General features: G+C 49.1%; 198 protein-coding genes, 12 tRNA genes, 3 rRNA genes and 5 pseudogenes (2 of these 218 cut by a window edge). 100 read left to right on the forward strand and 118 right to left on the reverse strand.

Annotation, left to right across the window (positions count from 1 at the left end):
* Window positions 1–837 carry the 5' portion of an MFS transporter gene (locus tag ACM67B_RS01420; RefSeq protein ID WP_416189847.1) on the reverse strand. 474 nt of this gene lie to the left of the window's left edge, so 837 of the gene's 1,311 nt are visible here — the first part of the coding sequence; it begins with the start codon at window positions 835–837; the stop codon falls past the left edge of the window.
* Between the two features lie 352 nt (window positions 838–1,189).
* Between ACM67B_RS01420 and ACM67B_RS01425 the strand changes: the two genes are divergently transcribed.
* Window positions 1,190–2,254: a Rieske 2Fe-2S domain-containing protein gene (locus ACM67B_RS01425; protein WP_416189848.1), complete on the forward strand. Its 1,065-nt coding sequence runs from the start codon at window positions 1,190–1,192 to the stop codon at window positions 2,252–2,254.
* The gene (locus ACM67B_RS01430) at window positions 2,251–3,198 is read left to right on the forward strand and encodes a PDR/VanB family oxidoreductase (RefSeq protein WP_416189849.1); all 948 of its coding nucleotides are present in this window, start codon (window positions 2,251–2,253) and stop codon (window positions 3,196–3,198) included. Before ACM67B_RS01425 ends, ACM67B_RS01430 begins: the two co-directional genes overlap by 4 nt.
* A 123-nt stretch (window positions 3,199–3,321) precedes the next feature.
* Here ACM67B_RS01430 and ACM67B_RS01435 read toward each other — a convergent pair whose 3' ends face one another.
* On the reverse strand, window positions 3,322–4,050 hold the full coding sequence (locus tag ACM67B_RS01435; protein ID WP_416189850.1) for a GntR family transcriptional regulator: 729 nt from the start codon (window positions 4,048–4,050) through the stop codon (window positions 3,322–3,324).
* A 138-nt stretch (window positions 4,051–4,188) separates the two neighbouring features.
* On the opposite strand from ACM67B_RS01435, the gene ACM67B_RS01440 reads away from it, so the two are divergent.
* Window positions 4,189–5,478: an SLC13 family permease gene (locus ACM67B_RS01440; RefSeq protein WP_416189851.1), complete on the forward strand. Its 1,290-nt coding sequence runs from the start codon at window positions 4,189–4,191 to the stop codon at window positions 5,476–5,478.
* 13 nt (window positions 5,479–5,491) lie between these two features.
* Window positions 5,492–6,295 (forward strand): amidohydrolase family protein, encoded by an 804-nt coding sequence (locus ACM67B_RS01445; RefSeq protein ID WP_416189852.1) that lies wholly within the window; start codon window positions 5,492–5,494, stop codon window positions 6,293–6,295.
* Window positions 6,296–6,364: 69 nt separating this feature from the next.
* Here the strand turns inward: ACM67B_RS01445 and ACM67B_RS01450 are convergent, their stop codons facing one another.
* From ACM67B_RS01450 to carA, 6 genes and pseudogenes are all read right to left on the reverse strand, one after another.
* Window positions 6,365–10,057 carry an SNF2-related protein gene (locus ACM67B_RS01450; RefSeq protein ID WP_416189853.1) on the reverse strand — a complete coding sequence of 1,231 codons (3,693 nt, stop codon included), beginning with the start codon at window positions 10,055–10,057 and terminating at the stop codon, window positions 6,365–6,367.
* A gap of 111 nt (window positions 10,058–10,168) precedes the next feature.
* A pseudogene (locus ACM67B_RS01455) lies at window positions 10,169–10,693 on the reverse strand (type I restriction endonuclease subunit R, EcoR124 family); the annotation flags it as partial.
* A 28-nt stretch (window positions 10,694–10,721) separates the two neighbouring features.
* Complete coding sequence (locus ACM67B_RS01460) at window positions 10,722–11,681, reverse strand: IS30 family transposase (RefSeq protein WP_416189748.1); 960 nt, start codon at window positions 11,679–11,681, stop codon at window positions 10,722–10,724.
* A 146-nt stretch (window positions 11,682–11,827) separates the two neighbouring features.
* Entirely contained in the window at window positions 11,828–15,037 is a 3,210-nt protein-coding gene (carB, locus tag ACM67B_RS01465) for a carbamoyl-phosphate synthase large subunit (RefSeq protein WP_416189854.1), read from the reverse strand.
* A gap of 131 nt (window positions 15,038–15,168) precedes the next feature.
* Window positions 15,169–16,182, reverse strand: a complete 1,014-nt coding sequence (locus tag ACM67B_RS01470; protein WP_416189855.1) for a PTS transporter subunit IIC — start codon at window positions 16,180–16,182, stop codon at window positions 15,169–15,171.
* Between the two features lie 168 nt (window positions 16,183–16,350).
* On the reverse strand, window positions 16,351–17,481 hold the full coding sequence (carA, locus tag ACM67B_RS01475; RefSeq protein ID WP_416189856.1) for a glutamine-hydrolyzing carbamoyl-phosphate synthase small subunit: 1,131 nt from the start codon (window positions 17,479–17,481) through the stop codon (window positions 16,351–16,353).
* Window positions 17,482–17,887: 406 nt separating this feature from the next.
* Here carA and pilC point away from each other — a divergent pair, with 406 nt between their 5' ends.
* Complete coding sequence (pilC, locus tag ACM67B_RS01480) at window positions 17,888–20,107, forward strand: PilC family type IV pilus tip adhesin (protein ID WP_416189857.1); 2,220 nt, start codon at window positions 17,888–17,890, stop codon at window positions 20,105–20,107.
* Between the two features lie 105 nt (window positions 20,108–20,212).
* On the opposite strand, the gene folD is transcribed toward pilC, so the two are convergent.
* Window positions 20,213–21,064 (reverse strand): bifunctional methylenetetrahydrofolate dehydrogenase/methenyltetrahydrofolate cyclohydrolase FolD, encoded by an 852-nt coding sequence (folD, locus tag ACM67B_RS01485; RefSeq protein WP_416189858.1) that lies wholly within the window; start codon window positions 21,062–21,064, stop codon window positions 20,213–20,215.
* Between the two features lie 254 nt (window positions 21,065–21,318).
* Here folD and ACM67B_RS01490 point away from each other — a divergent pair.
* The 14 genes from ACM67B_RS01490 to ACM67B_RS01555 all read left to right on the forward strand — a co-directional run bounded on the left by ACM67B_RS01490 (window position 21,319) and on the right by ACM67B_RS01555 (window position 31,820).
* Window positions 21,319–21,396: transfer RNA gene (locus ACM67B_RS01490), tRNA-Pro, on the forward strand.
* Between the two features lie 27 nt (window positions 21,397–21,423).
* Window positions 21,424–21,500: transfer RNA gene (locus ACM67B_RS01495), tRNA-Arg, on the forward strand.
* 10 nt (window positions 21,501–21,510) lie between these two features.
* Window positions 21,511–21,586, forward strand: a tRNA-His gene (locus ACM67B_RS01500).
* Window positions 21,587–21,593: 7 nt separating this feature from the next.
* Window positions 21,594–21,671, forward strand: a tRNA-Pro gene (locus tag ACM67B_RS01505).
* Window positions 21,672–21,944: 273 nt separating this feature from the next.
* Window positions 21,945–22,451: a D-glycero-beta-D-manno-heptose 1-phosphate adenylyltransferase gene (gene rfaE2, locus ACM67B_RS01510; RefSeq protein WP_416189859.1), complete on the forward strand. Its 507-nt coding sequence runs from the start codon at window positions 21,945–21,947 to the stop codon at window positions 22,449–22,451.
* Window positions 22,448–24,199, forward strand: a complete 1,752-nt coding sequence (locus tag ACM67B_RS01515; protein WP_416189860.1) for a bifunctional biotin--[acetyl-CoA-carboxylase] ligase/type III pantothenate kinase — start codon at window positions 22,448–22,450, stop codon at window positions 24,197–24,199. The genes rfaE2 and ACM67B_RS01515 overlap by 4 nt, the downstream gene beginning before the upstream one ends.
* A 553-nt stretch (window positions 24,200–24,752) precedes the next feature.
* The gene (gene tldD / locus ACM67B_RS01520; protein ID WP_416189861.1) at window positions 24,753–26,195 is read left to right on the forward strand and encodes a metalloprotease TldD; all 1,443 of its coding nucleotides are present in this window, start codon (window positions 24,753–24,755) and stop codon (window positions 26,193–26,195) included.
* 140 nt (window positions 26,196–26,335) lie between these two features.
* Window positions 26,336–26,566 carry a hypothetical protein gene (locus ACM67B_RS01525; protein WP_416189862.1) on the forward strand — a complete coding sequence of 77 codons (231 nt, stop codon included), beginning with the start codon at window positions 26,336–26,338 and terminating at the stop codon, window positions 26,564–26,566.
* A 152-nt stretch (window positions 26,567–26,718) separates the two neighbouring features.
* Window positions 26,719–27,534, forward strand: coding sequence for a peptide chain release factor N(5)-glutamine methyltransferase (prmC, locus tag ACM67B_RS01530; protein ID WP_416189863.1), 816 nt, complete (start codon window positions 26,719–26,721; stop codon window positions 27,532–27,534).
* Window positions 27,535–27,877: 343 nt separating this feature from the next.
* A complete protein-coding gene (locus tag ACM67B_RS01535; protein ID WP_416189864.1) occupies window positions 27,878–28,219 on the forward strand; it encodes a glycine zipper domain-containing protein in 342 nt (113 codons plus the stop codon).
* A gap of 181 nt (window positions 28,220–28,400) precedes the next feature.
* A complete protein-coding gene (locus tag ACM67B_RS01540) occupies window positions 28,401–29,783 on the forward strand; it encodes a Na+/H+ antiporter family protein (protein WP_095502425.1) in 1,383 nt (460 codons plus the stop codon).
* Window positions 29,783–30,001 (forward strand): SlyX family protein, encoded by a 219-nt coding sequence (locus tag ACM67B_RS01545; RefSeq protein WP_416189865.1) that lies wholly within the window; start codon window positions 29,783–29,785, stop codon window positions 29,999–30,001. Before ACM67B_RS01540 ends, ACM67B_RS01545 begins: the two co-directional genes overlap by 1 nt.
* 208 nt (window positions 30,002–30,209) lie before the next feature.
* On the forward strand, window positions 30,210–30,509 hold the full coding sequence (locus tag ACM67B_RS01550; protein WP_416189866.1) for an ArsR/SmtB family transcription factor: 300 nt from the start codon (window positions 30,210–30,212) through the stop codon (window positions 30,507–30,509).
* Window positions 30,510–30,608: 99 nt separating this feature from the next.
* Window positions 30,609–31,820, forward strand: coding sequence for an NADH:flavin oxidoreductase/NADH oxidase family protein (locus ACM67B_RS01555; protein WP_416189867.1), 1,212 nt, complete (start codon window positions 30,609–30,611; stop codon window positions 31,818–31,820).
* Between the two features lie 93 nt (window positions 31,821–31,913).
* Here ACM67B_RS01555 and lysA read toward each other — a convergent pair whose 3' ends face one another.
* Window positions 31,914–33,134 carry a diaminopimelate decarboxylase gene (gene lysA, locus ACM67B_RS01560; RefSeq protein WP_416189868.1) on the reverse strand — a complete coding sequence of 407 codons (1,221 nt, stop codon included), beginning with the start codon at window positions 33,132–33,134 and terminating at the stop codon, window positions 31,914–31,916.
* 6 nt (window positions 33,135–33,140) lie between these two features.
* The gene (lptM, locus tag ACM67B_RS01565; RefSeq protein ID WP_095502428.1) at window positions 33,141–33,314 is read right to left on the reverse strand and encodes an LPS translocon maturation chaperone LptM; all 174 of its coding nucleotides are present in this window, start codon (window positions 33,312–33,314) and stop codon (window positions 33,141–33,143) included.
* Window positions 33,315–33,384: 70 nt separating this feature from the next.
* On the opposite strand from lptM, the gene cyaY reads away from it, so the two are divergent.
* Together cyaY and luxS are read left to right on the forward strand one after the other, a co-directional pair.
* Window positions 33,385–33,708 carry an iron donor protein CyaY gene (cyaY, locus tag ACM67B_RS01570; protein WP_095502429.1) on the forward strand — a complete coding sequence of 108 codons (324 nt, stop codon included), beginning with the start codon at window positions 33,385–33,387 and terminating at the stop codon, window positions 33,706–33,708.
* 50 nt (window positions 33,709–33,758) lie between these two features.
* Window positions 33,759–34,265: an S-ribosylhomocysteine lyase gene (gene luxS / locus ACM67B_RS01575; protein ID WP_416189869.1), complete on the forward strand. Its 507-nt coding sequence runs from the start codon at window positions 33,759–33,761 to the stop codon at window positions 34,263–34,265.
* A 339-nt stretch (window positions 34,266–34,604) separates the two neighbouring features.
* Here the strand turns inward: luxS and glnE are convergent, their stop codons facing one another.
* A complete protein-coding gene (gene glnE, locus ACM67B_RS01580) occupies window positions 34,605–37,292 on the reverse strand; it encodes a bifunctional [glutamate--ammonia ligase]-adenylyl-L-tyrosine phosphorylase/[glutamate--ammonia-ligase] adenylyltransferase (protein WP_416189870.1) in 2,688 nt (895 codons plus the stop codon).
* A 544-nt stretch (window positions 37,293–37,836) separates the two neighbouring features.
* Between glnE and ACM67B_RS01585 the strand changes: the two genes are divergently transcribed.
* Genes ACM67B_RS01585 through ACM67B_RS01600 form a run of 4 tightly spaced genes read left to right on the forward strand, consistent with a single transcriptional unit; the run spans window position 37,837 to window position 40,614 of the window.
* Window positions 37,837–38,934, forward strand: coding sequence for an FAD-dependent oxidoreductase (locus ACM67B_RS01585; RefSeq protein ID WP_416189871.1), 1,098 nt, complete (start codon window positions 37,837–37,839; stop codon window positions 38,932–38,934).
* A gap of 22 nt (window positions 38,935–38,956) precedes the next feature.
* On the forward strand, window positions 38,957–39,574 hold the full coding sequence (thiE, locus tag ACM67B_RS01590) for a thiamine phosphate synthase (protein ID WP_416189872.1): 618 nt from the start codon (window positions 38,957–38,959) through the stop codon (window positions 39,572–39,574).
* Between the two features lie 40 nt (window positions 39,575–39,614).
* Entirely contained in the window at window positions 39,615–39,809 is a 195-nt protein-coding gene (gene thiS, locus ACM67B_RS01595) for a sulfur carrier protein ThiS (RefSeq protein ID WP_416189873.1), read from the forward strand.
* Between the two features lie 16 nt (window positions 39,810–39,825).
* Complete coding sequence (locus ACM67B_RS01600; protein ID WP_416189874.1) at window positions 39,826–40,614, forward strand: thiazole synthase; 789 nt, start codon at window positions 39,826–39,828, stop codon at window positions 40,612–40,614.
* Window positions 40,615–40,692: 78 nt separating this feature from the next.
* On the opposite strand, the gene ACM67B_RS01605 is transcribed toward ACM67B_RS01600, so the two are convergent.
* Window positions 40,693–41,439, reverse strand: coding sequence for a HesA/MoeB/ThiF family protein (locus tag ACM67B_RS01605; RefSeq protein ID WP_416189875.1), 747 nt, complete (start codon window positions 41,437–41,439; stop codon window positions 40,693–40,695).
* A 119-nt stretch (window positions 41,440–41,558) separates the two neighbouring features.
* Window positions 41,559–42,059, reverse strand: coding sequence for a cyclic pyranopterin monophosphate synthase MoaC (gene moaC, locus ACM67B_RS01610; RefSeq protein WP_416189876.1), 501 nt, complete (start codon window positions 42,057–42,059; stop codon window positions 41,559–41,561).
* Window positions 42,060–42,348: 289 nt separating this feature from the next.
* On the opposite strand from moaC, the gene ppc reads away from it, so the two are divergent.
* Entirely contained in the window at window positions 42,349–45,051 is a 2,703-nt protein-coding gene (gene ppc / locus ACM67B_RS01615) for a phosphoenolpyruvate carboxylase (protein ID WP_416189877.1), read from the forward strand.
* 289 nt (window positions 45,052–45,340) lie between these two features.
* A complete protein-coding gene (locus ACM67B_RS01620) occupies window positions 45,341–46,486 on the forward strand; it encodes a 5-methyltetrahydropteroyltriglutamate--homocysteine S-methyltransferase (RefSeq protein WP_416189878.1) in 1,146 nt (381 codons plus the stop codon).
* Between the two features lie 371 nt (window positions 46,487–46,857).
* On the opposite strand, the gene ACM67B_RS01625 is transcribed toward ACM67B_RS01620, so the two are convergent.
* From ACM67B_RS01625 to ACM67B_RS01640, 4 genes are all read right to left on the reverse strand, one after another.
* A complete protein-coding gene (locus ACM67B_RS01625; protein ID WP_416189879.1) occupies window positions 46,858–48,426 on the reverse strand; it encodes an AbgT family transporter in 1,569 nt (522 codons plus the stop codon).
* A gap of 174 nt (window positions 48,427–48,600) precedes the next feature.
* Window positions 48,601–49,035, reverse strand: coding sequence for a universal stress protein (locus ACM67B_RS01630; RefSeq protein WP_416189880.1), 435 nt, complete (start codon window positions 49,033–49,035; stop codon window positions 48,601–48,603).
* A gap of 228 nt (window positions 49,036–49,263) precedes the next feature.
* On the reverse strand, window positions 49,264–49,704 hold the full coding sequence (locus tag ACM67B_RS01635) for a universal stress protein (RefSeq protein ID WP_416189881.1): 441 nt from the start codon (window positions 49,702–49,704) through the stop codon (window positions 49,264–49,266).
* Window positions 49,705–50,109: 405 nt separating this feature from the next.
* A complete protein-coding gene (locus ACM67B_RS01640) occupies window positions 50,110–50,901 on the reverse strand; it encodes an inositol monophosphatase family protein (RefSeq protein WP_416189882.1) in 792 nt (263 codons plus the stop codon).
* A gap of 144 nt (window positions 50,902–51,045) precedes the next feature.
* On the opposite strand from ACM67B_RS01640, the gene ACM67B_RS01645 reads away from it, so the two are divergent.
* Complete coding sequence (locus ACM67B_RS01645; protein ID WP_416189883.1) at window positions 51,046–51,771, forward strand: 16S rRNA (uracil(1498)-N(3))-methyltransferase; 726 nt, start codon at window positions 51,046–51,048, stop codon at window positions 51,769–51,771.
* 71 nt (window positions 51,772–51,842) lie between these two features.
* Here ACM67B_RS01645 and glyS read toward each other — a convergent pair whose 3' ends face one another.
* The 3 genes from glyS to glyQ all read right to left on the reverse strand — a co-directional run bounded on the left by glyS (window position 51,843) and on the right by glyQ (window position 56,983).
* The gene (glyS, locus tag ACM67B_RS01650; protein ID WP_416189884.1) at window positions 51,843–53,903 is read right to left on the reverse strand and encodes a glycine--tRNA ligase subunit beta; all 2,061 of its coding nucleotides are present in this window, start codon (window positions 53,901–53,903) and stop codon (window positions 51,843–51,845) included.
* Window positions 53,904–54,068: 165 nt separating this feature from the next.
* Window positions 54,069–55,919 (reverse strand): lipid A export permease/ATP-binding protein MsbA, encoded by a 1,851-nt coding sequence (msbA, locus tag ACM67B_RS01655; protein WP_416189885.1) that lies wholly within the window; start codon window positions 55,917–55,919, stop codon window positions 54,069–54,071.
* A 158-nt stretch (window positions 55,920–56,077) separates the two neighbouring features.
* Entirely contained in the window at window positions 56,078–56,983 is a 906-nt protein-coding gene (glyQ, locus tag ACM67B_RS01660; RefSeq protein ID WP_095501590.1) for a glycine--tRNA ligase subunit alpha, read from the reverse strand.
* A gap of 230 nt (window positions 56,984–57,213) precedes the next feature.
* On the opposite strand from glyQ, the gene ACM67B_RS01665 reads away from it, so the two are divergent.
* Window positions 57,214–57,753, forward strand: coding sequence for an OmpA family protein (locus ACM67B_RS01665; RefSeq protein ID WP_416189886.1), 540 nt, complete (start codon window positions 57,214–57,216; stop codon window positions 57,751–57,753).
* A gap of 189 nt (window positions 57,754–57,942) precedes the next feature.
* On the opposite strand, the gene ACM67B_RS01670 is transcribed toward ACM67B_RS01665, so the two are convergent.
* From ACM67B_RS01670 to ACM67B_RS01755, 18 genes are all read right to left on the reverse strand, one after another.
* Window positions 57,943–58,018, reverse strand: a tRNA-Val gene (locus tag ACM67B_RS01670).
* A 39-nt stretch (window positions 58,019–58,057) separates the two neighbouring features.
* A tRNA-Asp gene (locus tag ACM67B_RS01675) sits at window positions 58,058–58,134 on the reverse strand.
* A 34-nt stretch (window positions 58,135–58,168) separates the two neighbouring features.
* Window positions 58,169–58,244, reverse strand: a tRNA-Val gene (locus tag ACM67B_RS01680).
* Window positions 58,245–58,279: 35 nt separating this feature from the next.
* Window positions 58,280–58,356, reverse strand: a tRNA-Asp gene (locus ACM67B_RS01685).
* Between the two features lie 34 nt (window positions 58,357–58,390).
* Window positions 58,391–58,466, reverse strand: a tRNA-Val gene (locus ACM67B_RS01690).
* A 71-nt stretch (window positions 58,467–58,537) separates the two neighbouring features.
* The gene (locus ACM67B_RS01695) at window positions 58,538–60,520 is read right to left on the reverse strand and encodes a cation:proton antiporter (RefSeq protein ID WP_416189887.1); all 1,983 of its coding nucleotides are present in this window, start codon (window positions 60,518–60,520) and stop codon (window positions 58,538–58,540) included.
* Between the two features lie 193 nt (window positions 60,521–60,713).
* The gene (fabG, locus tag ACM67B_RS01700) at window positions 60,714–61,460 is read right to left on the reverse strand and encodes a 3-oxoacyl-ACP reductase FabG (protein ID WP_416189888.1); all 747 of its coding nucleotides are present in this window, start codon (window positions 61,458–61,460) and stop codon (window positions 60,714–60,716) included.
* Window positions 61,461–61,598: 138 nt separating this feature from the next.
* A complete protein-coding gene (locus ACM67B_RS01705; protein WP_416189889.1) occupies window positions 61,599–62,645 on the reverse strand; it encodes a glycosyltransferase family 4 protein in 1,047 nt (348 codons plus the stop codon).
* Window positions 62,646–62,669: 24 nt separating this feature from the next.
* The gene (locus ACM67B_RS01710) at window positions 62,670–63,494 is read right to left on the reverse strand and encodes a capsular polysaccharide synthesis protein (RefSeq protein ID WP_416189890.1); all 825 of its coding nucleotides are present in this window, start codon (window positions 63,492–63,494) and stop codon (window positions 62,670–62,672) included.
* Window positions 63,495–63,497: 3 nt separating this feature from the next.
* On the reverse strand, window positions 63,498–64,346 hold the full coding sequence (locus tag ACM67B_RS01715) for a glycosyltransferase family 2 protein (protein WP_416189891.1): 849 nt from the start codon (window positions 64,344–64,346) through the stop codon (window positions 63,498–63,500).
* Between the two features lie 3 nt (window positions 64,347–64,349).
* Window positions 64,350–65,342: a hypothetical protein gene (locus ACM67B_RS01720; RefSeq protein ID WP_416189892.1), complete on the reverse strand. Its 993-nt coding sequence runs from the start codon at window positions 65,340–65,342 to the stop codon at window positions 64,350–64,352.
* A 150-nt stretch (window positions 65,343–65,492) separates the two neighbouring features.
* Window positions 65,493–66,419, reverse strand: coding sequence for an ACP S-malonyltransferase (fabD, locus tag ACM67B_RS01725; RefSeq protein WP_416189893.1), 927 nt, complete (start codon window positions 66,417–66,419; stop codon window positions 65,493–65,495).
* Between the two features lie 9 nt (window positions 66,420–66,428).
* Window positions 66,429–66,881, reverse strand: a complete 453-nt coding sequence (locus ACM67B_RS01730; protein WP_416189894.1) for a DUF1294 domain-containing protein — start codon at window positions 66,879–66,881, stop codon at window positions 66,429–66,431.
* On the reverse strand, window positions 66,854–67,816 hold the full coding sequence (locus ACM67B_RS01735; RefSeq protein WP_416189895.1) for a beta-ketoacyl-ACP synthase III: 963 nt from the start codon (window positions 67,814–67,816) through the stop codon (window positions 66,854–66,856). Before ACM67B_RS01735 ends, ACM67B_RS01730 begins: the two co-directional genes overlap by 28 nt.
* Before the next feature lie 181 nt (window positions 67,817–67,997).
* Window positions 67,998–69,071 (reverse strand): phosphate acyltransferase PlsX, encoded by a 1,074-nt coding sequence (plsX, locus tag ACM67B_RS01740; RefSeq protein ID WP_416189896.1) that lies wholly within the window; start codon window positions 69,069–69,071, stop codon window positions 67,998–68,000.
* 140 nt (window positions 69,072–69,211) lie between these two features.
* A complete protein-coding gene (locus ACM67B_RS01745; protein ID WP_416189897.1) occupies window positions 69,212–69,739 on the reverse strand; it encodes a phosphoribosyltransferase in 528 nt (175 codons plus the stop codon).
* A 145-nt stretch (window positions 69,740–69,884) separates the two neighbouring features.
* Window positions 69,885–70,064, reverse strand: coding sequence for a 50S ribosomal protein L32 (rpmF, locus tag ACM67B_RS01750; RefSeq protein WP_095503301.1), 180 nt, complete (start codon window positions 70,062–70,064; stop codon window positions 69,885–69,887).
* Between the two features lie 34 nt (window positions 70,065–70,098).
* Window positions 70,099–70,599: a YceD family protein gene (locus ACM67B_RS01755; protein WP_416189898.1), complete on the reverse strand. Its 501-nt coding sequence runs from the start codon at window positions 70,597–70,599 to the stop codon at window positions 70,099–70,101.
* A gap of 53 nt (window positions 70,600–70,652) precedes the next feature.
* Between ACM67B_RS01755 and ACM67B_RS01760 the strand changes: the two genes are divergently transcribed.
* From ACM67B_RS01760 to ACM67B_RS01775, 4 genes are all read left to right on the forward strand, one after another.
* Window positions 70,653–71,243: a Maf family protein gene (locus ACM67B_RS01760; RefSeq protein ID WP_416189899.1), complete on the forward strand. Its 591-nt coding sequence runs from the start codon at window positions 70,653–70,655 to the stop codon at window positions 71,241–71,243.
* A gap of 174 nt (window positions 71,244–71,417) precedes the next feature.
* Window positions 71,418–72,128 carry an SAM-dependent methyltransferase gene (locus tag ACM67B_RS01765; RefSeq protein ID WP_416189900.1) on the forward strand — a complete coding sequence of 237 codons (711 nt, stop codon included), beginning with the start codon at window positions 71,418–71,420 and terminating at the stop codon, window positions 72,126–72,128.
* Between the two features lie 56 nt (window positions 72,129–72,184).
* On the forward strand, window positions 72,185–73,087 hold the full coding sequence (locus tag ACM67B_RS01770; RefSeq protein ID WP_416189901.1) for a COG2958 family protein: 903 nt from the start codon (window positions 72,185–72,187) through the stop codon (window positions 73,085–73,087).
* A 41-nt stretch (window positions 73,088–73,128) separates the two neighbouring features.
* On the forward strand, window positions 73,129–73,563 hold the full coding sequence (locus ACM67B_RS01775) for a hypothetical protein (RefSeq protein ID WP_416189902.1): 435 nt from the start codon (window positions 73,129–73,131) through the stop codon (window positions 73,561–73,563).
* 79 nt (window positions 73,564–73,642) lie between these two features.
* Here ACM67B_RS01775 and yidC read toward each other — a convergent pair whose 3' ends face one another.
* From yidC to rpmH, 4 genes are all read right to left on the reverse strand, one after another.
* Window positions 73,643–75,286 (reverse strand): membrane protein insertase YidC, encoded by a 1,644-nt coding sequence (yidC, locus tag ACM67B_RS01780; RefSeq protein WP_416189903.1) that lies wholly within the window; start codon window positions 75,284–75,286, stop codon window positions 73,643–73,645.
* 224 nt (window positions 75,287–75,510) lie between these two features.
* Window positions 75,511–75,732: a membrane protein insertion efficiency factor YidD gene (gene yidD / locus ACM67B_RS01785; protein ID WP_416189904.1), complete on the reverse strand. Its 222-nt coding sequence runs from the start codon at window positions 75,730–75,732 to the stop codon at window positions 75,511–75,513.
* Window positions 75,729–76,073, reverse strand: coding sequence for a ribonuclease P protein component (gene rnpA, locus ACM67B_RS01790; protein ID WP_416189905.1), 345 nt, complete (start codon window positions 76,071–76,073; stop codon window positions 75,729–75,731). The genes yidD and rnpA overlap by 4 nt, the downstream gene beginning before the upstream one ends.
* A 2-nt stretch (window positions 76,074–76,075) precedes the next feature.
* A complete protein-coding gene (gene rpmH, locus ACM67B_RS01795) occupies window positions 76,076–76,210 on the reverse strand; it encodes a 50S ribosomal protein L34 (RefSeq protein WP_002214728.1) in 135 nt (44 codons plus the stop codon).
* Window positions 76,211–76,585: 375 nt separating this feature from the next.
* Here rpmH and dnaA point away from each other — a divergent pair, with 375 nt between their 5' ends.
* The 4 genes from dnaA to ACM67B_RS01815 all read left to right on the forward strand — a co-directional run bounded on the left by dnaA (window position 76,586) and on the right by ACM67B_RS01815 (window position 84,194).
* Window positions 76,586–78,142: a chromosomal replication initiator protein DnaA gene (dnaA, locus tag ACM67B_RS01800; RefSeq protein WP_416189906.1), complete on the forward strand. Its 1,557-nt coding sequence runs from the start codon at window positions 76,586–76,588 to the stop codon at window positions 78,140–78,142.
* A 132-nt stretch (window positions 78,143–78,274) separates the two neighbouring features.
* Window positions 78,275–79,378, forward strand: coding sequence for a DNA polymerase III subunit beta (dnaN, locus tag ACM67B_RS01805; RefSeq protein ID WP_416189907.1), 1,104 nt, complete (start codon window positions 78,275–78,277; stop codon window positions 79,376–79,378).
* Window positions 79,379–79,641: 263 nt separating this feature from the next.
* Complete coding sequence (gyrB, locus tag ACM67B_RS01810; protein ID WP_416189908.1) at window positions 79,642–82,035, forward strand: DNA topoisomerase (ATP-hydrolyzing) subunit B; 2,394 nt, start codon at window positions 79,642–79,644, stop codon at window positions 82,033–82,035.
* A gap of 650 nt (window positions 82,036–82,685) precedes the next feature.
* A complete protein-coding gene (locus ACM67B_RS01815) occupies window positions 82,686–84,194 on the forward strand; it encodes a catalase (protein WP_416189909.1) in 1,509 nt (502 codons plus the stop codon).
* 125 nt (window positions 84,195–84,319) lie between these two features.
* Here the strand turns inward: ACM67B_RS01815 and ACM67B_RS01820 are convergent, their stop codons facing one another.
* A complete protein-coding gene (locus tag ACM67B_RS01820; RefSeq protein WP_416189910.1) occupies window positions 84,320–84,700 on the reverse strand; it encodes a hypothetical protein in 381 nt (126 codons plus the stop codon).
* A 69-nt stretch (window positions 84,701–84,769) separates the two neighbouring features.
* Window positions 84,770–85,729 (reverse strand): annotated as a pseudogene (gene msrAB / locus ACM67B_RS01825) (bifunctional peptide-methionine (S)-S-oxide reductase MsrA/peptide-methionine (R)-S-oxide reductase MsrB); the annotation flags it as partial.
* A 139-nt stretch (window positions 85,730–85,868) separates the two neighbouring features.
* Between msrAB and rfaQ the strand changes: the two are divergent.
* Window positions 85,869–86,948 carry a putative lipopolysaccharide heptosyltransferase III gene (gene rfaQ / locus ACM67B_RS01830; protein ID WP_416189911.1) on the forward strand — a complete coding sequence of 360 codons (1,080 nt, stop codon included), beginning with the start codon at window positions 85,869–85,871 and terminating at the stop codon, window positions 86,946–86,948.
* Window positions 86,949–87,008: 60 nt separating this feature from the next.
* On the opposite strand, the gene ACM67B_RS01835 is transcribed toward rfaQ, so the two are convergent.
* Window positions 87,009–87,353 carry a hypothetical protein gene (locus ACM67B_RS01835; RefSeq protein ID WP_416189912.1) on the reverse strand — a complete coding sequence of 115 codons (345 nt, stop codon included), beginning with the start codon at window positions 87,351–87,353 and terminating at the stop codon, window positions 87,009–87,011.
* A 102-nt stretch (window positions 87,354–87,455) separates the two neighbouring features.
* On the opposite strand from ACM67B_RS01835, the gene ACM67B_RS01840 reads away from it, so the two are divergent.
* The 5 genes from ACM67B_RS01840 (at window position 87,456) to ACM67B_RS01860 (ending at window position 92,383) form a co-directional block, all read left to right on the forward strand.
* The gene (locus tag ACM67B_RS01840; RefSeq protein ID WP_416189913.1) at window positions 87,456–88,262 is read left to right on the forward strand and encodes a carbon-nitrogen hydrolase family protein; all 807 of its coding nucleotides are present in this window, start codon (window positions 87,456–87,458) and stop codon (window positions 88,260–88,262) included.
* A gap of 54 nt (window positions 88,263–88,316) precedes the next feature.
* Window positions 88,317–88,859, forward strand: a complete 543-nt coding sequence (gene ruvC, locus ACM67B_RS01845) for a crossover junction endodeoxyribonuclease RuvC (RefSeq protein ID WP_095503283.1) — start codon at window positions 88,317–88,319, stop codon at window positions 88,857–88,859.
* A gap of 130 nt (window positions 88,860–88,989) precedes the next feature.
* The gene (locus ACM67B_RS01850) at window positions 88,990–89,859 is read left to right on the forward strand and encodes a lipid A biosynthesis lauroyl acyltransferase (RefSeq protein WP_416189914.1); all 870 of its coding nucleotides are present in this window, start codon (window positions 88,990–88,992) and stop codon (window positions 89,857–89,859) included.
* Between the two features lie 743 nt (window positions 89,860–90,602).
* Window positions 90,603–91,397, forward strand: a complete 795-nt coding sequence (locus tag ACM67B_RS01855) for a 3'-5' exonuclease (protein ID WP_416189915.1) — start codon at window positions 90,603–90,605, stop codon at window positions 91,395–91,397.
* 113 nt (window positions 91,398–91,510) lie between these two features.
* A complete protein-coding gene (locus ACM67B_RS01860) occupies window positions 91,511–92,383 on the forward strand; it encodes a prephenate dehydrogenase (protein WP_416190491.1) in 873 nt (290 codons plus the stop codon).
* Between the two features lie 65 nt (window positions 92,384–92,448).
* On the opposite strand, the gene ACM67B_RS01865 is transcribed toward ACM67B_RS01860, so the two are convergent.
* Window positions 92,449–93,606 (reverse strand): NnrS family protein, encoded by a 1,158-nt coding sequence (locus ACM67B_RS01865; protein ID WP_416189916.1) that lies wholly within the window; start codon window positions 93,604–93,606, stop codon window positions 92,449–92,451.
* A 72-nt stretch (window positions 93,607–93,678) separates the two neighbouring features.
* Complete coding sequence (locus ACM67B_RS01870) at window positions 93,679–94,056, reverse strand: hemerythrin domain-containing protein (RefSeq protein ID WP_416189917.1); 378 nt, start codon at window positions 94,054–94,056, stop codon at window positions 93,679–93,681.
* A gap of 166 nt (window positions 94,057–94,222) precedes the next feature.
* On the opposite strand from ACM67B_RS01870, the pseudogene ACM67B_RS01875 reads away from it, so the two are divergent.
* The 4 genes and pseudogenes from ACM67B_RS01875 to ACM67B_RS01890 all read left to right on the forward strand — a co-directional run.
* Window positions 94,223–94,654 (forward strand): annotated as a pseudogene (locus ACM67B_RS01875) (Rrf2 family transcriptional regulator); the annotation flags it as partial.
* Between the two features lie 379 nt (window positions 94,655–95,033).
* Window positions 95,034–95,978 carry an energy transducer TonB gene (locus ACM67B_RS01880; RefSeq protein ID WP_416189918.1) on the forward strand — a complete coding sequence of 315 codons (945 nt, stop codon included), beginning with the start codon at window positions 95,034–95,036 and terminating at the stop codon, window positions 95,976–95,978.
* A gap of 87 nt (window positions 95,979–96,065) precedes the next feature.
* Window positions 96,066–96,725, forward strand: a complete 660-nt coding sequence (locus ACM67B_RS01885) for a MotA/TolQ/ExbB proton channel family protein (RefSeq protein WP_095503275.1) — start codon at window positions 96,066–96,068, stop codon at window positions 96,723–96,725.
* Window positions 96,726–96,728: 3 nt separating this feature from the next.
* The gene (locus tag ACM67B_RS01890; RefSeq protein WP_095503274.1) at window positions 96,729–97,166 is read left to right on the forward strand and encodes an ExbD/TolR family protein; all 438 of its coding nucleotides are present in this window, start codon (window positions 96,729–96,731) and stop codon (window positions 97,164–97,166) included.
* Between the two features lie 358 nt (window positions 97,167–97,524).
* Here ACM67B_RS01890 and ACM67B_RS01895 read toward each other — a convergent pair whose 3' ends face one another.
* Complete coding sequence (locus ACM67B_RS01895) at window positions 97,525–97,965, reverse strand: TIGR01244 family sulfur transferase (protein ID WP_416189919.1); 441 nt, start codon at window positions 97,963–97,965, stop codon at window positions 97,525–97,527.
* A 56-nt stretch (window positions 97,966–98,021) separates the two neighbouring features.
* Window positions 98,022–99,773, reverse strand: a complete 1,752-nt coding sequence (locus ACM67B_RS01900) for a M61 family metallopeptidase (protein WP_416189920.1) — start codon at window positions 99,771–99,773, stop codon at window positions 98,022–98,024.
* A gap of 338 nt (window positions 99,774–100,111) precedes the next feature.
* Between ACM67B_RS01900 and ccoN the strand changes: the two genes are divergently transcribed.
* The 8 genes and pseudogenes from ccoN (at window position 100,112) to ACM67B_RS01940 (ending at window position 107,650) form a co-directional block, all read left to right on the forward strand.
* A complete protein-coding gene (gene ccoN / locus ACM67B_RS01905) occupies window positions 100,112–101,542 on the forward strand; it encodes a cytochrome-c oxidase, cbb3-type subunit I (RefSeq protein WP_416189921.1) in 1,431 nt (476 codons plus the stop codon).
* Between the two features lie 23 nt (window positions 101,543–101,565).
* Window positions 101,566–102,177: a cytochrome-c oxidase, cbb3-type subunit II gene (gene ccoO, locus ACM67B_RS01910; protein WP_100563106.1), complete on the forward strand. Its 612-nt coding sequence runs from the start codon at window positions 101,566–101,568 to the stop codon at window positions 102,175–102,177.
* 4 nt (window positions 102,178–102,181) lie between these two features.
* Window positions 102,182–102,346, forward strand: coding sequence for a cbb3-type cytochrome oxidase subunit 3 (locus tag ACM67B_RS01915; RefSeq protein ID WP_416189922.1), 165 nt, complete (start codon window positions 102,182–102,184; stop codon window positions 102,344–102,346).
* A gap of 30 nt (window positions 102,347–102,376) precedes the next feature.
* Window positions 102,377–103,333, forward strand: a pseudogene (ccoP, locus tag ACM67B_RS01920) (cytochrome-c oxidase, cbb3-type subunit III); the annotation flags it as partial.
* A 440-nt stretch (window positions 103,334–103,773) separates the two neighbouring features.
* Window positions 103,774–104,433: a 7-cyano-7-deazaguanine synthase QueC gene (gene queC / locus ACM67B_RS01925; RefSeq protein ID WP_416189923.1), complete on the forward strand. Its 660-nt coding sequence runs from the start codon at window positions 103,774–103,776 to the stop codon at window positions 104,431–104,433.
* A 69-nt stretch (window positions 104,434–104,502) separates the two neighbouring features.
* Complete coding sequence (gene queD / locus ACM67B_RS01930) at window positions 104,503–104,925, forward strand: 6-carboxytetrahydropterin synthase QueD (RefSeq protein WP_416189924.1); 423 nt, start codon at window positions 104,503–104,505, stop codon at window positions 104,923–104,925.
* On the forward strand, window positions 104,925–105,557 hold the full coding sequence (locus tag ACM67B_RS01935) for a 7-carboxy-7-deazaguanine synthase QueE (protein WP_416190492.1): 633 nt from the start codon (window positions 104,925–104,927) through the stop codon (window positions 105,555–105,557). Before queD ends, ACM67B_RS01935 begins: the two co-directional genes overlap by 1 nt.
* A gap of 509 nt (window positions 105,558–106,066) precedes the next feature.
* On the forward strand, window positions 106,067–107,650 hold the full coding sequence (locus ACM67B_RS01940; protein ID WP_416189925.1) for an L-lactate permease: 1,584 nt from the start codon (window positions 106,067–106,069) through the stop codon (window positions 107,648–107,650).
* A gap of 148 nt (window positions 107,651–107,798) precedes the next feature.
* On the opposite strand, the gene ACM67B_RS01945 is transcribed toward ACM67B_RS01940, so the two are convergent.
* Complete coding sequence (locus ACM67B_RS01945) at window positions 107,799–108,206, reverse strand: OsmC family protein (protein ID WP_416189926.1); 408 nt, start codon at window positions 108,204–108,206, stop codon at window positions 107,799–107,801.
* 103 nt (window positions 108,207–108,309) lie between these two features.
* The gene (locus tag ACM67B_RS01950; protein ID WP_416189927.1) at window positions 108,310–110,511 is read right to left on the reverse strand and encodes a UvrD-helicase domain-containing protein; all 2,202 of its coding nucleotides are present in this window, start codon (window positions 110,509–110,511) and stop codon (window positions 108,310–108,312) included.
* A 185-nt stretch (window positions 110,512–110,696) separates the two neighbouring features.
* On the opposite strand from ACM67B_RS01950, the gene ACM67B_RS01955 reads away from it, so the two are divergent.
* Entirely contained in the window at window positions 110,697–110,885 is a 189-nt protein-coding gene (locus tag ACM67B_RS01955; protein ID WP_416189928.1) for a hypothetical protein, read from the forward strand.
* Window positions 110,875–111,084 carry a type II toxin-antitoxin system RelE/ParE family toxin gene (locus ACM67B_RS01960; RefSeq protein WP_416189929.1) on the forward strand — a complete coding sequence of 70 codons (210 nt, stop codon included), beginning with the start codon at window positions 110,875–110,877 and terminating at the stop codon, window positions 111,082–111,084. Before ACM67B_RS01955 ends, ACM67B_RS01960 begins: the two co-directional genes overlap by 11 nt.
* A gap of 62 nt (window positions 111,085–111,146) precedes the next feature.
* Here ACM67B_RS01960 and gap read toward each other — a convergent pair whose 3' ends face one another.
* The 3 genes from gap to ACM67B_RS01975 all read right to left on the reverse strand — a co-directional run bounded on the left by gap (window position 111,147) and on the right by ACM67B_RS01975 (window position 113,828).
* A complete protein-coding gene (gene gap, locus ACM67B_RS01965) occupies window positions 111,147–112,178 on the reverse strand; it encodes a type I glyceraldehyde-3-phosphate dehydrogenase (RefSeq protein WP_416189930.1) in 1,032 nt (343 codons plus the stop codon).
* Window positions 112,179–112,547: 369 nt separating this feature from the next.
* Entirely contained in the window at window positions 112,548–112,877 is a 330-nt protein-coding gene (locus ACM67B_RS01970; protein WP_416189931.1) for a hypothetical protein, read from the reverse strand.
* Window positions 112,878–112,940: 63 nt separating this feature from the next.
* Window positions 112,941–113,828: an RnfABCDGE type electron transport complex subunit B gene (locus ACM67B_RS01975; RefSeq protein WP_416189932.1), complete on the reverse strand. Its 888-nt coding sequence runs from the start codon at window positions 113,826–113,828 to the stop codon at window positions 112,941–112,943.
* 126 nt (window positions 113,829–113,954) lie between these two features.
* Here ACM67B_RS01975 and ACM67B_RS01980 point away from each other — a divergent pair, with 126 nt between their 5' ends.
* The gene (locus tag ACM67B_RS01980) at window positions 113,955–114,419 is read left to right on the forward strand and encodes a YchJ family protein (protein WP_416189933.1); all 465 of its coding nucleotides are present in this window, start codon (window positions 113,955–113,957) and stop codon (window positions 114,417–114,419) included.
* A gap of 54 nt (window positions 114,420–114,473) precedes the next feature.
* Here ACM67B_RS01980 and ACM67B_RS01985 read toward each other — a convergent pair whose 3' ends face one another.
* From ACM67B_RS01985 to ACM67B_RS02035, 11 genes are all read right to left on the reverse strand, one after another.
* Entirely contained in the window at window positions 114,474–115,232 is a 759-nt protein-coding gene (locus ACM67B_RS01985; RefSeq protein WP_100562527.1) for an ABC transporter ATP-binding protein, read from the reverse strand.
* Window positions 115,233–115,292: 60 nt separating this feature from the next.
* The gene (locus ACM67B_RS01990; protein ID WP_416189934.1) at window positions 115,293–116,267 is read right to left on the reverse strand and encodes an iron chelate uptake ABC transporter family permease subunit; all 975 of its coding nucleotides are present in this window, start codon (window positions 116,265–116,267) and stop codon (window positions 115,293–115,295) included.
* A gap of 65 nt (window positions 116,268–116,332) precedes the next feature.
* Entirely contained in the window at window positions 116,333–116,974 is a 642-nt protein-coding gene (gene bioD, locus ACM67B_RS01995; protein WP_416190493.1) for a dethiobiotin synthase, read from the reverse strand.
* A gap of 64 nt (window positions 116,975–117,038) precedes the next feature.
* Window positions 117,039–117,797, reverse strand: a complete 759-nt coding sequence (gene bioC / locus ACM67B_RS02000) for a malonyl-ACP O-methyltransferase BioC (protein ID WP_416189935.1) — start codon at window positions 117,795–117,797, stop codon at window positions 117,039–117,041.
* Window positions 117,794–118,438, reverse strand: a complete 645-nt coding sequence (locus tag ACM67B_RS02005; protein WP_416189936.1) for a DUF452 family protein — start codon at window positions 118,436–118,438, stop codon at window positions 117,794–117,796. Before ACM67B_RS02005 ends, bioC begins: the two co-directional genes overlap by 4 nt.
* 46 nt (window positions 118,439–118,484) lie before the next feature.
* Complete coding sequence (locus ACM67B_RS02010; RefSeq protein WP_416189937.1) at window positions 118,485–119,651, reverse strand: aminotransferase class I/II-fold pyridoxal phosphate-dependent enzyme; 1,167 nt, start codon at window positions 119,649–119,651, stop codon at window positions 118,485–118,487.
* Window positions 119,638–120,933 (reverse strand): adenosylmethionine--8-amino-7-oxononanoate transaminase, encoded by a 1,296-nt coding sequence (bioA, locus tag ACM67B_RS02015; protein ID WP_416189938.1) that lies wholly within the window; start codon window positions 120,931–120,933, stop codon window positions 119,638–119,640. Before bioA ends, ACM67B_RS02010 begins: the two co-directional genes overlap by 14 nt.
* Before the next feature lie 35 nt (window positions 120,934–120,968).
* On the reverse strand, window positions 120,969–121,937 hold the full coding sequence (locus tag ACM67B_RS02020) for an ABC transporter permease (RefSeq protein ID WP_416189939.1): 969 nt from the start codon (window positions 121,935–121,937) through the stop codon (window positions 120,969–120,971).
* Between the two features lie 418 nt (window positions 121,938–122,355).
* Complete coding sequence (locus tag ACM67B_RS02025; protein WP_416189940.1) at window positions 122,356–122,706, reverse strand: endonuclease domain-containing protein; 351 nt, start codon at window positions 122,704–122,706, stop codon at window positions 122,356–122,358.
* A 75-nt stretch (window positions 122,707–122,781) separates the two neighbouring features.
* Complete coding sequence (locus tag ACM67B_RS02030; RefSeq protein WP_416189941.1) at window positions 122,782–123,780, reverse strand: siderophore ABC transporter substrate-binding protein; 999 nt, start codon at window positions 123,778–123,780, stop codon at window positions 122,782–122,784.
* Between the two features lie 205 nt (window positions 123,781–123,985).
* On the reverse strand, window positions 123,986–124,690 hold the full coding sequence (locus ACM67B_RS02035; RefSeq protein WP_416189942.1) for a hypothetical protein: 705 nt from the start codon (window positions 124,688–124,690) through the stop codon (window positions 123,986–123,988).
* A gap of 546 nt (window positions 124,691–125,236) precedes the next feature.
* Here ACM67B_RS02035 and ACM67B_RS02040 point away from each other — a divergent pair.
* A complete protein-coding gene (locus ACM67B_RS02040) occupies window positions 125,237–127,309 on the forward strand; it encodes a TonB-dependent receptor domain-containing protein (RefSeq protein WP_416189943.1) in 2,073 nt (690 codons plus the stop codon).
* 94 nt (window positions 127,310–127,403) lie between these two features.
* Here the strand turns inward: ACM67B_RS02040 and ACM67B_RS02045 are convergent, their stop codons facing one another.
* The gene (locus tag ACM67B_RS02045) at window positions 127,404–128,210 is read right to left on the reverse strand and encodes a siderophore-interacting protein (protein ID WP_416189944.1); all 807 of its coding nucleotides are present in this window, start codon (window positions 128,208–128,210) and stop codon (window positions 127,404–127,406) included.
* A gap of 67 nt (window positions 128,211–128,277) precedes the next feature.
* Window positions 128,278–129,216 carry an alpha/beta hydrolase gene (locus ACM67B_RS02050; RefSeq protein WP_416189945.1) on the reverse strand — a complete coding sequence of 313 codons (939 nt, stop codon included), beginning with the start codon at window positions 129,214–129,216 and terminating at the stop codon, window positions 128,278–128,280.
* Window positions 129,217–129,544: 328 nt separating this feature from the next.
* Here ACM67B_RS02050 and groES point away from each other — a divergent pair, with 328 nt between their 5' ends.
* On the forward strand, window positions 129,545–129,832 hold the full coding sequence (groES, locus tag ACM67B_RS02055) for a co-chaperone GroES (protein ID WP_095501906.1): 288 nt from the start codon (window positions 129,545–129,547) through the stop codon (window positions 129,830–129,832).
* A 72-nt stretch (window positions 129,833–129,904) separates the two neighbouring features.
* Window positions 129,905–131,539, forward strand: a complete 1,635-nt coding sequence (gene groL / locus ACM67B_RS02060; protein WP_416189946.1) for a chaperonin GroEL — start codon at window positions 129,905–129,907, stop codon at window positions 131,537–131,539.
* Window positions 131,540–131,665: 126 nt separating this feature from the next.
* Here the strand turns inward: groL and ACM67B_RS02065 are convergent, their stop codons facing one another.
* Complete coding sequence (locus tag ACM67B_RS02065; protein ID WP_416189947.1) at window positions 131,666–132,232, reverse strand: hypothetical protein; 567 nt, start codon at window positions 132,230–132,232, stop codon at window positions 131,666–131,668.
* Window positions 132,233–132,480: 248 nt separating this feature from the next.
* Between ACM67B_RS02065 and ACM67B_RS02070 the strand changes: the two genes are divergently transcribed.
* From ACM67B_RS02070 to yacG, 6 genes are all read left to right on the forward strand, one after another.
* A tRNA-Phe gene (locus ACM67B_RS02070) sits at window positions 132,481–132,556 on the forward strand.
* A gap of 334 nt (window positions 132,557–132,890) precedes the next feature.
* Window positions 132,891–134,567 carry a type IV-A pilus assembly ATPase PilB gene (gene pilB, locus ACM67B_RS02075; protein ID WP_416189948.1) on the forward strand — a complete coding sequence of 559 codons (1,677 nt, stop codon included), beginning with the start codon at window positions 132,891–132,893 and terminating at the stop codon, window positions 134,565–134,567.
* 67 nt (window positions 134,568–134,634) lie between these two features.
* Complete coding sequence (locus tag ACM67B_RS02080) at window positions 134,635–135,876, forward strand: type II secretion system F family protein (protein ID WP_416190494.1); 1,242 nt, start codon at window positions 134,635–134,637, stop codon at window positions 135,874–135,876.
* A 1-nt stretch (window position 135,877) separates the two neighbouring features.
* A complete protein-coding gene (locus ACM67B_RS02085) occupies window positions 135,878–136,732 on the forward strand; it encodes a prepilin peptidase (protein ID WP_416189949.1) in 855 nt (284 codons plus the stop codon).
* 9 nt (window positions 136,733–136,741) lie between these two features.
* Entirely contained in the window at window positions 136,742–137,350 is a 609-nt protein-coding gene (gene coaE / locus ACM67B_RS02090) for a dephospho-CoA kinase (RefSeq protein ID WP_416189950.1), read from the forward strand.
* A 2-nt stretch (window positions 137,351–137,352) separates the two neighbouring features.
* On the forward strand, window positions 137,353–137,538 hold the full coding sequence (gene yacG, locus ACM67B_RS02095) for a DNA gyrase inhibitor YacG (RefSeq protein ID WP_095501899.1): 186 nt from the start codon (window positions 137,353–137,355) through the stop codon (window positions 137,536–137,538).
* Between the two features lie 81 nt (window positions 137,539–137,619).
* Here the strand turns inward: yacG and ispH are convergent, their stop codons facing one another.
* From ispH to thrB, 4 genes are all read right to left on the reverse strand, one after another.
* Complete coding sequence (ispH, locus tag ACM67B_RS02100) at window positions 137,620–138,588, reverse strand: 4-hydroxy-3-methylbut-2-enyl diphosphate reductase (protein WP_416189951.1); 969 nt, start codon at window positions 138,586–138,588, stop codon at window positions 137,620–137,622.
* A gap of 24 nt (window positions 138,589–138,612) precedes the next feature.
* Window positions 138,613–139,113 (reverse strand): signal peptidase II, encoded by a 501-nt coding sequence (lspA, locus tag ACM67B_RS02105; RefSeq protein WP_416189952.1) that lies wholly within the window; start codon window positions 139,111–139,113, stop codon window positions 138,613–138,615.
* Window positions 139,114–139,332: 219 nt separating this feature from the next.
* On the reverse strand, window positions 139,333–142,119 hold the full coding sequence (gene ileS / locus ACM67B_RS02110; protein WP_416189953.1) for an isoleucine--tRNA ligase: 2,787 nt from the start codon (window positions 142,117–142,119) through the stop codon (window positions 139,333–139,335).
* Window positions 142,120–142,300: 181 nt separating this feature from the next.
* The gene (gene thrB, locus ACM67B_RS02115) at window positions 142,301–143,218 is read right to left on the reverse strand and encodes a homoserine kinase (protein ID WP_416189954.1); all 918 of its coding nucleotides are present in this window, start codon (window positions 143,216–143,218) and stop codon (window positions 142,301–142,303) included.
* A gap of 586 nt (window positions 143,219–143,804) precedes the next feature.
* On the opposite strand from thrB, the gene ACM67B_RS02120 reads away from it, so the two are divergent.
* The 8 genes from ACM67B_RS02120 (at window position 143,805) to ACM67B_RS02155 (ending at window position 152,849) form a co-directional block, all read left to right on the forward strand.
* Window positions 143,805–145,345: ribosomal RNA gene (locus tag ACM67B_RS02120) — 16S ribosomal RNA — on the forward strand.
* A 128-nt stretch (window positions 145,346–145,473) separates the two neighbouring features.
* A tRNA-Ile gene (locus tag ACM67B_RS02125) sits at window positions 145,474–145,550 on the forward strand.
* An 11-nt stretch (window positions 145,551–145,561) separates the two neighbouring features.
* Window positions 145,562–145,637: transfer RNA gene (locus ACM67B_RS02130), tRNA-Ala, on the forward strand.
* A 421-nt stretch (window positions 145,638–146,058) separates the two neighbouring features.
* Window positions 146,059–148,950 (forward strand): 23S ribosomal RNA (locus tag ACM67B_RS02135).
* 120 nt (window positions 148,951–149,070) lie between these two features.
* A 5S ribosomal RNA gene (rrf, locus tag ACM67B_RS02140) occupies window positions 149,071–149,184 on the forward strand.
* Together the 16S, 23S and 5S rRNA genes with 2 tRNA genes alongside form the textbook arrangement of a ribosomal RNA operon.
* A 145-nt stretch (window positions 149,185–149,329) precedes the next feature.
* Complete coding sequence (locus tag ACM67B_RS02145) at window positions 149,330–149,617, forward strand: ComEA family DNA-binding protein (protein WP_416190495.1); 288 nt, start codon at window positions 149,330–149,332, stop codon at window positions 149,615–149,617.
* A gap of 370 nt (window positions 149,618–149,987) precedes the next feature.
* Complete coding sequence (aroG, locus tag ACM67B_RS02150) at window positions 149,988–151,031, forward strand: 3-deoxy-7-phosphoheptulonate synthase AroG (protein ID WP_416189955.1); 1,044 nt, start codon at window positions 149,988–149,990, stop codon at window positions 151,029–151,031.
* Between the two features lie 255 nt (window positions 151,032–151,286).
* On the forward strand, window positions 151,287–152,849 hold the full coding sequence (locus tag ACM67B_RS02155; RefSeq protein ID WP_416189956.1) for a TerC family protein: 1,563 nt from the start codon (window positions 151,287–151,289) through the stop codon (window positions 152,847–152,849).
* Window positions 152,850–152,912: 63 nt separating this feature from the next.
* On the opposite strand, the gene rng is transcribed toward ACM67B_RS02155, so the two are convergent.
* Window positions 152,913–154,406 carry a ribonuclease G gene (gene rng / locus ACM67B_RS02160; protein ID WP_416189957.1) on the reverse strand — a complete coding sequence of 498 codons (1,494 nt, stop codon included), beginning with the start codon at window positions 154,404–154,406 and terminating at the stop codon, window positions 152,913–152,915.
* 287 nt (window positions 154,407–154,693) lie between these two features.
* Between rng and grxC the strand changes: the two genes are divergently transcribed.
* The 5 genes from grxC to ACM67B_RS02185 all read left to right on the forward strand — a co-directional run bounded on the left by grxC (window position 154,694) and on the right by ACM67B_RS02185 (window position 158,698).
* Window positions 154,694–154,951 (forward strand): glutaredoxin 3, encoded by a 258-nt coding sequence (gene grxC, locus ACM67B_RS02165; protein ID WP_416189958.1) that lies wholly within the window; start codon window positions 154,694–154,696, stop codon window positions 154,949–154,951.
* Between the two features lie 23 nt (window positions 154,952–154,974).
* Window positions 154,975–155,409 carry a protein-export chaperone SecB gene (gene secB, locus ACM67B_RS02170; protein ID WP_095503609.1) on the forward strand — a complete coding sequence of 145 codons (435 nt, stop codon included), beginning with the start codon at window positions 154,975–154,977 and terminating at the stop codon, window positions 155,407–155,409.
* A gap of 99 nt (window positions 155,410–155,508) precedes the next feature.
* Window positions 155,509–157,551: an ATP-dependent DNA helicase RecG gene (recG, locus tag ACM67B_RS02175; protein ID WP_416189959.1), complete on the forward strand. Its 2,043-nt coding sequence runs from the start codon at window positions 155,509–155,511 to the stop codon at window positions 157,549–157,551.
* Between the two features lie 97 nt (window positions 157,552–157,648).
* Window positions 157,649–158,185: an isochorismatase family protein gene (locus tag ACM67B_RS02180; protein ID WP_416189960.1), complete on the forward strand. Its 537-nt coding sequence runs from the start codon at window positions 157,649–157,651 to the stop codon at window positions 158,183–158,185.
* Window positions 158,186–158,197: 12 nt separating this feature from the next.
* A complete protein-coding gene (locus ACM67B_RS02185) occupies window positions 158,198–158,698 on the forward strand; it encodes a GNAT family N-acetyltransferase (protein ID WP_416189961.1) in 501 nt (166 codons plus the stop codon).
* Between the two features lie 56 nt (window positions 158,699–158,754).
* Here the strand turns inward: ACM67B_RS02185 and ACM67B_RS02190 are convergent, their stop codons facing one another.
* Both ACM67B_RS02190 and tsaE read right to left on the reverse strand, forming a co-directional pair.
* Window positions 158,755–159,987: an N-acetylmuramoyl-L-alanine amidase gene (locus tag ACM67B_RS02190; protein WP_416189962.1), complete on the reverse strand. Its 1,233-nt coding sequence runs from the start codon at window positions 159,985–159,987 to the stop codon at window positions 158,755–158,757.
* Window positions 159,975–160,445, reverse strand: coding sequence for a tRNA (adenosine(37)-N6)-threonylcarbamoyltransferase complex ATPase subunit type 1 TsaE (gene tsaE, locus ACM67B_RS02195; protein ID WP_416189963.1), 471 nt, complete (start codon window positions 160,443–160,445; stop codon window positions 159,975–159,977). The genes ACM67B_RS02190 and tsaE overlap by 13 nt, the downstream gene beginning before the upstream one ends.
* A 267-nt stretch (window positions 160,446–160,712) precedes the next feature.
* On the opposite strand from tsaE, the gene murI reads away from it, so the two are divergent.
* Entirely contained in the window at window positions 160,713–161,522 is an 810-nt protein-coding gene (murI, locus tag ACM67B_RS02200; RefSeq protein WP_416189964.1) for a glutamate racemase, read from the forward strand.
* A 168-nt stretch (window positions 161,523–161,690) separates the two neighbouring features.
* The gene (locus tag ACM67B_RS02205) at window positions 161,691–161,990 is read left to right on the forward strand and encodes a hypothetical protein (protein WP_416189965.1); all 300 of its coding nucleotides are present in this window, start codon (window positions 161,691–161,693) and stop codon (window positions 161,988–161,990) included.
* A 79-nt stretch (window positions 161,991–162,069) separates the two neighbouring features.
* Here the strand turns inward: ACM67B_RS02205 and betT are convergent, their stop codons facing one another.
* From betT to betB, 6 genes are all read right to left on the reverse strand, one after another.
* Complete coding sequence (gene betT, locus ACM67B_RS02210; RefSeq protein ID WP_416189966.1) at window positions 162,070–164,076, reverse strand: choline BCCT transporter BetT; 2,007 nt, start codon at window positions 164,074–164,076, stop codon at window positions 162,070–162,072.
* An 88-nt stretch (window positions 164,077–164,164) separates the two neighbouring features.
* Window positions 164,165–165,760 carry a BCCT family transporter gene (locus ACM67B_RS02215; protein ID WP_416189967.1) on the reverse strand — a complete coding sequence of 532 codons (1,596 nt, stop codon included), beginning with the start codon at window positions 165,758–165,760 and terminating at the stop codon, window positions 164,165–164,167.
* 143 nt (window positions 165,761–165,903) lie between these two features.
* Window positions 165,904–167,703, reverse strand: coding sequence for a BCCT family transporter (locus ACM67B_RS02220; RefSeq protein WP_416189968.1), 1,800 nt, complete (start codon window positions 167,701–167,703; stop codon window positions 165,904–165,906).
* A gap of 86 nt (window positions 167,704–167,789) precedes the next feature.
* Entirely contained in the window at window positions 167,790–169,487 is a 1,698-nt protein-coding gene (betA, locus tag ACM67B_RS02225; protein WP_416189969.1) for a choline dehydrogenase, read from the reverse strand.
* Window positions 169,488–169,547: 60 nt separating this feature from the next.
* Window positions 169,548–169,901 carry a DUF4298 domain-containing protein gene (locus ACM67B_RS02230; protein ID WP_416189970.1) on the reverse strand — a complete coding sequence of 118 codons (354 nt, stop codon included), beginning with the start codon at window positions 169,899–169,901 and terminating at the stop codon, window positions 169,548–169,550.
* Between the two features lie 41 nt (window positions 169,902–169,942).
* A complete protein-coding gene (gene betB / locus ACM67B_RS02235) occupies window positions 169,943–171,406 on the reverse strand; it encodes a betaine-aldehyde dehydrogenase (protein ID WP_416189971.1) in 1,464 nt (487 codons plus the stop codon).
* Window positions 171,407–171,707: 301 nt separating this feature from the next.
* Between betB and ettA the strand changes: the two genes are divergently transcribed.
* Entirely contained in the window at window positions 171,708–173,381 is a 1,674-nt protein-coding gene (gene ettA / locus ACM67B_RS02240; RefSeq protein ID WP_095501877.1) for an energy-dependent translational throttle protein EttA, read from the forward strand.
* 66 nt (window positions 173,382–173,447) lie between these two features.
* Here the strand turns inward: ettA and ACM67B_RS02245 are convergent, their stop codons facing one another.
* Entirely contained in the window at window positions 173,448–174,293 is an 846-nt protein-coding gene (locus tag ACM67B_RS02245) for a LysR family transcriptional regulator (protein ID WP_416189972.1), read from the reverse strand.
* 180 nt (window positions 174,294–174,473) lie between these two features.
* Between ACM67B_RS02245 and maiA the strand changes: the two genes are divergently transcribed.
* From maiA to ACM67B_RS02280, 7 genes are all read left to right on the forward strand, one after another.
* A complete protein-coding gene (gene maiA / locus ACM67B_RS02250) occupies window positions 174,474–175,118 on the forward strand; it encodes a maleylacetoacetate isomerase (protein ID WP_416189973.1) in 645 nt (214 codons plus the stop codon).
* A gap of 45 nt (window positions 175,119–175,163) precedes the next feature.
* Complete coding sequence (locus ACM67B_RS02255) at window positions 175,164–176,357, forward strand: 3-hydroxybenzoate 6-monooxygenase (protein ID WP_416189974.1); 1,194 nt, start codon at window positions 175,164–175,166, stop codon at window positions 176,355–176,357.
* Between the two features lie 45 nt (window positions 176,358–176,402).
* The gene (locus ACM67B_RS02260; protein WP_416189975.1) at window positions 176,403–177,431 is read left to right on the forward strand and encodes a cupin domain-containing protein; all 1,029 of its coding nucleotides are present in this window, start codon (window positions 176,403–176,405) and stop codon (window positions 177,429–177,431) included.
* 42 nt (window positions 177,432–177,473) lie between these two features.
* Window positions 177,474–178,172 carry a fumarylacetoacetate hydrolase family protein gene (locus ACM67B_RS02265; RefSeq protein ID WP_416189976.1) on the forward strand — a complete coding sequence of 233 codons (699 nt, stop codon included), beginning with the start codon at window positions 177,474–177,476 and terminating at the stop codon, window positions 178,170–178,172.
* A gap of 144 nt (window positions 178,173–178,316) precedes the next feature.
* Complete coding sequence (locus tag ACM67B_RS02270) at window positions 178,317–179,288, forward strand: TRAP transporter substrate-binding protein (protein ID WP_416189977.1); 972 nt, start codon at window positions 178,317–178,319, stop codon at window positions 179,286–179,288.
* Between the two features lie 11 nt (window positions 179,289–179,299).
* Window positions 179,300–179,800, forward strand: a complete 501-nt coding sequence (locus tag ACM67B_RS02275; RefSeq protein WP_416189978.1) for a TRAP transporter small permease — start codon at window positions 179,300–179,302, stop codon at window positions 179,798–179,800.
* Window positions 179,794–181,068, forward strand: coding sequence for a TRAP transporter large permease (locus ACM67B_RS02280; protein WP_416189979.1), 1,275 nt, complete (start codon window positions 179,794–179,796; stop codon window positions 181,066–181,068). The genes ACM67B_RS02275 and ACM67B_RS02280 overlap by 7 nt, the downstream gene beginning before the upstream one ends.
* 288 nt (window positions 181,069–181,356) lie before the next feature.
* On the opposite strand, the gene ACM67B_RS02285 is transcribed toward ACM67B_RS02280, so the two are convergent.
* Entirely contained in the window at window positions 181,357–181,995 is a 639-nt protein-coding gene (locus tag ACM67B_RS02285) for a TetR family transcriptional regulator (protein ID WP_416189980.1), read from the reverse strand.
* A 234-nt stretch (window positions 181,996–182,229) separates the two neighbouring features.
* On the opposite strand from ACM67B_RS02285, the gene ACM67B_RS02290 reads away from it, so the two are divergent.
* The 3 genes from ACM67B_RS02290 to ACM67B_RS02300 are packed head-to-tail and all read left to right on the forward strand — an operon-like array spanning window position 182,230 to window position 188,252.
* Complete coding sequence (locus ACM67B_RS02290; RefSeq protein ID WP_416189981.1) at window positions 182,230–183,525, forward strand: efflux RND transporter periplasmic adaptor subunit; 1,296 nt, start codon at window positions 182,230–182,232, stop codon at window positions 183,523–183,525.
* Window positions 183,526–183,536: 11 nt separating this feature from the next.
* Window positions 183,537–186,755 carry an efflux RND transporter permease subunit gene (locus ACM67B_RS02295; RefSeq protein WP_416189982.1) on the forward strand — a complete coding sequence of 1,073 codons (3,219 nt, stop codon included), beginning with the start codon at window positions 183,537–183,539 and terminating at the stop codon, window positions 186,753–186,755.
* A gap of 60 nt (window positions 186,756–186,815) precedes the next feature.
* On the forward strand, window positions 186,816–188,252 hold the full coding sequence (locus ACM67B_RS02300; protein WP_416189983.1) for an efflux transporter outer membrane subunit: 1,437 nt from the start codon (window positions 186,816–186,818) through the stop codon (window positions 188,250–188,252).
* Between the two features lie 86 nt (window positions 188,253–188,338).
* On the opposite strand, the gene ACM67B_RS02305 is transcribed toward ACM67B_RS02300, so the two are convergent.
* A complete protein-coding gene (locus ACM67B_RS02305; RefSeq protein ID WP_416189984.1) occupies window positions 188,339–188,767 on the reverse strand; it encodes an EamA family transporter in 429 nt (142 codons plus the stop codon).
* Window positions 188,768–188,953: 186 nt separating this feature from the next.
* Here ACM67B_RS02305 and ACM67B_RS02310 point away from each other — a divergent pair, with 186 nt between their 5' ends.
* A complete protein-coding gene (locus tag ACM67B_RS02310) occupies window positions 188,954–190,630 on the forward strand; it encodes a formate--tetrahydrofolate ligase (protein ID WP_416189985.1) in 1,677 nt (558 codons plus the stop codon).
* A 57-nt stretch (window positions 190,631–190,687) separates the two neighbouring features.
* Here ACM67B_RS02310 and ACM67B_RS02315 read toward each other — a convergent pair whose 3' ends face one another.
* A complete protein-coding gene (locus tag ACM67B_RS02315) occupies window positions 190,688–191,290 on the reverse strand; it encodes a VCBS repeat-containing protein (RefSeq protein ID WP_154143259.1) in 603 nt (200 codons plus the stop codon).
* 123 nt (window positions 191,291–191,413) lie between these two features.
* On the opposite strand from ACM67B_RS02315, the gene orn reads away from it, so the two are divergent.
* Both orn and ACM67B_RS02325 read left to right on the forward strand, forming a co-directional pair.
* Entirely contained in the window at window positions 191,414–191,965 is a 552-nt protein-coding gene (gene orn / locus ACM67B_RS02320; RefSeq protein ID WP_416189986.1) for an oligoribonuclease, read from the forward strand.
* 104 nt (window positions 191,966–192,069) lie between these two features.
* Window positions 192,070–193,128 (forward strand): metallophosphoesterase, encoded by a 1,059-nt coding sequence (locus tag ACM67B_RS02325; RefSeq protein ID WP_416189987.1) that lies wholly within the window; start codon window positions 192,070–192,072, stop codon window positions 193,126–193,128.
* A 128-nt stretch (window positions 193,129–193,256) separates the two neighbouring features.
* On the opposite strand, the gene ubiT is transcribed toward ACM67B_RS02325, so the two are convergent.
* The 9 genes from ubiT to wrbA form a co-directional block, all read right to left on the reverse strand.
* Entirely contained in the window at window positions 193,257–193,697 is a 441-nt protein-coding gene (ubiT, locus tag ACM67B_RS02330) for a ubiquinone anaerobic biosynthesis accessory factor UbiT (RefSeq protein WP_416189988.1), read from the reverse strand.
* Entirely contained in the window at window positions 193,684–194,601 is a 918-nt protein-coding gene (locus ACM67B_RS02335) for a U32 family peptidase (protein WP_416189989.1), read from the reverse strand. Before ACM67B_RS02335 ends, ubiT begins: the two co-directional genes overlap by 14 nt.
* A gap of 10 nt (window positions 194,602–194,611) precedes the next feature.
* The gene (gene ubiU / locus ACM67B_RS02340) at window positions 194,612–195,619 is read right to left on the reverse strand and encodes a ubiquinone anaerobic biosynthesis protein UbiU (protein ID WP_416189990.1); all 1,008 of its coding nucleotides are present in this window, start codon (window positions 195,617–195,619) and stop codon (window positions 194,612–194,614) included.
* 340 nt (window positions 195,620–195,959) lie between these two features.
* Window positions 195,960–196,733 carry an IS3 family transposase gene (locus ACM67B_RS02345; protein ID WP_416188878.1) on the reverse strand — a complete coding sequence of 258 codons (774 nt, stop codon included), beginning with the start codon at window positions 196,731–196,733 and terminating at the stop codon, window positions 195,960–195,962.
* A gap of 23 nt (window positions 196,734–196,756) precedes the next feature.
* Window positions 196,757–197,113: a helix-turn-helix domain-containing protein gene (locus ACM67B_RS02350; protein ID WP_416188879.1), complete on the reverse strand. Its 357-nt coding sequence runs from the start codon at window positions 197,111–197,113 to the stop codon at window positions 196,757–196,759.
* A 97-nt stretch (window positions 197,114–197,210) separates the two neighbouring features.
* Window positions 197,211–197,981 (reverse strand): exodeoxyribonuclease III, encoded by a 771-nt coding sequence (gene xth / locus ACM67B_RS02355; RefSeq protein ID WP_416189991.1) that lies wholly within the window; start codon window positions 197,979–197,981, stop codon window positions 197,211–197,213.
* 110 nt (window positions 197,982–198,091) lie between these two features.
* Window positions 198,092–198,379 carry an ArsR/SmtB family transcription factor gene (locus ACM67B_RS02360; RefSeq protein WP_416189992.1) on the reverse strand — a complete coding sequence of 96 codons (288 nt, stop codon included), beginning with the start codon at window positions 198,377–198,379 and terminating at the stop codon, window positions 198,092–198,094.
* Window positions 198,380–198,603: 224 nt separating this feature from the next.
* A complete protein-coding gene (nfsA, locus tag ACM67B_RS02365) occupies window positions 198,604–199,332 on the reverse strand; it encodes an oxygen-insensitive NADPH nitroreductase (RefSeq protein ID WP_416189993.1) in 729 nt (242 codons plus the stop codon).
* A 198-nt stretch (window positions 199,333–199,530) separates the two neighbouring features.
* On the reverse strand, window positions 199,531–200,133 hold the full coding sequence (wrbA, locus tag ACM67B_RS02370) for an NAD(P)H:quinone oxidoreductase (RefSeq protein ID WP_416189994.1): 603 nt from the start codon (window positions 200,131–200,133) through the stop codon (window positions 199,531–199,533).
* Between the two features lie 103 nt (window positions 200,134–200,236).
* Between wrbA and ACM67B_RS02375 the strand changes: the two genes are divergently transcribed.
* A complete protein-coding gene (locus ACM67B_RS02375; protein WP_416189995.1) occupies window positions 200,237–201,496 on the forward strand; it encodes a YihY family inner membrane protein in 1,260 nt (419 codons plus the stop codon).
* 64 nt (window positions 201,497–201,560) lie between these two features.
* A complete protein-coding gene (locus tag ACM67B_RS02380; protein ID WP_416189996.1) occupies window positions 201,561–203,339 on the forward strand; it encodes an extracellular solute-binding protein in 1,779 nt (592 codons plus the stop codon).
* A 499-nt stretch (window positions 203,340–203,838) separates the two neighbouring features.
* Here ACM67B_RS02380 and prmA read toward each other — a convergent pair whose 3' ends face one another.
* From prmA to accB, 3 genes are all read right to left on the reverse strand, one after another.
* The gene (gene prmA / locus ACM67B_RS02385; protein WP_416189997.1) at window positions 203,839–204,726 is read right to left on the reverse strand and encodes a 50S ribosomal protein L11 methyltransferase; all 888 of its coding nucleotides are present in this window, start codon (window positions 204,724–204,726) and stop codon (window positions 203,839–203,841) included.
* 163 nt (window positions 204,727–204,889) lie between these two features.
* Window positions 204,890–206,254, reverse strand: a complete 1,365-nt coding sequence (gene accC / locus ACM67B_RS02390; protein ID WP_416189998.1) for an acetyl-CoA carboxylase biotin carboxylase subunit — start codon at window positions 206,252–206,254, stop codon at window positions 204,890–204,892.
* 120 nt (window positions 206,255–206,374) lie between these two features.
* Entirely contained in the window at window positions 206,375–206,827 is a 453-nt protein-coding gene (accB, locus tag ACM67B_RS02395; protein WP_416189999.1) for an acetyl-CoA carboxylase biotin carboxyl carrier protein, read from the reverse strand.
* Window positions 206,828–207,182: 355 nt separating this feature from the next.
* Between accB and queA the strand changes: the two genes are divergently transcribed.
* The gene (gene queA, locus ACM67B_RS02400; protein WP_416190000.1) at window positions 207,183–208,220 is read left to right on the forward strand and encodes a tRNA preQ1(34) S-adenosylmethionine ribosyltransferase-isomerase QueA; all 1,038 of its coding nucleotides are present in this window, start codon (window positions 207,183–207,185) and stop codon (window positions 208,218–208,220) included.
* A 154-nt stretch (window positions 208,221–208,374) separates the two neighbouring features.
* Here queA and ACM67B_RS02405 read toward each other — a convergent pair whose 3' ends face one another.
* From ACM67B_RS02405 to pilM, 20 genes and pseudogenes are all read right to left on the reverse strand, one after another.
* Window positions 208,375–210,267 carry a polysaccharide biosynthesis protein gene (locus ACM67B_RS02405; RefSeq protein WP_416190001.1) on the reverse strand — a complete coding sequence of 631 codons (1,893 nt, stop codon included), beginning with the start codon at window positions 210,265–210,267 and terminating at the stop codon, window positions 208,375–208,377.
* 54 nt (window positions 210,268–210,321) lie between these two features.
* Window positions 210,322–211,497: a DegT/DnrJ/EryC1/StrS family aminotransferase gene (locus ACM67B_RS02410; protein ID WP_416190002.1), complete on the reverse strand. Its 1,176-nt coding sequence runs from the start codon at window positions 211,495–211,497 to the stop codon at window positions 210,322–210,324.
* A gap of 52 nt (window positions 211,498–211,549) precedes the next feature.
* The gene (locus ACM67B_RS02415) at window positions 211,550–212,227 is read right to left on the reverse strand and encodes an HAD family hydrolase (protein WP_416190003.1); all 678 of its coding nucleotides are present in this window, start codon (window positions 212,225–212,227) and stop codon (window positions 211,550–211,552) included.
* A complete protein-coding gene (locus tag ACM67B_RS02420) occupies window positions 212,214–213,170 on the reverse strand; it encodes an ATP-grasp domain-containing protein (protein ID WP_416190496.1) in 957 nt (318 codons plus the stop codon). Before ACM67B_RS02420 ends, ACM67B_RS02415 begins: the two co-directional genes overlap by 14 nt.
* A 9-nt stretch (window positions 213,171–213,179) precedes the next feature.
* Window positions 213,180–213,791 (reverse strand): annotated as a pseudogene (locus ACM67B_RS02425) (sugar transferase); the annotation flags it as partial.
* Window positions 213,784–214,956, reverse strand: coding sequence for a glycosyltransferase (locus ACM67B_RS02430; RefSeq protein WP_416190004.1), 1,173 nt, complete (start codon window positions 214,954–214,956; stop codon window positions 213,784–213,786). The pseudogene ACM67B_RS02425 and the gene ACM67B_RS02430, both read right to left, overlap by 8 nt.
* 13 nt (window positions 214,957–214,969) lie before the next feature.
* Window positions 214,970–216,040, reverse strand: a complete 1,071-nt coding sequence (locus tag ACM67B_RS02435; RefSeq protein ID WP_416190497.1) for a glycosyltransferase family 4 protein — start codon at window positions 216,038–216,040, stop codon at window positions 214,970–214,972.
* Between the two features lie 196 nt (window positions 216,041–216,236).
* Window positions 216,237–217,664, reverse strand: a complete 1,428-nt coding sequence (locus ACM67B_RS02440; protein WP_416190005.1) for a lipopolysaccharide biosynthesis protein — start codon at window positions 217,662–217,664, stop codon at window positions 216,237–216,239.
* Window positions 217,665–217,809: 145 nt separating this feature from the next.
* A complete protein-coding gene (locus tag ACM67B_RS02445; RefSeq protein ID WP_416190498.1) occupies window positions 217,810–219,117 on the reverse strand; it encodes a nucleotide sugar dehydrogenase in 1,308 nt (435 codons plus the stop codon).
* A 218-nt stretch (window positions 219,118–219,335) separates the two neighbouring features.
* Window positions 219,336–220,436, reverse strand: coding sequence for a bifunctional diaminohydroxyphosphoribosylaminopyrimidine deaminase/5-amino-6-(5-phosphoribosylamino)uracil reductase RibD (ribD, locus tag ACM67B_RS02450; protein ID WP_416190006.1), 1,101 nt, complete (start codon window positions 220,434–220,436; stop codon window positions 219,336–219,338).
* Between the two features lie 12 nt (window positions 220,437–220,448).
* Window positions 220,449–221,039 carry a cytochrome C gene (locus tag ACM67B_RS02455; protein WP_416190007.1) on the reverse strand — a complete coding sequence of 197 codons (591 nt, stop codon included), beginning with the start codon at window positions 221,037–221,039 and terminating at the stop codon, window positions 220,449–220,451.
* A 46-nt stretch (window positions 221,040–221,085) separates the two neighbouring features.
* Window positions 221,086–221,550, reverse strand: coding sequence for a transcriptional regulator NrdR (nrdR, locus tag ACM67B_RS02460; RefSeq protein ID WP_095502373.1), 465 nt, complete (start codon window positions 221,548–221,550; stop codon window positions 221,086–221,088).
* Window positions 221,551–221,673: 123 nt separating this feature from the next.
* Window positions 221,674–222,516 carry a class II glutamine amidotransferase gene (locus ACM67B_RS02465; RefSeq protein ID WP_416190008.1) on the reverse strand — a complete coding sequence of 281 codons (843 nt, stop codon included), beginning with the start codon at window positions 222,514–222,516 and terminating at the stop codon, window positions 221,674–221,676.
* Between the two features lie 174 nt (window positions 222,517–222,690).
* Window positions 222,691–223,770, reverse strand: coding sequence for a 3-dehydroquinate synthase (gene aroB / locus ACM67B_RS02470; RefSeq protein WP_416190009.1), 1,080 nt, complete (start codon window positions 223,768–223,770; stop codon window positions 222,691–222,693).
* Window positions 223,771–223,971: 201 nt separating this feature from the next.
* Entirely contained in the window at window positions 223,972–224,487 is a 516-nt protein-coding gene (locus ACM67B_RS02475) for a shikimate kinase (RefSeq protein WP_416190010.1), read from the reverse strand.
* A 122-nt stretch (window positions 224,488–224,609) separates the two neighbouring features.
* Window positions 224,610–226,712 (reverse strand): type IV pilus secretin PilQ, encoded by a 2,103-nt coding sequence (pilQ, locus tag ACM67B_RS02480; protein WP_416190011.1) that lies wholly within the window; start codon window positions 226,710–226,712, stop codon window positions 224,610–224,612.
* 16 nt (window positions 226,713–226,728) lie between these two features.
* Window positions 226,729–227,322, reverse strand: coding sequence for a pilus assembly protein PilP (locus ACM67B_RS02485; protein WP_416190012.1), 594 nt, complete (start codon window positions 227,320–227,322; stop codon window positions 226,729–226,731).
* A gap of 21 nt (window positions 227,323–227,343) precedes the next feature.
* Window positions 227,344–228,018: a type 4a pilus biogenesis protein PilO gene (locus tag ACM67B_RS02490; RefSeq protein ID WP_416190013.1), complete on the reverse strand. Its 675-nt coding sequence runs from the start codon at window positions 228,016–228,018 to the stop codon at window positions 227,344–227,346.
* Window positions 228,019–228,630 carry a PilN domain-containing protein gene (locus ACM67B_RS02495; RefSeq protein ID WP_416190014.1) on the reverse strand — a complete coding sequence of 204 codons (612 nt, stop codon included), beginning with the start codon at window positions 228,628–228,630 and terminating at the stop codon, window positions 228,019–228,021.
* A 1-nt stretch (window position 228,631) separates the two neighbouring features.
* Window positions 228,632–229,726, reverse strand: coding sequence for a type IV pilus assembly protein PilM (gene pilM, locus ACM67B_RS02500; RefSeq protein ID WP_416190015.1), 1,095 nt, complete (start codon window positions 229,724–229,726; stop codon window positions 228,632–228,634).
* Between the two features lie 152 nt (window positions 229,727–229,878).
* Between pilM and ACM67B_RS02505 the strand changes: the two genes are divergently transcribed.
* A protein-coding gene (locus ACM67B_RS02505) for a penicillin-binding protein 1A (protein WP_416190016.1) crosses the window boundary here: on the forward strand, window positions 229,879–230,686 show its beginning. Its footprint extends 1,586 nt past the window's final position; 808 of the gene's 2,394 nt are visible here — the first part of the coding sequence; it begins with the start codon at window positions 229,879–229,881; its stop codon lies off the right edge, out of view.

Below are 230,686 nucleotides of genomic sequence, written 5' to 3' on the forward strand. Positions count from 1 at the left end.
CTTCGGTGCCCAGCTCAAAATGCAGTAAAACGCGAACATCACCAAGAAAAACGCCGCCCAAATCATCAGCGTCGGCATGGTTTTGCCCTCGCCAAACAGGCTGCCGAAGCCGGAAGGGGCTTGTTGGCTTAATTGTGGTTTGGGCGGCAGCACATCAAGACGCGGCAAACTGAGTTTGGCGGTGAGTTTTTGTGCTTTGGCTAAAGCGGCTTTGGGCTGTTGCGACAGCAGAAATTCCAATGATTCGGGCAGACGCAGCAACACCACGAAAATAAAGGCAGTAGAAAGCAGGCCGCCGAACAGGAAAACCGATTGCCAGCCGTAGGTTTTAATCAGATACATCGACACCAAACCACCACCGGTTGCGCCGATGCCGTAGCCCGCCGATTGCAGGCTGATGGTCAGGCTGCGCCATTTGGCGGATGAAAACTCGCTGGTCAACACGTTGCTGCTGGCCAAAATGCCGCCGATACCTAAGCCGGTGATAAAGCGCAAAACGCCCAACTCCAAAGCGGAAGTGCTGAAGCTGCTTAAAATCATGCCGACCGACACCACCACCAGCGACAACAAAATCACCGGTTTGCGGCCGAATTTATCGGCTTGCGGCGCGAGCGTCAGCGAGCCGGCCGCCATGCCGAACAGGCCAGCGCTTAACAATAAGCCGATTTCCGAGCCAGACAGCCCCCATTCTTTGGCCACCGCCGATGCGGTAAACGCCATCACTAAGACATCAAAGCCGTCGATGACGTTAAGACAGATACAGATGGCAACCACCGACCATTGAAAAGCATTCATGGGCTTTTGGTCGATTTGCTGCTTGAGTGTTGCGGCATTCATGGTTTCTCTCCTCAAGAAAATATTGTTTTTTTGTGTCGGATTCAAAGGCTTGCCGCCGATAAAGCCGATGAAAAAAACAATAGCGAAATTGGATACAAAAATCAATGATTGTTTCTGGGTATTGTTTTTGAAATTCCGATTATAAAATTAACTATATGATTTAATTAAAATTAAAATTTATGATTTTTAATCAAATGGTAAATTTTAAAATTTTGGATACAATTTTGTTGACAGCGCTCGTACTTGTCGATTAAATTTTTCCCAAAGAGAAACAACAGGCCGTCTGAACGTTTCAGACGGCCTGCCATAAACCAATAAAAAAACAGAAAAATCAAAACACAAAGGAGCCATCATGACCACCACCCCTACCTTTATCCGCAATGCCTGGTATGTTGCCGCACGCAGCGAAGAAGTCGGCGAGAAGCCGCTGGGCCGCACCATCTGCAATGAAAAAATCGTATTGTTCCGCGGCAAAGACGGCATTGCCGCTGTGGAAGACTTTTGCCCGCATCGTGGCGCGCCATTGTCGTTGGGTTTTGTGCGCGACGGCAATTTGGTCTGCGGTTACCACGGCTTAGAGCTCGACTGTAAAGGCAAACCGCAAGCCATGCCTATGCAGCGCGTGCAAAGTTTCCCGTGTATCCGCCCGTATGCCGTGGTTGAAAAATACGGCTTTATCTGGTTTTGGGCGGGCGACAAAGAAAGCGCCGACGAATCATTGCTGCCTTATTTGGAATGGGCGGAAAGCGACGAATGGGCGTATGGCGGCGGCCTGTATCACATCAAAGCCGATTATCGCCTGATGATCGATAACCTGATGGATTTGACCCACGAAACCTATGTACACGCCAGCAGCATCGGTCAGAAAGAAATCGACGAAACGCCGCTAAAAACCACCGTAAAAGGCGATGTGGTGACGCTTGAGCGCAATATGGAAAACATTTACGCGCCGCCTTTCTGGCAATCGTGTATGAGTTCCAAAGGTTTGGACGAAACGCAATTGGTTGACCGCTGGCAGCGCTGCCATTTCCACCTGCCGAGCAACGTGCACATCGAAGTAGGCGTAGCCGAAGCAGGGCATGGCGGTTATCACGCACCGGAAGAACACAAAGTATCCAGCATCGTGGTCGATTTCATCACGCCGGAAACCGATACCTCGCATTGGTATTTCTGGGGCATGGCGCGCCATTTCAACGCGCAAGACGAAGAAACCACGCGCCAAATCCGCGAAGGCCAAGGCAAGATTTTCAGCGAAGACTTGGAAATGCTGGAGAAGCAGCAGCAAAACCTGAGCGAGCAACCCGAGCGCCGTTTGCTGATGCTGAACATCGATTCCGGCGGCGTGCAAGCGCGTAAGATTATCGACAAAAAAATCCAAGCCGAACAAGCGGCTCAAACCGCCGGAGCCGAATCATGAAAGCGCACGTGACCGAAGTCCGCAGCTGTGGCAGCAAAGTCAAGCTGATTACCCTGCAGCCCGAAGCAGGCAGCAGCTTGCCCGATTACACCGCTGGCGCACACATCGACCTGAATCTCGGTAACGGCCTCATCCGCCAGTATTCACTTTGCCAATACCCGATGACGGACAACCAATACCGCATTGCTGTATTGCGCGACGAAGCCTCACGCGGCGGCTCGCAGTATATCCACGAGCAGATTCAAGTCGGCGATACGCTTGAGATTAGCGAGCCGCGCAACCTGTTCCCTTTGGCTGAAAACCAACAACGCGCCTTGCTGTTTGCCGGCGGAATCGGCATTACCCCGCTGATGGCCATGTTTGATGCCTTGTTGCAGCAGGGCATAGACGTGAAGCTGTATTACTTCTGCCGCGACGAAGCCGACGCCATTTTCGCCGAGCGCCTGCAACAAGCCGATGTGGCCGATAAAGTCGAGCTGGTGTGCCAAAGCCCGCGCACCTCGCCCGAATTGTTGCAACGCATGGTCGAAGCGCCGGCCGAAGGCCTGCATCTTTACACCTGCGGCCCATTGGGTTTTATGGATGCCGTATTTCAGACGGCCTCAGAAAAAGGCTGGCCGTCTGAAAACCTGCACCGCGAATTGTTCCAAGCCGCTCCTGTGGACGAATCGGCAAACCGCCCGTTTCAAATCCAAATTGCCAGCGACGGCGCCGTGATTGACGTACCCGCCGACAAAAGCATCACGCAAGTGCTGGAAGAAGCAGGTTATTTCGTGCCTGTTTCCTGCGAAGAAGGCATCTGCGGCACCTGCCTGACCAACCTAATCGAAGGCGAAGCGCTGCACCGCGACCAGTTCCTTACCGAAGAAGAACACGCCGAAGGGAAAATCTTCACTCCGTGTTGCTCACGCGCACGATCGGAGCGGTTGGTTTTGGATTTGTGAGTGTATGTGTTAACGTGATGATTAAATCATGAAAAGGCCGTCTGAAAGATTTAGCTTTCAGACGGCCTTTTTGTATTGTTGGGGCATTTTATGGTTTATATCGTGCGTTGTAATCTGACTGTTTTAAGAAATCACTGTTTCATAGAAGAAATCTTGTGCTCGTCCGTAGGATTCCCGATATTCCAATACCGTGCCATCCATGCCTTGGGCAAAGCGACGGATTTTAATAACCGGTTCGTCTGCTTGGGTTTGCAGATAAGGATCAGAATAGTGCGGCAAAAAAGTCAGTTGCTCTCGTGCGGAAAGAATCAGTTGTCCGCAAACGTTGATATAGAGCGGATACAGCAGATTTTCAAATTGTTCAGGTGCAAGGCTGAGTAAAGATTGGAATGGTTCAAAGGGCAACCATATTTTTTCGCTGACCATCACCATCCCATCTAAAAGGCGTGTGCGCTCGATATAAATGAGCGGCGCATTGGGTTCACGCTGCAGATAGGTGTTGATTTCTGTATGGCCATCGATGGCAGTTATGTTTTCTATATGGCCTGTCGGAATAATCGGTTCGCCGGTCTTGCTGCGGTGACGAAAAAAACGGATGAGGGAGCTGTTAAAGTCCGGATATTTGACAAATGTGCCCTTGCCTTGAATTTTGGTAAGTAGTCCATCCCGCACCAATTGGTCAATGGCTTTACGTATGGTGCCAATCGATACTTGGTAAGTTTCTGCCAAAATATGTTCGCTTGGAATTGGTTCACCAATCTGCCATTTTTGCTCGGCCAATTGCTTTTGGATGAGATGGCGTATTTGTTCGTAGCGAGGTAATTTACTAAGCTGACTCTGATTGAGGTTCATTTTTCTAGCATTAAATTCAAATAAAATAAATAGATTGACAAATATAGCACAAGTTGACAATATTCAATTCATCTAGTCATCTATATGACTAGATGAATATGAGAAAACACAAAGAGGTAGATAAAGGAGCAGTTTAAAATGATTGCGCTTATTTTGTTGGTGATTGTATTCGTGATTGCCGCAGGGTACATCACCAAAATCAATATCGGGTTTTATGCGATTGCCGCAACCTATTTAATCGGTTGCTTTATGATGGATTTGTCACCGAATGATTTGGTGAAGATGTGGCCGGTCAAAATCTTTTTTGTGATTTTGTCGGTCAGCTTGTTCTACAACGTGGCATTGGCCAATGGCGCTTTGGAAAAATTGGCCGGACATCTGCTTTATCAATGCCGTAATTTTCCGAATATTTTGCCATTGGCCGTATTCGCAGCAGCGACCATTATTGCGGGTCTAGGTGCGGGATTTTACACCGTACTGGCATTTATGGCGCCGCTGACCCTGTTACTTTGTCAGAAAACCAAAATGAATTTGGTCGTTGGCAGTATGGCTGTGAACTATGGTGCATTGGCCGGTGCCAATTTCATGACCTCGCAAAGCGGTATTATTTTTAGGGGTTTATTAGAAGGTACAGGCATGCCAAAAGAAACTGCCTTTAATTATGCAACTTCGATTTTTGCAGTAACTTTTTTAGTTCCTATCGTAGTGTTGGGTGCTTATTCTTTGTGGAACCGCAGATCTTCTACCATTCAAATTGATGCGGAAAAACCGGAGCCGTTTGATTTGAAACAAAAGCAGTCAATTTACCTGATTGTTATCCTGATGACGATTGTATTGTTGTTCCCAATTTTGCATTTGCTGCTGCCGCAAAATGAGTGGATTGCTGCAATGAATAAGAAAATGGACATCGGCTTTTTGGCTATTCTCTTCACTTTAATCAGCATGGCTATGAAGTTGGCAGATGAGAAAAAGGTGATTGCATTGGTGCCATGGAATACCTTATTGATGATTTGCGGTATGGGCATGCTGATTGGTATCGGTGTTAAAGCAGGCGTGATTGAGGCATTTTCAGGTTGGGTTTCGGGTAATGTGGCTTTTTGGCTCATTCCCGTGGTGTTGTGCTGCATTGGCGCAATCATGTCGGTTTTCTCCAGCACACTGGGTGTGGTTGCGCCGACTTTATTTCCGATTATTCCTGCCATTGCAATCCATTCCGGTTTGGAACCTGCGCTGCTGTTTACCGCGGTTGTGGTGGGCGCACAAGCAACGGCAATTTCACCATTCTCTTCAGGAGGCAGTCTGATTTTAGGTTCTGCGCCGGAAGGAATCGATAAAAACAAGTTACTCAATAGTTTGCTGTTCCGTGCTATTCCGATTGGTCTGGTTGCCGCGCTGATTGCTGTGGTTTTGGCTCAATTCATAATCTAATAAAGGAAAAAACATGTATAACGTTGATACCCATGCCCATGTTTTTAGTCAACATGATCATTTTGTTGAAAATGCCCGCTACACGCCGTCTTATACGGCTTCGGTCGAAGCATTTTTAGAATTGCTCGATGCGCATCAATTTCAATACGGGGTTTTAATCCAGCCGAGTTTCTACGGTACAGACAACAGCGTGATGCTGCAAGCTGTTGCTGAATCGAAAGGCCGTTTAAAAGCAGTGATTGTGGTTGATCCTGATATTTCTGCGGAAGATTTACAGCAATATCACCAGCAGGGTGCCCGAGGAATTCGATTAAACCTCTTTGGAAAAGACATACCTGATGTGAGTACGCCCCAATGGCAAGTACTGGCAAAAAATTTAAAATCATTGGGCTGGCATGTTGAATTGCATTGCCCGCCGGATTATCTGTTGGCATTGCTGCCGGCACTGAAACAATACGGTGTAAATGTGGTTATTGATCATTTGGGCAGACCGGCATACGAGCAAGATCTAGATGGCGAAGTATTCCAGCAGTTTATTGCTTTGCTTGACCCAGAATATCATTGGATTAAATTGTCGGGTTTATATCGTTTGGCTCCTTCAGGGCAGGCAGTCGAGCGAGGCAAGAAAATTTATGACATGTTGAAAGCTCAAGGAATGTTAACCCGAATCGTATGGGGCAGCGATTGGCCGCATACCCAGCATGAACATGAAACCGGCTATGCTGAGAATTGGCAATTGTTCCATGAAATCGTGCAAAATGAAGATGAACGTGTACAAATTTTAAGTGCGAATCCTTGCCAGCTTTTTGGGTTTTAAACGTCTTTAGTGAAGCAAACAGGCCGTCTGAAAGATAAACTTTCAGACGGCCTGTTTGTTTTTTCCTGCCTATTCAAACAAGTTTTTCACTTCATCCAAATCAAACGATTTTTTCTCGTTGTCGACGCTGATCAAGCTGTCGGCAATACCTTGTTTTTTCTGCTGTAAGGCGAGGATTTTTTCTTCGACGCTATCGCGGCAGATGAGGCGGTAGGCCATGACTTGTTTGGTTTGGCCGATGCGGTAGCAGCGGTCGATGGCTTGGTTTTCTACCGCCGGGTTCCACCACGGGTCGACGATGAACACGTAATCGGCTTCGGTGAGGTTCAGTCCGGTGCCGCCCGCTTTGGTGCTGATGAGGAATACGCGGATGTCGGCGTTGTTTTGGAAGCGGTCGACTTTTTGCTGACGGTTGCGTGTTTGGCCGTCGAGGTATTCGTAGGCGATGTTTTCTGCGTTCAGACGGCCTTCGATCAGGGCAAGCATTTTGACGAAGCTGGAGAACACGAGGATTTTGTGTTGTCCGGTTTTGTCTTTGATGTGTTCTACCAAGGTGTCGAGCTTGACCGATTCGCTGCCGTAATCGGCATCTGCTAAAAGCGCGGGGCTGTTGCAGATTTGGCGCAATTTGGTCAGGCCTTCGAGAATATACATTTGCGATTTGTTGATGCCGTCTGAACCGATTTTGTCCAGCAAATAAGTGCGGTATTGCTCTTTGACACGGTCGTACGCTTTGCGTTGCGCTTTGCCCATTTCGCAATAAAGCACGCTTTCGGTTTTGGGCGGCAATTCGTGTGCCACCTGATTTTTGGTGCGGCGCAAGATGAAAGGATGCACCATTTTGGCCAGCAGGGCAGCGGCTTGTTGGTCTTGTTTTTTGTCGATGGCATCGGCAAAGCGGCTTTTGAAATGGCTTTGGTTGCCGAGCAGGCCGGGATTGAGGAAATTGAGCTGCGTGTATAAATCGAAGGTGTTGTTTTCGATGGGGGTGCCGCTCAGAATCAGGCGGTTGTCGGCCTGTATCAGGCGGGCGGCTTTGTAGCGTTGCGACAGCGGGTTTTTGATGGCTTGGCTTTCGTCAAGAATCAGGTAGCTGAAATGGTAGCCTTGCAGCAGCTCGATGTCTTGCAACAGTGTGCCGTAGGTGGTGAGCACAACATCGCAGCCGTCAAATGAAGCGGTATCTTTCAGACGGCCTGCACCGGTGTAATCCAATACGCGCAAACCCGGGCAGAATTTTTCGATTTCGGCCAGCCAGTTGAAGGTGAGGCTGGTGGGGGCGACAATCAGGCTGGGTTTGTCCGGTGTGTGGGTGGTTTTGAGGTATTGCAAAAAGGCGATGGTTTGCAGCGTTTTGCCCAAACCCATATCATCGGCCAAGCAGCCGCCCAAGCCGTTGGCATGCAGAAAAGCCAGCCAGTTCAAACCGTGTTGCTGATAGGGGCGTAGGGTGGCGTTGAGGCCGTCTGAAAGTTGTACGTCGGGTTGGGCTGACAAATTTTGCAGCCGTTGTCGGCGTTGGTATAAGGTGTGCAAAAATTCCGGCTTGTCGTCCAAACTTTCATAGAGCTGGTCGATGATGCCGAATTGGTAGGGCGACAGGCGGATGCTGTCTTTTTTCACTTCACCTGCCTGAAAATACGGCGCAAACTGTTCCAGCCAGCTTTCGGGCAGCATGCCGATGGTGCCGTCTGAAAGTGTGACGAAATTTTGCCGGTTGACAAAGGCTTTGTGTATGTCTTTCAGGTTGACGGTTTCTTCGCCGTAACGGATGGCTATGTTGAGGTCGAACCAATCCGTGCCCGATTCGGTGCGGATGCTGATTTGCGGTTTATTGAGGTTGTAACGCCACGATTTCAAATCCTTGGCACCCAAAAGCTCGATGCCTTGGTTTTTTAAGCTGTCGGCAAAGTCGATGAACCAAAAGTCTTGTGTCAGTTGTTCGGGCGTGAGCAGATATAGGCCGTCTGAAACTTGGGCAAAATCCGGATGTAAGGCTTCAAAAAAACGCAAAAATGCCTGCTCTTGCGCTTCATCGCGCTCAAGGCGGTGGAATTTACCGTCTTGAATGTGCAGGCGCAAGGCATGGCTCGGTAGTTCGATCAATGTTTCGTCATATTGTGCGGCCGGTGAGAAGCGGATGAGGCCGTCTGAATCGCGGACGTAAACCTGTTTTTGAAAAGAGCAATCAGCACCGTTTGGCGTATTTGCCGTTTGTTTGCGCTTCGTTTTCGGAGGGGTGACAAAATCGCGGCTGGTGATGGGGTAATGTTTTGCCAAGGGTGCGATGATGTTTCGACGGAAGGTTTCGGGATGGCGTTTGAGTACGGCCAAGCTCGGATGCACCACACAGCGCATGATGTCGGCGGCAGTTTTGGCATCGGGATAGCGTGTGAGCGTATCGGCGCGATAAATGAAAAAAGGATTGACCGCTTTGCCCAACAAACCGGGGCGGACAGATTTGCCGCCGAGTATAATCCTGCCCTCAAGGCGGTATAGCGCGCCGTCCTCTTTAAAACGGTAGCTCAGGCCGGCGGGTTCGGGCGAAACGGTAATCGGGGAAAGGCGGTTGAGGCTGCCGGTGCGGGCATAAGACGGGCCTTGGGCGGCAAACAGCGGCAAATCCGGGAAGGTTTGCAAAAAGCGGTTGAAAGCCGCCACTGTTTTACTGAGCGCATCAACGTTTTGCTCTTCAGCAAACTCGAGATACTGCTCATTCATGGCTTGCAGGGTATACCAGATGTCTTTGGCTTCGTCAGGCAACATGCCGTTAAACAAGACGCTGCCGGCATTTACATCACTGATCTCTTTTAAATTGGCCGAGATTTCACCGTTTTTCTTAAGGTTGGCGTAATAGAGCACAAATTCTTGAAAAACACCTTCGTCAAAATTCAATGCCAACACCAAACCCGCTTTGGGCGGCAAAGCAGTTTTAGCGGAAATTTCAGACGGTATGGTGCGAGAAACCAACGAAAAGTGCAGCGGCATCAAGTCGGGCACTTTCGGTTGGATCACAAAGCCTTCATCATCGATGGAAAAATCAAAAAACTCAGCGTAATCGTCTTGCGGCGTCATGCCGTAATCGCTGAGCACATCGGCAATAAAGCGTTCGCGGTAATCAGGCAGCAGACACTCCGCCCCCAGATTTTCCGCCGCCAGCCTGACCATTGCTGCCATATGGCTGCAATATTGTTTAGCGGTTTTGTGGGTGCAGTTGCAAGCAAGCCCGACTTCTTGTTCAGACAGCCTTGTTAAAGTAGAACGGAATGTCCCCTGCCAATCACTGGCTTCAAACGTCCATTTGCCCGGCTCAAAATCCATAATGCGGCAGTCGGCGGTATAAAACGAAAAATTGTTGAAACGGCTAAAGTCAGACCAAATGCTTTGAAAATCGACCAATCCACCGTCCAAGAGCGGATAACGCAGCAGCGTTTCTTTCGGCTTGGCAGACCGAGTCGGCTTGGTTTTCTTTTCAGGTTGACCGTCGTCACTCATCGCCGCCAATTGGCGCAAAGCCGCCACCGTATGTTTGCAGATGCCGCCGTTGTGATAAGGGCAGGAGCATGAAACCTTAACCGGTTTGCTTTCATTAAATTCAACCATCTGCCGGTAGGTCTGCTTATACGAACCTTTGCATTGAAATGTCGCCCGATTGCCATCTATTTCCACCAATTCCGCCCGATAATCCCGCGCACGCTCAATACTGGCCGGCAGGGCTTTTTCAGTGATAAAAGTTTCGATGGCATGGCGTGGTGGCAGCATGGAGGTATCTTTAAAGCGGTTGGATGTAGGAACGGCAATTATAGCAAAAAGGCCGTCTGAAAGATGAATCTTTCAGATGGCCTCTCTATTCTTAATCGATAGACCAGCTATCTACACTACACCACCAATACCTTTGAATTTTTCCACAAAATCAGCAATTTTTTGGAAAATACTTTGTTTGGCGGTCAAATAGTTGGGGTTGAGTGGGCTCATTTTGGGTAAGACACTATTCAAATCCGTACCATTCTCGCTGGCATATTCGCGCTTGAGTGAGAGCATCAGGTAGCGCTTGGCCGCCTCGGTATTCAAACCATTCTCTTCAATCAGAGCCTCTGCTTCTTGTTGCTGTTTTCCTTGAGCGAACTGGTAAAATTCATCCAGAATAGACGGCTTGTCTTCGATGGCATCCAAATTGGTTTCATTGATGAAATCCACCACCAAAGTTTCTTTGGCGCGGTTGCCGATACTGGCGCGGATGGTACGGCGGATTTCTTCCACCAAAGCGCTTTTGTCTTTGATTTTTTTATTGTGTTCAAAAATCAATTCCAAAATATAGTCCAAGTTGATTTCTTGTGATTTTAACAAATCCACTTCAAAAACCACATCATCCCAATCGATTTGGCTTTGGTTTTGTTTCCTTACATTCGCATTTCAAGTGCAACGCTCAAATGCCATTGGCAAGGGCTGCTGAAAACAGATCACCCGGTGTCTCATAGTCCAATGTCTTTCTCGGTCGGCGGTTAAGGGCCTCCTCAACCGCTTTAATCTTTTTAGCACCCAGTTTCCTAAAATCCGTCCCCTTTGGGAAGTATTGTCTGATCAGCCCGTTGGTATTTTCCACCAAGCCTTTTTCCCAAGAATGGTATGGACGGCAGAAGTAAGTTTCCGCACCCAGGGCTTTGGCAAAGGTTTTATGCCGGTAAAACTCTTTACCGTTATCCAAAGTAATCGTTTGAATGATATCTTTAAATGGCTTCAATGCCCGAATCACTACCCGGGCTACATCTTCTGCTTTGAAATTGCTGATTTTGCGGATAACGACAAATTTGGTTTTTCTTTCAACAGCAACCACCAGTCCGCTTTTTTGGTCTTTACCGACAATGGTGTCCATCTCGAAATCGCCGACCCGCTCTTTTTGATCGACAATGACAGGTCTGTGTTCAATGTCGGTTCTGTCCGGTACGCTGCCTTTTGTCCATGCACCGCTGCCGTATTTTCTGCGGTAGGGTTTGGAAACGATACGCAGATGGGTGTACAGGTCGCCGCCGTTTTGACGGTCTTTGGCGAGATAGCGGTAAAGGGTGCTGTGGTGCAGTTTGATGTGTTGATGTTTCAGCAGGTAGCCGCAGACTTGTTCGGGGCTGTATTTTTGGGTAATCAGTTTGTTAACAGTCTGTTTGACGGCAGTAGTCAGTTTGGTTGGCTTTTTGTTTTTCTTTTTAACTTCGCTTTGCTGTTGTGTTTTTCGGTAACAGTAGGTTCCGTTGACGGAATGCCGTCTGATTTCCCGACTGACGGTGGCGGGATGACAACCGATGTTCTGTGCGATTTGGTTTAGGGGTAGGTTGCGGTAATGTCTGGAAATGTAGTATCTTTGGTGTGAGGTCAGTTGTGTGTAGGCCATATTGCAATCTTTCTTGTCAGGAAAGGCAGTATACTACCGCATACTGGCCTTTTCTGTTATTGGAAATTGCACTTGTTAGGCGAATGTAAGGCCGTCTGAAAACGCAAGATGCGCTTTCAGACGGCCTTTCTATTCACACAACTGCCTTATTTTTTCAGACGGCCATGTAATTCCTGCACGCTGTACACGCCCAAGTGGTCGCGGCTTTTTGCACCTTCGCTCATGGCTTCGCCGCCGGCGATGGTGGTGTATTGCGGCACGCGTTGGGTCAGGGAGGTGCGGCGGATGCTGTGGCTGTCGGCAACCGATTGCGCATCGCTGGCGACGGTGTTCACCACTAAGGCGATTTCATCGTTTTTGATGGCGTCAACGATGTGCGGACGGCCTTCCAACACTTTGTTCACCACGCCGACTTCGATGCCTTGCTCTTTCAGGTAGGCTGCGGTGCCGCGTGTGGCGACGATTTCGTAGCCCAAGGCTTGGAAGTTTTTCGCGGTTTTGGTCAGCAGCGGTTTGTCTTCGTCGCGTACGGCCAAGAAGACTTTGCCGCTGGCCGGTAAGCGTTCGCCTGCGCCCAATTGCGCTTTGTAGTAGGCTTCGCCGAAGCTGGCGCCTACGCCCATTACTTCGCCGGTTGAGCGCATTTCAGGGCCTAAGATGGTGTCCACGCCCGGGAATTTGATGAACGGGAACACGGCTTCTTTCACGGCGTAGAAATCCGGAATCACTTCTTTTTCAACGCCTTGCTCTTTCAGACTGATGCCGGCCATGGCGCGTGCGCCGACTTTGGCCAACGGCACGGAAGTGGCTTTCGACACAAACGGCACGGTACGTGAAGCGCGTGGATTCACTTCCAATACGAACACGACATCATCTTGCACGGCAAATTGCACGTTCATCAGGCCTTTTACGTCCAAGGCTTTGGCCATGGCGACGGTTTGGCGGCGGATTTCGTCTTGAATCTCTTGGCTCAGCGAGTATGGCGGCAATGAGCAGCCTGAGTCGCCCGAGTGGATGCCGGCTTGTTCGACGTGTTGCATGATGCCGCCGATCACGACGTCGGTGCCGTCTGAAACGCAGTCGACATCGACTTCAATGGCGTTGTTCAAGAAGAAGTCGAGCAATACCGGGCTGTCTTCGGAAACTTGCACCGCTTCGCGCATATAGGTTTTCAATTGCTCTTGGGTATGCACCACCTGCATGGCGCGGCCGCCCAATACGTAAGACGGGCGCACCACCAGCGGATAGCCGATTTCTTCTGCCAACACAAGGGCTTCTTCTTCGTTGTGGGCAATGCGGTTAGGCGGTTGGCGCAAGCCTAAGTCGTTGAGCACTTTTTGGAAGCGTTCGCGGTCTTCGGCAGCGTCAATGCTGTCGGCGGATGTGCCGATGATGTTTACGCCGTTTTCCACCAAGGCGTTGGCCAGTTTCAGCGGGGTTTGGCCGCCGTAATGCACAATCACGCCCCAAGGGTTTTCTTTGCGCACGATTTCCAGCACGTCCTCCAGGGTCAGCGGCTCGAAATACAGGCGGTCGCTGGTGTCGAAGTCGGTCGAAACGGTTTCAGGGTTACAGTTGACCATGATGGTTTCAAAACCGGATTCGCGCAGCGACAGGGCAGCGTGTACGCAGCAGTAGTCGAACTCGATGCCTTGGCCGATGCGGTTCGGGCCGCCGCCGAGAATCATCACTTTTTTGCGGTCGCTCGGGCGCGCTTCGCATTCTTCTTCGTAAGTTGAATACAGGTAAGCGGTGTCGGTGGCGAACTCGGCCGCACAGGTGTCGACACGTTTGTATACCGGATGCAGGTTCAAGGCGTAGCGGTGTTCGCGCACTTCTTTTTCGCTGATGTTCAGCAATTGCGCCAAGCGCTTGTCGGAGAAACCTTTGCGTTTCAGACGGCGTAAAGCCGCGTAGTCCAAATCAGTTAATTGGCCGTCTGAAACTTTTTGCTCTTCTTGCACCAAGTCTTCGATTTGTGCCAAGAACCAAGGGTCGATGGCGCAGATGTCGAACACTTCTTCTTTGCTGAAACCGGCACGGAAGGCATCGGCCACAAACAGCATACGCTCAGGGCCCGGGTTGGCCAATTCGCGGCGGATTTCTGATTTGTCGGTCGAGCGCGGATTAAAGCCGCACAAGCCGGTTTCCAAGCCACGCAAGGCTTTTTGGAACGATTCTTGAATGGTGCGACCCATGGCCATCACTTCGCCCACCGATTTCATTTGTGTGGTCAGGCGGTCGTCGGCGGCTGGGAATTTTTCAAAGGCAAAACGCGGGATTTTGGTAATCACATAGTCGATAGACGGCTCAAACGACGCAGGCGTGCGGCCGCCGGTGATGTCGTTTTGCAATTCGTCCAAGGTAAAGCCCACAGCCAATTTCGCCGCTACTTTGGCAATCGGGAAGCCGGTGGCTTTAGAAGCCAAGGCAGACGAACGCGATACGCGCGGGTTCATCTCAATCACGATCATCTCGCCGTTTTCAGGGTTGATGGCGAATTGAACGTTAGAGCCGCCGGTGTCCACACCGATTTCGCGCAACACTGCCAAAGAAGCATTACGCATGATTTGGTATTCTTTGTCGGTCAGCGTTTGCGCAGGGGCAACGGTGATGGAGTCGCCGGTGTGCACGCCCATCGGGTCGAAGTTTTCAATCGAGCAGATGATGATGCAGTTGTCGTTTTTGTCACGCACTACTTCCATCTCGTACTCTTTCCAGCCAAGTACCGATTGCTCAATCAACAATTCGTGGGTAGGGGACGCGTCGAAACCGCGTTCGCAAATCGCCAAAAATTCATCACGGTTATACGCAATGCCGCCGCCCGAACCGCCCATGGTAAACGAAGGGCGAATCAGCGTTGGAAAGCCGACTTGCTCTTGCGCCGCCAAGGCTTCGTTCATGGTGTGGCAAACGAAAGATTTCGGGCAATGCAGACCAATTTTCGCCATCGCTTCTTTAAAGCGGCCGCGGTCTTCGGCTTTGTCGATGGCATCTTCAGTCGCGCCAATCAATTCGACATTGTATTTCGCCAGTACACCGTTGCGCGCCAAATCCAGCGCACAGTTCAGCGCCGTTTGGCCGCCCATGGTCGGCAATACCGCGTCAGGACGCTCTTTGGCGATGATTTTTTCTACCGTTTGCCAAGTAATCGGCTCGATGTAGGTCACATCAGCCATTTCAGGGTCGGTCATGATGGTGGCCGGATTCGAGTTTACCAGAATGACTTTATAGCCTTCTTCACTCAAGGCTTTACAGGCTTGAGCGCCCGAATAGTCAAATTCGCAGGCTTGGCCGATCACAATCGGGCCGGCGCCAATGATTAAGATGGATTTTAGGTCGGTACGTTTGGGCATGGTGTCTACTTCCTTATAAATTCTGAGATGAACTTTAAATTAAATATCAAAATTGTTAATAATTTCTTGCTTGGCTGCAAAATACGATGATTCGGTTGTGGTTAAGATTTGCTATCAGGCCGTCTGAAACTTCAAACATCCAATTTCAAATCCCCATCCTTAATCCAGCCCTTTTTACGCATAAACGCGGCAATCACCAGCGTCAACACTGCGGGCAAGACAAAATGCAGCAGCGCAATACCCAGCCACACGGTCGGGGCGTTTCCCATGGCGTTGATGGTGCCGACTTGGCCGACTAAGCCGCTGGTGCCCATGCCTGCGCCGCTGGGGATGTTGGTCATTTGAAAGCCGACGGTGGCGACCGGGCCTAAAATCGCGCCGCTGAGTGTGGGCGGCAGCCAAATCAGCGGGTTTTTCACGATATTGGGCATTTGCAGCATGCTGGTGCCTAAGCCTTGGCTGAGTAAGCCTGACCAGCGGTTTTCTTTAAAACCCATCACGGCGAAACCGACCATTTGCGCGCAGCAGCCGACGGTGGCTGCGCCGGCCGCCAAGCCGCTGAGTGACAGGGCGATGGCGACAGCGGCGCTGGAAATGGGCAGGGTCAGAATCATGCCCATCAACACAGCAACAATGATGCCCATCAACACGGGTTGCAATTCGACTGCCCACATAATCAGCGCGCCGGTTTGGGTCATGGCGGTGGCGATGATGGGGCCGACAAACTGGGCGGCAGCCATGCCGCTGATTAAGGTAGCGGCAGGCGTGGCGATGATGTCAATCGGTGTGGTTTTGCTCACCAGTTTGCCGATTTCGGTGCCGATGGCAACTGCGATAAAGCAGCCGACAGGCCCGCCTAATGCCGCACCGGCCAGGCCGATGATGGTGCTGGCGAATAAGACCAGCGGCGGGGCTTTCAGGGCATAAGCCACGCCCACACCGATGGCCGCCCCCATGCCGGCTTGTGCTTGGCCGCCGATGTCGACCAGCCAAGGTAGGTTTGTCCAGCCGCCGACGGTTTTTAAAATCAGGCCGATAATCAGCGAGCCGAACAGGCCGAGTGCCATAAAGTTCAGCGCGTCAATGCCGTAGCGGCGCAGACTGAATTCGATGTCTTTTTTTGCGAGTAGGGCTTTGATGTTCATTTTTCCTCTTGATGAACATGCCGTCTGAAACAATCAAGGTTTTTCAGCCGGCCTTTGAATACACGCGTGAAGCAGCCATCAGTATGGTTTTAATATTATTTTGAGGTGGAATGGTTATTGTTCAGACGGCCTTGTTTATCCCATAAGAGGCCGTCTGAATCTGCAGCATTATGCTTTTGCTGCTTTTAGGCTGTCGATAAATTTATCAAACAGATAAGCCACATCGTGCGGGCCCGGGCTGGCTTCTGGGTGGCCTTGGAAGCTGAATGCCACTTGGTCGGTCAATTCAATGCCTTGCAACGAGCCGTCAAACAATGAGCGGTGGGTTACTTTCACATTTTCAGGCAGCGTGTCTGCGTCCACTTCAAAACCGTGGTTTTGGCTGGTAATCATCACGCGGCCGTTTTCCAAGTTTTGCACCGGATGGTTGGCGCCGTGGTGGCCAAACGGCATTTTGCGGGTTTTGCCGCCCACCGCCAAGCCCAATAATTGGTGACCTAAGCAAATGCCGAATACCGGTTTTTTGCTGGTCAAAATCTCTTGAATCGCTTTGATGGCGTAGTCGCAAGGCTCAGGGTCGCCCGGGCCGTTGGATAAGAACACGCCGTCCGGATTCATGGCCAACACATCTGCTGCCGGGGTTTGCGCCGGAACGACAGTCAGGCGGCAGCCGCGTTCGGCCAGCATGCGCAGGATATTGGTTTTCACGCCGAAATCGTAGGCAACCACATGATAAGGCTGTTTTTCAGGGGTAACAAAACCTTGACCCAGCTTCCATTCGCCTTCCGTCCATTCGTAGGTTTCCGCGCAGGTCACTTCTTTGGCCAAATCTTTGCCCACCATGCTGCCGAACGCAGCAATCAATTCTTGTGCTTTTTCTTCGGTCGCATCGGCACCGGTCAAAATCGCACCGGCTTGCGCACCTTTGTCACGCAAAATGCGGGTTAGGCGGCGGGTGTCGATATCGGCAATGGCCACGGTTTGGTTGCGCACCAAGTATTCTTGCAGGCTTTCATCGGCACGGAAGTTGCTGTGTTGCAAAGGCAGGTCGCGGATAATCAGACCGGCCGCGTACACATTGCGGCTTTCTACATCTTCGCCGTTGGTGCCGGTGTTGCCGATGTGCGGGTAAGTCAGCGTGACGATTTGTTTGCAGTATGACGGGTCGGTCAGAATTTCTTGATAGCCGGTCATGGAAGTGTTGAACACCACTTCGCCGGAAGTCGAGCCGTCAAAGCCGATTGAGGTACCGTGAAACACGCTGCCGTCGGCGAGAACCAGAAGTGCTGGAGTTGTCATGATGAAGTCCTGTCTTGCTGAATGGAAATGTTTTGATATGAGGCCGTCTGAAAAGATAAATGTGTGTCAGACGGCCTTTAAAATATGGTTAAAAAAAAACACGCCACACAATATTGGGAATATTGTGTTACGTGCTTTTTCAGGCATATCGGTTTATGCCGTAGAAGCACTGCATTTTAAGCGAAAATGTGGTTTGGTTCAAGCCTAAAAGCGGTCGGTGCAGAAAAAAGCAAATAAATAGCGGATTGATTTTGGCTGTTGGCTTGCGATGCAGGCAATGAGAGGGGAAATTGCTCAAAATTTAGGTGGAAGGCGTTAAAATATACGGCAACAGTAGTGGCAAGCTGTGGCGGTATGCCTTTATGAAGAGATCAATGAAAATGAGAAGCAGTATTTTGGGTAAAAAATGGCGGTCAATAAACTTTTTCTGGGTGTAGTGTGTGTTTTATGGGCATGGGAAGGATTTGGGTTTGCAATTTATCCTGAAGCCGTCAGGCCGGCGGTCACCAGTCGCATCGCTTTGCCTGATATGGCGGTGGTGGTTGAATTGGATAAATGTTCATGGAGCAGCCGGTTGAGGTTTTATCAATTGGGTGAGGATGGAGCGGTTAATGGCAATGTAGCCGAGCCCGCATTTTCCAACCGAAAAACCATAATTAATAATGGTAAGGCTGTTATGTGGGTACAAAATCTGGCCGATAACCAGATGTCTAACGCCGACTTTAATATCAGTAGCGCGACCTCTGCCGATCAGTTGGAATGGAAGAATGTGCTGCTTCCTTGGACGGTACGTTTAAGCAATGATATTGTCTTGAATCAAATGGCGCAAAGCCGCCAATACAGTCAGGCATACCGTATCCGTGAAGATGGTAAACGCGATTTGGGCGATATTCAGGGCAGTGCAGTAAATATGGTGGGCGACAGCGTGGGCGGCCGTCAGGAGTTTATGGTTACCGCTGCCAATGACGGTATGGTGCATATGTTCCAACGTATCGATGGTGTACATCCTTATGAGTTGAAACTCAGCTATATTCCTGCGGCCATGGAGCGTGAGGGAGATGACGGTCATCCGTCTGTGATGGGCAAATTCTTGAAAGATGTGGCGCATGAGCAATATGGCTCGGCTACTGTGCCACACCGTTATCTGGTAAATGGCGGCATAACTTTGCGGCGTACGCCAAATTCAGCGGAATCTAAAGGGCAGCAAGTGTTTATGTTTGGTGCCATGGGTCAAGGCGGACGTGGTGCGTATGCATTGAATATTGGTGGTGTGAATCGTCATAGCGGTTCTGCATTGGCTTTGAATGCTGGTGAATCGAATTGGTTGTCGGATGTGCCGTTGTTTGAAACCGTAAAAGGTGAAAACAATAAGTTGGGTTACACCATTGGTACGCCGCAAATCGGCCGTATTTCTGTGCGGCGTGGCGTGGATAAAGTCAGCACCACTGAAAATGTGCGCTACGCAGGCTTCTTATCCAGCGGTTATCGCAATTTGACTGATGCAGATGGTAATGATGCCAGCGAAACCGCGCTTTATGTTTATGAGATGCTGGGTCAAGAAGCAGGTAGCGGTGAGGCGAATGGTCAGGCTGCCGGTGCGGAAATCAGAAAAATCGAAGTGCCAGGTGGCGTAGGCGGTTTGTCATCGCCTACATTAGTTGATACCGATTTTGACGGTATCGTCGATGTGGCTTACGCGGGTGATTATGGCGGCAATATGTACCGTTTCGATTTGCGAGGCACCACGCCGTCTGCTTGGACGGTGACCCGTATTTTCGCAGGCAATCCTAGTCAGCCGATTACTTCCGCACCGGCGATTTCCCGTCGCGGTAGCGGCAGCTATGTGGTGATTTTTGGTACCGGTAGCGACATTTACGAAAGCGATTTGGAAAACAAAAATCAGCAGGCAGTGTATGGCATTTTCGATAAATTGCCGGATGCGCCTGATACCAGTGCTGTACGGTCAGACGTTGCACAACAAGCTGATTTATTGCAACAAACCATGAGTGTGAATGAGAATGGCCAAGTATTTTTGACCAACAATCGAGTGGATGAAAACATACAAAAAGGCTGGTTCTTTAATTTGGATGCCAATGGCGAACGCGTGGTCGTGAAGCCGACCATGATTCTTCAGACGGCCGTATTGTCAACGCGCAGCTATAATAAGGTAACGATTAAGACCGAGCCGCAAGGTGATATTTGTATTCCGGAAAAAACCGAAACCAAAACCGAAAGCGCCAGTAAGATTTTGGGTGTGAACGCGGAAAATGGCGGTGCGCTGAACCAGCGTAGTGCGCGTTTGAAATTCCATATGGACAACAATGTGGCATTCTCAAAATACGCCAACGGCATCAGCATGCAAGGCATGACCAGCTTTACTTATGTTGACCAAACTAAGCTGAATGATTCACCGGTAACGCGTGATGGCGATAGCGGTGAGACCGGTACGGATCAACCATTAAAAGCAGCCAATAGCGAGATTCCAAACAACACATGTTTCAGTCGCGAAGCCGTGCGCAAGCTCTTAATCTCCAATTCAACACCGGGTAGCCAGTTGAGAGATTTGGATATCGAAGGCCGAATCTGCGGTATCCGCCGCTTGTCTTGGCGTGAAATCTTCTTCTAAACTAAGACAGTAACAAATCAAAGGCCGTCCGAAAGGGTTACCAAAATCTTTCAGACGGCCTTTTCATATGATGAACCGGTTATTCAAAATTGAGTGGTTCAATCTTTAATCATGCAATTGGGCGGCGTGTAAAGTGTTTTCCAAAAGCGTGGCAATGGTCATTGGGCCGACACCGCCGGGAACCGGGGTAATCATGGCTGCGCGTTCTTTGGCAACATCAAATTCCACATCGCCACACAAGCTGCCATCTTCCAAGCGGTTGATGCCGACGTCGATGACCACGGCGCCCGGTTTGACCCACTCACCTTTAACAAAATTCGGGATGCCGACGCCAACCACCAAAATATCGGCTTGGGCCACTTCTTCAGCCAAGTTTTCTGTGGCGCTGTGACAAATGGTTACAGTAGCGCGGGAGAGCAGTAATTCCAATGCCTGCGGGCGGCCGACAATATTGGAAGCGCCTACAATCACGGCTTTTTTTCCTTTCGGGTCAACACCGTAGGTTTCAAGAAGCGTCATTACACCCTTGGGTGTGCATGGACGCATCAGCGGCATTTTGACAACCAAACGACCGACGTTGTACGGGTGGAAGCCATCCACGTCTTTGTGTGGCAAAATGCGTTCCAGCACGGCTTGGCTGTCGATGTGTTTCGGCAAAGGCAGTTGCACCAAAATGCCGTCTACTTCGGGATTGGCGTTTAATTCGTCCACTAGCTTCAGTAATTCGTCTTGCGTGGTTTCGGTAGGTAGTTCGTAAGACAAAGACGCAATGCCTGATTTTTGGCAGGCAGTTTTTTTGTTGCGCACATAAACCGCGCTGGCCGGATCGTCACCGACCAGGACCACGGCCAGACAAGGGGTGCGCAAGCCGGCAGCGGTGCGTTGTTCGACAGCTTGGGCGACTGCCGCCAAGCGTTGTTGGGAAACTTCTTTGCCATTGATTAATTGAGCAGTCATGTTCACTCTCTAGTTGTCAGGGAAGGTAAAATGGGAAACCAGGTAATTATCTCATTTTTAAACCGCTTTTTACATTGTTATTATCAGTTTTGTGGAAGTTATGATCGGATGGTCTGAACGTTTATGGGAAATAAATAAGAGCGTTATGAATTAAATTCTAAATAAAAATAAACAGATAAAAACAATTTTAAAAAAATGTTAATTATAAAGGTTGACGTGATTTTCGAAAATCAGTATAGTTCAGTTCTTCAAGTCGGGGCGTAGCGCAGCCTGGTTAGCGCATCTGCTTTGGGAGCAGAGGGTCGTGAGTTCGAATCCCACCGCCCCGACCACACCAAATTCAGCACGTAACGGCATGAGCGCCCGTAGCTCAACCGGATAGAGCACCGACCTTCTAAGTCGGGGGTTACAGGTTCGATTCCTGTCGGGCGTGCCAAAAGTTTACGGTGGCTATAGCTCAGTTGGTAGAGCCCCGGATTGTGATTCCGGTTGTCGTGGGTTCGAGCCCCATTAGCCACCCCATTTATTTCGGGGCGTAGCGCAGCCTGGTTAGCGCATCTGCTTTGGGAGCAGAGGGTCGTGAGTTCGAATCCCACCGCCCCGACCAAAAATAAAAAAACCTGCTTTTAATAAGCAGGTTTTTTTATAGCCGTTTAAAATGGAAATTAAGATAAGTCGACAGCGGCCGCCGTGTACACTGGTACATAAGGGCGCTGGTAACGCTGTATTATTTTTATTTTAAACGACTATATTTGTCACATTAAATTCACAAAATCACACGCAAAGGCCGTCTGAAACCTGTTCAGACGGCCTTTTGCTTTGCCTTTTGACGGCACTTCGGTATCATAGCTTTAATCTGAATGAAACAATGGAACGCATTATGTCCGAATGGCCTTTCCCCGATTTTGAACAAAAAATCTGCCCGCCCGAAGCGCTTGCCGAACGCTTGGCTGCATTGCCGCGTCCACTGGTGTTTACCAACGGCTGTTTTGATATTTTGCATCGCGGCCATGTCACCTATTTGGCGCAGGCACGTGCGACCGGCGCAGCGATGATTTTGGCCTTGAACACCGATGATTCCGTGCGCCGTCAAGGTAAGGGGGACGATCGCCCGATTAATCCCTTGGAAAACCGTGCGGCGGTAGCGGCCGCGTTGGCCAGTGTGGACGTGGTGACGTGGTTTGATGATGACACACCGGCGGCTTTGATTGAGTTGGTCAAACCGGATATTTTGGTCAAAGGCGGGGATTGGACAGTCGATAAAATTGTCGGTTCGCAAGAAACCTTGGCACGTGGCGGCAAGGTGTATTCGATTCCGTTTTTGCACCAGACATCCACCACGCAAACGCTGGCGAAAATCCGCGCCGCAGAGGCAGCCGATAAATGAGCAGCATGAAGCCTCAGCATTGGCAGGTATTGGCGGCGCTTTCAGACGGCCTGCCGCAGCATGTCTCGCAATTGAGCCGTTTGGCCGGTGTGAAGCCGCAACAGCTCAACGGATTTTGGCAGCAAATGCCGCCGCATATCCGCGGTTTGTTGCGTCAACACGATGGGCAATGGCGGCTAGTACGGCGTTTGGCGGTGTTTGAAGCCGAAGCCTTGCAGCGTTTGGCGCAGGTGTATGGTTTTCAGACGGTCTTGAAAAATGAATGCGTTTCCAGCAACGACGAAATTTTGGCTTTGGCGCGCGAGTCGGCGAAAAAAGCACACAAAGCCTTGTGCGTGGCGCATGTTCAAAGTAAAGGGCGTGGACGACAAGGGCGCAGTTGGCAGCACCGTTTGGGCGAATGCCTGATGTTCAGCTTTGGCTGGGCGTTTGATAAGCCGCAGCACGAATTGGGCGCGTTGGCCTTGGTGGCAGCGTTGGCCTGTAATCGTGCGTTGGCAAAATTGGGTTTGAATACACAAATCAAATGGCCGAATGATTTGGTGGTCGGGCGCGACAAGCTCGGCGGCATTTTGATTGAAACCGTGCGCAATGGCGGCCAAACGGTGGCGGTGGTTGGCATCGGTGTGAATTTTGTGTTGCCTAAAGAAGTAGAAAATGCCGCTTCGGTGCAGGCTTTGTTTCAGACGGCCTCACAACGCGGTGCGACGGTAAATCAATTAATGAGCGCCTTGCTGGCTGAGTTAAACAGCGCGTTTGAAGCTTTTGCAAAAAGCGGTTTTGGTGCAATGTTGGGCGAATATCAGGCTGCCAACCGCGACCACAATCGTCCGGTGATGTTGTTGCAAGACGGTGTGGTGCTGCATGAGGGTACGGTATCGGGTGTGAACGAACAGGGCGCATTGCGTTTGGCAACTGTCGCAGGTGAGAAAACCATCGTCAGCGGCGAAATCAGTTTGCGCCCGAACGATAATCCTGTGCCGCAAACCATTGTGCGCAACGAGCGCTATTTGCTGCTTGACGGTGGCAACAGCCAACTGAAATGGGCATGGGTGGAAAATGGCGCATTCAGTGAAGTGAGTCGCGCACCTTACCGCGATTTGAGCCGCTTGGGTGAAGAATGGCGCGAGCGTTCAGACGGCCTGGTAAAAGTGGTCGGCTGCGCTGTGTGTGGCGAAACCAAAAAAGCCTTGGTGGCAGAACAATTGTCCCAGCCGGTCGAATGGTTGCCATCAATGGCGCAAGGTTTGGGTGTGCGCAATCATTACCGCAATCCGGCGGAACACGGTTCCGACCGTTGGTTCAACGCCTTGGGCAGCCGCCGATTCAGCCAAAATGCCTGCGTGGTGGTGAGTTGCGGGACAGCAGTCACCACTGATACACTGACTGACGACAATCATTATCTCGGTGGTACGATTATGCCCGGCTTTCATCTCATGAAAGAAGCGATGGCACTGAAAACCGCTAATCTCAACCGCCCAATCGGAAAGGTATATCCGTTCCCGACGACCACGTCGAATGCTTTGGCCAGCGGTATGATGGACGCTGTCTGTGGTGCGTTGATGATGATGCACGGCCGTCTGAAACAAAAAGTTGGTATGGAAAAAGCGGTTGACGTTATTATTACCGGCGGTGGGGCGGCCAAAGTGGTGCAGGCTTTGCCGGAAACATTTGTTTCAGAGCATACGGTGAGAATTGTTGATAATCTTGTCATTTACGGCTTACTTAACTGGATATCGCAAGAATAAATCATCGTACTTTTATGGAGTATACCTAATGTCATCGTCTTGTTTCATGTTAAAACGATATAAAACATAGGGAGATATCCGAATATCTTTTTTAGGCCATTGAATTTCGCATGGCGCATCAACAGCAAACCCGTTGCATATGCAACGGGTTTGCTGTTTTTCGGTTTTGAGTATCTGATAAAGGGAACAATCGATATGTCGTATACGCACACTCCGATGAAGATGTCGGGCAACAGGGAGATTGGCCGACGAAGCAAAGTTTAAGGAAAAATTAAAAAGGGGTCATTCTGTCGTTTAATGGCTCGGTGCAGGACGCTGCCGAGTAAGTTTTATTATACGTTAATAATAACTATTATCAATAACAAAGTGAATTTATCGGGAAATTTTCTGATAAATAATTGAATTTGATAAAAATAAAATTTGCTCTCTCAGATATGCAAACACAAAAACCGGCATAGCAGCAAGCAATCAGCATGCCCAAGCCTGTGCAAATACCGTATAATTCCACACCACTCTTTTGATTACACTTTTTTGAAAAGGCCGTCTGAAAACCATGCAGCAAACCTATTCTCAAGTACAACGTGATTTGCTCGAAGCCAATCAACTTTCACCGGAATTGTTGGCTAAAAGCCTGAGTCTGATTGGCGCGCATCATGTCGATTATGCCGATATCTACTGCCAGCGCACGGCCTATGAAAGCTGGCATTTGGAAGAAGGCATGGTGAAATCAGGCAGTTTTCAGATTGACCAAGGTGTCGGCGTGCGTGCCGTATCGGGCGACAAAACCGCTTTTGCCTATGCCGACAGCCTCAACATCGATTCGATTAACCGTTCCGCCCAAGCCGTGCGCGTGATTGGTGCGGCGGGGCGCGAACAAAGCATTAAAGTACCTAGCGCGGTATACGGCAAACCGGTGCATGCCGTGATCGATCCGATTGCCAGCTTGGATTCTGCTGCCAAAGTTGCCTTGCTGAACAAAGTCGAGGCATTAGCCAAAGCCGCCGACCCGCGCATTGTGCAAGTAATGGCCGGTTTGACCTGCGAACACGACATGATTTACCTTGCACGTTTGGACGGCAAACACGCCGCCGATATCCGCCCGATGGTGCGGCTGAATGTGAGCGTGATTGCCAAGCAGGGTGACCGCCGCGAGCAGGGCAGTGCCGGTGGGGGCGGCCGTTATGATTTGGCTTATTTTGATGAACAATTGGTGCAGAAATTTGTCGATTCTGCCGTGAAACAAGCCTTAACCAATCTTGAGTCACGCCCTGCACCTGCCGGTGAAATGACCGTGGTGTTGGGCAACGGCTGGCCGGGCATATTGCTGCATGAAGCCGTGGGTCACGGTTTGGAAGGCGACTTCAACCGCAAAGAAACCAGCGTGTTTACCGGCCGCATCGGTGACCAAGTAGCCGCCAAAGGCGTTACTGTGGTCGATCAGGGCGATATCGCCGACCGCCGTGGCTCGCTGAATATTGACGACGAAGGCAACGAAACCCGCCGCACCGTGTTGATTGAAGACGGCATTTTGGTCGGCTACATGCAAGACGAAACCAACGCGCGCCTGATGGGCGTACCGGTGACCGGCAACGGCCGCCGCGAGAGCTATGCTTCCGCCCCCATGCCGCGTATGACCAACACCTTTATGGAAAACGGCGCCTACGACCCGCAAGAAATCATCGCCTCGGTGGACAAAGGCATTTACGCCGTCAACTTCGGCGGTGGCCAAGTTGACATCACCAGCGGCAAATTCGTGTTTTCCGCATCAGAAGCATGGTGGATTGAAAATGGCAAACTGCAATATCCGGTCAAAGGCGCGACCATCATCGGCAGCGGCGCGGAAGTGTTGAAACACGTTTCCATGGCCGGCAACGACACCGCGCTCGACAGCGGCGTGGGCGTGTGCGGCAAAGACGGCCAAAGCGTGCCCGTCGGCGTAGGGCAACCGACCTTGCGTATTGATGCGGGGCTGACCGTTGGGGGAAGTGAAATTTGAGTGATAGGCCGTCTGAAAGTAAATTTTCAGACGGCCTTTATATTTACCAAAAAATACATTTTCAGACGGCTGGTAACGGTTTTTCTGTTACGATGAAGACACGTTGTAAAAAATATTTTCATTCAAATAAGGAGAAAACCATGAGCACGAATACCCCAAACAACCAAGACAGCACTTTCGATGTCTCTTCTGCTGCCGAGATGGAAGCGCTGGAGCGTGAATTGGTAATTGAAGATTCGGTGGACAATGTAGTGCGTTATGCCGAAGAGCCATTGTCTGACGAAGAAATCGAAGCGCGCAAATTGGATGAAGAAGAGATTGTGCCGGATTCCGGTCCGATCGGCGGCTTGGAAACCAAAGTCGACGAGTAATATTTTCTATATGTGAGAAAGCCATCTGAATATTCAGATGGCTTTCTCACATGCTGATTATTGTATTGGGAGATCAAATATCTGGGTTAGTATCTGCAGGTGAAGATTGACGCTGATATAATGGCAGCACTTCAATGACAAGGCCGTCTGAAATGACTTTAGAGCAATGGTTGCGCCAATCTGCGCTGCCGAAAAACGAAGCGCGGATGTTGCTGCAAGACATCACCGGCTATTCGCGTGTGCAGTTGATTACGCAAGGCGATGCCGAAATGCCGTCTGAAACCGCAGCAAAATTGGATGCGGTGGCGCAACGCCGTCTGAACGGTGAGCCGATGGCCTATATTTTGGGCGAACGCGAATTTTACGGCCGCATGTTTGCGGTCAACCCACATGTCTTGATTCCACGCCCCGAAACCGAGCATTTGGTTGAAGCGGTGATGGCGCGTTTACCGCAAGGCGGCAAGGTGTGGGATTTGGGCACCGGCAGCGGTGCGATTGCCGTTACCATTGCGTTGGAGCGGCCGGATGCTAAGGTGCGCGCTTCCGACATCAGTAGCGGCGCATTACAAACCGCACAAAGCAATGCGCAACATTTGGGTGCGGCAGTAGAATTTGCCTTAGGTTCGTGGTTTAACGTGGACAGGCCGTCTGAACCGCGCAGCTATGGTGTGATTGTGTCGAATCCGCCTTATATCGAAGCGGAAGACGAGCATTTGCAGCAGGGCGATTTGCGTTTTGAGCCACAAACAGCTTTAACCGATTTTTCAGACGGCCTCAGCTGCATCCGCGAATTGGCCGCTGGTGCGCCGCAATATTTGAAACAAGGCGGCTGGCTGCTGTTGGAACACGGCTACAATCAAGGCTTGGCGGCGCGGGAAATTTTGATGGAGAATGGGTTTGTGGGAGTGAACACTTTGCAAGATTTGGCCGGACTTGACCGCATTACCTTAGGCCAATGGTCGCAATGATTTCAGACGGCATAAAATCAAGACAGACTGAGACCTTTGCAAAATCCTTAGATTTGAGTACAGTTCAAAGTTGTAGCCGCGCAGAAAGTGCAGACATATCATTAAGATAGGCAAGCTTTTGAGCAGCGCATAACGAAGAAATGTGCCAAAGATAGGGATTTTGCAAAGGTCTCAGGCCGTCTGAAAGTCACATCAGGTGAATATTTCCGATTAACAAGGTTTACCGAGGCTTACCTGCTTTTGCCGAATCCATAAGAACGAATCGGCTAGAAATGGTCATAATACGCATACATTCACTATCGTATGTATGATAAAAAAATGACCGAGCAGAAGGAGGCCTAATATGACTTCATACAAAAAATACTGTGCCGTGGCATTGATGTCGGCGGCATTGATTTTGCCGAGTACCGCCGTACACGCACGCGGCACATCGAATCAAACCAAAGCCACGGTGGTTGGTGCAGTGGCCGGTGCCGCATTGACCGGTGCTTTGGGTGGCGATGGCCAAAGCATGTTGCTGGGTGCTGCAGCCGGTGGTTTGGCCGGTAATGCTTATGCCTACCACAACAAAAAAATGGATCAAAAAGAAAACCGTGGCTACCGCCATGACAAAGTATCCAACAAAAAGCATAAAAAACACAAAAAATATGCCAAACACCGCCGCCATCACCGCGATTGGGATTGATGGTTTGGTCACCTGATGAGTTGTTAAACACAAAGGCCGTCTGAAATTTCAGACGGCCTTTGTTTTGCTTGGCATTTTGTTGCCGTGTATGTTATGCCGATGTAAATTTATGTTATGATACCGTTTTCTTTTTGATGTTCCATCAAGAAGCTGTTTCTTTACAACAAAACGGAGAAAAGGCATGAATGCCGTTGTAATTGCAGTAGTGGTGATGCTGGCGTTGTCGCTGGCCAGGGTGCACGTGGTGCTGAGTTTGGTGATTGGCGCGTTTATCGGCGGTTTGATTGCCGGTATGCCGCTGGCCGATTTGAAAGATGCGGCCGGTGCGGTGTCGCAAGAGGGCATTATTACCGTGTTCCAAAACGGTTTGGCCGGTGGTGCGAAAATTGCGCTGTCGTATGCCATGTTGGGCGCGTTTGCGATGGCGATTACCCATTCGGGCTTGCCGCAGCAATTGGCCGGCGCAGTGGTGCGCAAACTGAATAACGGCGGCGTGCCGGATCAGGTCAACCGCAGCGGCAGCTCGGTTAAATGGATCTTGCTGATGGTGTTGCTGGTAATGGGCATCATGAGCCAAAACGTGGTGCCGATTCACATTGCCTTCATTCCGATGATTGTGCCGCCGCTGTTGCTGGTGTTTAACCGCTTGCAAGTCGACCGCCGTTTGGTGGCTTGTGTGATTACCTTTGGTTTGGTGACGACGTATATGTTCCTGCCGTATGGTTTCGGCGCGATTTTCTTGAACGAGATCTTGTTGAGCAATATTAAATCTGCCGGTTTGAACACCGATGGTTTGAGCGTGATTCAGGCAATGGCGATTCCGGCTTTGGGCATGGTCAGCGGCTTGGTGTTGGCGTTTATCCACTACCGCAAACCGCGTGTGTATCAAAACAGCCAAATCGATACCGACAATAACGATGCCAGCACCAAACAGCCTGAGCCGTCGTCTTACCGCAGTTTGGTGGCGGCCGTGGCGATTGCCGTGTGTTTCGCCATTCAGTTGATTTACAACGATGCCTTGCTGCTGGGCGCGATGTTGGGCTTTGCCGTATTCATGACCTTGGGCGTGGTGAAACGCAGCGATGCCAATGATGTGTTCGGCGCGGGCATTAAAATGATGGCGATGATTGGTTTCGTGATGATTGCCGCACAAGGTTTCGCAGCCGTAATGAAAGCCACCGGCGACATTCAACCGCTGGTTGACGGCAGCATGGCCGCATTCGGCGGTAGCAAAGGCATGGCCGCGTTTGCCATGTTGGTGGTCGGCTTGCTGGTGACCATGGGCATTGGTTCGTCGTTTTCGACCTTGCCGATTATTTCCGCGATTTATGTGCCGCTGTGCATGAGCTTGGGCTTCTCACCGCTGGCAACCATCGCCTTGATTGGTACCGCCGGTGCGCTGGGTGATGCCGGTTCGCCCGCATCCGATTCCACGCTTGGCCCGACCATGGGTTTGAACGTGGACGGCCAACACGATCACATCCGCGATTCTGTGGTGCCGACCTTTATCCACTACAACATCCCGCTGATGATTGCCGGCTGGATTGCCGCCATGGTGTTGTGATGGAGGATTTGGAAAACCGTATCACCGAGCTGGAAATTCAGACGGCCTTGCAAGACGATCTGATTGCCAGCTTGAGTGATACCATCGCCAAAATGCAGCAAACGCTGGATTTGCAGCAAGCGCAAATGCGGGTGCTGTATCAGAAAATGCAGGACAAAGGTGCGAACGGCGAGCGCGAGGCATACAGTTTGCGCGATGAGATTCCGCCACATTATTAGTGATGTTTTGAAAATGATTAAAAGGCCGTCTGAAAGTGAAGTCAAACTTTCAGACGGCCTTTATTGTAATATCAGGCCGTCTGAAAAAACGACGTAATCCAAAGCCTTAATTGTTGAACCTTGATTTCTATGGCTTTATAATCCGTCTATATTCTTAAACGTATTGACTAAAATGACCGACCAGATACCTGTTTCTCAAGCAGAAGCCATGCAACTTCTAAAAGAATGTATTCCGATTTTCACCGTTTTGTCGGATGAAAACCGCCATTTGATTTTGAAATTGCTGCTGGAAAACGGTGAAATGAACGTGAACCAACTCACCGAAAACCTGCATCTTTCACGCCCTGCGGTTTCCCATCATCTTAAAATCATGCTGGCTGCCAATGCCGTGAGTGTCAGGCAGACCGGGAAAGAGCGGTTTTATGCGCTGGCGATGAAAGATGAAGTGGAGAAAATGGGGGTATTGGTGGATGTGTTGAAGTTTTATTGTCCTGCTCGGGCAGGTTGATTTTCAGACGGCCTGCAAGCTAAACACACGTTATTGACTTATTGTTTATAGTTTGTATAATATGTTTAAATTTTTAAACATATAAACGTAAGGTAAAAAATGCTGTTCCAACCATTTACTTTTCCCAACGGCATGACTGCCAAAAACCGTTTCTTCAAATCCGCGATGGAAGAACAACTCGCGCAAAACAGCCAACCCACGCCACAATTGGTGCATCTCTATCACACTTGGGCGAAGGGCGGAGCAGGTGTTTTGGTTACTGGCAATGTGATGGTGGCCGAAAACGGTAAAGGTTCGATTAAGGATGTGGTATTGAGCGATGAACGCAGTATGGCCGTGTTGCAACGTTGGGCTCAGGCAGGTAAGCAAAACGACACGCTCATCATCATGCAGATTAATCATGCCGGCAAACAATCGCCAAAAGCGGTGAATCATGAGCCGGTTGCGCCAAGTGCCGTACCGTTGGTCGGGATGGACGGTTTCATCAATCCGCCCCGTGCTTTAAAAAGCGATGAAATCGAAGCGTTGGTGCAATCTTTTGTCCGCACCGCCCAATTGGCGGAGCAGGCCGGCTTTTCAGGTGTACAAATTCATGCGGCACACGGTTATCTCATCAGCCAATTTTTGTCGCCGCATCACAACCGCCGTGAGGACGAGTGGGGCGGAAGTTTGGCCAACCGCATGAATTTTGTTTTGAAAATTTATCAAGGCATTCGCGCCAATGTCGGCAAGGATTTTTTGGTCGGCATCAAACTCAATTCGGCAGATTTCCAAAAAGGCGGATTTGATGAAAGTGAAAGCATTCAAGTGGTGCAAAAATTATCGGAATTGGGCATTGATTTTATTGAAATTTCGGGCGGGAATTATGAAAGCCCGCAGATGCTGTCTGAAAAATCCAGCACGCGCCAACGTGAAGCCTTTTTTATTGATTATGCCGAAAAAGCCCGCAAAGTCAGCCGCGTGCCGTTGATTATTACCGGCGGTTTCCGCTCGGAGCAGGCGATGAATGAAGCCCTGCAAAGCGGTCATTTGGATATGGTGGGTGTGGCGCGCCCCTTTGCGCTTATGCCTGATTTACCCAACCAAATTCAAAACGGTCATTATCAAACCGTGACAACCGAGCGCATCAAAACCGGCTTCCGTCCGGTGGACAATAAAGTCGGTGCCGTATTGGAAATGGATTGGTATATGGCGCAAATGGCGTTAATCGGGCAGGGGAAATCACCTAATCCCAAACTGGCGCCATGGAAGATATTGCTCAACACCTTGTGGCAAAACGGCAAAGCGGGGCTTTCTACCGGACGCAGTTAATTTGCCTGTTTTTTGATTTTTAAATATCAAAAGGCCGTCTGAAAGTGAAATTCCACTTTCAGACGGCCTTTTCGTTTGCAAACAGCAAAACCCTTATAAACACGTCAATTCGTTGGCCATTTGCTGCTCTAAGGTTTCGCGTTGGCGGATGAGTTTGGCTTCGCTGCCGTTGACCAACACTTCTGCCGCGCGGTTGCGGGCGTTGTAGTTGCTGGCCATGCTCGCACCGTAGGCGCCTGCGCTGCGCACGGCCAACAAGTCACCGGCTTCGCAGGCGATTTGGCGGTTTTGGCCGAGGAAATCGCCGGTTTCGCAAATCGGGCCGACGATGTCGGCGGTAAACGGGGCGATGTCTTTTTGCTCGACGTTTTCAATGTGGTGATAAGCGTCGTACAGGGCGGGGCGCATGAGGTCGTTCATGGCGGCATCGACCATCACGAAGTTTTTCTCTTCTCCGGTTTTGACAAATTCCACGCGTGTGAGCAGGGTGCCGGCGTTGCCGACCAAGCTGCGGCCGGGTTCGAGAATCAGCTTCAAGTTGCGGCCGGCCAAGCGTTGGTGGACTTCGGCGGCATAGGCAGCCAAATCCGGCACGTTTTCGTCTTTATACACAATGCCCACGCCGCCGCCTAAGTCTAAGTGTTCCAACACAATACCGTGTTCGGCCAAAGTATCGACCAGCAGCAAAATGCGCTCGCAGGCTTCAACTAATGGGCTTAAATCGGTGAGTTGCGAACCGATGTGGCAATCGATGCCGACGATTTTCAGATTCGGCTGTTTAGCGGCGTGTTGGTAGGCGGCCAAGGCATCGGCGTAGGCGATGCCGAATTTGTTGGCTTTCAGGCCGGTGGAAATGTAGGGGTGGGTTTTCGGATCAACATCGGGGTTCACGCGCAATGATACAGGCGCGGTGGTGCCGAGTTTGGCGGCTACTTTTTGAATGCGGTCAATTTCGGGAATGCTTTCCATATTGAAGCACTTCACGCCGGCATTCAGGGCAAACTCGATTTCGGCTTCGCTTTTGCCGACACCGGAAAAAATCACTTTCGCCGCATCGCCGCCGGCCGCCAACACGCGCGCCAGCTCGCCGCCGGAGACGATGTCGAAGCCGCTGCCAAGCGCGGCAAAGTGTTTGATGATACTTAAATTGCCGTTGGCTTTGACCGCATAGCAAATCAGCGGGTCGAGCGCGGCAAAGGCGGAAGTGTAGGCGCCGAATGCTTCAGTCAGCGCGGCTTGGCTGTACACATACAGCGGGGTGCCGAACTCTTCGGCCAAATGAGTGTGGGGGACTTGTTCGCAATAAAGTGTCATAATCGTTTAATCTGGTGATTGGGTGGTTGGTTCTTTGGAGTTGCGGTTGAATTCGAGGCCGGTTTGAATCACGCCGAAACGCGCTTTGTCGCCTTCCTTGGGTAAATACAAATCGCCTTTGTAACCGCAGGCCGACAGCAAAACCGCCGCCGCAACCGATAAAAATACGCAGGATTTCATGGGAAAACTTTCGTGTTGAGCGTGAATGTGGCAAGATTGAGTATCTTAAACAAAAAACACACAAAAAGCCATGATGACCGAGAGTGAATTTATCCGCCACACGGAAGAATTGTTCAACCACATCGAAGACCAAATCGATGAAAACGGCTGGGATTTCGACTGCCAGTTTGCCGGAAACGTATTAACCATCGAAGCCGACGACGGCACGCAGATTATCGTCAACCGCCACACGCCCAATCAGGAATTGTGGATTGCGGCCAAAAGCGGCGGCTACCACTTCACCGAAAAAGACGGCCAATGGTTGTCCACTCGCGACAACAGCGAATTTTTCGCCGTGTTAAACGATGCCTTGAGCGCGGCTTCGGGCGAAGACGTTGCTGTGGCGGCCTTGTAAACCGATCACCTGATTCCATTATTTCAGATACCAACATTTAAGGAAAAACCATGCCTTTATTAGACAGCTTCAAAGTTGACCACACCCGCATGCACGCCCCTGCCGTGCGCGTGGCCAAAACCATGACTACCCCGAAAGGCGACACCATTACCGTGTTCGACCTGCGTTTCTGCATTCCGAACGAAGAAATTTTGCCGGAAAAAGGCATTCACACGCTGGAGCATCTGTTTGCCGGCTTCATGCGCGACCATTTGAACAGTAGCGACGTGGAAATCATCGACATTTCGCCGATGGGCTGCCGCACCGGTTTTTACATGAGTCTTATTGGCACGCCGTCTGAAAGCCAAGTGGCGGATGCATGGCTGGCATCGATGAAAGACGTGTTGAACGTGCAAGACCAAAGCAAAATTCCGGAATTGAACGAATATCAATGCGGTACTTATCAAATGCACTCGCTCACCGAAGCACAAGGCATTGCCGAAAACGTATTGGCGCGTAAAGTGGCCGTGAATAAGAATGAAGATTTGACTTTGGACGAAAGCTTGCTGAACGCGTAAGCAGGTTTGAAGTGATGATAAAAGGCCGTCTGAAAAGGTATTTTTCAGACGGCCTTTTATGGTTGGGAAGGCTTAGTTAAAACCTATAAGCTTTGAAACCTTTGCAAAACTTCGTGACTATCGATAAAAAACAAACCTGCCGTCATTCCCGCGCAGGCGGGAATCCATTGTAAAATCGAAGAAACCTATTTTATTCAACAGCTTGCCATGCTTGAAAATGGATTCCCGCCTGCGCGGGAATGACGGCGGTTATGTATATTCTGGTATTCGGATGGGTTTTGCAAAATCCTCAACCTAATGTTGTTTGTTAACGGGGAAATTAGCCCTTTCAGACGGCCTTTACCCCTGTTTCGCTTCTTCCCCAAACACTTCTAACCACAACTTTCGAACGCTTTCATAATGCCCCAGCAAAACATCATTCACTTCCACTTTGCCGACATCGCGCAGCTTGGTGTTGTGCTGCTGTTGGCGGTAGAAGCGGTAAGCGGTGCGGCTTTGTTCGGCCAGTTGTTTGTCGATTAAACCGCAGTCGGCGGCGATGTTCAAAAGAGCGATGTTGCCGTAGTTGTCGAGCAATTCGGGGTGTTGGTGGGCGTGTGCCAAAATCAGGTATTGCACGATGAATTCGACATCGACCACGCCGCCGCGCGCGTATTTGACGTTGCTGTCGGCAGGCGGATGGGGGGGGAACATTTTTTCGCGCATGTCGATGATTTCGCGTGCCAGCTTGGCGGTGTCGCGTTCGGTGGTGAGTATATCGGCGCGAATGCGGTCAAAGGCCGTCTGAATCTCGGGCATGCCGCAGATAAAGCGGGCGCGGGTGAGGGATTGGTGTTCCCATGTCCAAGCATTTTCGCGTTGGTATTTTTCAAACGCAGCCACGCTTTGGGCGAGAAAACCGCTGTCGCCGTTGGGACGCAGGCGCACATCGACATCGTAGAGCGTGCCTGCGCCGGTGGGGGTGGAGAGCCAGTTGGTCAGGCGGCGGGCAAAGCGGATATACACGTCTTGCGCGTCGGGGTCGTTGTCGTCAAACAGGTAAACCAAGTCTAAATCCGAGGTGTAGCCCAATTCTTTGCCGCCGAGTTTGCCGTAGCTGATGACGGCAAATTGCGGTGTATCACGGTGTTTTTTCGGCATATCCGCCCACACGAACGGCAGCGCGGCGGCAATCACGGTGTCGGCCAGCGCGGAGAGTTCGTCGGAGAGGGCTTCAATTGTCCACAATCCGGCCAAATCCTGCACTGCCAAACGGAACAGCTGGGCGTGTTGGAAATGGCGCAGGATGTCCATTTGCGCTTCAGTGTCGTGTTTGCAGTTGTTGAGGCCGTCTGAAAGCTCGGCGGCCAGCTTAGTCCAATCGAAATCGGTTTCCAGCAGTTGGGTGCTGATCAGCTCGTCAAGCAGAATCGGGTATTGCGTGAGATAAGCGGCGACCCACGAGCTTTGGCTCATGATGTCGGCCAGTTGCTGCAGGGTTTGCGGGTGTTCGTTGAGAAAGGCGAGATAAGCCGAGCGGCGGCTGATGTTTTCTAAAAAATCCATCAGGCGCATAAAGGTGTCGGTGGGGTTGGGCTGGGCGGCGGCGGCCTGCATAAAGGCGGGCACCATCGCGTCGAAACGTGGCTGGGCTTGCGCCGATAAATGGCGGTATTTGTGGCTGCCGCGCAATTGGTCGAGACGTGCAGCCACGCTGTCGGCATGGAAACCGTGTTCGTTCAGGCGTTGGGCGCGCTCTTCTTCATCGGGTCTTTCCTGCCAAGCCCACAGCCATTCGTGGTTGCTTTCGTCAATTTCGCTTTCGGAATCGCTCAAAATCTCGTTAAACAAAGCGTTCACGCGGCTGCGGTGTTGGTTGAGGCCGTCTGAAAACGCAGCATAATCGGCAAAACCCATGCTTTCGGCCAGCAATTGCTGTTGTTCGGGCGAAGTCGGTAGGGTTTGCGTTTGCTGGTCTTCCCAATATTGCAGGCGGTGCTCGACATCGCGCAAAAAGCGGTAGGCTTCCAGCAGCGTGGCGACTTGTTCGCTCGGGATAATGCCCAATTCTTCCAACTTCAGCAGCGTTTCCTGCGTGCCTTTTAATTGCAGCGCGCGCATTTGGCCGCCGCGTATCATTTGGAAAATCTGCGCGATAAATTCCACTTCGCGGATGCCACCGGCGCCGAGTTTCACATTATCGGCCAAGCCTTTTTTGCTCACTTCGTTGCGGATTTGGCGATGCAGGCTACGCATGGCGCTGTAGGCGTTGTAGTCCAAATATTTGCGGAACACAAACGGGCGGATTAAACCTTTAATATCATTCGGATAAGGTGTCACCACGCGGCCTTTGCACCACGCATAACGCTCCCATTCGCGCCCCTGCTGAATCAAATATTGCTCTAAGGCGGTTTCGCTCAACACCAATGCGCCCGAATCACCGTCCGGCCGCAAACGCATATCGACGCGGAACACCCAGCCGTCGGCGGTGACATCGTTCAACAGCGTAATCAGCTTCTTGCCCACGCGCGTGAAAAATTCCTGATTGTCGCGGTCGCGCTTGCCGTCGGTCGAACCCGATTCGGGATACACGAAAATCAAATCAATGTCGGACGATACGTTCAACTCATAACCACCGGCCTTGCCCATCGCCACCACGCTCAAATGCTGCAGCTCGCCCGTGTAGCGGCCGATAGGCGTGCCGTACATGTCTTGGTAGTAGTCATAGGCAAAATCCAGCGCCATATTGATGGCAAAATCGGCAAACAACGTAATCGTGTGGGTGACTTCGTCTAAATCACTCAAACGGTTCACATCGCGCACGATGATTTGCGACACCACATAGCGGCGCAATTCGCGCAACTGCTTGGCTAATTCTTCTTCGTTTTCATCGGCGCGGATTTTGTCCCAATCGGCAAACGCTTGGAAGTCTTCCATGCTTAAAACTTTGTGCAACATGGGCTGGAAAATATCCATGTTCAGACGGCCTGAATCCAAATTGCGGGCGAGAAACGGAGAATAGCGGCGGGCAGTGTCGAGCAGGTTCATGATGGTGGGTGAGAAGGGGAAAGGTTTATCATAGCAAAGAAAACAGGCCGTCTGAAAGAGGTTAGCAGATTGAAATTTCTAGAATGCGGTTAGGGTGATTAATGCAGTATTTCAGATAATCAAATTTTGCTTGGCAGAAACTTCTAGAGCTTACAGTCAATCCGCTGGCGCAGCTGAGCGAAGCAGGATTTTGTCAGGGGAAAAGGCTCGGTGTTTGAGCTGCCCAAAGCAGCGAGTTCGAGCCTGCTGCCAAAATCCTGCGTAGTGAGGGAAGTTCGCCCCAAAGGGCGAACCTGCAACTGCGGTCGCCTTTCTTTTGCCTACTTTTCTTTGGCGAAACAAAGAAAAAGTAGGTGGCCGCGCGGCCATGAAGCGCAACCTTTAAAATAACATTAATCTTCAATCATGACTCAACCAATTTTACAGACACTGTTTCCATAAATCCCTTGATACACTTCAAAATTCATTCAGACGGCCTTTATCCGCATCATTAAATTGTTTACAATGCCAAACAGTCATTTTTCAATCCAACAAAGAGCAAAAGATGAAACACATCGCAGTATTGGGCGGCGGTTTGTCCGGCCGTTTCACCGCGTGGGGCTTGGCGCAACAAGGCTTTGAAGTGTCGTTGTTTGATAAGGGTACGCGCACGGGCGAGCAGGCGGCGGCTTATGTGGCGGCGGCTATGTTGGCGCCTTTGGCCGAATCAGTGGAAGCCACGCCGTTGGTGGTGTCGCTTGGGCGACAAAGCATGGATTTGTGGCGCGATATTACAGGCCGTCTGAAAACACCGGTGTTCCATCAGGAAAACGGCAGCCTGATTGTGTGGCACGGGCAGGATAAGCCCTTGTCGCGCGATTTTCAGCAGCACTTAAGCCGTGCCAATCAAGGGGAAAACCCGACTGTGCGCTGGTCTGCTACCGATATTGCCGCCCATGAACCGCAACTGGCCGGCCGTTTTTCAGATGGCCTGTATTTGCCGGGTGAAGGGCAGTTGGACAACCGCCAAGTGCTGGTGTCGCTGGCGGATACGTTAGAAGACATCGGCGTACATTGCCATTGGCAAGAAGCGCGTGAAGTGGCTGATTTGCAAGGCTTCGATGGCATTATTGATTGTCGCGGTTATGGTGCCAAAACACGTTGGAACAGGCCGTCTGAAATGAGTCGTTTGCGCGGTATGCGTGGTGAAGTGGCGCGCGTTTATGCGCCCGAAGTCAGCCTGAACCGTCCGGTGCGTCTGCTGCATCCGCGTTATCCGCTCTATATTGCGCCGAAAGAAAACCATTTGTTTGTGATTGGTGCGACCCAATTGGAAAGCGAAAGCGACTTGCCGGCCAGCGTGCGTTCGGGCTTGGAGTTGTTGTCCGCGCTGTATGCGGTGCATCCGGCTTTTGGCGAAGCAGAAATCCGTGAAATTGCGGTCGGTCTGCGTCCGACTTTACACCACCACAATCCGGAAATCCGTTATCATGAGGCATCGCGTTTGATTGAAGTAAACGGCCTGTTCCGCCACGGTTTTATGATTTCGCCGGCGGTGGCCGGTGCAGCGGTGCGCTTGGCAGTGAATTTGTTCGGCGGTGGCGAGCTTGCCGAATCTGATGCCGAAACCGGCTTGGATTATGTTCGCTTGGCGGCCGTCTGAAAACCATATAAGGAAACCTGAAATGCAGTTCCCAAAATTAGTTAAACCATTGAAATTTTATGCAGTCGTTCCGACCGCCGACTGGGTCGAGCGCATGGTGAAAGCCGGTGCGGATACGGTGCAGTTGCGCAATAAAGATTTGAGCGGCGAAGCCTTATACTGCGAAATCGAACGCTGCGTTGCCGCCTGCCAAGGCAGCGATACCCAGCTTTTCATCAACGACCATTGGGAAATGGCGGTGAAAGCGGGCGCATATGGCGTGCATTTGGGGCAGGAAGACATGGATACTGCCGATTTAGCTGCCATTGAAGCCGCCGGATTACGCTTAGGTTTGAGCACGCATTCGGTGAGCGAACTTGACCGCGCTTTGTCGGTAAATCCGAGCTATGTGGCCAGCGGAGCGATTTTCCCGACCACTACCAAGCAAATGCCGACTGCGCCGCAAGGCTTGGATAATCTGCGCCAATATGTGCAGCAGGCGGGCGATACGCCGGTAGTAGCGATTGGCGGCATTGATTTGAACAACGCGCGTGAAGTGCTGGCGACCGGCGTGGCCTCGCTGGCGGTGGTGCGTGCGGTCACTGAAGCAGCGGATCCTGAAACAGCGGTAAAAGCGTTTCAGGCGTTGTGGGATGAATAAGCCGTCTGAAACGTTTCAGACGGCCTCAAGGAAAGTTGGCATGAACATTAAACTTAATGGCGAAAATTTTGAATTTTCAGGAAAAAATGTGGCTGATTTGGTGGCGGTGGTCGAGCCTGCGAAGCCGTTTGCCGTGGCGGTGAACACGCAATTTGTGTCTAAAGGCGTGTATGCGCAAACGTTGTTGAATGAAAATGATGCGGTCGATATTGTGCGGCCGGTGGTCGGCGGTTGAAGCGGAAAGGAACATCATGTTGAATCTTTATGAAGAATCGTTTGCTTCGCGCCTGCTACTCGGCACCGCAGCTTATCCGACGCCTGAAGTGTTGCGCCAGTCGGTTGAAGCGGCCAAGCCCGGTATGATTACCGTGTCGCTGCGCCGTGCCGGTTCGGCAGGAGAAGCACACGGGCAGGGCTTTTGGGATTTGTTGCAGCAAATGAATGTGCCGGTGCTGCCCAATACTGCCGGTTGCCAAAGTGTGCAGGAAGCCGTGACCACGGCGCAAATGGCGCGTGAAGTGTTTGAAACCGATTGGATTAAATTGGAATTAATCGGCGACGACGACACTTTGCAGCCGGATGTGTTCCAATTGGTTGAGGCGGCTCAAATCCTGATTGACGATGGTTTTAAAGTGTTGCCGTATTGCACGGAAGATTTAATCGCTTGTCGCCGTTTGCTGGATGCCGGTTGTCAGGCGCTGATGCCGTGGGCGGCGCCGATTGGCACCGGTTTGGGCGTGGTGCATGAATACGCACTGAAAGTGTTACGCGAACGCTTGCCCGACACACCGCTGATTATCGATGCGGGCTTGGGTCTGCCGTCGCAAGCCGCGCAAGTGATGGAGTGGGGCTTTGATGGCGTGTTGCTGAATACCGCCGTGTCGCGTTCGGGCGATCCGGTCAACATGGCACGCGCGTTTGCACTCGCAACCCAAGCCGGACGTGCCGCATTTGAAGCCGAACCGGTACAAGCGCGTGAACAAGCGCGGGCAAGTACGCCGACCGTGGGGCAGCCGTTTTGGCATTCGGCTGAATATTGATTTATCGGCTAAATATAATAAAAGGCCGTCTGAAAAGCGTTGTTTCAACCTTTTTCAGACGGCCTTTTTATATTTAAATCAATGTTGCCCACACACACGGCAATCGGGATTTTTTTCGAATTCAAATTTCTGCCAATCGCCCGATAAACCATCATACACACGCAGGCAGCCGTATTGGGCGGTGCCGCTGCCCATCAGGATTTTCAAGGCTTCGGCGGCTTGGCTGGTGCCGATGATGCCGACCAAAGGCGAGAACACGCCAAATAAAGCGCAAGCGCCGTCGCTGGCGGAATCACCGTCAAACAGGCAGGCGTAGCAGGGCGAATCGGCCAAATCGGGGCGGTACACGGCGAGCTGGCCTTCAAAGCGCACCGCCGCGCCGGAAACCAATGGCGTGCGCGTGGCGACGCTGGCGCGGTTGACGGCTTGGCGCGTGGCGAAATTGTCGCAGCAATCCAAGACGATGTCGGCGTGTTGCAGCAATTCGGTTAAGCGTGTTTCGTCGAGTGCTTCGGTGATGACGGTGATGTCAACCGCGCTGTTAATTGCGTTCAGGCGGCCTGCCATCACTTCTGCTTTGCTGCGGCCGATGTCGGCTTCGGTGAACATGATTTGGCGTTGCAGGTTGCTGTCGTCGATGGTGTCGAAATCGGCGATGGTCAGGCGGCCGATGCCGGAGGCGGCAAGATAGGGTAGTGCGGCGGCACCAAGTCCGCCGCAGCCGACTACCACGACATGGGATTGTAGTAATTTTTCTTGGCCTTCAATGCCGATTTCGTCTAGCAGAATATGGCGGCTGAAGCGTAGGAGTTGGGCATCATTCATGGTATCGTTTGAGGCCGTCTGAAAGGTTTTAGACGGCCTTTTTAAATAAAAAGTCTGCGCCGATTATAAAGCAATCGTGCAGACTTGGTGGAATAGGAAAACGGTAATTTTATTGCTGTTTAGTAGTCGATGTTTTCAAAATCGTTGTTAAATAGGAAGTTGCCGCTTTTGCCGCCGGTTTTCTCTTCTAAATGGATTTGGGTGATGGTCATTTTTTTATCGACAGCTTTCATCATGTCGTAAATGGTTAAAAGCGCGATGTTGACACCGGTGAGCGCTTCCATTTCTACGCCGGTTTGGCCTTCGGTGGTGGCAGTAACGGTGGCTTTGACGCGTGCCAGCTCGACATCGACATTAAAATCTACGCGCACATGTGTCAGTGAAATCGGGTGGCACAAGGGAATCAAAAAGCCGGTTTGTTTGGTGGCCTGAATTGCGGCTACACGCGCCACGCCCAAAACATCACCTTTTTGTGCGGCATTGTCAGCCAAGATGCCGATGGCTTGCGGGCTCATATTAATCACGCCGCTGGCACGGGCTGTACGGGCGGTGGAAGCCTTGCCGGAAATATCCACCATGTGGGCTTCGTTGTTTTCGTTTAAGTGGGTCAAGTCTGACATTGTCGTTTCCTGAAATGTGTCGGCCAAAGCCGGTTTTGTTTATCAATGCGTGAATGATGGCATTTTAAGCTATTTTTGGTTTAGGGAATAGGGTTTACGCGGATTGGGTAATGATGAGGCCGTCTGAAAATCTGCATCTTATCGCGATATTAATAATGAAATAAAAATCGCCTTATGCGAAAAGAAACAGGCGCATGGCTTGCGATAAGCGGCATTATTATCATTGTAGCGGTTTTCCTAATCCTGCTATACAATGGAATCGTCTAAGCTTGAAATAAGAGAGAAAAATATGCAGCTCCATATTCTGAATAACCCGAAAGACGCGGCGCTGGCTGCGGATGCCGAGTTTTTGAAACAATGCCTGTTTAACCTATTACATCAAGAAGCATCGCCATTGGTGGTGGAGATTGTGAAGCAGTTATCCACATCAGACGATACCGGCGCGCTGATTGAGAAAGTTTTGCCGCAGCTTGATGAGCAGCAGGCACACGATTTGACCTTGGCTTGCGGTTTATTCGCCCAAATTTTGAACATTGCCGAAGACGTACACCACGAGCGCCGCCGCCAAGTGCATGAAGATGCCGGCCACAACACCGCCGACGGCAGCTTGGCCGAAACCGTGCGCAAACTGCGTGCCAATAAGGTTGACGGTAAAACAGTACAAAAACAATTGAATGCAACCAATGTCACCGCCGTATTGACCGCGCATCCGACCGAAGTGCAACGCCAATCGGTATTGCGTTTCAACCGCCGCATCCGCGCATTATTGCCACAGCGTGAGCGTTGTACCAATGCCGAATCCTTAGCCGATTTGCGCCGTGACATTGAAACCATTTTGCTGGGCTTGTGGCAAACCAGCGAAACACGTCATTATAAATTGACGGTTAACGATGAAATCAATAATGGTGTGAGTATTTTCCCGATGAGCTTTTTTGAAGCACTGCCGAAACTCTATCGTGGCATGGAGCGTGATTTTCAGACGGCCTATCCGGATGTAGAAGTGCCGGATATTCTAAAAATCGGTGGCTGGATTGGCGGTGACCGCGACGGCAATCCGTTTGTGACTGCCGAGACCCTGCGCCATGCGTTTACCCGCCATGCCGATGCGGTGTTCCGTTGCTATCGCAGCGAATTGGATGGGTTGTATCACGAGCTGCCGTTGTCCACGCGCCGCGTAAAAGTGAATGATGATGTGATGGCGATGTCGGACGAATCGCCGGATGAAGAAATTGCCCGTTTGGAAGAACCTTACCGCCGCGCGATTGCCTACATCATGGCACGCGTGATGGGTAAGGCTCGCTCATTGGGTTTGGGCATGGGCTGCCATTTTGGTTTTGGCGAGCCGTATGCCAACGTGCAGGAATTTATTGCCGATTTGCAAAAGCTGCAACGCTCGTTGCGCGACAACGGCAGCGCCTTGATGGCCGAAGGCCGCTTGGCCGATTTAATCCGCATCGCATCGGTGTGCGGCTTCAATATGATGCCGTTAGATTTGCGCCAACATGCTGAAAAACACGGCGATGTGGTGGCTGAATTGTTCCAACATGCCGGTTTGGAAGATTATGCCAATTTGTCGGAAGAAGAAAAGCAAACTGTGTTGCTGCGCGAATTGCAACACCAACGTCCGTTGTACAGCCCGTTTGTGACATACAGTGAACATGCCCGCCGCGAATTGGCGATTTTTTCCGAAGCACGCAAAATTAAAGATGAATTTGGTGAGCAGGCAATTACCCAAAGCATTATTTCCAACTGTGAGCAGCCGAGCGATTTGCTGGCCTTGGCCTTGTTGCTGCAAGAATGCGGCTTGTTGCTGATTGAAAACGGCAAACCGAAAAGCCGCATGAACATTGTGCCGCTGTTTGAAACCATCGAAGCCTTGGAAAACGCTTGTCCGGTGATGGATCGAATGTTTGGCTTGGAATGGTATCGTGAATTGGTGATGAGTCGCGACAACATTCAAGAAATCATGCTGGGCTATTCCGATTCCAACAAAGACGGTGGCTATGTGACCAGCTCATGGTGTCTGTATCAAGCCGAATTGGGCTTGGTGGATTTGTTTAAGAAATACGATGTACGCATGCGCCTGTTCCACGGTCGCGGCGGCAGCGTCGGCCGCGGCGGCGGTCCGTCTTACCAAGCGATTTTGGCGCAGCCTGCCGGTTCGGTAGCCGGTCAAATCCGCATTACCGAGCAGGGTGAAGTGATTACCGCCAAATATGCCGACCCGAGCAATGCCCGCCGTAATCTGGAAACTTTGGTAGCAGCCACCTTGGAAGCGACTTTGCTGCCCGACAGCAAAGACCCGGATCCGAAGCTTATGCAAGCCCTGTCGGATATTTCCTTCAAGTATTACCGCGAACTGATTACGCATGAAGATTTTATCGATTACTTCCTGCAAACCAGCCCGATTCAGGAAATTGCCACGCTGAACTTGGGTAGCCGTCCGGCCAGCCGCAAAACCTTGGCGCGGATTCAGGATTTGCGCGCGATTCCGTGGGTGTTCTCATGGATGCAAAACCGCCTGATGCTGCCGGCGTGGTATGGTTTCGGCAGCGCAGTAGAGACCTTGTGTCAGCAAGATCCGGCAAGTATGGCGGCGATGCAAAATCACGCCAAACACAATCCGTTCTTCCAAGCCATGCTGTCGAACATGGAACAGGTGATGGCCAAAACCGATATCACCTTGGCAGAAGACTATGCCGAATTGAGTGAAACGCCGGAAAAAGCCGCGGCCATTTTCCAAATGATTAAAGCCGAATACCTGCGCAGCCGCAAAGCTCTGCTGGATATTTTGCAAACCACCGAACTGTTGAGCGACAACCGCAGCTTGGCACGCTCGCTGGCCTTGCGCATTCCGTATCTGAATGCCTTGAACGGCTTGCAAGTGGCCATGCTCAAGCGTTTGCGTCAAGACCCGAACAACCGCCATGCGTTGCTGATGGTGCATTTGACCATCAACGGCGTGGCGCAAGGTTTGCGTAATACCGGTTAAGCTTGTGTGGAACAAGGCCGTCTGAAAGTATATGTGTTCAGACGGCCTTATATTTTGTATGAAAATGATTCATTCCAACATGCCGATTTTTCAGACGGCCTTTACTCGATAGGCCGTCTGAAACCCTGCAGATTCTGTTATACTCAAACGTTAATTAAAGTCGTTTAAAATAGAAATTAGACAAGGCAATAGCAACCGCCGTGTAGACCGAGTACATAAGGGCACTGGCAACGCAGTATGATTTTTATTTCAAATGACGATATAAAACCGTTACCTAAAAAGGATCATCATGAGCACGCTTTTCCCAAACGCGACTTTACGCGACCGCGCCCCTTTCCGTTTCGACATCGTCGGCAGCTTTTTGCGCCCTGATACCCTGAAAAAAGCCCGCAGCCAATGCGCGTGCGGCGAGTGTTCGACCGACGAATTGCACCAAGTGGAACACGCCGAAGTGAGCCAATTGGTGGCCAAAGAAAAAGCAGTCGGCCTGCCAAACGTGACCGACGGTGAATTCCGCCGCACATGGTGGCACTTGGATTTCCTGTTTGAATTATTGGGCGTGGAATTGGTAGAAGCAGAAGAATACAGCACCCAATTCCAAGCGCACATGCGCCCGATTACCTTGAGAATCACCGATAAAATCGAATTCCCAAAAGTGCATCCGTTCATCAACCACTTCAAAGCCCTGAAAGCCGAAGCGGGTGATTATCCGGTGAAATTCACCATTCCGTCGCCAAGCATGCTGCACCTGATTACCTGCGTGCGCACGCCGAATCCGCAATTGATTGAGCGCTATCAAGACAACGAAGAATTGTTGTTCGCCGACATCACTCAAGCCTACATCGATGCGGGTAATGCGCTGTATGCCGAAGGCTGCCGCATTTTGCAATTGGACGACACTTCTTGGGGCGAATTCTGCTCGGAAGAAAAACGTGCCAAATACGAAGCACAAGGCTTGGATTTGGACGACATCGCGCGTAAATATGTGAAAGTGTTGAACGACATCCGCGCCGCCTTGCCGCAAGACATGGCCGTGACCATGCACATCTGTCGTGGTAACTTCCGTTCGACTTGGTTCTCTAGCGGCGGTTACGAGCCGGTAGCGGAAATTTTGTTTGGCGGCTGTAACGTTGACGGCTTCTTCTTGGAATACGACAGCGACCGCGCCGGCGACTTCAAACCATTGCGTTTCATTAAAGACCAGCAAGTCGTGTTGGGTTTGATTACCTCAAAATCAGGCGAGCTGGAAGCCAAAGAAGAAATCATCGAGCGCATTAAAGAAGCCACGCAATACGTTGACATCAACCAATTGTGCCTCAGCCCGCAATGCGGTTTCGCTTCTACCGAAGAAGGCAATGAGTTGACCGAAGAAGACCAATGGAAAAAATTGGCACTGATTCGCAGCATTGTTGATGAAGTGTGGGGTAGCAAATAATCTTAGTATCGTGAAAGATGATTGAGATAAGAAAAGGCCGTCTGAACGTAAAGGGTTCAGACGGCCTTTTTGTGTTTTCGTGAATATTCGTAGGTTAGGTCGAGATCTTTTTAAAACTTCATGAGCCATCCATAAACACTCAAATGGCCGTCATTCCCGCGTAGGCGGGAATCCATCTTAACATTTAAGTAAGCTATTTTATTCGATAGTTTGCTATGTTCAAAAATGGATTCCCGCCTACGCGGGAATGACGCCAGTTTTGTGTGCAATGGCTTTTAAAGGAGTTTTGCAAAGATTCAAGGCCGTCTGAAAGATAAAGTGGGTATTGCTGCTTGAGTTTTCAGACGGCCTTGTTAATCAAATCCTAAACCTTAAGGCTGGTAATACGTTGCCGAGCCCGGACCCACCGGCCAGCCCAATACGAATACCCACACATAGAACAAAATCATCCAGCCGATGGCAAAGGCAATCGAGTAGGGCAGCATCAGCGAGACTAAAGTGCCCACGCCCGCGTCTTTTTTGTAGCGGATAGCGATGGCCAAGGTCAGGCTGAAGAAGGGCATCATTGGTGTGATGATGTTGGTGACCGAATCACCGATACGGTAGGCCGCCTGAATCATTTCCGGCGCGTAGCCAGCCAACATCAGCATCGGCACGAAAATCGGTGCGGTGACCGCCCATTGCGCCGAAGACGAGGCAATCATCAGGTTAATCATGCCGCAGATGATGACGAAAAAGACAAACAGCAAGCCGCCGCCCAAGCCGATTTCTTTCAGGAATTCAGAGCCTTTCACCGCCAGAATCGGGCCTAGGTTGCTCCAGCCGAAATAAGCCACGAATTGCGACACGAAGAAGATCAGGGTCAGGTAAATCGCCATCGAGCGCATGGAGCTGACCATACCGTCCACTACGTCGGAGCTGGTTTTCAAGGTGCCGGCGACTTTGCCGTAAGCCAAGCCGGAAAGGGCAAAGAACACGAAAATCAACGCCACAATGCCCGACATCAACGGCGAATTCATCAAATCACCGGTTTCCGGATTGCGCAGCGGTGCGCCTTCGGGCAGACTGGCGGCGGCAATCAAACTGAGCAACACCAAAATCGTGGCAAAAGCCGCCCACAAACCTTTTTTCTCTTGCGCGTTCAGTTGCTCAATGCTCATGCTTTCCGCACTACCGTCACCTTCGGATTTGTCATAAGCGCCCAAGCGCGGCTCAATTAATTTATCGGTAATCAGAAAACCAAGACCGGCCACCAAGAAGGTGCTGACTGCCATAAAATACCAGTTCGCTTGTGCGCCGACCAAATAATCCGGTGCAATCAATTGCGCAGAAGATTGGGTGATGCCTGACAAAATTGGGTCAACCGTGCCGATTAATAAGTTGGCGCTGTAGCCGCCTGATACGCCGGAAAACGCAGCAGCAATGCCGGCCAAAGGATGGCGGCCGAGCGAGTAGAACACCATTGCAGCCAAAGGAATAATCACCACATAGCCCAGTTCCGCTGCGATGTTGGACATCACGCCGGCGAACACCACTGCCAAGGTCACCAAGCGTTTCGGCGCATTCAATACGATGGCGCGCATGGCCGATGAAATCAGGCCGGATTTTTCTGCAATGCCCACGCCGAGCAAGGCCACCAATGCTGTGCCCAAAGGGGCGAAGCCGGTGAAATTGCTCACCAGATGGGTCACCATTTTGGCCAAGCCTTCGCCGTTGAGCAGGTTAATCACGCGGATCATGCCGTCTTCGGCGCGGCCTTTGGTACCTTCAGGGCGCGGGTCAATCACGCTTACGTCAAAATACGCACCCACTGCCGATAAAATCAGCAACGCGATAATCAAGGCTAAAAACAACACCACCGGATTGGGCAGAATATTGCCCAGCCGCTCGACAATGTTGAGAAAACGGTTAATGCCCGTTTGTTTGTTCGCTTGCGCCATACAGCTTCCTTTGTGAAATCAATATTTCAGCTATTGTATGTGAAATTTCGTAAATTGCTAAATATCAGGAAGTTATTAATGCGCGTTTTTCGGGCATAAGAACAGGCCGTCTGAAACATATTTACCTAAGGACTTATTCGGTAAGTGTTTCAGACGGCCTGATATGACTATTAATTAATTGCGTACAACCAACACATCGGCTTTGGCGTGTTCAATAATGTAGCTGGCGCACGAGCCAATCATCAAGCGCTCGAATGCGTTCAGGCCGGTGGCGCCGGTCACAATCAAGTCCACTTTTTCACGAGATGGAATATCGATGGCAAGCAGGGCTTTCGGATTGCCTTTTTCAACAATGCAAATCACATCGGTGCAGCCTGATTCCACGCAGCGTTTGGCGCAGCCGTTGACCAATTCTTGTGCCTGATCCTGAAACTTGATTTGTGTGCCATCGTCGAATGCTGCCGCGCGGTAGGATTTGATTTCTTCAACGATGTGCACAATCGTCAGGCGCGCGCCATTTTGTTGGGCAATGGTGGTGGCTTTTTTCAAGGCAGCTTCTGCTTGTGGCGAACCGTCGATACCGACCAAAATGTTTTTATATTCATTCATACGTCATCTCCTTGGTAAATATAAAAAGGTAAATGTCTCAAAGTATTTTTCTTCAGCTTGTTTTATCATAATCAGATTCAGACGGCCTCTCATTGATTTAAATCTAAATTCCGGCCGATTTCTGCTGCGAAATCGGTTTTTTAGAATAGGCCGTCTGAAAAACATCGGCTGATTATGCAAACTGCACCTGAATTCAGGTGCAGTCGGATAACGGAATAATCGTTTGGATTATTCGGTGCGTACTACCAAAACATCGGTTTGCGCATTTTGAACAATATATTCAGAAGACGAGCCGACCAGCATGCGCTCCAAAGCATTCAGGCCGGTTGCACCCAAAACAATCAGGTTGATGTTTTCACGCTGTGGAATATCTTCCGATAAAAGCTGTTTCGGATTACCGGTTTGCAAAACCAAATCCACTTCGGCGACACCTTGTTGGCGCGCATGCTCGGCATAATCGTTCAACATGGTTTTGGCTTCGGTTTCAAGCTGCTCATAGACGTTTTGCGTAAGCAGCGTGGTGTGCTGCATCAGCGATTGATCGAGAATATGCGCAATTACCAAGCGCGAATGGTTACGCAGGGCAATGGCCACGGCTTTGTGAAAGGCTTTTTCTGCTTGTGGGGAACCATCGATGGCGACAAGAACGTTGCGGTATTCGAGTAACATGATATTGTCTCCTTTCTTGTTGTCAGACACTATGGGCCATTGTTATTATCTGTTTTCATTTTTAGTATAGCGCCACGTGGCAATGAGGGCGTAGTGTATTTACACTTATTTTCATGTTTATATTGATTTCAATTACTTATCATTTGAATTTCATCGAATTTGAACGATGACTACGCCAGCGCAAAAAGAGCAGACAAAAAAAACCATTCATACCAAGGGAGAAGTATGAATGGCCAATACATTGCGGGAAAACGTCTTACTTGCTGCACTGCCCAAAAGGGATAAAAGAGCAGTGTGTGTCAGCACGAATAATTTTACTATTCTGAGTATTAAATACTGTTAAGAAGTGAAATTATTTTAATAAATTGTCTAATTTAAGCGAATATTAAAGTTAGATAAAAGACTTTATTGATTCTGGCGTATCCAAGCTAGCCATTTATTGAACACATTTGGCTCAAGCGCGGCGATGACCGAGCGTTTGAATACATGCTCGCCACTCCAAAACGCATCACCTTCTAAAGTATCCAAGCAGCCGCCTGCTTCTTCAAAAATCAGCGCACCGGCAGCATAATCCCACAATTTCTGCCCGCCGTGCACATACACATCATAGCGGCCGCAAGCCAGATAGCACCAATCCATCGTGCTGCAGCCCATGCTGCGGCTGGTGCCAACTGGGGAGAGCGTGCTCATGCGGCTGGTGAGTTTGCCCGAGCGCAGGTATTTGATTTCCACACCGGCAATCGATTCTTTTAAGTTTTTTTCCACCAAGCGCAAGGGCAGGCGAGTGCCGTTTAAAAATGCACCGTTGGCGTGTTCGGCGTAAAAGCATTCTCCGCTGACCGGATTGTAAATCACGCCCAATTGCGCGCGCCCGTTTTGAATATAGGCCACGGAAATGGCAAAATGCGGCAGACCGTTGACGAAATTATTGGTGCCGTCAATCGGGTCGACTACCCACAAGCCGCTTTCCGAGTGCGCCTTCCACAAACGGATTTGCTCTTGCAGGGTCATTTCTTCACCCATCATCGGGCTGTCGATAATAAGCGGTAAACCTGCTGCCAGCGCGGTTTGCGCCGCTAAATCGGCTTCGCTGAGCATGGAGCCGTCAACTTTTCGGCTGGCCGGCGTGTTGAGAAAACGAGGCATCACTTCCGTTTGCGCGACGTGACGAACCAGTTTTTGCAATCGGTGTAACAATTTTTGTCCTTAAATAGCAGAGGTCGCTTAAAATAGCGGTACCGCGTTGGCCAAGTGACCCATGCCGGTATCGCGTTTGCCCGAATGCAGCTTGGCCACTTCGGTCTGTTTGACACATTATATACGTTAATAATCCTGAAAACTATGCCCCGTTTTTATCTTACCGATTCGCTTGCTTCAGGCCAAATCCTTGACCTGCCTGATAATATTGTGCGCCATCTGAATGTGTTGCGCTTGAAACATGAAGAAGAGATTGTTTTATTTAACGGCAACGGTTATGCTTATCCTGCCCGCTTGCTTGATTTGGAAAAGCGCCGCGCCCGCGCCGAAGTCTTGCGTGAAGAACATACCGACAACGAATCGCCGCTCAATATTACCTTAATCCAATCCGTTTCCAGCGGCGAGCGCATGGATTTTACCCTGCAAAAAAGCGTGGAATTGGGTGTAAGCGAGATTCAACCTGTGATTAGCGAACGCACCACCGTGCGCCTACAAGGTGAGCGCGCCGATAAAAAAGTTGAGCGCTGGCAGGAAATTGTGATTTCCGCCTGCGAGCAAAGCGGCCGCAATATTGTGCCGAAAGTGTTGCCGCTGATTTCCTATCGTCAGGCTCTACAGCACATGCTGTCTGAAAAAACCAAATTATTATTGAGCTTAAACCGCGCGCAAAAGCTAAACCAAATCCAACCCTCTTCAGACGGCCTCATTTTTATGGTCGGCCCCGAAGGTGGCTGGAGCGCTGCCGAAGAAGAGCAAGCTTTTGCGGCCGGTTTTCAATCCGTTACCCTAGGCCCGCGCGTGTTGCGTACCGAAACCGCTTCTCTGGCGGCCATTGCAGCCATGCAGACGCTGTGGGGGGATTTTGTGTAGGTGAGAATTAATAGAAAAGGCCGTCTGAAACTCATGGTTTCAGACGGCCTTTAGTTTTAATCATTAAAACCTTATTCGCTCAACAACGCAATATCGGCCACCGCATTCATTTGTTCGGCCAATTGGTTCAGCAGATTCAAGCGGTTTTGTTTGATAGCCGCATCATCGGCCATCACCATCACGCCGTCGAAGAAGGCATCGACTTGTGGCTTGATGGCCGCCAATTCGGTTAAGGCCGTCTGAAAATCGCCTTGGGCAACGGCGGTAGCGATTTTTGGTTGCAAATCGCGTGCGGCGGCAAACAAGGCTTTTTCTTCGTCTTGCTGCAACAGGCTTTCGTTAACGGCACCCAGTTCGGCATCGGCTTTTTTCAGCAGATTTTGTACGCGTTTGTTGGCAGCCGCCAGCGCAGCAGCTTCCGGCAGCGCTTTAAACGCAGCCACGGCTTGCAGCTTGGCTTCCACATCGTTCAGACGGCTTGGATTTTTCGCCAATACCGCGGCTACGATGTCTTGCGGATAATCGTTTTGCAACAATACCGCCAAACGCGCTTGCATGAATTCGGCCACTTCAGACGGCGTGTTGGCATTGAGCAAACCTTGTGGGAATACGGCAAAGGCCGTCTGAACCAGTTCGTTAACGTCCAAATCGTTTTGCATCACCATGCGCAAAATACCCAAAGCCGAGCGGCGTAGGGCGTAAGGGTCTTTGTCGCCGGTCGGAATCAAGCCGATGCCCCAAATGCCGACCAGAGTTTCCAGTTTGTCGGCCAGTGCGGCGGCAGTGGCGACTTTGCCTTCCGGCAGCGCATCACCGGCAAAACGTGGCTGGTAGTGTTGCTCGATGGCGTTGGCGATTTCTTCGCTTTCGCCGTCCAAGCGGGCATAGTATTTGCCCATTGTGCCTTGTAATTCAGGGAATTCGCCCACCATTTCGGTGACCAAATCGGCTTTCGACAAACGGGTCGCGCGTTCGGCAGCGGCAGCATCCGCGCCCAAATTTTCGGCGATGTGGCGGCTGATGGCCGCCAAACGCTCGATACGCTCGGCTTGGTTGCCCAGTTTGTTGTGGTAAACCACTTGTGAGAGCTTAGGCAGGCGGCTTTCCAACGTGGCTTTTTGGTCTTGCTGGTAGAAGAATTCGGCATCGGCCAAACGCGCACGCAATACGCGCTCGTTGCCAGAAATAATGTGCGACGGATCAGCAGCTTCAAGGTTGGATACCAACAAGAAGCGGTTCATCAGCTTGCCCGAAGCGTCTAACAGCGGGAAGTATTTTTGGTTTTGCTGCATGGTCAGAATCAAACATTCCTGCGGCACGGCCAAGAAATGTTCTTCAAAACCGGCTTCTAATACTACCGGCCATTCCACCAATGCGGTCACTTCTTCCAATAAGCTGTCATCAGCCGCTACGGTAGCGTTCAGACGGCCTGCTTGTTGGTTTAAGGCCGTCTGAATCGCCGCTTTGCGCTCGGCAAACGAAGCAATCACTTTGCCTTCGGTGCGCAGTTGTTCGGCATAGCTGTCGGCTTGTTGAATGGTGATCACGCCGTCTGAAAGGAAGCGGTGGCCCAAAGTGGTGTTGCCGCTTTGTAAGCCCAAAACGCTTGCGTTTACCACATCCGCACCGTGCAGCACAATCAGGCTGTGCACCGGACGCACAAAGGTAAAGGTGCTGCTGCCCCAGCGCATCACTTTCGGAATCGGCAGCTTTTTCACCGCCTGATTGATGATGTCGTCGAGCAGGGCAGACAAAGGCTGGCCGGTTTGGGTAAATTCATAGGCAAACACATCTTGCTTGCCGTCGTGAATCACTTTCAAATCTTCAATCTTCGCACCCGCACCGCGTGCAAAACCTTCCAAAGCCTTAGTCGGCGCACCGTCTTTCATGCCGTTAGCCACGGCAGGGCCTTTTTTCACAATCTGCTGATCAGCTTGAACCGGCTTCACGTTTTTCACCTGCACAGCCAAACGGCGCGGCGAGGCGTAAGCGGTTACGGCAGTTTCACCGTCAATCAGTTGCGCTTTTTCCAAGCCTTCGGCAATGGAAGCGGCAAAATGGTTGCCCAGATTATTCAGGGCTTTTGGTGGCAATTCTTCGGTTAAGAGTTCGATTAAGAGGGTTTGGGTCATTGCATGCTTTCAATCAATAATTGAACGACGGCTCTTCAAACAGGCCGTCTGAAAATAGGGTTTGTTCAGCAAAAATATGGGCTTGATTATACACAAAGTCACAAGGGAAATTAAGCAGAGCAAGGCGATGGCTTACTCTGTGTTTTCATAGTTGGCAGAGTGGTGTTATTCAGCATTTTGCGGCATATGCTGCAAGGCGGCATAATAACCTTGTTTTTTCAACAGCTCTGCATGACTGCCTTCTTCGATAATTTTGCCGTCATCCATCACAATAATACGGTCGGCCTGCTCGATGGTGCTTAAACGGTGGGCAACAATAATGCTGGTTCGGTCGTGCATCAGGTTTTCTAAGGCTTGTTGTACTAAGCGTTCGGATTCGTTATCCAATGCGCTGGTGGCTTCGTCCAGCAGCAGAATTGGTGCATCTTTGAGAATGGCACGGGCGATAGAAACGCGTTGTCGTTGGCCGCCGGAAAGTTGGCTGCCGTTGGCGCCGATGGTTTGATGTAAGCCATGTGGAGAGTTGTGTACCAAATCTTTCAGATTGGCGGCTTCGAGTGCAGCCATGACTTCCGCTTCTGTGGCTTCGGGGCGGCTGTAACGAACATTTTCCAATAGCGTGTCGTCAAACAGGAATACATCTTGCGATACAAGTGCAAATTGGCTGCGCAGATTAGTCAATTGCACATCAGCAATATTGATGCCATCGAGATAGATTACCCCTGAGCTTGGCTCGACAAAACGTGGTAGTAGGTTGATGGCAGTCGTCTTGCCGCTGCCGGAGCGGCCAACGAAAGCAACACGTTCACCGGGGCGGATGTCAAGATTGAAATTGTCAAGCGCTTTATGACCTTCTTCGGTGTAGCGTACATCAATATGATCGAATTTCAGACGGCCTTGTACATTAGACAAGGTGTGTTTGCCTGTGTCGTTTTCGGGTTTTTCATCTAAAAACTGGCAGACATTATCTGCGGCGAGAAACATGGTTTGCATGGGGATGCTGATGTTGGCCAAGTTTTTAATCGGCGAGAGCATTTGCAGCATAGCCACAATAAAAGCCATAAATTCACCGATGGTGGTATAGCCTTGCTGGCTTTGCCATAAAGCGATAAAAATGACGATGGCTAAAGCAAATGAAGCGATGAGTTCGCTAAAAGGCGAACGGGCGGCAGTAGCTTGGGTGATTTTTTTGCCTAAGCGTACGATGGTATGGTTGACATCAGCAAAGCGGCTTGAAGCCTGTTTTTGGCCACCGAACAGTTTCATCACGCGGTGGCCTTGATGTACTTCTGTCACCACATTATTGAGCTTACCAATACTGAGTTGCGCGCTGGCGATGATGCCTTTGAGGCGGTTGCGGTAATAGCGTGAAAGCAATGACAAAAGCGGGAACATCAGCAATACAATTAAGGTCAATTGCCAGTTAAGATACAGCAATACGCATACCAAACCGATGACGATTAAGGTATCGCGGGTAAGAGTGATGAACACATTGCTGGCGTTGCTGATGGATTGTTCGGCCATCTGAACCATGCTCATCAAGACGGTGCCGGATGGATTTTTTTGATGGTAATCTGAAGAAAGAGTGAGCATGTGTTGGAACATGTCGCGGCGGATATGGCTAACGGCCATCACCGATACCCATGTCATCAGATAGGTGCTGGCGAAGCGGCAGATGCCGCGAATCAACACAATTACAATCAGAAACAGCGGAACCGTCCAAACTTTATTTTCGGTGCCCCAAATCATGTGGTTAAACTGGTCTTTCCAGTTTTGCACAGTGGCCACAATGCCACTGGCGGCATTTAATTCCGGCGGTGCGCTGGGAGCAGCAAAGCCTTGATTGACCAAAGGTGCGATAAAGGCGGCCAGATAGCTTTCGGTGGCGGCCACACCGACAATGGCCAGCAACGACCAAATAATGCGCGCTTTGTAGGGCTTCACATAAGTGAGCAGGCGCATGAAATTGTGCGTGTCGGCTTTGGTGAAGAGACCGAAGGTGAGTTTTTCTATCATAGGGCACTTTTAGTGGGTAAAGCTTTGTCGCCTAAATGCTTTCAGACGGCCTGTTTAAACTAGCTGGTTGTGGCTTGATTGGATGTGTTCAGCAAACAAACATACCGGATTTAAATTTCAGACGGCCTGTGTGATGGAATCAAGGCCGTCTGAAATTTTTATGCTGCTTTGTTTTTAATCAATGGGAAGCCCAGCTGTTCACGGCTTTCCACGAATTTTTGCGCCACGATGCGGCTTAAGGTGCGGATGCGGCCGATGTAGGTGGCGCGTTCGGTCACGGAAATGGCGCCGCGGGCATCAAGCAGATTAAAGGTGTGGCCGGCTTTCAATACCAATTCGTAAGCTGGCAGGGCAAGGCTGGTGTCGTCGATATCCAGCAGGCGTTTGGCTTGGGCTTCATAGTCGTTAAACTGGCGCAGCAGCCATTCGGCATCGCTGTATTCGAAGTTGTAGGTGGATTGTTCCACTTCGTTTTGGTGGTACACGTCGCCGTAAGTGACGGCTTGGCCGTCGGGCGTGTGTGACCAAACCAAGTCGTACACGTTTTCTACGCCTTGCAGATACATCGCCAAGCGCTCAATGCCGTAGGTGATTTCGCCCAATACCGGTGAGCAGTCGATACCGCCGACTTGTTGGAAATAGGTAAACTGGGTAACTTCCATGCCGTTGAGCCATACTTCCCAGCCCAAGCCCCATGCGCCTAAGGTTGGGTTTTCCCAGTCGTCTTCAACAAAACGGATGTCGTGTACTTTCGGATCGATGCCCAGCTCGCGCAATGAGTCGAGATACAAATCTTGAATATCGGCCGGTGCCGGTTTCAGGGCAACTTGGAATTGGTAATAGTGTTGCAGGCGGTTGGGGTTGTTGCCGTAGCGGCCGTCTTTGGGGCGGCGGCTCGGTTGCACATAGGCGGCATACCAAGGCTCAGGGCCGAGTGCGCGCAGGCAGGTAGCAGGGTGGCTGGTGCCGGCGCCGACTTCCATGTCGAAAGGTTGGATTAGGGTGCAGCCTTTGTCGGCCCAGAATGTTTGCAATTTGAAGATGATTTGTTGGAAAGTCAGCATGGCTTTTGTTATTCAGATAATCGAAAGGCTTTATTTTACTGTTTTGATGAGGTTTTGAATAGTTTTGTCCGTCGGTATCTGCGGATTTTTCAGACGGCTTTGTATGATTATCGCGATTGTTGGCGACAGCAGCATTTAAGATCAGAGAAGTTGCGTTACAAATACGGCTTTTTAGGTATAATGGCGGCTGAATGCTTTTTAATGGTTTAACTTAAAAGAGGAAATAGAAGATGTCGGATAATGACGATCACAAAGAACAACGTCTGGGTTTATGGATTGCCGGTGGCGCCGCAGCTTTGGCAACGGTTGTAACCTTGTTCCTTTCAGTTTGGGGCTGGGAAACCGGTAAAATTGAAGGTTCTCCAAATTATGGCCAAACTGAAATGGCGGCGCATGAACATGCTGTTGCAGCGCACGGCGCGGCGCATAATCTTGCCGATGACGCAGCTGCGGTATTTGTGGAAAACGGTATCGTAAAATTCTACTTTGCGACCGGTAAATCCGATTTGGCTGCCGGTGCACAAGAGGCGTTGAAAGATGTATTGGCTGGTGTAAAAAACGGTCAAAAAGCAGTGGTATCCGGTTTCCATGATTCAACCGGTAATCAAGCATTTAACGAGCAATTGTCTAAAGACCGTGCCTTGGCGGTAAAAAATGCCCTGATGGGCTTTGGTGTGGCGGAAGAGCAAATTGAATTGCGCAAACCGGCAGATACCGAAGGCAGCGGCAGCAATGCAGAAGCGCGCCGAGTGGAAGTGGTGTTGGAATAAAGTCAATTGTTTGAAGGCAATTGATAATGCCGTCTGAAAAGTTTCAGACGGCATTTTTCATGAGTGGGACTTCCTGGATTCTTAAGCAGATTCGTTTAATATGAAGCAAAGATGCTGCATGATTGCTAAAGGACGTCTGACACAATAAACATGAAAAAAGCCTTATGCAATGCATAAGGCTTTTTGATTTGGTGGGTGATGACGGAGTCGAACCGCCGACATTCTGCTTGTAAGGCAGACGCTCTACCAACTGAGCTAATCACCCGTATTAAGAAAAGCACCGAATGTCGGTGCTTTCTAATTTTGGCGCGGCGGACGGGGCTCGAACCCGCGACCCCCGGCGTGACAGGCCGGTACTCTAACCAACTGAGCTACCACCGCGCAAGCAATTGTGTTACCACAACTACAAGAAACTTGGTGGGTGATGACGGAGTCGAACCGCCGACATTCTGCTTGTAAGGCAGACGCTCTACCAACTGAGCTAATCACCCAAAAGATATTGATGACCTCAATATCCTGAAAGGTTTGGCGCGGCGGACGGGGCTCGAACCCGCGACCCCCGGCGTGACAGGCCGGTACTCTAACCAACTGAGCTACCACCGCGCAAGCAATTGTGTTACCACAACTACAAGAAACTTGGTGGGTGATGACGGAGTCGAACCGCCGACATTCTGCTTGTAAGGCAGACGCTCTACCAACTGAGCTAATCACCCATTGACGCAAAACTGCGAAGACGCTATTAAATCAAAAATCGTTATTTTACGCAAGTTTTATTTTTGCATAATCAAGATTCACCCTGCAAACTCCAGTTTTCAAAAGAAATAATTTTATCTTGTGGGCCTGCAACAACCAAGATATCTCCGGAAGCTAAAGTGAAATTCGAATCAAAATCTTCAATTCGGCTGGCGCTGCGGCGCACAAATAATAATTTGATGCCCAAATCGGCCAAAGGTAAATCACGCACAGGGTGGTTGATGGCGTAAGCTTCGCCGGTTAGAGCAAAGGCATGGCGGCAAATGTGTTTGTGTTCTTCAGAGAAAATGGTTTCGTCATCGCTGCCGACAAATAAGTCTTCCAAAAAGGCATAGCCGCTGCGGCGGATATTCATGATGGTTTGATGTACATGGCTGTAGGGTGAGCCATTGGCCAACATGGCATAGCTTGCCAAGGCCAAACTGGTTTCTTTGGTATCGGAAACGGCTTCTTCCACACCCATTTCAGTCAGGTTTTTCACGTAATCGTCGTCAATCGCGCGCGCATAAATTGGCATGGTCGGATGAAGGGCAATGATGTGGTTGACCACATGTTTGGCTTCGGCCATGTTGTTGAGTGTCAATACCACCATTTTGGCACGCGCTAATCCTGCGGCTTCCAATACTTCGCGGCGTTTGGCATCGCCGAATGCCACTGGTTCGCCTGCGCTGCGCGCAACTTGAACGCGCTCGACATCCAAATCCAGCGCGAAGTAGGGGATGTTTTCCTGCGCCAAAATACGGCCGACGGTTTGACCGCCGCGACCAAAACCGATAATCAAAACGTGGTCGGATTTGCTCATGGTTTCGACCAGCATATTATGCAAATCCAACGCTTTCATGTCCCAGTTGGATTTGATGAAGCGGTTGATGATTTTATCGCTGCTGCCCAGTAAGAAAGGTGCAATGATCATCGACAGCAACACGGCAGCGGTAGCCGCTTGTTCCAACTCAGGTGAAACCATATTGATTTTGCTGGAAATGGCCAACATCACAAAGCCGAATTCACCGCCTTGTGCCAAATACAACGCGGCTTTCATGCTGTCACCAACTGGATGTCTCATGCGGAAGGCAATCAGGAACACAATCAACGCTTTCAACACCACCAGCATCGCCAGCAACACCAAAATCATCTGCCAATTATTAATCAGCGCCTGAATATCCAGCTTCATGCCGACGGTGATGAAGAAAAAGCCGAGCAGAATATCGCGGAACGGACGAATATCGTCTTCGACTTGGAAGCGGTACTCGGTTTCCGATAGCAACATACCGGCAACAAACGCGCCCAAAGCCAGCGATAAGCCTTCCAGTTCGGTCAGGTAGGCCACACCCAGTGTCACCAGCAAAACGTTGATCATGAACAATTCAGACGATTTGCGCTTGGCCACCATGCGGAACCAAGGCGACATCACCTTGTTACCGACAAAGAACAACACGCCGAGCGCCACCACCATTTTCAAGCCGGCCCAGCCCAGTTCCGCCCACAAATTGCCCTCGCTGCCGCCCGCCAGTGCCGGAATCAGAATCATCAGCGGCACCACCGCAATATCCTGCATCAGCAACACACCCATCGACATTTGGCCATGGGGCTGACCCAATTCGGTTTTCTCCGACAAAATGCGGCTCACAATCGCGGTAGACGACATGGCCAACGCACCGCTGACGGCAAACGCCCAGTTAAATGGCGTGCCCATCAGCATCAAAATGCCCATAATCGCCAACATACTGATGATGACCTGCAAGCCGCCCAAGCCGAACACCAGCTTTTTCATCGCTTTGAGTTTCGGCAGCGAAAATTCCAAACCGATGCTAAACATCAAAAACACAATACCGATTTCACCCAAATAATCCGTAGCATGGCTTTTCGGAATCAGGCTAAACATGCCCGGGCCGGCGATAAAGCCGACCAGCAGATAACCGAGCATGGAAGGAATATTGAATTTACGGCAATAGATAACGGTGATGACCGAAACCAGCAGAACGATGACGACATGGGCAAGGGAAAACTCATGCATAAAAGGCGGCCTTGTTATGAATAGAGAGAAGAGTGAGCAAGGCCGTCTGAAAAAATCTTAGCAAAATAGGGCGGGGATTTATGCAAACGGCGAAAGATAAATTATAGCAAAAAATAGGGGGGATTCAGGGTTTTATCGACAAAAGGCCGTCTGAAAACGATTTTCAGACGGCCTTTCTTCATTCATACAAATCTTAAGGCATCAACATACCGCCGTTGACATGCAGCGTTTGGCCGGTGATGTATTTGGCTTGGTCGGAAGCCAAGAACAAAACCGCATCGGCGATGTCTTGCGCTTCGCCGAATTTGCCCAAAGACGTTTGCGCTTCAAACATTTTGCGGGTTTCTTCCGGCAGGGCGCGGGTCATGTCGGTGTCGATAAAGCCCGGTGCCACACAGTTGACGGTTACGCCACGGCTGCCGACTTCGCGTGCCATCGATTTGGCAAAACCGATTAAGCCTGCTTTGGCGGCGGCATAGTTGGTTTGACCGGCATTACCCATCACGCCGACTACGGAAGTGATGTTGATGATGCGGCCGCTGCGTTGCTTCATCATGCCGCGTAACACGGCTTTAGATGCGCGGAAGACGGATTTCAGGTTGACTTGCATGATGTCGTCCCATTCTTCTTCTTTCATGCGCATCAATAAGTTATCGCGTGTGATGCCGGCATTGTTGACCAGAATATCCAGTTTGCCGAATTCTTTTTCAATCTCGGCAATCAATGTTTCGATGCTTTCCGGTTCGGCAGAATTCAATGCGCGGCCTTGACCGCCCCACTGCGCCAAACGCTCGCCAATTGCCGCTGCACCGCTGTCGCTGGTGGCTGTACCAATCACGGTGGCACCGGCAGCAGCTAATGTATCAGCAATTGCCGCGCCGATACCGCGCGATGCGCCGGTCACTAAGGCGATTTTGCCGCTTAAATCTTGATTACTCATCCAGAATCCTTTCGTTGCGTAAAATAAATTTTCAGACGGCCTTTATAGCATAAATAGGCTTTTTAATCTAATGTTAGGTATGTTAGAAATGTAAGGCCGTCTGAAATCTTGGTCATGGATTTCAGACGGCCTCAATATTTAAACCGCTGCCAGCATTTCTTTTAAGGCTTGAATATGCGTGGCTAAAGTCGGGTCGTAGTTAAGAGCGGAACGAGGGTCGTTTATTTTGTGAGTACCCTGTTGTTTTCGCTCGTGCGCTTGGATAATGGCAGCGGCAAGTGAATCCGGATTGTCGCGTTGGAAAAACAAACCGGCTTGTTCATTCATCACTTCGGTGCAGGCGATGTTATCGGCGAACACAACCGGCGTGCCACACAAAACGGATTCTATGCCGACCAAACCGAAAGGTTCGTATAGGGAGGCCATGATAGTGAAATCGGCAGCGCGATATAAATCCGGCATGTTTTTGCAAAAACCCAATTCGGTGACGTTTTTCATCGGGCGGGGCAAGGGCGAACCGGCCACAACCAAGCGAACGGGCAAATCGGTTTGCTCGAAAAATGCCGTCAATACATCCAGCCCCTTGCGTTTGTGGCCGGTGGAAGGAAACACAAAAACGGTTTCATCATCACGGAAACCAAATTGGCGGCGCAGTTCCGCCACACGTTCGGGCTGTGGGAAATAGCGTTCGGTATCGGCAGGAGGGTACACCACACGGATTTTTTCAGACGGCACGCCGTAATACTCGGTCAATTCCTGCGCCATCATCGCCGAATGAGCCATGATGCTTTTTGCGGTGGCATAGTTGGTGCGGTTGCGGCGGATGGTCAGTTTATCCAACAAATTGGCGTTTTGCTTCATGTGTTTGAGATAACCTAAATGGGTGCCGCCACATACTAAAACATCGGCATGATCGCTGGGATTGCAGGCGATGAGTTTGCCTTGAATATTGTACTTGGTAAGTTGGTGGGTGAAGAAAAACGGGCGTAATTTTTTCGGTATCCGCTTTTGGTTGATATGCACTACATCAGCCATAGCAAATTCAGCCATGGTCTGGTCAATCTGTGTGGCATAAACAGTGGGGCGGATGTTTTCTGTATTTAATCCGCGAACCAAGTCGAAGGTATAGCTTTCCATACCTCCGCCTTTTCTGAAGCAGTTGATGGCGATGTTTAAGTGGGACATATGAGTTTAAAGTAATAAAAGTTGTTAGCGATAATTTTCTAGATTTGGACGAAGTTTATCGGTAAGTAAAATTTTATCGCTGTATTTTAAGCATAAAGGATGAAAAATATCGCCAAGAATATTTGTCCATGGAATCGGGTAGCCGGGATTGTTTCCCAAAATATTACCAGGGTTTTTTGCTAATTTTTCAGCGTAGTGATCCATTCTTCTTAATAATTCCGTGTACCATTCTTGCGTAAATGGTGTGTTTTTACGGAAGATATAGGCGCAATTTCCGGCCATCATGCTGAAGTAAAGTTGCATTTCTTGGCCTGTGTTCCCTTTAACTGGTGCTAAATCTTCTGCTTTGATCTCAGGGTAGCCAATAAAATAAGCGGCGCTTTGATTCAAGGTATCGAAAATGGTATTCCAGTCATGTTGTGCTGCTTTAATGTCGCTGTATCCTCCGCCATAATGGTGCATAAAGTAGCAACGTAAATAATCGGCTTTATGTACTAGAGATAAATGGTTGAATGCCTTATGTAGAGGGTGTTCAGGCTGAATGTATTCTGCCAGATTATCGGGGGTTACCAATACCACTTCTACGCCGGCAGTTGATTTGAGACGGTTGAAATGGGAAAGGCGCGATTCGGGCATTGGATTGTTGCCGGTCCAAAAAGCATAGATTTTTCTAGGGATTGGGCTGTTGTCCGGTATAAAGTCAGTTTGCTTTGGGTAATGTGCTAAAAAACTATCTGCATGGTTTTCAGGCTGATATATGTAAGGATTTTCAGAAATAAAGCGGAGATTGGCTTGATGTGCGCGCTGATTGTTCCAGTTGCGTAACATTTTTTTGAATATTCTTTTCATTGATTACTCCAAATAAGCCTGAATTTTTTGATATTTTTTGGGCTTAAACCATTTATAGAAATATTTTCTGAACGGGTGGTTGTATTTTTTTCGGTTTGCTTGATATTGTTTAAGTGCAGAATCGGTTAGTGATTGAAAGAAAATACCATTTTCTTTATAGAATTCATAATGTTTGTTATATATTCTTAATATATTATCGGAAAGTCTGGTGTCAGAAGCTAAGTTGCTGACTGATGATTCATCAATGCGTTGACGATACAAAAAAAGTGGTTGATGAATACGTTTAACTTTACCTCCATTTTTAATGATGGAAATAAATAATTCCCAGTCTTCTATGAAAGTCATATTGCTGTCAAATCCACCTACTGCATCGTAATGTGTTTTTCTAATTAAAGCGGTAATATAAATGCAGTTTTGCAAGAGGAAATCTGGTAGCTTAAATTCGGGTAGTTTCCACGGTTTGTTTTTTGCATCAAATAATATGGCATCAGTATAGACGATAGCTAAATCTTTATTTTCTTCAGCTGCTTCTACGCATACTTTAAGATAGTTTTTTTCTAAAATATCATCCGAATCAAGGCAGACGAGATAGTCGCCTTGAGCATATTGAATAGCGTGAATACGGGCTTTTACGCAGTAAGTATTCTCTTGTGCGATCACTTTTAAACGCGGCTCAGTAACAGCGCACTCATGTAAGATTTCCAATGTATTATCAGTTGAGCCGTCATCAATCGCGATAATCTCAAAATTTTGATATGTTTGATTATATACGCTTTCTAATGTTTCACGAATATAGGCGGCGGTGTTGTAGCAGGGGATAATAATGGATACTAAAGGCTGTGTGTTAGTCATACTTTACTCGATATGTAAGATGCGTTTTACCCAATTGCTGAATGCGTACTGTTGTGAAATTTCTGGGGCGATCGGGTGGTATGGTCGCTGCAAAAAGTCTTTCAGGTCGTCTGAATTGTTTTCAGACCAGATAAAAATATTATTAGGATGATAAAAATTGTATTTTTTTACTTCGGCATTTGTCGTGATTAGTTTTTTCTTCATGCCCAATGCTTCAAAGGTGCGGAATGATAAGCCTTTATGTTCATTAATCACAAAATCCACTAATACACGGCTGAGCTGGCTATTTATAATGTTGTCTCTAAAAGAAATTAAATCATTTTTTGTGTGGATTTGAGGTAAATAGTCATTGCGGATATTTTTGCCAATGATTGTGAAATCTAGCGTAAATCCCTGACCTGTTGCCCAGTCTACAAAGTCATTAATATGATGCAAGCGAGAAACTTGATGTGAACCGGTAAAGTAGAAATCATATTGAGGTTGTGGTAAATCTTCACAGAGATGTGGGAAGTAGAAGTTCGTAGCCATATCCACAGGGTAATCAGTATTGCTGATATCGCTTTCGTCAAAGACATAAAAATGGTCGAATAATGGGATGCGGTCATAAATTTTTGGAAAGCGATGAAGCACGTCAAATTGGTAATTTGCGCAAGATGTAGTGGTTTTTTCTTTGATAAATTTGATTAGTGAAGTGCTGTATATATCTGCGCTTATCATGAGCGTGTAATCTACACGACTATTTCCTAATAATTTTTCAAGCTTATGACGTAATACCTCGCTTTTCATTTCCATAGCGATATCTTTGTCTTTATAGACAATTTTACGGTATTTCGCATAAATTCTGTGAAGTAATGAAGGATAACGTCCACTCGAATTTGCCAATTGAGGGAGGCTAATCACATCAAAGCCTTCCAATCTTAAGGCTTCTTCTATCAAATTATCTAATCCAGCTATTTTAGGCATACCAAATATTATTTTGGGTTTATTAGGCAACATGTGGTTTTTATCCCTTTAGCTTTTTATTTATACGGTACTGCTGTTAATAGAGAGGTGTAAATTATATATTTTATATTATAATGGATATGTTCAGACGGCCTATTATTGATATAAAGGCCGTCTGAACATATGTTGCGAGATGAAATTAAATCAATGCGCTTCAGCAAAAGTCTTCACATTATCGCTAGAAACCAACGCGCTGCATGAAGCTTCTTTATTGATACGTTTAGCCAAACCTGCCAATACTTTGCCCGGCCCACATTCGGCAGATTCAGTAATGCCTTCGTTGACTAAGGCATTGACGGTTTCTGTCCAGCGCACGGGGCTGTAGAGTTGGCGAACCAAGGCATCTTTAATGGCTTCTGGATTGTCATAGGCAGCCACATCGGCGTTGTGAATCACGCGGATTTGTGGCTGCTTGATGTCGACTGTTTTTAAGGCTTCGGCCAGTTTTTCGGCAGCAGGTTTCATCAGGCTGCAATGTGAAGGTACGGATACAGGCAGCGGTAGGGCGCGTTTGGCGCCTGCTTCTTTGGCGGCTGCCATGGCGCGTTCTACGGCGTCGGCATTACCGGCAATAACTACTTGGCCGGGTGAATTGAAGTTAACGGCTTCGACGACTTCGCCTTGTTCAGCAGCGGCGCAGATGGCTTTGACTTGCTCATCTTCCAAGCCCAAGATTGCTGCCATGGCACCCACGCCTTGCGGTACGGCCGATTGCATTAATTCTGCACGCAGGCGAACCAGTTTCACGGCATCGGCAAAGTCTAATGCACCGGCGGCCACTAATGCGGTGTATTCGCCCAAGCTGTGACCGGCCACCACGGCCGGTGCTTGACCGCCGGCTTCCAAGTAGGCGCGGTAGGTGGCGACGCCGGCAGCGAGCATAATCGGTTGTGTGTTAACGGTTTGGCCGATCAGCTCGGCATTGTCGCCGTTAATCATTGCCCATAAGTCTCGACCCAATGCGGCAGAGGCTTCGTCGAAAGTGGCTTTAACGACGGCTTGTTCGCTAAATCCGTTCATCATTCCTAAACTTTGCGAGCCTTGGCCAGGGAAGAAAAATGCAAAAGACATGATATTCCTTTAATTTCTTAATAATGAGAGAAGAGGATTATCTGCGTAATGTATCAGCAGGGCATAGGTTATGGCAATATTTATTGCCACGGTCAGCCAAAAAATGCGGATAAAACTGATTTTGCTGGTTTTGTGTTGGTAAACGGTGCGCGAAACCAAGGCACCGGGCCAGCCGCCAAGTGCATCAAGAATATGCAGGTTTTTTTCCGGAATTCTGCCTTGGTATGTTTGGCGTTTCTTTTTTGTGGTCTGCGCGATTTGTTTATCAAACTTATACATCAGGTAAGACACGATGCTGACGGCAAAATACACGCCGGCCAATATTTTAGAAACAGCTGTAACGCATATGATAAATGTGACGGCAATCAGGCTGTTGGTCAAAAAAATTGGCTTGGTATATTGAAAAGCATGGTGTGGCAGCCAAGAAGGGCGCATCAGTATTTCACCAATACTGCACCCCATGCGAAACCGCCGCCGATGCCTTCGAGCAGCAGGTTTTGGCCGCGTTGGATTTGGCCGTTGCGGATGCCGTGGTCTAAAGCCAACGGAATCGAGGCGGCAGAGGTGTTGCCGTGATCTTGTACGGTCAGGATGACTTTATCCGTGCTCAAGCCCAAGTGTTTGGCAGTGGCGTCGATGATGCGTTTATTGGCCTGATGCGGCACCAGCCAATCGATTTGATCTTGTTGGTAACCGGATTCGGTAATCACATCGTCAGCCACTTGCGACAGCATTTTCACGGCGAATTTAAATACGCCCGGGCCGTCCATTTTTAAGTAAGGTGTGCCACAGATTTGGCCGTCGGCGATTTGCACCGGCACATTCAATAAGTCCAGATAATTACCGTCGGCCTTTAATTTGCTGTGGATAATGCCCGGCTCATCGGATGCGCCTAAAACGACTGCGCCGGCACCATCGCCGAACAGTACGCAGGTGGTGCGGTCGTTCCAATCTAGAATACGGCTGAAGATTTCTGCACCAATCACCAACACATTTTTGGCCATCCCGCTTTTAATGTAGGCATTGGCGGTGGTTAAAGCATACATGAAACCGGCGCACACAGCCTGCACGTCAAAAGCAGGGCAGCTATTGGTGATGCCGAGTTTTTGCTGCACGATGGTGGCGGTCGATGGGAACTGCATGTCGGGCGTGGTGGTGGCCACAACAATTAAATCAATATCGTCGGCGGTGAGCTTGGCAGATTCTAATGCGCGTTGTGCGGCGTGCACCGCCAAATCGCTGGTTTTTTCGTTGTCGGCTGCAATATGGCGGAATTTGATACCGGTGCGCGTGGTGATCCACTCGTCGGAAGTATCCACTTTTTTCGCCAAATCATCGTTGCTGACGCGGTTGGCGGGAAGATAGCTGCCGGTGCCTAAAATTTTGGCATATTGCATAATGAAAAGCCCTTTGAAATAATTGGAACAGATGCTGTATTGTAAGCGAAAAGTCAGGATTTTTGTAACAAAAAACCGTTGCTTTAATAAAGGATTAGGTAAATTCTTTGAATGGGTTAACCAATCATTTAAAGGCCGTCTGAAACATTATGTTTCAGACGGCCTTTAAATGATTTCGCGATTAAGGGGTGCTGATATGAGAAGCGCCGCTATCCAAGGCTTCTTGTTCGCGCACTTCTTCCAAAGCAGCCAATTGTTCGGCTACACCTTGTTCGATTTTGGCTAAGCTGGCAAATTTGGCTTCGTGATAGGCTTCTTCCAGCGCATACATAAAACCGATTTCATCGGTGCCGCCGTGGCTTTTGATGACCACACCGCGTAAGCCTAAGAAAATCGCGCCGTTGAATTTACGCGGATCAAGCTTGGCTTTCATGCCTTTGAGTGCGGGCAGGGCGGTCACGGCGGCCAGTTTGTTAAACACATTGCGGCTGAATTCCTGCTTGATTTCGCCGCTCATGAATTTTACCGCGCCTTCAATGGTTTTCAGCATGATGTTGCCGACAAAACCATCGGCTACGACCACATCAACTTGATCGTTGAATACGCCGTTGCCTTCAACATTGCCGATAAAATTCAATTTGCTGTTTTTAAGCAGCTTGAAAGTTTGTTTGACTGTTTCTGTGCCTTTAATGTCTTCTGTGCCGACATTGAGCAGGCCGACGCGTGGTTGGCCTTTTTCTGGATACATGGCCTGCACCAATTCGCTGCCAATCACGGCAAACTGAGTGAGTTGGTCAGCGCTGCAGTCCACGTTGGCACCCAAATCCAGCATCAAGGTGAAATGGTTGGGATTGCTGGAAGGCATGAATTTGGCGATGGCAGGGCGCTCAATACCCGGGATGGTTTTGAGCACAAAGCGGGCAGTCGCCATCAGTGCGCCGGTATTGCCGGCGGATACAGCAGCTTGCGCGTTGCCTTCTTTTACCTGATTGATGGACACGCGCATAGATGAATCTTTTTTGTTTTTCAGTGCCAATTGCGGCGCTTCATCCATTTCAACCACTTGGCTGGCGGGAATAATGCTGATGCGATCCATCGGGGCATTGGCAGATTTTAATGCTTGCTGAAGGGCGGCTTCATCGCCGACCATCATTAAGTGCACGTCGGGCTGATTTTTCAAAAAAGCAATGGCACCCGGCACGGTAACCGTTAAGCCGGCGTCACCGCCCATGGCATCTACGGCTAATGTAATCATGTTGTTCTCCGTTTTGTGTTTCAGACGGCCTAATTGAATTTAAGGCCGTCTGAAAACGGAAATGCCGTGAATCAGCGGCATTTCTTAAGAAGGGTTGTGCTGCTTGATACGATTGTATTTGGTAGCAATCTATCGAAATATCAACCGCGGCCTTGTGCGGCCAATTGGTTATGCTCGTCGATATCGAGCGCATCCCATGGGTAGTTGATCCACCAGTCTTCTACTGTAATGCCACTGAAATAAGGGATGTTTTCCGGCAGCTTGCCAACTTTTGTTTTGATTTTTTCGTGCAACACGGCCACACCGATGGTGTTGAAATCTTCTTTTTGCAATTCGGTCAGACAAAATTCCATGGTTACGCGGCTGTCGTCCACTTCGTCAACGACCAACACATTTTTGCCTTTTAAGGCTTCCGGCAAAGGATCAAGCCATTGCACTTTTTTCACTTCTTCGGTCACTTGGCCTTGGTTGTCGCTGTCGTAATAGGCAGTGGTGACGGTGTAAATCGGGATTTCCAAAAAGCAACGCAACATACGGGCAGGGATAAAGCCGCCGCCGCCGATGGCAATCATGGCATCGTATTTAACGCCGGAATTTTGGATTTTTTCAGCCAAGCCTTTGATCACGCGATGAATATCATCGTATGTGTACCAGATTTTCTGAGTCATTTTAACGTCCCGATTGAGAAAATGTGACGAATCGACGGTAGTTTGCGTGTGATACGTTTGCTGCCATCCATTCATATCAGAGATGTAACGTAAAAAAGCCAGCATTGCAGGGCAATATTCTGGCTTTTTCAGTCAGTCGAATAAATTATTCGCCTTTGGCTTTAACCACTTTGCGACCACGGTACATGCCGTTAGGTGAAATGTGGTGTGGGCGGTGTACTTCACCGGTGTTGCTGTCAACAGACAGAGCAGGTGCAGTCAGCGCATCGTGTGAACGGTGCATACCGCGTTTAGAAGGGGATTTTTTGTTTTGTTGAACGGCCATTTCAAGCTCCTAGATAAATAATACTGTGTCCTAATTAACTGTTTTTCAAACCTTTTAAAACAGCGAAAGGGTTGGGTTTGTCCTGATTGACGTGTTCCAGCGAAACATTGTTGCAGTCTTCGTGACGCGGTGAAAACGGTAAAGCCATCAGGATTTGGTCTTCAACCAATTCTCGCACATCAAGCGATTTGGTGATGAGCATACCTTCCAATTCCTCGTCGGAAAGCATGGCATCGTCCAAATGCTCGTCATCGGCAAACAAAACAATGCGGCTGGTTTCGTTGAGTTCGAACGGCATAGGCTTCACGCAACGCTGACAAAGCAGTGGCATATCGGCGCGTACCGTCAAATCAAGAAACAGTCGCTGCAAGCGGTCGCGTCCGCCTTGCAGCGTAAACGAAACTTTGGTTTGCTTGTCAGCCGGATATTCGTGCGACCAAACACGTTCGTCCAACTCATTGAGCAGGAAACTGCCTTGCAGATTCTGCTTTTCGGCGGCGAAAACTTCTGGGTCAATCAAATTAGGGTCTAACATAAACGGGGTATGATATAATTTCAGCAGTCTAACGTCAATATTTTTAAGCAAAAATGAGTGAAAAACTGCCATTAATTTTAGGGTCGAGTTCGGTATTTCGCCGCGAGCAGTTGGCGCGATTGGGTTTGGCTTTTCAGACGGCCTCACCGGATTTTGATGAAACACCGGTTGAAGGCGAACACGCACAAAGCACCGCCTTACGTTTGGCGGCAGATAAAGCGCACTCGTTGGCAGCGCAATTTCCAAACGCTTTGATTATCGGCGCCGACCAAGTGGCATGGTGCAACCAGCGTCAATTGGGCAAACCGATGAACGTGGCGAATGCACAACAAATGCTGGCCGAGCTCAGCGGCAAACGCATAGAATTTTACAGCGCAATCGTGCTTTTGAACACTAAATCTGGCCGTATGCAGCAGCATGTTGACCACACCGTCGTGACCATGCGCGAATTAACCAACACGCAAATCCGCCGTTATCTGGAGCGTGAACCCGATGCCGTGTATTGCGCCGGCGCGGCCAAAAGCGAAGGTTTGGGTGCGGCGTTGTTGGCAAAAATCGACAGCACCGACCCCAATGCGCTCATCGGCCTGCCGATTTTCCGCCTGATTGATTTTCTAAACAATGAAGGCGTGGCCGTGTTGTAAGAGTCTGTCTGAAGAAGATGATATAGTCGTTTCAAATAGAAATAAGACAAGGCGACAGCGACCGCCGTGTACACCTAGTACATAAGGGAGCTGGCAATGCTGTATTATTTCTATTTGAAACGACTATAAGGCCGTCTGAAAGTTTCAGACGGCTTATTGAATAGAAAGTAAATCATGTCCCCCATTTTATATCTGATTCCTACCCCTCTAGGCGCACCCGACACGCCGTGTTTGTTGCCGCATGAGCAAGCGCAGATTGTCGGTTTGACCGATTTTGTCGTCGAAGCCGAAAAAACCGCCCGCGCACATTTGAAGCACTTGGGCGTGACCACGCCTATCCGCGAATTGAATTTGCAAACGCTCAATGAACACACCGATTTGAAAACCCTGCCAGAGTTGCTCAAGCCTTTACAAGAAGGGCGCAGCATGGGTATTGTCAGCGAAGCCGGTTGTCCGGCGGTGGCAGATCCGGGCGCGAATTTGGTGGCACTAGCACATAAACATGGCTTTGAAGTGCGGCCGCTGATTGGGCCGTCGAGCTTATTATTGGCCTTGATGGCCTCGGGCGCAAATGGGCAAAACTTTGCTTTTAAAGGCTATCTGCCGTCTGAAAAAAGCGAGCGCATTGAAGCCTTGAAAACCTTGGAAAAACGCAGTCGCAGCCAAAACGAAACCCAGTTGTTCATCGAAACCCCATACCGCAACGATGCCTTGCTGGGGGACGCGCTGGATAACCTGCATCCTGAAACACGCCTGTGCATCGCTTGCGATTTAACCCTACCGACACAAACCATCATCAGCAAAACGGTCGCCGATTGGAGAAAATTGGGTGAATTACCGAATTTGAAAAAACGGCCGACCATTTTTGTGCTGCATGCGGGCTAGGCCGTCTGAAAATTTCACAATTGGGTTAATGTAAAAAACACCATTAGGCAAATGTAATGAAAAAACTAAGTCAACCGGCAAAAGTAGCGGCATTTTTACAGAGAAATCCTGAAAAGAAATTTACTGCCCGTCAAATTGCTGAAGGGATTACGATGCAATATGCATCTGATTATCAGCATAAAAAGAAAAAATATGCTGATGAGAAAGCATTTATTCAGCAAATTGTGGCTGAAATTGGTGCGCATAAGGATTCAATTATCAAAATTTGTCCTGAAATTGAAATGCAGGATAAACCAAGACCGCGTTTGTTTTGGTATCAGCCACATGAGTCGCAGGTAATCGAACCTATGGTCATTGAAACACATGATGCAGAAAGAATATCGGAAGCAGATTTATATCCTAAACTGATGGCATTTTTATCACAGGAGTTGAAATTATATTGTTTGCGGATTGATGAAAAACGTTCTAAAAATACTCGCGGTAGTAAGGGGAATCAATGGCTGCATCCGGATATTGTAGCCATGCAGGTGATGGATCAGGATTGGGCTGAAGATGTTCGCCAATGTGTGAAGTTGGGGTCAGGGCAAAATGTTGCGCTTTGGTCTTTTGAAGTGAAATTGGAATTAAATGGCAGTAATGTACGAGAGAGCTTTTTTCAGGCGGTCAGTAACTCTAGCTGGGCAAATGAAGGCTATTTGGTAACGGCCTCTATTGTGGGTGAGCATACTGAAGAAGAATTGAGAATTTTGTCGGCGCTACATGGTATTGGTGTGATTGTGCTTAATGTCCATGAATTATCAGAAAGTGAAATTCTACTGCCTGCTAAACGTAAAACAGAAATGGATTGGCAATCCGCAAACCGTATCGTAGAGCAAAATTCTGATTTTGCAAGATTCATTGAATATGTAGCGATTTATTACCAATCTGGCAAGGTAATCAAAGAAAACTGGAATAAATAAACCAGTGCATTTACTTTTAGATGATTTAAAAGGTAGAGAAAGTGAAAAAATATTTGATTGCATTTGTGCTGGCAATAGCCCCCTTTACTCATGCTGCCGATCGTTTGGTTTTCTTCTGCACCAATGCTCAAGGCAAACAAGTGCGTGTAAGCGAGCAGGGTGGGAAATTCCGTTATCAGTTTGGTAAGCCTAAGCGTGCGGAATTGGTGTTTGAAAACGACCGGCAGGAAGCGATTGACCGTTCGCCGCGTTGGGGTGGTATCGGGCGTGATTTGTGGACGAGTTTGGTGCTGCAAAACGGTGATTATCAATATGCGCTGTTTTCGTCGATGGATAGATTGTCGCCAGGTCATGAAACGGTGTATGGCGTAACGGTGCATCGCTTGGTTAATGGTGAAGAGCAGTATGTCACGCAGGTTAAATGCAGCAAAAAGTGCAAAATCGTGGTGAATTTTCCGGAAGAATTGATGTTTTAATCGCTAAATAAAGTTGGTTTGAACATACAAAAAGGCCGTCTGAAAAATTGTTTTCAGACGGCCTTTGTTTTATTTCACATTAAGAAACCACTTCGCCTTGGGCGCGTTGTTTTTCAATGCTCTTATTGATCCACCATTGTTGGGCGATGGTCAGCAGGTTGTTGACTACCCAGTACAACACCAAACCGGCAGGGAAGAAGAAGAACATTACCGAGAAAATCAACGGCATGATTTTCATCATTTTCGCCTGCATAGGGTCGGTTGGCGGCGGGTTCAAATAGGTTTGGATGAACATGGTCGCGGCCATAATCAGCGGCAGGATAAACCACGGGTCAGGGCGGCTCAAGTCTTGAATCCAGCCCAGCCAAGGTGCTTGGCGCAACTCTACCGAAGCGAACAATGCCCAGTACAAGCCGATGAACACGGGAATTTGCAACAGCATAGGCAGGCAGCCGCCTAGTGGGTTGATTTTCTCGTCTTTATACATCTGCATCATGGCTTGTTGCTGTGCCATGCGGTCGTCGCCGTATTTGTCTTTAATTGCTTGCAGCTTAGGCGCAACGGCGCGCATTTTCGCCATCGAGCGGTAAGAAGCGTTGGTCAGCGGATACAGCACGGCTTTGACGATGATGGTCAAGGCCACAATCGCCCAGCCCCAGTTGCCGATTAAATCGTGCAATTCGTTCAACAGCCAGAACAGCGGTGAGGCAAACCAATGCACTTTGCCGTAGTCTTTGGCCAATTGCAGGTTGTCGGCTACTTGCACCAAAGTATCGGTGGTTTGCGGGCCGGCATACAGATTCATCACGGCTTGGCTGTTGCCGTTGGCCGGAATAGCGGCTAAAGGCACGCTCACGCCGGCGCTGTAAAGATTGTCGTTGCGGCGTTTCAGGTCGATTTTGCAGTCGCCTTGGGCGCAAACGGTTTGGCCGTCTTTCGGTTGCAAAATCCAAGTGGCCATGAAGTGATGCTCAATCATGCCCAGCCAGCCGGTTTTGGTTTGGCGGGCGTATTCGGCTTCGTTTTTACCGGATTTGGCATCGTCATCCAAGTCGGAAAAATCGACTTTTTGGAAGTCGTCTTCAGGGGTGTACACCACTGGGCCGACATAAGAATGGGTGAAGTAGCCTTGGCCTTCCGGCTCGCTGTCATCGCGCACGACATTGTAGTTGGCTGACAGATTCACTGGATGGCCGGTGTTGTTGGCAACATCAAAGCGCACGTTCACCAAGTAGCTGTCTTTGGTAAAGGTATATACTTTGTCAATTTTCAGGCCGTTGGTTTCCGGCGCGCTCAAGCGCACTTCGACTTTGTCACCGTTGAGGGTATAGTCTTTTTGTGCGGCAGTAAAGTTGACGCCTTTTAAGACATTATTGCCTTGCGCGTCCAGTAATTCGGATTGGGCAACGTAGGTGTATTCTTTACTGTCGTTAAACAAAACGAAGTTTTTGCTTTCGTCGCCGGTGGCTTGGTATTTCAACAAAGTCATCTGTCGCAAATCACCGCTTTTTTCATCGATGACCGCTCTCACGGTATCGGTGGTCACGGTAATTGGTGTGGCGGCGGTAAGCGCGGCTTCATTTTGGGCAACGGCCGCTTGCTGTTGCTGCTGCGCGGCTTGTTGTTGTGCCGGTGTTGGTTTTGGTGATGGGAAGAGTTTTTCCCAGCCCATCAAAATCAACAAGGCGATGGCAAAAAATGCCATAAGTCTTTTGAAATCCATAAGAAATTCCTGGAATTGCTGGATAGGTAAATAAAGTGCTGAATATTGCTTCAGACGGCATTATATAGAAATCACTGAGAAATAAAAGGAAATCATGCCGATAAGCGATGATTTTCATGCAGATGGGTATGAAGGCAATCCCCCTATTTTCAGACGGCATCTATATCGTGAGCGGTAAACGGGAAGCAAAGTGAAAGAAAGAGAATCCCGTTTTATATTTATGCTTAAGGCACGGGGTCGTGGCCGGAGCCGCCGAAAGGGTGGCAGCGGGCGATGCGTTTTAAGGCCAACCAGCCGCCTTTAAGAGCGCCATGTTTCTGCACCGCTTCCACAGCATATTGCGAGCAAGTCGGCGTGAAGCGGCAGCGTGGCGGAATGAGCGGGCTGATGGCGTATTGGTAAAATCGGATCAGCAGTAGCATTAATTTAGCCAAAGGCGATTTCATCGGCGTTTCTGCATCATGAGTTGGGCGAGCTGGTCGCGTGCTTCGGGTGCATTGTCGCGTGTAAACAAACGGCGTACCTGCACCACATAATCATGCGGCGGCAGTTGGTCGCGATGGCGGCGGAACCAATCGCGAATCACACGTTTCATGTAATTGCGTTTGTTGGCGCGTTTGGCGGTTTTTTTGCTGACCACCAAGCCTAGGCGCGCATGATCCAAGCCGTTATCACCGGATTGCGAAACATGCAGTAAATCGCGGCTTTTGCGGTTTCTCAACGCAAAAACGGATGAATAATCATCCGTTTTTAATAAGCGATACTGCTTGCCGAAGTCGTAATTCAAGATTACACAGCCAAGCGTTTGCGACCTTTGGCGCGACGTGCAGCCAATACTGCACGACCACCGCGGGTTTTAGAGCGAACTAAGAAGCCGTGGGTGCGTTTGCGTTTGGTAACGGAAGGTTGATAAGTGCGTTTCATGTCTTTTCCTAAAAAATCGGTAGAATTAAACTGTGAATTACACCCCAATTTCAGGCTTTTGTCAATCAATATAGCAACTTCGTTGATTTGGACGAGTGGAATGTGTTGGATTTAACATTTGTCATAAGCAAGACAAGAAGGGTGTGAGATATGCAAGCAGTAAAATGAAGCTGGTTAAAGCTGCCGATTGTGGATAAAAATTTGATGCGGTTGTGGATAAAATTCAGTATAATTGCTGAATCTGTATATGCTTACATAGATTCAGGCCGTCTGAAAAACAGTGTGTTATCAAGCTGTTCCTTTTATTTTCAGGCGGCCTTTGCTGTTTTTCCTACCTTTGTTTTCCCCCAACCGTTTCACGATTTGAGCCATTCCATGACCTTAGCTGAATTTTGGCCGCAGTGCCTTTTGAGTCTGAACCTGATCTTACCCGCGCAACAGTTCCAGCAATGGATTGCACCGTTGACCGTAGGTGAGGAGGATGGGGCATGGGTGGTATATGGTAAAAATCAGTTTGCCGTCAATATGCTGAAAAGCCAGTTTGCGGCCAAGATTGATGCTGTCCGTGCGCAATTGGTGCCGCAGCAGCCTGCGCTGGCGTTTAAAGTCGGTATGGGACAAAGCTATGCTATGGCGGAGCAACAGGATACTTCGGAGGTAGAGAGTCAGACTGTCGAAGAGGCAGAAGATCCGGTACAAGAAACAATTGCCGAAGCGGTTCAAGCGGATTTAGTTATGGTCTCGGAGCCAGCAGCCAAGCCGACGCCGAAAAAATCCGCTGCTGATATTTTGGCCGAACGGTTGAAAAATCTGCCGGAAAATAAAACTGCGCCGGAAGTGGACGAAGACAAACCTGCACCCAGCAAAATCAAGCAGGAAGTGCAGCGTGAAGCGGAAGAAGCGCGCTATCAGGCGACCAATTTGTCGTCGGATTACACGTTTGATACTTTGGTGGAAGGTAAGGGTAACCGCATTGCCGCCGCGGCCGCACAATCGATTGCAGAAAATCCGGGACAAAGCTACAACCCGTTTTTTCTATACGGCAGCACCGGCTTGGGTAAAACCCACTTGGTGCAGGCCATCGGCAACGAATTGCTGAAAAACAAGCCCGATGCCAAAGTGCGCTACATGCATTCAGATGATTACATCCGCAGCTTTATGAATGCGGTACGCACCAACGCCTATGATGTGTTTAAGCAGCAATATAAGCAATATGATCTGCTGATTATCGACGATATCCAGTTCATTAAAGGTAAAGACCGCACGATGGAAGAGTTCTTCTATCTGTATAACCATTTTCATAATGAAAAGAAACAGTTAATCCTGACTTGCGACGTATTGCCGGCCAAAATCGAAGATATGGACGACCGCCTGAAATCACGTTTCTCATGGGGTTTGACGTTGGAGCTGGAACCGCCGGAATTGGAAATGCGCGTGGCGATTTTGCAGAAAAAAGCCGAATCCGCTGGTGTGAATCTCACCGAAGAAGCGGCGTTTTTCATTGCCAATTTGATTCGCTCGAATGTGCGAGAATTGGAAGGCGCTTTCAACCGCGTCAGTGCCAGCAGTCGCTTTATGAATAAGCCGATTGATATTGATTTGGCGCGCGATGCGCTGCAAGACATTATTGCCGTGCGCCACAAAGTGATTACCGCCGATTTGATTATTGATGCCACCGCCAAATATTACCGCATAAAAATCAGCGATATCCTCGGTAAAAAACGCACGCGCAATATTGCGCGCCCGCGCCAAGTGGCGATGAGTTTAACCAAAGAGTTGACCAATTTAAGTTTGCCGTCCATCGGCGATGCTTTTGGTGGCCGCGACCACACCACCGTGATGCACGGCGTGAAGGCTGTGGCGAAACTGCGCGAAGAAGATCCCGAGTTGGCGCAGGATTATGAAAAACTCTTGATTATGATTCAGAACTGATGTTCAGACGGCCTATTAATGGTTTAATTTGATATTGCTGCCATAATAAATTTTTTTCAGACGGCCTGATTAATTTTAGGTCGTCTGAAACCGAAAACCAACAAAACCAAACAAAATCCAAAGGACTTCCCCATGTTAATTTTGCAAGCCGACCGCGACAGCATTCTCAAGCCGCTGCAAGCCGTTACCGGTATTGTGGAACGCCGCCATACCTTGCCGATTCTGTCTAACGTATTAATCGAAAGCAGCAACGGCCAAACCAATATTTTGGCGACCGACTTGGAAATCCAAATCAACACCCACGGCCCGGACAGCCAAGCGGGTGATTTCCGCATCACCACCAATGCCAAAAAATTCCAAGACATTCTGCGTGCGCTGCCGGATACGGCGATTGTGTCACTGGATTGGGCGGATAACCGTCTGACTTTGAAAGCAGGTAAATCGCGTTTCGCTCTGCAAACCCTGCCGGCAGAAGATTTCCCATTGATGAGCGTAGGCGAAGACGTGAGTGCCGCCTTTTCGCTGACGCAGGAAACCTTTAAAAACATGCTGTCGCAAGTGCAATACAGCATGGCAGTGCAGGATATCCGCTATTACCTCAACGGCTTGCTGATGCAAGTCGAAGGCAACCAATTGCGCTTGGTAGCCACCGACGGCCACCGCTTGGCGTATTCCGCCACCACCATTGAAGCCGAATTGCCGAAAGCCGAAGTGATTCTGCCGCGCAAAACTGTGTTGGAGCTGTTTAAACTCTTAAATCATCCGGGCGAAGCCATCAGCGTGGAATTGCTGAATAACCAAGTGCGTTTCCGCTGTAATGATACCGTGATTGTGAGCAAAGTCATCGACGGTAAATTCCCTGATTTCAACCGCGTGATTCCGTTGGACAACGACAAAATCTTCTTGGTATCGCGCACTGAATTGCTGGGTGCTTTGGAGCGGGCATCGATTCTGGCCAATGAAAAATTCCGTGGCGCGCGTTTATTCTTGCAACCGGGCTTGCTGAGCGTAGTTTGCTCTAATAACGAGCAGGAAGAAGCGCGTGAAGAATTGGAAATCGCTTATCAAGGCGGCGAACTGGAAGTAGGCTTCAACATCGGCTATCTGATGGACGTATTGCGCAATATCCATTCCGACGACATGCAGCTTGCTTTTGGTGATGCCAACCGCTCGACCTTGTTCACCATGCCAAACAATCCTGATTTCAAATACATTGTGATGCCGATGCGCATTTGATGAAAATACAGCTGCAAGGCCGTCTGAAAAGCGATGGCTGAACAACCATAACTATGCCGTCTGAAACTGTTTTCAGACGGCATTTTTTCATGGAACATTTGCATACATAAAGGCTGAAATATCCAACAAAATCAGGTATAATAACGTGTTATTTGCCGTTGCGTTGCAGGTTTGGCCAACATCGATTTCCGCTACTTGCAAACGCACTTGAAAAAGCATTCAGACGGCCTGTTTTTCTATTTAGTTTCAAAAAGATAAAGATTATGACCGACCAAAAACACGAAGAATACGGCGCAGACAGTATCCAAGTCTTAGAAGGCTTGGAAGCGGTGCGCAAACGCCCGGGTATGTACATCGGCGATACGCAGGACGGCAGCGGCCTGCATCATATGGTATTTGAAGTGCTCGACAATGCGATCGACGAAGCTTTGGCCGGTCATTGCGACAAAATTACTGTTACCATCCATGCCGATAATTCGGTCAGCGTGTCCGACAACGGCCGCGGTATGCCGACCGGTATTCATCCGAAAGAAGGCCGCTCGGCTGCCGAAGTGATCATGACCGTGTTGCACGCGGGCGGTAAGTTTGACAACAACAGCTACAAAATTTCCGGCGGCCTGCACGGCGTGGGCGTGTCGGTGGTGAATGCCTTGTCTGATTGGGTGACTTTAACCATCTATCGCGACGGCAAAGAGCATTTTGTGAAATTCGTAAACGGCGCGGCGGAAAAACCCTTGGCCGAATTGGGCGCGTCGGATAAAAAAGGCACCATCGTGCGTTTTCGTGCCAGCGAAGAGACTTTCGGCAATGTCGAATACAGCTTCGATATTTTGGCCAAGCGCATCCGTGAATTGTCGTTCCTGAATAACGGCGTGGACATCGAACTCACCGATGAGCGCGACGGCAAACACGAAAGCTTCGCCTTAAGCGGCGGCGTGGCGGGTTTCGTGCAATACATGAACCGCAAAAAAACACCGTTGCACGAAAAAATCTTCTACGCCACCGGCGAAAAAGATGGCATGAGCGTGGAATGCGCCATGCAGTGGAACGACAGCTATCAAGAATCGGTGCAATGTTTCACCAACAATATTCCGCAACGCGACGGCGGCACCCACTTGGCAGCATTGCGCGGCGTGATGACGCGCACCTTGAATGCTTATATCGAATCTAATGAAGTAGCAAAAAAAGCCAAGGTCGAAACCGCCGGTGACGATATGCGCGAAGGCTTGACCTGTGTGTTGTCGGTAAAATTACCCGACCCGAAATTCTCATCACAAACCAAAGACAAGCTGGTGTCGAGTGAAATCGGCCCGGTGGTGAACGAAGTCATCAACCAAGCCTTGACCGAATTTTTGGAAGAAAACCCGAACGAAGCCAAAATCATCACCGGCAAAATCGTTGATGCAGCACGTGCGCGCGAAGCTGCGCGTAAAGCCCGCGAAATTACCCGCCGCAAAGGCGTAATGGACGGTTTGGGTTTGCCGGGCAAATTGGCCGATTGCCAGGAAAAAGATCCGGCCTTGTCAGAACTGTATCTGGTCGAGGGTGATTCCGCCGGCGGCTCCGCTAAGCAAGGCCGTGACCGCAAATTCCAAGCGATTTTGCCGCTGAAGGGTAAAATTCTCAACGTGGAAAAAGCGCGTTTTGAAAAAATGCTGGCCAGTCAAGAAGTGGCAACGCTGATTACCGCTTTGGGTGCGGGCATCGGCAAAGAAGAATTTAATCCGGAAAAATTGCGCTACCACCGCATCATCATCATGACCGATGCCGACGTCGATGGTGCGCACATCCGCACGCTGCTGCTGACTTTCTTCTACCGTCAAATGCCTGAATTGGTCGAGCGCGGCTATATCTACATCGCCCAACCGCCTTTGTACAAAGCCAAATACGGCAAACAAGAGCGTTATTTGAAAGATGAATTTGAAAAAGACCAATGGTTGTTGGGCTTGGCGGTGGATAAAGCCAAATTGGTTTCAGACGGCCGCACCATCGAAGGCGAAGAATTGGCGCAAATCGCCAAGCAATTCTTGTTGGCCAAAACCGTGATTGAACAGGAAAGCCGCGTGATTGACAGCTTGGTGTTGAATGCCATGCTGCATGCCAAACCGGTGGATTTATCGACAGCGGAAAGCACCGACCAAGCCATTGAGGAACTGAGCAGCTTGTTGAAAGATCAGGAAATTGCGCTGCAACGCATCGAAGGTCATCAAGAAGGCAGCCATTTCATCAAGATTACCCGCCAGTTGCACGGCAACGTGGCCATCAGTTACATCGAGCCAAAATTCTTGAGCAGCAAGCCGTATCAGACCATCGTGCAAACGGCTGAAATGTTGGATGGTTTGATTGGTGAAGAAGCGGTGTTGGTGAAAGGTGAGAATGAACAGCCGATCGCGAGCTTCGAGGAAGCCTTGAATATCTTGATGAGCGCCGCACAAAAAGGCATGAGCATTCAGCGATACAAAGGCTTGGGCGAGATGAACCCTGAGCAATTGTGGGAAACCACCATGGATCCGAACGTGCGCCGTTTGCTGAAAGTGCGCATTGAAGATGCCATTGCTGCCGATGAAGTGTTCGTCACTTTGATGGGCGATGAAGTGGAACCGCGTCGCGCGTTTATCGAAAACAATGCCTTGATTGTGCAAAATATTGATGCTTAATTGAGTGAATGTATCCTAAAGGCCGTCTGAAACTGTGTTTCAGACGGCTTTTTGTATGGTATTGGTGATGATTGAATCAAACCAATGAGAATGAGACCTTTGCAAAATTCCTATCTTTGATACATTTCTTCGTTGTGCGCTGCTACAACTTGGAACTGCACTCAAATCTAGGGTGTTGCAAAGATCTCTGAATGTAATTATTGCGTTAAGTTTTCAAGCGGAATAGGCCGTCTGAAACAGATAAGGGCGTGAGATATGATGATTGAAACAAGATTAAATGATTGTATTTTAAATAGAATAAATACTTTGTTTTGAGAATTATCCTATTCATTTGATTTAATTTTTCGTAAAAATTCTGCCGTTGGCTGCGCTTTGTGTCACACTGCATAAAACAGAATGGATGACCGCTTTGACAGAATATTAATAGTTTAAAGCTACCAATATTTAAATTTAGATTTAAAATAGCAAATTATAATCGGTTTCATAGTTTTAATAGCTAAAATCTTCAGGTATAGTTTGTTTCATAGCAGCAAGCAAACCGTATCTGGCGGCAGTCATTATCCGACCATGATAAGAAAAGTCATCAAAGCAGCGTAAACCAAGCCTGCTTTAAAGATTTCCATCTAAATTCAATACCAAGGAGCAACACCATGAATAAATGCCCTGTGAACCACCTGACCATGAGCAACGGCGCGCCGGTTGCCGACAACCAAAACAGCCTGACCGCCGGCCCGCGCGGTCCGTTACTGTCGCAAGATTTGTGGCTGAATGAAAAATTAGGCGATTTTGTCCGCGAAGTGATTCCTGAGCGCCGTATGCACGCCAAGGGTAGCGGTGCGTTCGGTACCTTTACCGTGACCAACGACATTACCCGCTATACCCGCGCTTCGATTTTCAGCGAAGTGGGCAAAAAAACCGAGATGTTTGCCCGTTTCTCGACTGTGGCCGGTGAACGTGGTGCGGCTGATGCCGAGCGCGATATTCGTGGTTTTGCCTTGAAGTTTTACACCGATGAAGGTAACTGGGATATGGTCGGCAACAATACGCCGGTGTTCTTTGTGCGCGACCCGCGTAAATTCCCGGATTTGAATAAAGTGGTCAAACGCGACCCACGCACCAATCTGCGCAGCCCGAACAACAACTGGGACTGGTGGACTTTGCTGCCGGAAGCCTTCCATCAAGTGACCATCGTGATGTCGGATCGTGGTATTCCGCGCTCTTACCGCCACATGCACGGTTTTGGTTCGCATACTTACAGCTTCTGGAACAAAGAAGGTGAACGTTTCTGGGTGAAATTCCACTTCCGCACCCAGCAAGGCATTGAAAACTTTACTGATGCCCAAGCTGAAGCCGTGATTGCAAAAGACCGCGAAAGCAGCCAACGCGACCTGTATGAAGCGATTGAGCGCGGTGAGTTTCCGAAATGGAAAATGTATGTGCAAATCATGCCGGAAGCCGATGCCGAAAAAGTGCCTTACCATCCGTTTGACTTGACCAAAGTATGGCCGAAAGGTGATTACCCGCTGATTGAAGTGGGTGAGTTTGAGCTGAACAAAAATCCGGAAAACTACTTTGCTGATGTCGAGCAAGCTGCCTTTGCACCGAGCAATCTGGTGCCGGGCATCAGCGCATCGCCGGATAAAATGCTGCAAGCGCGTTTGTTTAACTATGCCGATGCCGAGCGTTACCGTTTGGGCGTGAACCGCAATCAAATTCCGGTAAACGCGCCACGTTGTCCGGTACACAGCAATGCCCGCGATGGTTTGAATCGCGTTGATGGCAACTACGGTAGCCTGAAACACTACGAACCAAACAGCTACGGCCTGTGGCAAGAACAGCCTGAATTTGCTGAGCCGCCTTTGAAAATCAACGGTAATGCCGATTACTGGAATTTCCGTGAAGATGATGCGGATTACTTCAGCCAACCGCGCGCCTTGTTCAACCTGATGAACGACACGCAAAAACAAGCCTTGTTTGACAACACTGCGGCGGCCATGGGCGATGCGGCAGACTTCATCAAACACCGCCACATCCGCAACTGCTTCATGTGTGACCCTGCTTATGGCGAAGGCGTTGCCAAAGCCTTGGGCATGACCGTTGCCGACGCACAAGCTGCCCGCGCGACCGATCCTGCGCTGGGGCAACCGGGTTTGCTGTAATGTGGTTGGAAATCAACGAGTGGATTGATGTATTGATTCACCCAAATCAAGATTAAAGTTTGATATGAATAAAGGCCGTCTGAATGTTCAGACGGCCTTTTTATATGATGAAACAATGGATTAAGTTATTTGGCGATCAAATCAACAACCAATACCGTTTGCTCGATTTGGGCGGCGGTGATTTTGTGCGTTTTCAAAATGTCTTTAAATTCGCCAAACACGCTTAAATTGATTTGAATGGTTTGCTGTTCCATATCGATTGATAATTTTTTGGTTTTGATGTTGCCAAACAAGCCGGAAGCGCCTTTTGCCAATAGGCTCGTACCCCAGCCGAGACGGTATTGGAACAACAAATGATCGGCGCCATGGCCAATCAGCGTCATGTCGATATTGACCAAATAATTGGCGCGGATTTCATTCGGAGCAGTTTGCTTCAGCGTGATGTGTTTGCCGCTTTGCTTTTGCAACATATCGCTGATTTCGGATAAGGTTTTTCGGATTTGCATGTTGGTATTTAAATCATTTTAGAGGCCGCCTGAAATTTCAGACGGCCTTGTTTTGAAAATAAAAAAGTTTCAGACGGCCTCAACCAAATATTTCCATTCGCCGTAGCCTTCTTCGTCCATTTTGTCTAACGGAATAAAACGCAGGCTGGCGCCGTTGATGCAGAAACGCAGGCCGCCAAGTGCTTGCGGGCCGTCGGGGAAAACGTGACCCAAATGTGAATCGGCCACTTTGCTGCGCACTTCGATACGGCGCATATTGTGGCTCAAATCTTCCAGCGCGGTGATGTGTTCGCGTGCAATCGGTTTGGCAAAGCTCGGCCAGCCGCAGCCGGAATCAAATTTATCGGCCGAGCTGAACAAAGGTTCGCCGCTGACAATATCGACATAAATACCCGGTTCGAATAAATGGTCGTAAGCGTGGGAAAACGGACGTTCGGTGCCGCTTTGTTGGGTGACGTAATATTCTTCGTCGCTCAATTTTGCCCGAATTTCGCTTTCAGACGGCTTGCTGAACACGCGCGGGGCAGTATTATCGGCGGATAAGGGTTTGTGCGCCAAACGAATGTCGATGTGGCAATAGCCGTTGGGGTTTTTGCCCAAGTAATCTTGGTGGTAGTCTTCGGCAGGGTAGAAATGCTGCAAACGTTCGCATTCGACCACAATCGGTGCGGCGTGTTTTTGCTGCTCGACGGCTAAAGCGGCGCGGATGACTGCTTCATCGCCAGCTTCGGTATAATAAATGCCGGTGCGGTATTGCTCGCCGACATCGTTGCCTTGGCGATTGAGTAAGGTCGGGTCGATGATGCGGAAATAATATTGCAACACATCGGCCAAACTGATTTTTTCATCGTCAAAGACCACTTTCACCGCTTCGGCGTGGCCGGTGTTGCGGTGGCAAACATCTTCGTAAGACGGATTTTCGGTGCGGCCGTTGGCATAGCCCGATACCGCTTCTGCGACACCGTGAATGCGGCGGAAATAGGCTTCCACGCCCCAGAAGCAGCCGCCGGCCAGATAAATGGTGTGTGTCATTGTCATTCTCCGTTTAAAATTGAATCACTTACATATGGGGGCATTCCCTAAAATTTCTATTCGTTTTACAATTGCGAATTATTCTTAATTTTGTGCCGAAATCATCAGGCCGTCTGAAAGCTCACGAAAGCTTATTATGTCCATCGCTGACCCCAAACGAATTTTAATCATCAAATTGCGCCATCATGGCGATGTGTTGCTGACCACGCCGGTGGTTGCCGCTATCAAACAGCGTTTTCCCACTTGCGAAGTCGATATGCTGGTGTATCAGGAAACAGCCGACATTATCCGCGATAATCCTGAGATTACCCATATTTTCGGCGTGGATCGCACATGGAAAAAGCAAGGGGTGAAAGCGCAGATTCAGCATGAAACCGATTTATTCAAGCAGCTTAAAGCGCGCCGCTATGATTGGGCATTTAATTTGTCGGACCAATGGCGCACGGCGTTTATTGCCAAATTCTGTGCCGAATGCAGCGCAACCTTAGCCTATGAAAAACGCGATAACGCAGCATGGCGTTTTTTCCATGATTTTATCAATCCTGATTTGGACGTAAACCATCATGTGATCGAGCGGCATTTGGCGGTGTTGCCGCCATTATTGGCGCGTGAAGATTGCGGCGAAGCGAAAGCGCTGCTCACCATCAGTGATGAAGTACGGCACGGTTGGCAAGAGAAATTGCGCCAACAAGGCTGGCGTGGCGAGGATTATGTGTTGGTGCATCCCGGTTCGCGTTGGTTGTTTAAATGTTGGGAAGACGGCAAAAATGCAGCGGTGGTGCAGCTTTTGCTCAATCACGGCTGCCATGTGGTGCTGACTGCTGCACCTGACGAAGTCGAACGCAATATGCTGGATGAAATTTTAGGCCGTCTGAATATTCCTGCCGGTGTGAAGGTGTGGGACATGGGCGGTAAGCTCAACCTGCGCGAACTGGCCGCCGCAATCGACGGTGCGCAATTGTTTTTCGGCGTAGATTCCGTTCCCATGCACATTGCAGCGGCTTTGGATAAACCGCAAGTCGCTCTATTCGGCCCGACATGGGTTGGCCGCTGGCGGCCGTATTCGCAGCAGGCTGACGTGGTATGGGCAGGCGATTTCGGCAAACTGCCATATCCGGATAGCATCAATACTGATGACAAAACGCGTTTGCTCGGCGGGATTCCTTTGGAAGTGGTGTGGGAAAAAATTGCAGCGAAATTAGGCTTGCCGCGTTAACAGCTCCCTAATATACCAATAGGCCGTCTGAAAAACTGGTTTCAGACGGCCTGTTTAATTTCAGCGGTCTTTCCCAAAGCCGATATACGATTCGCCACGTTGTTTGCGTTCGCGCCATTCTTGGCGCAATGAGCCGTTGTTGTTGCCGTTGCGTTTATCAGAAACAGTGGGCGCGTCTTGCTCCCATTGCCATGTCATTTGGTTGCCGTTGCTGCCAATCGGGTAAGAGCCGCGCAAACCGATAAAGCTGCCTTGATCGGCGACTTGGGTGTTGGAAACGGATTTGCCGTTGATTTTGGTGCGCGAGCTTTCCATGCCGCTTTTGAGTTCGCCGTAGATTTTCACTTCGGCGCACGCCAGCGCGGGCAAAAGCAGGGCGGTTAGGATCAAGGCGGTGGATTTCATGATTTGCCTTTCGCGTCAAAAGAAAATAAGATGGGGTCAGTATAACCGACTTGGCTGTAAAAGAATGACGGTTCAGGTAAAGGCCGTCTGAAAGGAAATGATATGGCTCACACAATCCGCGCTGCCGCCGTGCAGATGGTTTCCACGACCGACCCCGATACCAACATCCAAACCATGCGCCGCTTGGTGAAAGAAGCTGCCGAAAAGGGCGCCGATTGGGTATTGTTGCCGGAATATTGGCCGATTATGGGACGGCAGGACACCGATAAAATCGCTTTTGCCGAAACCTTAGGCGAAGGCAAACTTCAGACGGCCTTAAGCGAAGCCGCGCGAGACAATCAGGTGGTTTTGTTCGGCGGCACCATCCCGTTAACCAGCGATGAAGACGGTAAAGTGATGAACACCATGCTGGCTTACGACCGTGACGGCCAGCCTTTGACGCATTACCACAAAATGCATTTGTTCGGCTTTTCTGGTTTGGGTGAACGCTATGCCGAAGCAGATACCATTTCCGCAGGCAAAGAAGTGCCTGATTGGCAGGTGGACGGGCTGAATGTGGCGGCCGGTGTGTGCTACGATTTGCGTTTCCCCGAATTTTTCCGCATGCAGGCGCCATTTGACGTATTGTTGTTGCCCGCGGCCTTTACCTACACGACCGGCGAAGCGCATTGGGAATTGCTGTTGCGCACACGGGCGGTGGAAAACCAATGCTATGTCGTTGCTTCGGCGCAGGGCGGCAAACATGAAAGTGGCCGCCGCACCTTCGGCCACAGCATGATTATCGATCCATGGGGCGAAGTGTTGGCTGTGTTGCCGGAAGGCGAAGGCGTGGTGGTGGCCGATTTGGATGCCAGCCGTCTCAGCAGCGTGCGTACGCGCTTGCCTGCTTTGCAACACCGTTTGCTTTAAATACAAAGGCCGTCTGAAACCAATTCAGACGGCTTGTTTCCCAACTTGAATTAAATGAATAAGAAACCCATCCGCATTTTAGGCATCGACCCTGGCAGTCGCATTACCGGTTTTGGCGTAATCGATGTCTATGGCCGCGAACACAGCTATGTTGCTTCCGGTTGTATCAAAACCATTCCTGGCGACGAGCTGGCCGGTCGTATCGGCGTGATTTGCGAACACATCAACGAAATCATCGATGTGTACCAACCCAATCAAACCGCCATCGAACAGGTATTTGTCAACGTCAATCCTGCGGCCACGCTGATGCTGGGGCAGGCGCGGGGGGCGGCGATTGCCACTATGGTGATGCGCGGTTTGCCGGTGTATGAATACACCGCTTTGCAGGTCAAGCAGGCGGTGGTCGGGCAGGGCAAAGCGGCGAAAGAACAGGTGCAGCACATGGTGGTGCAGATGCTGGGTTTGTCGGGTACGCCGCAGGCCGATGCCGCCGATGGCTTGGCCGTGGCGCTCACCCACGCGCTGCGCAATCACGGTTTGGCCAATCAAATCAACCGCAATGGCTTGCAGATTAAGGGGGGGCGGTTTCATGGTTGAGGCCGTCTGAAAAGCTTGGATTCTGTAAAAGTGACACTTGCTTAAAAATCAGGCCGTCTGAAACCAGTAAAAATTTCAGACGGCCTTTGCTGCTATAATAGCCACACTTCACACACAGGTCGTCTGAATAATGAAATTTGCTTTTTTTATTTTGTATCTGGTGCAGCTTTTGCCTTTCAAGCTTATCCACAAAATCGCCGATGCGGTGGGCTGGCTGGCGTATTACGTCGTGAAACCGCGCCGCAAAGTGGGGCAGGTAAACCTGAAAAAATGTTTTCCTGAGTGGAGCGATGACAAACGTGAAGCAGTGTTGAAACGCCATTTCCAACACATGGCTAAGCTGATGTTGGAATACGGCCTGTATTGGTACGCACCTGCCGAGCGCTTGCGCAGCTTGGTGCGCTATGAAAACAAACATTATCTTGATGACGCGTTGGCGGCGGGTGAAAAAGTGATTTTGCTTTATCCGCACTTTACCGCCTTTGAAATGGCGGTGTACACGCTCAATCAGGATGTGCCGCTGACCAGCATGTATTCGCATCAAAAAAACAAAGCGATGGACGATCAGATTTTAAAAGGCCGTCACCGCTACGATAATGTGTTTTTGATTGGCCGCACGGAAGGCCTGCGCGCGATTATCAAGCAGTTGCGCAAAAGCGATGCGCCGTTTCTTTATCTGCCGGATCAGGATTTCGGCCGCAATGATTCGATTTTTGTCGATTTTTTTGGGATTCCGACGGCTACGATTACCGGTCTGAGCCGCATTGCCGGCATGGCGAATGCCAAAGTGATTCCGGCGATTCCGTTTCGTGAGGCCGATAATACCGTGACTTTGCGTTTTTACGAGCCATGGGAACATTTTCCCAGCGAAGATGTGGTCGCCGACACCCAGCGCATGAACGGCTTCATCGAAGCGCGCGCGCGTGAGATTCCTGAGCAATATTTCTGGTTGCATAAGCGTTTTAAAACCCGTCCGGAAGGCGAAGCGGGCTTTTATTGATTACATACAGTTACAAAAAATTAAGGTTCGGTGGCTGCCGAACCTTTTTTATTTCTGTTTAATTGAGTAGCAGGCTGATATTTATTCATACATGTTTGTATGTGAGAAAAACGCCGTATGCTTAATTTAAAAGGGAATTAGGCCGTCTGAAAGATTGAGATGATGGCTATGAAATCATTTGCGTCATTTAAGTTTCATATAATCTGAATATTTAATTAATATATTAAATTTAATGTTTTTAAAAAACAATAGTTTGTGAAAAATTAGTTCAAATTTAAATATTTTATTATTTTGGAGTAAGATTTTAAATTTTAAATTTAAGAGAAAATCAGTATTTTATTTTTTAAAAATTAAATTTTAGAAATTATTTTAATATAATTTGATTTTTAGAGAGATATTCTATTTTTAGAAGAAAAAGAGAATTTTTCAAAAAAACACTTGGCAAGTGCGCTAAAAACGCGTACATTTGACTACATCAAGTTACAAGATATTCAGCCAAACGGATTTTGAATATCGCCAAGTTCCCTTAACGGGCGTTTTGCCGGTGTGATTCCTGCCGATGAAACGACTGTTTATTAATGCAGAGTTGAGCTGCATTAATAAAGCCGCAGGCGAAAGCCTGTATTGTTTGTGAAGCGTAAATCTCTGATTTGAGGTATTGAGGCAATCCTGTGGGGGGTTGCCTCTTTTTTTATCCACGGCTTCGTGTCACAATGCCCATATCCTGACCCAAGGAGCATGTCATGACCCCGATACTCGCTTTTGATATTGAAACCATTCCCGATGTCAACGGCATTCGACTGCTTTACGATTTACCGCAAAGCGTGCCGGATGACGAAGTGGTGTTGTTTGCCCAACAAAAACGGCGCGCGCAAAACGGCAGCGATTTTATGCAGCACCATTTGCATCAAGTGGTGGCGATTTCGTGCTGTATGCGTTGGGGCAGCGAGAAAATCCATGTCGGCACCATTGGCGAAATCGACGACAGCGAAGAGACGGTGATTGCCAAGTTTTTCGAGTTGATTGAAAACCATACGCCGCAATTGGTGAGCTGGAATGGTGGCGGTTTCGATTTGCCGGTATTGCATTACCGCGCCATGATACACGGCATAGCCGCCGCGCGTTATTGGGACATGGGCGAGGGTGATTTTGGCGACAGTCGCGATTTCAAATGGAACAACTACATCAGCCGCTACCACAACCGCCATTGCGATTTGATGGATTTGCTCGCGCTGTATCAACCGCGTGCCAACGTGCCGCTGGACGACATGGCCAAGCTGTGCGGCTTTCCCGGTAAATTGGGCATGGACGGCAGCAAAGTGTGGGAAGCGTATTATCAAGGCCGTCTGAAAGACATTCGCGATTATTGCGAAACCGATGCCGCCAATACTTATCTGATGTATCTGCGTTTCCGCCTGATGAGTGGCGCTTTGGACAGCGATGAATACGAAGTCGAAGTCAAACGCTTGAAAAACTATCTCAAAGAGCAAGCCGAGGATAAACTGCATTGGCAGGAATTTGTCGGCCAATGGCGATGAATATTTGAATGAGGCCGTCTGAAACGCAATCATGTTTCAGACGGCCTTTTACTCTCAACGCTTAATCAGGTAAACTCATTTTTTTGTTCACATTGTCGTCTGTCATGTCTGCCATTACCCCACTCAAACAAATCACCCTTATCGGCGTCGGGCTGATAGGCGGCTCGTTTGTGCTGGATTTGAAACGCTTGGGGCTGGTGGAAACGGTGGTCGGCATCGACTTGAACCGCGAAAACCTTGACCGCGCATTAGAACGGCGCGTGATTGATGCCGCGTTTACCGAAATCAATGCCGAGAGCATTGGTGGGGCGGATTTGGTATTGATTGCTACGCCAGTATCGACTTTGCCGACGATTTGTCAGGTCATCAAGCCGTTTTTGCGGGCTGATGCGTTGGTGTCGGATGTGGGCAGCACCAAGCAAATCGCCGTTGAAGCTTTCCGCACGTATCTGCCCGAACATTTGCCGCGCTGTATTGCTGCGCACCCGATTGCCGGTTCCGACCGCCACGGCGCGTTGGCGGCGCAATTTGGTCTTTATCAAGACAAAAAGCTGATTATCACACCGCACGGTGATGAACATTCAGACGGCCTTGAACGGCTGGAATCGTTGTGGCAGGCGGTGGGCGCACAAACGTTTCGCTTAAGCGCGGCCGAACACGATGCCATTTTCGCCGCCGTGTCGCACATGCCGCATCTGTTGGCTTTCGCCTTTGTACACGAAATTTTCGACCATCCCGACGGGCAAGCCTATTTGAGCTTTGCCGCTTCCGGTTTCCGTGATTTTACCCGCATCGCGTCCAGCCATCCGGCGATTTGGACGGACATTTGTTTAGCCAATAAAAACAGTCTGCAAGATTTAATCGGTGGTATCCGTCGGCAATTGGATACTTTGGAACATCTGCTGGCAACGGAAAATAAAGCTGCGTTGTACACATATTTTGAAGAAGCTAAAAACACACGCGATGAGTGGTTGAAAGGGCAGTAGTTGTCAGCTAACAATAAGGCCGTCTGAAAGCAAACGCTTTCAGACGGCCTTAAGCATAAACAGGCTTAACCCGGTTTGCCATCGGCGCGCGGACGAATCAGCCAAGGAATGTATTTCCACGCATAGAGCAGCAGAGCGGCGGCAAACAGCGCGGCCGACAGGCGGATGCTGTGGGTGTAAGCCGTGCCGTGAACGAAAGTTGCCAAAATGCGCACCAAGGTTGAAGCAATCATCAGCCAAAATGCCACCGGCACTGATTTTGGCGGCGGATAAATCGCGTTGCCGGTGTGGCCGAGCGCCGTGCGCGCCATCATGCCCAAGGTCAATACGCCAATGCCGCCGACGCCGATTAAATGTACGCCCAAGTTTAGGAACGATGGCGAGAAGTAGGAAATGCCGACTGCCATCAAGCCCAATCCGGTGAAGAAATAGCCGGCGAACAAAATCCAAAGCATGGGTTCTTTCAACACATCTTTATGCCACCAACGATACACCTGCACCAAGCTGATGATACCTGCCGCAAAGGCAAACAAGGCGGCCAGCGGCAACAGCATTTGGTGTGCCATCAGCATGGCGGTCAACATCGGCAGCCATAAAGACGCGTGGCCGACCCATTGCGGGCTGGTGATTTGCAGAATATTTAAGCGTTTGGATGTGAAAAATGAGATGATGCGCATGCCGATTAAGCCGATGAAACCGGCCACCATAATCAGGCCGGATTGCAGGCCGACCAATAAAGCTGCGGGGTCAAACGGGCTGAGTTGGCGGTGAAAAGCGACGTGTGTGCCGCCCAACACAAAAATGGCAAACACGGCGACATAGTTGCGTTTGTTTTTGGTGCGGAACACCGGCAATGCCATGCACACCGCGCCATACCAAAAGAAAATCGTACCGAAAATGCCGCTGGCTGCGGCGCCCCAGCCGGGAATAAATGCGCAGATGCGTGCCAAAAGCCAAAACGCGGTTAAGCCGGCCAACACTGCGCCGCGGGTAGGCGGCTGGCTGGTCCACGTGGCAACGGCGGTGAGCAGAAAGGCAATCACCACCAAACCGGCATAGCCCCAAATCATTTCATGCGCGTGCCAGTAAAAGCCGGGCAGCTCGGGCGTGCCTTGATAGCCGAAGCCCCACAGTAAAATCGACAGCGCACCGTAAAGGGCGGCCAGCGAGTAAAACGGGCGGAAAGCCATGGCCCAAACAGGGTGTTTGAACAATGCGTTCATGGTGGTTCCTTGAATGATTATGGTCAATAGTGGATAGGCCGTCTGAAAGTTTCAGACGGCCTTATATTATGTTTAAGCCGTTACGTTATCTAAGTAAGGCTCAACGGCAGGGAAAAGCTCGCGTTCTTCAAAGCGGGCGTGGTCGCGCAGTGTAGTGGCGAATTCTTGGTTCCATGCTTCGCTGGTGTATTCAGGTTGCGCCATCATTTGGCGCAGTTTGGTGTGGTCGTGTTCAAAACGGACACGCAGCTCGGGTGTAATATTCGGCCAATGCGGTGCAAACTGGTTTTCTTCTTCTTCGAAATGTTGCATTAATTCAACAAAGTGCGGCTCGAGTTCGGCCTGATGGCTTTCAGACGGCGTGCGCAAGATACGTAGGCATAAAGAAAGGGAGTGATGGTGTTCGCGCGACAAATCAATCAGCGCGGGATGGCGTTTCAATGGTGTCATAATCAGTGGCCCGTGTTGGATTTTACTGGATTAATTTATAAGTTTCATATATTATGAAACTTAACCTCATATAAAGTCAAATACATACCGTCCCAACTTCATGATAAATTATTAGGACGGCTGATTTTAAATAACAAATACAACCCATTTCAGAACAGAGACTGTTATGTATTTAACCCAGCATACAGATTATGGATTACGCGTTTTAATCTATACCGCCATCAACGATGATTCGTTGGTCAACATCAGCACCATTGCCGATACATACGGTATTTCTAAAAGCCATTTAATGAAAGTGGTGACTGCCTTGGTTAAAGGCGGCTTTCTCACCAGTGTACGCGGCAAGGGGGGCGGATTAAAGCTGGCTATGACCGCAGACAAAATCAATATCGGTGCAGTCATACGGCATTTGGAGCCCATGCAGCTGGTTGAATGCATGGGTAATAACAACGATTGTCTGATTACGCCGTCTTGCCGCTTGGCCGGTATTCTCGGCGGTGCGATTAAGTCGTTTTTCAATTATCTGGACGGTTTTACGCTGGAAGATTTATTAAATAAGCCGACTTACGATTTATTGTATTTCTCTAAGATTGACATTGTACCGGAACAGGCAATCATAGAAATTATGCCGGCCTCCCAGCCTGAAGACGCAGAACGCATACCGGAAACAATGACCTCACCGGTTTCTCCCCATCTGGATGAGGCCAGTTAGATATTAAATAGAATAAAAGCGTTTAATTTTAGGCCGCCAGCCACCTATTTGTCAGGCATATGAAATTTTAGAATGATTCAGACGGCTTTATTTCCATGATATTGGGAAATAAAGCCGTTTGTTTACATCTTTATAATAATGAATATCAAAATCAAGACATTTGCACGATGAAAGTGATATATGACGGAGAAATAAAGCTATAAAAGGCTGTATTGTATAAAAATAAGTTGCAAACAGGAATAATTGCTATTACCATGCGCATACTATGAAAAAAGATCGAATGATAAACCCCACGGTGGTTGCCGTGGTTGCTCTTTTACACATTGGATTGATGTCTTTATTATGGAAAGCCCATAAGCCGGACATAGTTGATGTTGGGCATATTGAGTTTGTTGAATTAGGAGATTTCGGTGGCGGCGATGGTGCACCGGAAGGTGCCGGTGCGCCTGCTACGTTGCAAGTGCCGCCACCGAAACCTAAACCGCGTCCTGAGCCCAAGCCGAAACCGGTAGAAGAGGCAAAGCCGGTGATTAAGCCAGTCATCACCAAAAAAGCAGATGCGGATATTCAGCAGCCTAAAGAAAAACCGAAACCGGTCGAAAAAAACAAACCGAAACCCGAGCCTAAGTCGGAACCCAAACCGGAACCTAAGCCTGAGCCAAAACCCGAACCCAAGCCTGAACCGAAACCGGCGCCAGAGCCTAAAGCAGAAAAACCTGCCGAGAAACCGGCAGAAAAAGCCGGTGGTAGTGCATCTGAAAAAGCAGGCAGCGAGAGTGGCAAAGGTGGTTCATCTGCCAAAGGTGAAGGAAAAGGCAGTGGCAGCGGCACCAAAGGTGAAGGCAGCGGTCGCGGCGAAGGTAGTGGCAGTGGTTCAGGCGGTAAAAAAGGTGAAAGCGGTTCCGGTGACGGCAGCGGCGCAGGCGGCGGTAGCGGCCCGGGCAGCAGCCGCAGCAATCCGGTAAAAGCCACCGGCTCCATTCCGACTCCGCCGTATCCTGCTTTATCGCAAGAGAATGGTGAAGAAGGTACCGTTGTGCTGAATATATTGGTGGCGCCGGGCGGGAAAGTCGCTTCAGTATCGGTTGCCAAGAGCAGCGGCTCATCACGCTTAGATCGCGCAGCACGCAATGCCGCCAAATCCGGCCACTTTAACACCAATGTTTGGACCAGCTACCGTGTACCGGTGCGCTTCAGTTTAGGTGGATAGGCCATCTGAAAGCAGTCATGCGGTGGGCTGAATCCCAACAGTCTGCCGCCAAATGTTTGATTTATTTATTTTGATTTTGGAAAAACCATGAATTTAGGATTAGTGTTTGAATCGGGCGATTACGTCTTAATCAGTGTATTTTTATTGATGGTCATCATGAGCATTGTGACTTGGAGCGTTTTGATTGTGCGTGTGATTAAGCTGCGCAAAGCCAAAGCAGGTAATGCGGCGGCCAAAAAAGCAGTCATGGATTCGTTCACATTAAATGATGCTGTGCAGAAAGTCAGAAACATTGATGCGCCGATCAGCACGCTGACCACTGACGCCGTTCATGCTTATGATAACTATCGCCAAAGCACCACCAAAACCTTGGCCAACGCATTGCCGCTGAATGAATTCTTAGTCGGCCAAATCCGCACCAGCATGAATCAGACCATGCGCCAGTTTGATGGCGGCATGACGGCGTTGGCTTCGATTGGTGCTACTGCGCCATTTATCGGTTTGTTTGGTACCGTTTGGGGTATTTATCACGCGTTAATTAACATCAGCGAAAGCGGCCAAATGAGCATCGCCGCCGTGGCCGGCCCGATTGGCGAAGCTTTAGTGGCGACTGCAGCCGGCTTGTTTGTGGCGATTCCGGCGGTATTGGCTTACAACTTCCTGAACCGCGGTAAGAAAACCGTTTCCCAAGACTTAGACGCTTACGCGCATGATTTGCACGTTCGTCTGTTGAATCAAAAGGATTAAGATATGGCATTCGGTTCAATGAATTCCGGTGATGAAGATGCACCGATGTCTGACATTAATGTAACGCCTTTGGTCGATGTGATGCTGGTGTTGCTGATTGTGTTTATGATTACCATGCCGGTATTGACGCATTCGATTCCGCTGGAGCTACCAACTGCTTCCGAGCAGGCAGCGAAAAAAGATACGCAGCCTAAAGAGCCTTTGCGTGTGACGATTGGCTCGGATGGTGCTTATTATATCGGTGGCGATTCCGATAAGAAAATCACCATCGAAGAAGTGACTGCGCGTTTGAAAGAAGCCAAAACGGCAAATGAAGATGCCATCGTCGCCATTGCAGCGGATAAAGCCGTGGAATACGATTATGTGAACAAAGCCTTGGGTGCGGCGCGCGAAGCCGGTATCAGCAAAATTGGTTTCGTTACAGAGACCAAAGCAGAATAACCGTTGAAAACGGTGGCAATATTTCCGCTTATCTGTTGAAAAGGCCGTCTGAAAGAATAGTTGAACTAAAACTTTGAGTGTTTAGTCTAAGCTTTCAGACGGCATGTTTGTATGAACGTCAAAATTCTGCAACATTAGCCGATTAAAATAAGCCTACCTGATGAAAAGGAGTACAAACATGACCTTATTGGATGTGAGTTTATGGCTGATGGCTGCGGTTTTGTTGTTGGTGCTGCTTTCCATCGTATTTGGTTTGGTGCATATGGCCGTGATGATGGCGACGCAGCAAGAATTTTGAGTAAAAAAAACAATGAAAAGGCCGTCTGAAACGTTTCAGACGGCCTTTTACGATGCGGAATTAAGCTAATTTATGCTCGGCAGCTTCCTGCAAACGTGCTTCAAAATTGCTTAAATCAATGCCGGCTTCGGCAGCAGCAGCTTTGGCCTCGGCAACGCTCATGCCGTTTTGCACTTGATGATAAGCCCACAATAAAGAACTGCGCGTGCCGGTGCGGCAATAGGCCAAAACGGGTTGGCCGGCTTGCTGCAATAAATCTTGGAACGCGGCAACATCGGCAGCGGTGATATTCGGTGCGACAACAGGCTGATGTTTGAATGAAGTAATGCCTTCTGCCGACAGCCATTGTTGCACTTGCATGGTAGAAGGCTGATTCTCTTCTTCACCGTCCGGGCGGTTGCAGATAACGGTTTGAATGCCCAATTGCGCGGCATCTTTTGCATCTTGTTCGGTCAGTTGTGGTGACACATATAATTGTTCGCTCAATTTCAAAATAGCCATGATTTTCCTTCCTTTCGAAAATTTTCAGACGGCCTTTTATCAGGCCATCTGAAAGTTTAGCGGTTAAACAACCATTTATCTACCAAATCTTGGTTGGCAACTTTCAACAAAGCCGTATTCGCTTCCACGGCTTGCACGGTGATGTGCGTTTGGTGCAGTACGCCGCTGCGGAAAAAGTGCAGTGTGGCGTGTTCGCCGACAGCCAATTGCGCCCATTGCGCGGCCAAGTCAGTGCAGGCATAGCCGTTAAGCGCGATGATTTTGTCTTGTGGACACAAAGCCGCATTTTCTGCGCTGCCGCCATTAAATACGTGTGTCAGGGTGGCGCTGTCGCTGTTTTGTTTGAAACGTGCGCCGAAATCGCCGGCAGGTTTGACGCAAACAGTTTCGCCCGCCAATCCGCCGCCATGACTGCGTGGCAAAGGTTGCCAATCCAATGTGACGCCAACGTTTGCCAAGCATTCTTGCAAGGGTAGGTCATCGGTGCTGTATAAGGCCGTCTGAAAAAACGATTGCAAATCCAAGCCGGTAATTTGTTGGCAACGCTCTTGCCATTGTTTTTCGGGAATGCCTTTGCCAGTGTTGACCCAATCGCGGTAGTGCTGCTGCATCACGCTGTCTAATGAATGCTTGCCGCTGCTTTTTTGGCGAATCAGCATATCCAAACACAATGCCGCCAGCGCGCCTTTTTGGTAATAGCTGACGATGGCGTTGCTGCTGTTTTCATCTTGCTTATAAAACTTGTTCCATGCGGTAAAGCTGGATTCGGCCAAGGTTTGTTTCAGACGGCCTTTTGTATGTTGCACACGGGTAATCGATTGGGCGAGCAGATTTAAATAAGCATTGCTGTCAATTACGCCGCTGCGTGCCAAGAACAAATCATCATAATAAGAGGTAATGCCTTCAAATGCCCACAGTTGCTCGGTGTAGCTTTCTTGATCGAGGTCGTAAGGCACAAATGCTTCGGGTTTAATCGATTTCACATTCCAAGCGTGAAAGTATTCGTGGCTGAACAGGCCGAGCAATTGGGTGTAGGCTTCGTTGGCTTCGCCCATGCTGTGCGGCGGCAGGCTGTTGCGGTCGGCCAAAAGGGCGGTGCTGCTGATGTGTTCGAGGCCGCCGTAGATGTTGTCGCCGACATGCAGCATAAACAGATATTCTTGAAACGGTGCAGGCTCGGGGAACATAGCCAATTCGGTTTCGCAGATTTTTTGAACGTCGCTGACAAAACGCTGGCGGTCAAAATCGCGGTAAAAACCGCTTAAAGCAATGCGGTGGGGAATGCCGGCGGCGGTAAAATCTAAAAATTCAATCTTGCCCATTTCGACGGGGTGGTCGATTAAATCGGCATAAGAGGCCGTCTGAAATTGGTGTGTGGCGGTTTGCGGTAGGGTAGTAGCGATTTGCCATTGGTTGGGAAAGTCTTTTAGGGAAACACTGTGTGGCAGGTTTTCGCAGCCATGAATCTTTAAAAAAAGACAAGCGCCATCGAAGAAGCCGCGTTCGATGCTTAAAAACGCACCGCGTACAGATAAGTCAAACGCATAAACGGTGTAGCAAATTTGCCACTCACCTTTTTGGCCGTTTGCTTGCCATTTGTTTTTGGTCAATTGCGCCAATGCAACAGTATGGCCATTACAAGAAGCACTTAATTGCGTGATATGTCGGGAGAAATCACGAATCAGATAGCTGCCCGGTACCCAGTTGGGTAGGCTGAATTCAATAGGTAAATCATTGTCTTGATTGAAACTCAATGTAATTTGATATTCATGACTCAAAGGGCGGAATGAGATTTTGTAATTAATCATATCTATTGCTTAGTTTGTTAAAATTAATGAATAACGTTGGCATACAGTGTCTGATATTTAATTTACATCAAAAAGCCTTTAAAAAAATGGGGCTTGAAAAAAATGTATGCCTTTTATTGGAACTGATTTACTTTAATTATTTGATTAATATAATTTTTTATTTTTTAGGTTACATATTCGCTTGAGCGGAAGAAATGTAATATTGCTTGGCTCAATCTTGTATATATGTTAAATTTAGAAAAATTTATACTTTGCCTTAATGTTTTTTGTGGAAACGTAGAAAACATTCGGGCGGGTAAAACAAAAATTTTCAATTCCCATAATTTATGGAGACTCCCATGGACACACAAACTTATAACTACAAAGTGGTGCGCCAGTTCGCCATCATGACTGTAGTTTGGGGCATCGTGGGTATGTTGGTCGGCGTGATTGTTGCCGCCCAATTATACTTGCCGGCTCTTAATTTATCTGAAATCGGACCTTGGTTCCACTTTGGTCGCCTGCGTCCATTGCACACCAATGCGGTAATTTTCGCATTTGGTGGCTGTGGTCTGTTTGCCACTTCTTATTATGTGGTACAGCGTACCTGTAATACCCGCCTGTTTGGCGGCTGGTTGGCATCATTTACCTTTTGGGGCTGGCAAGCGGTTATTGTAGCAGCAGTCATCACTTTGCCGATGGGTTTTACCCAAGGTAAAGAGTATGCCGAATTGGAATGGCCAATCGATATCCTGATTACTTTGGTATGGGTGGCTTACGCAATCGTATTCTTCGGCACCATCGCCAAACGTAAAGTAAAACACATTTACGTGGCTAACTGGTTCTACGGCGGTTTCATCTTGGCCGTTGCCTTGCTGCATATTGTGAACAACATTAGCATTCCTGCCGGCTTCATGAAGTCTTATCCAGTGTATGCCGGTGCCATCGATGCTATGGTTCAATGGTGGTATGGCCACAATGCGGTAGGTTTCTTCCTGACTGCAGGCTTCTTGGGCATGATGTACTACTTCGTTCCAAAACAAGCAGGCCGTCCGGTTTACTCTTACCGTTTGTCTGTGGTTCACTTCTGGGCATTGATTTTCACTTATATGTGGGCAGGTCCTCACCACTTGCACTACACCGCATTGCCTGACTGGACACAATCTTTGGGTATGGTTTTGTCGCTGATTCTGTTCGCACCATCTTGGGGCGGTATGATCAACGGTATCATGACCTTGTCTGGCGCGTGGGATAAACTGCGTACCGACCCGATTTTGAAATTCTTGATCGTTTCCCTGTCTTTCTACGGTATGTCGACCTTTGAAGGTCCGATGATGTCGATCAAAACCGTTAACGCCTTGAGCCACTACACCGACTGGACTGTTGCACACGTACACGCTGGCGCATTGGGTTGGGTGGGCTTTGTAACCATCGGTTCGATTTACTACCTGATTCCGCGTTTGTTTGGTAAAACCCAAATGCACAGTGTGAAATTGATTGAAACCCACTTCTGGATTGCGACCATCGGCGTGGTATTGTATATCGCTGCGATGTGGATTGCCGGTGTGATGCAAGGTTTGATGTGGGGTTCGTTGAATGACGACGGTACTTTGACCTACTCATTTGTTGAGTCTGTAAAACGTACTATGCCTTATTATGCAATCCGTGTAGTAGGTGGTCTGATGTATTTGGCTGGTATGTGTATCATGGCGTACAACGTTTACCGTACTGCAATCAGTGGCAAACCTGTTGAAGCTGAGATCCCTGCGGTTTCTCAACAACACCACTAAATAACAAGAAAGTAGGCTACCAAATGAAATTACAACAATTAGCTGAAGAAAAAGTCGGCTTTCTGATTATTTTCACTGTGATTGTAATCAGTTTCGGCTTGTTGATTGAAGTTGTGCCTTTGTTTGGCACGAAAGCAGTCATCGAACCTGCTCCGGGTGTGAAACCTTATAATGCGCTGCAAGTGGCGGGTCGTGATATTTATGTGCGTGAAGGTTGCTACAACTGTCACTCACAAATGATTCGTCCTTTCCGTGCAGAAACCGAGCGTTACGGTCATTACTCTGTTGCTGGCGAGTCTGTTTACGACCGTCCGTTCCAATGGGGTTCGAAACGTACCGGTCCTGATTTGGCGCGTGTCGGCGGCCGCTATTCTGATGAATGGCACCGTATCCACTTGCTGAATCCGCGTGACGTGGTTCCTGAATCTAATATGCCGGCATTCCCATGGTTGGCACGCAACAAGGTAGACGCTGAAGCTACTGTGGCACGCATGAAAGCATTGCGTGCCGTAGGCACCCCTTACAGCGATGAAGAATTGCAAAAAGCACCGGAAATGTTGACCAACAAATCTGAGCTGGATGCAGTGATTGCCTACTTGCAAGGTTTGGGCTTGGCATTGAAAAACGTAAGGTAACATCATGGATATTAACTGGATTCGCTCGCTTTTTACGCTGCTGATTTTTGTCAGCTTTATGCTGGTCATCTATATTGTGTTCAGCCGACGCAATAAAAAAAATTATGATGAAGCAGCCAGCAGTATTTTTGACAATAATGACGACACGCCTGATAAAAACGGGCGATAACCGGTTAGTCCGTGGTCACGGAGCAAAAGAATGAACACAACATCCCAATTTACCAGTAATTTCTGGAATATATACATTGCCGCCATTGTCCTGCTCAGCTTTATCGGTTTGGCTTGGCTGCTTTTCTCACAAAACGTGGTGAAACAGCCGAAAAAAGGCGAGGAAGTCGAAACCACAGGCCACGAATGGGACGGTATTGAAGAATATAACAATCCGTTGCCGCGTTGGTGGTTTTGGTTGTATGTTTTCACTTGGATTTTTGGTACCGTTTACTTGGTGCTGTATCCGGGTGTAGGCGACTGGAAAGGTATCTTAAATTGGACCAGTCACAACCAATACGAAAAAGAAGTGGCCAAAGCAAACGAGCAATACCAACCGCTGTATGCTAAGTTTGCCAAAATGCCGATTGAGCAAGTGGCAAAAGATCCGCAAGCGCAACAAATCGGTAAAAATATGTTCGATACCTACTGTATCCAATGTCACGGTTCGGATGCCAAAGGTTCTAAAGGTTTCCCTAATCTGACCGACCATGACTGGTTATGGGGTGGCGAACCGGAACAAATCTATGAAACCATCGAGAAAGGCCGTACCGGCGTGATGGCGGCATGGGGCCCTCAATTGGGTGAAGAGCGTGTGAAAGACGTGGCACACTATGTAATGTCTTTGTCTAAAGGTAAAGAACAATACGATGAAGAGCGCGCTGCCCGTGGTCAGGCTTTATTTAGCGGCCCACCGGCCAACTGTTTCACCTGTCACGGTGACAAAGGCCAAGGTATCCAAGGTTTGGGTCCTAACCTGACTGATGACATTTGGTTATGGGGCGGTACGCAAAAAGCCATTATCGAAACCATTACCAATGGTCGTCACAACCAAATGCCGGCATGGGGTAACTTCTTGGATAAAGACAAATTACACATCATGACTGCCTATGTTTGGGGCTTGTCAAATAAAGACGGTAATGCAGCAGCGAAAAAAGCAGAACCTGCTGCACAATAATCGGTAAGAAGCAATACAGATCCACAGATTTAATAGTATTTTCATACTACTGTTGGTAGTGGGTCTTGAGCGGACTGATAAAAAAAGCCACTCGAAAGAGTGGCTTTTTTAGTGGGCGGATGGGTTTTTGAGATAGCCTTATGGCGACATCAGATATAAAGCATTTCAGACGGCCTGGAAAAATCAGTTATAATGAAACTTGACTTATTATCAAGCTGAACCCTTTGTAAATTCCTATTTTGATACATTCTTCCTTATACGCTGCTTAAAAGCTTCATTATCTTGTGGATATTTTGCTTTCAGTGGTGAGATGGCTTCGAATTGTATCCAAATCGGTGATTTGCGCGGGCTTCAGACCGTCTGAAAAGACGGTTTTTTATTCTATTCACGCGGTTCGTAATCCTCCCGCGATACCAAAACTAGGAATCAATATGCACAATCAAAAAGCCTTGGTCATCTTTTCCGGTGGCCAGGATTCTACCACTTGCCTGCTTCAGGCACTTCAAACCTATGGTCGAGACAATGTCCAAGCCATTACTTTTCACTATGGCCAGCGCCATTCCATCGAATTGGAACGCGCACATTGGATTGCCCAAGATTTAGGCATTGCGCAAACCGTGTTGGATTTAAGCCTGATGCGGCAGATTACCCATAATGCGTTGATGGAAGAGGGCGCAGACATTCAGACGGCCGCTAACGGTATGCCGAATACGTTTGTTGATGGCCGTAATGCCCTGTTTTTAATGTATGCCGCTATTTACGCCAAAGGTCAAAACATCAAACACATCATCGTTGGGGTCTGCGAAACCGATTTTTCCGGCTATCCCGATTGTCGCGATGTGTTTGTGAAATCCATGAATGTGACCCTCAATTTGGCGATGGACTATGATTTCCAAATTCACACGCCTTTGATGTACCTAACCAAAGCGCAAACATGGGCGCTGGCTGATGAGTTGGGCTACTTGGATTATGTCCGTGAGCAAACGCATACCTGTTACAACGGCGTGGTCGGCGGCTGCGGTGAATGCCCGAGCTGTGTGTTGCGTGAACGCGGTTTGCAGGAATATCTGGCAAGTAAACAGGCCGTCTGAACACATCCTTTCTTATTTTCTACAACAAAGGCCGTCTGAAAAGTTTCAGACGGCCTCAAAGAATACATCATGAAAATCACCAAAATCTTTTCCTTTGATTCATCCCATATGCTTGATGGTCATGACGGCAAATGCCAAAATTTACACGGCCATACTTACAAACTCGAAATCACCGTTTCAGACGGCTTGATTCAAGGCGGTGCCAAAGACGGCATGGTGATGGATTTCACCGATTTAAAAGCCATAGTCAAACAAGAAATCATCGATCCCTTTGATCATGCCTTTATCTACGATGGCAGCAACGCACGCGAGAGCCAAATTGCCGCTTTATTAGACGGCTGGAACATGAAAACCTTACGCTTAAATTATCGCACCACCGCCGAAAATATGAGCATGGAAATGTTTACGCGATTAAAGCAAGCCGGCTTAAAAGTATGCAGCGTCAAGCTCTGGGAAACGCCGACTTCCTGCGCCGAATATGAGGGCGCATGATGGTGACGATTGAGCCTGTTAACCCGCAATACCGCATTGTTGAAATATTCGAAAGCTTGCAAGGCGAGGGCTACAACACCGGTATGCCCGCTATTTTTATCCGCTTGGGTAAATGTAACTTGGCCTGCTCGTGGTGTGATACCGATTATCTGCGCTTTGAAATGATGAGCCTGCACGAGATTTTAGGCCGTCTGAAAAATTATCGTGCGCGTAACATCATCATTACCGGTGGTGAGCCAACCATTCAGCCACATTTGGATACCTTGCTCAACACGCTGAAAGCGGCAGGTTATTATTTGTGTATGGAAACCAATGGCCTGAATCCTACGCCCATACAAATTGATTTTGTCGCCACCAGCCCAAAGGCGTGTTACGCAGATAAATATGCTAAAAGCTGCATTGAAAAAGCCGATGAAGTGCGCATTGTTGCCGATGGTGATGTGTTGGCCTTTTGCGAACAGATGGAACGAAAAATTCAAGCCGAGCATTTTTATTTATCGCCTTGTGAGCGAAATGGTGTGATGAACATTTACGATACCATCCGCCAAATCGGTCTGCTCAACAGCCGCGCCCATACAACCGTGCATTGGCAATTAAGTGTGCAAACGCATAAATGGGCAGGAATTGAGTAAACGTTAAAAATTCATAGCTAAGGCCGTCTGAAGTGTATTTCAGATGGCCTTTATTATATTTAAGCTTTGAGTAAAGACTATTGAGATGTAGTTCTTTTGTAGTATTTTCTCAACAGTTCTGAGATTTTTATGAATGTATATTCAATAATCAAAAAATATAGATGAATATTTTTAATTTATTATTGAACATAAGCCAAGATTTATGCTCAAGAAAACAGACAAGTTTTAAAAATCATTTGGTATTTTTTCTAATACTTTTGAAGTATTCCTAATAACATATTCATTTTAAAAAATAATTCTTTGCATTTTAATGGATTTACCTAACAGTAATCAGAAAAAACTTGACCGCTTACATAGGATTACGTAAAGTAATCGGCATAATAAGTAAATTGGTGTGACCAATTTTAAAAAGCTTTCTTAATCACTGCAGGCCTAGGGTGGATTAAGGCAAGCGTTTTTTATTTGGTTGTCTTGATGAATGCTTTACACGTAATACAAGGATTCTCTGTATGGCACTTTTTCTCAGTATTTTTCCCATTGTTTTCCTGATTTGGTTGATGGTGAAGAAAAACAGCATGCCTTCCTATATCGCTTTGCCGATTGTGGCGGCGTTGATTTATGTGATTAAGATCACCTATTTTGGTGATGATTTCATGTTGTTGAATGCTACTGCTGCTTCAGGCTTGGTATCAACTTTGACGCCGATTACCGTGATTTTCGGTGCGATTATGTTTAACCGCATGATGGAAACTACCGGTTGTATTGATATTATTCGTAAATGGTTGGCCAACATTAACCCAAATCCGATTGCGCAATTGATGATTATCGGTTGGGCGTTTGCCTTTATGATTGAGGGGGCATCCGGTTTCGGTACGCCTGCTGCCATTGCCGCCCCAATTTTGATGAGCTTGGGATTCAACCCTTTGCGCGTAGCCATTTTTACGCTGGTAATGAACTCGGTACCGGTGTCGTTCGGTGCGGTGGGTACCCCGACTTGGTTTGGTTTTGCGCCGTTGAATCTGACGCCTGCCGATATTTTGAGTATCGGTAAGCAAACCGGCATCACCCACTTCTTTGCCTCTTTTGTTATTCCGGTAATCGGCTTGAGTTTCATTGTTTCTAAAGAAGAAATTCGCAAAAACTTGGGCTTTATCGGCATCAGCGTGTTCTCATGTACCATTCCTTACGTTGCATTGGCGATGGTGAATGAAGAGTTTCCTGCTTTGGTGGCCGGTGCCATCGGCTTGATGATTTCTGTGTTTGCAGCCAACAAAGGTTGGGGTTTGAGCAAAGACTATCCAAAAGATGTCAACATGGAAAAAGTGCCTTTGGCGCAAGTGGCCAAAGCCTTGGCACCATTGGGTATGCTGATCGGTATGCTGGTGATTACCCGTATCAAACAGCTCGGTATCAAAGGTTTGCTCACCAGCACCGAGCCATGGTTCAGCTTTTCGCTGCCGGGCTTGAGCGATATTACCGTCACCCAATCGCTGACCATTATGTTTAGCAATATTTTCGGTGAAGCAGTATCAGAGCGCTATCAAACCCTGTATGTGCCGGCTTGGATTCCGTTTGTGATTACGGTATGGATTTGTATTCTGCTGTATAAAACCAAATTCAAAGATGCATGGACATTCTATGTCGGCACCTTCAATCAAACCAAGAAACCATTGCTCGCTTTGATGGGTGCGCTGATTATGGTGAAATTGATGATGGTCGGCGGTGATGATTCGATGGTGAAAATCATCGGTAAGGAATTTGCTGCGGTTGCCGGTGACAACTGGATTTACTTCTCGCCTTACTTAGGTGCCATCGGTGCATTCTTCTCGGGCTCGAACACCGTATCTAACCTGACATTTGGTCCGATTCAACAACAAATTGCATTGGATACCGGCTTATCGGTAACGCTGATTTTGGCCATGCAGTCAGTGGGTGGTGCAATGGGTAACATGGTGTGTATTAACAATATTATTGCTGTGTGTACCGTATTGGGTATCGATAAATCCGAAGGTGCGATTATTAAGAAAACCGTGATTCCGATGGTGATTTATGGTGTGATTGCTGTTTTGGTAGGGTTGATTTTCTTCATGTAGCCGGATTGATTCAGTAAACATTAACATGCCGTCTGAAAAACTTCAGACGGCATTTTTTATAAGGCTCAATTATGATGCCGTTGTTTATTGGGTCAATACGATAAAAGCGATACAACGACCATAGCCAGATAAGATAAGTGCACAGCATTCAGACATAATGGAAGTGGAACAACTGTACCAAATCCGCGCTCAAACTTTTTGCCACTGGGCAGGTATGCGCCGCAGCTTCCAAAACCATGCGGCTGCGTTCGTCTAAATCTGCGCTCAAATAAAAAGCAACCGTCACCTTTGCCACACGGCGCGGATTGGCCGCCATTTCCTTCGCCACTTCTGCACGCGCACCGGCTAAGTCCACGCCCAAATCATCGGCTTTCATGCCCATAATCGTCAGCGCACACGCAGCCAGCGAAGTGGCCAGCAAATCCGTCGGTGAAAACGCTTCGCCTTTGCCGTTGTTGTCGGTCGGCGCATCAGTAGAAATCGTGTTGCCGCTTTGTAAGTGGGTTAAGTCGTTGTGCAGGTTGCCGGTGTAGCGGACGGTGGAGATGTGGGACATGGGAGTTTCCTTTTTTGTGAAAGGGTTGATTAGGTTAGAAAAGCCGTCTGAAAATTATTTCAGACGGCCTTTATCATGTCAATTCAATCAGTTCAGTACCCAATCAAACCGCTTCCAACTTCGCAAACTTCGTATCCAATTCCTTCACGCCTTCTTTGCCAAAGTTAATCGTCAACCGCGCCGACTCGCCTTTATCGACGGCATCGATAATCACGCCGGTGCCGAATTTGGCGTGGCGCACGTTTTGGCCGATGCGGAAACCCGCGTATTCCTGCGGCAGTTTGTAGTCTTCGACGACTTTGTTGCTGCGGGTGCGCGGGGCATCGGTGAAGCTGTTGAAGCTTTGTTTTTTGGCCGACAGATAATGCAATACTTCGGGCGGGATTTCTTCGACGAAGCGGGACACGATGCCGAATTGGGTTTGGCCGTGCAGCATGCGTTGTTGCGCCATGGTGATGTAGAGGCGTTTGCGTGCGCGGGTGATGGCGACGTACATCAGGCGGCGTTCTTCTTCGAGGCCGCCGCGTTCGGCGAGGCTGAGTTCGCTCGGGAAGCGGCCTTCTTCCATGCCGGTAAGGAAAACGGCGTTGAATTCCAAGCCTTTGGCGGCGTGGACGGTCATCAGTTGAATCGCGTCTTCGCCTTCGCCGGCTTGGTTTTCGCCTGATTCCAGCGCGGCGTTGCTGAGGAACGCCAACACCGGAAAGGCAGGGTGTTCGGCGGCGTTTTCCGGCAGGATTTCAAAATTGCTTTCTTCCGGCTTGAACGCCACGACGGCGTTGACCAATTCGTCTAAGTTGTCCAATCGGTCTTGGTGATCGCCTTTTTGTGTTTTGTAGAATTCGACCAAGCCGCTGTCTTGAATCACGCTGACCATGATTTCGGCCAGCGACAATTGGCCGATTTGGTTGCGCAAGTTTTCAATCAGTTGGACGAAGGCGGCGATTTTGGTGGCTTTGGCACCGGCATTGCAGGCGGCCTGCCACAGGGAAATGCCTTGTTCGTTGGAGGCCGTCTGAAGGTTTTCAATCGTGCGCGCGCCAATTCCGCGGGCGGGCACGTTAATCACGCGCAAGAGGGCGTTGTCGTCATCGGGGTTGACCGCCAAGCGTAGATAAGCCAGCGCGTGTTTGATTTCTTGGCGCTCGTAAAAGCGCAGGCCGCCGTAGATTTTATACGGCACGCCGCTGCGGAACAGGGCTTGTTCGATAACGCGTGATTGGGCATTGCTGCGGTAGAGCACGGCCATTTCCGACAGTGGCCAGCCTTCGCGTTGCAGCGATTTGGCTTCGTCGATGATGAACTGCGCTTCTTCAAAATCGCTGGGCGCGGAAAGGTAGCGGATTTTGTCGCCCAACTCAGCATCAGTGCGCAGGTTTTTGCCCAAACGCTCGTCGTTGTTTTCAATCACGGCATTGGCGGCGGCAAGGATGTTGCCTACCGAGCGGTAGTTTTGCTCGAGCTTAATCGGCGCTTCGATGGCGAACTCTTTCATCAACGCGGTCATGTTGCCGACATTCGCGCCACGGAAACGGTAAATGCTTTGGTCGTCGTCGCCCACAGCAAACACCGCCGCCTGATTACCCGCCATCAGCTTAAGCCACGCATATTGCAGCTTGTTGGTGTCTTGAAATTCGTCCACCAAAATATGGTTGAAACGGTTTTGATAATGCACGCGCAGCATTTCGTTGCTTTTGAGCATTTCATAGCTGCGCAACATGAGTTCGGCAAAATCAACCACGCCTTCACGCTGGCAGATGCGGTCGTATTCGGCATAGCATTCAATCATACGCTGGGTGTGCGGATCGGGCGCTTGCAGGGCAGACGCGCGCAGGCCGTTTTCCTTTTGCGCGTTGATAAATCCCTGTAGGCTGCGCGGCGCAATGATTTCTTCGGCAATGTTGAGCTGCTTCAACATACGTTTGATTAAGGCCAGTTGGTCGCTGCTGTCGAGAATCTGAAAAGTCGCCGGCAGATTGGCATCGCGGTGGTGCAGGCGCAAAAAGCGGTGGCACAAACCATGAAACGTACCCAACCACATCGCGCGCACGTTCACCGGAGTCATCGCCCCCAAGCGCGTCTGCATTTCTTTGGCGGCTTTGTTGGTAAACGTCACCGCCATAATGCTGTGCACACTGGCCTGACCGCTTTGCAACAGCCACGCAATACGCGTCGTCAGCACACGCGTTTTGCCGCTGCCGGCACCGGCCAACACCAAAGCCGATTGCGGCGGCCAAGTCACTGCGGCAAGCTGCTCGGGATTCAAGCCGGTTAACAAAGAAGAAGGGGATTCGCTGGGAAACATGATGAGGCCGTCTGAAAAAGATTTTGGAATGCGGTATTTTAATATAAAACGATGAAGAAGGCCGTCTGAAAACGTGTTTGCAAGTGTGTTTTAATCTTCAGACGGCCTGATGGTGTTTCTGCCTTGAATTGACAAATATGATGAAAACAGGCACGATAGAACTCAGATTTTTCAGGAGAAAACAGATGAAAAAGCTTGATCCGATTCTGTCTCAATTCGATACCCAGCAGCAGGCCGATGATTATCATGCGTGGCTTTCCGATAAGGTGGAAAAAGGCTTGAACAGCGAAACGTGGCATGAGCAGGAAGATGTATTGGCACGCGCCGCGCAACGGCGTGCAGAATTGATGGCGAATCTGAAAAATGCAGGTTAAATGGTCGCGACAGGCGGAAGATGATTTAGACCAAATCGTCCGCTATATTTTTGAATTCAATCCGGTGGCCGCGTTTGAGCTGGAAGAGCAAATTTTTAACGCTACGCGCACCCTTGCACAATTTCCCGATTCCGGCCGCTTGGGGCAGTTGTTTGGCACCAGAGAATGGGTGGTGCATCCCAAACAACGTTATCCATAATAAAATGCCGTCTGAAAAAATCTTTTCAGACGGCATTTTTTAATCAATCAAGCCAAGCTCAATTATTCAAAGTCTTTCACTTCCAAATCAAACATACGCATAGCGGTGCGCAGCATTTGGCAGCTGAAGCCCCATTCGTTGTCGTACCATGCGAATACTTTCACCATGCTGCCGTCAACGACTTTGGTCAGGGTGGCGTCGAAATTGCTGCCTTGGGTGGTGTGGTTGAAGTCCATCGATACCAGTGGCAGGGTGTTGTAGCCCAATACGCCTTTCAGACGGCCTTGTTCCGAAGCGGCTTTCATCAATTCGTTGATTTCTTCCACGCTGGTTTCGCGGCCGGCTTGGAAGCTTAAGTCAACCAAGGAAACGTTGACGGTCGGTACGCGAATGGCCAAGCCGTCGAGTTTGCCTTTCAGGTCAGGTAACACCAAGCCCACGGCTTTGGCGGCGCCGGTTTTGGTTGGAATCATGTTTTCCACACCGCTGCGGGCGCGGCGCAAGTCTTTGTGGCGCACGTCGGTAACGGTTTGGTCGTTGGTCAGGGCGTGGATGGTGGTCATCGCGCCTTTCACAATGCCAATGCTTTCATTCAACACTTTGGCCACAGGTGCCAAGCAGTTGGTAGTGCAAGAAGCGTTGGAAACAACGGTCATGTCGGCGGTCAATACATCATCGTTTACGCCGTAAACTACGGTGGCATCGACATCGGCTTCACCCGGTGCGGAAATCAATACTTTTTTCGCACCGCTTTCCAAGTGGACGTTGGCTTTGGATTTGCTGGTGAACGCGCCAGTGCATTCCATCACCAAATCAACGCCCAAGTCTTTCCAAGGAAGCTCGGCCGGATTGCGGGTGGAGAAGTAAGGGATTTTGTGGCCGTTGATAATCAAATGGGTGGCATCGTGATCGACATCGGCGTTGAAGCGGCCGTGTACGGTATCGAATTTGGTCAGGTGGGCGTTGGTTTCCAAGCTGCCGCTGGCGTTGACGGCGACGATTTCGAGCTGGTCTTGCAGGTTGTAATCGTAGATGGCGCGTAATACTTGACGGCCGATGCGGCCATAACCGTTGATGGCGACTTTAATGCCCATAGTTTGTCCTCTTTGTTGGGTGTCTGGGTTGGTGGGAAATTGTTGGGCAGGATTATAGCAGAATTTGTAGTGATATGTAATTAATATTTTATTGATTTTTGCGTAAATGAAACACTTTGATTGTTGACACTTAGTGAGTGGATTCTAAAATTTTATGGTGTAAATTGAATATTTAAGGCGAAATATGCTTTTATTTTGAAATTTTCGCGATGATGTTTTAAAAATATTAGCTTAAGACTGGAAGTATTGAATGTGAATGATGATGTATATTTATTTTAAAATGATTTTTAAGGGCAATAATCACTACATTGAAGAACAAAAGTTCAAAGGCCGTCTGAAAGAGATTACGTTCAGACGGCCTTTGAACACTTAGCTGCGGCGCAATAAAGCGGCAATCACGCTTTGGTTGTTTAAGGTGCGTTGAAACATGGCTTTGAGCGGCATCACGTCTTTATTGGCGACGACCAGCACCATGCGTCCGCTGTCGGGGTTACGCCAAGTGTCAAACCACAAACCGCAGGCGTGTGCGGCCATTTGTACGGCATGGACGGTAAATTTTGGCTCGAGTGCGCGTTGGAACAAAGCAGGATTGCGAATGAAATAATCACTTAAGCGGTTTTTCGATAAGGCATAATCGGCGCGATCGCGGTCGATGGGGTAAACGGGCAGGGGAAGCTGGTTGACAAGGTTTGGGCGCATGGTGGGCTTCTTTCTTAAATCAATAAAGGCCGTCTGAAAACACAGTTTCAGACGGCCTAAGCATTAAGATTGCTGCGCGCGCATTTGTTTGGCTTTGCGTTTGGCGGATTTTTTTGCTTCCTGTTCGGCTTTGTATTGACGCAAATAAACCAGTGCGGCGGCTTTTTCTTCTTCGTTGCCGTATTTCATGTCGCGTTGGGCGCGGCGCAATACGGCGCGTTGTTTGGCTTCTTCGACTTGTTTGGCTTTGAAGTCTTCGTGGTTGTGTGCGGTGGCCAGTTGGGTTTGCTGCTCTTGCGCTCTGGCCATGGCTTTGGCGATTAAATCCATCGGGTTAAACGCCGGTTTGGCAGCCGCTTCAACCGGTTGCACCGCTTCGGCTGCGGCTTGCAGCTTGGCTTTGGTCGCAGCTTCGCGTTCGGCCAACTTGGCTTTGCGCTCGGCGGCATCGCGGGCTTTGCGCGCTTCGTGCCATTCAAAACGGCTTTTGGCGTGTTCCGCCGCGGCAAAGCGCGCATCGCTTTCGTGTTCTGCACGGGCCAAGGGTAAAAAATCGCTTTCAATCGGCTGCATATAAATGCAATCGACCGGACACGGGGTCACACACAAGCCACAGCCGGTGCATTCGTCTTTAATCACGGTGTGCATCAATTTATGCGCCCCCATAATGGCATCGACGGGGCAGGCGCGGATGCAGGCGGTGCAGCCGATACAGACGGCCTCATCAATCCATGCCAAGGCTTTGGGCTGAATTTTGGCCGGTGCCAGCGGCGATTTGCCCAGCAGATTGGCAATATCGAGCATGACTGTTTCGCCGCCCGGTGCGCATAAATTCACCGGCGCATCGTCGCGGGCAAGGGCTTCGGCATACGGCAGGCAGCCTTCATAGCCGCACTCGCGGCATTGGGTTTGCGGCAACAAACGATTCAGACCTTGTGCTGTGGCAGTCATGGTGTTCAAATATCAAATACAAAATCGAAAGGCGGTATTTTAGCAGAAAATCGGCCTGAAAAGCTTCTACATATTGATTTTGTTATATAATTTGAGTCATTCTCATTTGAAAGCCCATATCCTGATATGCAGATTTGTCCGTGCCAATCGCAGCGCGCTTATGCCGATTGCTGCCAACCTTTTCATGCGCAACAAAAATTGCCCGCTACCGCTGAAGAGCTGATGCGCTCGCGCTACAGCGCTTATACGCTTCAAAATATTGATTATATTGTGCAAACGACTGTGCCGTCGCAGCAAAAATTATTGGATACCGCCGATATGCTGGCGTGGAGCCGCGAAACCGATTGGCAGGGTTTGGACGTGTTAAAGCATATCCCCAACATCGGCAAACACCATGCGCAGGTCGAATTTATCGCACATTTTCAGGGCGCAGGTGAAGCGCAGCATCACCATGAATTGTCGGCTTTTGTGAAGATTGACGGGCGCTGGTATTTCATCGACCCGACCGTGCCGCTGCCGACCATGAAACAGCCGTGTATTTGCGGTTCGGATAAAAAATTTAAGGCTTGCTGCGGGCAGTTTTTTAAATAAAACAAGGCCGTCTGAAACAATATCGTTCAGACGGCCTTGATTCAGTAATCCGTATCAAACGTGATGCACCACCAATTTTTTCCCTTCGTAATCCAATACGTCCACATCCATATCAAACAAATCCAAAATGTTTTCCTTGGTGAACACATCGTTCGGCGTACCTTGCATGGCGACTTGGCCGTTTTTCATCGCCACCACATAATCCGCATAAGCCGCAGCTTGGTTGATGTCGTGCAACACCACAACGGTTGTGCGCTGGTGTTCGTGGGTCAGGTGTTGCAAAAGCTGCATCAGCGAGCGGGCGTGATACATGTCGAGATTGTTTAGCGGCTCATCAAGTAATACATAATCTGTACTTTGGCAGAACACCATCGCAATCATGGCGCGCTGGCGTTGGCCGCCGGAGAGTTCGGTCAGGTAGCGGTTGGCAAATGATTCCAGCTGAAAGCGGTGTAACGCTTTTTCCACAATCGCTTTACATTCTTCAGACGGCCTGCCTTGATGATACGGATAACGCCCGAACATCAGCAAATCGCGCACGGTGATGCGGCTCATGATGCTGTTTTCTTGCGTGAGAATCGACAGGGTTTTGGCCAGCTCGGCTGTTGGGGTAGTAGTGATGTCTTGACCGTTGTAACTGATTTTGCCCTGCGTCAACGGCTGCAAACGCGCCATAAACGACAGCAGTGTCGATTTGCCCGCACCATTGGGGCCAATCAGCGCAGTAATGCCGCCTTGCGGAATATCAAGGGACACGTCATTTAAAATAAGGTTGTTGCCGATTTTGTGGCTGACATTTTGAATTTTAATCATGGATTCGGTTCGTCTGATGATTTTTTAAAACAGGATTGGGCGTTTGGTTATTCGATTAAATTAAGGCTTTTTCTTCAAAATCAAATATAAAAATACCAAGCCGCCGGCAAATTCGACTACCACGCTCAACACGGCCTGCATGCCCAAGAAATGTTCAAACAAGGTTTGGCCGCCAACCAGTAAAATGCCGGCGGTGCAAAACGTCATCGGCAGGCGCACGGCATGTTTCATGGTGGGGGCAAAATGGTTGGCCAGCGCAACGACCAACAGGCCGAAGAAGCTGACGGGGCCGACCACGGCGGTGGCGGTGGCGACCAGCGCGGCGATCCACAGCAGCAGCCACAGCGTGTTGCGCGAATAGTTGATGCCCAAATTAATCGCCTGGTCACGTCCGAGCATGTACACATCCAAGCGGTGGCGTTCGCGCCAGATAAACACTACGCTGGCCAGCAGCACCACCGCGCCGATGGTAATCAGTTGCGGATTGACGCTGTTGAACGAGGCAAAGGTGTAGGCTTGCGCCACGGCAAATTCTTCGGGGTCAATCATGCGCTGCAACAATGATGCCAAGCTGCGGAACAGAATGCCGAAAATCACGCCGATCAAAATCATGCGCGCCAAATCGCGGCCGCCCTGTTTCATCAAAGTGGCAAACAGCAGCATTGAGCCGCCCATCATCAGCACCAATTCCAGCGAAAATTTGCCCAATATCGACAGCGAGGTGAAGCCAACGCCGCCCAATACAAACACCAGCAAGGTTTGCAAAAACACATACAGCGCATCAAAACCAAGTATCGAGGGCGTGAGAATCGGGTTGTTGGTCAGCGTTTGGAACAATAAAGTGGACACGCCGACGGCATACGCCACCAGCAGCAAGGCGGCCAATTTGGTCAGGCGCAGGGGCAGGGCGAAATCCCAGTTGCCGTTGACGTTGTAGGTCAAAAACAGGGCGCAGCAGCCGATGAGCAGGGCGAAAGCCAGCCACAGCGGTTTGGTGCTGCTTGGGTGTGAAAGGGGAACAGTAGGCGCGTTCATTAAAATCGTCTAAATTTGTGGGGTTAATCGTCAATATGGGTTGAGGCCGTCTGAAACATCTCGGCCTACCATTCGGTAAACGCCAAATCCATCCATTTTGTTTGCGGAAAATGGGCGGCCAAATATGCGCGTAAATAGCGGCGCGTGTCTTCTTTAATCAGCTCGTCGCTGCATGGATAATGGTTGTAAACCACGGTATCCAAGGTGATGCCGCGCATATGGCAGGCGGCCAAACTCAACAGCGTGTGGTTGATGCTGCCGAGCTTGGCGGAAGTCACCAAAACAACGGGATAGCCTTGTCGGGCGATGTAATCCAGCGTGGTTGTGTCGTCACGATAAGGCACGGCCAAACCGCCTGCGCCTTCGAGCAAGACATAATCATAATGTGCGGCCAATTGCTCGGTGGCGGCGGTGATGCGCTGGTCGTCAATTTCCGTTTGTTCCAAAGCGGCGGCCAAATGTGGCGAACACGGATGCGCGAACACATAAGGACAAGTGGTGCCGTCGAGGTCTTCGGGCAGCCAAGTTATGCCTTGAATGCGGCGGTGTGTCTGCAAATCGGCCGATAATCCTGTGCAGCCGGTTTGCACCATTTTTTGCGTAATCACGCGGTGGCCTTGTTCGGCCAATTGTTTGGCCAATACGCCGGTGGCCACAGTTTTGCCGACATCGGTATCGATGCCGCTGATAAACAATACTTTTCCCATCATTTTCCTTTGCCCGCCGTGTGCCGCTGGTGTTTCAGACGGCCTTTTGAATACGGCGGACGGTTTATTTTTTGCGTGCGGCAATATAAAGCGGCGTGTAATCCAAACCGACCCGCCCATCCGCCAAGGCATGGTGCGCGTGATATTGCGTTTCAAAGTTGTGCAGGCGTTGTTTTGTCCACACAAAGTCGGTATCGGTGGCGGTCACACCGGTGTATTGCAGGTGGCGCAAGGCATCGCGCGGGGTGTCGAAAGCCAGCGTAATTGTGCGCTGCTCAATCGCCAAAATGTCGTAGTCGCGTTGCAACCAATCTGCCCATTCTGCCGCCGTCGGATAATGCAGGCCGCTGCCGGTCAGCGTGCGGATGGGGTGCAGATTGTCGGGCGTAAACGTGTTAAACAGCAACAGGCCGTCTGAAACCAACATCTGCGCTGTGCGTCGGATAAACGCATCAGGCTGTGCCAGCCATTGCAGCGCGGAAGCGGAAGCAATGATGTCGTAGCCGCTGCCTAAATCGATGGTTTCGGCATCACCGAAACGGTATTCCGTTTCAGACGGCCTGTTGTCTGGCCAATCCGGTGCGCAAGCGGCATTCAAATCGTTTAACACCAGCTTTGCCTGCGGGAAACGCTGCGCCAACAAGCGGCTGAATAAGCCGGTGCCGCAGCCGATTTCCAGTATTTGGTCAACACGTTCGGGCGCGTAAAGTGCCAACCATTTATCCAGCTCGCCATGAATGATTTTTTGCGCTTCGGCATGGCGGTCGTAATGCGGCGTGGCGGCAGCAAAACGCGCGGCGATGCGCTGTTTGTCGGGCATCATGTGGCCGCATCCCAACGCGGCCAATGCAGATGTGGATAATGGCCGCCGTCAAATTCGATGATGGGGCAGCGCGATTGCCAGTAGGCCGATTGGTTGGCCGCCGGAATAATGCGGTCGCGCGTGCCTATCCATGCTTCGCGCCAAGCAAGCAAATCGGTGCGGCGGTCGGCTTGCACGGCCTGATGCAGAAACAGCAATTCTTCATGCAGGCTGTCGTGGCTGCGGTGGCCGTCAAGTTGGCGGTAGTGCGCCAAGCTGTCGGCATCGGCACACATGCGCTGCTCGAATTTGGCGCGGTTGCGCTCATCGAAGCGGGCTAAGGTTTGGTCGAACACAGCGCAAGGAATGCCGTATTGGTCATCGTAGGGCAAGCCCGTGCCGTTGACGGCCCCCGCCCAATCCACGTTCACGCCCTGCATGGCACGCTCGGCAACCCAAACACCCATCGACCATGCCAACACGCCGATGCGGCGGTAGCGGTTGAAATCAAACGCTAAAGCGGTGTCGCGGTAATCGCTGCACAACAAAATATCGGCATCGGCCGGAGCGAAGGCTTCCGCCACGCTGTCGGGCGTGCCCCAGCCGGCGAAATAAACCAAAAGCGTGTCCGCATTCGGGCGGGAAATCAATCGGGTGTGCATGGTGCTTGTGTTCTTTTCATAATGTTTCAGACGGCCTGTTATGATGTTAGGTGGCCGTTGTGTTTAGGGTTTGGATAAACCCGTCTAATTCATCGTCGCTGATGTCGGCCGTGAGCGACAGCCGCACGCGCGCGCTGCCTTGCGGCACGGTTGGCGGACGAATCGGCAGGCAGTAATAGCCCTGCTGTTGCCATGTTCTCGCCTGCTTGACCGCCGCTTCATTACTGCCGAGTACACACGGAATAATGTGGCTGTGTGCTGCGGCCAACATGGGCGATGGGTAATGCGCTGCTACCGCTTCACGCAGCCGTTGGCTGAGTGCGGCCAAACGCTTCCTACGCGCTTTCATTTCGGGCAGCTGCTGGAAGATAAAATGCGTCCACGCCATATTGATTGGTGGCAGGGCGGTGGAAAAAATCAAAGTGCGCATGTGGTTGGTCAAGTATTCTTTAATCAAACCACTGCACACGGCAAACGCGCCTACTGAAGCCAATGCCTTGCCGAATGTGCCGGTGAGGATGTCGATGTCGGCCACGCAGCCCTGCATTTCTGCCAAGCCTAAGCCAGTTTCGCCGTATGCGCCGACCGCATGGGCTTCATCGACATACAGCAATACATGGTCATACCGTTTTTTCAGGCGCACCAAATGTGGTAGATCGGCCGTGTCGCCATCCATGCTGAACAGGCTTTCGGTCACGATGATGACGCAGCGGTAATCGGCGGCGCGTTGTTCGAGCAAGTGTTCAAGCTGGGCGTAATCATTGTGGCGGTAGCGCAGATAATCGGCACCGCTTAAGCGGATACCGTCAATCAGGCTGGCGTGTACCAATTTATCGGCCAAAATCAGCGTTTTTTTGTCGGCCAGCGCCGGCAGAATACCGACATTGGCATGATAGCCGCTGTTGAACAATAAAGCCGCTTCACGCTGATAACGCGTGGTCAACAGCGCTTCCAGCTCCTGATAAATTGGAAAACCGCCGGTCAGCAGCCGTGATGAAGACGACGACCACGGCAGCGCGCGGCAGGCTTCACTTGCTAAAAATTCATGCTGCAAGGCTTCATCGTGTGCCAAACCAAGATAATCGTTGGACGACAAATTCAGCAGCTTAAGGCCGTCTGAAACAATATAGCGGCCTTGTTGCGGCAAATCGGGTAGACGGCGCAAACGGTCTTGGGCTTTTAATTCGTCCAGCGCGTGTTTAAAGTGTTGCACCGTATTCCTCCGCCAAAGCAGCCAGCAGGCCGTCGGTTAATCGGGTCAATTCATCAGGCGTGATGATAAACGGCGGCATCAGATAAACCAGTCTGCCAAACGGCCGCACCCAAACACCATGCGCCACCAGCCGAGCCTGCAGCGAAGCCATATTGACCGGCGCTTTCATTTCAATCACGCCGATGGCACCCAACACGCGTACTTCAGCCACGCATGCCCATTCGGTGGCAACTGCCAAATCCTGCCGCAATTGCGCTTCAATGCGGGCAATGTGCTCTTGCCACGGGCTTTCCAGCAGCATGGCAACCGATTCGGCGGCCACGGCGCAGGCCAGCGGATTGGCCATAAAGGTTGGGCCGTGCATAAAGCAGCCCGCCGCGCCCGATGAGATGGTTTCAGCCACGTGGGTGGTGGTGATGGTGGCCGAAAGTGTGAGGTAGCCGCCCGTGAGCGCTTTGCCCAAGCAGACAATATCGGGCACGGTGTTGGCATGTTCCATCGCAAACAGTTTGCCGGTGCGGCCAAAGCCGGTGGCGATTTCATCAAACACCAGTAATACCCCATGTGCCGAACACAATTCACGCGCTTTTTGTAGGTAAACCGGCGAATAAAAATACATGCCGCCCGCGCCTTGTACAATCGGCTCCACAATCAGCGCGGCGATTTCGTGGCCGTGTGCCGCCAGCAGGTCGCGCAACGGCTCGATGGCTTCATCACGCCACGGTTCATTGAATTTGACGGCAGGTTGCGGCAGAAAATATTGCACCGGCAAGCTGCTGCCGAACAAACCGTGCATACCGGTGACCGGATCGCAAACCGACATCGCATGCCAAGTGTCGCCGTGATAGCCTGCTCGAATGGCGGCAAAACGGTTGCGCTCAGGTTGCCCGATGGCTTGCTGGTATTGCAGTGCCATTTTCATGGCCACTTCAACCGCCACCGAGCCGCTGTCGGCATAAAAAACCTTGTTCAACGAAGGCGGCAGAATGCGTAATAGTAATTCGGTCAGCTGCACCGCCGGTTCGTGGGTCAAACCGCCAAACATGATGTGGCTCATTTGTTCCAATTGCGAAGTGGCAGCTGCATTCAAACGTGGGTGATTATAGCCGTGCAGCGCCGCCCACCACGAAGACATACCGTCAACCAAGCAACGGCCGTCTGAAAGCGTGATCATCACGCCATCGGCACGCGCCACCGGATAGACCGGCAATGGCTTGGTCATGGACGTGTAAGGGTGCCAGATGTGGTGTTTGTCGATATGAAGCAGGTGATCGGTGTGCATATTCGGTATTCTTTAGTTAGGCCGTCTGAAACGTTTCAGACGGCATGGGCAGGTTTTCTCAACAATAAACCTAAGAATAACACCGTACCGACTACGCCGAAAATCACCGATACCGGAATTTCAAACGGAAACACCACCAAGCGGCCGATAATGTCGCACAGCAACACCAGCGATGCGCCCATCAAGGCCACCGCCGGCAGGCTTTGGCGCAGCTTGTCGCCCATCAGGCGGCTGATGATGTTGGGCACAACCAAGCCGATAAACGGAATATTGCCTACCGTCACCACCACCAGCGAGGTAATCAGCGCCACGATAATCAAACCCGCCCACAAAATGGTATTACGGTTTAAGCCCAAGTTCACGCTGACCGTTTCGCCCAAACCGATGATGGTGAGCTGGTCGGCAATCAGGTAGGCAAACACCGCCAATGCGCCGGTGAGCCACAGCAATTCATAACGCCCCAGCAACACCCCTGAAAAATCACCTTGCTGCCATACGGTCAGCATTTGCAGCATATCGGTTTCATACGCGATAAACACCGCTACCGATTCAATTACCCCGCCGAAAATAATCCCCACCAGCGGCACCATCAATTGCGCGGTCGGTGGCAATCGGCGGATCAGCGCCATAAACACCAGCATCCCCACCATCGCCGCTACTGCCGCTGCCGACATTTTTACCAATAGGGCGGCCGATGGCACAAACAACGCCATCAGCAGCAAACCCAAAGACGCGCTCTGGCTCGCCCCCACCATTGAGGGTTCGACAAAACGGTTGCGCATCAAAATCTGCATAATCATGCCCGCCACCGCCATCGATGCACCAGTCAACACAATCGCAAATGTGCGCGGCAAGCGGCTCACCCACATCAGCTGCATGTTGTCGGACATGTCAAACAGATTGCGCCAATCGAAACTGGCCACGCCGACCGAAAGGCTGATGAAAAACAGCACAATCAGGGTGAAAATGCTGGCTAGGTTTAAGGAAAGGGCGTTTTTGAACATGGGTTTTATTTATTCATTAAAGTGCATTTTATTTTCAGACGGCCTTGATGTATTTTTTAAAAGGCCGTCTGAAAATAAAACGCGTTATGGTTCAATAAGGTTTATTGGTAAATTTTTAGGGTTTGTGTTGCAGTAAAGTTTTCCACCCTCTCCCTAACCCTCTCCCTCGGGGAGGGAGAGGGGACGGGTTGCTGTGTGGGTCAAGTTTTGCTGTTTTTATTTAAGGCCGTCTGAAAAAAATGGACGGGCTAAGGTTCAAATAAGGTTTATTGGTAAATTTTTAGGGCTGTGTTGCGGTAAAGGTTTTTCACCCTCTCCCTAGCCCTCTCCCTCCTAGAGGGAGAGGGCTAGGGAGAGGGTGAAAACCGCCAAAGTTCAGTTTTTAAAAATAACATCCGCCCACATCTATAAAAATCCGCTAACAGCAATGCCGCAAAATCTCTTCTAAAACACTTTCCGTATGCTGCAAAACATCATGATTCCAAAAACGGACAACACGATAGCCTTGCCGATTCAAAAATTCAGTCCGAATGCGGTCGTATTCGGCTTGTTCGGCATGCTGTCCGCCATCCAATTCGATAATCAGCTTATGTTCATGACACATAAAATCAACGATATAGCCTCCGATTCGCTGCTGGCGGCGGAATTTCAATCCGTTTAACCGTTTGGCACGAAGGTGATACCACAAGCGCGTTTCCGCTTCTGTCATGTTTTGGCGTAAAAGCAATGCTGCTTCTTTTAATTTCGGATTACGTTTGCTGACAGCCATATGATTTTTCTCAATCCGATAAACGCGTTCAGACGGCCTTTGCTAATCAAAGGCCGTCTGAATAATCAAATACGCTTATTTTGCGGCATTGAAAGCATCGGTCAGCTGTTTGCTGGCGTTGAGCAATTCTTGCGCGCCGCCGGCTGCCAGATAGGTTTCAGGCACTAAATACACCACTTGGCCTTTTTTCCAAGCGTTGGTTTCGGCTACCAATGGATTATCCAACACGTCTTTCGCTGCTTGGCCTTCTTCACCGATGGCTGCACCGCGGTCTAATACAAACAACCAGTCCGGATTTTTCTCTTTTAAGTATTCAAAGGTCACCGGCTGGCCATGACTGCCTTCTTTGATGGCTTCATCTACCGCAGGTACGCCGATGTCTTTATGAATCCAGCCGCCTAAACGGGAAGTCGGGCCGAAAGCAGACATTTTGCCGCCGTTCACAATAATCACTAAGCCGTTACCTTTGCCTTCGGCTGCTTTTTTCGCCGCATCAAAAGAAGCGTCGATTTCGGCTTTCAACGCGTCTGCTTCGGCTTGTTTGCTGAAGATTTGGCCGAAAGCATCAATGCGCTCTTTCGCGCTTTCTTTCAGGTTGGCGGTATCGGCGGTCATTTCGATGGTCGGCGCAATCGCGTTCAATTGGTCGAAGGCTTTGGCGGTGCGGCTGCCGATGATGATTAATTGCGGTTTGTAGCTGTTTAAGGCTTCAAAGTTCGGCTCAAACAAGGTGCCGGCAGGTTGGGTGTTTTTCAGGTAATCGCCCAAGTATGGCAACAGGTTTTTGGTGCTTTCAATCGACATACCGGCTTGCACGCCCAATTTTTGCAGCGTATCGGCCATGCCCAAATCGTACACGGCTACGCGCTCAGGATTTTGCGGCACTTGCACATCGCCGCGCGTGGTTTTCACGGTCAGGGTTGCGCCTTCAGTTTGTGCAGCAGGTGCCGCAGAAGCCGCAGCAGCAGAAGCGCCTGAAGCAGCAGGTGCAGCCGGTTGGGCGGCTTCTTGTTTCGGGGTACATGCGCTTAAGGCCAGCGCGCAGCATACGGCCAAAGAAGTTAAACGTAACATTAAAAATCTCCAAAAAATGAATGTGTGATACGGGCAAGAGCGCCTGATTAAGCCCATGATTTGAAACCGTATCAATGATGAGAATGGTTTTCTTTTATTTTCGCACAGATTTGATGAATTTCCAAGTTTGTCATAGGTAAGTCAGCAAACTGTTGAATAGGCCGTCTGAAAGCCAATTTTGTTTTCAGACGGCCTGAAATAGACATCATTTTGCCAAAAAACGCTCATCCACCGCAAAACCGCGCGGATTATCCGGTTTGGCAACATCAAACTCGCGGAACGTGCTGTTGACTTTAGTGGCAACTGTTTTGCCATCAATCACGGCTGACGCTTCCAGCACCACACCGCCGCCGCTGCGTTCGCCCGTTTGCATATCAGGCAATTCCAAACGGCTTAATTTCAAAGACGTTTGGCCGATTTTGGCATCGTTGCCCGCAATTTGCTTGCCGCGCGGGCGAGTTTTGTCTTCTGCTTTGAAGGCTGCCGCATCAACGCCGACATCATCAATCACCGCCATATCCAGCAAACGCGCTTGGTTCAGCTGCATTTTGCCGTTTACCACCGGAATGCCGACCAATACCTTGGTGCCGCGGTGAATGGCGCGGTTGTCTCCCCAAACGGTTTGCTCGCCACGAGGCGGGCGGGCGGCGTGGTTCAGCGAATAAGCGCGGCTCATAAACATGATTTTGTAACCCGGCACGGCACGCGCGGTTTTTCCGTCGGTGATGTTGTCCAGCAATTGAGGCGCATTGCCTTGGGCGTTGCCGATAATACGGGCGGACGTATCCATCACGTTCACGGCACGACCATCAATCGAAACATCTTGCTGATGGCCGAAACCAGCGGCAACAGCGGAAACAGAAGCCGCGCCCAATGCGGCGGCGACGAATAAAGCAGTCAGAATTTTCATGAATTTCCTTTGTGTGAAAATAAAGTGTGGAAAATACTGATGGCAATGGTTTTTAATATGAGGCCGTCTGAAAAATGGTTTCAGACGGCTTTTTTATGGTTCAAGAATTGCGTACAAAATTGGTATGCTGGTGTAATGAGATAAAGATTGATGTCGCTTCTCTGCTACAGTTATTTTTTTGCTCAGTGGAGCGGAAACTGGTTTGGACTATTAAGTTTCAGCAATTCTAGAAATTTCTTTTTTTTGATATAACTATATGAAAATCATTATCTTAAATATTATTGGATTTTTAGAATGTAAATTATATCTAGAATATTTTCAAATCATCAGTGTCATATTTCAAAAGAGCCAAATTCAATTCTTATGTTAATCTTACCATAAGAATTGGTAATCATTATTATCTTCTGGTAATTATAGTAAAATACTGCTAAGATTCTTTTCAGTTGGCAAAATGTTTTGAGTAAGTGGATTGAGATTCAGGTAGTTTTGTTGTTGCCTAATTTCAGTAAATAATTCATCAAAATAGCTTTATCAAGGAGATAATTAATGAAAGATTTTAAGAAGTTGCCATTGGCTTCTGCGGTAATGTGCGCATTAGTGGCATTGCCTGTGTCGGCTGAAACCGAAGTACAGAATACAGCTGATTTGGATACAGTAGTGGTAACCGGTGACCGTCAAGGTGCTAAGGTTAAAACGAATGTGGTGAACAGCAAAGAAAAAGATGAAAGCGTAGAGACTGATTTGCGTGGTTTGTTTAAAGATGAGCCAGCAATTGGTATGGGTGCCGGTAATGGTACCACGCAGTATCTGTATATCCGTGGCATGGGTCAAAACTCGGTAGATGTAAAAGTGGACAACGGCTATTCAGATAGTCAAATCCACTACCATCAAGGCCGCCATATGTTGGATCCTGCTTTGGTAAAAATCGTTTCTGTGCAAAAAGGTGCGGGTAGTGCCTCTGCCGGTATCGGTCAAACCAATGGTGCAGTGATTGCGAAAACTTTGGATGCAGATGACTTGTTGAAAAACAGCACCAACCCTAATTTTGGTGCGCGCATTACTGCAGGTTACAACAGCAATGACGGTCATAACTATGGCGCCGCTTTGTTTGGTAAGGCTGGTTCATTTGATTACTTGCTTGCCGGTAACCGCGTTAACGAAGACGAATATAAAGGCGGTAAAAATTATGCGAATGAGTACAACGGCTCAGACCGTGTGCCTTACAGCAAATTGGATAAAACCGGTTACTTGGGCAAAATTGGCCTGAATATCAACGAAGACCACCGTGTCGCTTTGAGTCACCGTCACGAACAACACAAAGGTGAGCGATTGGTTCGTGAAGAATTTGCGGTAGGCGGCCCACGTTTGTCTTTGGATCGCCAAGCACCAGCTATGCGTAAAATGACGGTTAACCATACCAACTTGGAATGGACAGGCAAAAACTTAGGTTTTGCCGAATCAGCCAACGCAAATATTTATCGCTTGGAGCAAGGTCGTTGGTCTGCTGATGACAGTGGTAACGGTTATGCCGGCGGTCGACAAAATACCGGTGCAACTAAAGCCAAACTTGATACCATTGGCGCAAACGTAAACTTTGATTCGCACGTACATGATAATGTAGTAGTGAAATACGGTGTGAACTACCGTAATCAAGAAGTGAAACCACATCAAATTTTCCGTGAAGGTGTTCGCAATCAGGAAAAACAAGATGTAGGCGTATATGGTGAAGCCATCGTTGATATCAACGATGTCACTTTGACTGCGGGCTTGCGTTACGACCACTTCAATTTCAAAGCCATGGATGGTAAGAAAATCAGTGATGGTGCGATTAATCCAAGCGTAGGTGTGATTTGGCAAGCTATGCCGAGCTTAAGCTTCAGTGCCAGCCATAACTATGCAACCCGTAGCCCACGTATGCATGATGCACTGATGTCTCACGGTGCACGTGGTGTGGTATCGATTGCTGATGGTACCAAAGCTGAACAAGCCCGTAATACTGAAATCGGCTTTAACTACAATGATGGTACGTTTGGTTTCGAAGGCAGCTACTTCTGGCAAAATATTAAAGATGCCTTGGGTACCAACACCGGTCGTGATAACCACTTGTGTGATGGCACCAACCTGCAGTGTGCCTCTGAAATCATCAATGCTGGTCGCATTAAGAACAAAGGTTACGAGTTGGCCGCTTCTTATCGTTATGAAGGTTTGACAGCACGTTTGGGTGTGGCTCATGCAAAACCTCGTTTCTACGGTGAGAATTTGAGCTCTAATCCGGAATACGCTTCTGCTATTGGCCGCACATGGACTGCTTCTTTGGCTTACCGCTTCAACAAGCCAAACTTGGAAGTGGCTGTACATCGTCGTCAAGTTGAGAAAGTTAAACCGGAAGATAACTTCTTCACCAGCAGTGCTCAAATTACTGCAGCTAATGGAACTGGTAAAGCTTCTTACGGCGTTACCGATATTTCGGCTAACTGGAAACCTTTGAACAACGATAAGATGAATGTGAATTTTGCGGTAAACAACATTACCAATAAGAATTACATTCCACACGCTCAGCGTAGTAACTTACCAGGTGCTGGTCGTGAATATCGTATCGGTATGAATTACACGTTCTAAAAGTAGTATGCAAAATGCCCGACTTAAGTCGGGCATTTTTTACGAGATGGACGATTAAGTTGAATAAGGCCGTCTGAAAACAACCAAACGTAGCTTATTCCGCATCGCTGTCCATAAAATCATGGCGTTTTTGGTGGTATTTTTCTTCCGCTTCACCCAAGCGCCAGTATGGCACGGCGTAGCATTGTTTGATGGAAAGCTGCCATTCTTTGCGCACCAAATCGCGCAACATGCTTACCATCTCGGCTTCACCGGCAATCCACACATAACAATCATCGCTAGTTGGGCGGACTTGGCGCACTTGCTCGATAATATTCGGGTATTGCTCAGGTTCGGCATAAACGGTATGCACGTTCATGCCTTGCGGGTGGCGGAAGGTGGCGGGCAGGGTTTCGTTTTCGGGTAGCAGCATAAACACATTGCCGCGCGCGCCGGCATCCATATCCAGCAGCATGGATTCGATGGCGGGCAGGGAGGTGAGATCGCCCACCATCAGGTATTCGGCGGCAGGCTTGAGCATTTCGTCGCGGCCGCGTGGTGCGCTCACGCCGATGGTTTGGCCGGTTTGCACGCGTTCGGCAAAAGCAGAGGCAGGGCCGTTGTCGCCGTGCAGCACAAAATCAATCGTCAGCGTGTTGGCTTGGCGGTCGAAATCACGCACGGTATAGGTGCGCACAAACGGGCGTTGCACGCCTTCTGCCCATTTCGGGCCGGTCGGTGTCATTTCGGGAAAATTCGGCACGGTTTGGCCGACGGCAGGCAGAAATACTTTCATCGGCGCACCGTTGAAAGCGTAAGGATAGTCGGCCAATTCTTCGCTGTGGAACACAATGCGGCGCAGATGCGGGCTGACATCCTGCCATGAGGCAACTTGTACAAGACGTGGGCGGTTGGGGTTCATTGTCTTTTCCTTTTTGGTGTGTGGGTTTCAGACGGCCTTTATTTCAAATAGGCCGTCTGAAAAAATATTATGGCTCGGCGGCAATTTCCAAGGCGTGTAGAAAGGAAATCGGTAAGATGCCGCCGTGATCCAAGTCGGGATAGCCGGTAAATTTCGCGCGGATGTCGTTTCGGGCGGACATTTGCTCGGTTAATTTTTTACCCGCATCGCTGGGTAATTGAGCGGCAGCCTGTTGTCGTGCGGCCAAACGGGCAGCTTGTTCGGGTGTGAGTTTGCTGGTGTTGCGCTCGCGTTTGCGCTGGCTTTGTTCGATGAATAACGTGCGGTTGTCAAAGACATCAGGCCGTCTGAACGCGGTTTGGTATTGCTGATATAAACTGCCTTGCTCAAGCCACAAAGCGGGGTCGGCGGCGATGTAGTGGGTAAAACTTTGCGGCGAATTTAAAAGCGTATACAGCACAAACAAACCGCCGTAGGAATGCCCCCATAGCATTTGCCGCTTAGGATTGAGCTTCACGCGCGCTTCGATTTGCGGGCGGATGGCGGTGTTGATGAGTTGTAAAAAGTCCGCCGCGCCGCCGTGGGTGCGCGTGGTGTCAACGGCATCGCTGAAGGTTTGGCCTTGGTGATTGGGCGGCGTGTAATCGTGCGCACGGGCGGCGGTGTCGAAGCGCAAATCGGTGTCGTAACCAATCAGCACCAACACCGGCGGCTGCTTGAGCGTGTTTAGGCGTGACGGGCTTAGGTTTTCGGTCAAGGCGTTGCCATCCAGCGCATACAATACGCTGTGGCCTTGCTTTGGCACGGCGGTTTTTGGAATACCTAAATACACGCGATATCGGCGTTTATTGTCGGCAGATTGGAAATTCAGCGTTTCAAAACGATAATGGCTGTCGGGCGCGTAAAGCGGCGCGGTGTCTGATTTTTGGCTTAAATCAGGCGCGGCTACGGCAATGCCTGTGGTAAAAAGCAGGCTGAAAGTGAGCAGGAATTTTTTGAGCAGCATAGGCATAACTGGCTTCAGGTAATGGAGGCCGTCTGAAACATTTCAGATGGCCTAATAAGAAATATGCTGAAGATTATAGTCTAATCGAAAATGATTATCAAAAAATAATGCCGTCTGAAAAATTGGTATTGTGCAGAGTGCCATCTGTTTTCAGACGGCCTACTGCATATCATGAAACATAATCGGCCGCACCCCACAGAAAAATTTACGCTTCAGGGCTTGAATTTTGCGCCGATAACCTTATTTTTAGCTGCGTTGAAGCAGATATCTTTGTTTTATCTGTGAATTTTCAAAACAAACTTTATGCAACTTTTTTGGAGAATATTACATGACCATCCGTCCTTTACATGACCGCGTAGTGGTAAAACGCGTTGAAGCTGAAGAAAAAACCGCATCAGGCATCGTGTTGCCGGGTGCTGCAGCCGAAAAACCTGATATGGGTGAAGTGGTTGCCGTGGGTGCCGGCAAAGTAGGCCGCGACGGCCAACGCCGTGCTTTGGATGTGAAAGTCGGTGACAAAGTGATTTTCGGCAAATACAGCGGCCAAACCGTGAAAGCCGACGGCGAAGAGCTGTTGGTGATGCGCGAAGAAGACATTTTTGCGATTGTAGAATAATCTCAACCTAATATTTAGGCCGTCTGAAAAGGTTCGACGGCTGTAAACCAGATAATTTATTGGAGCATATCAATGGCAGCAAAAGACGTACAATTCGGTAGCGAAGTTCGCCAAAAAATGGTGAACGGTGTCAACACCTTGGCCAACGCCGTGCGCGTAACTTTAGGCCCTAAAGGCCGCAACGTGGTATTGGATCGCGCATTCGGCGGCCCACACATCACTAAAGACGGCGTGTCTGTCGCCAAAGAAATCGAATTGAAAGACAAATTCGAAAACATGGGCGCGCAAATGGTGAAAGAAGTCGCTTCTAAAACCAACGACGTGGCCGGTGACGGTACCACTACCGCAACTGTGTTGGCACAAGCCATCGTGGTGGAAGGCATGAAATATGTGACTGCCGGCATGAACCCAACCGATCTGAAACGCGGTATCGACAAAGCCGTGGCCGCTTTGGTGGACGAGTTGAAAAACATCGCCAAACCTTGCGACACTTCCAAAGAAATCGCCCAAGTGGGTTCGATTTCGGCCAACTCTGACGAGCAGGTCGGCCAGATCATTGCCGAAGCGATGGAAAAAGTCGGCAAAGAAGGCGTGATTACCGTAGAAGACGGCAAATCTTTGGAAAACGAGTTGGATGTGGTAGAAGGCATGCAGTTCGACCGTGGCTACCTGTCGCCATACTTCATCAACGATGCCGAAAAACAAATCGCGGCCTTGGATAATCCGTTTGTCTTGTTATTCGACAAAAAAATCAGCAACATCCGCGACCTGCTGCCTGTTTTGGAACAAATCGCCAAAACCAGCCGTCCGCTGCTGATTATCGCTGAAGACGTGGAAGGCGAAGCCTTGGCGACTTTGGTGGTGAACAACATCCGCGGCATCCTGAAAACCGTGGCCGTGAAAGCACCGGGCTTCGGCGACCGCCGCAAAGCCATGTTGCAAGACATCGCCATTTTGACCGGTGGCCAAGTGATTTCGGAAGAAGTGGGCTTGTCTTTGGAAAAAGCCACTTTGGAAGATTTGGGTCAAGCCAAACGCATCGAAATCGGCAAAGAAAACACCACCATTATTGATGGCTTCGGTGATGCCGCCCAAATCGAAGGCCGTGTGGCGGAAATCCGTCAGCAAATCGAAGTGGCCACCAGCGATTACGACCGTGAAAAACTGCAAGAGCGCGTGGCCAAATTGGCCGGCGGTGTGGCGGTGATTAAAGTCGGTGCCGCAACCGAAGTGGAAATGAAAGAGAAGAAAGACCGCGTAGAAGACGCGCTGCACGCGACCCGTGCCGCCGTTGAAGAAGGCGTGGTCGCAGGCGGCGGCGTGGCCTTGCTGCGTGCCCGTTCAACTCTGGAAAACCTGCACACCGGCAATGCCGACCAAGATGCGGGCGTACAAATCGTATTGCGCGCGATTGAGTCTCCATTGCGTCAAATCGTGGCCAATGCCGGCGGCGAGCCAAGCGTGGTGGTGAATAAAGTGTTGGAAGGCCAAGGCAACTACGGCTACAACGCAGGCAGCGGCGAATACGGCGACATGATTGAAATGGGCGTATTGGATCCGGCTAAAGTAACCCGTTCTGCATTGCAGCACGCAGCCTCTATCGCCGGCTTGATGCTGACCACCGACTGCATGATTGCTGAAATCCCTGAAGACAAACCGGCTATGCCTGATATGGGCGGCATGGGTGGTATGGGCGGCATGATGTAATAGGCCGTCTGAACACTTCAGATTGTAAAAAGAAAATCCCACACGGTTTTGGCTGTGTGGGATTTTTTTATTCGTATAAAACAAGAATAGAGGCCGTCTGAAACGTTTCAGACGGCCTCGATATATTTAAGCATCTTTACCCTGCATAATCGCTTGCAGTTGTTGGTTTAAGGTATCGGCATCCATCCAACCGGCTTGGATAAACAGAATCAGCAAGACCGAACCGACGGCAAGTGTGCCGAGGAAATACAATAGATAACCGAGCATGATTTTCCAGCCGGAAACATTGCCCATTTTCATAAAACCGATGGCCTGTGCCCAAAAAATCCATACCTGGTAAAACAGTGCCAGTGTGGCCAATTGCGGTACATAAAACAAAGCCAGCATGGGAATGGCTAAGGCTTCGGAAGCCAAGGTGAAACCCCATAGCGGCAAGCGTGGAGTGCCGCCGTAATAATGAATCACTGCACGCATGGCTCGGCTCAATACCAGCCATTTCACGATGGTGAGCAAAACCGCAAACACAATCGCGGCAGGTTCTTGGCCGAATAAAGGCGACATACTGGCCGCGTTGATCACGCCCAGCAGCAATAATACGGCAGCGATGACCGGCAGTGTGTAGAGGTATTCCATCGGCGGACGGTAACGCAGGCGCAGAATATTCAGCATATCTTTTAAAAATTGATAAAGCATGTGTGTGTTTTTTATTGAGAGGGAAACGGATATTGTAGCTTAAAAACAGGATGAACGACCATGATTCTGTTTTCAGACGGCCTGATAAAATAAATTCTTGGAAAATACCGGAAATGCAGACAAAATCATGAAATTTTAATTCAATATAAAACATGTATTTAGTGATTTTATGCAGATTTTTGTTAAATAAGGCTTGCATAAGGGCGGTATTTTTGGTTTAATACACATCTCGCAACGAAACACGCGAAGGCCAGATAGCTCAGTTGGTAGAGCAACGGATTGAAAATCCGTGTGTCGGCGGTTCGATCCCGCCTCTGGCCACCACTAACCGCTTAAGCGGTTATTTTTTTGTCTGGAATATGTGTAAAGGCCGGAATCCATCCGGCCTTTTTGTTTTTTGTTTTTCAAAATTCAAATTGGATGAGGTCTTTGAAAAACCTCATTCACCCGTACAAATCACCATGGCCGCCATTTCTGCCGGTGCGTGAATGACATCGGTTTTGTATACGCCGGCTTTCAAATAGGTTGTGCCAAGGTTTGTTGATGTCTATTGATACCGATTCAAAAGTGGATTTAAAATCAGGCCGGTCGGCAGATAAAAATGTAGAAATCGAAGCCGGCTATTCAATACAGCCTCTTTAAAAACGGATGAGCCAACATGAGTGTCGGACTACTGCGGATATTATTACACAATCAGATAATTAAACCTGAGCAGGCAGAATATTATCAAAATGCGTCAAAACATCAAAAGATGATATCAATGTTGTTTGATGACGACATAATTTCGCCCAAAGCGCTGGCTAAGTTAATGGCAGAAACATTCGATTATCCCTTGTTGGATTTGCGCTATTATCCGCGTAGTCGTGTTTTGGCCGATGTCTTAACTGAAGAGCAGATGGTGGCAAGTGGCTGTGTACCGATTTTCCGCCGTGGCCGTAAGGTTTATTTGGCTGTTGCGGATCCGACTCAGATTCAGATTTTCCAAAAGCTGGTTGCATCTTCCCGGTTTTCTGTTGATCTGGTTGTGGTGCCTTATGATCAGTTGGTTTTTTTGCTGGAATGGATTGGCCAACGATCTACAAACTTATTAAAGGAAATCAGCCAAGATCAAGAATCTTCCCATCCTTCCCAAGTTTTGTATATTGATAACGAGGAAGCGGAAGACGGTCCGATTCCGCGTTTCATCCATAAAGTATTGTCGGATGCTTTGAGTGTGGGTGCTTCGGATATTCATTTCGAATTTTATGAGCAGACGGCACGGGTGCGTTTTCGTGTCGATGGGCAATTACGTGAAGTGGTGCAGCCGCCGGTTGCATTACGCGGTCAGCTGGCCTCCCGTATTAAAGTGATGGCGCGTTTGGATATCTCTGAAAAGCGTGTACCGCAGGATGGCCGTATTCAGATTGCCTTTCATAAACATGGCCGCCCGATTGATTTTCGTGTGAGTACCTTGCCGACTTTATTCGGCGAAAAGGTGGTGACGCGCATTCTGAATTCGGATGCCGCCACATTGAATATCGACCAATTGGGTTTTGAGCCATTTCAAAAAGAAATGCTGCTTGATGCTATTCAGCGGCCTTACGGCATGGTATTGGTAACAGGTCCGACCGGTTCGGGTAAAACTGTTTCGCTTTATACCTGCCTGAATATTTTGAACACGGAAGACGTGAATATTTCCACGGCGGAAGACCCTGCCGAGATTAACTTGCCGGGGGTTAATCAGGTTAATGTCAATGACAAGCAGGGTTTGACCTTTGCGGCCGCACTACGCTCTTTTTTACGTCAGGATCCGGATATCATTATGGTTGGTGAGATTCGTGACTTGGAAACGGCTGACATTGCGATTAAAGCGGCACAGACCGGTCATATGGTCTTTTCGACACTGCATACCAATAATGCACCGGCTACTTTGTCGCGTATGTTGAATATGGGTGTGGCTCCGTTTAATATTGCCAGTTCGGTCAGTTTGATTATGGCACAGCGTTTGTTGCGTCGTTTGTGTCCAAGCTGTAAAAAACCGATTGAGCGCCCTCCGGTGCCTGCATTGAAAAAAGCCGGTTTTACTGATGAAGATTTAGCTAAAAATTGGCAAATGTATCGCCCTGTCGGTTGCGACAATTGTCGTGGCAAAGGCTTTAAAGGGCGGGTCGGTGTATATGAAGTGATGCCCATTACAGAGGAAATGCAGCGTGTGATTATGAATAACGGTACCGAAGTCGATATCCAAAAAATGGCCTATCAAGAAGGTATGGTGGATTTGCGTCGGGCCGGTTTATTGAAAGTGATGCAGGGTCTGACATCATTAGAAGAGGTAACGGCACGCACCAATGACTGATTTTAAGAATGGGAAAGACAAGGGAGATTTGTAGTACTTATTCTGAAAAGTAAGGGGAAATTGAATGATGGCTCGATCGAAACCCAAAAGGAGCGGGATCATCCGACAAAATAAAGGTAAACATTTTACATTTGAAGGTCAAAATATCTATATTGAACAGCTGGTGCGCGGTGAGGTGGTGGCGAAGGATGAGGCAGAGGCGCGTAAAAAGCTTCAGCGCCGCGGCATCCGTCCGTTGCGTATCAGTAAGGTGAAGGCAGTACGCAAGCGCCGCATCACGCAAGAAGACATCACGGTATTTACCCGCCAGTTGGCAACCATGATGAAAGCAGGCCTGCCTTTGATACAGGCGTTTGAAATTGTGGCGCGCGCGCATTCGAATCCTGCGATGACACAAATGCTTATGCAGGTCCGGGCTGAAGTAGAGCAGGGGCGTGCATTGGGTGAGTCTTTCGCCCAATACCCGAAATATTTTGATCGGTTCTACTGTAATTTGGTTGCTGCCGGCGAGGTTGGTGGCGTGTTGGATAACTTGCTGGATAAATTGGCGGTTTATAAAGAAAAAACACAAGCCATTAAGAAAAAAGTGAAAACGGCACTGATTTATCCAATTTCGATTATCGTAGTTGCCGTAATGTTGATGTTTGTCATGATGATGTTTGTGTTACCAGCGTTTAAAGATGTATATAGCGGCATGGGGACCGAGCTGCCTTGGCTGACTCAAATGGTGATGAATGTTTCCGATTTATTTGTCGAGTATGGCTGGATAATGATGATTGGCTTGATGCTAATTGGTTTGGTTATATATAAGCGGTATCAAAATTCACCTTCTTGGCAAAAACGTGGCGATACGGTATTGCTGAAACTACCCGTTTTCGGGCGAATTGTACAGAAGGCGATTCTTGCACGGTGGGCTCGAACCACGTCTACTTTGTTTGCTGCAGGGGTGCCGTTGGTGGAAGTGTTGGATTCGGTGGCAGGTGCGTCAGGCAATATCCTGTATGAAGAGGCTACGCAAGACATTTGTGCCAAAGTGACGCAAGGTTTGTCGCTGACTTCCGGCATGCAGGCTACAGATCTGTTTCCGAATATGGTGATTCAGATGACTGCAGTGGGTGAAGAATCAGGTTCTTTAGATGATATGTTGAACAAAGTGGCAGAGATTTATGAGGATGAAGTGGATAATGCTGTTGCGCAATTATCTTCGTTGATGGAGCCGATTATCATGGTAGTATTGGGATCATTGATCGGTGTGTTGCTGGTAGCGATGTATTTGCCGCTGTTCAACTTGGGCAACGTGGTGGGTTAAGATGCTGGAAACTTGGAATGCCTTAGCGCCGTTTGTTGTGCCATTGGCGGTGATTTTCGGTTTGTTAATCGGCAGCTTTTTGAATGTGGTGATTTATCGTGTGCCAGTCATGATGGAGCGCGGTTGGACGCAGTTTGCTAAAGAGCATTTGAATGTGCCGCTTACGGCCGAAGAAGAAGCACCGTTTACATTGTCAAAACCTGATTCACGCTGTCCGCAATGTCATGCGCCGGTGAAGGCTTGGCAGAATGTTCCGATTGTGAGTTACTTGCTGTTGGGTGGCAAATGTAGTTCGTGTAAAACGCCCATCAGCATCCGTTATCCTTTAGTGGAATTACTTACCGGCATCTTATTTGGTGTTGTGGCATGGCAATACGGCTGGTCGTGGCTGACATTTGGTGGCTTGATTTTCACTGCCATGTTGGTGGCGCTCACTTTTATCGACTACGATACCCAATATCTGCCCGATTCCCTAACTCTGCCGCTGGTGTGGCTGGGTTTACTGTATAACTACAACGGCACATTTACCACGTTGCAATCGGCGGTGTTGGGCGCAGTGTGCGGTTATATGAGTTTGTGGTTGCTGTGTTATGTCTATAAACTCTTAACCGGTAAAATCGGCATGGGTGGTGGCGACTTTAAATTATTGGCTGCACTGGGTGCATGGCTAGGTGTGGACGTATTGCCGATATTGGTGTTTATGGCAGCATTAATCGGCATTATCGGCGCGCTTGTATCGCGGGTTGCTAAAGGGCAGCCATTTGCCTTTGGCCCAAGCTTGGCGGTGGTCGGATGGGTTATTTTCATTACCAATGAACCGATTCACCAATTGATTCAATGGTGGTTAACGAAATGAGGATGTTACATGACGGTTTGGGTCGGATTAACAGGCGGTATCGGTAGTGGCAAATCACAAGCAGCGGCGGCATTTGTTGCGTTGGGCGTGCCGCATATTGATGCTGATGCCCTCAGCCGCAGCCTGACGGCGGACAACGGCAAAGCCTTACCAGCCATTCGTGAAACCATTGGCGAGCATGTATTTGAAAGTGAAGGCCGTCTGAATCGTGTGGCGTTGCGTGAGGAAGTGTTCAGACGGCCTCAAACCAAAGCTATGCTCGAAGCTTTGATGTTTCCATTGATTTTGCAAGAAATTCGCCTGCAACAGGCGCAATATCCGGAAGCCATTTATGGCATTATCGATGTGCCGCTGCTGGTGGAAAATCCGTCGTTTCTTGCTTTGGTGCAACGTGTGCTGGTGATTGACGTGGATGAAGCCACGCAGATTGAGCGTGTCAAACAGCGCAACGGCTTGAGCGAAGAAGAAATCCGCCGTATTATGGCCAGTCAAGCGTCACGCCGTGAACGATTGCTGCATGCTGATGATGTGATTAAAAACGACGGTAACTTGAATGAGTTAGCCGAAAAAATCCAACGCTTACATCGTTATTATGCCCATACACTCAAGGCCGTCTGAATATGAATGAACACATTACCATCGTGAAATGCCCGACCTGCCAAACACCGGTTATTTGGAGCAGTGAAAGCAAATACCGTCCGTTTTGCAGCCATCGTTGCAAGCTGATTGACTTGGGCGAGTGGGCGGAAGAGCGTTATAGCGTTGAAGCAGTTGAAGACGACAGTTTGTCGGATTTATTGAAATAAACGCATCAACAAAATACGGAATATAATCAAGGCCGTCTGAAAGATCATTTTTCAGACGGCCTTCATGATTCTGGGCGGAAATTAGCCCTTATTCAAAACCTGCTTATTCTCACCTTCTCGGCGCAATTCTTTCGGCAAGACAAATACAATACTTTCTTCCGCCCCTCCGCCTTCACGCACAGTATCGTGTCCCCAAGATTGAATGGTCTCCAAGACTTCCTGCACCAACACTTCCGGTGCCGACGCGCCGGCTGTTACACCGACTTTAGTTTTACCGTCGAACCATTCTTTTTCTAGATAGCTGGCGTTATCAACCATATACGCATCCACGCCGCGCACTGCTGCGACTTCACGCAAGCGGTTGCTGTTGGACGAATTCGGCGAGCCGACCACAATCACAATATCGCATTCTGCCGCCAAATCTTTCACCGCTTTTTGGCGGTTGGTGGTGGCGTAGCAAATGTCTTCTTTGTGTGGGTTACGGATATTCGGGAAACGCGCATTCAGCGCATCGATGATGTCTTTCGTTTCGTCGACCGACAAAGTAGTCTGGCTCACATAGGCCAGCTTATCGGGGTCAGCTACTTCCAATGCTGCTACGTCTTCCACCACCTCGACCAGTAACATTTTACCCGGCGGCAGTTGCCCCATTGTGCCTTCTACTTCGACATGGCCTTTGTGGCCGATCATAATGATTTGATAATCTTGCGCATCCAAGCGAGCCACTTCTTTATGCACCTTGGTTACCAGCGGACAAGTCGCGTCAAACACGCGGAAACCGCGCATTTTTGCTTCTTCCTGTACCGCCTTCGATACACCGTGCGCCGAATAAATCAGCGTAGCACCGGCCGGTACTTCCGACAATTCTTCAATAAAAATTGCACCTTTATCACGCAGATTATCCACTACAAATTTATTGTGCACGACTTCATGGCGCACATAAATCGGCGCGCCGTATTCTTCCAGCGCTCGCTCCACGATTGCAATAGCGCGGTCAACGCCGGCACAAAAGCCGCGTGGATTGGCCAGCATAATGGTTTTGTTTGTCATGTGTGTATTCCGAAAAATTCAGTTTCAGACGGCCTGATTCTCTGCCGCCACATTCTTTTTATGTTTGCTTGAAAAGCCATCTAATATCAACAATACTGCACCTACGCAGATAAAGCTGTCGGCGATATTGAAAGCAGGGTAATACCAATCTTGCCAATAAAATAATAAAAAATCAACTACATGTCCATAAGCGACACGGTCAATTGCATTGCCGATCGCGCCACCGATAATCATTGCCGCGCCGATTTTGCCCCAGCGCGCAAAGTCATTTTTCGCAATGCCGCGCCATAAATAGCCGCTGATTACCAATGCTAGTGTTAAAAAGAAATACTTTTGCCAACCGCCTTGGTCGGCTAAAAAACTAAATGCCGCACCAGGGTTAAATACCAGTGTCCAGTCAAAAAAGTTTGGAATGATGTTTACGCGTTCTTGATATTGGAAATTCGCCAGCGTCCAGATTTTTGTGATTTGGTCGAGCGCAATTGCTGACAATGCCAGCAACAGATAAGAGATTTTAGAACTCATGTTTCAGACGGCCTGAAGTCAGTCAAAAGGGGTATTTTACCTGAAAGCAGGAATAAGGTGTTTGTGAAATATAGGTTGATGAATTTAAAAATAGTTTGGATAAGAAAAGTTAACCGGGTACTGGTAAAAATGGTAATCAATGAAGATAAAGGCCGTCTGAACAATATTGTTCAGACGGCCTTTGGTCTACTTACCGGTTAAATGAATTGTCGGCAGGTATTAAGCGTAATGACGCTCTTCGCCTTTGCCATCGACATTATCGGCACAGCGTTTACATACGGTGGCATGACCTGCTACGCTGCCGATGTCGTCGGTGTAGTGCCAGCAGCGTTCGCATTTCTCGCCGGTGCTGGCTTTAGCGGTAACGCTCAATTCGTCGGCTTTATGCACGTTGGCTTTGGAAACCAATAGGGCAAAGCGCAATTCTTCGCCCAAGGCTTTCAGATAGCCTGCCAATGCTTCCGGCGCGTGGATGTCGACTTCGGCTTGCAGTGATGAGCCGACTGTTTTGTCGGTACGCAGCGGCTCAATCGCGGCGGTCACGGCTTCGCGCACTTCGCGCACGGCTGCCCATTTTTTCACGATTTCGGCTTCGGCTTTTTCGTTAATCGGCGGGAATTCGTGCCATGTGTGGAACAACACGCTGTCTTCTTCGCCGCCGCCGATGATGTCCCACGCTTCTTCGCCGGTGAAACACAATACCGGCGCAATCAGCAGCACCAAGCTGCGGGTGATGTGGTACAGGGCGGTTTGTGCGCTGCGACGGGCGTGGCTGTCGGCTTGGGTGGTGTAGAGGCGGTCTTTCAAGATATCCAAGTAGAACGCGCCCAAATCTTCCGAGCAGAACGACACGATGTCTTTTACGGCAAAGTGGAAGGCATAGCGTGGATAGTAATCGCCGGCCACGCGCTCTTGCAGTTGGCGCGCCAAAATCAGCGCGTAACGGTCAAGCTCGACCATTTGGTCTTGCGGCACGGCGTGTTCAAACGGGTTGAAGTCCGACAGGTTGGCAAACAGGAAGCTCAAAGTATTGCGGATGCGGCGGTAGCTTTCGGTCACGCGTTTGAGGATTTCTTTGGAAATTGCCAGTTCGCCCGAATAGTCGGTTGAAGCTGCCCACAGGCGAAGAATGTCGGCGCCAAATTCGTTGTACACTTCTTGCGGCGCAACCACGTTGCCGATGGACTTCGACATTTTGCGGCCGTTTTGATCGACCACGAAACCGTGGGTCAGCAATTGCTTGTAAGGCGCGCGACCCATGGCGGCGCAGCCGGTGAGCATAGACGATTGGAACCAGCCACGGTGTTGGTCGCTGCCTTCCAGATACAAATCGGCCGGCCACGTCAATTCTTCGCGTTGTTTCAACACAGAATAGTGGGTTGAACCTGAATCGAACCAAACGTCCATGGTGTCGGTGAGCTTGTCGTATTGCTCGCAATCTTCCGTGCTCAACAATTCGCTTTTATCCAGCGAGAACCAGGCTTCAATGCCTTTTTCTTCAATGCGTTGTGCCACTTGTTCCAGTAATTCGGCAGAATTCGGGTGCAATTCGCCGCTTTCTTTGTGTACAAAGAAAGTCATCGGCGTGCCCCAGTAGCGTTGGCGTGAAACCACCCAGTCCGGACGGCCTTCAATCATTGCTTGCAAACGCGCACGACCCCATGACGGGAAGAATTCGGTGTCGTCTACCGCTTTCATCGCATTGCCGCGCAAGGTTTTGCCGTCGGTGCCCGGTTTGTCCATACCGATAAACCATTGGCCGGTGGCACGGTAAATCAGCGGCGTTTTGTGGCGCCAGCAGTGGGCGTAGCTGTGTTCCAGCTTGGTATTGCACAATAAACGGTTGTTTTCTTGCAGCCATTCGATAATCACCGGATTGGCTTCCCATACAGTTAAACCGGCCACGCGCGGCACTTCGCTGATGTAACGGCCTTCGCCGTTAACCGGGTTGTAGAGCTCAATGCCGTATTGGTTGCAGACGGTGTAGTCTTCTAAACCGTGAGCAGGGGCGGTGTGCACCAAGCCGGTACCGGCATCGGTGGTGACGTGGTCGCCGTTGAGCATCAGAATGTCGCGTTCTATAAACGGATGGTTCAAATGCAGGTTTTCCAAATGCGCGCCGATGGTTTCGGCCACGACGGTCATGCCGTCTGAAAGGCCGTAGCGTTTCAGCGCATCTTCTGCCAAATCTTTGGCCAAGACCAAATGGCCTTTGGCGGTGGCAATCAGTTGGTACACCACTTCCGCACCGGCAGAAATCGCTTGGCTGGCAGGGAGTGTCCAAGGTGTGGTGGTCCAAATCACGGCGAAGGCTTCGCCATCAATGCTGTTCACGCCGAAGGCTTTGGCTAATGCGGCGTTGTCTTGAAACAGATAAGCCACGTCGATGGCCGGAGAGATTTTGTCTTTGTATTCCACTTCGGCTTCGGCCAATGATGAGCCGCAATCCAAGCAGAATTGCACCGGCTTGGCACCGCGATACAGATAACCGGCTTTGTAGATTTCGCCCAAAGTGCGCACGGTGTCGGCTTCGGTTTGGAAATCCATGGTGAGGTAAGGGTTGTCCCAATCGCCCAATACGCCCAAGCGGATGAAATCTTTTTTCTGGCGGGCGATTTGTTCGGCGGCATATTCGCGGCACAATTCGCGGAAACGCGCTTTAGGCATGTCTTTGCCGTGCAGCTTTTCCACCATCACTTCAATCGGCAGGCCGTGGCAGTCCCAGCCAGGTACATAAGGCGCATCGAAACCGGCTTGGGTTTTGCTGCGGATGATGATGTCTTTCAGAATTTTGTTGACGGCATGACCGATGTGGATGTCACCGTTGGCATACGGTGGGCCATCGTGCAAAACGAATTTCGGACGGCCTTTGGTTTTGTCGCGCAATTTTTGGTAGCGTTTTTGTTCGTACCAGCTTTTGAGCCATGCAGGTTCGCGCTTGGCCAGATTGCCGCGCATTGGGAACGGGCTTTCAAGCAGGTTGACGGTTTTGCTGTAATCGGTCATGTTTGTTCTCGGATTGAATGGTGTCACTGGGTTTCAGACGGCCTGTTGTTTGATAGGCCGTCTGAAAAATCATAAAAGGTTATTGTAGCGGAATTATATTGTTTTTATAAGAGGTCTGGTCAGGAAGGATTTGTTGGCAAAATAAAAAAGCTGTATGAATATATAGTCAGTCCTTAAATCATTATTTTAAATTCAGCAACAAATCACGGAAAGCATTTGGATCCTTAATAAAGGTCATTTCACCGGATTGTGGGAAATGGAAATCCAATAAGCGTGATACCCAAAAGCGGATACAGCCTGCACGTTGTGCAATAGGGAAATAGACGCGTTCTTCATCAGACAGAGGTCGGATACTTTCGTAACCTTTAATAAAGGCATCTCGTAAAGATACATCCAAATGATTATCGGCTGTTCGTGCCCAATCGTTTACCGCAATCGCTAAGTCATACATAAAATTACCGTTGCAGGCATAATAAAAATCAATAAAGCCGGCAACCTGTTCTCCATCCAGCAAAACATTATCTTTGAATAAATCAGCATGAATAATGCCGGAAGGTAGGTGATGGCCTAAATTTTGATCTAAAAAAGCGATTTCCTGTTGCAATAACTGTGCATCTTCGTTACTTAAAACGGGTAAAAGCTGAGTGCAGGCTTCATGCCACCAGCGATCATAACGCGGATTTTCCATAGTCAATGGAAAGTCTTGGCCGGCTAAATGCATCTTCGCCAACATCGCGCCAGTATTAAAACATTGAGCTTCCGTCGCCCAGCTGGTGTCGGAGCCTTTCAAGCAGGTTACCAGGCAAGCCGGTTTGCCAACTAAGGTAGAATCTAATTTGCCGTCTTTACGAATAATCGGAGCTGGGCAGGCAACACCGTTATTGCTTAAATGTAAATTCAATTGTAGGAAAAAAGGCAATTCTTCTTGTTTGAGTACTTCAAATACAGTTAATACATATCGCCCGGTTGTGGTAGTTAAAAAATAATTGCTGTTGGTAATTCCTTGGGCGATACCTTGCAAAGAAATAAAATCACCTAAATCATATTGAGTGAGAAACGCACGCATCTCATCATCTGAAACACTCGTATAGACCGACATAATCAAAAGCCTGATGGATAAAAAAGATAAAAGTAGCCTGAATCATACCAAAAAATTCCCTATATATCCCTATATAAGTATCAAGGCCGTCTGAAAGCTGTGGCTTCTGATAGAAATATGTCGTAAAAAGACAAGTTAAAAGCCGTCTGAAAAATTTCATTTCAGACGGCCTTTGTATATAACGCTGATAAGTTTGGGTGGTTGGAGTGGTTTTTTTTTACAAATTAGTTGAAATTAAATTTTGTTGTAAAACAGCGATTTGTTGATTTTTGTAGAAATTATTTGTTTGTGGGAGTTGACGGTTTTGGGGGAGAGGGGTATAGTTCGGTTCTTCGCTGCTGACGCAGTAGCGAAACGAACTGATAATTATAGCACGGTTGATTTAATTTTTCGATGAAATTTGAAAAAAAGAGTTGACAAGCAGTTTGAGTGATGTATAATTCGGTTCTTGTTCTTTAACAAACAGATTACCGATAAGTGTGAGTGCGACAAGCCTCACACTGCGACAAAAACAGACAAGATGTAGAAATATCTATACTTTGTCAGTTTCTTTGAAGCAGACCAGAAGTTAAATAAGTTAGAGATTAAACATAAGAGTTTGATCCTGGCTCAGATTGAACGCTGGCGGCATGCTTTACACATGCAAGTCGGACGGCAGCACAGAGAAGCTTGCTTCTTGGGTGGCGAGTGGCGAACGGGTGAGTAATATATCGGAACGTACCGAGTAGTGGGGGATAACTAATCGAAAGATTAGCTAATACCGCATATTCTCTGAGGAGGAAAGCTGGGGACCTTCGGGCCTAGCGCTATTTGAGCGGCCGATATCTGATTAGCTAGTTGGTGGGGTAAAGGCCTACCAAGGCGACGATCAGTAGCGGGTCTGAGAGGATGATCCGCCACACTGGGACTGAGACACGGCCCAGACTCCTACGGGAGGCAGCAGTGGGGAATTTTGGACAATGGGCGCAAGCCTGATCCAGCCATGCCGCGTGTATGAAGAAGGCCTTCGGGTTGTAAAGTACTTTTGTCAGGGAAGAAAAGCATAGTGCTAATATCACTGTGTGATGACGGTACCTGAAGAATAAGCACCGGCTAACTACGTGCCAGCAGCCGCGGTAATACGTAGGGTGCGAGCGTTAATCGGAATTACTGGGCGTAAAGCGAGCGCAGACGGTTAGTTAAGCAAGATGTGAAATCCCCGGGCTCAACCTGGGAACTGCGTTTTGAACTGGCTAGCTAGAGTGTGTCAGAGGGGGGTAGAATTCCACGTGTAGCAGTGAAATGCGTAGAGATGTGGAGGAATACCGATGGCGAAGGCAGCCCCCTGGGATAACACTGACGTTCATGCTCGAAAGCGTGGGTAGCAAACAGGATTAGATACCCTGGTAGTCCACGCCCTAAACGATGTCAATTAGCTGTTGGGCAACTTGATTGCTTAGTAGCGTAGCTAACGCGTGAAATTGACCGCCTGGGGAGTACGGTCGCAAGATTAAAACTCAAAGGAATTGACGGGGACCCGCACAAGCGGTGGATGATGTGGATTAATTCGATGCAACGCGAAGAACCTTACCTGGTCTTGACATGTACGGAATCCTCCAGAGACGGAGGAGTGCCTTCGGGAGCCGTAACACAGGTGCTGCATGGCTGTCGTCAGCTCGTGTCGTGAGATGTTGGGTTAAGTCCCGCAACGAGCGCAACCCTTGTCATTAGTTGCCATCATTCAGTTGGGCACTCTAATGAGACTGCCGGTGACAAGCCGGAGGAAGGTGGGGATGACGTCAAGTCCTCATGGCCCTTATGACCAGGGCTTCACACGTCATACAATGGTCGGTACAGAGGGTAGCCAAGCCGCGAGGTGGAGCCAATCTCACAAAACCGATCGTAGTCCGGATTGCACTCTGCAACTCGAGTGCATGAAGTCGGAATCGCTAGTAATCGCAGGTCAGCATACTGCGGTGAATACGTTCCCGGGTCTTGTACACACCGCCCGTCACACCATGGGAGTGGGGGATACCAGAAGTAGATAGGGTAACCGTAAGGAGCCCGTTTACCACGGTATGCTTCATGACTGGGGTGAAGTCGTAACAAGGTAGCCGTAGGGGAACCTGCGGCTGGATCACCTCCTTTCTAGAGAAAAGAAGAGGCTTCTCGCATTCACACTTATCGGTAAACTGTAGAAGATGCAAAAGATATTGAGAGATCAAAAAAAAGAACGGTTAAAAACTGAACTTAAACGATTTCAAAATAACGACCTTGGGTTTGTAGCTCAGCTGGTTAGAGCACACGCTTGATAAGCGTGGGGTCGGAGGTTCAAGTCCTCCCAGACCCACCATAACTCATACTGGGGGCATAGCTCAGTTGGTAGAGCACCTGCTTTGCAAGCAGGGGGTCATCGGTTCGATCCCGTTTGCCTCCACCACGCACTTCCCAAATCAAAGTCAGTTGGCAGGAAGAACAAAAAAGCGCATAGCGCTGATTTTTTTGTTTGACCAATAAAAGCTTGACAGAAAAAAGAAGGCTGATATAATGGCCAGCTCATTTTGATTTGCGAAGTCAATAGCAATATTGAAAAGCATCGATCTTTAACAAATTGGAAAGCCGAAATCAACAAACAAAGACAATGTTGATTTACTTTGACAATCAGCTATTTGCAAATGGCTGATTGTTGTAAAGAAGTAAATCACAGAATTTGGGTGATGATTGTATCGACTTAACCCTGAAACACAAAAGGCAGGGTTAAGACACAACAAAGCAGTAAGCTTTATCAAAGTAAAAACATCTAGTTCCACTACTTGTCAACGGTAGTGCGGATTAAGTCAAAGAGGTTCTTGAAATGATAGAGTCAAGTGAATAAGTGCATCAGGTGGATGCCTTGGCGATGATAGGCGACGAAGGACGTGTAAGCCTGCGAAAAGCGTGGGGGAGCTGGCAATAAAGCTTTGATCCCGCGATATCCGAATGGGGAAACCCACTGCATTTTGTGCAGTATCCTAAGCTGAATACATAGGCTTAGAGAAGCGAACCCGGAGAACTGAACCATCTAAGTACCCGGAGGAAAAGAAATCAACCGAGATTCCGCAAGTAGTGGCGAGCGAACGCGGAGGAGCCTGTACGTGATAATTGTTGAGATAGAAGAACAAGCTGGGAAGCTTGACCATAGTGGGTGATAGTCCCGTATTCGAAATCTGATCAATGGTACTAAGCGTACGACAAGTAGGGCGGGACACGTGAAATCCTGTCTGAATATGGGGGGACCATCCTCCAAGGCTAAATACTCATCATCGACCGATAGTGAACCAGTACCGTGAGGGAAAGGCGAAAAGAACCCCGGGAGGGGAGTGAAATAGAACCTGAAACCTGATGCATACAAACAGTGGGAGCGGACATGTTCCGTGACTGCGTACCTTTTGTATAATGGGTCAACGACTTACGTTCAGTAGCGAGCTTAACCGAATAGGGGAGGCGTAGGGAAACCGAGTCTTAATAGGGCGACTAGTTGCTGGGCGTAGACCCGAAACCGAGTGATCTATCCATGGCCAGGATGAAGGTGCGGTAACACGCACTGGAGGTCCGAACCCACGCATGTTGCAAAATGCGGGGATGAGCTGTGGATAGGGGTGAAAGGCTAAACAAACTCGGAGATAGCTGGTTCTCCCCGAAAACTATTTAGGTAGTGCCTCGAGAATGAGACTGATGGGGGTAAAGCACTGTTATGGCTAGGGGGTTATTGCAACTTACCAACCCATGGCAAACTAAGAATACCATCAAGTTGCTCCTCGGGAGACAGACAGCGGGTGCTAACGTCCGTTGTCAAGAGGGAAACAACCCAGACCGCCAGCTAAGGTCCCAAATGATAGATTAAGTGGTAAACGAAGTGGGAAGGCCCAGACAGCCAGGATGTTGGCTTAGAAGCAGCCATCATTTAAAGAAAGCGTAATAGCTCACTGGTCGAGTCGTCCTGCGCGGAAGATGTAACGGGGCTCAAATCTATAACCGAAGCTGCGGATACGTGTTTACACGTATGGTAGGGGAGCGTTCTGTAGGCCGAAGAAGGTGCATTGAGAAGTGTGCTGGAGGTATCAGAAGTGCGAATGTTGACATGAGTAGCGATAAAGCGGGTGAAAAGCCCGCTCGCCGAAAGCCCAAGGTTTCCTACGCAACGTTCATCGGCGTAGGGTGAGTCGGCCCCTAAGGCGAGGCAGAAATGCGTAGTCGATGGGAAACAGGTTAATATTCCTGTACTTTGATTCAATGCGATGTGGGGACGGAGAAGGTTAGGTTAGCAAACTGTTGGAATAGTTTGTTTAAGCCGGTAGGTGGAAGACTTAGGCAAATCCGGGTCTTCTTAACACCGAGAAGTGATGACGAGGCACCAAGGTGCTGAAGTAACCGATACCACGCTTCCAGGAAAAGCCACTAAGCTTCAGTTGAATCAGAACCGTACCGCAAACCGACACAGGTGGGCAGGATGAGAATTCTAAGGCGCTTGAGAGAACTCAGGAGAAGGAACTCGGCAAATTGATACCGTAACTTCGGGAGAAGGTATGCCCTTCGATGTGAAAGACTAGCTCTGTAAGCATTGGAGGGTCGCAGAGAATAGGTGGCTGCGACTGTTTATTAAAAACACAGCACTCTGCTAACACGAAAGTGGACGTATAGGGTGTGACGCCTGCCCGGTGCTGGAAGGTTAATTGAAGATGTGCAAGCATCGGATCGAAGCCCCAGTAAACGGCGGCCGTAACTATAACGGTCCTAAGGTAGCGAAATTCCTTGTCGGGTAAGTTCCGACCCGCACGAATGGCGTAACGATGGCCACACTGTCTCCTCCTGAGACTCAGCGAAGTTGAAGTGGTTGTGAAGATGCAATCTACCCGCTGCTAGACGGAAAGACCCCGTGAACCTTTACTGTAGCTTTGCATTGGACTTTGAAGTCACTTGTGTAGGATAGGTGGGAGGCTTAGAAGCAGAGACGCCAGTTTCTGTGGAGCCGTCCTTGAAATACCACCCTGGTGACTTTGAGGTTCTAACCCAGACCCGTAATCCGGGTCGGGGACCGTGCATGGTAGGCAGTTTGACTGGGGCGGTCTCCTCCCAAAGAGTAACGGAGGAGTTCGAAGGTTACCTAGGTCCGGTCGGAAATCGGACTGATAGTGCAATGGCAAAAGGTAGCTTAACTGCGAGACCGACAAGTCGAGCAGGTGCGAAAGCAGGACATAGTGATCCGGTGGTTCTGAATGGAAGGGCCATCGCTCAACGGATAAAAGGTACTCCGGGGATAACAGGCTGATTCCGCCCAAGAGTTCATATCGACGGCGGAGTTTGGCACCTCGATGTCGGCTCATCACATCCTGGGGCTGTAGTCGGTCCCAAGGGTATGGCTGTTCGCCATTTAAAGTGGTACGTGAGCTGGGTTTAAAACGTCGTGAGACAGTTTGGTCCCTATCTGCAGTGGGCGTTGGAAGTTTGACGGGGGCTGCTCCTAGTACGAGAGGACCGGAGTGGACGAACCTCTGGTGTACCGGTTGTCACGCCAGTGGCATAGCCGGGTAGCTAAGTTCGGAAGAGATAAGCGCTGAAAGCATCTAAGCGCGAAACTCGCCTGAAGATGAGACTTCCCTGAGGATTTAATCCTCCTAAAGAGTCGTTCGAGACCAGGACGTTGATAGGTCGGGTGTGGAAGCGCAGTAATGTGTGAAGCTAACCGATACTAATTGCTCGTGAGGCTTGACTCTATCATTTGAAGAACTTCAAAGATAAAAGCTTACTGATGATTCAGTCATCACCAACAGTTGATTAAAGAATAAATAAGTGCAGGAGACTGCATAACGGCTTACCGATTTGTACAGTTTAAGTTTGGCGGCCATAGCGAGTTGGTCCCACGCCTTCCCATCCCGAACAGGACCGTGAAACGACTCAGCGCCGATGATAGTGTGGTTCTTCCATGTGAAAGTAGGTCACTGCCAAACACCCATTCGAAGCCTCTGACCCTTGTCAGAGGCTTCTTTACGTTTAAAATAACCCCAAACCGACCACACGATTTGCCATCCCGGCAGCGGCTAAATATAATGCACACTTTAACCGTTCAAAAAAGGAGCAACCGGCGTGAATACTTTGAAAAAAATCCTCTTTACCGCACTGGCTACTCTGGCCGCCTCGATATCGGCTGCAGCCGTCAATATCAATACGGCCTCCGAAAGCGAACTGACCGCCCTGCCGGGCATCGGCCCAGCCAAAGCCAAAGCGATTGCGGAGTACCGCAAACAGCACGGCAGCTTTAAAACGGTGGACGAATTGAAAAACGTCAAAGGCATTGGCGAGGGAATCTTCTCGAAGCTGAAGAATGAGGCTACTGTCACTGCGCCGGCCAAGAAGGCTGCCCGGCCTGCTGTTAAGAAGTAGCCGCTTGCTGGATGATTGGAAAGTGGAGGCCGTCTGAAACATGTCAGGTTCAGACGGCTTTTTGTTTTGTCTCTTGGCAGGTTAAATTTGAGATAAAATATATCATCTGATGGATTATTTTAATGAACCGTTAGAAGACAGCGAATCCATTAAACATAATAACAGTTATTCCTACTGAAGTATCCTGAAAATAAATTTAGAATAAAATTCTAAATAATAATAAAAATTAGAAAATTATATAACTAATTAGGTTAGAAAATTAGACTTTTGATATAAAATTGCGATATATAAATTTTAATGCTTGTTTAATTCATGTAAAAAAGGTAATCTATACACACTTAATGAATAATAGAACAGAAAGATTAATCTAATGAATCAACCACGCCAAACAGATGATGTCAGAATTAAAGCAGTAACCGAATTATTACCACCGATTGCTCATTTATATGAATTACCGATCAGCGAACAAGCTGCTGAATTGGTTCATCAAACCCGACAAGAAATTGCTGATCTAGTACATGGTAAAGACAACCGTTTATTGGTGATTATTGGCCCTTGTTCGATTCATGATACCAAAGCCGCAGTAGAATACGCTGAGCGATTATTGCCATTGCGTCAGAAATATGAAAAAGAATTATTGATTGTGATGCGTGTATATTTTGAAAAGCCGCGTACCACAGTCGGCTGGAAAGGCTTAATTAATGATCCATATTTAGACGGCACTTTCGATATCAACTATGGCTTGCGTCAGGCACGTAGCTTGTTGTTGACTTTGAACAATATGGGTATGCCGGCTTCGACTGAATTTCTTGATATGATTACGCCACAATATTATGCCGACTTGATTTCATGGGGGGCAATTGGTGCGCGTACCACTGAAAGCCAGGTTCACCGTGAATTATCGAGCGGCTTGTCTTGTCCGGTTGGCTTTAAAAACGGTACAGATGGTAATTTGAAAATTGCCATTGATGCCATTGGTGCCGCGAGCCATCCGCATCATTTCTTATCAGTAACCAAAACCGGCCATTCAGCGATTGTACATACTGCCGGTAACCCTGATTGTCATGTGATTTTACGCGGTGGCAAAGAGCCGAATTACAGTAATGAGCATGTGAAAGCAGCGGCCGAGCAGTTAACCCAAGCTGGTCAAACACCAAAAGTGATGATTGATTTCAGCCATGCCAACAGCCGTAAAGACTACAAACGTCAAATGGAAGTGGCGCAAGATGTTGCCCAGCAATTGCGTGATGGTGAAAACAACATTATGGGTGTAATGGTGGAAAGCCATTTGATGGAAGGCCGTCAAGATAAGCCGGAGAATTACGGTCAAAGCATCACGGATGCCTGCATAGGTTGGGACAGTACAGAAGAATTGTTGGCATTATTGGCAGAAGCCAATCGCTCTCGGGTATAAGTAATCTGTCTGAACGGATGGGAAATATTGGGTAAAGGTGGGAATATGTTTGCCGGCAAAATAAACTTTGCCACAGTAGATTTAACCTGATAAACTATCCAAATCATTATTTTGATAAGGCATACATACCCCATGAAAGACGCGGAGCAGGATAGTTCGATATTACGTCCTTCGTGTATGTATTGTATATTTGAAGCAGCCGGATGAATCTTATTCATCGGGCTGCTTTTTCACATTTAAAGGAATAGAAAGATCATGGATCTCAGTTGGTTAGCCGACCCGCATACTTGGATAGGCTTTGCAACGCTTTTGGTGCTTGAAGTGGTTTTGGGCATTGATAACCTTGTGTTTGTCGCGATTTTGGCCAATAAGGTCAAACCTTCGCTGCGCGATAAAGCACGGATTACCGGCTTAGGCTTGGCTGTGGTGATGCGCGTCATCATGCTGGCTTTTATGGCGCACATCATGACCTTGACCGCACCGCTGTTTCACATTGGCGACTGGCCGGTGTCAGGGAAAGATATAATTATGCTCGCCGGTGGTCTGTTTTTGCTTTATAAGGCGACTACTGAATTGCACGAGCGCTTGGAAGGCCACAACCATTTTGCCATTGCTGAAACGCAAAAAAAACACGCCGCGTTCGGTGCGGTGGTGGCGCAAATTTTGGTACTGGATGCGGTATTTTCCATCGACTCGGTAATCACCGCTGTGGCCATGGTGGATCACATTGTGGTGGCAATGGCGGCTGTAGTTGTAGCGATGACCGTGATGATTATTGCCAGCAAACCGTTGACCGAATTTGTAGAAAAACACCCGACAGTGGTGATGCTCTGCTTGGGCTTCCTGCTGATGATTGGTTTCAGCCTGATTGCTGAAGCCTTCCATTTCCACATTCCTAAAGGCTATCTGTATGCTGCCATCGGCTTCTCGATTCTGATTGAGGTGTTTAACCAAGTTTCGCAGAAAAACAGCCGTAAAAACGATTACATCAGTAGCTCATGGCGTAAACGCACGGCTGAAAACGTGTTGGGCATGATGGGTATCCGTGAAACGATTTTAGCGAAAAATGGTGATGAGGCAGAGGACAGCAGCCATTTTGAAGAAAACGAAAAATCCATGATTCGCAGCGTGTTGACGTTGGCCGAACGTCCGATTCAAGGTGTGATGATTCCGCGCCGTGAAATTGAGCGCTTGGATATTTCGCAAAGCAAAGAAGAGCAGCGTGAACAACTGCAAAATACGCCATACAGCCGTTTGCTGGTGGTGGGTAAAGCAGGTGTGGACGAGCCGTTGGGCTACATCAACAAAAAAGATTTGCTGACCCAATTATTGCAAGGCGGCGAATTGAATATTCAGACGGCCTTACGCCAGCCGCTGATTTTGCCGGAAACGACTACTGCGCTGAGTGCGATTGAATTGTTCCGCCAAAGCAGTGCGGATTATGCCTTGGTGGTTGATGAGTTTGGTGCGGTATTGGGTATGGTGACGATGAAAGACATGCTCGAAACCATTGCCGGTGAATTCCCTGAAGAATTCGAGCGGGAAGAAGAGCCGATGATGCAGGCCAATGCCGACGACGAAAGCCTGACGGTGGACGGCGCTTTGGAATACGTCGATTTGGCGCCACAATTAGGCTTGCCGCCACAAGATGAAGATGCGGACTACCATACCGTCGCCGGCTTGATTATGGAAGAGCTGGAGAGCCTGCCGAATGTTGGTGATTTTGCCGATTTCCACGGCTGGCGTTTTGAAGTGATTGAAAAAGAAGGCCAGCGCATCGACCGCGTGAAAATTACTCGATTGCCGGAAGAAGAGTAATCGGTTATACAAAAGGCCGTCTGAAACTTTGCTGTTTCAGACGGCCTGTTTATTTTAAGAAAGTTAAATTAAAACAATATCATACTGTTCTTGCGTGTAAGCAGTTTCTACGGCCAGCGAAATCGGTTTGCCGATAAAATCAATCAGCATGGCCAACGATTGAGATTCTTCATCAAGAAACAAATCAATCACATTCGGCGCGGCGAGAATGCGGAATTCCTTGGCATCAAAGCGGCGGGCTTCACGCACAATCTCGCGTTGAATCTCGTAGCACACGGTTTGTGGTGTTTTCAGACGGCCTCTACCTTGGCAGGAAGGGCAGGGCTCACACAAGATTTGGTTTAGGTTTTCGCGTGAGCGTTTGCGGGTGAGTTCGACCAAACCTAGGCTGGTAAAGCCGTTGAGCGTGACACGGGTGCGGTCGAAACTCAAGGCTTTGGCCAATTCCTGCAACACGGCTTCGCGGTGTTCTTCTTTGGCCATATCGATGAAATCGATGATGATGATGCCGCCCAAATTGCGCAGGCGCAGTTCGCGGGCGATGGTGTGGCAGGCTTCGAGATTGGTGCGGAAGATGGTTTCATCGAAATTGCGTGCGCCGACAAAGCCGCCGGTGTTCACATCGATGGTGGTCATCGCTTCAGTCGATTCGATAATCAAATAGCTGCCGAAATTCAGATTCACGCGCGGTTGCAGTGAGCGGCTGATTTCCTGCTCGATGTTGTGGGTTTCAAACAGCGGGCGGTCGCCTTTGAACAATTCCAATTTGTCCACCGCACCTTGCACATACAATTGCGCAAACTCATTCATGCGGCGGAAATTTTCAGTGGAATCGACCAGAATTTTTTGCGTATCCAAGCTGAACATATCGCGCAACACGCGCAAGTTGAGCGACAAATCTTGGTAAAGCAAGGTTTCAGGCGGCTGGGTTTTCGATTGGTGCTGAATGTGTTCCCACACTTTGGTCAGGTAATGGATGTCGGCCTGCAATTGCTCGTCGGTGGCATTTTCCGCATTGGTGCGGATGATGTAGCCGTGGCACGCACTTTCAGGCAGCAAATTCAGCAAACGCTCACGCAGAATAGTGCGCTCGGCATCGTCTTCAATGCGTTGCGAAATGCCGATGTGCTCTTCTTGCGGCAGATGAACCAAAAAACGGCCGGCCAGCGAAATCTGCGTGGAAAGGCGCGCACCTTTGGTGTTGATGGGGTCTTTGATGACCTGCACCAAAATGGTTTGCCCTTCAAACAGCATATGCTCAATGCGCTGCGTTTCATCGGGATTGCGGCGTTGCTCCAAGACATCGACGATGTGCAGGAAAGCCGCACGCTCTAAGCCGATGTCGATAAACGCGCTTTGCATACCGGGTAAAACGCGTCGCACCACGCCTAAATAAATGTTGCCGACCAAGCTGTGGCCGGTGTTGCGTTCGATGTGCAACTCGCAAATGTTGTTTTCTTCCAAAACCGCCACACGCGTTTCCTGCGGGGTGATGTTGACCAAGACGGTTTCGGGCGGACGAATGGTGTCCTTAGGAATCGGAATACCTGCTAACATATTGAATTTCCAAGAATATAAAAAATACTTTTGCAATCTGCCCGCTGGGGGCAAACAGATTGCAAAAGTAGCTTTGTCTTGCCTTGGTAATGATACTTCAAAAGCCGTTTGTCTGCCATGACTATGATGGTCTTATAAGCGCCCGATAGGCCGTCTGAAAACGTAGCAGCAAACATCGCCAACCTTTAGCACGACCGCTTATCTGAATTCACAATCCATTCACACGCCCACTTGTAAAATGCGCCTTATGCCCATATAGTGTTCAAAAGCATTCAAGAAAGCGCATTATGCAACCCGTAACCATGTACACTGGCGCGTTTTGCCCGTATTGCACCATGGCAAAAAAGCTTTTGGCCGCCGTGGGCGTGACCGAAATCAAAGAAATCCGCGTGGATAAAAATCCGGCCGATTTTGCCGAAATGCAACAATTGAGTGGTCAGCGTAGCATTCCGCAAATTTTTATCGGCGACACCCATGTCGGCGGTTTTACCGATTTATACCGCCTGCAGCAGCAAGGCGAGTTAATTGAATTACTCAATTCATAACCCTAAACAGATAGGAAAACAAAATGGCAGAAGAATTGCAACCTGTATTCAGCATTGAGCGTTTATATGTAAAAGATTTGTCTTTGGAAGTGCCTAATGCACCACAAATCTTCTTGGAACAAGGCGATCCTGAAGTCGATATGCGCGTGTCAACCGCCAGCCAAAAGCTGGAAGAAGGCATTTACGCCGTTGATGTCACCGTGACCGTTACCGCTAAGCTGAACGCAGAGCGCACCATGTTCCTGAACGAAGTGACCCAAAGCGGCATTTTCCGTTTGGAAAACATTCCGGAAGAAGACACCCAATTGCTGTTGGGCGTGGCTTGCCCGAACATCTTGTTCCCATACGCACGCGAAGCCATTTCTTCAACCGTGACCCGCGCCGGCTTCCCACCGGTATTGTTGGCACCAATCAACTTTGAAGCAATGTACCAACAACAGCAAGAAGGCAATGCTTAATTTGAAGCCTTGATGTTTCATCAAAAGGCCGTCTGAATTTCAGACGGCCTTTTTTCCGTTAAAATACGGCAAACCACGATTGTTTTGAATATAACCGCCATGATGACACCCGAAACCCAAAAACAGCTCAAAGTCGCCGACACCACCGCCCAAAAGCTCGACAAGCTGAATTTAAACAGCGCGTGGGATTTGGCGCTGCACCTGCCTTTGCGCTATGAAGACGAAACCCACATCATGCCGATTGCTGATGCGCCGGTGGGCGTGCCGTGTCAGGTGGAAGGGGAAGTGGTGCATCAGGAAGTGACCTTCAAGCCGCGCAAGCAATTGGTGGTGCAGATTGCCGATGGTTCTGGCAGCGTGTTGCATTTGCGTTTTATTCATTTTTACGCCAGCCACCAAAAGCAGATGGCGGTGGGCAAACGCATTCGCGCGGTGGGCGAAATCAAGCGTGGGTTTTACGGCGATGAGATGATTCACCCGAAAATCCGCGATGCCGAGAGCACCGGTTTGGCCGAAAGCCTTACGCCGATTTACCCGACGGTGAATGGCTTAAACCAGCCGACCCTGCGCCGCATTGTTCAGACGGCCTTAGACAGCATTCCTTTGCACGACACCTTACCCGACGATTTATTAGGCCGTCTGAAACTGCCGCACTTGGCCGAAAGCCTGCGCCTGCTGCACTCGCCGCCGCCAAGCTTCACCATCCATCAGCTTTCAGACGGCACCTTGCCCGCATGGCAGCGGCTGAAATTTGACGAACTGTTGGCGCAGCAATTGTCCATGCGTTTGGCGCGACAAAAGCGCGTCAGCGGCGCAGCGGCACCGTTAAACGGCGATGGCAGTTTGGTGCAAAAGCTGCTCGATTCCTTGCCGTTTGCCCTGACCCAAGCCCAGCAGCGCGTGGTGGGCGAAATCAAGCAAGACTTGACCGAAACCTTTCCCATGCACCGCCTGCTGCAAGGCGATGTCGGCAGCGGTAAAACCATTGTTGCTGCATTGTCCGCGCTCACCGCCATCGAAGCCGGCGCACAAGTCGTCGTGATGGCACCGACCGAAATCTTGGCCGAGCAACACTTTATCAAGTTCAAACAATGGTTTGAGCCGCTGGGTTTGACCGTGGCATGGCTTTCCGGCAGCCAGCGCAAAAAAGAAAAAGACAGCAACAAAACCGCCATTTCAGACGGCCTTGCCCAAATCGCCGTCGGCACGCATGCGCTGTTTCAAGACGATGTCGCCTTCCATAATCTCGGCTTGGTGATTGTCGACGAGCAACACCGCTTCGGCGTGGCGCAACGTTTGGCCCTAAAAAACAAAGGCAACGACGTGCATCAGCTGATGATGTCGGCCACGCCGATTCCGCGCACGCTGGCGATGAGTTTTTTCGCCGATTTGGACGTGTCCGTCATCGACGAATTGCCGCCCAACCGCACGCCGATTAAAACACGGCTGGTGAATAGCGTGCGCCGTGCCGAAGTCGAAGGGCTGGTGTTGGGCACTTGCCAAAAAGGGCAGCAGGCGTATTGGGTGTGTCCGCTGATTGAAGAGAGCGAAACGCTGCAACTGCAAACCGCCGTCGATACCCTTGCCGAGCTTCAGACGGCCTTACCCGAACTCAACATCGGCTTGGTACACGGCCGCATGAAACCTGCTGAAAAAGCCGAAGTAATGGCCGAATTTATCGCAGGCCGTCTGAATGTGTTGGTGGCGACCACCGTGATTGAAGTCGGCGTCGATGTGCCCAATGCCAGCCTGATGGTGATTGAACACGCCGAACGCATGGGCTTGGCGCAACTGCACCAGCTACGCGGCCGTGTCGGACGGGGTGCCGCCGCCAGTGCCTGCGTGCTGCTGTTTACCGAGCCCTTGAGCGAACTGGCCAAAGCGCGGCTGAAAGTAATTTACGAACACACCGATGGCTTTGAAATCGCCCGCCAAGACTTAAATATCCGCGGTCCCGGTGAATTCTTAGGCGCACGCCAAAGCGGCGTGCCGATGCTGCGTTTTGCCAATCTGGAAGAAGATTTGCACCTGCTCGAACAAGCCCGCGAAATTGCGCCGAAACTGATTGCCGAGCGGCTGGATATTGTGCAGGCGCATTTGGATCGGTGGTTGAGTAGTCGGGAAGGGTATTTGGGGGTGTGATTTAAGGCCGTCTGAAAGCGCAATATTTTTCAGACGGCCTGTGTTTACGGTACAATCCAATCACATTATTCATGCCGTCTGAAAAAGGAGAAAAATCATGAAACCGGAAAATACATTATGCATCGTGGTTGATATTCAGGAGCGTTTGCTGCCTGCTTTGCACAATGCAGATTCAATGGTTGAACGCAGCCGTGTGGTGATTCAGGGCTTGCAGGCTTTGGATGTGCCGTTGGTGGCGACGGAGCAGTATCCGAAGGGCTTGGGTAAAACTGTGCCGGCGGTGCAGCTTTTGTTCGGTGATGGGGCGGCGGTGTTTGAGAAAACTCGTTTTTCGGCAGTGATTGATGAAGTGGAAGCCGTGTTGAATGAAAAGAAGATTGAAAACGTGATTTTGCTCGGTGCCGAAGCGCATGTGTGCATGTTGCAAACGGTGTTGGATTTGCGCGCCAAGGGTTTGGCGGTGTATGTGCCGTTTGATTGCACCACTTCGCGCAATCCAGCCAATAAAGACAATGCGTTGCAGCAAATGCGTGATGCCGGTGCGGTGGTGAGCAACAGCGAAAGCGTGTTGTTCCAATTGTTGGGCGACGCGAAGCATCCGGCGTTTAAAACCGTATCGAAACTGATTCAGTAAAGGCCGTCTGAAATGCAATATGTGGTTGCCGAAGCGGTGCAGGACGATTTGCCTGCCATTGTCGCTATTTACAACAGCACGATTGAGTCGCGCCAATCAACGGCGGATTTGCAGCCGGTGACGGTAGCCGAGCGGCAGACGTGGTTTGAGGCGCATGGCGGCAAACGGCCGTTGCTGGTGTTAAGGGATGTGCGCAACGAGATTGTGGCGTGGGGCAGCTTCAGCGATTATTATCCGCGCCAAGCCTACCACATCAGCGCGGAAATCAGCGTGTATGTGCGGCAGGATGTACGCGGTGTCGGCGTGGGTAAAGTGTTGCTGCGCTATATGCTGGAGCGTGCACCGTCGTTGGGCATCCGCAATGTGTTGGCGGTGATTTTCGGTCACAATCACGCCAGTATTCGCTTGTTCCGTTCGTTTGGTTTTGAAGAATGGGGGCGTTTGCCGCAGGTGTGCGATTTGGAAACGCAGTTGGCAGATATTGTGATTTTGGGTAAGAAGATTTTGGATTGATTGTATTGGATAAAAAGACCGTCTGAATTTCAGACGGTCTTTTTATCTTATTTATCTTAACGGCGCAAAATCGCTGAATTGACATATTTCTGCACGCCTGTGGCAATCGCTTGGGCGCAGCGGATGCGGAAAGACGCATCGGCCAACAGCTTTTCTTCAATCGGGTTGGACAAGAATGCCGTTTCGACCAGAATCGACGGAATATCCGGCGCACGTAATACGGCAAAGTTGGCTTCATCCACACGGCCTTTGTGAAGCTGATTGAGCTTACCTAATTCCGTCAACACCGATTGGCCGAGCTTACGGCTGTCGCGCATGGTGGCGGTTTGCGCCATATCGAGCAAGGCATTATCTACGAAGGGGTTGCCGCTGGCACGGACACCACCGATGGCATCGGCGTTATTCTGGGTTTGTGCCAGAAATTTGGCTGCTGCGCTGCTGGCTCCGCGCGGGTTGAGAATATACACACCGGTGCCGCGAGCGGTGGGACTGGTAAATGAGTCAGCATGTATCGAGATAAATAAATCGGCCTTTTTTGCTCGGGCTTTGGCTACGCGAACATTGAGCGGAATAAAAACATCTTCGTTACGTGTCATGTAAACTGTATAGCCTAAGGCTTCCAGTCGTTTTTTGACTTCGCGCGAGATAGACAAGACGACGTTCTTTTCTTGCAGTCCCCCTCTACTGATGGCTCCGGGATCCTCGCCACCGTGACCGGGGTCAAGCATGATGATAGGGCGGCGTGTTTTGCTGTTGCTTGGCGGGGATGGGGTATTCACTCTGCGCGGGCGTAATGGATCTGAAGAAGCATTGCCGTTGAGCAAAGCCATCATTGGATCATTGACATCTACGCCGTGTGGATAAAGATCGATTACCAAGCGGTGTTTGAAACCGCTCACCGGTGCGAGTGCAAACAATTGTGGGTGTATGCTTTGCTTTAAATCAATTACTATGCGTACGGTAGTCGGTGTATTTTGTCCGACACGGATGCTGCGGATGAAAGGATCATCCGCTAAGACTTTCTTTGAGAAATTCTGCAAAACGGTATTGATGTTGGCATTTTGAATATCGACTACCAGGCGGTTGGGATTATCGAGCAGAAAATGCTGGAATTGCAATGTCGAAGAGGCCTCAAGCGTTACACGCGTGTAAGAGTGTGCCGGCCAAATGCGGGCAGCCACAAATTGGACGGGCTTGGTGCTTTTAGCCAATGCGGCAGAAATCGGTGTCAGTGTAAAAAACAAACCCGCCGTGTGGCGGACCATTTGTCGTCGTGTCAGTTTAACCATGCTTCCAAACTTTTTCGGCCTTGGGTTGTGTGGGCAGTGAACTTCACCGTTCTGCCGTGGTCTGTGTGATTTAATGAAAGAGTGATGTCTGCTGCCGGTGTAAATTCACCGCCTTGTTGCGGCCATTCGATCAGGCAGATGCTTTGATTATCGAATAAATCGTCTAAGCCGGCATCTTCCCATTCTTCGGGTGTACTGAAGCGGTAGAGATCAAAATGGTGCAGTGTGAAATCGGTAAGCGGATAAGATTCGACAATGGCATAAGTCGGGCTTTTTACTGCCCCCTGATGTCCTAAGCCGCGCAGTAAGCCGCGAGTCAACGTGGTTTTGCCTGCGCCCAGGTCACCTTGCAGATAAACCACCAATGGTGCGGTCAACGATTGCGCCCAGCTTGCACCCAGCGCCAAAGTTGCTTCTTCGTTGGCAAGAAAACGGCTCACGTTTGCACCATCAGTCATAAAATCGGCCTTATTATCGCGATATTAAAGTATAAATTATGATGGAATCCGGCTGATTTGCAAACCTTATGAATGATAAATTTAGATAAAGTTGGCGTAAAATTCGGGTTTTGAAGGAATCGTTGGCATAATTTTTAGATTAAAGGCGACAGATGGCCTAAATAACATTTCAATGAGGCAGGTAAGTTATCAGCTGGAACGGCTATTAAAATACCGTCTGAAAGCGTGTACAATAACCGCCATATCGACTTTTGAACCCGACCAATCATGAGTATCAGCAAACAGCGCCCCATCGGCGTCTTCGATTCCGGCGTCGGCGGCTTGACCAATGTCCGTGCATTGATGGAGCGGCTGCCGATGGAAAATATTGTTTATTTCGGCGATACTGCCCGAGTGCCCTACGGTACCAAATCGCGAGCCACCATCGAAACCTTTTCCCTGCAAATTGTTGATTTTTTGTTGGAACACGATGTCAAAGCCTTGGTTATCGCCTGCAATACCATTGCCGCGACCGCCGGCACGAAAATCCGTCAAAAAGCCGGCAATATGCCTGTGTTGGACGTGATTTCTGCCGGTGCCGAAGCCGCGTTGGCGACCACGCGCAACAATAAAATCGGCATCATTGCCACCAATACTACTGTGAACAGCAATGCCTACGCCCGCGCCATTCATGCACAAAATGCCGATACTTTGGTGCGCACACAAGCATCGCCTTTGCTGGTGCCGCTGGTGGAAGAGGGCTGGCTCGATCATGAAGTGACCCGTCTGACCGCGCGCGAATATTTGAGACCTTTGCTGGTCGACGACATCGACACGCTGGTGTTGGGCTGTACCCACTTTCCGCTGCTCAAACCGCTGATCAGCCAAGAGGCGCCGAATGTGACCTTGGTCGATTCCGCCATTACCACGGCTGAAGCCACCGCCAAAGCCTTGGCCGAAGCCGGTTTGCTCAATACCGACAATCCCGCGCCGGATTACCGTTTTTATGTCAGCGACATTCCGCTGCGGTTCCGTACCATTGGCGAGCGTTTTTTGGGACGCAGCATGGAGCAAATTGAAATGGTGACGTTGGGTTAACCGTTAAATCATGAATCAAGGCCGTCTGAAAAGTGTTTTTCAGACGGCCTTTACATACAGGTTGAGACAAAAAAACGCATGCATTCGAGTGGTGAAATTGCTATCATCAAATCATCAGGTAAGGGCATGAATGTGAGGCCGTCTGAAACAGATGTAAAGGAGAAAAATATGAACAACGCAAGCCGATTATTATTATGGGTGCCGGTGTTGATGCTCGCCGCTTCTGTGAACGCTGCTTCTTTGGATAAAGCGCAGGCATTCGAACTGAACGATGTGACTCTGAGCCAAGTGGCAGATGATGTGATTGCTGCCAAACGTCCGCATAAAACGCTTAATCAGCGTATTTCTGATAGAATCGAAAAATCCCGCCGCAATCGCGAAGCCCGCAAAATGATGCGCCAGCAGCGTGAAAAACGTGAGCAAGAGCACAAAGAAGCGGATAAGGCAGAGCAAAAAGAAGCCGCTTAATTTATTGATTGCAAAGGTTTAAACCTATATAAAAGGCCGTCTGAAAAATGATTTTCAGACGGCCTTGATGTTTTACCGCTTAGCGATCCATATACAGAAACTGAATATGGCGCTCATATTGATTCAGAATATCGATAATCGCCTGCTCTTTGGTGTAGCCAAGAATATCGTAATCCTGACTGCCTTCAATCAAAAAGACTTCGGCGCGGTAGTATTTTTCATGCTCTTGCAGCGAAGCCAGATTGCCTGCTTGACCGAGCGCGAAAATCGGTTTTTCCGCTTCAATCAGTTCCACACGATAGATAAAGTCGCGTTGTTCGGGATAGCGCACAGCAATTTGATGCACCAAGCCGCCGTTTTCCGTAGTAAGTTCGACTTCAAGGCGTTGTTTTTCTAATTCAATCGCCACTTCCGCCATGGCTTGTTCTAATGTATGGGTCATGAAGTGTTTGGCCGTCTGAAGGTCAGGGAAGCTGGCCAAGCGGCTTAAGCGGTTGCGCCAGTTTAGGCCGTTGTCGAGCACCAATGCGCGGTCGATTTGGCCTGCTTTGCGCTTCATGCCTTCTTGGCGCAGGCTGATCCACATCGAAATCATGTACAGCACCAAAATCAGCGAGAAGGGCAAACCGGCCACCACCGACACCGATTGCAGCGACGCAAACCCACCGGCAAACAGCAAGCCCAAAGTCACCAAGCCTGTGCCGGCTGCCCAGAATAAACGCAGCCACACCGGCGCATCGGCGGTAGAAGCCAAATCGCGCGAACTCAAATTCGCCAATACCAAAGCGCCCGAGTCGGCGGAAGTCACAAAGAAAATCAAGCCGATAATCACGCCCATGGTCGACCACAAACCGGCCAGCGGATAATGTTCAAACAGCAAAAACATACCCATCGCCGGATTTTCGACTGCGGTTTTGGCCAAATCGGCCGCTTGACCGCTGTTGACCAAATCGATGGCGCTGTTGCCGAAAATCGAGAACCACGCAAAGATAAAGCCCAACGGGATAAACATCACGCCAAACACAAATTCGCGCAGCGTGCGGCCGCGTGAAATGCGCGCGATAAACAGGCCGACAAACGGTGCCCATGCCACCCACCAAGCCCAGAAGAAAATGGTCCAAGCCGATTTCCATTCCGCGCCGGATTCTCCTTCATAAGCATACACGCGGAAGGTTTTGTCCATGATGGTTTGGAAATAGCTGCCGATGTTGTCCACCAAGCCGTTGAACAGAAACACCGTCGGCCCCATCACCAACAGCGCAATCAATAAGCCTGTCGCGCCCAACATATTGATTTCGGACAAGCGGCGCACGCCTTTGTCCACGCCCGACATGGCCGATAAAGCTGCTGCTGCGACCACGCCCAAGATGATGGCTGTCTGAACCGTTTTGCTGGTGTCGATACCGAATACATGGTTCAAACCGGCATTGGCTTGCAATACACCAATACCCAAGCTGGTAGCAATACCGAGCAGGGTACACACCACGCCGAAAATATCGACCGTGTTGCCGAGCCAGCCGTTGACGCGTTTTTGCCCAAAAATCGGCAGTAAGGCGCTGCGTAAGGCCAGCGGCATGTTTTTGCGGTAGGCAAAATAAGCCAAAGCCATGCCGATCAGCGCGTAAATGCCCCAGCCGTGCAAGCCCCAGTGTAAAAAGGTTTGCGCCAAGGCCGTGCGTGCCGCTTCGGGTGTGCTGCCTTCGCCGATATTGGGCGCAAGGTAGTGGGTGAGCGGCTCGGATACACCGAAAAACAGCAAATCGATGCCGATACCGGCGGAAAACAACATCGCCGCCCACGCCAAAAACGGAAAAGCCGGTTTGTCTTGGTCTTGGCCGAGTTTGATGTCTCCGTAACGCGATACGCCGACAAACAGCGAAAATACGCCGTAAGCGGCCACCACCAGCATGTAATACCAGCCGAAATGGTCGGATACCCATTTGAGCGCGCCACCAAGCACGGTTTCACTGACGGCAGGGAATAAAATGGTGAACAAAATCAGCGCCACCGTAATCACAGACGATGCCAAAAACACGGTTTTATTCACCGCTAGCTTGGCGCCGCCGGAAAACGCGGAATTCTGCATAGGCTTTCTCCTTATGTGTTATTGATTATTGTCGGGGGATAAGGCCGTCTGAAAAGCATTCAGGTTTCAGACGGCCTGAAGGTGAAACTTAATCGGGAAATTCTTCACTCGGACGGTGGGTTGGCACTTCTTCTTCACCGCGGTGATAGCGTTCCGCTTCTTCGGCAGGACGCTTAATCGGCAATGTGTCCGGCAACACCAAATGCGCTTCGATGCGGAGCACCTTGATAATCGCGAACAACATCAAAATCAGAATAATCGTGAAGGGCAAACCTGCCACAATCGAACCTGCTTGCAGGCTCTTCAAACCGCCCGCCACCAGCAGCGCCATAATGATGCCCGACAGCAAAAAGCCCCAGACGATTTTCAGGCGCAAGGTCGGATTAAGTGCGCCGCCGCTGCTCATGCTGGCCAGAATATGTGTGGCCGAGTCGGCAGACGTAATCAAGAAAGTGGCAATCAACACCAGTGTGGCGGTAGAAGTAAATGTGTGCAGCGGGAATTGTTCCAAAAAGGCAAACATCGCCAGCGTGTAATCATTGGCCACGACCTGCGCTAAGCCCGCATTGGCATATAAATCCTGATAAATCGCCGTGCCGCCGAATGCCGCAATCCACAAAAACGAAATCAGCGGCGGCACAATCAACACACCCACCACAAATTCACGAATGGTGCGGCCGCGCGAAATGCGGGCGATAAACGCGCCGATAAACGGGCTCCACGAAATCACCCATGCCCAGTAAAACACCGTCCATTTTTCCACCCAGTTGCTTTCTTTGCGGAACGGGTCAAGGCGCAGGCTGTAATCGATAAAATGTGTCAAATAATCGCCGATACCGGTTACAAGTGATTTAAACATCACCGAAGTCGGTCCCAGAATCATGATAAACAGCGTCAAACCGAGCGCAATCGCCATATTGATGTTTGACAGCCATTTCACGCCGCGACTCAAGCCCGACGAGGCTGAAATCACGAAAATCACCGTAATCACTGCCAAAATCGCCGCATGTGTCCACGGATTGCCCGGCAGGCCGTACACATAGGTCAGGCCGCCGTTAATCTGTAATACGCCCATGCCGATGGACGTGGCAATACCCATCACAGTGGCAATCACTGCCAAAATATCGACCGTGCGGCGCCAAAAGGTCGGGTAATTATGGCCAAACAGCGTTTCCATCGAGGTCGATACCAAGCTGTCTTTCTTGATACGGTATTGAAATAAGCCGATAATCAGGCCGGCAATGGCAAAAATCGACCATTGCGACAAGCCCCAGTGAAAATAAGTGTAGCCCATCGCCATACGCGCGCTCTCAATCGAACCCGGCTCAACACCCGGCAGCGGCGGGCTGGCAAAATGCGTCATCGGTTCAGCCACGCCCCAAAACACAATCCCCACGCCCAAGCCGCCCGAAAAGAGCATACCAATCCACGAAGCGGTGCTGAATTCAGGTTTCTCATCGAAACGCCCCAGTTTCAATTTGCCGTAGCGCGTGAAAATCAGCCCGATTAAAAACACATCAAACACAAACACCGACAGCATATATACCCAGCCGAAATGCGCCGCGATGTATTGGTAAATCACATCGGCGTAGTGGCCGAAAGCTGCGGGAAACATCAAACCGATGGCGGTAATCGCTACAATCAATACAGCAGAAATATTCAAAACAGTAAATTGTTTCGACATGATTTTCTCCAAGATTGTTGGATGGTATTAAATTATTTTATTCTGAATAATTAATATACGCCTTTACCTAAAGACATTCAATTGGCAAGAGGCAGGCTGTTCAGACGGCCTGATGCGCATCAAAAGGCCGTCTGAAAGCTGGGTTAAGGATTCTTGTTGTTGTCACTGTTTTGCTGGCGCATTTCTTCGTAAATCGCCTGTTGTGCCAATACCGAGCCTTCCGGTGCCTGCGAAGTATCACCGTCTTCCCACGGCGCATTATCCGGCACAGTTTCAATGTGAATGGTGCTGAGTGAATAATCCGGTTGGTAGTGCAAATCGTATTTGGCCGCTTTGATGGTCGCCAACATGATTAAACTCATGATGATCAGCAAAGGCGCACCGGCAAAAATCGAGGCCGTCTGAAGGGTGGACAAGTCACCGATAAACATCAACACTGCCGGCATGAAGCATAAAGTAAACGCCCAGAACAAGCGGTTCCAGCGGTGTGGTTCGTCGTTGACTTCATGCTGCACCACCGAAGAAAGAATGTAGGAAATGCTGTCAAACGTGGTGGCGGTGAAAATAATCGCCAACATGGTAAACACGGCAATCACCAATTTCGCCATCGGCAAGGTGTTTAACACGGCAAAAATAGTGGCGGTCGCGCCTTGATTGTTCAATACGGCCACTACATCGAGCGCGCCGGTCAATTGTAGATACATGCCGTAGTTGCCTAAGATGATGAAAAACACCGAGCAGCCGAGCGAGCCGAAGAAAATCGAGCCGACCGCCATCTGACGGATGGTGCGGCCTTTGGAAATTTTGGCGATAAACAAACCGATGGTCGGCGCAAACACCAGCCACCATGCCCAGTAGAACACAGTCCAATCTTGCGGAAAGCCTGTTTTTTGGAAGCCGTGGCCGGAGAATTCGCCGAATGCTTCCGTCCACGTCATCATCTTAATCATATTGGTGAGCGAGCGGCCGATACTTTCCAAGCCAGTATTGAGCATAAATACCGTCGGTCCGGTTACCAACACAAACAGTAAAAACGCCACCGCCATATAGAAATTGATGTTGGATAAAAACTGAATGCCGCCGCGCAAACCCTGATAGGCGCTGTAGGCAAAAATCAGCGTGGTCACCAGCAACACCACCAATTGCATGGTGATGTCTTTCGGCGTGTTGAAAAGTTCGTGCAGGCCTTCGGTAATCATCGGTGAGGCCAAACCGAGCGAGGTTGCGCCGCCGCCAATCATGCCGAACACAAAGAAAATATCCACCAGCTTGCCCCAGTTGCTCTTGGCGAATTTCTCGCCGAAAAGTGGCATCAGGCTTTGGCTGACCTTCAAAATCGGTGAATTGCGCACATGGGCAAAATAGGCAATTGACACCGCGGGCACCAAATAAATCGCCCACGCCACCGGCCCCCAGTGGAACATGCCGTAGGTTGCCGCCCAGCGCACTGCTTCCGGTGATTTTGGCTCAATACCGAAAGGCGGGCCCTGATAGTAGTAAACCCATTCCAAAATGCCCCAGTACATAATGCTTGCGCCGATACCGCCGCAAAACATCATCGCCGCCCATGAGCCGGTTTTGAATTCGATGTCGTCTTCGGGTTTGCCTAATTTGATGTTGCCGATGTCAGACGAACAGATATACACCACAAACAAAATCGACAACACGCCAAACGCCAAATAAGCGCCGCCGAGTTTGTTGGTGACAAATTGTTTGGTCGCGCCAACCCATGCCGCGCCTTGCTCGGGGAACAGCACCAAAGGCAGGGTCACGGCAAACAGAATCAGCAGCGTGCCAAAAAAGGTAAATTTATCAATGCGGGTATCGGGCGTGGCCGAAGTTTTTTGGCGGAAATATTGATCAGTATTGAACATACCCAAATGGCGCGAATGCGTCATTTTGACCGGTTTGTATTTAAGCTCGGGGCGGGAATCTTTATTCATGGGATGACTTTCTTATTGTTATGTCACGATAAATGAGACTGTGTTTTCAGACGGCCTTTTCTAAGTATCAGGCCGTCTGAAAATCCTTAGCCGCGTTTGGCTTCGCCACGCACAGGCGCGCCGTTGGCGACATAATAGTCTGCTTCCGATTTCGGCAGCTTACGGCCACGCATGGCATCGGCGATTTTTTCACCGATCATGATTGTGGTGGCGTTCAGATTGCCGGTGATGATGTCGGGCATGATGGACGCATCGACCACGCGCAAGCCTTCTACACCGTGCACGCGGCCTTGGCTGTCGACCACGGCATCATTGCCTTCGCCCATCGCACAGGTGCAGGACGGGTGATAGGCGGTTTCGGCGTGGTTGCGCACATATTCGTCGATTTGTGCATCGGTTTGCACGTCTAAGCCCGGGGTGATGACGGCGCCGCGGTAAGGGTCGAGCGCGGGCTGATCCATGATTTCACGCGTGATGCGGATGGCGGCGCGGAATTCTTCCCAGTCTTGTTCGTGGCTCATGTAGTTGAACAAAATGCTCGGATGCTCGGCCGGATTGCGTGATTTGAGTTTGATGCGGCCGCGGCTGAGCGAGCGCATCGAGCCGACGTGGGCTTGGAAACTGTGCGATTTGCTGGCGTTGCGGCCGTCGTAGCGCACGGCAATCGGCAGGAAGTGGTATTGGATGTTCGGCCACTCGAATTTTTCGTGGCTGCGGATAAAGCCGCCGCCTTCAAAGTGGTTGGTCGCGCCCAAGCCGGTGCCGTTGAACAGCCATTCCGCGCCGATGGCGGGTTTGTTCCACCAATGGGTTGCCGGTGCGATGGAAACGGGCTGGGTGCATTCGTATTGCATGTAGAGTTCGAGATGGTCTTGAAGGTTGTTGCCCACGCCCGGCAAATCCAAGATTTCGCTCACCCCTGCTTCGGCCAGCCATGCGCCGGGGCCGATGCCGCTGCGTTGCAGGATTTGCGGCGAGGCAATTGCACCGGCGGACACAATCACTTCTTGTCGCGCTTCGACGGTTTTCAGACGGCCTTGATGCTCGAAACGAACCCCGCGCGCGCGTTTGCCGTCAAACAGCACCACATCGGTCAGTGCGCCAGTGAGAATGGTGAGACGTTCGCGGTGTTTGGCCATGTCGAGATAACCGCGTGAAGTGGACGAGCGGCGGCCTTCGGGATTGACAAACCTGTCCATCGGGCCGAAGCCTTCTTGTTGGTAGCCGTTTAAATCATCGGTGCGCGGATAGCCTGCGTCCACGCCTGCCTGAATCATGGCTTCGAATAAGGGATTGGCGTCTTTTTTGGCGGTGGTAACGTGAATCGGGCCGTTGCCGCCGTGGTAATCGTTTTCACCGGCATCGCGGTGTTCCGATTTTTTGAAATAGGGCAGGCAGTCGAGGTAAGACCAGTCGGCCAAGCCGTCTTTTTTTGCCCAATGGTCGAAATCAAGCGCGTTGCCGCGGATGTAGCACATGCCGTTAATCAACGATGAGCCGCCCAAGCCTTTGCCGCGACCGCAGTCCATCACGCGGTTGTTCATGTAAGGCTCGGGATCGGTTTTGTAGCCCCAATTGTAGGTCGTACCTTGCAGCGGCATCGCCAATGCAGCAGGCATTTGGGTGCGGAAATCCAAGCGGAAATCGGGCAAACCGGCTTCCAAGAGCAACACGGAAACGTTTTCGTCTTCGGTCAAACGCGCCGCCAATACCGCGCCTGCGCTGCCGGCGCCGATGATGATGTAGTCGTAAGCGGATTTTAAAGTCGGGTTGGGATGAATCATCTTGTATTCCTTTCTTGTTATCGGTTTGACGGAAAATATACTTGAGGCCGTCTGAAACGCTTAATCGCTTTGATTGCTGTGGCCGCTGTGGTTGCGGTCGCGATCCAGCGTTTCAATGCAGTCGCGCATCCATTGCCATGCCAGCGTCTGCTGGTCGCCGTAGGCATCCCATAGTGCATCTTCGCTCAATACGCTGTATTCGCCCTGCGTGGTTAAGTCGGGCTGCCAGCCTTGTTCTTCGGCTTCCAAGCAAGCGCGGTATTCGCCGCCGAAGTAAAACGTTGCCAGCTCGCGCATAATCGCCTCGCCGCGCTGCCAGTCTTGGAGTGCGGCTTCGAGTTTGGGCAGAAGTTGTGTCCATTCGCGGTAGAGGGCTTGGATTTCGTCAAGGCGTTGTTGGGTTGGTTGGCTCATGTGGTTTTCCTGAGAAATTGAAAAATGGTTTTCAGACGGCCTTAAAACACCGATTGAAACTCACCCAAATCCACCAAAACCGATTTGGTTTGGGTGTAGTGCATCAGGGTTTGTACGCCGTTTTCGCGGCCGATGCCCGATTGTTTGTAGCCGCCCACCGGCATTTGCGCCGGCGATTCGCCCCATGCGTTAAGCCAGCAGATGCCGGCTTGCAGGCGGCCGATTAAGCGGTGGGCGCGTTTGATGTCGTTGGACACCACACCGGCGGCCAAACCGTAATCGGTGTCGTTGGCGCGCTCGATGGCTTCGTCTTCGGTTTCATAAACCAAAATGCTCATTACCGGCCCGAAAATCTCATCACGGCAGATGGCCATATCGTCGGTGCAGTCGGTGAACACGGTCGGCGCAACGTAAGCACCATCGGCCAAACCTTCATCTTTCAGACGGCCGCCGCCGGTGAGCAGTGTGGCGCCTTCTTGTTTGCCGCGTTCGATGTAGTCCAACACTTTTTCCATGTGCGGGAAACTGGCCAAAGGGCCGAAATTTGTGGCTTCATCGAGTGGGTCGCCAATGCGGATTCGCTTCACACGCTCGATGATTTTTTGTTCAAACTCGGCTTTCAAGGTTTTCGGCACAAACACGCGCGTGCCGTTGGTGCAGACTTGGCCGGAACTGTAGAAATTCGCCATCATGGCAATGTCGGCGGCGGTGTCCAAATCGGCATCGTCGCAGATAATCAGCGGCGATTTGCCGCCCAATTCCATGGTGACGTCTTTCAGGCTGCTTTCGGCGGCTTGTGCCATCACTTTTTTGCCGGTCGGCACGCCGCCGGTGAAGGAAATCTTGGCGATATTCGGATGACTGCTTAATGCCGCGCCGACACGTCCGCCACCTTGTACCACGTTAAACACACCATCTGGCAAACCCGCTTCGGTGAAAATTTCCGCCAGCTTGATGGCGCCCGTAGGCGTGGTTTCGCTTGGTTTGAACACCATCGCATTGCCTGCCGCTAAAGCAGGCGCGGCTTTCCACATCGCAATTTGAATCGGGTAATTCCACGCGCCGATGCCACCGACCACACCCAACGGCTCTTGGCGCGTATAGGCAAACGCATTCTCGCGCAACGGAATCTGGCGGCCTTCAATGGCCTGCGCCAGACCGGCATAATATTCAATCACATCGGCACCGGTCACCACATCGACATACAGCGTCTCCGACAAAGGTTTGCCGGTATCCAGCGTTTCGATGCGTGCAAGTTCATCATTGCGCGCACGCAAAATTTCTACCGCTTTGAGCAAAATGCGGCTGCGCTCCACCGCCGTCATCGCCGCCCAAACTTTCTGGCCTTCAATGGCCGTCTGAACCGCGCGTTCGATTTCGGCGTCATCACTTTCCTGCACGCGGGCAAGGATTTCGCCATTGGCCGGATTGATGTTGTCGAAAGTATCGGCATTCGGATTCGGGGTGGCATGGGCGCCGTTGATGTAAGCAGTAAGCGTTTGCATGATGAACTCCTTCACGATAATCGGTTTTGATTTTGGTATAAATTCTCAACTGCTTCTTACCATAACATAAATTGAACATTATTCAAAATCCGCATGAAAGCAGGGGTTTGCTTGAAAAGTATTCATAAAAATCAAGCTGTCGTTTTAAAGTAAACAGCTTTTCAGACGGCCTGATTGCGTTTAAAACCTTACGAAAAGCCGATTTTCGGTTAGAATCGGGAAGTCTGAAATTTCTGTTTCAGACGGCCTGACTTTTAGATTGAGGCCGTCTGAACAAAGTAACCATTAAGCGAGAATATTTATGAGCCAATACGTTTATTCCATGCTGCGCGTGAGCAAGGTCGTGCCGCCGCAAAAAACCATTATTAAAGACATTTCATTGTCGTTTTTTCCGGGTGCCAAAATCGGCCTGTTGGGCTTGAACGGCGCGGGTAAATCGACCGTGTTGCGCATTATGGCCGGCGTGGACAAAGAATTTGAAGGCGAAGCCGTGCCGATGAGCGGCATCAAAATCGGCTATCTACCGCAAGAGCCGGAGCTTGATCCGGAAAAAACCGTGCGTGAAGAAGTGGAAAGCGGTTTGGGCGAAGTGGCCGCCGCGCAAAAACGCTTGGAAGAAGTGTATGCCGAATATGCCAATCCCGATGCCGATTTTGATGCGTTGGCTGAAGAACAAGGCCGTCTGGAAGCGATTATTGCGGCCGGTTCGTCAACCGGTGGCGGCGCCGAACACGAATTGGAAATTGCCGCCGATGCGTTGCGTCTGCCCGATTGGGACACCAAAATCGGCGTATTATCAGGCGGTGAAAAACGCCGCGTGGCCTTGTGCAAACTGTTGCTGAGCAAGCCCGATATGCTGCTGTTGGACGAGCCGACCAACCACTTGGATGCCGAATCAGTTGAATGGCTGGAGCAATTCTTAGTGCGCTTCCCAGGCACCGTGGTTGCCGTGACCCACGACCGCTATTTCTTGGATAACGCCGCCGAATGGATTTTGGAACTCGACCGCGGTCACGGCATTCCGTGGAAAGGCAACTACTCTTCATGGCTGGAGCAAAAAGAGCAACGCTTGGCCAACGAAGCCAAATCCGAAGCCGCCCGCATCAAAGCCATGAAACAAGAATTGGAATGGGTGCGCCAAAACGCCAAAGGCCGCCAAGCCAAATCCAAAGCCCGTTTGGCGCGTTTTGAAGAAATGAGCAATTACGAATACCAAAAACGCAATGAAACACAGGAAATCTTTATCCCTGTGGCCGAGCGTTTGGGTAACGAAGTGATTGAGTTCACCAACGTGAGCAAATCATTTGGCGACAAAGTATTGATTGACGACTTGAGCTTTAAAGTGCCGGCCGGTGCGATTGTCGGCATCATCGGCCCCAACGGCGCGGGTAAATCGACCCTGTTCAAACTGATTTCCGGTAAAGAACAGCCCGATTCCGGCGAAGTGAAAATCGGCCAAACCGTCAAAATGTCGCTCATCGACCAAAGCCGCGAAGGCCTGCAAAACGACAAAACCGTGTTCGACAACATCGCCGAAGGCCGCGACATCTTGCAAGTCGGCCAATTTGAAATCCCCGCACGCGCCTACCTCGGCCGTTTCAATTTCAAAGGCAGCGACCAAAGCAAAATCGCCGGCAACCTCTCCGGCGGCGAACGCGGCCGCCTGCACTTGGCCAAAACCCTGCTGAGCGGCGGCAACGTCTTACTGCTTGACGAACCGTCAAACGACCTCGACGTCGAAACCCTGCGCGCCCTCGAAGATGCCTTGCTCGAATTCGCCGGCAGCGTGATGGTGATCTCGCACGACCGCTGGTTCCTCGACCGCATCGCCACCCACATTCTCGCCGCCGAAGGCGACAGTAAATGGGTGTTCTTCGACGGCAACTACCAAGAATACGAAGCCGACAAAAAACGCCGCTTAGGCGAAGAAGGCGCGAAACCGAAACGGATTAAGTATAAGCCGGTAACGCGTTGATTTTATTGAGTGATAAAGAGGCCGTCTGAAAAAATAGTTTTCAGACGGCCTTTTGCATTAATGGAATTAACGTTCGACAGCATTCCGGCAACAGGTAATCAGATTATTCAATAGTAAATCCGGTTCGGCTTGTTCGCGCCAAACCATACCGACGGCACCTTCAGGAATGTCCAAATCAATCGGCAGTTCGGTCAGTAGGCTGCGTTGGAAGAAATGTTCAGCCACACCTTTCGAGGCCACAGAGAGCATGTCGGTATATTGTAGTAGCCATAGATTGGCAACTTGTGAGGTAGAGCGAACACGATAGACCGGTGGTTGTTTACCTGCTGCGGTCAGGGCGTTGTCAAGGCGGCTGCGGATGGGTGTTCCTGACGGCCATACAATCCATTCGTAACCCTCCAAATCCGTCCATTCCAATTTAGGCTTGTGGGTTAGCGGGTGGTCGATGCGGCTCACGATGCGGATGGGGTCGTGATAAAGCAGCTCGCTTTGCATTTCGCCATCGGGGATATAGTTGTCAAGCCTGCCCACGACCAAATCTATTTCGCCTTGTTTGAGGTCGGCAATCAGGCGGTTCATGGTGTTTTCTTGTATTTCCAAGCGGACATTAGGGTTTTCATTGAGAAAATGCATGGCTGCTTTGGGTACAAAATGAGGTGCAGCGGCTGGTGACATGCCGATGATGAGCGTGCGGCTTTTGCCGCTGGATATGTCGTTCAAATCCTGCTGGGTGCGTTCTGCCTCAATCAAAATGCGTTTGCCGCGGGCAATCAGGATGTTGCCGGCTTCGGTAGGTGTGAGGCCGCGGGGGTGTCTTTCAAACAGTTCATAGCCGACATCTTCTTCCAATTCTTTCAACCAGCGCGACAAGGCGGGCTGGGTCATGTGGTTTTTGCGGGCGGTTTCGCTCAAATTGCCGGATTCTGCTAAGTGAATTAGTAAAGCCAGCTGTTTGAGTTTGAGTCTTTTAGTCCATTTCATATATCAAAAATGTTATCGATGTATCCGTTTTAATCATTATACAGATATAACGATTGTGTGAATAATAGCTTTTAAGACAACAGCCACCTATTTGGCAAGAGAGGCCGTTTTATGATGACTTTATATGGTTTTTTTAACAGTTCGACTTCTTACCGTGTACGGATTGCGCTGGCCTTGAAAGGTATTCCTTACCGTTATGAAGGGGTCAATATCCGCATCGGTGAACAGTCTTCCGAAAAACATCAACAGCTGAATCCCTCTAAGGGCGTGCCGGTATTGGTTGATGAAGACGGTTTTACGTTGAGTCAGTCGATGGCGGTTTTGCAGTATTTGGAGGATCGTTTCCCGCAAACGCCGCTTCTACCGGACGACGTGAAATTGAAGGCGCAGATTTTGGCGTTTTGCTACGGCATTGCCTGTGATATTCATCCGGTGAACAATCTGCGTGTTTTGAAATATTTGTCCGAAACCCTTGAGATTGACGAGCAGGAAAAGAAAGCTTGGTATACACATTGGGTGGACGAAGGTTTGTTGGCGGCAGAAAAGGTGTTGGCTGCAAGGCCGGAAACGGATTATTGCTTCGGCAACCAGCCGACATGGGCGGATGTGTGTTTAATTCCGCAAATCGCCAATGCCGAACGCTTTGGTTGTGAGTTAAACAAATATCCGCGATTGATGAGGATTTATCGTTATTGTATCGGGCAGCCGGCTTTTATTGAAGCACAACCGGACAAGCAGCCGGATTTTATGAAATAGGTCGTTTAAAAATAAATAATAATCAAGATATAAGGAGCATTTGAGATGGCTGAACGGAAAAAAATAATTGTAGTAGGCGGCGGTATCGGCGGCTTGGCAGCAGCCTTGGCCTTGGTCCGACAAGATATTGAAGTGTTGTTGTTGGAACAGGCTTCACATATCGGCGAAATCGGTGCCGGCATTCAATTGGGGCCGAATGCCTATGCGGCATTGGATGCGCTGGGTGTGGGTGACAAGGCGCGCGAACGCTCGGTATTTGTGGACAAGTTGACCATGATGGACGCTGTGAATGCGCGTACGGTGGCGGTGATGGAAACGGGTGAAGCATTCAGCCGCCGTTTCGGCAGCCGTTACGGTGTGATTCACCGTGCCGATATTCACCTGTCGATTTTGGAAGCGGTGGAAAGTCATCCGCTGATTACGTTTAAGACATCAACCAAAATCAGCAAAGTGATGCCGTCTGAAAACGGTGTCGCAGTAGAAGACGAGCAAGGCAATGTTTATCAGGCTGATGCATTGATAGGCGCGGACGGTGTGAAATCCGTGGTTCGCGAATATCTGTTGGGTGATCCTGCAAGGGTATCGGGACATGTGGTGTACCGTGCCGTTGTGGAAGAGGAGGAGATGCCCGAAGACTTGCGCATCAACGGGCCGGTATTGTGGGCAGGGCCAAACTGCCATTTGGTGCATTATCCTTTGCGCGGCGGCCGCCAATACAATCTGGTGGTGACCTTCCACAGCCGTGAACAAGAGCAATGGGGTGTTAGGGAAGGTTCGAAAGAAGAAGTGCTGTCTTATTTTCAAGGTATAGACGATAGTCCGCGCCGCCTGCTTTCCCTGCCTAAATCTTGGAAACGTTGGGCGACGGCTGACCGTCAGCCGACAGAGCAATGGGGGCAAGGTAACACCACTTTGCTGGGTGATGCCGCCCATCCGCTGATGCAGTATTTGGCGCAAGGCGCGTGCATGGCTTTGGAAGATGCCGTGGTATTGGGTAAATGTATCGAACAGCAAACCGACGGCGATTTGGCTGCCGCTTTCCGCCGTTATGAAACCATCCGCATTCCGCGTACCGCCAGGGTTGTGTTGTCTACGCGTGAGATGGGACGGATTTATCATGCTTACGGTGCCGAGCGGCTGGTACGCAACCAATTATGGAAAGGCCGCAGCCAAGAACGTTTTTACGATGCGGTGGAATGGCTGTACGGCTGGAACGTGCAAAATTGTTTGGATGAATAAGCAGGCTGTTTTCAGACGGCCTTACCGACATACAAGGAATACATCATGAGCCAATTGGGTAGTTTGAATGATTTGCCGCAATCTTACCGCGACGACTTAACCACGCAAAACCTCGTCCCATTGTGGCCGAATATGCGGGCAGTGTTGCCGCACGGGAAGCCTTCATGCCGTACACAGACGATGGTTTGGCCTTACGCGCAGGTTCACCCGTTACTGCTTCGGGCGGGTGAATTGACGCCGATTGAAAAAGCGGAACGCCGCGTGCTGGTGTTGGCCAATCCCGGTCACGGCTTGGAAAACATGCAGGCGACACCGAGCATTTACTTGGGGCTGCAATTGATTTTGCCGGGTGAAACCGCGCCTAACCACCGGCATACGCCGAGTGCCATGCGGATTATTGTCGAGGGCGAGGGTGCATATACGACGGTCAACGGCGAACCTTGCCGTATGGAGCGTGGTGATTTGATTCTGACGCCGTCGGGCATGTGGCACGAACACCATCATGAAGGCGAAGGTCCGATTGTTTGGCTGGATGTTTTGGATTTGCCGCTGATTTATCAGCTGGAAGGCTCTTGGGCGATGGAAGGCGAACCGCAAACTTTAACCCTGACGCGCGACAAATCGTTTGCGGAATATAGTGCCTGCGGGATTGTGCCTAATGGGCAGTTTACCCGCAATCAAGACGATGTGCCGATGCTGCGTTATCCGTGGCAGAAAACCCGTCATTGTTTGATAGAGATGGCCGCACACAGCCGTGATGATTTAGTGCAGGTCAGCTACGTTAATCCTGAAAACGGTAGAAGCCTGTTTCCGAGCATCGGGTTCGGCGCGATTATGCTGCGTGCAGGTGCAAGCGTCACTTTGCCGAAACGGACGACACCTTGTGTTTTCCATGTCATTGAAGGAGAAGGCCGTCTGAAAGTAGATACCGCTGCTGAACTGGATTGGCAGGACAAAGATACCTTCTGTGTACCTGGTTACAGCGAAGTGACTTTGAGTAACACGGGTAGCGAACCGGCATTTTTCATCACAGCCGATGAAGCGCCGCTGCATGATTACCTGCGTATTTTTTAATTTTGGTTATTTATATAGATTTTGTTATTGAAGGAGTAAGTGATGAGTGAAGCGACTGTTTTTCCGGTAAAAGCGCCGGTATTGGCTGACATTGCAGGCAGTGAACAAAAATTTCCGATTAACCGTATTTTCTGCGTTGGCCGCAACTATCTGGCGCACGCTGCGGAAATGGGTGTCAGCGTCGATAAAAACACACAAGAGCCATTTTACTTTTTGAAAGATGCTTCGGCTTATGTACCCAGTGGTGACACTATCGATTATCCGCCGCAAACGGGAAATTACCATTATGAAATGGAATTTGTCGTAGCCATCGGCAAAGAAGGCTTTAATGTGGACGAAGAGGCTGCTGATGATTTGATTTTTGGCTATGCCTGCGGTTTGGACATGACCCGCCGCGATTTGCAGCTCAAAGCACGTGAAAGCGGCCGCCCTTGGGATTTGGGCAAAAACTTCGAACAGTCGGCAGTGTTGTCGCCGATTGTCCCTGTGGCCGAGAGTGGTGTGCTTAACGATGGCAAAATCGAATTGCAGGTCAACGGCCAAACCGTGCAGCAGTCGGTTTTATCGCTGCTGATTTGGAATGTGCGCGAGATTATTGCCCATTTGTCCAAGTTTTATCATTTACAGCCCGGCGATTTGATTTATACCGGTACACCCGAAGGCGTAGGTGCGGTTAAGGCCGGCGACATCTTGGAAGGTTCGGTAGAGGGCGTGGGCGACATCAAACTGACCATCCGCTAGGCGGTATACGCCAACCTTGTCTGCCACAAAAAAACATAATTCAGGCAGCAAGGCAGCGGTTGGGCGGAATATCGTTTTGAGGCCGTCTGAAAAACACCTTACCTTTTCAGACGGCCTCTGCCGCAACATCAAAGGAGAAAAAGCATGAAACGGATTCATCCGAAATGGTGGCTGGCATTGGCTGCCTTGGGTTTGTCTGCCGCCGTGTCGGCACAGACACTGCGCATGGGGCATGTCACACCGCCCAGCCATATCTGGCACAAAGTTTCATTGCGTTTTGCCGATAACCTGAAAAACGGCAGTCAAGGCGCATTTCAAACCAAAATTTACCCGCTCTCAAAATTGGGCGGTGACGATCAAATGATTGAGTTGCTCCAATCGGGTGCGATTCAGTTTGCCGTGTTGACGGCAGGCAATTTGTCCAACCGTTCACCTTCAATGAACGCATGGTTCCTGCCTTATACCTTCCAAAATATTGATGAAGCCGCAGCGGCTGTCCACTCGCCGGAAGCCCGCCGTCTGCTGGATGATTTGGCGCAGCACAAATTAATCGGCCTCGGCTATACCTTGGCGGGGATGCGCCACCTGATTACAACGGCTCCGGTCGGCGGTATCGGTGATTTGCGTAACCAGAAAATCCGTTCTTTTCCTAATCCGCTGTTTAACCGCTGGTGGCGCCAATTGCAGGCTGCACCGACGGCCTTGTCGGTAAGCGATGTGATGCCTTCGCTCACCACCAATCTGATTAACGGCGTTGATGCCGATTTGGATATTGTGGTCGGCATGAAAATGTATCATCAGGCACCGCATCTCACACTCACCAACCACATGACGTTCCCCGGCGTAGTGGTGGCTTCCAAGACTTGGTGGGATAAACTCACGCCACAGCAGCGTCGTCAAGTAGTTGAGGCATTTAACGAGGCGGAGCAGTGGGGTTTGGCCGAACAGACCCGTCAGGAAAAAAATAATATCGCCGAACTGGAAAAAGCCGGTGTGAAAGTCGTGACGCCGGATTATGCCCCCCTACGGGCAATTGGTAAAAAAGTGGCGCAAGAATATGTGACGCAGCAGCCTTCAACGGCAGCGTTTTACCGCCGTTTCGCCAAACAAGAATAAGGGAGGAAGCCATGAATCTATTGACGAAGGCCGATGATGTATTGGCTAAATTCGAACATGCCGTTTTGGTGGTTTTGGTAGCGGCCATGACCTTGATTTTGGTGGCACAGGTCATCCTGCGTTATTTCTTTTCCAGCCCGATTTTTTGGGCAGAAGAAGTGGCTGTTCAGATTTTGATGATGGTGACCTGTATCGGACTAAGTTACCTTATTTATCAAAATAAAATGGTTCGTGTAGATGTGATGGCGGCATGGGTATCGCCAAAAGTGCTTGCTTACGTTGAGAAGGCGGTTTATGTCATCAGTCTGGTTGTCATCGCGGTCGTGTGCTTTCACGCGGTCGGCTGGCTGATGCAGCCGGAAAACCGGCTTAATCTCTCACCGACCACCGGCATCAGTAAATGGTACAACTACGCAGTGATTGTGGCCAGCTTTCATCTGATGGGCTTTCACTTGTTGGCGAAGCTGTTTACGCATCCGAATCACCTACGCACGGAGGAAACGTCATGCTGACCTTATCCGGATTTCTGATTGCGCTGTTTATCGGTGTGCCGATTTTTATCGCGCTGATTGCCGCTGCCTTGATTTTTATGTATCAAACCGACAATACGCTTTTATTGAATTCGGTCACCATCCAGTTTGACGGTGCGTTGAGCCAAAGCGGTTTATTGGCGATTCCACTATTTATGTTGGTGGGCGAGCTGATGAATAAAGGCGGATTAACGAAAAAACTCTTGGCCTGTGCCGATTTGTTCGTCGGCGGTTTTCGTGGCGGTTTGGCTTACGTCAACCTGTTGACCAATGCCATGGCTGCTTCTATTTTGGGCTCGGCAACCGCGCAAATTTCGGTGATGAGCCAGCTGATGATTCCGACCATGACCGAAAAAGGTTACGACAAGCATTTTGCCGGTGCGGTAACCATTGCGGGCGGTTTGTTGGGACCGATTATTCCGCCTTCCATGTTGATGATTATTTACGGGGTCATCGCTTATCAGCCGGTCTCTGCACTTTTTTTGGCGGGCATTTTGCCGGGTTTGTTGATTGTTGCTGCGTTTGCATTGGTGATTACGGTTATCGGTTGGACGAAAGGCCTGCCCAAAGGCGAGCATATGGCGCACAAAAACGTCAAAGCCGATTTGCTGGCAGGTATTCTGCCCGGCATGATTCCGGTATCCATCATCGTGCTCATCATCAGCGGCGTGATGACGCCGACCGAAGCAGGTGCGGTGGCGGCGGTATTGTCGTTCCTTATCGGCATGTTGGTTTACAGACAGTTGAGGTTTGCCGATTTGCCGGCGGCGTTTGCCGAAGTCGCGCGCAATACGGCGACCATTACCGGATTGATTGCCGCCGCATCATTGTTTGGTTGGGCGTTGACTTTTGAAGGCATTCCCGATCAAATCGTGCAGTTTATGGTTTCGTTGACCGATTCGAAAATGGTGTTTCTGCTGTTGGTGTTTGCTTTGGTGATTGCCTTGGGCATGTTTTTGGAGAGCATCAGCGTGATGATTGTTATCGTGCCGATTTTGCTTCCGGCCGTAAAAAGTTTCGGTATCGACCCGATCCATTTCGGTGTGATGATCAGCCTGGCGACTTTGGTCGGATTGGCAACACCGCCTGTCGGTCCTGGGCTCTTTATTGCGATGTCGGTGGCAAAATTGAAAATGGCACCATTGTTCAAAGCAGTAATTCCGTTCCTTTTCGCAATGATGGTGTGTATGATGTTGATAGTGGCCATACCTGAATTATCATTGTGGCTACCTAGAATCTTTTTAAGATAGTATTTAAATAAAGATCATCTGAGAAATAAATTTTTCAGATGATCTTGTGTTTTATCTATATGAATAGTTATGGTAATATTTGAAATAATTAGTGTTTTTATTCTAATGGCGGAGGTGTGCTGATTTCGTCTCACTGTGGTAGGTTGATTAAGCCATTTATTTATCAAGTTTTGTAATGCATTCTTCTGAATATGTATTGGAAGCTAAAAAGAGGCCGTCTGAAACGTTCAGACGGCCTTTGATGTTGTGTGTTTTAACGGAGTTTTGTTGTGAGGCGTAAAGGAAAAATCAAACTGCTTTTTTGCGCAGTGAAGGATGGTTTTGCAAATTATCTAAAAGAATGTCAATCATGCGTGGGGCGACAAGGTGCAGCTCGAAATTGTGTGGGGCAGACAGCCATTGCTGAATCAGGCCATCGATGCTGCATTTGACGAATATAGTAGCAAATTCGATATCCAGATTTTCATCTAAAGCGTGTTGCTCTATGCATTCAGCCAAAATCATGTTGAGCTTGTGATTCCATAGGGTTTGGTATTTGGTCACCAGCGAAATAATGGCTTCATTTTGCTCAGTATGTTCACATTTGAGAAACAGAATATTGTAAAACTTATTATGCAGGTTGTTGTTTTCCAAGCGCTCGAAAAATTTCATCAAGGTCAGACGGAAATTGAGCCAGCTGTCTTTATTGGTGCTTTCCAAATCCTGCGCCAAACAATTTTCAATGTCGTCTGAAATGCGTTGGAACAAGCCGTCGAACAAATCTTCTTTGTTTTTAAAATGCCAATAGAGCGCACCACGGGTCACGCCGGCGGCTTGGGCGATTTCGTTGAGTGAAGTGCGGGCAACCCCTTTTTTGTAAAACGTTTCCAAAGCGGCCAGCATTAAATGCTCTTTGGTCTTTAAAGCCTCGATTTTGGTTTTTCTCATTTTGTGTTCAAATCTTTATGTAAAAAATCTTGTGTATTATAAAAAATAATTCCATAACATGCAAGAATGTATGTATAATGGCACCTGTCATCACAGCTTATGTAATCAATGTTTTAAGCAAAATATTGATGTTTTCTTGCCTGCCTTACCGGTTAAAACGTGTAAGCAGGCAGTTAGTGTTTATGCGCTGTGTGTAATAAATTTACAGAAACAATCAAGACGATAGGAAAAGTAATGAATCTTCATGCTTCTCAAATGCTGCGTGTGGCAGCAATTGCCGCTGCAACCGCCTTGGCTTTGTCGGCCTGCGGAAAAGGCGATGACGCGCAGAAACAAGGCGGTCAAAATGCCCAAGCTAAACAAGAAGCCCGTGCGCCTGAAGTGGGCGTGGTAACGGTGTATCCGCAAACGGTTTCTTTGACCACGGAATTGCCGGGTCGCTTGGAATCCATCCGTACCGCGCAAGTACGCGCACAGGTAGGCGGTATTATTGAGAAACGTTTGTTCCAAGAGGGTAGTTATGTCCGCGCCGGTCAGCCGTTGTATCAAATCGACAGCGCCACTTACGAAGCCAACTTGGAAAGCGCACGCGCGCAATTGGCGACTGCAGAAGCGGCCTTGGCCAAAGCCAATGCTGACTTGGCACGCTACAAACCATTGGTAGAAGCCGATGCCATCAGTCGTCAAGAATACGACGCAGCCATCACGGCTAAGCGTTCGGCCGAAGCCAACGTGAAGGCAGCGCAAGCTTCGATTAAATCAGCCGGTATTAATGTTCGCCGCAGCCGCATTACTGCGCCGATTTCAGGTTTTATCGGTCAGTCTAATGTTTCTGAAGGTACGTTGGTGAATGCGGGCGATACTACTGTATTGGCTACTATTCAACAAACCAATCCGATGTATGTGAATGTGACCCAATCGGCTACCGACATCATGAAGCTGCGCCAAGACATTGCCGAAGGTAAATTGCAAACCGTCAACGGCGGCATCCAAGTTGGCATTAAATTTGAAAATGGCAGCATGTACAACCAAACCGGCCGTTTGCTGTTTGCCGACCCGACCGTAAACGAATCAACCGGTCAAGTGACTTTGCGTGCGGCTATTCCGAATGAAGACAATGTCTTGCTGCCGGGGCTGTATGTGCGCGTGTTGATGAATCAGGCAGATGTGGCCAATGCGTTTGTGGTGCCGCAACAAGCAGTAACCCGTGGCGATAAAGACACCGTGATGATTGTCAACGCACAAGGCGGTATGGAGCCACGTGTAGTGACCGTAGCGCAACAGCAAGGCGCATACTGGATTATTACCGAAGGCTTGAACGAAGGCGACAAAGTGATTGTCGATGGCACGATGATTGCCGGTATGACTGGAGCGAAAAAAGTAACACCGAAAGAATGGACGCCGCCAGCTGAAGCCGGTCAAGCGCAACAGGCTTCACAAGCTGAGGCTTCAGCACCACAAGCCGCTTCTGCACCCGCACCGGCAGCGCAAGCGGAAGAAACCGCTGCTGCTTCTGAAGCCAAGAAGTAAGGATGCACTAAATGTCTAAGTTTTTTATTGACCGCCCCATTTTTGCATGGGTAATTGCGATTTTTATCATCGCAGCGGGTATTCTCGGCATCCAAAACTTGCCGATTTCACAATATCCTTCTGTGGCCGCGCCGACCATTACGATGACCGCCACCTATCCGGGTGCGTCGGCACAAGTGATGGAAGATAGTGTGTTGGCCGTTATTGAACGTAACATGTACGGCGTCGAAGGATTGGATTACATGACGACTTCTGCAGACTCAAGCGGCAGAGGTACTGTGAGTCTGACTTTTACACCGGAAACCGATGAAGATTTGGCGCAGGTAGACGTACAAAACAAATTGTCGGAAGTCTTGTCTACGCTGCCCTCAACCGTACAACAATACGGTGTAACGGTATCGAAAGCGCAATCCAACTTCCTGATGGTGGTGATGCTGTCGTCAGAAGTGCAGTCTGTCGAAGAGATGAACGACTATGCGCAGCGCAACATCGTGCCTGAATTGCAACGTATCGACGGTGTCGGCCAAGTGCGTTTGTTCGGTGCGCAACGTGCAATGCGTATTTGGGTGGATCCGGCCAAATTGCAAAACTATAACTTGTCGTTTGCCGATATTTCCAGCGCATTGCAGGCGCAGAATATTCAAATTTCTGCCGGTTCGATTGGTGCGCTGCCTGCTGCACAGGGGCAAACCATGGCGGCGACCGTGACTGCCCAAGGTCAATTGAGCACGGCTGAAGAATTCGGCAATATTATTCTGCGTTCCGATACCACCGGTGCCAACGTGTACCTGAAAGACGTGGCTAAAGTGAGCCTGGGTATGCAAGATTACTCGACTTCAGCCCGTTTGAATGGTCAACCAACCACAGGTATGGCGGTAATGCTGTCAAACAGTGGTAATGCCATGGCGACGGCAACTGCCGTGAAAGCACGCATGGAAACATTACAACGCTTCTTTCCTGAGGGCATGAAATGGCAAGCCCCTTACGATACATCGACGTTCGTTGAGTTATCGATTGAAAAAGTGGTGCATACTCTGCTGGAAGCGATTGTGCTGGTGTTCTTGGTGATGTATTTGTTCCTGCAAAACATCCGCTATACGCTGATTCCGACTATTGTGGTGCCGATTTCGCTGTTGGGTGCGTTTGCCTTTATTTCCTACATGGGCATGTCGATTAACGTATTGACCATGTTTGCGATGGTATTGGTAATCGGTATTGTGGTCGATGACGCGATTGTGGTGGTGGAAAACGTCGAGCGTATTATGGCGACGGAAGGTCTGCCACCAAAACAAGCCACCAAAAAAGCGATGGGTCAGATTACCGGTGCGGTAATTGGTATTACCGCGGTATTGATTTCGGTGTTTGTGCCATTGGCAATGTTCAGCGGTGCCACCGGTAATATTTACCGCCAGTTTGCCATCACCATGGCTTCGGCGATTGCGTTCTCAGCCTTCTTGGCGCTGACGCTGACGCCGGCTTTATGCGCCACCATGCTGAAACCGATTCCGAAAGGTCATCACGAAGAGAAAAAAGGTTTCTTCGGCTGGTTTAACCGCAAATTTGATGCCGGTACGCACCGTTATACCGGTGTGGTGGGTAAGGTATTGAATAAAGCAGGCCGTATGATGGTGATTTATGTCTTGCTGGCTGCGGTAGGTGTGTTTTTCTTTGTTCGCCTGCCAACTTCGTTCCTGCCGTCTGAAGACCAAGGCACGATTATGTTGAATGTGCAATTGCCTGCCGGCGCAACAAAAGAGCGTACCGATGCGACTTTGGCGCATGTCAACCAATTGGCCAAATCTATGCCTGAAGTGCGTGATGTGATTGCCGTATCGGGCTTTAGCTTCTCAGGTTCCGGCCAAAACATGGCAATGGGCTTCATTATTCTGAATGATTGGGCGGAACGTACCGATCCGGGCAGTGGTGCGGCAGCTGTGGCCGGTAAATTAACCGGCGCAATGATGGGCACAATTAAAGACGGTTTTGGTTTGGCGATTGTACCGCCGGCCATCATGGAATTAGGTACCGGTTCAGGTTTGACCATTTACCTGCAAGACCGCAACAGCTCAGGCCATGAAACATTATTGGCCAAACGCAATGAATTGCTGCAAAAAATGCGTCAAAGTCCGATTTTTGATGCCAGCACAGTTCGTGCAAACGGTTTGGAAGATGCGCCACAGCTGAAAATCGACATTAACCGTCAGGCAGCAGCAGCGCAAGGCATCAGCTTTGCCAGCATTCAAAGCCTGTTGTCCAATGCTTTGGGTTCGTCTTATGTCAACGACTTCCCGAATAGAGGCCGTCTGCAACGCGTGATGGTGCAAGCCGATGCCTCCGCCCGTATGCAACCTGCCGATATTCTCAACATGACCGTGGTAAACAGTTCAGGTGTAGCAGTTCCGCTTTCCAGCATTGCCACTGTTTCTTGGCAAACCGGTATGGAACAAAGCGTGCGCTTCAACGGCTATCCGGCCATGGAAGTGACCGGTACACCGGCAAGCGGTTATTCTTCAGGTGAAGCCATGGCTGCTGTGCAGCAGATGGTGGACGAAATGGAAGGCGGCTACAGCTTAGAGTGGGGTGGTCAGTCTCGTGAGGAAGCCAAAGGCGGCTCGCAAACCTTGATTCTGTATGCATTCTCGATTGCAGCGGTATTCTTGGTGTTAGCGGCGCTGTATGAAAGCTGGTCGATTCCGCTGGCCGTAATTCTGGTGATGCCACTGGGCTTAGTTGGTGCTGCAGTAGGTGCGACAGGCCGTAATCTGTTTGAAGGTTTGTTCGGTGCGCCACCGGCTTATCTGAACGACATTTACTTCCAAGTCGGGTTCGTGACCGTGATGGGTTTGAGTGCGAAAAATGCGATTTTGATTATTGAGTTTGCCAAAGACTTGCAAGCTCAAGGCAAGAGCGCGTTGGACGCAGCATTGGAAGCTGCCCGTCTGCGTTTCCGTCCGATTTTGATGACCTCGTTTGCGTTTATTCTGGGTGTGGTTCCGCTGTATATTGCCAGCGGTGCCAGCTCGGCCAGCCAACGTGCCATCGGTACGACGGTATTCTGGGGTATGTTGATCGGTACGATTCTGTCGGTGTTCTTGGTGCCGCTGTTCTATCTGGTGGTGCGTAAGTTCTTTAAAGAAACCGCACACGAGCATGAAATTGCTGTTCAACAAGCCGCCGCTGCGGGTATGTTGACCGATGAAACCACGCAATCTGACGCTGATAAGCACTAATCGAAGCTAACAGGCCGTCTGAAAAAGACTTTATTTTTCAGACGGCCTCAAGGATTTATTATGAAAAATACAACCATCAAACCTGTGTTGAGCGCGGTGGCTGCTGCGGTGCTGCTGTCAGCCTGTTCGCTGATGCCAAAATACGAGCAGCCGACGGTGGCCGTTGCCGACACTTTTAAACACGATACTGCCGAACCGGGTATTCAAGCCGCTTCATTGGGTTGGCAGGATTATTTTGCTGATCCGCGCCTGCACCGTTTAATCGAAATCGCATTGGAACGCAACACCGATTTGCGCCAAGCCGTATTGAATGCAGAAATCTACCGCAAACAATATATGATTGCCCGCAATGATTTGTTGCCAAATGTTGATGGCAGCGGCAGCGCGACCCGTTCGCGTACTGCTCGTGACATGGGCGGTACCGGTTCGTCATTCGTCCGCGAAGCCTACACCGTGGGCTTGGGCGTGGCTTCTTACGAAATCGACTTGTTCGGCCGTGTACGTAGCACCAGCGAAGCCGCTTTGCAAGGCTACTTCAACAGCGCCGCTACCCGCGATGCCACGCATTTGACTTTGGTTTCCAGCATTGCCAAAGCCTATTTCAACGAACGCTACGCCGAAGAATCCATGGCGTTGGCACAACGCGTGTTGAAAACGCGTGAAGTAACCTACGATTTGTCGAAACTGCGCCATCGAGCCGGTGTGATTTCCGCTGTGGACTTGCGCCAACAAGAAGCCTTGATTGAATCGGCCAAAGCCGACTACGCTTCTGCCGTGCAAGCCCGCGAACAAGCGCGTAATGCTTTGGCTTTGCTGATTAACCAGCCTTTGCCGGAAGATTTGCCGAAAGGTTTGTCATTGAGCCGCCAGTTTAAAATCGACCGCTTGCCGGCCGGTTTGAGCTCAGAAGTATTGCTGAACCGTCCTGATGTGCGTGCAGCAGAATTTGCGTTGAAACAAGCCAATGCCAATATTGGCGCGGCGCGTGCAGCGTTTTATCCACGCATCAGCCTGACCGGTTCTTTGGGCACTGGCTCTACTGAATTGGACGGCTTGTTTAAAGGCCCGAACCGCATGTGGTCGTTCGGCCCGTCGATCAGCATTCCGATTTTCAACTGGGGTACCAACAAAGCCAATCTGGATGTAGCCAAACTGCGCCAACAAGCCCAAGTGGCCGCGTATGAAAACGCCGTGCAATCCGCCTTCCAAGACGTATCCAACGCCTTGGTAGCGCGCCAACAGCTTGACCAACGCTACACCGCGTTAATCAAGCAAAGCCGCTCATACGGCGACTATTTGCGTTTGGTGAACCTGCGCTACAAACATGGCGTATCCAATGCTTTAGATTTGCTGGATGCCGAGCGCAGCAGCTACGGTGCCGACACGCAAGTATTGGCCACCCAGCTGACCCGCTTGGAAAATCTGGCCGATTTGTACAAAGTATTGGGCGGCGGTTTGAAACGCTTTACCAACGATCCGGTTGAAACCAGTAATTAAGGTTTGAATCATGAAAAAAATGCCGTCTGAAAAACAAAAGTTTTTCAGACGGCATTTTTCATTTTTATTGCTCAGCAAATCAAATATCAACGCTTAATCGCCAAAGTCAACACACCCGCCGTCACCAAACCCAAGCCAATCCATTCCTGTGTGTTCGGGCGTTCATCCAAAAACACCACCGCCATCAGCGCGACCAAGACCAAGCTGAATTTATCCACGGGCGCGACTTGCGATGCATTGCCCATTTGCAGCGCTTTGAAATAGGCCAGCCATGATGCACCGGTAGCGAGGCCGGAGAGAATCAGGAATGTCCAGTTGCGGCCGGTAAAGCTTTCTACGCCTTGCCATTTCCCGGTGTAGGTGAGAAACAAAGCCAGCGCGGCGATGATGACCAGTGTGCGGATAAAGGTGGCAAAATCCGAATCAATGCCCTGCAAACCGGCTTTGGCAAAAATGGCGGTAAGTGCGGCGAAAAATGCTGAAGCCAATGCCCAATAAAACCAAGTAGCACCCATGTGAAATCCCTTTTTTTTTAAATATTTTAAATAGAAATAAAACAAGAAGCTTTCAGACGGCCTGATAAGCCGTATTAGGCCGTTTGAAAACAAAAAACAGTCTCTCAATTTGAAAAAATGCGGTTCATTCTCAAAAACGTTATAATGCCATGATACACCCAATTCCATCTACTTGGAGGAGAAAACATGAGTTTCAAAACCGATGCCGAAATCGCGCAAGCCGCAACCATGCAGCCGATTGCCGACATTGCGGCCAAGCTTGGCATTGCCCATGAAAAGCTGGAGCCATATGGTCATTACAAAGCCAAAATCAATCCTGACGAAGCGTTTGCGCTGCCGAAAAAACAAGGCCGTCTGATTTTGGTGACCGCCATCAACCCAACCCCAGCAGGCGAGGGTAAAACCACAGTAACCATCGGTTTGGCCGATGCCTTGAACTACATCGGCAAACAGACCGTGATTGCGCTGCGTGAGCCGTCTTTAGGTCCGGTGTTTGGCGTAAAAGGCGGTGCGGCCGGTGGCGGTTATTCGCAAGTGTTGCCGATGGAAGACATCAATCTGCACTTTACCGGTGATTTTCATGCCATCGGCGCGGCCAACAATCTGCTGGCGGCTATGCTGGACAACCATATTTATCAAGGCAACGAGCTGAACATCGACCCGAAACGCGTGCTGTGGCGCCGTGTGGTGGACATGAACGACCGCCAACTGCGCAACATCATTGATGGTTTGGGCAAAAGCGTGGACGGCGTGATGCGCCCTGACGGCTTTGATATTACCGTTGCTTCCGAAGTAATGGCCGTGTTCTGTTTGGCCAAAGACATCAGCGATTTGAAAACACGCTTGGGCAATATTTTGGTGGCTTACGCCAAAGACGGCAGCCCGGTTTACGCCAAAGATTTGAAAGCCCACGGCGCAATGGCGGCTTTGTTGAAAGACGCGATTAAACCGAATTTGGTGCAAACCATCGCCGGTACGCCAGCGTTCGTCCACGGTGGTCCGTTTGCCAACATCGCCCACGGCTGCAACACCGTGTTGGCGACCCGTTTGGCGAAACACTTGGGCGATTATGCCGTGACCGAAGCCGGTTTCGGTGCCGATTTGGGCGCGGAAAAATTCTGCGACATCAAATGTCGCTTGGCCGAATTGAAACCTGATGCCGCTGTGGTGGTAGCTACCGTGCGCGCGCTGAAATACAACGGCGGTGTGGAACGCGCCAGCTTGGGTGAAGAAAATTTAGACGCGTTGGCCAAAGGTTTGCCAAACTTATTGAAACACATCAGCAACCTGAAAAACGTATTCGGCCTGCCGGTGGTGGTGGCGCTCAACCGCTTTGTGTCCGACACCGATGCCGAATTGAAGCTGATTCAAGAAGAATGCGCCAAGCAGGGCGTGGAAGTGTCGCTGGCCGAAGTATGGGCAAAAGGTGGCGAGGGCGGCACGGACTTGGCGCAAAAAGTGGTTAACGCCATCGAAACCCAGCCGAACAATTTCCAATTCGCCTACGAAACCGACCTGCCGATTAAAGACAAAATCCGCACTATCGCGCAAAAAATCTACGGCGCGGCCGATGTGGAATTCAGCGCCGAAGCCAACGCCGAAATCGCTTCACTGGAAAAACTCGGCTTGGACAAAATGCCCGTGTGCATGGCGAAAACCCAATATTCATTGAGCGACAACGCCAAACTGCTCGGCAAACCCGAAGGCTTCACCGTCAGCGTGCGCGGCATTACCGTATCCGCCGGTGCAGGCTTCATTGTTGCCCTGTGCGGTAACATGATGAAAATGCCGGGCTTGCCGAAAGTGCCGGCTGCCGAGAAAATCGATGTCGACGAAAATGGCGTGATTCACGGCTTGTTCTGATGGTAAGTAGGTAAAAGGCCGTCTGAAAGTAATATGTTTTCAGACGGCCTTTCTGCTCTATAAATCATTAAATTTTTTTAAAAAATTAACATGATCTTCTTGGGAGTAAAGTTCAATTCTAGAGATCTCAATAATTTTTTTATTTTTAAATTTAAAAATTACTTCATCTCTAAATCCCATTACATATGGTTTATTAGCTTTTTTTGAATTATCTATAGTAATGATTTCTAGGAAACTATCATTATCTATATCATTAAAAATATACCCAGACATTGTATTTACTGTAACTGAGTCTAAGAGCACCAAGGAAGACATATTATTATTTCTAGAAAATTGATATATTTCTAATTTACAACTGTAAGAGCCATCTGTAGACTGAATTAGTAATTCTTCTTTGCCATCATGGTCGATATCTAATTTTGTAATGTGATAAGGAGATGAAACTTTTTCTTGGAAGTCGTATGGTGTAATAACTTTATCTTGAGCAGAAACTCCTAACATTCCTATTAATTCAAATGGTTGGGCTTGCTGTTTATTCAGTAATTCTTTTTGCATTTTCCCATTAGCTATATTTGTATAAACTGCATAGATGAATGAAACTACGCCAATAATCCATCCGGACCAAGTTAAAAAGGTAGTAATTTGATTATTTTCTGACATTGTTTTTTCTCAATTATTTGCTTTTTATAATACCGTAAGGAAGGTATTGTAAATAGTCTTTATTTCTACAACTACATCAAATCTTTTATAATAACGGCAATTCAATACAAAAGGCCGTCTGAAATGACCCAAAACACAAACAATCTCTGCTGGCTCGACATGGAAATGACCGGCCTCTATCCCGAAACCGACAAAATCATCGAAGTGGCGATGATTATCACCGACCAAGATTTGAATGTATTGGCGCAATCGGAAGTGTATGCTGTGCATCAAAGTGATGATGTTTTGAACGCGATGGACGAATGGAACACGGCGACCCATGGCCGTACAGGTCTGACCCAGCGGGTGCGAGAGTCAAGATACACCGAAGCGGAAGTTGAGCAGAAATTACTTGATTTTATGGCCGAATGGATTCCGGAAAAAGCCACGCCGATGTGCGGCAACACCATTCATCAAGACCGCCGTTTTATGGTGAAATACATGCCGCGCTTGGAAGCGTATTTCCATTACCGTAATTTAGATGTATCCACTCTGAAAGAACTGGCCAAACGCTGGCATCCGGCTGTGGCTAAAGGCGTGGTGAAACGTGGTTCGCATCAGGCTTTGGACGATATTTTGGAAAGCATCGAAGAAATGCGTTATTACCGCGAGCATTTTTTGAAATTGCCGCAATAGGGTAAAACAGGCCGTCTGAATGTTTCAGTTTCAGACGGCCTTTTATCATTCAGACATCAAACTGCGCTACAATCGTCACACACTGTTGATAAAAGGTTGCCCTTATGACCTACCAATACCGCCAAACCCTACCCGATACGCCGCTGGATATTGTCGGCGATGTGCACGGCGAATTTGCCGCCTTGCAAAACCTGTTGCGCCATTTAGGCTACGATGCAGACGGCCGCCATCCCGATGGGCGCAGGCTGGTGTTTGTCGGCGATTTGTGCGACCGCGGACCGGACAGTCCGGCTGTGTTGAAATGGGTGAAACGCGCGCAAGAGCAGGGCTTGGCCTATGTGGCGTTGGGTAATCACGAATTGAATATTTTGGTGGACGACCGCAAAGACGGCTCGGGCTGGCTTTTTGATTCACGCGCACAAAAAGACGGAATCAACTATGCGCCGTGGCAGCGTGCCAATGAAGCGGAAAAAGAAGTGTTCGCCGCATGGCTGGCCAAGCAGCCGATTATTTGTGAACGCGCCGATATCCGCATTATTCATGCTGCGTGGTTGCCGGAAATGTTCCCACGTTTGGACGACGCACAGGCGCGTGGCGAAGATTTGGTCACGCAATACCGCCGTTTTGATCAAGAATTGAAACAGCAGCTTCAGACGGCCTCATGGTATGAAGATTACCGCTACGAGCAGCAGCATTATGCCGAATTGGCGGAAAATCCCGACCAAGCGCCGCCGCCGATGCCGGCTACCGCACAATATGATTTTGCCCGCGGCAAAGCGCACCCTTTGCGCGCCTTAACCAGCGGCGTGGAAAAATTGGTGTCGGAACTGTTTTATGCCGGCGGGCGTTGGCGCGGTACCAGTCGCTGCCCGTGGTGGGAAGATTATCAGGAAGATGTGCCGGTGGTCATCGGCCATTATTGGCGCATTTGGCAGCCGAATCCGAACACCGTTACTGCCGAGCGCAAATTGCTGCCGGCGCAACCGACGGCTTGGCACGGCGCGAGAAACAATGTGTTTTGCGTGGACTTTTCCATCGGCGCCAGTTGGCGTGTGCGCAAGTTCCCCGAAAAATATTCGCCGCAACAATTCCGCTTGGCCGCCTTGCGTTGGCCGGAACGGACTTTGATGTTTGATGATGGGCAAGTGGTGGCGACGGATTAAAGTACTGTTAGCTGCTTGGATTTTTGATTCAGTGAAAAGTACGTTGATGGATGTATGTAGGCCGTCTGAAAAAAATCATTTTCAGACGGCCTGATAAAGTTTACTACTAATCACATATTGAGATGATTTTATTGTGGCATATCACGATTGAGAAACCAATGACTAAGCGGCCAGTCAACGCTGTCAAGCAGGTTTTTGGTGATTAATCCCAGCTCTGTATCGCCTTCAATCTGTAATTTGCGTTTAAAAAATAATGTATCCGGATCTTCTTCCCGCATAATCATGCGCATAAAATCAACACCATTGGCAGCCAAACGTAAATCAGGTGTCCCTTCAAAAGCGTTTGCAATAAATTTTTCTTCATTGGCGCTAAACCGGATTTTAACTCCAGCATCTAACACATCGATTTCAAACTTCCTTCCGGCAAAAAGGCTCATATCGGCCGGCAGCAGCTCTTTAGCCAACATGGTGTTTAAGGCGGTGACCAATATAAAACGGGGCGGTTTGGCGGGTAATTTACCGACCAACTTTCCCAGCCATTGTGGCAGGATGATTTCAGGCAGCTCCATAATATTTCTCCTTAACGGCCTCAATTCCAGGCTGGCCAAACCAATATCCATCGACCAACGTTCCGGTTGATAAATGTTTCAATTCGGGTAAAGCATCGGTTAAAGACAATATGCCGTCTGTAACGTCACGATGAATTTGCACAATCTCTGCCATACCGGTCATTTGAGGTGATAAACGCAGCATATCTACACCGATGTCTGCCATATCTTGATGATGCGGCAATAGGTTTTGGCAGCCGTAAGACATGGTTTGAATGCCGTTGATGGTTAAGAAAGGTTGGCCTTCGCGCGTATTCATGGTCATACCGTGATCGTAATCCAAACAACGGAATTCACAGCTGTCTTTATTCAAATTGTAATGGCGGGCCGTAAAACAGCGGGATGAATAGGCTAATGGCATTTTCCCCCATGCAAAGACTTCGGTTTCGATACCATCTGTTGCAGCAGTAATGGCAACCAATTTTTCTCGGCTCAATTCGGCAGGAGCCAACCAACGATATGCGCCTAAATGTTTAAATAATGCTAGGGTAGAGTCGTTATAAATATTGAGGCTGGCACCGGCGACAAACGGTATGTCGTGTTCGCGAGCCAATTTCACAGCACCCATATCGTTGGCTTCAATTTTGAATTTTCCTTGCTCGGCAATTTTGCGCAAACGTTTCAAATCAGATTCACTTTCTAGTAAAACCTGTGAAGACAAAATAATTTCTTTGCCGCTGTCTGCCAAGTCTTCTGCCAAGCCAAACCAGTCTGAAAAGCGCATTTTTTGTCGGCGTGAACACACAACTTCCCCAAGATAAATGGTATCGAGTGGGGCATCCAACATAGTTGTATAAAACTCCAGTAAAGTTTCTTTTTGCCAAAAAAACAATACAGGGCCTAATGATAATTTCAATTTGTTCATGCGGTTTATCCTATTTCCACGGACGGCTATATGCACCTAAGGTTGTCTGGCTGCCTTCAGAAACTTTGCCTAAAGCATTATTCCAAGCGGGTTGGATACGGAAATGTTTCGTATCGGCTGCTGCGGCATCTAACGCTTGCCGCATGGCTTTTGTCACTTGTGCGGTGTACATCGGGCTGCGTTGGCGGCCTTCAATTTTTATGGCGCTGACGCCGATATCGATGAGTTGTGGCAGCATTTCCAGTACATTCAGACTGGTTGGCTCTTCTAATGCGTAATACGTTTCATCATTGACTTCAAAGCGGCCTTTGCACAAAGTCGGGTAGCCGGCCGGCTCATTTGGATTAAATTGGTCAATCAAGACATGGTTTAAGCGTACATCCATGCGGTCTGGTTTTTGTTCCCAACGAACTGATTTTGCAGGAGAACATACTCCCTGCATATTGGGTGATTCCCCGGTAGCATAGCTGGATAAAATACAGCGGCCCTCAACCATCACGCACAGGCTGCCAAAGCCAAATACTTCGATTTCGGCATCTGTATGTTCGATAACATGCTTTACCTGATCAATTGTCAATACACGAGGCAAGACGACTCGGCGGATGTTAAACAAATCTTTCATCAGGTTGATGGCTTCGTAATTGGTTGCGGAACCCTGCACAGACATATGCAGCCGTAAATCAGGATATTTGTCGGTGGCATAAGCCATCAGTGCTGGATCGGCGACAATCACGGCATCAGCGCCCAGTTGCACTGCAGTATCAATAGCTTTTTGCCACTGTTCGGATTGTCCGGCTTGGGCAAAGGTATTGATGGCCATTAACACCTGCCGCCCTCGCTCATGAGCATAGGAAACCCCTTGCATTGCCGATTTCATATCAAAATTTAAGCCTGGAAAATTTCGGGCATTCGTAGCATCTTTGAGTCCCATATAAACGGTGTCTGCACCATTATCAATTGCTGTTTTCAAAGCAGGTAAATTACCAGCCGGGCAGACCAGCTCCGGAATTTTCTGCATATTATGCTCCTTGTTATTTACTATCTTAATATCGGTTGGAAATCAATATCTGGTATGGCAAGGCAGATTCTATGTATAAAAAGCACAATATGTTCTGACTTAAATCAAGCTGATTTTTGGGAATTAGATGTTTGTTAATATTGAATCAAAAAAGAGATCAGTATTTGAATATGTTTTTCAAAGGATTATAAAAAGTGGGAAGAGTTCACATTGAAAGAAATTGGCTATTATATTTATAAATTTTTACAATAATAGCAGTTTGTTTGAGGCTGATTTAAATAAAAGGCCGTCTGAAAAACCTGAACTGTCCCCCAATTCTTGGACAAATTAAAAATCTTTCTCAAACAGCCTGTTCAAGCTGGGTCCTGTAAGCCACAGGACTCAGCTTTTTTAAATTCAAACTAATACGTTCATAATTGTAGTAACGTATGTAATCATCTATCACTTTGGTCAACTCTGCCACCGATAACACACCTTCCTGATAGAAGCTTTCCACTTTTAATGTCCCGAAGAAACTCTCCATCGGTGCATTGTCCCAGCAATTCCCTTTGCGCGACATGCTCTGCACAATGCCTTTCTCCGCCAGCTTTTCCCGATAAGCCTGAGTTCGGTAAAGCACACCTTGGTCAGAATGCAGCAGCGGGGTCTGCCCTTTCAGACGGCCGAATGCCTTATCCAGCATCTGCATGACCATCTTGCTGTCCGGCTTTCTACTGAGCTCATAAGCCACAATCTCACGATTGAATACATCCAATATCGGCGATAAGTACAGTTTGCCGTCGGTGCATTTAAACTCGGTCACATCGGTCAACCATTTATCTCCCGCTTTATCAGCAGTGAATGCACGCTTAAGGATGTTTTTCGACGTCTCTCCTATAACTTGCGGACGATAGGATTTTTTGTTGCGCACTTTGGCTTTCAAACCCAATAATCCCATAATACGCTGCACTTTCTTTTTATTCCACGATAATACAGCTCCAATCCGCCGTTGGCCGTAGCGACCTTTGTGTTGGTGATAAACTTCACTCACCGCCGCTTTGGCTTCCATATCGGGATCGGATTTACCGATGTGGTAGTAGAAACTGCTTTTGGGTATGCCGGCACTGTGCAACAAGTATTTCAGCAGGTGCTTCGCCCTCAGCGTTTGAACGGTTTCGCAACTTTGGTGGCGTTCTTTTCGTTGAGGGCTTTCATGTGCTTTAGGTAGTCGATCTCCGCCCTCATGTAGCGTAACTCTTCAATCAGCTCTGCCTGAGTTTTTTCATGGTCGGGTTTGTCGACGATAAAGGGATTGTTGCGTTTGGTCTGCGTAGTCTTCATAAGCGTAGCCTGTGGGTGCTGAAGTGCGGCTATACCGCCTTGACGGTAGGCGGCAATCCAACGGCGCAGGTGGGTGCGTGAGACGTTGAAATGGTCTGCGGTACGCTGTTGGCTGTGCACTTGATGGTAATGGAGTACGGCTCGGTATTTGAAGTCTAGTGTATATTTGGACATAAGAAAACTGCACCTTTTTAAGTTGGGGGGAAGTGTCCAACTTTTGGGGTGCAGTTCAACCATTTTCAGACGGCCTTTTATGTTAATCATCAATCATTTATAAATCAAACACAGCCGTCACCGGCGCATGGTCGCTCGGACGCTCTTGGCTGCGTGCAACCAAATCAACGTTCACATCTTTTAATACCGCAGACAAGGCCGGGGAAATCAGCAGGTGGTCGATGCGCAAGCCCAAACCGCGTTGGAACATGGCGCCGCGGTAGTCGAACCAAGTGTAAAACGCGCCTTCGGGGTGGATTTGGCGCAGGCTGTCGGTAAGGCCTAAGTCGAGCAGGTTTTTAAACCATTGGCGCTCAATGCTGGAACAATGGATTTTTTCATGCCATTTTTCCGGGTCGTAGCAGTCGGCATCGGCCGGAGCGATGTTGAAATCACCGAGCAAAACCAATTTTTCATGGCGGGTCAGTTCGTCACGCACAAATTCGGTAAGCGCGGCAAACCATTGTTCTTTATATTCAAATTTCGGGCTGTCGAGCGCTTCGCCGTTAACGCAGTAAACATTAATCACGCGCACGCCGTTGATGGTGGCGGCAATCACGCGGCGTTGCGGGTCGTCGGGTAGGTTGGGCAAGCCGGTGTGCACATCTTGCGGCTCGGTGCGGCTGATAATCGCCACGCCGTTGTAGGTTTTTTGGCCGCTCCAAACAGTGTGCCAGCCCATCATTTGCAGCGCGGCGGCAGGGTATTTGTCTTGGTCGAGTTTGAGTTCTTGCAAGACCAAGACATCGGGTTGGTGTTCGGCCAGCCAGTTTTGCACTTGCGGCAGGCGCACGGTGAGGGAATTGACGTTCCAAGTGGTGATTTTCATGGGGATTCCGTATGTGGGAGAACAGGCCGTCTGAAAGTGTCGGCCGAAAAAACAGCGCGGTTGGCTGATCAACCGCGCTATTTTAGCATTGATTTTGGTGGGATTTAAACTCAAGCGGCTTGTTGGCCGGCCTGTTTTAAGCTTTTCAGCGTGTGCAAAATCATGGCGGCTTCATCGGAAATCAGGCGGTATTCGAGCACGCGGTGATAGCGGGTGAATTCGACCAAACCTTCGCTGCGTAATTTGGCTAAGTGGTTGGACACAGTGGTGGCGTGTTGGCCGGTGGCGGCGCAGAGTTCATTGACGTTGCGATCGCCTTCGAGCAAGAGAAACAGAATGCTCATGCGCTCGGGTTGGGCGATGAGTTTTAATAGGGTTGAGAGACGTTGGTTTTCCATGGCTGTGCTTTGTGTTTGGTGGAGTGGATGCGGCTGTAAAAGATGAAAAGATAGTCATTCTTTTTTCGATTATTCTGATACCAAACCGCTTGTTTTCATTGAGTTTAACATCAAATTTGTGCTTGCCGATTTACTTAGTTTAAAAATATCGTAAAGAATTGTTAATGGCGAAAATCAAAAAGCCGTCTGAAATGTTTCAGACGGCCTTTGTATGGATTCAGCGCTTATTTTTGCGCAAAACCTTGTTTGTGTAAAAACGGCAGAATTTCAGGGCGGATTTCGCCTTTGAGCGATTCAGTCATTTGTTCGACCCAATCGGTGTCCATTTTGCTGCGTTCTTGGTAATAAGCGCGGGTAAGGGCGCGGTAATCGGCCAGCACTTGTTCGTCAATCGGCTGGTAATGGTTTTCGGAAACCATGGCTTCCAGCGGCAAACGCGGGCGCAGCATTGGGTCTTGTGCCGGATGGCCGAGCGCCATGCCAAACATCGGCACAACGTGTTTCGGCAGCTTTAAGATTTCGGCGGTGCGGTTGATGTCGTTGCGGACGTAGCCGAGATATACGCCGCCCAAGCCCAGCGATTCGGCCGCCAGGATCACGTTTTGCGCGATGATGCCGCAATCGACGGCGCCGATTAACACCATTTCCGTCCAATCCAGTTGCGATTCTGGGGCGAAAGATTGGTGTTTGGCGAAGTTGAAACAGTAAATCAGCAGTTCGGCGCAGGTGTCGATGCTGCTCAAAGCGCGGCCGATGTCGCGGATTTGGGTGCGTACTTCGGGATCGGTCACGCGGATAATGTGGGTGCTTTGGAAAAAGTTGGAAGTTGAACCAGCGCGACCGGCATTTAAAATGGCGGTGAGTTGTTCGCTGCTGATCGGCTCATCGGTGAACTTGCGGATAGAGCGGTGCGCCAAGGCGGTTTCGATGACGGGTTTGCTGGATAAAGTCATGATTTTCCTTTCTATTTGATTAGGTGTGAGGCCGTCTGAAAAAGATAGCTTGGGTGATGGTGTTCAGACGGCCTTGATGTTGTGTTTTGTATGGGGAAGGTGTTGTGGCTCAAACCCTCTCCCTAGCCCTCTCCCTTGCTTAGGGAGAGGGGACGGATTACAGAAGCATGAAGATTGTTGCGTGAGCGGTCAACCGATTTACGCCAATTTCAATGCCAATTCGGCCAAACGCTTGCCTTGGGCAAAAGCCAATTCGTTTTCATCGGCGCTTAATGCCACGCTGCCGTCGTGTCCGGCCACATGTGATGCACCGTAAGGCGTGCCGCCGCTTTGGGTGTGGCTGAGGGTGCTTTCGCTAAACGGAATGCCGCTGATGACCATGCCGTGATGCAGCAGTGGCAGCATCATGGTCAGCAAGGTGGATTCTTGACCGCCATGTAAAGAACTGCTGCTGGTGAACACGGTGGCCGGTTTGCCGGATAATTCTGCGCCCAGCCATTGCGGAATCGTGCCGTCGATAAAGTATTTCATGGCGGCGGCCATGTTGCCGAAACGGGTCGGGCTACCCAATGCCAAGCCGGCGCAGTTTTTCAAATCGTCGGCGGTGGCGTAAGGGGCGCCGCTGTCGGGGATGTCGCTTTCTACCGCTTCGCACACGGTGGAAACTTTCGGCACGGTGCGCAACACGGCTTCGCAACCGGCCACGCTTTCGATGCCACGGGCGATTTGGCGGGCGAGATTGAGCGTGCTGCCGTTTTGGCTGTAGAACAAAACTAAAATGTTAAGGGAAGTTGGGTTCATGGCGTGATTCCGTTACAATGGCTTAATCAAACTGCTTTTCAGACGGCCTAAAGGGAAGGCCGTCTGAAAAATCATCATCATACAATACATTAAGGAAAAGAGTATGCCGTTTTTAAAATGGTGGCAAGGCTTGTTGGAAAATAAAGTGGTCGGATTTTTGAAGTTTGTGTTCGACCGCTTTAATAATGAACGCGTGCCGCAAGTGGCATCGAGCCTGACCTTTACCACGCTGCTGGCATTGGTGCCGGTGTTGACGGTGATGTTGGTGGTGGTGTCGGCTTTTCCGGTGTTTGATCAATGGACGACGTCGTTTGTCGAATTCATCAACCGCATGATTGTGCCGCAGGGCGCGGATGTGGTGTTTGAATATTTGAATCAATTCAAAGACAAAGCCAGCAAATTGACCGCCATTGGTAGCGTGATGTTGTTTGTGACCTCGCTGATGTTGGTGCAAACCATCGACAGTGCGTTTAACCGTATTTGGAATGTGCACACGCAGCGACCGTTGGTGCGCCAATTTTTGGTGTATTGGGCATTGCTGACGTTTGGCCCCTTGTCGCTGGGAGTGAGCTTGTCGCTGATTGTTGGCGCGGTAAACGGCTTGGGCTTGGAATACATTTCGCCGGTGTTAGCCGAAGCGGTTAGGTTTTTGATGTCTTTGTTTTTCAGCACAGTCTTGCTGTGGGCGCTTTATCGCTTTGTGCCGCACCGTTTTGTGCCGGCCAAACATGCTTTAATCGGCGCGGTGGTGACGGCGTTTGCTTTGCAGATTGCGCGCTATATTTTTGCGTGGTACGTGAGCAATTTCGACGGCTATAAATCGATTTATGGTGCATTTGCCGCGATTCCGTTTTTCTTGGTGTGGTTAAATCTGCTGTGGTCGATGGTGTTGGCCGGTGCTGTGTTGACGTCTTCGCTGTCGTATTGGCGCGATAATGCTTTCCGTCGCAATTTCGATTCTTCCGGCCGCTTTGATGATGTGTTGAAAATTCTGTTGTTGCTCGATGCAGCGCAGCAGGAAGGCAAAGCCATGCTGGTGCAGGAATTGCGCGCCCACATCAATATGGGCTACGACGAACTGGGCGAGCTGTTGGAAAAACTGGCACGCCATGGTTATGTGTATTCGGGCAAACAGGGCTGGGTGTTAAAAACCAGCGCGGATAAAATCGATTTGGCCGAACTGTTTAAGATTTTTGTGTACAGCCCGTCGTATGTGAAAAAAGACAAGGTCAACGCCGCCGTCGATAAAATCATGCAGCCTTGCGTGGAAACCATGAACATGACCTTGGCCGAATTCCGTGTGCACACGGATAATCAGGATAAATCTGTTGCGGCCTTAAAGAAAATTTTTGACGATATATAATATTCAGGCCGTCTGAAAACAATTTTGCTTTTCAGACGGCCTGATACCTAAATCTAAATCAGCCATGAAAATCACCGCTTTTGTTTCCCTTTTGTTCGCCACATCTTCAGCCTTTGCCGCACACGGTTTGGGCTTGGGGCAGCCGCCGAAGTATCCGCCGCATTTCAAAGCCTTTGATTATGTGAATCCGAATGCGCCCAAAGGCGGCACGTTTACGCTGCCGGTGCAGGGCGGGTTTGACACGCTCAATCCGTTTACGCTCAAGGGCGACCATGAAGCGGGCGTAGCCACGTTGACGCTGGATACGCTGATGGAGAAAAGCTTGGATGAGCCGTTTGCCATGTACGGCTTGTTGGCAGAAGACGTCAGCTTGGCTTCAGACGGCCTGTCGGTCACATTTAAGCTCAACCCGAAAGCGCGTTTTCACAACGGCGAGCCGGTATTGGCCAAAGACGTGGCCGCTTCGTTTCGCACTTTAACACAAGACAAAGCCGCCGCACCGATGTATAAATTTTACTGGAGCGATGTCGCCAAAGTGGAAACACCGGAAGCGCGCACGGTGGTGTTCCGCTTCAAGAAGAAAAACGCCGAATTGCACATGATTTTGGGCGAATTACCGGTGTTTTCACACAAAAGCTATCCGCAAGGGTTGGCGGCTGCGGCCAATACCATGCCCATCGGTTCGGGCCCTTACCGCTTCGCCCGCGCCGACAGTGGCCGTCTGAGCGAATACCGCCGCGACAAAAATTACTGGGCGCAAGATTTACCGGTGCGTAAAGGGCGCTATAACTTCGACACCGTGCGTTTCCGATATTTTAAAGACGACAGCGTGCGCATTGAAGGCATCAAAGGTGGCCGCTATGATTTTGTGCAGGAAAACGTCGCCCGCAACTGGGCGCGCGCCTACCCCGACGACATGCTGAAAAAACGCGGATTGAGCAAACACGAATGGCAGCACGGCAACACCGCCGGTATGCAGGGCTTTGTGATGAATCAGCGCCGCAAACCGTTTGACAATGTTTTGGTGCGCCAAGCGATGGTGGAGAGTTTTGACTTTGAAAACACCAATACCAAACTGTTTTACGGCGCATATCGGCGCAGCAACAGTTTTTTTACCAACAGCGCAATGGCGGCAACGGGCAAACCCAGCGGCGCGGAATTGGCGTTGCTGAACACGGTGAAAACGCAGTTGCCGCAGGCGGTGTTTACGCAAAACGTGCCGCAGCCGCCGGTAGGGAATCCGCAAATCGGCGTGCGCCCGCAGCTTTTGAAAGCGCGCGCATTATTGCTGCAAGCGGGCTACCGTTACCAAAACGGCAAGCTGGTGGACAAACAGGGCAGGCCGCTGGTGTTTGAATTTTTAAGCCCAAGCAAAACCTATGAGCGCGTGACCGCCAAATGGCAGCGCGATTTGGCCAAAATCGGCGTGGGCATGAACATACGCATCGCCGATCCGGCGGTGTTTCAAAAGCGCATGAACGCGTTTGACTACGACATGACGATTGTGGTGTATGCCAATAGCGAAAGCCCGGGTAATGAGCAGTTTAATTATTTCAGTTGCGAAGCGGCGAAAACCGAAGGCAGCCGCAATTGGGCGGGCGTGTGTGATCCGGCGGTGGATGTGTTGCTGAAACGCTTTGAAAATTTCAGCAACCGTGAAGAATTGACTGTCTCTGCCCGCGCTTTAGATAGAGTGTTGCGCCATCAATATATTGTCGTGCCCAATTGGTTCAGCGACCGATACCGCGTGGTTTACCGCGATAATTTGGGCATTCCGAGCACGCTACCGAAATATTACAGCCCGCTGGATTGGGCGCTCAGCTCGGCATGGGTGAAACCTTAAGACGGTGGCTGCTGATAAAAACGGCCATATGATGAACTTTATTTGGGATCAGTCAGACGGATGAAGAATAAATAAAAGGAAACCAGGCAGGGCTCCCCACACCTGCACACGCTCTCGCACACCCTTTCGGGCAGGCTGCGATAGGGAGATTCATCGCTTTTCCAGTTTCCTTGGGAATGATTATAGCATGATTGAAGTGTAAATCGATAACCTGCCTATGGTACACAACCAGCGCACAAGCTTCGGTGATGACATGGAAAACCGCCATCTGCTCATGCGCTGCCTGCCGGAAACCATGCATAAAGGTGTGCGCGACAATTTACGTGTAGCCGGCCGAAATACCGAAAAGGTAAGCCGTAAATAATATGCGGGGTTAATCGGAAAACTTGGGTATTTAAAACAAGTGAATGGACTGAATCATTAAAGCCTGTCTGAACGGTAACCAACCCTTCAAACGGCCTAATATCTTTAAAATTGATTGATTCGGTAACGATAAAGATTAACGCTTCACGCCGCTTAAGCGCGCCCAGCCTTCATCAATTTCGGCAGGTTCGATGTCGAACCATTGGCCGTAGATTTCGCTTAATTCTTCTACTTGCTCGTCTAACAAGCCCGACAAAATAATGCGCCCGCCCGACTTGGTGCGTCCGGCCAGCATTTCGCCAAGCATACGCAAAGGATTTGCCAGAATATTGGCTACTACCACGTCAAACTGGCCTTCAGGCACGGCATCGGGCAGATAGAATTGCGCGTGCACATTGTTTTGGTCGGCATTGGCCTTGCTGGCGCGGATGGCTTGTTCGTCAATATCCACGCCGACTGCCGAGCCGGCACCCAGCTTCAAGGCGGCAATCGCCAAAATACCTGAGCCACAACCGTAGTCCAACACACTTTCGCCGCCTTTTAATTGTGCATCCAGCCATTGCAGACACAGGCGGGTAGTCGGGTGGCTGCCGGTGCCGAAGGCCAAGCCCGGATCGAGTTGCAAGTTGACAGCGTTTTCATCGGGCGCGTTGTGCCAAGAAGGGGTAATCCACAGGCGGTCTGAGATCTGAATCGGGTCGAACTGGGCTTGGGTTAAGCGCACCCAGTCTTGGTCTTCCAAGATTTCAGTGGTGTAGTGTAAGTCGGTCAAACCACAGGCTTGTGCGGCGTTTTGAATCACCGCAGCCGCATCGTCGCTTTCGCCAAACAGGGCAATCACTTTGCTTTGCTGCCAGATTTGCTCGGTCGGCATGCCTGGTTCGCCGAAAATGGCCTGTTCGTTTTCGGTGCCGGCGTAGGCATCTTCAATCGCTGCGGAAAGCGCACCGTGCTCCATCAACGCATCGGCCAATGGCTCGGCAACGGTGTCTTTCACGGCAAGGGTAATTTGTTGGTATGGCATAATTGGTCTCTATCAGAATATAGGCCGTCTGAAACGGTAGAAACATTTTCAGACGGCAATGAATGAAATAGGTTTATTGTAACGGATGCGCGTGGATTGAAAAAGGCCGTCTGAAAGATAGGGCAGCTTCCCTTCGTTTCAGACGGCCTTGATGATGATCCGCTTATTTATCAGCCAATTCGGCTTTGCGTTGCTCCAACCATTTTTCTAAATAGTGGATGCTCACGCCGCCTTGGGCAAAGCCTTCGTCTTTGAACAAATCACGGTGCAGTGGGGTGTTGGTTTTGATGCCGGTCACCGCCAATTCAGCCAGTGCCACGCGCATTTTCGCCATGGCTTGCGCGCGGTCTTTGCCGACCACGCAGATTTTACCGATCAAGCTGTCGTAAAACGGCGGGATGAGGTAGCCTTGGTAGATGTGGCTGTCGACGCGGATGCCCAAGCCGCCCGGTAAGTGGCAGCTTTCAATCAAGCCCGGGCTTGGAATGAAATTATAAGGGTCTTCGGCATTGATACGGCACTCAAAGGCATGCCCTTCGATTTGAATGTCATCTTGAGTATATTGCAACGGCAGGCCGCTGGCAATGCGGATTTGCTCTTGCACGATGTCCACGCCGGTAATCAGCTCGGTGACAGGGTGCTCAACCTGAACGCGGGTGTTCATCTCAATAAAGAAGAATTCGCCGTCTTCATACAAGAATTCAAACGTACCCGCGCCGCGATAACCAATGCGTTTGCAGGCATCGGCACAAGCTTGGCCGATTTTGGCGCGCTCTTCCGGCGTGATACCCGGTGCAGGCGCTTCTTCGATGACTTTTTGGTGGCGGCGTTGCAAAGAACAATCGCGCTCGGCCAAATAAATCGCATTGCCGTGTTCGTCGGCCAATACTTGGATTTCCACGTGGCGCGGACGTTGCAGGTAGCGTTCCATATACACCATCGGATTGCCGAATGCGGCACCGGCTTCGGTTTTTGTCATTTCCACCGAGCGAATTAGGTCTTCTTTTTTCTCGACCACACGCATACCGCGACCGCCGCCGCCGCCCGATGCTTTGATGATTACCGGAAAACCGACCTGATCGGCGATTTTGAGGATTTCTTCGTCATCGTCAGGCAAAGCGCCGTCTGAACCCGGTACGCAAGGCACGCCGGCTTCAATCATGGCGTGTTTGGCAGATACTTTGTCGCCCATCAGGCGGATGGTGTCGGCTTTGGGGCCGATAAAGGTGAAGCCGGATTGCTCGACTTGCTCGGCAAAATTGGCATTTTCCGCCAAAAAGCCGTAGCCCGGGTGAATGCCGTCGGCGCCGGTCACTTCGGCAGCGGCAATCAGGGCAGGGATATTCAGGTAGCTTTGAGCAGAGTTGGCAGGACCGATGCACACTGATTCGTCGGCCAATTTAACGTGCAGGCTGTCTTTGTCGGCTTCGGAATGCACGGCAACGGTGGCGATGCCCATTTCACGGCAGGCACGCAGCACGCGCAAGGCGATTTCACCGCGGTTGGCGATTAATACTTTGTTCAACATAATGATTTTCCTGTATTTCTCAGATGGCGTTTTTAAAACAAGCCGTCTGAAAATGCTTATGCTTCAAATGTTCCGAAAAGTTTCAGACGGCCTATTTGTATCAGGCCGTCTGAAAGTGGATTATTCGATGATAAACAACGGTTCGCCAAATTCCACAGGAGTGCCGTTTTCCACCAGAATTTCTTTGATCACGCCTGATTTCTCGGCTTCGATTTCGTTCATCAGCTTCATGGCTTCGATGATGCACAAGGTATCGCCGGCTTTCACGCTTTGGCCGATTTCGACAAACGGCTTGGCATTCGGGCCAGGGGCGCGGTAGAACGTACCGACCATTGGTGATTTTTGGGCATCGGCCAAATTGAGTGCGGGTGCTTCTGCTGCCGGTGCGGCAGCGGCAGCCGGCGCAGTAGCCACGGCTGCAGGTGCGGCAACCGGAGCCGGGGCATAGACAGGCGCCGGAGCGGCGGTAGCACGGGTAATACGGACTTTTTCTTCGCCTTCGGTCACTTCGATTTCGGCGATACCGGATTCTTCAACTAAATCAATCAGTTTTTTCAGTTTGCGCAAATCCATTTTGGTTCCTTATAGAGACGGTCTGTTGCAGAGCCGTGTTACGTTACATAGTGATGTTGAAAGCAGATGGTGTTTGTCCGTTACCCATATGCGGTAAAGGACAAAAGAGATAGAGAATACACCGGTGATAACCGGAATTTAACCAAGCTATTTTCCCGAAGTTACAGCAAAATGTCTAGCAAAATATCGAAAAATCGCTCATTTTGGCGTTAAATGGCCAGAATCGAAAGCAAAAGCAAGATGAGTTTGTTAACAAGAGTATATATTCTAATCGGTTGGTTTTATAAGAAAACAGGCCGTCTGAAAAGAAGAAATATGCGTATAATAACGGCTGTTTTGGATTGTGAAAAAAATCATGGATATTGCTGATTTTGACTTTGAATTACCTGAAAAATTAATCGCGCAACACCCGCCTGAAGTGCGCGGCAGCAGCCGTTTGTTGGTGGCTTTGCCCGATATGCCGCTCAAAGATGCTCATTTTGCCGATTTGCCTGATTATGTCGAACCTGGTGATGTGCTGGTGTTTAATAACACTAAAGTGATTAAAGCACGCTTGTTTGGCCAAAAAGCCAGCGGCGGCAAAATTGAAGCATTGATTGAACGTGTTTTGGATGAACATACCGCTTTAGCGCATGTGCGTTCGTCAAAATCACCCAAGCCAGGAACGGAGCTGATTTTTGAAGGCGGCATTAATGCGGTGATGGTTGAACGGCAGGAAGAATTGTTCTGCCTGCGATTTGACGGCACGCAAACGGTTTATGAATTATTGGAGCAAAACGGCCATTTGCCTTTGCCGCCTTATATTGAACGGGCGGCGGATGATAAAGACGACAGCCGCTATCAAACGGTTTATGCCAAGCATCAGGGCGCAGTTGCCGCGCCGACGGCCGGTTTGCATTTTACCGATGAGCTGTTGGCCGCGTTGAAAGCCAAAGGCGTGGAAATGGCGGAAGTGACCTTGCATGTGGGCGCGGGCACGTTCCAGCCTGTTCGCGTGGATAATATTGCCGATCATAAAATGCACAGCGAATGGTTTGAGGTGCCGTCTGAAACGGTAGCAGCGATTGACGCGGTTAAAGCGCGTGGAAACCGGGTGTGGTCGGTCGGCACCACGTCGATGCGGGCATTGGAATCTGCTGCGCGGGAAACAGGCCGTCTGAAAGCCGGACAGGGCGATACCGATATTTTTATTACCCCGGGCTATCGCTTCAACGTAGTTGACCGCTTGATTACCAATTTCCATTTGCCGAAATCAACGCTGTTGATGCTGGTTAGCGCATTGTCGGGTATGCAGCATATCCGTGATGTGTATCAACACGCGGTTGAGCAGGAATACCGTTTTTTCAGCTATGGCGATGCGATGATTTTGGGGCGCGTTGAGCATACGGACTGAAAATGCCGCTCCGTATGATTGATGGTTCATTCGTATTGTGCGCCATTCATCTAAAATCGGCTTGGTTTCTGATCAGTTTTCAATAAGCCCGCAGATGGAGGGAAAAGCCGTCTGAACATAAACGGCAATTGCTGAGTTTTAATGTTCAGACGGTTTATTTATGCGGTAACCAAGTGAGGTCACAAATATCATCTTTGGGATGAAAGCCGATTGGGGCTTCCATTAAAAGAGCACGAAGAGAGGGGTGATCCATGTCCCGACAGGCAGATTCCATGCGTGTCAGGATATCGGATAATTGCGCCCAAGATAACATGATTTCATTAGCAGTCATGATGCGGGGGTGAGAGGTTTTTTGTACTTCATCACTGATCAGCAGTTCTTCATACAGTTTTTCACCCGGACGCAAACCGGTAATTTTGATGGCAATGTCACCTTCAGGGTGTAAGGTATCTTTAATCTTCAAGCCGCTCAGATTAATCATTTGCTTGGCAAGGTCAATGATTTTGACCGATTCGCCCATGTCCAACACAAACACATCACCGCCTTTGCCCATTGCTCCTGCCTGAATCACCAGTTGTGCTGCTTCCGGGATGGTCATGAAGTAGCGGGTAATGTCTTGGTGGGTGAGGGTAATCGGGCCGCCGGCTGCAATTTGTTTTTCAAATACAGGTACCACTGAACCGGATGAGCCCAATACGTTTCCAAAACGCACCATACAGAAACGGGTATGCTGGTTTGGTTCGGCAGCCAAAGCCTGCAGGCATAGTTCGGCCATGCGTTTGCTGGCGCCCATGGTGTTGGTCGGACGCACGGCTTTGTCGGTTGAAATCAGAACAAAAGTATCGACCTTAGCTTCAATTGCCGCTTGTGCGCAGAAGAGGGTGCCGAAAATATTGTTTTGAATGCCTTCGATGGTATTGAATTCAACCATCGGCACATGCTTATATGCTGCAGCATGGTAAACGGTTTCGACTTGGTAGGCGCGCATGATGCTTAACAGGCGCTCTTTGTTTTGTACTGAGCCCAATAGCGGTAGTATTTCAAAAGGAGAGCCGGTTTCTTTTTGTTTTTCATTGAGTTCTTGATGGATGTTATATAAAGAAAACTCAGATAGTTCAAGCAGCAATAATTTAGTGGGGGCGCACTGTAAAATTTGTCGGCATAACTCCGAACCAATCGAACCGCCGGCACCGGTGACCATGACGACTTTGCCGGTAATATCTGCACACATCAATTCAGCGTGCGGTTCGACAGGATCGCGACCTAATAAATCAACAACTGAGATTTTTTTCAATGAGCCGACATTGATTTTGCCGTCGACCAAATCTTTCATACTGGGAATCGTCAAAACTTCACATTTATATTGTTCTAAATGTTTGATAATGGCCTTGCGTTCTTTCTGGGTTGCATGCGGTATGGCCAATAAGATTTTTTCGACACCGTAACGGCTGATTAGAGATTGGATTTCATGTGGCGCATAAACCGTTAAATCATAAATCATATTATGCTGAATACTTTTGTCGTTATCCACAAAAGCAACTGCATGGTATTCACGGACTTGTTTGATGGCCTCCAGTAATTGACGTCCCGAACTGCCTGCTCCGTAAATAATAACCGGGCTCATTTTTTTAGTATGGCGTTCAGATAAGACTGCCCGCAGTGTAATACGTGAGCTGGTGATTAGTACGACAACGAGCAGGAAGTAAACCAGTGGCAATGCAAATGTAAATCTATGCTCAAAAATCAGGATGCTGGTAAAGAAGATGACAGCTGAAAAAGTACTGCCGGCCATTGCGGTCGTCAATACACGGGTGCTGACATAACGGGTGACTGCACGATAGAGGCCTAAACGGATAAAAATGGTGATGCTCAGTACCGCGGTTACGAGAAAAGCAGGCCAGTTAATGATGTTGAGCCATTCGTCAGAATGGTTGAATTTCAAGCTTTGGGTAAACCAAAAAGCAATAAATAGGACGACCAGGTCATAAATGACAAAGAATGCCTTTTTAATGCTGCGGGGTAGAGCTAACAGGGTTTCCAAATTCATTTTGGTATGTCTAAAGTAAAGATATCAATAAATAAATATTTATGAAATAAATATTTATGCAGTCGCTTCTGCTAAGATTTGTTCAATATTGTGGCAGCAAAAAGCCATTTCTTCTATAGTTAAAGTTGGGTGTACCAAGAACATCAAGCTGGTTTCGCCCAATTCAACGGCGTTTTTCAAACGTTCTTTCGGGCGCCACGGCGTGCCTTCAAAGGCTTTTTCCAAATATACTTCCGAGCAGCTGCCTTGATAAGCCGGCACGTTGCGTGCATTCAATTCATTGACAATGCGATCGCGTGTCCAACCTTCTTTCAAGTTTTCCGGTTTGACGAAAACATAATATTTGTACTGTGCATGTTCGATGTAATCGGCAACTTCAACTAAACGGATGCTGCTGAATTTACGGAATGATTGCGTTAATTGTTCGGCATTGGCTTGACGTTTGGCTGTCCAATCCGGCATGCGTTTGATTTGAATACGTCCGATGACAGCTTGCATTTCCATCATACGCCAGTTGGTGCCGAAGCACTCATGCAGCCAACGGAAACCCGGTGCATGTTCGCGGTGGTAAACGGCATCGTAGCTTTTGCCGTGGTCTTTGTGCGACCACATTTTGCTCCACAAATCTTTATCGTTGGTGGTAACCATGCCGCCTTCGCCGCCGGTGGTCATGATTTTGTCTTGGCAGAACGACCATGCACCGACATGGCCGATAGAGCCGACTGATTTGCCTTTGTATTTGGCACCGTGTGCTTGCGCGCAATCTTCAATCACCCACAATTTGTGTTCTGCCGCCAGAGCCATGATGTCGTCCATTTCGGCAGGCATACCGGCCAAATGCACCACGATAATGGCTTTAGTATTCGGTGTCAGTGCGGCTTTAATGGTTTCAGCGCTGATGTTTTGGCTGTTTAAGTCAACATCGGCAAACACCGGATTGGCGCCCGCAGTGACGATCGAAGAGGCGGAAGCCAAGAAGGTACGTGACGTCACAATCACATCATCGCCTGCGCCAATGTCCATGGCTTTAAGTGCAACATCCAATGCCACCGTGCCATTTGATAATGCAATGGCATATTCGGTTCCGATATATTGGGCAAATTCTTTTTCAAATTCGCGGCATTCGGTGCCAGTCCAATAATTGACTTTGTTTGACAGCAGCACGCGTGATACTGCATCTGCTTCTTCTTGGGTGAAGCTGGGCCATGGAGAGAGAGAGGTATTAAGCATTTGCTTTTCCTGAAAAAAAGGCTGGTGGAATTTCTTAAATAAACAGTGCCGATTAAATGCCGAAGTGCTTTTTTAAATCGGTTAAAGACTCAATCCAAAAATGTGGGTGGTATGCGGCATCAAAATCGTCAGATTTGTGCTGATGAATATTGTGTTCAGAACCTTTCAGCCCAATCGTAAGCCAGCCCATTTCTTTAGGGGTAATAAAGTCTTTTTTAATATTGTCGCCCACATAAATGAATTGATGGTTTTTACCATATTTATTTTGCAGATAGGCAAAGCGTTCGGGGTTGGGCTTTTCTGATTGAAAAGATTCCGAAATCAGAATATCTGCAAATAAATCCATGAGGCCAAGCGCTTCTAATTTGAGGCACTGGGTCATGCTGCGGCCATCCGTAATCAATGCGGTCGCAGCAAAATATTGGGTGAGATTCTTTAGCGATTCGTAATCCATATAAGGCTTGATAACCGGTTTATGTAATCGGTATTGCCATAATAAAGTTTGTTTTTCCGAATCATTCAGACGGCATTGAGTACAGATGACATCCAGCCAGTTCTTATCCTGATAATCAATAGCAGATTCTAAAGAATGTGCATCGTATTCAGGATAAAGTGTGGCAATGGTTTGAATCACGGATTGAATGCCGGACACTTTATAGTCGTATTCTGAATATAAGGTATCATCTAAATCGAACACCAATACTGCGTTTTGAGGATTATTGATTTTCATGAACCAGTACCTTGGCATCGTAGCGCAGCATCATCAGGTTGTTTTCCCATTGGTCGAAAAAGGAAATTTCCTGATCCATCAAGTATTCTTGAATCAGCCAGCCGGGATAATTGCCACCGGCCGCATAGGTCAGCGGGAAACCACCGCCGAAGCGTGGGTTGATTTCGACGCTGTAAAATTCTTCGGTTTGGTCGTTGTAGAAAAATTGAGCAGTGATACAACCGCGCGCACCTTCCAATACCGCCATTTTTTCAACCAATACATCATATAAGTGATTGCGACGGGTAATGCCTTTGCTGACTTCACCGGTACGCACTTCCAAGCGCTCACGTGGAATCACGCATTTCAGACAGCCTTGATTGTCGTAATACATGTCAACGGTAAATTCTTTGAATTCATTGACGATATCGATGAGTTGGCAGAACATTAATTTAGGATCGGCCATCATCTCTTCAGAAATATCTGCTTGAGTATCAATACGTTTGGCACCAATGGCGCGGCTGCCGTCATAAGGTTTGACGAAGCAGGGCAGGGTTAAGTTATCACGGTCGTAAATTTTTGGGGATTGAATGCCGTATTGGGCAAACAAATCAGCAGTTTTGCGCTTATCACGACATAAGGTAATCAGAGCGCTGTCCGATACAATGATGTGAATACCGGCTTCTTCAAAACGAGCACGGGCATCGGCCAGCTTTTGCAATTCGGTATCGATGGTCGGAATAATCAAGCCGATGTTGTGTTCAACGGCCAGTTGGTAAATGCTGTCGATGTAATCATTGGCTTTGATGGCCGGTACCACAAATGAGCCGTCTGAAACATGACAAGCCGATGACATGTGCGGGAACATATCTGTTGTGAATACTTTGATGTCACCTTCAAATTTAGCGGCTTCGGTTTTAAAGTCTTGAACCAGCTCAACACGGCGGCCGGCAGATAAAATCAGTACATTATTTTTTTCATTGGTGTTATTTCCTGTGAAAAATGGCATAGTGGCTTCTCCATCAGCGGAAATGCCTTCTTTGATCAATACTTTCTTAACCGTTAAAAATAAGATTTTGATGTCCAGCCAAAGGCTGAAATTGTCGATATACCAAATATCGTGGGCAAATTTCTCATCCCATGACAATGCATTGCGGCCATTTACCTGAGCCCAGCCGGTAACGCCCGGTTTCATTTCATGGCGGCGGTTTTGGAAATCATTGTATAAAGGCAAATAGCTCATCAGCAGCGGACGTGGGCCTACCAGACTCATATCGCCTTTTAAGACATTCCAAAGCTCGGGGAGTTCATCGAGACTGGTGGCACGCAATTTGCGTCCGAACGGGGTCAACCGTTCGCTGTCAGGGAGTGGATTGCCGTTGGCATCAATGGCATCGCGCATGGAGCGAAATTTAATCATTTTGAACGGTTTACCGTTTTCGCCCGGGCGCTCTTGGGTAAAAAATACCGGCGAACCCAAATTTTTCTTGATGAGATAAATCAAAATCAAGAATACCGGTGACAAAATAATTAAGCCGGCTGCCGAAGCAACAATGTCGAATAGGCGTTTAATCAGTTTATTCATGACCTAATCTTTCAATAAGGCGGACAATTCTTTGGTAGGAAATATTGCGCTTGAAGCGGCAGATAATTTCTTCAGATTGCACAGGGTCGTTTTTATGCAATAAGATTTTTTGTGCGGCCTGTACAAAGCTTTCTACATCGCCTGAGCGATAGTTGGCGTGAGGAAGCAGCTGTAAAACTTCTGCAACTTCATCGTTTACTTGACTGTTTAGAATAGGCTTTTGTAAAGCCATATAATCCGACAGTTTGTTGGTAATCGATTGCATGGCATATGAATGAATGGCATTCACTGCAACATCACAACCTTTAGCAACGGACATCATTTCTGCATAAGGGATGTAGCCATAAAATTTAATCGAAGCATTTTCATATTGCTTTAGCTTCTCTAAATCAGGTCCGCCGCCCATGATATGCAGTTCAACATTTTCACCTTGATCCAACAGCTTCTGTACACCTTGGCAGACTGTTGCTACGTCATAGCTGAAACTCAATGTGCCTAAGTAGAAAAAACGTGTTTTGTCGTTACCAAAGTCTTTTGCGACTGCGGTATCGAGCTTAGGAAAGTCTGCACCGATATGAACTACTTCACCGGGCACATTCGGGTTTACCTCTTTTGCACGATCCAGATAAGTTTGTGATACGGCAACCAAGCCATCGGCGTAGCGATAAGCTTGATTGGCTCTTGAAGCAAAAGGCAAAAAGTTGTGCGGAATTTTTTTCAAGAAAGGAATAACCGATGAGAATGATTCCGGCCATACATCTTGCACGTCAATAATCAGCTTGTAACCTAAACGTTTTTTATGCTTGCCTAACAAAAGATTGGTGGCAATCAATGGATAAGCAGAGAACACGACGTTTTGTTCGCCAGGTTGGCATTGTGCCAACCATTGCTCAAATGCTTTCACGAATACATGGTGACTTTTTAGGCGATCCAATGAAACGTTTTTTTGATAACCACTTTCTTTCATCAACATCACTTTCAGACGGCCTTGTGAGGATGCTTCGGCATCTTCAGGCCGTCTGAAAGATTTGTCGTAATGCTTAAAATTGCTGGTAATCAGCAATACATCGTGCTTTTGCGATAATAATTCTGCCAAATACCAAAAGCGGTTGAAATGTGGCTCGCTAGGTAAAGAGCAATAAGGGGCAACAATGGTAATGTTCATTGTTCAGACGGCCTTACATGTTGTACGCAGCCATAGTGGTGCGGTAAATTTCGTCATCAGAACACAGATGGGCAACATGTTTATGCAATGCCTTACCCATTTCATCTCGTAATTCTCGACTTCGTACCAGCTCGGCAACCGCTTCGATAAATGCTTCTTCCGCACCAAAAGGAATGCAGTAGCCGGTTTTGCCGTTGATGACCATTTCAGAAATGCCGGCCATATTATAGGTAACAACCGGTGTGTCATATAAGCCTGATTCCAAAATATTGTTGCCGACGCCTGCGCCATGATCGCCTATGCAGTGTGGTGTATTCACCAGAATATCGATTTCTTTGAAGTATGCAGTCAAATCACGTACCCCCCCTAAAAACGTGACTCTGTCGTCGATGTCCAGACGCTTTGCCTGCGCTTGCAGGTTTTCCATTTCTTCACCGATACCGGCTACGTTTAGGCGGACAGGTAAACCACGGTCAACCATTTTTTTGAAGATGTCCAACATTAAATGTACGGCACGAACGGTATCCAAGCGCGAAAGCGTTCCCAGCATAATGTAGTTTTTTGCTGTTTTTTCAGGCAAATCACCTACTTTATGCAACGCATTATAGGTATAGGTGATTCGGTTGGCCGGGAAACCATGACGAATTAATTTTTCTTGCTCGTGCTTACAGTTGCCAATGATGTATACGCCTAATTTATCAAACAGTTTGGCAATTTTAGGGTAGGTTTGCGGATCCAAACCGCGGGCATGGTAAAACACTTTGGTTTGAGGTGAGGCAATTTTGGCCGCAACAGCGCAAGCAGGGACAATGCGTGCCATTTGGCAATGAATGATGTCAGGTTGCTCTCGTTTCAACATTTTAATATAGGCAAACATGGCTTTAATGTAGCCTTTTTTACCGCCTTGATAGAAGTCGATAGGTTGCCATTTGATACCTGATTCTTGCGCTTCTTGAATTAACGGCCCGTCTGAAGAAGCCAAGAGCACGTCATGGCCACGGCTGTGCAATAAACGGCCCAATCGGAAGGTGGCGTTTTCAGTACCGCCTAAGCCCGACATAGAGGTTGTCAGAATAATTTTCATCATATTTCCAGTGAATGATTGAGAGAGCAGGCAAATGGTATATTATTTGCGATTTTAATAACTATGTTTCTGTGATATTTAACACTTAAATCATCAAATTAAAAGCGTAAAAATATCTTTTTTTGAGTCCAATAAAATGTTCGGTATTAATATACTCCGACCTATCTGTTTTCAAGTTGGATGAGAACGATATCATTCAGGCAGCCCTTGAATAAATCCAGTTTATTAATTGTTTTAAATGAATCTTTAAGAGAGCTTTATGTGTCCAGATTGTAATGATGAAGAGACATAGCCAGGCCAGGACAAAAAATGGGTAATTGTCTTTGGTACCATAAAATGTATAACTCAGACATAACATAAGCAAAAATCCCATGGTGAGATAAATTTTATTACGTTGTAAAGGTTGCCATAAATAAGACGAAAGCTCAGTTTTAACCATAAAAAATAGCCAAAAAGAAACAGCATTGGCCATTGCGGCACCTTTTGCCCCTAATTTAGGCACCAAATAGTACAAAAGACATAGATTGATCAGCAGGCAAAGAATGTGGACAAGTGTGATTAGCCATGTTTTTTTAATAATGTTCAATCCGATGCCACTTACCTCAGTTAAAGTATAGAATACCGGCAACATTATGGTTGAAAGTAAAATAAACTGTACCGTTGCATATTCTTCGGGAAGCATCAAAGAAATCAACGGCGACATAATGCCGATAATACAGATGGCGGCGCACACTAACACAGTGATTAAGTGCGCAATATCATTAATTTTTTGGAGATTCTTATTTTCTTTTACCCACTTGAATACCATTGGTGCCCAAATAGTTGAAAAAACACTTTGAAAAATTAAAGCAATAGCACCGAAGCTGATTGCCATCGAATAGATGCCCAATTGTGCTAAACCTACTGTTTTTTGTAATATAAAACGGTCAATAGAAGTCAGCCCCCAGTAGGCTAAATTACCAAAAACTAAAGGCAGGCCATAGCGTATCCCAATGCGGTAGAGGGTAGGCGACCATTTTGCATGCAGGGCAGAGGCAAGGTCGTTTTTTGTCTGAAAGAGTAATACTAAGACAGTTAATACTTGTGAAAAAGTATAGAAAAAAATTAAACTGGTGGTATCGGCCTGAATATTGAATGCAATATAAGTAAGGGTAAACAGTAAAATGAGTAATTTTGGGGTTAACTGGCTTAAGGAAAAAGCCAATGCTTGTTCCTTCATTCTTAAAATTAAAGCAAGAAACCGAGTCAATAAAGTAGTAACAAGAAATAGTAAAAATAAAAATCCCAATGTTTTATCTTGAATCGAAAAAATCATTTCAGATAACCAAGATATATCCCATAGCATTAACATAATACTCACGGCAATCATAAAAAGCAGTGGTGGAAAGGCTAAGGTTTTCAATAGGGCAGACTTGTTGTCAATGTTACAGTATTCACGGATATATGCCTGATCCAAGCCGAGTCCGAAGATTAAAATAGCCAGACTTGCCAAGGTTTGCAATAAAGCAATACGGCCGATATCTTCTGCAGGGAAATACCAAGAAATAGCAGGCAGTAAAATTAATCCTAGTACAGCGCTGCCCATAGGGCCGAGTGCATACCCTAAAATTTTTTGAACATTCATAAGTTAGGTGTTTCAGAAAGTTGTTTGTAATTGTGGGGAACAAAATACAAACAATATGGCGAATTAGGCGTTGTTCTTTTATCCGGCTGTGACACGAAGAAAGCCGACTGGAACGAAGGCAGCCGGCTCTTTTGCGCAGATTAAGTCAAGCTTTGATTACATTCGGATGATTGACGGGGAATTTCCCGCGTGTATCCACAATTAATTGTGCATGTTCGGCAATCATGGGGTAGTCAAATTTGTCATGATCTGTGGTTAATACCACACAATCGAATCGGGCAATATTTTCAGGTGTTAAACACGTACTCTGCAAGTCGAAGTGGATGTGTTCTGGAATATGTGGGAACTTAGGCACGTGCGGATCAGCATAAGCAATATCTGCCCCCAGCTTGGCTAACCGCTCCATAATTTCTACAGAAGGGCTTTCACGCATGTCGTCTACATTTTTCTTGTAGGCAATGCCCAAAATTAAGATTTTGCTGCCTTTGATTGAGCGGTTGCGTTCGTTCAGACCTAAGCTTACTTTTTCGATGACATAGTCAGGCATGTATGAATTTACTTCGCCGGCCAGCTCGATAAAGCGGGTGTTGACACCGTATTCGCGTGCTTTCCAAGTCAGGTAGAATGGATCGATCGGGATGCAGTGGCCGCCCAAGCCCGGGCCCGGATAGTAGGCAACGAAGCCGAAAGGTTTGGTCGCAGCGGCAGCAATGACTTCATGAATGTCGATGTCCATTTTGTCGGCGACAATTTTCATTTCGTTTACCAAACCGATGTTAACGGCACGGTGAATGTTTTCCAAAAGCTTGGTCAATTCAGCAGCTTTGGTTGAGCTTACCGGCACAACTTTATCAATAGCCGGTTCATACAAGGCTTTACCGACTTCCAAACAAGCCGGAGTATGGCCGCCAATCACTTTAGGAATAGTGCGGGTTTCAAAGTTAGGGTTGCCCGGGTCTTCACGTTCCGGAGAGTAAACCAGGAATATGTTTTCGCCGACTTTCAGGCCGCCTTCCTCTACGCGTGGCAACAGTTCTTCTTCGGTGGTGCCAGGATAGGTGGTTGATTCCAAAGACAACACTTGGCCTTCTCGCAGGTAAGGTTTAACCGCGTTGGTGGTGTTGATCACATAGCTCATATCCGGTTCGCGGTATTTGTTCAATGGTGTCGGTACACACAAGATCACGGCTTCTGCTTCACCAATGCGTGAGAAATCTGTAGTCGCTTCAAACAAAGATTGACTGGCGGCTGCAATTTTTTCAGAAGGGATGTGCTCGATGTAGCTTTCGCCTTTGTTTAATTTGTTGACTTTGGTTTCATCAATATCGAAGCCCAATACGTGATAACCGATATCAACATAACGCAGCATCAGTGGCAGACCGACATAACCCAAACCGACAATACCGATTTTGGCGGTTTTATCGGCAAACTTTTGAATAGTAATATTTTTCATCATGAACCCGGCAATTAAACAGTCACTTTATTTAAGCGGAGGATAGCTGTTGGCTTATATCAACTTCTGGGGATTTGATTTTGCTCAGTTTTCCAGTATACCGTGAGTCATGAGTATATTGGGAAGGTTATCCATCGGCTGTTTCGATACAATAATACTGGAGAATTATAACGATTTTTTGTCATCAGTATTCTAAATATATTTAGGGTTCGCTATTATTAAGCGCGGGATAACACCCATTTTAAATCCGAATTCAATAAAGTTATATGTTTGGTTTCCCATCGGGCAGGGTTTCTTAATGCTTCAGGCTGCTCATCAAAATCAAACAGCATTTTACCCGGGTTGCCTAAGATTTTAGGCGATTGGTACAAGACAATTTCGTCCACCAAATCAGCCTGTAAAAAACTGGTGTTGAGTGTGGTGCCGGCTTCAATCATCAATTCGCCAATGCCTTTTTCGGCCAAGATGGCCAAGACTTGCTTTAAATCGATGCGTTCGCCCATGCTTTCAGACGGCCTGACAATATCGATATGCGGATGAGCCAAATAGGGCTGCCAACGTGTTTCATCCTCAACCAAAGTAACAATCAGGGTAGGACTTTGGCTGTCTGAAACCAAATGGCTGTTTAAAGGTGTACGCAATTGGCTGTCTAACACCACGCGGACAGGTTGGCGCAGGGTAGGGAATGCGCGTACATTTAAGCGCGGATTGTCTGCCAGTACCGTGCCGATGCCGGTGAGTATAGCGCAGCTTTCGGCGCGCATTTGCTGCACGTCGTTTCGTGCTGCATCGCCGGTAATCCATTGGCTTTGGCCGTCTGAAAGTGCGGTTTTGCCGTCAAGACTGGCGGCGCATTTGAGCCGTACATAAGGGCGGTTGCGCTCGATGCGGGACAAAAAACCACGGTTTAATTCACGCGCTTCACGTTCCAGCAAGCCGCTTTCGGTTTGAATGCCTGCTGCGGCCAGCATGGCCAAACCTTTTCCGGCTACCAAAGGATTGGGGTCGGTCATGGCGGCGACCACACGTGTCACACCGCTTTCGATTAAGGCTTTGGCGCAAGGGGGTGTGCGGCCATAATGGCTGCAGGGTTCGAGCGTGACATAGGCGGTTGCACCTTGTGCCATGCCACCGGCCTGCCGCAAGGCATGTACTTCGGCATGCGGTTCGCCTGCTTTGACATGGTAGCCTTGGCCGACAATCTGCCCGCCGTGTGCAATGACGCAGCCGACGCGAGGGTTGGGGGAAGTGGAAAAACGCCCCAGCCGGGCAAGGGCAAGGGCGTTTTGCATCATCTGGATATCGGTGTTGCTGAACATTTCAGACCGCCTTTATTTGATTAAATTGACGTCTTTTAAGACGAAAGCCAGTTGCTCGGTAGAAGCGGTAGTCGAACTGGCGCATACGGTATAAATATTGGTTTCGTGAATGGCAATGCAGTTTTCAGAGAGTGTGTTGCCGTCTTCAGTAGGTTGGCTGAAACGGTAGTTCATACGGTTGTCAGTCGCAATGCCCACACGCATATTATCCATGCCCTTGGCGGACTGAAGGGTTTCTTTTAAATGGGTGAAATAAGCTTTGGCATCGGTTTTGGCTTTGCCCAAGTTGGCGGTATAGAGCGTGATGCCGGAAGTGTTGTCGCGTTGCAGCAAGGTCAGCTCATCAGCCGAAATGCCTTCGGGATGTAAATTCTGATCGTCAATCACGTCAGTAAATTGAGTATTTTCAATCATGATGCGGATTTTACTGTCTTTGCTGTTTAACTCTTGCACGGTGTTTTCTTTTACCATCGGCACAGACGCGGCAGAAGTTGCTGAAGCCATTGGTTCAGAAGCAGCGGCTGGGGCAGGCGTTTCGCTGACTTTATTGCACGCACTCAGCAATAGTAAAACAAGGATAGACAGTAAAAATTTTGTATTCATGTTGATGACTCATTGTCTTCTCATGGTCAAATGGTTTCAGATGGCCTTATTCAGCTTGCTGGGATTGTGGCAAGGTAGCAATTGCTTGGGTAAATTCCGAAACATCATTAAAACTTTTATAAACCGAAGCAAAGCGCACATAGGCCACTTGGTCGATTTTGGCCAATTCTTCCATCGCCATTTCGCCGACCAGTTGTGATGGCACTTCTTTTTTGCCCAATTGATACAGCCGCTGCTCAATCAGGGCAACGGTTTCGTCGATTTTTTCCGGAGTAACAGGGCGTTTGTGCAGGGCGCGGGAAAGGCTGGTGTGGAGCTTGTGCGGGTTGAAATTGACGCGGCTGCCGTTGGTTTTTAACACTTGCGGCATACGCATTTCAACCGTTTCAAAGGTGCTGAAGCGCTGTCCGCAAGACACGCAGCGGCGGCGGCGGCGGATGCTGTTGGTTTCTTCCAGCAGGCGCGAGTCGGTAACCTGTGTGTTGGCGTGTTGGCAAAACGGACATTTCATATGCAGCTAAATCGTTTGTTTGTAAATAGATATTGTAACTGATAGCCGCATATCCGTATAGCGGAAAAGCATAGCAGAGGCCGTCTGAAACGTTTCAGACGGCCTTTGTCAATCAAACTATTTTTAGCAAGACACGCCGACGGCACGCGCCAGCGCCAACCCCTCTTCCACACTCATGTAAATGGCAGTATGCGGTTTGTCGGAGCGGACAATATCGCCTTGGTGGAACATCACCAATTCATTCACCGCCAATTGGTGCCAAGTTTCGTCGCGGGTCAACGGCAGCGTGGCGATGACGGCCACTTTATCGTTGGGCGTGGTCACTTCGGCAAAATCGATCATCACATCATCATCTAACAAACGGGCTTGGCCAAATGGTGCTTTGCGCACGATATAGTGCAACAAAGTGCTGGCATGGGCAAACAGGCAATCGCCGTTGGACATCACAAAATTAAACAAGCCGTAGGTGCGAATCTCGTGGGTTAATTCGCTGATGGCGGCAAATAAAGTGGCTTCATCAGGCTTCTCGCTAAATTGCTGACGTAAGCGGTTGAGAATATAACAAAAAGCACGTTCTGAATCAGTGCAGCCGACAGCGCGGTAAAAATTGCTTTGTTCCGGTGCAAAATCAATCAGATGGCCATTATGGGCAAACAGCCAATATTCGCCCCACATTTCACGCACAAACGGATGCGTATTGGCGAGCGAAGTTTGGCCTTGGGAGGCTTTGCGGATGTGTGCGATGACATTTTCTGATTTGATGGGATAATCGCGCACCAAATCGGCCACAGGGGAATTGGCACTCGGTTTGTCGTCATGAAACAGGCGGATGCCTTTGCCTTCAAAAAAGCCGATGCCAAAACCGTCTGCGTGGTGGTCGGTGATGCCGCCACGCCGTCTGAAACCTTCAAACGAAAATGTGATGTCGGTAGGAGTGTTACAGTTCATGCCGAGCAGTTGGCACATGGGCAAAGCCTTTATGAATGTGAGAGCGAGACATTAGATTATGGTATATCAGACCAGGGATTTCAATAGCTTTGTGGTGCTATGGTTAGCGTGAATCGGAATATAGCTTGAGGCCGTCTGAAAGGGTTGAACAGATCAATCTTTCAGACGGCCCCCTTCATCATTCAATCTCGCTTACAAATAAGGCTGTAATGTGCGCTCAAGAATAGCCATATCGGTGATTTCGGTAATATTGGCTTCGCCTAGGCGTCTTAAACCGATAAAACGCATCACGCCGCTGCTGACTTTTTTGTCGTGGCTCATGTGTTCAATCCATTTTTCAAAGGCAAACTGCGGCGGTGCGGCAGGCAGTTTGGCGGCTTGCAGCAAGGCGGCGATGCGTTGGGTATCGGCAGCGGTGGTGTTGCCCAGCTGTTCTGATAAGCGGGCGGCTAAGACTGTGCCGGCAGCGACGGCTTCTCCGTGTAACCAAACGCCGTAGCCCATTTCGGCTTCAATCGCATGGCCGAAAGTGTGGCCTAGATTGAGCCATGCACGGATGCCTTGTTCGGTTTCGTCTTGTGCCACGATGTCGGCTTTCATTTTGCAGCAATGATAAACTGCTTGTGCCAGTTTTTCTGGATGTTGCGCCATTAAATCGGGCATATTTTGCTCTAACCAAGCGAAGAAATCGGTATCGCCCAGCGCTCCGTATTTCACCACTTCAGCCATACCGGCAGATAATTCGCGCTGCGGCAAGGTTTGCAGCGTGCTTAGATCGGCGAGTACGGCTTGTGGCTGGTAAAACGCGCCAATCATGTTTTTACCCAAGGGGTGGTTGATGGCCGTTTTGCCGCCGACGGAAGAATCCACTTGGCTTAACAAGGTAGTCGGCACTTGGATAAACGGTGCACCGCGTTGGTAAGTGGCTGCAGCGAAACCGACCATATCGCCAATCACGCCGCCACCCAATGCGATTAAGGTGGTTTTGCGTTCCGCACGATTTTGCATCAGGCCATCAAAAATTAGGTTTAGGGTTTGCCAGTTTTTGTGTTCTTCGCCATCGGGGAGAATAATGCTGAAATGCGCGATGCCAAGTTTGTCTAAGGCCGTCTGAAAGCTTTTTAAATACAGCGGGGCAATGGTTTCATTGGTGATGATGGCGGCTTTTTGGGTCAAATAAGGCTGCAACAGTTCATCAGCTTGCGCCAGTAGGTTTTGGCCGATGAAAATCGGATATTGATGCGAAGGGGTTTGAACGCTTAGGGTGTGCATGATGATTCCTACGGTGTGTCGGTTGACGAGAAAGGCCGTCTGAAAGCATGAGGAAACCTGTTTTCAGACGGCCTTTGCCGTAATATATGTTTAAAATAGAAATAATACAGTGTTGTTCGCGCTGATGTATTTAGCTGTACAAGGAGGCTGCTGTTGCTTTGTCTGATTTCTATTTTAAAACGACTAGAATTGCCATCTGTGTTAACCGGCTTGCAGGGCATTGAGCAGGCGGTTGACGGTTTTTTGATAGTGCTCTGATTCAATGACCAGATGGGCGGTCTCGCGGTAGATGCGGTCGCGAATGTCGTATAGCTCTTGCAGCTTGGCCAACGGGTCTTCAACTTGCAACAAGGGACGATTGGTGTCGTAGCGGGTACGTTCCAATAAAATTTCCGGGCGGGTGTGCAGATAAATGACGGTGCCGTGTTCTCTTAAGCATTTGCGGTTTTCTTCGCGCAAAGGCGCGCCGCCGCCGGTAGATAAAACGATATTTTCTAAGGCGCACAGCTTTTTGAGCATATTGCTTTCACGGTCACGAAAACCTTGTTCGCCTTCCATTTCAAAAATAGTCGGAATAGAGACACCGGAAGCCACGCAGATTTCATGGTCGCTGTCGTAAAAAGGGCGGTCGAGCATTTGGGCGATGTGTTTGCCCAAAGTGGTTTTGCCGGCGCCCATCAGCCCGATAAAAATTAAGTTGCCGTTGATTTTTTCCATAATAGCGGCATTCTATACGAAATTGGCAGGAAAATGTTTTATCCTGAATGTTTCTCATTTTTTACGCAAGGAAATATTAAAACGGGCATACATTTGAGAATATGTATGCCCGTTTGGCAGGATTAGTAGCGCAAGTTGTTGCCTACGCTATCCATAATGCGCGGCGTGATGAAAACCAGCAATTCACGGCGCGCTTCATTGCGGCTACGTGATTTGAACAAGTTGCCCACTACCGGAATGTCACCCAATAAAGGTACTTTGTTGACCGTATTGGAATTTTCTTCCTCGTAAATACCGCCCACAATCAAGGTGCCGCCATCTTCTACCATGGCTTGTGTGTTCAGGCTTTTGGTGCTGATACACATGGTATTTAATGAATCTACCGTACAGGGTGAAGGGGTATCTTTATTGATGTTGACTGCCATAATAATTTGACCATCGGGCGTAATATTCGGTGTGACCGTCAGACCTAATACGGCTTTTTTGAAGGATACAGAGGTCGCACCGCTCGAAGTGGCTTCTTGATAAGGAATTTCCGTACCCGATTCAATAGAGGCTTCTTGACGGTCTTGCGTCAGGATGCGGGGGTTGGAAATGGTTTTGCTTTTATTCTGGCTTTCTGCTGCGGCTAATTCCAAGCCTAGCGCACCAGAAGAAAGTGAGCGAACTAGAGCAATGGATGTAGTTGGGGTATGGGTGATCGGTAGGTTGATATTGGGATTCAACGCCAAAACAGAATGAGTATTCCCTAAATTTGAGCCCCAAGTATTGCGTCCTCTGACACCATGATAACCAAATTTGACGCCCAAATCATGAGAAAGGCTTTCATCGGCCTCTACAATCCGAGCTTCGATCATAACTTGGCGTGTAGGAACATCGAGTTCGGCGATTAATCGGCGGAACTTCTCAATGACGCTGTGGTTGTCACTGATGATTAAGGTATTGGTGGCAGAATCAATTAATGCGCTGCCACGGGTACTCAGCAAAGTATTGCTTTTGGTACGGCTGTTATGACTATTGTTTTCTTCTAAACGCAGAATTTTGCGGAATTCTTCAACATTTTTGTATTTCAGTTGGAAGGTTTGTGACAACAATGGGCCTAATTCAGCAAGCTCTTTTTCCGCTTGCAAGAACACTTTGTCTTTAGCCAACAATTCATCGCGCGGAGCGATATTGATGATATTGCCTTGGCGACGCATATCTAAATTACGTGCCTGCATCACCAAATCCAATGCCTGATCCCAAGGCACATCTTTTAATGATAAAGTCATTTTACCGTTAACCGTATCGCTGGCCACGATATTCACATCTGATTCTTTAGACAAAATTTGCAAAATAGTACGGACTTCTACATCTTGGAAATCTAAAGAAATTTTGTGGCCGCGGAAGGATTTGTTGGCATGGTTGCGTAAGCTACGGCTTTCAGTCGTGGCAGCTTTTGGCACAATTTCAAAAGTATGACGACCGGCAGCAGATTGGGTGTTGATGTCCCAGTTGCCTTTGGTGCGGATAATCAATTGTGTTGCATTACCAATGCGTTTTAATGTCACGTTTTGCACCGGTGTATTGAAGTCGCCTACATCTAAATTGCGTTGTGCTTGAGTGGGCAGAGGATGATTTTTTAAGGTAATTACCACACGGTCACGCTCTTGCTTCACATCAGGGCTGCCTGAGAAGGTAGGCGCTGATAATTCGACAACACCAGAGTTACGCGAACCTTTGCGGAAATCAACATTGGCACTGGTGGCGACTTGGCTGGCTTGAGTAGCACGTGCTGCGGCAGGAGTAGGGGCTGGTGCGGGAGCCGAATAGGAGGCTGCGGGTGCAGCTACATTTTGATCAGCGGCTTCTCTGACATAAACCCATACTTCGTCACCACGGATTTCGGTGTTGTATTGACCGGTTTTGTTCAGGCCTAACAAAATGCGGGCGTAATCTTTATTCTGAGCCGCGGTAATTTGGCTCAATAAAGGGTCTGAATATTCCAATACCGGTTGGGATAATTGAATATTGGTATTGGCAAAATCTAAGGCGATGCGTGCAGGTGTAGAAGTCACAAAGCCGGTAGGGCTGGTAATGTCGCGATCAAAACGGATTTTGATGATTTTTTGATTATCTGGCAAAGCGGATACATTGATATCGGTAATGTTGCCGGCAAAGGCCGTCTGAACAGCCAGTACCATGTTGAGGGCGGCAAAGGGCTTTGTCATACAGTTGATTCTCATAAATAAACCCCATTGATTAATCGGTCACAGACAGCATGTTTTTACTGACAGGTATGGTTTGTGAAGCTGTCGAAAGTGTAGTCGATGGCTGGTTATGGCTGTCGGATTGACTGCGTAAAGGTAATTCGGCTATGCGGTCAATCCAGTTGCCGTAGCTGTCTTCAACCATTTCGGTAATGATGATTTTATCTTTGGTAATCCGTTGGATTTTACCGTAATTTTGTCCGATGTAATTCCCCGGTACAACGGTGTAAACGTGATTTTCAGCTTGGATGAAGCCGGAAATACGGTTGCCGCTGCGCAAGCTGCCCACATAGCGAAGATTTTCTAAGCTAAAGGCTTCTAAAGTCTCTTTGGTACGGCGCAGGTTAGGTGCATTGCTGCCGGTTCGTACAGTCAAATTTTGCAAGCGTCGAGAATCGAATGCGTTCGGACCGGAGTAGCTTGGCGGAATATACGCTTTAGGTGGCGTCACAGTCGGTTCTTCAAAAGGAATAATGTGTTTCTTGGCATCGGCGCGGGTTTGCGTCATCCATTGACTTAAATCATCATAAGTCGGGGTGCATGCCGCAAGGCTGAAAACGCCTAGGAGTAAGATAGTATTTTTCATGATTTCCCTATATTACTTTTTCTATTCTTGTGGCTTACCGGAATCGCCGTTTTGTTTGGCTTCTTCGGCTGCTTGTTGTTCGGCAGCAAATTCTTCGGCAGGGCGTGCTTTATAGGTGGTCGCTGTTGCACTCAGAGTGAGTAAGTCACCTTTGCCGTCTTTGCTGTTTTTGTCTTCTGTTGATTGGGTAATTTTCAAGGATTCCAAAGTAATAATGCGTGAAAGCTCGCCGACATCACGGGTAAACTGGCTGATTTGGTTGTATTTGCTGGTAATCGCAATTTCATAAGGCAGCTTTTCAATAGGGCCATCAGGTACTGATGGTTGTGGCAACACGCTGTCTAAGCGCAAACCGTTGGTTGAGCCGGCCTGATGCAATTCTTGAATCAGCGTTGGAATCTCGGCATCAGTCGGCAATTGTTTGAGCAACACATTGAATGCTGAGCGAATCGATGTTAATTCAGCTTGCAGATTGTTCAGGCTGGCAGCCTCAATACTTTTCTTGGTGTAAGTCTCCTTGAGCTTAACTTCGGTTTCTTCGTGTTGTGCCAATGTTTCTAATTGGCCTTTGAATAAAGCAAAATAGCCAATCACCAAAATGGCTAAAATCGCCAGTGCCGCCAAAAACAGTTTGGCAGGTGTGCTGAGCAAGTAAAGGTTTTGAACATCGATGTCTTTTAATTTCTTTGCGGCCATTTATTTTGCCTCCTGTACAGGTGTCGTCTGAAGCGTAGCTTCCGAAGCGGTAAGGTTGGCTACAGGAGCGGTATTTTGAGTCAGTAAGACACGCAGAGTAAATTCTTGATAGTTTTCTACTTTTTTAATGCTTAACAGTTCAGGTTGGGTGAATACACCTGTGCTTGGCAATGCGCGCATAAATACGGCGATTTTGTTGTCGCTGATGGCACGGCCGGTTACCTTATAAGTAGTCGGATTTTCAGCTTCCAAAGCAGTCAGGTAGGTATTGTCAGGTGTCAAAACATTCAGCATATCAATAATATATGCTGCTTGAGAGCGTTTTTCTTGCAATTCTTCAACCTTGATTTTCTTGGCTAAGAAATTTTCTTTTTCTGCTTGCAGCTTTTTGATTTCGCCCAAATCGTCATCCAGTTTTTTGATTTCCGACTCAAGGAATGCATTGCGGCCCTGTTGGCTGTCGATGGCACCATTAATGCTCAAATAGGTCAATGCTGATAAGCCCAGGCCAATCAGCAAGGCAGTCAGCATTAATATTTTGAACTGTTGCTTTTTACGTTGTCTAATCTCTTCCCGATAAGGAAGAAGGTTGATTTTAATAAGTTCAATCATATTACAATCCCCTTAAAGCTAATCCGAAAGCCATGGTTAATGATGGCGCATCTATTTGTAATTGTGGTAAATCTACTTTGCTGCTTCGTTCAGTGTAGGTTACTGGATGAACGCATTGGGTCGGCGTATTGGTTTGCGAGAAAATGCTTTCGGCTAAACCGTTTTGCTGAGAAGGTGCGCCTGTGAGCAAAATATGTTTGACGTTGGAGAAGGTCTCCGTGTTTTGCGTGGTGTAGTAAAACTGCAAGACACGTTGCACTTCTTGCGCAACCTGCACGTTGAAACGGTCGGCAATTTGGGTTTGGTAATCTGATGGCTGGGTTGCTGCTACCATCATTTGCGCCGCTTTTTCTTCGGTAACCTGATAAGTGCGCTGGATTAATTGATTTAATTGTTCGGCGCTGACCGGTGTTTCTTGTTTGTAGAGGATTTGACCGTTTTGCATAATCAGCGCATACATTTGTGTGGCATAGATGCCGAATACGGCGATTTTTTCATTGGTCAATTCAGGCGCATGGTGGTTGATCCAATAGGCATAAGCATTGCGCTGTGCCAATAAATCCAAATCCATGGCAGACAAACCCATACCTGCATTTTCAAACATCTCAATGCGCGGTTCGATGTCATCTTTTCTGGAAGCTACCAGCAGCATGTGCTGACCGGCAGGGGAAACGGAAGTACCGGTTACTTGGTAGTCGTAGTTCATCTCTTCAACCGGACCGATTTGGGACACTTCGGATTCAGCAAAATCTTCCAAATCTAAATCAGTTTGTTTCGGGTTGTAGATAATTTTTTCTACGGTTGCGGTGCTTTGCGGAATAGCGGCAACGAAATTTTTGCAAGAGGTGCGCAGTTGGGTGTAGCTATGTTGCAAATAAGTAACAAGTTGCTCGTAATCTTGAATGGTATTACCATAAATAATATTTTGGGGTATTTGTGTAATGACATATTTTTCCAGTTGGATTTGGTTTAAACTATACAGGGATAATTGAACCATCTTGATTGCATATTGGCTGATGTCGATGCCGATGGCCGAGTGATTATTCAATGAGGTGGGTTTTGTAGAAAATGATTTGTTTTTGTTAAACAAGCGCATAAGATAAATTCCCTGTATTATGAATAGGAATGCAATAATTTTTTAACCTTGCAAATGAGTGCTTAGGTAGCATGAAGGTGAATTTTTGATAAAACCACTTACTGATTTTAATTTGATTTACTGCGTTTCATTAGCAAAATATTTGATTGGTCATGATTAAAAAGATTATAACAACTTGTATTGGGTTGCTCCTCGGATTGGTGCTTTTTGGTATTGGGCTGGTTGCCATAGCAATTTTGGTTACTTATCCGAAGCTGCCTTCATTAGACACGTTACAGCACTATCAACCCAAAATGCCGCTTACCGTCTATTCCTCGGATGGTGAGGTAATTGGTTTATATGGTGAAGAGCGTCGGGAATTTACAAAAATCGAAGAGTTTCCGAAGGTGCTCAAAGATGCTGTGGTGGCGGCGGAAGACAAACGATTTTACGAACACTGGGGTGTGGATGTGATAGGTGTGGCCCGCGCCGTGGTCGGGAACTTAGTTGCAGGAGGTGTGCGATCAGGAGCGAGTACCATCACACAGCAGGTTGCCAAAAATTTTTATTTGAGCAGCGAGCGTACCTTCACCCGTAAATTTAACGAAGCATTACTGGCCTATAAAATTGAACAGTCGCTGAGTAAAGATCAGATTTTGGAATTGTATTTCAATCAAATCTATTTGGGTCAACGTTCCTATGGTTTTACTTCAGCGGCGCAAATCTATTTCAACAAAAGTGTAAAAGATTTATCTTTGGCCGAAGCAACCATGCTGGCGGGCTTGCCTAAAGCGCCTTCTGCATACAATCCGATTGTGAATCCGGAGCGGGCCAAAATCCGTCAGGCATATATTTTGAATAATATGCTTGAAGAAGGCATGATCACCATGCAGCAGCGAGACCAGGCGTTGAAAGAAGAACTGCATTATGAGCGTTTTGTTCAGAAAATCGACCAAAGTGCACTGTATGTAGCTGAGATGG

Origin of the sequence: Neisseria sp. CCUG17229, assembly GCF_047839235.1 — a bacterium.
Lineage (GTDB): Bacteria > Pseudomonadota > Gammaproteobacteria > Burkholderiales > Neisseriaceae > Neisseria > Neisseria brasiliensis.

Bases quoted from the DNA above. Each gene is read 5' to 3' on its own strand.
- ACM67B_RS02375 (WP_416189995.1), top strand. From the start codon at position 200,237: ATGCCGTTTTTAAAATGGTGGCAAGGCTTGTTGGAAAATAAAGTGGTC.
- ACM67B_RS01435 (WP_416189850.1), bottom strand. From the start codon at position 4,050: ATGAACCTCAATCAGAGTCAGCTTAGTAAATTACCTCGCTACGAACAA.
- ACM67B_RS02445 (WP_416190498.1), bottom strand. From the start codon at position 219,117: ATGAAAAATATTACTATTCAAAAGTTTGCCGATAAAACCGCCAAAATC.
- glyQ (WP_095501590.1), bottom strand. From the start codon at position 56,983: ATGCTGACTTTCCAACAAATCATCTTCAAATTGCAAACATTCTGGGCC.
- ACM67B_RS02495 (WP_416190014.1), bottom strand. From the start codon at position 228,630: ATGATTGAACTTATTAAAATCAACCTTCTTCCTTATCGGGAAGAGATT.
- ACM67B_RS02490 (WP_416190013.1), bottom strand. From the start codon at position 228,018: ATGGCCGCAAAGAAATTAAAAGACATCGATGTTCAAAACCTTTACTTG.
- lysA (WP_416189868.1), bottom strand. From the start codon at position 33,134: ATGACACTTTATTGCGAACAAGTCCCCCACACTCATTTGGCCGAAGAG.
- ACM67B_RS01620 (WP_416189878.1), top strand. From the start codon at position 45,341: ATGAGCACGCTTTTCCCAAACGCGACTTTACGCGACCGCGCCCCTTTC.
- ACM67B_RS01545 (WP_416189865.1), top strand. From the start codon at position 29,783: ATGGAGGATTTGGAAAACCGTATCACCGAGCTGGAAATTCAGACGGCC.
- ACM67B_RS01880 (WP_416189918.1), top strand. From the start codon at position 95,034: ATGAAAAAAGATCGAATGATAAACCCCACGGTGGTTGCCGTGGTTGCT.
- ACM67B_RS02300 (WP_416189983.1), top strand. From the start codon at position 186,816: ATGAAAAATACAACCATCAAACCTGTGTTGAGCGCGGTGGCTGCTGCG.
- ACM67B_RS01605 (WP_416189875.1), bottom strand. From the start codon at position 41,439: ATGAATGATGCCCAACTCCTACGCTTCAGCCGCCATATTCTGCTAGAC.
- ACM67B_RS02380 (WP_416189996.1), top strand. From the start codon at position 201,561: ATGAAAATCACCGCTTTTGTTTCCCTTTTGTTCGCCACATCTTCAGCC.
- ACM67B_RS02220 (WP_416189968.1), bottom strand. From the start codon at position 167,703: ATGAATAAAGATTCCCGCCCCGAGCTTAAATACAAACCGGTCAAAATG.
- ACM67B_RS01585 (WP_416189871.1), top strand. From the start codon at position 37,837: ATGAAACACATCGCAGTATTGGGCGGCGGTTTGTCCGGCCGTTTCACC.
- lptM (WP_095502428.1), bottom strand. From the start codon at position 33,314: ATGAAATCCTGCGTATTTTTATCGGTTGCGGCGGCGGTTTTGCTGTCG.
- ACM67B_RS02410 (WP_416190002.1), bottom strand. From the start codon at position 211,497: ATGCTTAATACCTCTCTCTCTCCATGGCCCAGCTTCACCCAAGAAGAA.
- ACM67B_RS01535 (WP_416189864.1), top strand. From the start codon at position 27,878: ATGACTTCATACAAAAAATACTGTGCCGTGGCATTGATGTCGGCGGCA.
- ACM67B_RS02405 (WP_416190001.1), bottom strand. From the start codon at position 210,267: ATGAATTTGGAAACCCTGTTAGCTCTACCCCGCAGCATTAAAAAGGCA.
- ACM67B_RS01430 (WP_416189849.1), top strand. From the start codon at position 2,251: ATGAAAGCGCACGTGACCGAAGTCCGCAGCTGTGGCAGCAAAGTCAAG.
- ACM67B_RS02185 (WP_416189961.1), top strand. From the start codon at position 158,198: ATGCAATATGTGGTTGCCGAAGCGGTGCAGGACGATTTGCCTGCCATT.
- ACM67B_RS01975 (WP_416189932.1), bottom strand. From the start codon at position 113,828: ATGACTGCCACAGCACAAGGTCTGAATCGTTTGTTGCCGCAAACCCAA.
- ACM67B_RS02295 (WP_416189982.1), top strand. From the start codon at position 183,537: ATGTCTAAGTTTTTTATTGACCGCCCCATTTTTGCATGGGTAATTGCG.
- pilB (WP_416189948.1), top strand. From the start codon at position 132,891: ATGAGTGTCGGACTACTGCGGATATTATTACACAATCAGATAATTAAA.
- carB (WP_416189854.1), bottom strand. From the start codon at position 15,037: ATGCCCAAACGTACCGACCTAAAATCCATCTTAATCATTGGCGCCGGC.
- prmA (WP_416189997.1), bottom strand. From the start codon at position 204,726: ATGCCATACCAACAAATTACCCTTGCCGTGAAAGACACCGTTGCCGAG.
- ACM67B_RS01850 (WP_416189914.1), top strand. From the start codon at position 88,990: ATGAAATTTGCTTTTTTTATTTTGTATCTGGTGCAGCTTTTGCCTTTC.
- ACM67B_RS01540 (WP_095502425.1), top strand. From the start codon at position 28,401: ATGAATGCCGTTGTAATTGCAGTAGTGGTGATGCTGGCGTTGTCGCTG.
- tldD (WP_416189861.1), top strand. From the start codon at position 24,753: ATGCAGCAAACCTATTCTCAAGTACAACGTGATTTGCTCGAAGCCAAT.
- glnE (WP_416189870.1), bottom strand. From the start codon at position 37,292: ATGAACCTGCTCGACACTGCCCGCCGCTATTCTCCGTTTCTCGCCCGC.
- bioD (WP_416190493.1), bottom strand. From the start codon at position 116,974: ATGGGAAAAGTATTGTTTATCAGCGGCATCGATACCGATGTCGGCAAA.
- lspA (WP_416189952.1), bottom strand. From the start codon at position 139,113: ATGAGTTCTAAAATCTCTTATCTGTTGCTGGCATTGTCAGCAATTGCG.
- ACM67B_RS01715 (WP_416189891.1), bottom strand. From the start codon at position 64,346: ATGACTAACACACAGCCTTTAGTATCCATTATTATCCCCTGCTACAAC.
- thiE (WP_416189872.1), top strand. From the start codon at position 38,957: ATGCAGTTCCCAAAATTAGTTAAACCATTGAAATTTTATGCAGTCGTT.
- ACM67B_RS01955 (WP_416189928.1), top strand. From the start codon at position 110,697: ATGAAAAAGCTTGATCCGATTCTGTCTCAATTCGATACCCAGCAGCAG.
- ACM67B_RS02045 (WP_416189944.1), bottom strand. From the start codon at position 128,210: ATGAACCCCAACCGCCCACGTCTTGTACAAGTTGCCTCATGGCAGGAT.
- murI (WP_416189964.1), top strand. From the start codon at position 160,713: ATGAGTATCAGCAAACAGCGCCCCATCGGCGTCTTCGATTCCGGCGTC.
- ACM67B_RS01720 (WP_416189892.1), bottom strand. From the start codon at position 65,342: ATGTTGCCTAATAAACCCAAAATAATATTTGGTATGCCTAAAATAGCT.
- ACM67B_RS02350 (WP_416188879.1), bottom strand. From the start codon at position 197,113: ATGTCCAAATATACACTAGACTTCAAATACCGAGCCGTACTCCATTAC.
- betB (WP_416189971.1), bottom strand. From the start codon at position 171,406: ATGCAAACGCTTACTGCTTACATCAACGGCGCCCATGCCACCCCGAAT.
- ppc (WP_416189877.1), top strand. From the start codon at position 42,349: ATGCAGCTCCATATTCTGAATAACCCGAAAGACGCGGCGCTGGCTGCG.
- aroB (WP_416190009.1), bottom strand. From the start codon at position 223,770: ATGCACACCCTAAGCGTTCAAACCCCTTCGCATCAATATCCGATTTTC.
- ubiT (WP_416189988.1), bottom strand. From the start codon at position 193,697: ATGGAGCTGCCTGAAATCATCCTGCCACAATGGCTGGGAAAGTTGGTC.
- fabD (WP_416189893.1), bottom strand. From the start codon at position 66,419: ATGTCTTTTGCATTTTTCTTCCCTGGCCAAGGCTCGCAAAGTTTAGGA.
- fabG (WP_416189888.1), bottom strand. From the start codon at position 61,460: ATGAGTAATCAAGATTTAAGCGGCAAAATCGCCTTAGTGACCGGCGCA.
- ACM67B_RS02435 (WP_416190497.1), bottom strand. From the start codon at position 216,040: ATGAAAATTATTCTGACAACCTCTATGTCGGGCTTAGGCGGTACTGAA.
- ACM67B_RS02260 (WP_416189975.1), top strand. From the start codon at position 176,403: ATGAGCCAATTGGGTAGTTTGAATGATTTGCCGCAATCTTACCGCGAC.
- orn (WP_416189986.1), top strand. From the start codon at position 191,414: ATGACCCAAAACACAAACAATCTCTGCTGGCTCGACATGGAAATGACC.
- ACM67B_RS01710 (WP_416189890.1), bottom strand. From the start codon at position 63,494: ATGAAAAGAATATTCAAAAAAATGTTACGCAACTGGAACAATCAGCGC.
- dnaN (WP_416189907.1), top strand. From the start codon at position 78,275: ATGTTAATTTTGCAAGCCGACCGCGACAGCATTCTCAAGCCGCTGCAA.
- recG (WP_416189959.1), top strand. From the start codon at position 155,509: ATGATGACACCCGAAACCCAAAAACAGCTCAAAGTCGCCGACACCACC.
- moaC (WP_416189876.1), bottom strand. From the start codon at position 42,059: ATGTCAGACTTGACCCACTTAAACGAAAACAACGAAGCCCACATGGTG.
- ACM67B_RS01870 (WP_416189917.1), bottom strand. From the start codon at position 94,056: ATGACACCATTGAAACGCCATCCCGCGCTGATTGATTTGTCGCGCGAA.
- ACM67B_RS01985 (WP_100562527.1), bottom strand. From the start codon at position 115,232: ATGATTAAAATTCAAAATGTCAGCCACAAAATCGGCAACAACCTTATT.
- groES (WP_095501906.1), top strand. From the start codon at position 129,545: ATGACCATCCGTCCTTTACATGACCGCGTAGTGGTAAAACGCGTTGAA.
- ACM67B_RS02455 (WP_416190007.1), bottom strand. From the start codon at position 221,039: ATGAATACAAAATTTTTACTGTCTATCCTTGTTTTACTATTGCTGAGT.
- ACM67B_RS02475 (WP_416190010.1), bottom strand. From the start codon at position 224,487: ATGGAAAAAATCAACGGCAACTTAATTTTTATCGGGCTGATGGGCGCC.
- bioA (WP_416189938.1), bottom strand. From the start codon at position 120,933: ATGCACACCGATCACCTGCTTCATATCGACAAACACCACATCTGGCAC.
- ACM67B_RS02180 (WP_416189960.1), top strand. From the start codon at position 157,649: ATGAAACCGGAAAATACATTATGCATCGTGGTTGATATTCAGGAGCGT.
- bioC (WP_416189935.1), bottom strand. From the start codon at position 117,797: ATGATGCCCGACAAACAGCGCATCGCCGCGCGTTTTGCTGCCGCCACG.
- ACM67B_RS02230 (WP_416189970.1), bottom strand. From the start codon at position 169,901: ATGAGCCAACCAACCCAACAACGCCTTGACGAAATCCAAGCCCTCTAC.
- ACM67B_RS01525 (WP_416189862.1), top strand. From the start codon at position 26,336: ATGAGCACGAATACCCCAAACAACCAAGACAGCACTTTCGATGTCTCT.
- ACM67B_RS02085 (WP_416189949.1), top strand. From the start codon at position 135,878: ATGCTGGAAACTTGGAATGCCTTAGCGCCGTTTGTTGTGCCATTGGCG.
- rfaQ (WP_416189911.1), top strand. From the start codon at position 85,869: ATGTCCATCGCTGACCCCAAACGAATTTTAATCATCAAATTGCGCCAT.
- aroG (WP_416189955.1), top strand. From the start codon at position 149,988: ATGAATCAACCACGCCAAACAGATGATGTCAGAATTAAAGCAGTAACC.
- ACM67B_RS01820 (WP_416189910.1), bottom strand. From the start codon at position 84,700: ATGCAAATCCGAAAAACCTTATCCGAAATCAGCGATATGTTGCAAAAG.
- folD (WP_416189858.1), bottom strand. From the start codon at position 21,064: ATGACTGCTCAATTAATCAATGGCAAAGAAGTTTCCCAACAACGCTTG.
- ACM67B_RS02325 (WP_416189987.1), top strand. From the start codon at position 192,070: ATGACCTACCAATACCGCCAAACCCTACCCGATACGCCGCTGGATATT.
- ACM67B_RS01755 (WP_416189898.1), bottom strand. From the start codon at position 70,599: ATGTTAGACCCTAATTTGATTGACCCAGAAGTTTTCGCCGCCGAAAAG.
- groL (WP_416189946.1), top strand. From the start codon at position 129,905: ATGGCAGCAAAAGACGTACAATTCGGTAGCGAAGTTCGCCAAAAAATG.
- ACM67B_RS01900 (WP_416189920.1), bottom strand. From the start codon at position 99,773: ATGATTAATTACAAAATCTCATTCCGCCCTTTGAGTCATGAATATCAA.
- ACM67B_RS02080 (WP_416190494.1), top strand. From the start codon at position 134,635: ATGGCTCGATCGAAACCCAAAAGGAGCGGGATCATCCGACAAAATAAA.
- xth (WP_416189991.1), bottom strand. From the start codon at position 197,981: ATGAAAATCACCACTTGGAACGTCAATTCCCTCACCGTGCGCCTGCCG.
- ACM67B_RS02335 (WP_416189989.1), bottom strand. From the start codon at position 194,601: ATGAACAAATTGAAATTATCATTAGGCCCTGTATTGTTTTTTTGGCAA.
- tsaE (WP_416189963.1), bottom strand. From the start codon at position 160,445: ATGACTGATGGTGCAAACGTGAGCCGTTTTCTTGCCAACGAAGAAGCA.
- ACM67B_RS01445 (WP_416189852.1), top strand. From the start codon at position 5,492: ATGTATAACGTTGATACCCATGCCCATGTTTTTAGTCAACATGATCAT.
- ACM67B_RS01630 (WP_416189880.1), bottom strand. From the start codon at position 49,035: ATGAATGAATATAAAAACATTTTGGTCGGTATCGACGGTTCGCCACAA.
- ACM67B_RS01460 (WP_416189748.1), bottom strand. From the start codon at position 11,681: ATGGCCTACACACAACTGACCTCACACCAAAGATACTACATTTCCAGA.
- ACM67B_RS01760 (WP_416189899.1), top strand. From the start codon at position 70,653: ATGAGTGAAAAACTGCCATTAATTTTAGGGTCGAGTTCGGTATTTCGC.
- ACM67B_RS01915 (WP_416189922.1), top strand. From the start codon at position 102,182: ATGGATATTAACTGGATTCGCTCGCTTTTTACGCTGCTGATTTTTGTC.
- ACM67B_RS01945 (WP_416189926.1), bottom strand. From the start codon at position 108,206: ATGTCCCACATCTCCACCGTCCGCTACACCGGCAACCTGCACAACGAC.
- ACM67B_RS01555 (WP_416189867.1), top strand. From the start codon at position 30,609: ATGCTGTTCCAACCATTTACTTTTCCCAACGGCATGACTGCCAAAAAC.
- ACM67B_RS01745 (WP_416189897.1), bottom strand. From the start codon at position 69,739: ATGACTCAGAAAATCTGGTACACATACGATGATATTCATCGCGTGATC.
- yidC (WP_416189903.1), bottom strand. From the start codon at position 75,286: ATGGATTTCAAAAGACTTATGGCATTTTTTGCCATCGCCTTGTTGATT.
- ACM67B_RS02005 (WP_416189936.1), bottom strand. From the start codon at position 118,438: ATGCACACCCGATTGATTTCCCGCCCGAATGCGGACACGCTTTTGGTT.
- thiS (WP_416189873.1), top strand. From the start codon at position 39,615: ATGAACATTAAACTTAATGGCGAAAATTTTGAATTTTCAGGAAAAAAT.
- ACM67B_RS01665 (WP_416189886.1), top strand. From the start codon at position 57,214: ATGTCGGATAATGACGATCACAAAGAACAACGTCTGGGTTTATGGATT.
- ACM67B_RS02285 (WP_416189980.1), bottom strand. From the start codon at position 181,995: ATGAGAAAAACCAAAATCGAGGCTTTAAAGACCAAAGAGCATTTAATG.
- maiA (WP_416189973.1), top strand. From the start codon at position 174,474: ATGATGACTTTATATGGTTTTTTTAACAGTTCGACTTCTTACCGTGTA.
- ACM67B_RS02415 (WP_416190003.1), bottom strand. From the start codon at position 212,227: ATGAAAATCAATAATCCTCAAAACGCAGTATTGGTGTTCGATTTAGAT.
- ACM67B_RS02310 (WP_416189985.1), top strand. From the start codon at position 188,954: ATGAGTTTCAAAACCGATGCCGAAATCGCGCAAGCCGCAACCATGCAG.
- ACM67B_RS02440 (WP_416190005.1), bottom strand. From the start codon at position 217,664: ATGAATGTTCAAAAAATTTTAGGGTATGCACTCGGCCCTATGGGCAGC.
- coaE (WP_416189950.1), top strand. From the start codon at position 136,742: ATGACGGTTTGGGTCGGATTAACAGGCGGTATCGGTAGTGGCAAATCA.
- ACM67B_RS01440 (WP_416189851.1), top strand. From the start codon at position 4,189: ATGATTGCGCTTATTTTGTTGGTGATTGTATTCGTGATTGCCGCAGGG.
- queC (WP_416189923.1), top strand. From the start codon at position 103,774: ATGCACAATCAAAAAGCCTTGGTCATCTTTTCCGGTGGCCAGGATTCT.
- carA (WP_416189856.1), bottom strand. From the start codon at position 17,481: ATGACAACTCCAGCACTTCTGGTTCTCGCCGACGGCAGCGTGTTTCAC.
- ACM67B_RS02270 (WP_416189977.1), top strand. From the start codon at position 178,317: ATGAAACGGATTCATCCGAAATGGTGGCTGGCATTGGCTGCCTTGGGT.
- thrB (WP_416189954.1), bottom strand. From the start codon at position 143,218: ATGTCGGTCTATACGAGTGTTTCAGATGATGAGATGCGTGCGTTTCTC.
- rfaE2 (WP_416189859.1), top strand. From the start codon at position 21,945: ATGTCCGAATGGCCTTTCCCCGATTTTGAACAAAAAATCTGCCCGCCC.
- msbA (WP_416189885.1), bottom strand. From the start codon at position 55,919: ATGATAGAAAAACTCACCTTCGGTCTCTTCACCAAAGCCGACACGCAC.
- ACM67B_RS01970 (WP_416189931.1), bottom strand. From the start codon at position 112,877: ATGCGCCCAAACCTTGTCAACCAGCTTCCCCTGCCCGTTTACCCCATC.
- ACM67B_RS02205 (WP_416189965.1), top strand. From the start codon at position 161,691: ATGAACAACGCAAGCCGATTATTATTATGGGTGCCGGTGTTGATGCTC.
- ACM67B_RS01625 (WP_416189879.1), bottom strand. From the start codon at position 48,426: ATGGCGCAAGCGAACAAACAAACGGGCATTAACCGTTTTCTCAACATT.
- cyaY (WP_095502429.1), top strand. From the start codon at position 33,385: ATGATGACCGAGAGTGAATTTATCCGCCACACGGAAGAATTGTTCAAC.
- rpmF (WP_095503301.1), bottom strand. From the start codon at position 70,064: ATGGCCGTTCAACAAAACAAAAAATCCCCTTCTAAACGCGGTATGCAC.
- ACM67B_RS01885 (WP_095503275.1), top strand. From the start codon at position 96,066: ATGAATTTAGGATTAGTGTTTGAATCGGGCGATTACGTCTTAATCAGT.
- ACM67B_RS02040 (WP_416189943.1), top strand. From the start codon at position 125,237: ATGAAAGATTTTAAGAAGTTGCCATTGGCTTCTGCGGTAATGTGCGCA.
- dnaA (WP_416189906.1), top strand. From the start codon at position 76,586: ATGACCTTAGCTGAATTTTGGCCGCAGTGCCTTTTGAGTCTGAACCTG.
- ettA (WP_095501877.1), top strand. From the start codon at position 171,708: ATGAGCCAATACGTTTATTCCATGCTGCGCGTGAGCAAGGTCGTGCCG.
- ACM67B_RS01695 (WP_416189887.1), bottom strand. From the start codon at position 60,520: ATGCATGAGTTTTCCCTTGCCCATGTCGTCATCGTTCTGCTGGTTTCG.
- ACM67B_RS02155 (WP_416189956.1), top strand. From the start codon at position 151,287: ATGGATCTCAGTTGGTTAGCCGACCCGCATACTTGGATAGGCTTTGCA.
- ispH (WP_416189951.1), bottom strand. From the start codon at position 138,588: ATGACAAACAAAACCATTATGCTGGCCAATCCACGCGGCTTTTGTGCC.
- ccoO (WP_100563106.1), top strand. From the start codon at position 101,566: ATGAAATTACAACAATTAGCTGAAGAAAAAGTCGGCTTTCTGATTATT.
- ileS (WP_416189953.1), bottom strand. From the start codon at position 142,119: ATGACCGATTACAGCAAAACCGTCAACCTGCTTGAAAGCCCGTTCCCA.
- ACM67B_RS02190 (WP_416189962.1), bottom strand. From the start codon at position 159,987: ATGGTTAAACTGACACGACGACAAATGGTCCGCCACACGGCGGGTTTG.
- ACM67B_RS01450 (WP_416189853.1), bottom strand. From the start codon at position 10,057: ATGCTGCCACCACGCCATGCCATCGAAACTTTTATCACTGAAAAAGCC.
- ACM67B_RS02290 (WP_416189981.1), top strand. From the start codon at position 182,230: ATGAATCTTCATGCTTCTCAAATGCTGCGTGTGGCAGCAATTGCCGCT.
- ACM67B_RS01835 (WP_416189912.1), bottom strand. From the start codon at position 87,353: ATGAAATCCACCGCCTTGATCCTAACCGCCCTGCTTTTGCCCGCGCTG.
- ACM67B_RS01735 (WP_416189895.1), bottom strand. From the start codon at position 67,816: ATGCAATATGCCAAAATTTTAGGCACCGGCAGCTATCTTCCCGCCAAC.
- glyS (WP_416189884.1), bottom strand. From the start codon at position 53,903: ATGACCCAAACCCTCTTAATCGAACTCTTAACCGAAGAATTGCCACCA.
- queD (WP_416189924.1), top strand. From the start codon at position 104,503: ATGAAAATCACCAAAATCTTTTCCTTTGATTCATCCCATATGCTTGAT.
- ACM67B_RS01645 (WP_416189883.1), top strand. From the start codon at position 51,046: ATGCCCCGTTTTTATCTTACCGATTCGCTTGCTTCAGGCCAAATCCTT.
- nfsA (WP_416189993.1), bottom strand. From the start codon at position 199,332: ATGACTTTATCCAGCAAACCCGTCATCGAAACCGCCTTGGCGCACCGC.
- wrbA (WP_416189994.1), bottom strand. From the start codon at position 200,133: ATGAACCCAACTTCCCTTAACATTTTAGTTTTGTTCTACAGCCAAAAC.
- secB (WP_095503609.1), top strand. From the start codon at position 154,975: ATGGCAGAAGAATTGCAACCTGTATTCAGCATTGAGCGTTTATATGTA.
- ACM67B_RS02315 (WP_154143259.1), bottom strand. From the start codon at position 191,290: ATGTCAGAAAATAATCAAATTACTACCTTTTTAACTTGGTCCGGATGG.
- yacG (WP_095501899.1), top strand. From the start codon at position 137,353: ATGAATGAACACATTACCATCGTGAAATGCCCGACCTGCCAAACACCG.
- gap (WP_416189930.1), bottom strand. From the start codon at position 112,178: ATGGGCATTAAAGTCGCCATCAACGGTTATGGCCGCATCGGCCGTCAA.
- ACM67B_RS01470 (WP_416189855.1), bottom strand. From the start codon at position 16,182: ATGAACATCAAAGCCCTACTCGCAAAAAAAGACATCGAATTCAGTCTG.
- ACM67B_RS01980 (WP_416189933.1), top strand. From the start codon at position 113,955: ATGCAGATTTGTCCGTGCCAATCGCAGCGCGCTTATGCCGATTGCTGC.
- ACM67B_RS02465 (WP_416190008.1), bottom strand. From the start codon at position 222,516: ATGTGCCAACTGCTCGGCATGAACTGTAACACTCCTACCGACATCACA.
- ACM67B_RS02030 (WP_416189941.1), bottom strand. From the start codon at position 123,780: ATGTTACGTTTAACTTCTTTGGCCGTATGCTGCGCGCTGGCCTTAAGC.
- pilQ (WP_416190011.1), bottom strand. From the start codon at position 226,712: ATGAGAATCAACTGTATGACAAAGCCCTTTGCCGCCCTCAACATGGTA.
- ACM67B_RS02065 (WP_416189947.1), bottom strand. From the start codon at position 132,232: ATGCTTTATCAATTTTTAAAAGATATGCTGAATATTCTGCGCCTGCGT.
- ACM67B_RS02275 (WP_416189978.1), top strand. From the start codon at position 179,300: ATGAATCTATTGACGAAGGCCGATGATGTATTGGCTAAATTCGAACAT.
- ACM67B_RS02020 (WP_416189939.1), bottom strand. From the start codon at position 121,937: ATGTTCAAAAACGCCCTTTCCTTAAACCTAGCCAGCATTTTCACCCTG.
- gyrB (WP_416189908.1), top strand. From the start codon at position 79,642: ATGACCGACCAAAAACACGAAGAATACGGCGCAGACAGTATCCAAGTC.
- luxS (WP_416189869.1), top strand. From the start codon at position 33,759: ATGCCTTTATTAGACAGCTTCAAAGTTGACCACACCCGCATGCACGCC.
- ubiU (WP_416189990.1), bottom strand. From the start codon at position 195,619: ATGCAGAAAATTCCGGAGCTGGTCTGCCCGGCTGGTAATTTACCTGCT.
- ruvC (WP_095503283.1), top strand. From the start codon at position 88,317: ATGAATAAGAAACCCATCCGCATTTTAGGCATCGACCCTGGCAGTCGC.
- rng (WP_416189957.1), bottom strand. From the start codon at position 154,406: ATGTTAGCAGGTATTCCGATTCCTAAGGACACCATTCGTCCGCCCGAA.
- ACM67B_RS01635 (WP_416189881.1), bottom strand. From the start codon at position 49,704: ATGTTACTCGAATACCGCAACGTTCTTGTCGCCATCGATGGTTCCCCA.
- nrdR (WP_095502373.1), bottom strand. From the start codon at position 221,550: ATGAAATGTCCGTTTTGCCAACACGCCAACACACAGGTTACCGACTCG.
- ACM67B_RS01550 (WP_416189866.1), top strand. From the start codon at position 30,210: ATGCAACTTCTAAAAGAATGTATTCCGATTTTCACCGTTTTGTCGGAT.
- ACM67B_RS02265 (WP_416189976.1), top strand. From the start codon at position 177,474: ATGAGTGAAGCGACTGTTTTTCCGGTAAAAGCGCCGGTATTGGCTGAC.
- betT (WP_416189966.1), bottom strand. From the start codon at position 164,076: ATGCAGAATTCCGCGTTTTCCGGCGGCGCCAAGCTAGCGGTGAATAAA.
- ACM67B_RS01940 (WP_416189925.1), top strand. From the start codon at position 106,067: ATGGCACTTTTTCTCAGTATTTTTCCCATTGTTTTCCTGATTTGGTTG.
- pilC (WP_416189857.1), top strand. From the start codon at position 17,888: ATGGCGGTCAATAAACTTTTTCTGGGTGTAGTGTGTGTTTTATGGGCA.
- ACM67B_RS02280 (WP_416189979.1), top strand. From the start codon at position 179,794: ATGCTGACCTTATCCGGATTTCTGATTGCGCTGTTTATCGGTGTGCCG.
- queA (WP_416190000.1), top strand. From the start codon at position 207,183: ATGGATATTGCTGATTTTGACTTTGAATTACCTGAAAAATTAATCGCG.
- ACM67B_RS02360 (WP_416189992.1), bottom strand. From the start codon at position 198,379: ATGGAAAACCAACGTCTCTCAACCCTATTAAAACTCATCGCCCAACCC.
- ACM67B_RS01515 (WP_416189860.1), top strand. From the start codon at position 22,448: ATGAGCAGCATGAAGCCTCAGCATTGGCAGGTATTGGCGGCGCTTTCA.
- ACM67B_RS01425 (WP_416189848.1), top strand. From the start codon at position 1,190: ATGACCACCACCCCTACCTTTATCCGCAATGCCTGGTATGTTGCCGCA.
- ACM67B_RS01840 (WP_416189913.1), top strand. From the start codon at position 87,456: ATGGCTCACACAATCCGCGCTGCCGCCGTGCAGATGGTTTCCACGACC.
- plsX (WP_416189896.1), bottom strand. From the start codon at position 69,071: ATGATTACATTAGCCGTAGATGCCATGGGCGGTGACGCCGGCTTAACG.
- grxC (WP_416189958.1), top strand. From the start codon at position 154,694: ATGCAACCCGTAACCATGTACACTGGCGCGTTTTGCCCGTATTGCACC.
- pilM (WP_416190015.1), bottom strand. From the start codon at position 229,726: ATGCGCTTGTTTAACAAAAACAAATCATTTTCTACAAAACCCACCTCA.
- ACM67B_RS02050 (WP_416189945.1), bottom strand. From the start codon at position 129,216: ATGCTGCTCAAAAAATTCCTGCTCACTTTCAGCCTGCTTTTTACCACA.
- ribD (WP_416190006.1), bottom strand. From the start codon at position 220,436: ATGTTCAGCAACACCGATATCCAGATGATGCAAAACGCCCTTGCCCTT.
- yidD (WP_416189904.1), bottom strand. From the start codon at position 75,732: ATGAAATCGCCTTTGGCTAAATTAATGCTACTGCTGATCCGATTTTAC.
- ACM67B_RS01865 (WP_416189916.1), bottom strand. From the start codon at position 93,606: ATGAACGCATTGTTCAAACACCCTGTTTGGGCCATGGCTTTCCGCCCG.
- ACM67B_RS01890 (WP_095503274.1), top strand. From the start codon at position 96,729: ATGGCATTCGGTTCAATGAATTCCGGTGATGAAGATGCACCGATGTCT.
- ACM67B_RS01960 (WP_416189929.1), top strand. From the start codon at position 110,875: ATGCAGGTTAAATGGTCGCGACAGGCGGAAGATGATTTAGACCAAATC.
- ACM67B_RS01730 (WP_416189894.1), bottom strand. From the start codon at position 66,881: ATGGGGTGCAGTATTGGTGAAATACTGATGCGCCCTTCTTGGCTGCCA.
- accC (WP_416189998.1), bottom strand. From the start codon at position 206,254: ATGTTGAACAAAGTATTAATCGCCAACCGCGGTGAAATCGCCTTGCGC.
- ACM67B_RS01765 (WP_416189900.1), top strand. From the start codon at position 71,418: ATGTCCCCCATTTTATATCTGATTCCTACCCCTCTAGGCGCACCCGAC.
- ACM67B_RS02035 (WP_416189942.1), bottom strand. From the start codon at position 124,690: ATGAAAATTCTGACTGCTTTATTCGTCGCCGCCGCATTGGGCGCGGCT.
- ACM67B_RS01950 (WP_416189927.1), bottom strand. From the start codon at position 110,511: ATGTTTCCCAGCGAATCCCCTTCTTCTTTGTTAACCGGCTTGAATCCC.
- ACM67B_RS02430 (WP_416190004.1), bottom strand. From the start codon at position 214,956: ATGAACATTACCATTGTTGCCCCTTATTGCTCTTTACCTAGCGAGCCA.
- ACM67B_RS01705 (WP_416189889.1), bottom strand. From the start codon at position 62,645: ATGTCCCACTTAAACATCGCCATCAACTGCTTCAGAAAAGGCGGAGGT.
- ACM67B_RS01895 (WP_416189919.1), bottom strand. From the start codon at position 97,965: ATGGCTATTTTGAAATTGAGCGAACAATTATATGTGTCACCACAACTG.
- ccoN (WP_416189921.1), top strand. From the start codon at position 100,112: ATGGACACACAAACTTATAACTACAAAGTGGTGCGCCAGTTCGCCATC.
- ACM67B_RS01815 (WP_416189909.1), top strand. From the start codon at position 82,686: ATGAATAAATGCCCTGTGAACCACCTGACCATGAGCAACGGCGCGCCG.
- ACM67B_RS01600 (WP_416189874.1), top strand. From the start codon at position 39,826: ATGTTGAATCTTTATGAAGAATCGTTTGCTTCGCGCCTGCTACTCGGC.
- accB (WP_416189999.1), bottom strand. From the start codon at position 206,827: ATGGATTTGCGCAAACTGAAAAAACTGATTGATTTAGTTGAAGAATCC.
- ACM67B_RS02025 (WP_416189940.1), bottom strand. From the start codon at position 122,706: ATGGCTGTCAGCAAACGTAATCCGAAATTAAAAGAAGCAGCATTGCTT.
- prmC (WP_416189863.1), top strand. From the start codon at position 26,719: ATGACTTTAGAGCAATGGTTGCGCCAATCTGCGCTGCCGAAAAACGAA.
- ACM67B_RS02305 (WP_416189984.1), bottom strand. From the start codon at position 188,767: ATGGGTGCTACTTGGTTTTATTGGGCATTGGCTTCAGCATTTTTCGCC.
- betA (WP_416189969.1), bottom strand. From the start codon at position 169,487: ATGATTCATCCCAACCCGACTTTAAAATCCGCTTACGACTACATCATC.
- ACM67B_RS01990 (WP_416189934.1), bottom strand. From the start codon at position 116,267: ATGAACGCGCCTACTGTTCCCCTTTCACACCCAAGCAGCACCAAACCG.
- ACM67B_RS02255 (WP_416189974.1), top strand. From the start codon at position 175,164: ATGGCTGAACGGAAAAAAATAATTGTAGTAGGCGGCGGTATCGGCGGC.
- ACM67B_RS02215 (WP_416189967.1), bottom strand. From the start codon at position 165,760: ATGTCGAAACAATTTACTGTTTTGAATATTTCTGCTGTATTGATTGTA.
- ACM67B_RS01770 (WP_416189901.1), top strand. From the start codon at position 72,185: ATGAAAAAACTAAGTCAACCGGCAAAAGTAGCGGCATTTTTACAGAGA.
- ACM67B_RS01935 (WP_416190492.1), top strand. From the start codon at position 104,925: ATGGTGACGATTGAGCCTGTTAACCCGCAATACCGCATTGTTGAAATA.
- rpmH (WP_002214728.1), bottom strand. From the start codon at position 76,210: ATGAAACGCACTTATCAACCTTCCGTTACCAAACGCAAACGCACCCAC.
- ACM67B_RS01855 (WP_416189915.1), top strand. From the start codon at position 90,603: ATGACCCCGATACTCGCTTTTGATATTGAAACCATTCCCGATGTCAAC.
- ACM67B_RS02485 (WP_416190012.1), bottom strand. From the start codon at position 227,322: ATGAAAAATACTATCTTACTCCTAGGCGTTTTCAGCCTTGCGGCATGC.